204 protein-coding genes, 6 pseudogenes, 3 riboswitches and 2 other annotated features (2 of these 215 cut by a window edge) are annotated in these 230686 nt (G+C 41.1%); of the genes and pseudogenes, 58 read left to right on the top strand and 152 right to left on the bottom strand.

Annotation, left to right across the window (positions count from 1 at the left end; translation table 11 throughout):
* Nucleotides 1-276, top strand: the 3' end of a protein-coding gene (locus QWY16_RS09930) for an alpha/beta fold hydrolase (RefSeq protein WP_300989020.1). Its footprint begins 495 nt before the window's first position; the window shows 276 of its 771 coding nt (coding positions 496-771); its start codon lies off the left edge, out of view; the stop codon is at nt 274-276.
* Nucleotides 277-853: 577 nt separating this feature from the next.
* Nucleotides 854-1000 (top strand): hypothetical protein, encoded by a 147-nt coding sequence (locus tag QWY16_RS09925; RefSeq protein ID WP_300989018.1) that lies wholly within the window; start codon nt 854-856, stop codon nt 998-1000.
* Nucleotides 1001-1311: 311 nt separating this feature from the next.
* On the opposite strand, the gene QWY16_RS09920 is transcribed toward QWY16_RS09925, so the two are convergent.
* Together QWY16_RS09920 and QWY16_RS09915 are read right to left on the bottom strand one after the other, a co-directional pair.
* Nucleotides 1312-2367, bottom strand: coding sequence for a glycosyltransferase (locus QWY16_RS09920; protein ID WP_300989016.1), 1056 nt, complete (start codon nt 2365-2367; stop codon nt 1312-1314).
* 95 nt (nt 2368-2462) lie between these two features.
* Nucleotides 2463-4400 (bottom strand): FUSC family protein, encoded by a 1938-nt coding sequence (locus QWY16_RS09915; RefSeq protein ID WP_300989014.1) that lies wholly within the window; start codon nt 4398-4400, stop codon nt 2463-2465.
* Nucleotides 4401-4650: 250 nt separating this feature from the next.
* On the opposite strand from QWY16_RS09915, the gene QWY16_RS09910 reads away from it, so the two are divergent.
* Complete coding sequence (locus QWY16_RS09910) at nt 4651-5280, top strand: HAD-IA family hydrolase (protein WP_300989012.1); 630 nt, start codon at nt 4651-4653, stop codon at nt 5278-5280.
* 127 nt (nt 5281-5407) lie between these two features.
* On the opposite strand, the gene QWY16_RS09905 is transcribed toward QWY16_RS09910, so the two are convergent.
* The 12 genes from QWY16_RS09905 to QWY16_RS09850 all read right to left on the bottom strand — a co-directional run bounded on the left by QWY16_RS09905 (nt 5408) and on the right by QWY16_RS09850 (nt 19021).
* Complete coding sequence (locus tag QWY16_RS09905) at nt 5408-9586, bottom strand: tetratricopeptide repeat protein (RefSeq protein ID WP_300989010.1); 4179 nt, start codon at nt 9584-9586, stop codon at nt 5408-5410.
* 340 nt (nt 9587-9926) lie between these two features.
* Nucleotides 9927-10433: a hypothetical protein gene (locus QWY16_RS09900; RefSeq protein WP_300989008.1), complete on the bottom strand. Its 507-nt coding sequence runs from the start codon at nt 10431-10433 to the stop codon at nt 9927-9929.
* 240 nt (nt 10434-10673) lie between these two features.
* Complete coding sequence (locus QWY16_RS09895) at nt 10674-10955, bottom strand: hypothetical protein (RefSeq protein ID WP_300989006.1); 282 nt, start codon at nt 10953-10955, stop codon at nt 10674-10676.
* Nucleotides 10956-10993: 38 nt separating this feature from the next.
* On the bottom strand, nt 10994-11167 hold the full coding sequence (locus tag QWY16_RS09890; protein WP_300989005.1) for a hypothetical protein: 174 nt from the start codon (nt 11165-11167) through the stop codon (nt 10994-10996).
* A gap of 205 nt (nt 11168-11372) precedes the next feature.
* A complete protein-coding gene (locus tag QWY16_RS09885; RefSeq protein ID WP_300989004.1) occupies nt 11373-11756 on the bottom strand; it encodes a DMT family transporter in 384 nt (127 codons plus the stop codon).
* A 362-nt stretch (nt 11757-12118) separates the two neighbouring features.
* Nucleotides 12119-12712, bottom strand: a complete 594-nt coding sequence (locus tag QWY16_RS09880; protein WP_436837137.1) for an NADPH-dependent FMN reductase — start codon at nt 12710-12712, stop codon at nt 12119-12121.
* A 14-nt stretch (nt 12713-12726) separates the two neighbouring features.
* Nucleotides 12727-13710, bottom strand: a complete 984-nt coding sequence (locus QWY16_RS09875; RefSeq protein ID WP_300989002.1) for a ring-cleaving dioxygenase — start codon at nt 13708-13710, stop codon at nt 12727-12729.
* 332 nt (nt 13711-14042) lie between these two features.
* Nucleotides 14043-14606: an NADPH-dependent FMN reductase gene (locus tag QWY16_RS09870; protein ID WP_300993392.1), complete on the bottom strand. Its 564-nt coding sequence runs from the start codon at nt 14604-14606 to the stop codon at nt 14043-14045.
* A 213-nt stretch (nt 14607-14819) separates the two neighbouring features.
* Nucleotides 14820-15662 (bottom strand): ABC transporter permease, encoded by an 843-nt coding sequence (locus tag QWY16_RS09865; protein ID WP_300989000.1) that lies wholly within the window; start codon nt 15660-15662, stop codon nt 14820-14822.
* A complete protein-coding gene (locus tag QWY16_RS09860) occupies nt 15659-16666 on the bottom strand; it encodes an ATP-binding cassette domain-containing protein (protein WP_436837136.1) in 1008 nt (335 codons plus the stop codon). The genes QWY16_RS09865 and QWY16_RS09860 overlap by 4 nt, the downstream gene beginning before the upstream one ends.
* Before the next feature lie 398 nt (nt 16667-17064).
* Nucleotides 17065-18495 carry a cardiolipin synthase gene (cls, locus tag QWY16_RS09855; RefSeq protein ID WP_300993389.1) on the bottom strand — a complete coding sequence of 477 codons (1431 nt, stop codon included), beginning with the start codon at nt 18493-18495 and terminating at the stop codon, nt 17065-17067.
* A gap of 151 nt (nt 18496-18646) precedes the next feature.
* Nucleotides 18647-19021 (bottom strand): hotdog family protein, encoded by a 375-nt coding sequence (locus QWY16_RS09850; protein ID WP_300988997.1) that lies wholly within the window; start codon nt 19019-19021, stop codon nt 18647-18649.
* 203 nt (nt 19022-19224) lie between these two features.
* On the opposite strand from QWY16_RS09850, the gene QWY16_RS09845 reads away from it, so the two are divergent.
* Both QWY16_RS09845 and QWY16_RS09840 read left to right on the top strand, forming a co-directional pair.
* On the top strand, nt 19225-19737 hold the full coding sequence (locus QWY16_RS09845; RefSeq protein WP_300988995.1) for a cysteine hydrolase family protein: 513 nt from the start codon (nt 19225-19227) through the stop codon (nt 19735-19737).
* Nucleotides 19734-20477, top strand: a complete 744-nt coding sequence (locus QWY16_RS09840; RefSeq protein ID WP_300988994.1) for an alpha/beta hydrolase — start codon at nt 19734-19736, stop codon at nt 20475-20477. The genes QWY16_RS09845 and QWY16_RS09840 overlap by 4 nt, the downstream gene beginning before the upstream one ends.
* Nucleotides 20478-20657: 180 nt before the next feature.
* Here the strand turns inward: QWY16_RS09840 and QWY16_RS09835 are convergent, their stop codons facing one another.
* The 4 genes from QWY16_RS09835 to QWY16_RS09820 all read right to left on the bottom strand — a co-directional run bounded on the left by QWY16_RS09835 (nt 20658) and on the right by QWY16_RS09820 (nt 25832).
* Entirely contained in the window at nt 20658-21023 is a 366-nt protein-coding gene (locus QWY16_RS09835; protein WP_300993386.1) for a hypothetical protein, read from the bottom strand.
* Nucleotides 21024-21851: 828 nt separating this feature from the next.
* Nucleotides 21852-23147 (bottom strand): M48 family metallopeptidase, encoded by a 1296-nt coding sequence (locus tag QWY16_RS09830; RefSeq protein WP_300988993.1) that lies wholly within the window; start codon nt 23145-23147, stop codon nt 21852-21854.
* A gap of 482 nt (nt 23148-23629) precedes the next feature.
* A complete protein-coding gene (locus QWY16_RS09825; protein ID WP_300993197.1) occupies nt 23630-24901 on the bottom strand; it encodes an ATP-grasp domain-containing protein in 1272 nt (423 codons plus the stop codon).
* Between the two features lie 502 nt (nt 24902-25403).
* Nucleotides 25404-25832 (bottom strand): OsmC family protein, encoded by a 429-nt coding sequence (locus tag QWY16_RS09820; protein WP_300993195.1) that lies wholly within the window; start codon nt 25830-25832, stop codon nt 25404-25406.
* A 262-nt stretch (nt 25833-26094) separates the two neighbouring features.
* Between QWY16_RS09820 and QWY16_RS09815 the strand changes: the two genes are divergently transcribed.
* Nucleotides 26095-27015, top strand: coding sequence for a magnesium transporter CorA family protein (locus QWY16_RS09815; RefSeq protein WP_367281342.1), 921 nt, complete (start codon nt 26095-26097; stop codon nt 27013-27015).
* A 354-nt stretch (nt 27016-27369) separates the two neighbouring features.
* Nucleotides 27370-28281: a 1,4-dihydroxy-2-naphthoate polyprenyltransferase gene (locus tag QWY16_RS09810; RefSeq protein WP_300993193.1), complete on the top strand. Its 912-nt coding sequence runs from the start codon at nt 27370-27372 to the stop codon at nt 28279-28281.
* Nucleotides 28282-28400: 119 nt separating this feature from the next.
* Here QWY16_RS09810 and QWY16_RS09805 read toward each other — a convergent pair whose 3' ends face one another.
* Nucleotides 28401-29159 carry a hypothetical protein gene (locus tag QWY16_RS09805; RefSeq protein ID WP_300993192.1) on the bottom strand — a complete coding sequence of 253 codons (759 nt, stop codon included), beginning with the start codon at nt 29157-29159 and terminating at the stop codon, nt 28401-28403.
* A 254-nt stretch (nt 29160-29413) separates the two neighbouring features.
* Here QWY16_RS09805 and QWY16_RS09800 point away from each other — a divergent pair, with 254 nt between their 5' ends.
* Nucleotides 29414-30280, top strand: coding sequence for an STAS domain-containing protein (locus QWY16_RS09800; protein ID WP_300993190.1), 867 nt, complete (start codon nt 29414-29416; stop codon nt 30278-30280).
* Nucleotides 30281-30393: 113 nt separating this feature from the next.
* Here QWY16_RS09800 and QWY16_RS09795 read toward each other — a convergent pair whose 3' ends face one another.
* The gene (locus QWY16_RS09795) at nt 30394-32328 is read right to left on the bottom strand and encodes a fructose-1,6-bisphosphatase (protein ID WP_300993188.1); all 1935 of its coding nucleotides are present in this window, start codon (nt 32326-32328) and stop codon (nt 30394-30396) included.
* 810 nt (nt 32329-33138) lie between these two features.
* Between QWY16_RS09795 and QWY16_RS09790 the strand changes: the two genes are divergently transcribed.
* A complete protein-coding gene (locus QWY16_RS09790; protein ID WP_300993186.1) occupies nt 33139-33714 on the top strand; it encodes a TetR/AcrR family transcriptional regulator in 576 nt (191 codons plus the stop codon).
* Nucleotides 33715-33776: 62 nt separating this feature from the next.
* Nucleotides 33777-34955, top strand: a complete 1179-nt coding sequence (locus tag QWY16_RS09785) for an MFS transporter (RefSeq protein ID WP_300993184.1) — start codon at nt 33777-33779, stop codon at nt 34953-34955.
* A 79-nt stretch (nt 34956-35034) separates the two neighbouring features.
* Here the strand turns inward: QWY16_RS09785 and QWY16_RS09780 are convergent, their stop codons facing one another.
* Together QWY16_RS09780 and QWY16_RS09775 are read right to left on the bottom strand one after the other, a co-directional pair.
* Nucleotides 35035-35829, bottom strand: a complete 795-nt coding sequence (locus tag QWY16_RS09780) for a S26 family signal peptidase (RefSeq protein ID WP_300993182.1) — start codon at nt 35827-35829, stop codon at nt 35035-35037.
* A 407-nt stretch (nt 35830-36236) separates the two neighbouring features.
* On the bottom strand, nt 36237-36671 hold the full coding sequence (locus tag QWY16_RS09775; protein WP_300993180.1) for a hypothetical protein: 435 nt from the start codon (nt 36669-36671) through the stop codon (nt 36237-36239).
* Between the two features lie 203 nt (nt 36672-36874).
* Here QWY16_RS09775 and QWY16_RS09770 point away from each other — a divergent pair, with 203 nt between their 5' ends.
* Together QWY16_RS09770 and QWY16_RS09765 are read left to right on the top strand one after the other, a co-directional pair.
* Nucleotides 36875-37432: a helix-turn-helix domain-containing protein gene (locus QWY16_RS09770; RefSeq protein WP_300989257.1), complete on the top strand. Its 558-nt coding sequence runs from the start codon at nt 36875-36877 to the stop codon at nt 37430-37432.
* A pseudogene (locus QWY16_RS09765) lies at nt 37393-38259 on the top strand (IS3 family transposase); the annotation flags it as partial. The gene QWY16_RS09770 and the pseudogene QWY16_RS09765, both read left to right, overlap by 40 nt.
* A 74-nt stretch (nt 38260-38333) precedes the next feature.
* Here QWY16_RS09765 and QWY16_RS09760 read toward each other — a convergent pair.
* Nucleotides 38334-39719 (bottom strand): LLM class flavin-dependent oxidoreductase, encoded by a 1386-nt coding sequence (locus QWY16_RS09760; RefSeq protein ID WP_300993178.1) that lies wholly within the window; start codon nt 39717-39719, stop codon nt 38334-38336.
* 195 nt (nt 39720-39914) lie between these two features.
* Nucleotides 39915-40023: riboswitch (SAM riboswitch) on the bottom strand.
* Nucleotides 40024-40386: 363 nt separating this feature from the next.
* Between QWY16_RS09760 and QWY16_RS09755 the strand changes: the two genes are divergently transcribed.
* Nucleotides 40387-40965, top strand: a complete 579-nt coding sequence (locus tag QWY16_RS09755; RefSeq protein WP_300993177.1) for a YkuS family protein — start codon at nt 40387-40389, stop codon at nt 40963-40965.
* Nucleotides 40966-41054: 89 nt separating this feature from the next.
* Here QWY16_RS09755 and nikE read toward each other — a convergent pair whose 3' ends face one another.
* The 6 genes from nikE to QWY16_RS09725 form a co-directional block, all read right to left on the bottom strand.
* Nucleotides 41055-41876, bottom strand: a complete 822-nt coding sequence (gene nikE / locus QWY16_RS09750) for a nickel import ATP-binding protein NikE (protein WP_300993175.1) — start codon at nt 41874-41876, stop codon at nt 41055-41057.
* Between the two features lie 34 nt (nt 41877-41910).
* On the bottom strand, nt 41911-42738 hold the full coding sequence (gene nikD, locus QWY16_RS09745) for a nickel import ATP-binding protein NikD (RefSeq protein WP_300993173.1): 828 nt from the start codon (nt 42736-42738) through the stop codon (nt 41911-41913).
* A gap of 15 nt (nt 42739-42753) precedes the next feature.
* Nucleotides 42754-43587: a nickel ABC transporter permease subunit NikC gene (gene nikC / locus QWY16_RS09740; RefSeq protein ID WP_300993171.1), complete on the bottom strand. Its 834-nt coding sequence runs from the start codon at nt 43585-43587 to the stop codon at nt 42754-42756.
* Entirely contained in the window at nt 43584-44528 is a 945-nt protein-coding gene (nikB, locus tag QWY16_RS09735) for a nickel ABC transporter permease subunit NikB (protein WP_300993169.1), read from the bottom strand. Before nikB ends, nikC begins: the two co-directional genes overlap by 4 nt.
* 19 nt (nt 44529-44547) lie before the next feature.
* Nucleotides 44548-46167 (bottom strand): nickel ABC transporter substrate-binding protein, encoded by a 1620-nt coding sequence (nikA, locus tag QWY16_RS09730; RefSeq protein WP_300993380.1) that lies wholly within the window; start codon nt 46165-46167, stop codon nt 44548-44550.
* Between the two features lie 372 nt (nt 46168-46539).
* Nucleotides 46540-46923: a DUF302 domain-containing protein gene (locus QWY16_RS09725; protein WP_300993167.1), complete on the bottom strand. Its 384-nt coding sequence runs from the start codon at nt 46921-46923 to the stop codon at nt 46540-46542.
* A 291-nt stretch (nt 46924-47214) separates the two neighbouring features.
* Here QWY16_RS09725 and QWY16_RS09720 point away from each other — a divergent pair, with 291 nt between their 5' ends.
* Nucleotides 47215-47508 carry a hypothetical protein gene (locus QWY16_RS09720; RefSeq protein WP_300993165.1) on the top strand — a complete coding sequence of 98 codons (294 nt, stop codon included), beginning with the start codon at nt 47215-47217 and terminating at the stop codon, nt 47506-47508.
* 96 nt (nt 47509-47604) lie between these two features.
* On the opposite strand, the gene QWY16_RS09715 is transcribed toward QWY16_RS09720, so the two are convergent.
* Entirely contained in the window at nt 47605-48420 is an 816-nt protein-coding gene (locus QWY16_RS09715) for an undecaprenyl-diphosphate phosphatase (protein WP_300993163.1), read from the bottom strand.
* Between the two features lie 318 nt (nt 48421-48738).
* Between QWY16_RS09715 and QWY16_RS09710 the strand changes: the two genes are divergently transcribed.
* The 4 genes from QWY16_RS09710 (at nt 48739) to QWY16_RS09695 (ending at nt 52250) form a co-directional block, all read left to right on the top strand.
* Nucleotides 48739-50022: an Nramp family divalent metal transporter gene (locus tag QWY16_RS09710; protein ID WP_300993162.1), complete on the top strand. Its 1284-nt coding sequence runs from the start codon at nt 48739-48741 to the stop codon at nt 50020-50022.
* 236 nt (nt 50023-50258) lie between these two features.
* Nucleotides 50259-50531 (top strand): AbrB/MazE/SpoVT family DNA-binding domain-containing protein, encoded by a 273-nt coding sequence (locus QWY16_RS09705; RefSeq protein WP_300993160.1) that lies wholly within the window; start codon nt 50259-50261, stop codon nt 50529-50531.
* A gap of 402 nt (nt 50532-50933) precedes the next feature.
* Nucleotides 50934-51155, top strand: coding sequence for a hypothetical protein (locus QWY16_RS09700; protein WP_300993158.1), 222 nt, complete (start codon nt 50934-50936; stop codon nt 51153-51155).
* A 432-nt stretch (nt 51156-51587) separates the two neighbouring features.
* On the top strand, nt 51588-52250 hold the full coding sequence (locus QWY16_RS09695; RefSeq protein WP_300993156.1) for a class I SAM-dependent methyltransferase: 663 nt from the start codon (nt 51588-51590) through the stop codon (nt 52248-52250).
* Between the two features lie 272 nt (nt 52251-52522).
* Here the strand turns inward: QWY16_RS09695 and QWY16_RS09690 are convergent, their stop codons facing one another.
* The 5 genes from QWY16_RS09690 to QWY16_RS09670 form a co-directional block, all read right to left on the bottom strand.
* Complete coding sequence (locus QWY16_RS09690) at nt 52523-52828, bottom strand: hypothetical protein (protein ID WP_300993154.1); 306 nt, start codon at nt 52826-52828, stop codon at nt 52523-52525.
* A gap of 126 nt (nt 52829-52954) precedes the next feature.
* Nucleotides 52955-53389 (bottom strand): DUF5063 domain-containing protein, encoded by a 435-nt coding sequence (locus tag QWY16_RS09685; RefSeq protein ID WP_300993152.1) that lies wholly within the window; start codon nt 53387-53389, stop codon nt 52955-52957.
* Nucleotides 53390-54624: 1235 nt separating this feature from the next.
* Nucleotides 54625-63765, bottom strand: a complete 9141-nt coding sequence (locus QWY16_RS09680) for a Tc toxin subunit A-related protein (RefSeq protein ID WP_300993150.1) — start codon at nt 63763-63765, stop codon at nt 54625-54627.
* Nucleotides 63766-63984: 219 nt separating this feature from the next.
* Nucleotides 63985-71526: a SpvB/TcaC N-terminal domain-containing protein gene (locus QWY16_RS09675; protein WP_300993148.1), complete on the bottom strand. Its 7542-nt coding sequence runs from the start codon at nt 71524-71526 to the stop codon at nt 63985-63987.
* Nucleotides 71527-72589: 1063 nt separating this feature from the next.
* A complete protein-coding gene (locus QWY16_RS09670; protein ID WP_300993146.1) occupies nt 72590-73717 on the bottom strand; it encodes a tyrosine-type recombinase/integrase in 1128 nt (375 codons plus the stop codon).
* 530 nt (nt 73718-74247) lie between these two features.
* Here QWY16_RS09670 and QWY16_RS09665 point away from each other — a divergent pair.
* On the top strand, nt 74248-74658 hold the full coding sequence (locus QWY16_RS09665) for a hypothetical protein (protein ID WP_300993144.1): 411 nt from the start codon (nt 74248-74250) through the stop codon (nt 74656-74658).
* Nucleotides 74658-75644, top strand: a complete 987-nt coding sequence (locus QWY16_RS09660) for a helix-turn-helix domain-containing protein (protein WP_300993143.1) — start codon at nt 74658-74660, stop codon at nt 75642-75644. The genes QWY16_RS09665 and QWY16_RS09660 overlap by 1 nt, the downstream gene beginning before the upstream one ends.
* A gap of 536 nt (nt 75645-76180) precedes the next feature.
* On the opposite strand, the gene dgoD is transcribed toward QWY16_RS09660, so the two are convergent.
* The 7 genes from dgoD to QWY16_RS09625 form a co-directional block, all read right to left on the bottom strand.
* Nucleotides 76181-77329, bottom strand: coding sequence for a galactonate dehydratase (gene dgoD / locus QWY16_RS09655; protein WP_300993141.1), 1149 nt, complete (start codon nt 77327-77329; stop codon nt 76181-76183).
* Between the two features lie 25 nt (nt 77330-77354).
* Nucleotides 77355-77999, bottom strand: a complete 645-nt coding sequence (locus tag QWY16_RS09650; RefSeq protein WP_300993139.1) for a bifunctional 4-hydroxy-2-oxoglutarate aldolase/2-dehydro-3-deoxy-phosphogluconate aldolase — start codon at nt 77997-77999, stop codon at nt 77355-77357.
* Between the two features lie 20 nt (nt 78000-78019).
* Nucleotides 78020-78985 carry a sugar kinase gene (locus tag QWY16_RS09645; protein WP_300993137.1) on the bottom strand — a complete coding sequence of 322 codons (966 nt, stop codon included), beginning with the start codon at nt 78983-78985 and terminating at the stop codon, nt 78020-78022.
* A gap of 74 nt (nt 78986-79059) precedes the next feature.
* Nucleotides 79060-81888, bottom strand: a complete 2829-nt coding sequence (locus tag QWY16_RS09640) for a glycoside hydrolase family 2 protein (RefSeq protein ID WP_300993135.1) — start codon at nt 81886-81888, stop codon at nt 79060-79062.
* Between the two features lie 17 nt (nt 81889-81905).
* Entirely contained in the window at nt 81906-82739 is an 834-nt protein-coding gene (locus tag QWY16_RS09635) for a carbohydrate ABC transporter permease (protein WP_300993133.1), read from the bottom strand.
* Nucleotides 82739-83626: a carbohydrate ABC transporter permease gene (locus tag QWY16_RS09630; RefSeq protein ID WP_300993131.1), complete on the bottom strand. Its 888-nt coding sequence runs from the start codon at nt 83624-83626 to the stop codon at nt 82739-82741. The genes QWY16_RS09635 and QWY16_RS09630 overlap by 1 nt, the downstream gene beginning before the upstream one ends.
* Nucleotides 83627-83704: 78 nt before the next feature.
* Nucleotides 83705-84985: an ABC transporter substrate-binding protein gene (locus QWY16_RS09625; RefSeq protein WP_300993130.1), complete on the bottom strand. Its 1281-nt coding sequence runs from the start codon at nt 84983-84985 to the stop codon at nt 83705-83707.
* A 231-nt stretch (nt 84986-85216) separates the two neighbouring features.
* On the opposite strand from QWY16_RS09625, the gene QWY16_RS09620 reads away from it, so the two are divergent.
* Nucleotides 85217-86125 carry an ArsR/SmtB family transcription factor gene (locus tag QWY16_RS09620; protein ID WP_300993129.1) on the top strand — a complete coding sequence of 303 codons (909 nt, stop codon included), beginning with the start codon at nt 85217-85219 and terminating at the stop codon, nt 86123-86125.
* 130 nt (nt 86126-86255) lie between these two features.
* On the opposite strand, the gene QWY16_RS09615 is transcribed toward QWY16_RS09620, so the two are convergent.
* From QWY16_RS09615 to QWY16_RS09600, 4 genes are all read right to left on the bottom strand, one after another.
* Nucleotides 86256-87353, bottom strand: a complete 1098-nt coding sequence (locus QWY16_RS09615) for an ABC transporter ATP-binding protein (protein WP_300993128.1) — start codon at nt 87351-87353, stop codon at nt 86256-86258.
* Between the two features lie 123 nt (nt 87354-87476).
* A complete protein-coding gene (locus tag QWY16_RS09610; protein WP_300993126.1) occupies nt 87477-88373 on the bottom strand; it encodes a PucR family transcriptional regulator in 897 nt (298 codons plus the stop codon).
* Between the two features lie 117 nt (nt 88374-88490).
* Nucleotides 88491-89537: an aldose epimerase family protein gene (locus QWY16_RS09605; RefSeq protein ID WP_300993124.1), complete on the bottom strand. Its 1047-nt coding sequence runs from the start codon at nt 89535-89537 to the stop codon at nt 88491-88493.
* A 64-nt stretch (nt 89538-89601) separates the two neighbouring features.
* Nucleotides 89602-90762 (bottom strand): ROK family transcriptional regulator, encoded by a 1161-nt coding sequence (locus QWY16_RS09600; RefSeq protein ID WP_300993122.1) that lies wholly within the window; start codon nt 90760-90762, stop codon nt 89602-89604.
* Nucleotides 90763-90888: 126 nt separating this feature from the next.
* Here QWY16_RS09600 and QWY16_RS09595 point away from each other — a divergent pair, with 126 nt between their 5' ends.
* The 3 genes from QWY16_RS09595 to galT are packed head-to-tail and all read left to right on the top strand — an operon-like array spanning nt 90889 to nt 94595.
* The gene (locus QWY16_RS09595) at nt 90889-92070 is read left to right on the top strand and encodes a galactokinase (RefSeq protein WP_300993120.1); all 1182 of its coding nucleotides are present in this window, start codon (nt 90889-90891) and stop codon (nt 92068-92070) included.
* On the top strand, nt 92071-93072 hold the full coding sequence (galE, locus tag QWY16_RS09590; protein WP_300993117.1) for a UDP-glucose 4-epimerase GalE: 1002 nt from the start codon (nt 92071-92073) through the stop codon (nt 93070-93072). It abuts the gene before it with no gap.
* Nucleotides 93072-94595, top strand: coding sequence for a UDP-glucose--hexose-1-phosphate uridylyltransferase (gene galT / locus QWY16_RS09585; protein WP_300993114.1), 1524 nt, complete (start codon nt 93072-93074; stop codon nt 94593-94595). Before galE ends, galT begins: the two co-directional genes overlap by 1 nt.
* Before the next feature lie 233 nt (nt 94596-94828).
* Here galT and QWY16_RS09580 read toward each other — a convergent pair whose 3' ends face one another.
* The 3 genes from QWY16_RS09580 to QWY16_RS09570 all read right to left on the bottom strand — a co-directional run bounded on the left by QWY16_RS09580 (nt 94829) and on the right by QWY16_RS09570 (nt 97321).
* Entirely contained in the window at nt 94829-95320 is a 492-nt protein-coding gene (locus QWY16_RS09580) for a hypothetical protein (protein ID WP_300993111.1), read from the bottom strand.
* A 172-nt stretch (nt 95321-95492) separates the two neighbouring features.
* On the bottom strand, nt 95493-96671 hold the full coding sequence (locus tag QWY16_RS09575) for a hypothetical protein (RefSeq protein ID WP_300993109.1): 1179 nt from the start codon (nt 96669-96671) through the stop codon (nt 95493-95495).
* Nucleotides 96672-96673: 2 nt separating this feature from the next.
* On the bottom strand, nt 96674-97321 hold the full coding sequence (locus tag QWY16_RS09570) for an ATP-binding cassette domain-containing protein (RefSeq protein ID WP_300993107.1): 648 nt from the start codon (nt 97319-97321) through the stop codon (nt 96674-96676).
* 745 nt (nt 97322-98066) lie between these two features.
* Here QWY16_RS09570 and QWY16_RS09565 point away from each other — a divergent pair.
* Entirely contained in the window at nt 98067-98393 is a 327-nt protein-coding gene (locus QWY16_RS09565) for a hypothetical protein (protein WP_300993105.1), read from the top strand.
* A 148-nt stretch (nt 98394-98541) separates the two neighbouring features.
* Here the strand turns inward: QWY16_RS09565 and QWY16_RS09560 are convergent, their stop codons facing one another.
* A complete protein-coding gene (locus QWY16_RS09560; protein ID WP_300993103.1) occupies nt 98542-99540 on the bottom strand; it encodes a hypothetical protein in 999 nt (332 codons plus the stop codon).
* A 571-nt stretch (nt 99541-100111) separates the two neighbouring features.
* Here QWY16_RS09560 and QWY16_RS09555 point away from each other — a divergent pair.
* A complete protein-coding gene (locus QWY16_RS09555; RefSeq protein ID WP_300993101.1) occupies nt 100112-100597 on the top strand; it encodes a DUF4652 domain-containing protein in 486 nt (161 codons plus the stop codon).
* Between the two features lie 33 nt (nt 100598-100630).
* Here QWY16_RS09555 and QWY16_RS09550 read toward each other — a convergent pair whose 3' ends face one another.
* The 8 genes from QWY16_RS09550 to QWY16_RS09515 form a co-directional block, all read right to left on the bottom strand.
* A complete protein-coding gene (locus tag QWY16_RS09550; RefSeq protein WP_300993099.1) occupies nt 100631-101797 on the bottom strand; it encodes a hypothetical protein in 1167 nt (388 codons plus the stop codon).
* Between the two features lie 29 nt (nt 101798-101826).
* Nucleotides 101827-102384 (bottom strand): recombinase family protein, encoded by a 558-nt coding sequence (locus tag QWY16_RS09545; RefSeq protein WP_300993097.1) that lies wholly within the window; start codon nt 102382-102384, stop codon nt 101827-101829.
* Nucleotides 102385-102558: 174 nt separating this feature from the next.
* On the bottom strand, nt 102559-103446 hold the full coding sequence (locus QWY16_RS09540; protein ID WP_300993095.1) for a nucleotide-binding domain-containing protein: 888 nt from the start codon (nt 103444-103446) through the stop codon (nt 102559-102561).
* A complete protein-coding gene (locus tag QWY16_RS09535; RefSeq protein WP_300993093.1) occupies nt 103416-103889 on the bottom strand; it encodes an SMODS domain-containing nucleotidyltransferase in 474 nt (157 codons plus the stop codon). Before QWY16_RS09535 ends, QWY16_RS09540 begins: the two co-directional genes overlap by 31 nt.
* On the bottom strand, nt 103886-104491 hold the full coding sequence (locus tag QWY16_RS09530; protein WP_300993091.1) for an SLATT domain-containing protein: 606 nt from the start codon (nt 104489-104491) through the stop codon (nt 103886-103888). Before QWY16_RS09530 ends, QWY16_RS09535 begins: the two co-directional genes overlap by 4 nt.
* A gap of 385 nt (nt 104492-104876) precedes the next feature.
* A protein-coding gene (locus QWY16_RS09525) for an IS3 family transposase (protein WP_300993088.1) occupies nt 104877-106225 on the bottom strand; the annotation gives its coding sequence in 2 pieces (ribosomal slippage) (nt 104877-105781 and nt 105781-106225; 1350 coding nt in all).
* 301 nt (nt 106226-106526) lie between these two features.
* Nucleotides 106527-106781: a hypothetical protein gene (locus QWY16_RS09520; RefSeq protein ID WP_300993086.1), complete on the bottom strand. Its 255-nt coding sequence runs from the start codon at nt 106779-106781 to the stop codon at nt 106527-106529.
* Nucleotides 106782-106804: 23 nt separating this feature from the next.
* On the bottom strand, nt 106805-107701 hold the full coding sequence (locus tag QWY16_RS09515) for an acyl-ACP desaturase (RefSeq protein WP_300993085.1): 897 nt from the start codon (nt 107699-107701) through the stop codon (nt 106805-106807).
* 346 nt (nt 107702-108047) lie between these two features.
* Between QWY16_RS09515 and QWY16_RS09510 the strand changes: the two genes are divergently transcribed.
* Both QWY16_RS09510 and QWY16_RS09505 read left to right on the top strand, forming a co-directional pair.
* Nucleotides 108048-108332 (top strand): hypothetical protein, encoded by a 285-nt coding sequence (locus QWY16_RS09510; RefSeq protein ID WP_300993083.1) that lies wholly within the window; start codon nt 108048-108050, stop codon nt 108330-108332.
* 266 nt (nt 108333-108598) lie between these two features.
* Nucleotides 108599-109318, top strand: coding sequence for a hypothetical protein (locus tag QWY16_RS09505; protein WP_300993081.1), 720 nt, complete (start codon nt 108599-108601; stop codon nt 109316-109318).
* 211 nt (nt 109319-109529) lie between these two features.
* Here QWY16_RS09505 and QWY16_RS09500 read toward each other — a convergent pair whose 3' ends face one another.
* The 10 genes from QWY16_RS09500 to QWY16_RS09455 all read right to left on the bottom strand — a co-directional run bounded on the left by QWY16_RS09500 (nt 109530) and on the right by QWY16_RS09455 (nt 121023).
* Nucleotides 109530-110762 (bottom strand): MFS transporter, encoded by a 1233-nt coding sequence (locus QWY16_RS09500; RefSeq protein ID WP_300993078.1) that lies wholly within the window; start codon nt 110760-110762, stop codon nt 109530-109532.
* Between the two features lie 137 nt (nt 110763-110899).
* Nucleotides 110900-111223, bottom strand: a complete 324-nt coding sequence (locus tag QWY16_RS09495; protein WP_300986303.1) for an ArsR/SmtB family transcription factor — start codon at nt 111221-111223, stop codon at nt 110900-110902.
* Nucleotides 111224-111572: 349 nt separating this feature from the next.
* Complete coding sequence (locus QWY16_RS09490) at nt 111573-111887, bottom strand: hypothetical protein (RefSeq protein WP_300993075.1); 315 nt, start codon at nt 111885-111887, stop codon at nt 111573-111575.
* A gap of 356 nt (nt 111888-112243) precedes the next feature.
* Nucleotides 112244-112690 (bottom strand): hypothetical protein, encoded by a 447-nt coding sequence (locus tag QWY16_RS09485; RefSeq protein WP_300993072.1) that lies wholly within the window; start codon nt 112688-112690, stop codon nt 112244-112246.
* Nucleotides 112691-113088: 398 nt separating this feature from the next.
* Complete coding sequence (locus QWY16_RS09480) at nt 113089-113589, bottom strand: hypothetical protein (RefSeq protein WP_300993069.1); 501 nt, start codon at nt 113587-113589, stop codon at nt 113089-113091.
* Nucleotides 113590-114716: 1127 nt separating this feature from the next.
* Complete coding sequence (locus QWY16_RS09475) at nt 114717-115331, bottom strand: alpha/beta fold hydrolase (protein ID WP_300993067.1); 615 nt, start codon at nt 115329-115331, stop codon at nt 114717-114719.
* A 541-nt stretch (nt 115332-115872) separates the two neighbouring features.
* The gene (locus QWY16_RS09470) at nt 115873-117450 is read right to left on the bottom strand and encodes a YndJ family protein (RefSeq protein ID WP_300993064.1); all 1578 of its coding nucleotides are present in this window, start codon (nt 117448-117450) and stop codon (nt 115873-115875) included.
* On the bottom strand, nt 117419-118030 hold the full coding sequence (locus tag QWY16_RS09465; RefSeq protein WP_300993060.1) for a DUF4166 domain-containing protein: 612 nt from the start codon (nt 118028-118030) through the stop codon (nt 117419-117421). Before QWY16_RS09465 ends, QWY16_RS09470 begins: the two co-directional genes overlap by 32 nt.
* Nucleotides 118027-118941, bottom strand: a complete 915-nt coding sequence (locus QWY16_RS09460; RefSeq protein WP_300993057.1) for a DoxX-like family protein — start codon at nt 118939-118941, stop codon at nt 118027-118029. Before QWY16_RS09460 ends, QWY16_RS09465 begins: the two co-directional genes overlap by 4 nt.
* A 495-nt stretch (nt 118942-119436) precedes the next feature.
* On the bottom strand, nt 119437-121023 hold the full coding sequence (locus QWY16_RS09455) for a sensor domain-containing diguanylate cyclase (protein ID WP_300993054.1): 1587 nt from the start codon (nt 121021-121023) through the stop codon (nt 119437-119439).
* An 899-nt stretch (nt 121024-121922) separates the two neighbouring features.
* On the opposite strand from QWY16_RS09455, the gene QWY16_RS09450 reads away from it, so the two are divergent.
* Both QWY16_RS09450 and QWY16_RS09445 read left to right on the top strand, forming a co-directional pair.
* Complete coding sequence (locus QWY16_RS09450) at nt 121923-123953, top strand: EAL domain-containing protein (RefSeq protein ID WP_300993051.1); 2031 nt, start codon at nt 121923-121925, stop codon at nt 123951-123953.
* Nucleotides 123954-124222: 269 nt separating this feature from the next.
* The gene (locus QWY16_RS09445) at nt 124223-124345 is read left to right on the top strand and encodes a diguanylate cyclase domain-containing protein (protein WP_300993377.1); all 123 of its coding nucleotides are present in this window, start codon (nt 124223-124225) and stop codon (nt 124343-124345) included.
* A gap of 435 nt (nt 124346-124780) precedes the next feature.
* Here QWY16_RS09445 and QWY16_RS09440 read toward each other — a convergent pair whose 3' ends face one another.
* The 12 genes and pseudogenes from QWY16_RS09440 to QWY16_RS19375 form a co-directional block, all read right to left on the bottom strand.
* Nucleotides 124781-125098 (bottom strand): TetR-like C-terminal domain-containing protein, encoded by a 318-nt coding sequence (locus tag QWY16_RS09440; RefSeq protein WP_300993048.1) that lies wholly within the window; start codon nt 125096-125098, stop codon nt 124781-124783.
* Between the two features lie 607 nt (nt 125099-125705).
* Nucleotides 125706-126719, bottom strand: coding sequence for an LLM class oxidoreductase (locus QWY16_RS09435; protein ID WP_300993045.1), 1014 nt, complete (start codon nt 126717-126719; stop codon nt 125706-125708).
* Between the two features lie 82 nt (nt 126720-126801).
* Nucleotides 126802-127794: an LLM class flavin-dependent oxidoreductase gene (locus tag QWY16_RS09430; RefSeq protein ID WP_300993042.1), complete on the bottom strand. Its 993-nt coding sequence runs from the start codon at nt 127792-127794 to the stop codon at nt 126802-126804.
* A 58-nt stretch (nt 127795-127852) separates the two neighbouring features.
* Entirely contained in the window at nt 127853-128983 is a 1131-nt protein-coding gene (locus tag QWY16_RS09425) for an NtaA/DmoA family FMN-dependent monooxygenase (protein ID WP_300993040.1), read from the bottom strand.
* Between the two features lie 87 nt (nt 128984-129070).
* On the bottom strand, nt 129071-129196 hold the full coding sequence (locus tag QWY16_RS09420) for an aminomethyltransferase beta-barrel domain-containing protein (protein WP_300993039.1): 126 nt from the start codon (nt 129194-129196) through the stop codon (nt 129071-129073).
* A gap of 13 nt (nt 129197-129209) precedes the next feature.
* A pseudogene (locus tag QWY16_RS09415) lies at nt 129210-129332 on the bottom strand (tRNA 2-thiouridine(34) synthase MnmA); the annotation flags it as partial.
* 532 nt (nt 129333-129864) lie between these two features.
* On the bottom strand, nt 129865-130365 hold the full coding sequence (locus QWY16_RS09410) for a flavin reductase family protein (RefSeq protein ID WP_300993036.1): 501 nt from the start codon (nt 130363-130365) through the stop codon (nt 129865-129867).
* Nucleotides 130366-130436: 71 nt separating this feature from the next.
* A complete protein-coding gene (locus QWY16_RS09405; RefSeq protein WP_300993034.1) occupies nt 130437-131540 on the bottom strand; it encodes an NtaA/DmoA family FMN-dependent monooxygenase in 1104 nt (367 codons plus the stop codon).
* Nucleotides 131525-131764, bottom strand: coding sequence for a hypothetical protein (locus QWY16_RS09400; RefSeq protein ID WP_300993032.1), 240 nt, complete (start codon nt 131762-131764; stop codon nt 131525-131527). Before QWY16_RS09400 ends, QWY16_RS09405 begins: the two co-directional genes overlap by 16 nt.
* 331 nt (nt 131765-132095) lie before the next feature.
* Complete coding sequence (locus tag QWY16_RS09395; RefSeq protein ID WP_300993030.1) at nt 132096-132521, bottom strand: MarR family winged helix-turn-helix transcriptional regulator; 426 nt, start codon at nt 132519-132521, stop codon at nt 132096-132098.
* A gap of 247 nt (nt 132522-132768) precedes the next feature.
* Complete coding sequence (locus tag QWY16_RS09390) at nt 132769-133044, bottom strand: MDR/zinc-dependent alcohol dehydrogenase-like family protein (protein ID WP_300993028.1); 276 nt, start codon at nt 133042-133044, stop codon at nt 132769-132771.
* On the bottom strand, nt 133041-133283 hold the full coding sequence (locus QWY16_RS19375) for a zinc-binding dehydrogenase (protein ID WP_367281341.1): 243 nt from the start codon (nt 133281-133283) through the stop codon (nt 133041-133043). The genes QWY16_RS09390 and QWY16_RS19375 overlap by 4 nt, the downstream gene beginning before the upstream one ends.
* Before the next feature lie 115 nt (nt 133284-133398).
* Between QWY16_RS19375 and QWY16_RS09385 the strand changes: the two genes are divergently transcribed.
* The gene (locus tag QWY16_RS09385) at nt 133399-134898 is read left to right on the top strand and encodes a recombinase family protein (protein WP_300993027.1); all 1500 of its coding nucleotides are present in this window, start codon (nt 133399-133401) and stop codon (nt 134896-134898) included.
* A 13-nt stretch (nt 134899-134911) separates the two neighbouring features.
* Here QWY16_RS09385 and QWY16_RS09380 read toward each other — a convergent pair whose 3' ends face one another.
* The 5 genes from QWY16_RS09380 to QWY16_RS09360 form a co-directional block, all read right to left on the bottom strand.
* Nucleotides 134912-135649, bottom strand: coding sequence for an AbiV family abortive infection protein (locus tag QWY16_RS09380; protein WP_300993025.1), 738 nt, complete (start codon nt 135647-135649; stop codon nt 134912-134914).
* A gap of 109 nt (nt 135650-135758) precedes the next feature.
* Complete coding sequence (locus tag QWY16_RS09375; protein WP_300993023.1) at nt 135759-135893, bottom strand: hypothetical protein; 135 nt, start codon at nt 135891-135893, stop codon at nt 135759-135761.
* A 116-nt stretch (nt 135894-136009) separates the two neighbouring features.
* Nucleotides 136010-136591, bottom strand: coding sequence for a hypothetical protein (locus tag QWY16_RS09370; protein ID WP_300993020.1), 582 nt, complete (start codon nt 136589-136591; stop codon nt 136010-136012).
* Nucleotides 136592-136672: 81 nt separating this feature from the next.
* On the bottom strand, nt 136673-137278 hold the full coding sequence (locus QWY16_RS09365) for a hypothetical protein (protein WP_300993017.1): 606 nt from the start codon (nt 137276-137278) through the stop codon (nt 136673-136675).
* A gap of 1 nt (nt 137279) precedes the next feature.
* Entirely contained in the window at nt 137280-138356 is a 1077-nt protein-coding gene (locus QWY16_RS09360) for a hypothetical protein (RefSeq protein ID WP_300993015.1), read from the bottom strand.
* A 487-nt stretch (nt 138357-138843) separates the two neighbouring features.
* Here QWY16_RS09360 and QWY16_RS09355 point away from each other — a divergent pair, with 487 nt between their 5' ends.
* The 3 genes from QWY16_RS09355 to QWY16_RS09345 all read left to right on the top strand — a co-directional run bounded on the left by QWY16_RS09355 (nt 138844) and on the right by QWY16_RS09345 (nt 142081).
* A complete protein-coding gene (locus QWY16_RS09355) occupies nt 138844-139005 on the top strand; it encodes a hypothetical protein (RefSeq protein WP_300993012.1) in 162 nt (53 codons plus the stop codon).
* Nucleotides 139006-139140: 135 nt separating this feature from the next.
* Complete coding sequence (locus QWY16_RS09350; RefSeq protein WP_300993008.1) at nt 139141-140430, top strand: YonV family putative phage-derived protein; 1290 nt, start codon at nt 139141-139143, stop codon at nt 140428-140430.
* A gap of 1102 nt (nt 140431-141532) precedes the next feature.
* Nucleotides 141533-142081, top strand: coding sequence for a tyrosine-type recombinase/integrase (locus QWY16_RS09345; RefSeq protein WP_300993005.1), 549 nt, complete (start codon nt 141533-141535; stop codon nt 142079-142081).
* 582 nt (nt 142082-142663) lie between these two features.
* Here the strand turns inward: QWY16_RS09345 and QWY16_RS09340 are convergent.
* The 4 genes from QWY16_RS09340 to QWY16_RS09325 form a co-directional block, all read right to left on the bottom strand.
* Nucleotides 142664-144349 carry a toll/interleukin-1 receptor domain-containing protein gene (locus QWY16_RS09340; protein ID WP_300993002.1) on the bottom strand — a complete coding sequence of 562 codons (1686 nt, stop codon included), beginning with the start codon at nt 144347-144349 and terminating at the stop codon, nt 142664-142666.
* Nucleotides 144350-144644: 295 nt separating this feature from the next.
* Complete coding sequence (gene dut, locus QWY16_RS09335; protein WP_436837172.1) at nt 144645-145079, bottom strand: dUTP diphosphatase; 435 nt, start codon at nt 145077-145079, stop codon at nt 144645-144647.
* Nucleotides 145080-145090: 11 nt separating this feature from the next.
* Nucleotides 145091-145861 (bottom strand): dCTP deaminase/dUTPase family protein, encoded by a 771-nt coding sequence (locus tag QWY16_RS09330; RefSeq protein WP_300993000.1) that lies wholly within the window; start codon nt 145859-145861, stop codon nt 145091-145093.
* Between the two features lie 421 nt (nt 145862-146282).
* The gene (locus QWY16_RS09325; RefSeq protein ID WP_300992998.1) at nt 146283-146867 is read right to left on the bottom strand and encodes a TetR/AcrR family transcriptional regulator; all 585 of its coding nucleotides are present in this window, start codon (nt 146865-146867) and stop codon (nt 146283-146285) included.
* A 294-nt stretch (nt 146868-147161) separates the two neighbouring features.
* On the opposite strand from QWY16_RS09325, the gene QWY16_RS09320 reads away from it, so the two are divergent.
* Nucleotides 147162-147842: an NAD(P)H-dependent oxidoreductase gene (locus QWY16_RS09320; RefSeq protein ID WP_300992996.1), complete on the top strand. Its 681-nt coding sequence runs from the start codon at nt 147162-147164 to the stop codon at nt 147840-147842.
* 240 nt (nt 147843-148082) lie between these two features.
* On the opposite strand, the gene QWY16_RS09315 is transcribed toward QWY16_RS09320, so the two are convergent.
* The 7 genes from QWY16_RS09315 to QWY16_RS09285 form a co-directional block, all read right to left on the bottom strand.
* Nucleotides 148083-148988: a DMT family transporter gene (locus QWY16_RS09315; protein ID WP_300992994.1), complete on the bottom strand. Its 906-nt coding sequence runs from the start codon at nt 148986-148988 to the stop codon at nt 148083-148085.
* A gap of 81 nt (nt 148989-149069) precedes the next feature.
* Nucleotides 149070-149780, bottom strand: a complete 711-nt coding sequence (locus QWY16_RS09310; RefSeq protein WP_300992992.1) for an NAD(P)H-dependent oxidoreductase — start codon at nt 149778-149780, stop codon at nt 149070-149072.
* Between the two features lie 48 nt (nt 149781-149828).
* Nucleotides 149829-150386: a helix-turn-helix domain-containing protein gene (locus QWY16_RS09305; RefSeq protein WP_300992990.1), complete on the bottom strand. Its 558-nt coding sequence runs from the start codon at nt 150384-150386 to the stop codon at nt 149829-149831.
* A gap of 564 nt (nt 150387-150950) precedes the next feature.
* The gene (acsA, locus tag QWY16_RS09300; RefSeq protein WP_300992987.1) at nt 150951-152669 is read right to left on the bottom strand and encodes an acetate--CoA ligase; all 1719 of its coding nucleotides are present in this window, start codon (nt 152667-152669) and stop codon (nt 150951-150953) included.
* Nucleotide 152670: 1 nt separating this feature from the next.
* Nucleotides 152671-153384 carry an ABC transporter ATP-binding protein gene (locus QWY16_RS09295; RefSeq protein ID WP_300992984.1) on the bottom strand — a complete coding sequence of 238 codons (714 nt, stop codon included), beginning with the start codon at nt 153382-153384 and terminating at the stop codon, nt 152671-152673.
* Nucleotides 153385-153398: 14 nt separating this feature from the next.
* Complete coding sequence (locus QWY16_RS09290; protein WP_300992981.1) at nt 153399-154238, bottom strand: ABC transporter permease; 840 nt, start codon at nt 154236-154238, stop codon at nt 153399-153401.
* Nucleotides 154239-154250: 12 nt separating this feature from the next.
* A complete protein-coding gene (locus QWY16_RS09285; protein ID WP_300992977.1) occupies nt 154251-155240 on the bottom strand; it encodes an aliphatic sulfonate ABC transporter substrate-binding protein in 990 nt (329 codons plus the stop codon).
* Nucleotides 155241-155397: 157 nt separating this feature from the next.
* A riboswitch (SAM riboswitch) is annotated at nt 155398-155510 on the bottom strand.
* Nucleotides 155511-155721: 211 nt separating this feature from the next.
* Here QWY16_RS09285 and QWY16_RS09280 point away from each other — a divergent pair.
* Complete coding sequence (locus QWY16_RS09280) at nt 155722-156351, top strand: homoserine/threonine efflux transporter (protein ID WP_300992974.1); 630 nt, start codon at nt 155722-155724, stop codon at nt 156349-156351.
* A gap of 215 nt (nt 156352-156566) precedes the next feature.
* On the opposite strand, the gene QWY16_RS09275 is transcribed toward QWY16_RS09280, so the two are convergent.
* Nucleotides 156567-156911, bottom strand: a complete 345-nt coding sequence (locus QWY16_RS09275) for a CPCC family cysteine-rich protein (protein ID WP_300992971.1) — start codon at nt 156909-156911, stop codon at nt 156567-156569.
* 162 nt (nt 156912-157073) lie between these two features.
* On the opposite strand from QWY16_RS09275, the gene QWY16_RS09270 reads away from it, so the two are divergent.
* Nucleotides 157074-157742, top strand: a complete 669-nt coding sequence (locus QWY16_RS09270; protein ID WP_300992968.1) for a DNA alkylation repair protein — start codon at nt 157074-157076, stop codon at nt 157740-157742.
* 160 nt (nt 157743-157902) lie between these two features.
* Here the strand turns inward: QWY16_RS09270 and QWY16_RS09265 are convergent, their stop codons facing one another.
* From QWY16_RS09265 to QWY16_RS09255, 3 genes are all read right to left on the bottom strand, one after another.
* Complete coding sequence (locus tag QWY16_RS09265; protein WP_300992965.1) at nt 157903-158586, bottom strand: hypothetical protein; 684 nt, start codon at nt 158584-158586, stop codon at nt 157903-157905.
* A gap of 123 nt (nt 158587-158709) precedes the next feature.
* Nucleotides 158710-159015 carry a hypothetical protein gene (locus tag QWY16_RS09260; RefSeq protein ID WP_300992962.1) on the bottom strand — a complete coding sequence of 102 codons (306 nt, stop codon included), beginning with the start codon at nt 159013-159015 and terminating at the stop codon, nt 158710-158712.
* Nucleotides 159016-159319: 304 nt separating this feature from the next.
* On the bottom strand, nt 159320-160075 hold the full coding sequence (locus QWY16_RS09255) for a hypothetical protein (RefSeq protein WP_300992958.1): 756 nt from the start codon (nt 160073-160075) through the stop codon (nt 159320-159322).
* 317 nt (nt 160076-160392) lie between these two features.
* On the opposite strand from QWY16_RS09255, the gene QWY16_RS09250 reads away from it, so the two are divergent.
* A complete protein-coding gene (locus tag QWY16_RS09250) occupies nt 160393-160956 on the top strand; it encodes a hypothetical protein (RefSeq protein ID WP_300992955.1) in 564 nt (187 codons plus the stop codon).
* A gap of 126 nt (nt 160957-161082) precedes the next feature.
* Here the strand turns inward: QWY16_RS09250 and QWY16_RS09245 are convergent, their stop codons facing one another.
* The gene (locus tag QWY16_RS09245; protein ID WP_300992952.1) at nt 161083-161580 is read right to left on the bottom strand and encodes a GNAT family N-acetyltransferase; all 498 of its coding nucleotides are present in this window, start codon (nt 161578-161580) and stop codon (nt 161083-161085) included.
* Nucleotides 161581-162194: 614 nt separating this feature from the next.
* Between QWY16_RS09245 and QWY16_RS09240 the strand changes: the two genes are divergently transcribed.
* Nucleotides 162195-162596, top strand: a complete 402-nt coding sequence (locus QWY16_RS09240; RefSeq protein ID WP_300992949.1) for a YidH family protein — start codon at nt 162195-162197, stop codon at nt 162594-162596.
* A 467-nt stretch (nt 162597-163063) separates the two neighbouring features.
* Here QWY16_RS09240 and QWY16_RS09235 read toward each other — a convergent pair whose 3' ends face one another.
* Nucleotides 163064-164266 (bottom strand): aminotransferase-like domain-containing protein, encoded by a 1203-nt coding sequence (locus QWY16_RS09235; RefSeq protein ID WP_300992946.1) that lies wholly within the window; start codon nt 164264-164266, stop codon nt 163064-163066.
* Between the two features lie 442 nt (nt 164267-164708).
* Between QWY16_RS09235 and QWY16_RS09230 the strand changes: the two genes are divergently transcribed.
* Nucleotides 164709-165707, top strand: a complete 999-nt coding sequence (locus QWY16_RS09230; protein ID WP_300992944.1) for a TRM11 family methyltransferase — start codon at nt 164709-164711, stop codon at nt 165705-165707.
* A gap of 140 nt (nt 165708-165847) precedes the next feature.
* Here the strand turns inward: QWY16_RS09230 and QWY16_RS09225 are convergent, their stop codons facing one another.
* The 4 genes and pseudogenes from QWY16_RS09225 to QWY16_RS09210 form a co-directional block, all read right to left on the bottom strand.
* The gene (locus tag QWY16_RS09225; RefSeq protein WP_300992942.1) at nt 165848-166960 is read right to left on the bottom strand and encodes a glycosyltransferase family 2 protein; all 1113 of its coding nucleotides are present in this window, start codon (nt 166958-166960) and stop codon (nt 165848-165850) included.
* Nucleotides 166961-166999: 39 nt separating this feature from the next.
* Nucleotides 167000-168526 carry a phytoene desaturase family protein gene (locus QWY16_RS09220; RefSeq protein WP_300992940.1) on the bottom strand — a complete coding sequence of 509 codons (1527 nt, stop codon included), beginning with the start codon at nt 168524-168526 and terminating at the stop codon, nt 167000-167002.
* Nucleotides 168523-168738, bottom strand: a pseudogene (locus QWY16_RS09215) (glycosyl-4,4'-diaponeurosporenoate acyltransferase CrtO family protein). The gene QWY16_RS09220 and the pseudogene QWY16_RS09215 overlap by 4 nt, the downstream one beginning before the upstream one ends.
* 118 nt (nt 168739-168856) lie before the next feature.
* Nucleotides 168857-170356 carry a phytoene desaturase family protein gene (locus tag QWY16_RS09210; protein ID WP_300993373.1) on the bottom strand — a complete coding sequence of 500 codons (1500 nt, stop codon included), beginning with the start codon at nt 170354-170356 and terminating at the stop codon, nt 168857-168859.
* A gap of 251 nt (nt 170357-170607) precedes the next feature.
* Here QWY16_RS09210 and QWY16_RS09205 point away from each other — a divergent pair, with 251 nt between their 5' ends.
* Entirely contained in the window at nt 170608-171516 is a 909-nt protein-coding gene (locus QWY16_RS09205; protein WP_300992938.1) for an alpha/beta hydrolase, read from the top strand.
* Between the two features lie 1144 nt (nt 171517-172660).
* Here QWY16_RS09205 and QWY16_RS09200 read toward each other — a convergent pair.
* From QWY16_RS09200 to QWY16_RS09160, 9 genes and pseudogenes are all read right to left on the bottom strand, one after another.
* On the bottom strand, nt 172661-173110 hold the full coding sequence (locus tag QWY16_RS09200; RefSeq protein ID WP_300992936.1) for a hypothetical protein: 450 nt from the start codon (nt 173108-173110) through the stop codon (nt 172661-172663).
* 685 nt (nt 173111-173795) lie between these two features.
* The gene (locus tag QWY16_RS09195) at nt 173796-174221 is read right to left on the bottom strand and encodes a DUF4304 domain-containing protein (RefSeq protein ID WP_300992934.1); all 426 of its coding nucleotides are present in this window, start codon (nt 174219-174221) and stop codon (nt 173796-173798) included.
* Between the two features lie 89 nt (nt 174222-174310).
* The gene (locus QWY16_RS09190) at nt 174311-174718 is read right to left on the bottom strand and encodes a hypothetical protein (protein ID WP_300992932.1); all 408 of its coding nucleotides are present in this window, start codon (nt 174716-174718) and stop codon (nt 174311-174313) included.
* A gap of 403 nt (nt 174719-175121) precedes the next feature.
* Nucleotides 175122-175307 (bottom strand): hypothetical protein, encoded by a 186-nt coding sequence (locus QWY16_RS09185; protein ID WP_300992930.1) that lies wholly within the window; start codon nt 175305-175307, stop codon nt 175122-175124.
* A gap of 632 nt (nt 175308-175939) precedes the next feature.
* On the bottom strand, nt 175940-177442 hold the full coding sequence (locus QWY16_RS09180) for a sodium:solute symporter family protein (RefSeq protein ID WP_300992928.1): 1503 nt from the start codon (nt 177440-177442) through the stop codon (nt 175940-175942).
* Nucleotides 177439-177717 carry a hypothetical protein gene (locus QWY16_RS09175; protein WP_300992926.1) on the bottom strand — a complete coding sequence of 93 codons (279 nt, stop codon included), beginning with the start codon at nt 177715-177717 and terminating at the stop codon, nt 177439-177441. Before QWY16_RS09175 ends, QWY16_RS09180 begins: the two co-directional genes overlap by 4 nt.
* Before the next feature lie 141 nt (nt 177718-177858).
* Nucleotides 177859-179241, bottom strand: a complete 1383-nt coding sequence (locus QWY16_RS09170) for an LLM class flavin-dependent oxidoreductase (RefSeq protein ID WP_300992924.1) — start codon at nt 179239-179241, stop codon at nt 177859-177861.
* Nucleotides 179242-179546: 305 nt separating this feature from the next.
* Nucleotides 179547-179654, bottom strand: a riboswitch (SAM riboswitch).
* Nucleotides 179655-179853: 199 nt separating this feature from the next.
* Nucleotides 179854-180720: pseudogene (locus tag QWY16_RS09165) on the bottom strand (IS3 family transposase); the annotation flags it as partial.
* Nucleotides 180681-181238, bottom strand: coding sequence for a helix-turn-helix domain-containing protein (locus tag QWY16_RS09160; RefSeq protein ID WP_300989257.1), 558 nt, complete (start codon nt 181236-181238; stop codon nt 180681-180683). The gene QWY16_RS09160 and the pseudogene QWY16_RS09165, both read right to left, overlap by 40 nt.
* Nucleotides 181239-181694: 456 nt before the next feature.
* On the opposite strand from QWY16_RS09160, the gene QWY16_RS09155 reads away from it, so the two are divergent.
* Nucleotides 181695-181958: a hypothetical protein gene (locus tag QWY16_RS09155; protein WP_300992922.1), complete on the top strand. Its 264-nt coding sequence runs from the start codon at nt 181695-181697 to the stop codon at nt 181956-181958.
* An 84-nt stretch (nt 181959-182042) separates the two neighbouring features.
* Here the strand turns inward: QWY16_RS09155 and QWY16_RS09150 are convergent, their stop codons facing one another.
* Entirely contained in the window at nt 182043-182291 is a 249-nt protein-coding gene (locus tag QWY16_RS09150) for a hypothetical protein (RefSeq protein WP_300992921.1), read from the bottom strand.
* Between the two features lie 318 nt (nt 182292-182609).
* On the opposite strand from QWY16_RS09150, the gene QWY16_RS09145 reads away from it, so the two are divergent.
* Nucleotides 182610-183080: a DinB family protein gene (locus QWY16_RS09145; RefSeq protein ID WP_300992919.1), complete on the top strand. Its 471-nt coding sequence runs from the start codon at nt 182610-182612 to the stop codon at nt 183078-183080.
* Nucleotides 183081-183196: 116 nt separating this feature from the next.
* Here the strand turns inward: QWY16_RS09145 and QWY16_RS09140 are convergent, their stop codons facing one another.
* A complete protein-coding gene (locus QWY16_RS09140; RefSeq protein ID WP_300992917.1) occupies nt 183197-183943 on the bottom strand; it encodes an alpha/beta hydrolase in 747 nt (248 codons plus the stop codon).
* A 698-nt stretch (nt 183944-184641) separates the two neighbouring features.
* Here QWY16_RS09140 and QWY16_RS09135 point away from each other — a divergent pair.
* Nucleotides 184642-185103, top strand: a complete 462-nt coding sequence (locus QWY16_RS09135; RefSeq protein ID WP_300992915.1) for a MarR family winged helix-turn-helix transcriptional regulator — start codon at nt 184642-184644, stop codon at nt 185101-185103.
* A 43-nt stretch (nt 185104-185146) separates the two neighbouring features.
* Entirely contained in the window at nt 185147-185839 is a 693-nt protein-coding gene (locus QWY16_RS09130) for a GAP family protein (protein WP_300992913.1), read from the top strand.
* A 1061-nt stretch (nt 185840-186900) separates the two neighbouring features.
* On the opposite strand, the pseudogene QWY16_RS09125 reads toward QWY16_RS09130, so the two are convergent.
* From QWY16_RS09125 to QWY16_RS09090, 8 genes and pseudogenes are all read right to left on the bottom strand, one after another.
* Nucleotides 186901-187068 (bottom strand): annotated as a pseudogene (locus QWY16_RS09125) (GNAT family N-acetyltransferase); the annotation flags it as partial.
* A 508-nt stretch (nt 187069-187576) separates the two neighbouring features.
* On the bottom strand, nt 187577-188032 hold the full coding sequence (locus QWY16_RS09120; protein WP_300992912.1) for a DUF6843 domain-containing protein: 456 nt from the start codon (nt 188030-188032) through the stop codon (nt 187577-187579).
* Nucleotides 188033-188387: 355 nt separating this feature from the next.
* Complete coding sequence (locus tag QWY16_RS09115; RefSeq protein ID WP_300992910.1) at nt 188388-188840, bottom strand: hypothetical protein; 453 nt, start codon at nt 188838-188840, stop codon at nt 188388-188390.
* A gap of 509 nt (nt 188841-189349) precedes the next feature.
* Nucleotides 189350-189835, bottom strand: a complete 486-nt coding sequence (locus tag QWY16_RS09110; RefSeq protein WP_300992908.1) for a hypothetical protein — start codon at nt 189833-189835, stop codon at nt 189350-189352.
* A 220-nt stretch (nt 189836-190055) separates the two neighbouring features.
* Complete coding sequence (locus tag QWY16_RS09105) at nt 190056-190277, bottom strand: HEAT repeat domain-containing protein (RefSeq protein WP_300992906.1); 222 nt, start codon at nt 190275-190277, stop codon at nt 190056-190058.
* A gap of 88 nt (nt 190278-190365) precedes the next feature.
* Entirely contained in the window at nt 190366-191094 is a 729-nt protein-coding gene (locus QWY16_RS09100; RefSeq protein ID WP_300992904.1) for a metallophosphoesterase family protein, read from the bottom strand.
* A gap of 81 nt (nt 191095-191175) precedes the next feature.
* The gene (locus QWY16_RS09095) at nt 191176-191697 is read right to left on the bottom strand and encodes a GrpB family protein (RefSeq protein WP_300992902.1); all 522 of its coding nucleotides are present in this window, start codon (nt 191695-191697) and stop codon (nt 191176-191178) included.
* A gap of 141 nt (nt 191698-191838) precedes the next feature.
* Entirely contained in the window at nt 191839-192324 is a 486-nt protein-coding gene (locus QWY16_RS09090) for a GNAT family N-acetyltransferase (protein ID WP_300992900.1), read from the bottom strand.
* Between the two features lie 346 nt (nt 192325-192670).
* Here QWY16_RS09090 and QWY16_RS09085 point away from each other — a divergent pair, with 346 nt between their 5' ends.
* Nucleotides 192671-193714: an ArsR/SmtB family transcription factor gene (locus QWY16_RS09085; protein WP_300992898.1), complete on the top strand. Its 1044-nt coding sequence runs from the start codon at nt 192671-192673 to the stop codon at nt 193712-193714.
* Nucleotides 193711-194928 carry an MFS transporter gene (locus QWY16_RS09080; RefSeq protein ID WP_300992896.1) on the top strand — a complete coding sequence of 406 codons (1218 nt, stop codon included), beginning with the start codon at nt 193711-193713 and terminating at the stop codon, nt 194926-194928. The genes QWY16_RS09085 and QWY16_RS09080 overlap by 4 nt, the downstream gene beginning before the upstream one ends.
* 197 nt (nt 194929-195125) lie before the next feature.
* Here QWY16_RS09080 and QWY16_RS09075 read toward each other — a convergent pair whose 3' ends face one another.
* From QWY16_RS09075 to QWY16_RS09065, 3 genes are all read right to left on the bottom strand, one after another.
* The gene (locus tag QWY16_RS09075) at nt 195126-195959 is read right to left on the bottom strand and encodes an MBL fold metallo-hydrolase (protein WP_300992894.1); all 834 of its coding nucleotides are present in this window, start codon (nt 195957-195959) and stop codon (nt 195126-195128) included.
* A 103-nt stretch (nt 195960-196062) separates the two neighbouring features.
* On the bottom strand, nt 196063-196518 hold the full coding sequence (locus tag QWY16_RS09070; protein ID WP_300992892.1) for a VOC family protein: 456 nt from the start codon (nt 196516-196518) through the stop codon (nt 196063-196065).
* Between the two features lie 95 nt (nt 196519-196613).
* On the bottom strand, nt 196614-196919 hold the full coding sequence (locus QWY16_RS09065) for a hypothetical protein (RefSeq protein ID WP_300993371.1): 306 nt from the start codon (nt 196917-196919) through the stop codon (nt 196614-196616).
* 583 nt (nt 196920-197502) lie between these two features.
* Between QWY16_RS09065 and QWY16_RS09060 the strand changes: the two genes are divergently transcribed.
* Both QWY16_RS09060 and QWY16_RS09055 read left to right on the top strand, forming a co-directional pair.
* Nucleotides 197503-198093, top strand: a complete 591-nt coding sequence (locus QWY16_RS09060; RefSeq protein WP_300992890.1) for an ArsR/SmtB family transcription factor — start codon at nt 197503-197505, stop codon at nt 198091-198093.
* A 21-nt stretch (nt 198094-198114) separates the two neighbouring features.
* The gene (locus tag QWY16_RS09055) at nt 198115-199374 is read left to right on the top strand and encodes an MFS transporter (protein WP_300992888.1); all 1260 of its coding nucleotides are present in this window, start codon (nt 198115-198117) and stop codon (nt 199372-199374) included.
* Nucleotides 199375-199562: 188 nt separating this feature from the next.
* On the opposite strand, the gene QWY16_RS09050 is transcribed toward QWY16_RS09055, so the two are convergent.
* The 6 genes from QWY16_RS09050 to QWY16_RS09025 form a co-directional block, all read right to left on the bottom strand.
* On the bottom strand, nt 199563-200027 hold the full coding sequence (locus tag QWY16_RS09050; protein WP_300992886.1) for a GNAT family N-acetyltransferase: 465 nt from the start codon (nt 200025-200027) through the stop codon (nt 199563-199565).
* Between the two features lie 94 nt (nt 200028-200121).
* On the bottom strand, nt 200122-200892 hold the full coding sequence (locus QWY16_RS09045; RefSeq protein ID WP_300992884.1) for an alpha/beta hydrolase: 771 nt from the start codon (nt 200890-200892) through the stop codon (nt 200122-200124).
* Nucleotides 200893-201221: 329 nt separating this feature from the next.
* Entirely contained in the window at nt 201222-202037 is an 816-nt protein-coding gene (locus tag QWY16_RS09040) for a PP2C family serine/threonine-protein phosphatase (RefSeq protein WP_300992882.1), read from the bottom strand.
* Nucleotides 202030-202488: an HIT family protein gene (locus QWY16_RS09035; protein ID WP_300992880.1), complete on the bottom strand. Its 459-nt coding sequence runs from the start codon at nt 202486-202488 to the stop codon at nt 202030-202032. Before QWY16_RS09035 ends, QWY16_RS09040 begins: the two co-directional genes overlap by 8 nt.
* Nucleotides 202489-202541: 53 nt before the next feature.
* Nucleotides 202542-202760 (bottom strand) — a binding site (T-box leader).
* A 152-nt stretch (nt 202761-202912) separates the two neighbouring features.
* A complete protein-coding gene (locus QWY16_RS09030; RefSeq protein ID WP_300992878.1) occupies nt 202913-203389 on the bottom strand; it encodes a GNAT family N-acetyltransferase in 477 nt (158 codons plus the stop codon).
* A gap of 86 nt (nt 203390-203475) precedes the next feature.
* Nucleotides 203476-203970, bottom strand: a complete 495-nt coding sequence (locus QWY16_RS09025) for a GNAT family N-acetyltransferase (protein WP_300992876.1) — start codon at nt 203968-203970, stop codon at nt 203476-203478.
* A gap of 616 nt (nt 203971-204586) precedes the next feature.
* Between QWY16_RS09025 and QWY16_RS09020 the strand changes: the two genes are divergently transcribed.
* Nucleotides 204587-205042, top strand: coding sequence for a GNAT family N-acetyltransferase (locus tag QWY16_RS09020; protein WP_300993369.1), 456 nt, complete (start codon nt 204587-204589; stop codon nt 205040-205042).
* A 123-nt stretch (nt 205043-205165) separates the two neighbouring features.
* Here the strand turns inward: QWY16_RS09020 and QWY16_RS09015 are convergent, their stop codons facing one another.
* From QWY16_RS09015 to QWY16_RS08995, 5 genes are all read right to left on the bottom strand, one after another.
* Nucleotides 205166-205528, bottom strand: a complete 363-nt coding sequence (locus QWY16_RS09015; RefSeq protein ID WP_300992874.1) for a hypothetical protein — start codon at nt 205526-205528, stop codon at nt 205166-205168.
* A gap of 82 nt (nt 205529-205610) precedes the next feature.
* On the bottom strand, nt 205611-206834 hold the full coding sequence (locus QWY16_RS09010) for an MFS transporter (RefSeq protein ID WP_300992872.1): 1224 nt from the start codon (nt 206832-206834) through the stop codon (nt 205611-205613).
* Nucleotides 206835-206893: 59 nt separating this feature from the next.
* Nucleotides 206894-207154 (bottom strand) — a binding site (T-box leader).
* A gap of 296 nt (nt 207155-207450) precedes the next feature.
* Entirely contained in the window at nt 207451-208200 is a 750-nt protein-coding gene (locus QWY16_RS09005) for a hypothetical protein (protein ID WP_300992870.1), read from the bottom strand.
* A 121-nt stretch (nt 208201-208321) separates the two neighbouring features.
* Nucleotides 208322-208522: a hypothetical protein gene (locus tag QWY16_RS09000; RefSeq protein WP_300992868.1), complete on the bottom strand. Its 201-nt coding sequence runs from the start codon at nt 208520-208522 to the stop codon at nt 208322-208324.
* 498 nt (nt 208523-209020) lie between these two features.
* Nucleotides 209021-209239, bottom strand: a complete 219-nt coding sequence (locus tag QWY16_RS08995) for a helix-turn-helix domain-containing protein (protein WP_300992866.1) — start codon at nt 209237-209239, stop codon at nt 209021-209023.
* A gap of 370 nt (nt 209240-209609) precedes the next feature.
* On the opposite strand from QWY16_RS08995, the gene QWY16_RS08990 reads away from it, so the two are divergent.
* The 3 genes and pseudogenes from QWY16_RS08990 to QWY16_RS08980 all read left to right on the top strand — a co-directional run bounded on the left by QWY16_RS08990 (nt 209610) and on the right by QWY16_RS08980 (nt 211933).
* A complete protein-coding gene (locus QWY16_RS08990) occupies nt 209610-210167 on the top strand; it encodes a helix-turn-helix domain-containing protein (protein ID WP_300992864.1) in 558 nt (185 codons plus the stop codon).
* Nucleotides 210128-210994, top strand: a pseudogene (locus tag QWY16_RS08985) (IS3 family transposase); the annotation flags it as partial. The gene QWY16_RS08990 and the pseudogene QWY16_RS08985, both read left to right, overlap by 40 nt.
* Nucleotides 210995-211369: 375 nt before the next feature.
* On the top strand, nt 211370-211933 hold the full coding sequence (locus QWY16_RS08980) for a GNAT family N-acetyltransferase (RefSeq protein ID WP_300992862.1): 564 nt from the start codon (nt 211370-211372) through the stop codon (nt 211931-211933).
* 242 nt (nt 211934-212175) lie between these two features.
* On the opposite strand, the gene QWY16_RS08975 is transcribed toward QWY16_RS08980, so the two are convergent.
* From QWY16_RS08975 to QWY16_RS08960, 4 genes are all read right to left on the bottom strand, one after another.
* Nucleotides 212176-212712, bottom strand: coding sequence for a TetR/AcrR family transcriptional regulator (locus tag QWY16_RS08975; RefSeq protein ID WP_300992860.1), 537 nt, complete (start codon nt 212710-212712; stop codon nt 212176-212178).
* A 138-nt stretch (nt 212713-212850) separates the two neighbouring features.
* Entirely contained in the window at nt 212851-213486 is a 636-nt protein-coding gene (locus tag QWY16_RS08970) for an FMN-dependent NADH-azoreductase (RefSeq protein WP_300992858.1), read from the bottom strand.
* Nucleotides 213487-213967: 481 nt separating this feature from the next.
* A complete protein-coding gene (locus tag QWY16_RS08965; RefSeq protein ID WP_300992856.1) occupies nt 213968-214906 on the bottom strand; it encodes a magnesium transporter CorA family protein in 939 nt (312 codons plus the stop codon).
* 384 nt (nt 214907-215290) lie between these two features.
* On the bottom strand, nt 215291-216988 hold the full coding sequence (locus QWY16_RS08960) for a CocE/NonD family hydrolase (protein WP_300992855.1): 1698 nt from the start codon (nt 216986-216988) through the stop codon (nt 215291-215293).
* A 291-nt stretch (nt 216989-217279) separates the two neighbouring features.
* On the opposite strand from QWY16_RS08960, the gene QWY16_RS08955 reads away from it, so the two are divergent.
* Nucleotides 217280-217900 carry a TetR/AcrR family transcriptional regulator gene (locus QWY16_RS08955; RefSeq protein WP_300992853.1) on the top strand — a complete coding sequence of 207 codons (621 nt, stop codon included), beginning with the start codon at nt 217280-217282 and terminating at the stop codon, nt 217898-217900.
* Between the two features lie 379 nt (nt 217901-218279).
* Here QWY16_RS08955 and QWY16_RS08950 read toward each other — a convergent pair whose 3' ends face one another.
* Both QWY16_RS08950 and QWY16_RS08945 read right to left on the bottom strand, forming a co-directional pair.
* The gene (locus QWY16_RS08950) at nt 218280-218585 is read right to left on the bottom strand and encodes a monooxygenase (protein ID WP_300992851.1); all 306 of its coding nucleotides are present in this window, start codon (nt 218583-218585) and stop codon (nt 218280-218282) included.
* A 16-nt stretch (nt 218586-218601) separates the two neighbouring features.
* Entirely contained in the window at nt 218602-219513 is a 912-nt protein-coding gene (locus QWY16_RS08945) for a DsbA family protein (RefSeq protein ID WP_300993368.1), read from the bottom strand.
* A 196-nt stretch (nt 219514-219709) separates the two neighbouring features.
* Between QWY16_RS08945 and QWY16_RS08940 the strand changes: the two genes are divergently transcribed.
* Nucleotides 219710-220300, top strand: a complete 591-nt coding sequence (locus QWY16_RS08940; RefSeq protein ID WP_300992849.1) for a TetR/AcrR family transcriptional regulator — start codon at nt 219710-219712, stop codon at nt 220298-220300.
* A 250-nt stretch (nt 220301-220550) separates the two neighbouring features.
* Here the strand turns inward: QWY16_RS08940 and dpaL are convergent, their stop codons facing one another.
* The gene (gene dpaL, locus QWY16_RS08935; protein ID WP_300992847.1) at nt 220551-221789 is read right to left on the bottom strand and encodes a diaminopropionate ammonia-lyase; all 1239 of its coding nucleotides are present in this window, start codon (nt 221787-221789) and stop codon (nt 220551-220553) included.
* A 133-nt stretch (nt 221790-221922) separates the two neighbouring features.
* Nucleotides 221923-222630: an SDR family oxidoreductase gene (locus QWY16_RS08930; protein WP_300992845.1), complete on the bottom strand. Its 708-nt coding sequence runs from the start codon at nt 222628-222630 to the stop codon at nt 221923-221925.
* A 480-nt stretch (nt 222631-223110) separates the two neighbouring features.
* On the opposite strand from QWY16_RS08930, the gene QWY16_RS08925 reads away from it, so the two are divergent.
* On the top strand, nt 223111-223770 hold the full coding sequence (locus QWY16_RS08925; RefSeq protein ID WP_300992843.1) for an O-methyltransferase: 660 nt from the start codon (nt 223111-223113) through the stop codon (nt 223768-223770).
* A 165-nt stretch (nt 223771-223935) separates the two neighbouring features.
* Here the strand turns inward: QWY16_RS08925 and QWY16_RS08920 are convergent, their stop codons facing one another.
* Nucleotides 223936-224643 (bottom strand): class I SAM-dependent methyltransferase, encoded by a 708-nt coding sequence (locus QWY16_RS08920; protein WP_300992841.1) that lies wholly within the window; start codon nt 224641-224643, stop codon nt 223936-223938.
* A gap of 158 nt (nt 224644-224801) precedes the next feature.
* Between QWY16_RS08920 and QWY16_RS08915 the strand changes: the two genes are divergently transcribed.
* Both QWY16_RS08915 and QWY16_RS08910 read left to right on the top strand, forming a co-directional pair.
* Complete coding sequence (locus QWY16_RS08915) at nt 224802-225119, top strand: ArsR/SmtB family transcription factor (protein ID WP_300992839.1); 318 nt, start codon at nt 224802-224804, stop codon at nt 225117-225119.
* Between the two features lie 59 nt (nt 225120-225178).
* A complete protein-coding gene (locus QWY16_RS08910) occupies nt 225179-226477 on the top strand; it encodes an NAD(P)-binding domain-containing protein (protein WP_300992837.1) in 1299 nt (432 codons plus the stop codon).
* 119 nt (nt 226478-226596) lie between these two features.
* On the opposite strand, the gene QWY16_RS08905 is transcribed toward QWY16_RS08910, so the two are convergent.
* The 4 genes from QWY16_RS08905 to parE form a co-directional block, all read right to left on the bottom strand.
* Complete coding sequence (locus QWY16_RS08905) at nt 226597-226860, bottom strand: hypothetical protein (RefSeq protein ID WP_300992835.1); 264 nt, start codon at nt 226858-226860, stop codon at nt 226597-226599.
* Nucleotides 226861-226945: 85 nt separating this feature from the next.
* Nucleotides 226946-227515: a HEAT repeat domain-containing protein gene (locus tag QWY16_RS08900; protein WP_300992833.1), complete on the bottom strand. Its 570-nt coding sequence runs from the start codon at nt 227513-227515 to the stop codon at nt 226946-226948.
* Nucleotides 227516-228014: 499 nt separating this feature from the next.
* Nucleotides 228015-230444: a DNA topoisomerase IV subunit A gene (gene parC, locus QWY16_RS08895; protein ID WP_300992831.1), complete on the bottom strand. Its 2430-nt coding sequence runs from the start codon at nt 230442-230444 to the stop codon at nt 228015-228017.
* Nucleotides 230441-230686: the end of a DNA topoisomerase IV subunit B gene (gene parE, locus QWY16_RS08890; protein ID WP_300992829.1), read on the bottom strand. It continues 1725 nt past the right edge of the window; the window shows 246 of its 1971 coding nt (coding positions 1726-1971); the start codon falls outside the window, past its right edge — the gene reads right to left on this strand; the stop codon is at nt 230441-230443. Before parE ends, parC begins: the two co-directional genes overlap by 4 nt.

Raw genomic sequence — 230686 nt, 5'->3', positions numbered from 1 at the left:
GCTGTCTTGCTGAAAGAAAACATGTCGTTCACGCTGCCCAGCAACTTCAAGCTGGCTTCGGCAGACATACTGGTCACGGTAGGCGAGAAAGAACGAAGCATCATGAAAGAATCGACGAAGGAAATCAGGAGAAGCAATCCCAACTGCAGAGCCCTTATGTTTCCGGAAATCGGCCACGGCATTTCACTCGCGAAACCCAAGTTGTTCAACCGCGTCATCGATCATTGGCTGGCGGATATTGAATTCCCGGATGAAGTGATGGCAATAAACGAATGACGAAAATCTTGTTGGAGAACATTTTCTCCTGGTCCTCCCGTGCGGCGGACAACTGCTTGTTATAGCAAATTGGAATCAGAAGCAGCGATTAAGCCGGTTTAAAAGAAAGTTAAAATCCGCTGAAAGCTGCTTTGTTTTAATTGGTTTTTGTTTGTTGAGCTTCCCTTTGAAAACTTTATATTATTTCCCTGAAAAAGCTATAGGGCATTGCAAAAACCGGTTACTTCATGAACAGCATGAGTTTTTTTGTTGTCTGCTTTTTTTGATATTTTTGTTAAACACTTATGTAATGATGTATTTAAGGAAACAAAAACCCAAATAAACTAAAAACCCGCAATAACATCAGCCGCTTAAAATCGGCATAGTTTCTAAGACCTCTTCCACTACCTTCTCCCGTTTTTCTTGTTATCCTCTTCTTCGTTCGACTTATTTTCTCAGTCACGGTTAATTAATTTCCTTGAATCTGATAATATGAAGCAACAGAACTTCATATCGTTCCTTAAAAAACATTTATGTGCGTGGCATTTAAGAATGTTGGTTTTTGATGTACCTAACATTATGCGACTGGAGGGTTCATATGCTTAAATTCATCGATGACTTGGCCGGTGCCTTATTCGATCTGATGAAATTATTTGGCTATTTCCTGGCTGGAGTTTTGATTGTGAGTGCCATTATGTATGGAATCATCGGAATCATCCATCTCATAACAAGCTTATTCTTTTGAGATGCGGATACCGCAATGGCCATTATTCTGTATTTTGTTTTAAATTCTCTGGGTCCTCCATTTCTTCAGCGGCAATGACAATAACAGCCGAGCCGATATTCGCCAATTTCAGCTGAATGGAAAAAATCCCGCCCTTAGACATTTGTCTTGTGGGACGGGATTTTTCATTTGTGCTGCCACCCTATTTGCTGATCGGGTGGCATATCATTTTTAATCGGTACCGTTGCCTATGCCGATACCTCGGATAACGGGAACTCCCGCCGCATTTTCCCTGGAAACCGGCAGTTAAACCAAATCACTGCACGTTGCTGTCAAACCCACTTTTTCTCTTTCGGCCTGCTTTTTTTCTTCACATAGCTCTTAAGTGCGTAATAACGGTACAGCCATCCGGCCGATTGGCGCTTAATCATGGAGCCGATCAGTTTTTTCTCCAGATTGCCCGCTTGGTAATAACAAGCTCGCTCATGGAGCCATTCATTCCGGATGATTTCGCCTATATGCTGTTTCGTTGATTCCGGTGTCAGCGTGCTGTTCGGATGGAACAAATTCCAGAAACAAGTCAGGACCCGAGACGTATAGAAATTTTCAAACAGCACTTTATTTTTTCCGGTATAGGCATGGTTTCTTTGGAGAAACTCCCTTACGGCTCCTTGCATCAATTGCATATTGTCGTATAAGTTTGGACGAAACTGGCTGGTGATCGAACTGGCGTTAGAATCGATGTAATAGTAGAGGGCATCAGGAATGAGGCTGATGTTCTGGCATTTTTCGATATAGCGCAGGTTAAACAGTAAATCTTCTCCCCAGCTAACTTCCGTATCGAAGGCAAGGCCGGATTCTTTGATCAGGTGTGCGTCATACAACTTGTTCCAAATGAAATGGATATAGTAATGCTGATACAGTTCCCCAAAATTCTTCAAGAACTGCTCGTTTGAAAATGTGCCGTTCCGCGGCATGCGAAAGACTTCCGATTTGATGATGCGATTTCCTCGCGTCAAAATCTTTTGATAGCCGCATAGGGCGAGCTGGCTTTCGCTTGCAATAGCCTGAACCAGCCGCTCTGTCATCCGGTGATCGATGTAGTCGTCTGAGTCCGCAAGCTGGAGAAACTCTCCGCTAGCTTCCTTCATTCCCCGGTTCCGCGCGGCTGATGGCCCTGCATTCGGCTGATGAATCACTTTCACTCGCATGTCTTTTTTCGCATAACTTTCGCAAATCTCCCCACTGCTGTCAATGGATCCATCATTGACGAGAATCAATTCAATGGTTGGGTAGGTTTGATTGAGCAAGCTGTCGATGCTTTTATGCAAATAATTTTCCGCGTTGTATACGGGAACAATTATACTGACTAATTTCGTTGAATCCATCGTACTCCTCCTGTCTGTTAAGAATCTAGGGGGTATTCGGTTTAACCTTCATTAATAGCTTTTCAGCCGATTCGAAATCGGTTTTTTCTTTTATTTTAGTTAATGGCAGAAAGTTGACTGGTCTTGAAAGCATATTGCAAATCTCTAATTTCTCTTTCGATGTCTCGGTACTTTGGAATATGCGGAACATCGAGTTCGGAAAAATGCCAAGTTTTCTCTGCTGCATTGGCCATCATTTCGAAAACAAGAAGGAGCTGGGCCAACTGGGCATCAGCCAACGGAAGCCGATCTTTGTCTTTAGCTGCTTTCGCTAACAAAAAACTCAATTGCTCAAGGCCGAAAAAAACCGGCTGCAAAGATTCCAGCGCTTGTCTATTGCTGGAGAGTTCGCCTTGTGCCGTGCTAAAAACCAACCTCAAATTGGTCAAGTTTGTCTGCATTTTCCGCTGCTCAATTGTATTTTCTGCTAAGCTGTTCTTCTTATGAACGGAAAACAACGCACTGGTAAATCGCTGCTGGCTCCGGATAGTTTTGGCCATTAGACGCGGAAGCAAACTGGAAGCATGGCGCCTTCCCACCAGCAAAGTGCCAAACAACCCAATAGCGGATCCGATAAGCACATCGGTCAACCTGGCCGAAGTGAAATATGAAATGGTTCCGATGGCCGATGTACTTTCGGCTAGTATTAACGCGATGGGAGTAACGAAAACGGCGGCAACGGCATAATTCAACACCATTGCCAGTTCAGCTAATACCATCAGCAGGAAAACGGCCAGCACAATAAGAAGCCCTTCCGGTTCTAAAGATAGGATCAGCACAGCGATCACTATGCCCAGGATGGTGCCGCATGTCCGTTGGATGGCCCGGTTAAAAGTGGAAAGAATCGTGGCCCCTGACATTACTGCGGCACATGTTAAAGGAATCCAATAAGACGTAAGATCATTAAAAAAATTCGCGGCTAAAGCTGCTGCTGTTAGAACGATGCCAAAGCGAAGCGCGGTAAAAAAGATCATTGAATTTTTGTTGAATGTGCCCGAAAACAGTGTTTTGAAGCTTGTCTTCGGTATTTTTAAGAATGGGCGATCCGCTGCTGCTTTATTGCCAGCTGCATGGTCATAGGCCTGCCGTATATGCCTTTCCAATCCCGTTGATTTTTTTTCATCTTGGAGCGCTATAGCCGGAACCGATTCATTGGGGCCGTCTTCTATTGCGGATTCGATCAGCTGCATGCTTTCAATAGCCTTAAAAGGTAAGCGCTGCTTGTTTTCATTCGAGTATTCCACAATTTCGGAATAAATCAGCTTGGCTTGCTTATGAAGCAGTGCCAGCCGCCAATATGGTGGGGTTTCCAGCCAAGGTGCATAACCTGCAGCCAAAATGTTCTCTGCTTTTATAATCGAGAACCAGGATTTTTGCCGGATTTCGAGGAAACTTGAAGAATCCAACGAGTCCATCAATAAAGCCAAGTTTCGGTATTCTTCTTTTACAGCAGCGGTTTCCACACGCAATGGTGCGATAACCCAACCTGCCATTGCGAAGAGGAACGATAAAATCCCTCCTGCAACTACAAGTGTCGCATGAAGAATGGCAAGAGACGGGTCTGTATCCGTGTTGGCATTGATTAAAAAAACCAAAATAAAAAACAAAGCTGACGGCCCAGCAAACTGGTACGCGCCAAAGAAAAACACAGCTGATGCCCCAATGATTCCCACTGCTACTGCCGAAAGAATGGGATTCGCTGAAAGCACTGTACCGAGCCCGGCAGAAAAAGCCAATCCCAGCACGACGCAAAAGATTTTTTTTGCGCGCAGCACATAAGGTTCATTAAACATATAGAGGAAAGCGAGACCCCCAAGCGACATAATGAATCCATACTGGATATAGCCGAGCCATAGCCCCACCAATATCGGGAAAGCGGAACAGAATCCCGCTCCAATTGCTTTGCTCCATGGCAGAGGGACATTATTGATTGCAAAGGCTTGTTTCAGTATTTGTTGAAAATCCGTAACAGCACTTCGAACTCTTCTTTGCATAACTGCTCCCCTCTCCTTAAGCCACTTGTGGATGCTTTTCAATGAGTATATCAATTTTTTTCAAAAAAAAGAAAACAGAATTATGTAAATTTAGGCGGTTTTGTATGATTCCGAGGCGTGAGAAAATGGCGAGATTAGTATAGAATGGTGCATAAAGGAAACTTCTTTCTCTTCTCTCTATGTCAACAGCTGCTCTGATAGCTTTCTCCCGAGATCAAGAAAGAGTACATTAAGAAAAAGAGGAGATTAAATGAGATACATTATTTTTGATTTTGACGGAACTTTAGCCGATTCGACTCAGCTTTTCATGCAGGCTTGGAATACATTTGCAAAACAATTCAACTACTTGCCGGTCACTCAAGAAGATCTGGTGTCGTCCAGAAACTTAACGATCCAGCAACGGGCGAAGAAATACGAATTTCCCATGCACAAAATCCCGATAATCCTCCCGAAAGTCTACCAATATTTCAAAGCGCATATGAATGAAGTAGCGCTTTTTGACGGCATTAAGGAAATGCTGGAAGCTTTAGCGCGCAACGGTTATAAAATTGTCATCATTTCTTCGAATGCGCAAGAGAACATTGAGTTGTTTCTGCGGCAGGAAGGGATTGACACGGTATCGCAAGTATTGACTTCAAGCCGGATTTTCGGCAAAGATACCGTCATCCGGAAATTTATGAAGCAGCAGAATCTGACGGCCGACCAATTATTGTACGTCGGCGACGAAGTACGGGACATTCTCGCCTGCAACAAAGTTTCTGTGCCTTTTGCCTGGGTTAGCTGGGGACTTGACGGCTATGAATTGATCGAAAAAGAAAACCCGAGATTCGTCGTCCATTCGCCGCAGGAACTGATGTCGGCATTGAAGCTGGAAGGCTGATTTAAACTGCATCATCCAACAAAATTATCCGCTTTTTCCGGCAGACAGCCAAAAAGAGCAAGGGCCGGCAAATGCTGGCCCTTGCTCTTTCCCATTTATTTATAAAAGACTTCCCTTGAATTTCCGATCAGGCATACTCGCCGATTAAGGCTTCCAGTTCATCGAGAATCGGTTCGAAAAGCGGTTCTTCAGCTGCTGTGTGGATGTAATGTGCCCCTTCTTCCATCCTGAACAAATGCTGGAGATGATTTTTCGCCGCTTGTTGATCGCCTAGCAGCATTTCACTGCGGGCCAGTTCATAATAGCCAGGCAAGTAGTCAGGTTCTTCTTGGATTAAAGAACTTAAAATGCCGCGTGCCATTTTCCCTTCATTCGCTTCAATATACACCATCCCAAGGGAAAGCCGGATCCATTCATGGTCTTTCAGCTCTTCCGGCAGACGGTTTTCAAATCCTTTCACTTCTTTCGGGCGCCGGTCAGCCAAAAGATGCATCAAGTGAATATAGCCTTCCGCATTGTAAGGTTCAAGGTGGGTGACATGTTCATATTGCTCCAGCGCTTTCTCGGTTTCGTCTATTGCCGCCAGCGCTTCCCCTCTCAACAGCAGAACCCGGGCATCGAACGGCTGTTGCTCATGGAGTTTTCGCGCCTGGACAGCGGCTGCACGGGCAAGCTTATAAGACTCTTTTTCTTCCGCCAATTGAAGATTCGCTTGGATCTGCATCACCGCCGCTTCGTAATTGCCGGTCCGTTCGACAAAAGGCTTTAGTTCATCAAGAGCTTCTTTTGCCATTCCCCTCGACAAGTAGAGGCTAGCCAGCTGCATGACCGGCCGATTGTTGTCCGGTAGGCGTTTGATCGCTTCTTCATACAAAGAGATGATGTGGCTGATGGTGCGCAATGCCCGCGTATTATGCCGGAACTTTGAAATAAAGCCTTTTTGCTCTTCTTGCTCAAAATCTTCGTACCAAAGTGCCAGATAATCGGCGCAATACATTTTAGCGATGGCTAGTTCTTCACCGGACAGTTTTTGTTTCAGTCTTTTATCGATTTCGTTCGTTTTGCCGATTTTACTGAGCATGAAGACATACTTCTCATATAGCCCTTTCAAATTTGGATATTCGACCATCATGTCTTCCAATAAAGCAGCAGCCCGTTTAAAATTGCCTCTGCGTTCGCAAAACTCCACATGCTCAAAATGAGAGGTATAAGCTCCGTTTACTGATTTCGCTTGTTCAAAAAGACGGTCTGCGTCTTTTAATCGGCCTTCTTTTTCCGCACAATGGGCTTTGGCAGAAAGCAGCCATTCTTCCGGCACTTTCTCAGAGATTTTCACTAGGGCTTTCGAGATGATTCGAACAGCTTCTTCACTATCAACAAGCGAGAAAAATTCTTCGAAATCAAGTTCCAACGGATCATTTTCAAAAATAGTCATGGCTGCCGTAAACGCGTGTGCCTGATTGTCCAAAGCCATATAGGCGCGCATCAAGGCGCCGCGGGCAGCAGTGAATGCCGGGTCCAGCTCTGTACAGCGAATATAATTCACAATGGCTTCTTCAAATTTGCCTCTGTTTTCTTCCAACAGCCCCAGCCGGTAATAAGCTTGCGGGTATTCCGCTTTTTCGATGGCTTGCTGATACAAACGGCGGGCATAGCGATGGTTCTCGGCATGTTCATGCAGCTGCCCTTCCAGGCAAAGCACAATTGCATCTGATTCAGCGCTTCTGATTTCTTTGATTTTTTGCAGCACCCGGGTCCGGAAAAGAGCTTCTTCTCCGCATTCCGCATATTTTTCTGCCAGGGCGTGGAACCTTTCACGGTTCCGGTTTTCCAAGCCTTTTTCAAGCAGAGACAAGGCTTGTTGTTTCCCAGCGAATTCAGGCCACTCTTCCCAAAGCATCGAAGCGGTTCGTATAAAATAGCTGGTATCTTCTGTGTCGGCATGCGCCATCATCCACTCACTGGCTTCCATAAACCGCTGTTGTTTGATCAATGCATGGGCGATATGCGTCACTGCGAAGAAATCCTTTGGATCAAGTTCCAGCGCTTTCCGGTATTCCGTTTCCGCTGCATTGAACTTTTGCTGCTCCATCGAAACGTGTCCCCGGTATACATGCAGTACATCAGGCGTTTCGACCATTCCGATTCCTTTATCGAGGATTTTCAAAGCTCTTGGCCATGCTTCGGCATCCATATGGATCTCCGCTATCCTCAAATAAGGATAAGGCTGATTGGGATCCATCTGGATGGATTGTTCAAAAGACTTGATCGCCTCCCCATCTTTTCCGAGCTGTTGCTGACAGCAGCCCATTTGGTAGACAAAAAATTCATCGTCAGGCTCTTCCTCAGCCAGTTTCCGAAAACGCTCCAGCGCTTTTTCGTAAGCTCCGGTTTCATACTGGATCAAGCCATGGGTGATTTGAACGGGAATATCGGACGGCAGCTGATCCAAGGCGATTTTCGACCATTTATAGGCCTGATAGGTCTTTCCAATCTCAAGATAGCAGCGGGCGAGGCGGCTATACGCTGCCGGCTGGTAATGGTCCATTTCGATGGATTGCTTTAACATCGGAATCGCTTGCTGGTAAGCATCTTGTTTCATGAAAATAGCGCCTTTTAAATACAAGGCATACGGACTTTTTTTCCCGTTAACATGGACTAGCCTGGCAAGCGCCTCCGGCAGCTGGTCTTTCAAATAATGCATATGGGCAGCCAAAAGCGCCACTTCTTCGTCTGTTTCCCCAAACTCGTTCTGCAGCCGTTCCAGCCACTGTTCGTGCATTGCTTTGGCTTCTTCTGAAAACAGTGAAGCCAGTCCGATAACAGCTGCATAACGCTCTTCAATATGGGCATTCAAAAAAGCGATAAAAGCCGGGCTTTCTTCTTCTGATTCCTCTTCTTCATCCAAGTATCTGTAAAGCTCACTAAAGAAGCGGTGCTCGTTTTCATCAAGCAGCGGCAACAGGTGCTTTTGTTCCGCTTTCAGAAAAACCATACTGAGGGAATCGGACATTTTATAAGTTGCTTTCAACTCCGAGTAGGGCAGCAGAAACGGCGCCATATCGTTTGGATCTTGGATGATCAGGCCTTGTAAACGGTCATCGTAGCCGATGACCGTTTGGACATGGGCGCTGTTCTCGACCATCATGCTGAGGAGGACCGGAAGACCATTGTCTATAAACTGCTTATACACTTCCAATGAGCCTTTGAAATACCGTGCTTCCAATCCGAGCGACTCCATATAAGACATGGTAGTGCAAAGTTTCGTGCCGGTCACATCAAAAATATGCGAAGCGATTTCGTCCTGGCCGATTTCTTTGCCGAAAGCTTCCAATATAAGCGCCAGCGCAGCCGGCACACAATAATTCATTTTTTGGACCTTCGGCGTCAAGTTAAGCTTTGTTATTTTTTCATCTTTGCGGATAAGGTTCTTGCCGTAAATGGTTCCTTTTAACGTTTCCTGATGGGCAGTGACCCAGGATTCCAATTCATCCCATTGTTCCAGCTTATACAGGCAAGCCGCTGTCAAATAAACAAAATAATTTCGGTGCACGTGAAACGGATTGTTTTCATTGATTGCGGTTATCTGGCGAATCGCGTCTTCGTACCGCTCAAGAAGGAAATAGCTTCTGACAAGTTCTGTCCGGTATGTCCAATCTTCAGGATCCTGCGCATCCCCTTCCTCCAACACGGCCAACGATTCAGCTTTTCTGCCCGTCATTGCCAGCACATCGGCATAACCCAGCCGCACAAAACGATGGCGTTTCGAATCCTCTTCTTCCATCGCTTGTTTCAATAGCCCTTCAGCTTTTTCCCATTCGCCGCTGTGCACATAGTAAAAGGCTTCTAAGTCCGGCCAGATCATCCCTTTTATATCCTTGATCTTTTCCAGCTGTTCTTCGGCTTCCGGCAGCCGGTTCAATTGGCTGAAAACCCGCAGCAGCAATTGATGCGCTGAAGCCAACTCATCAGGGGAGTAACTGTCATTTCCAATCGCTTGTAGCCGCCCGAGCATCCGTTCTTCGGCTTCCAGGCTTTTGCCTGTTTCCATGAGCCTGCCGCAATGCCAGCCAAATGACCGAAGTGTGCCAAACCGCTTATAGGCCTGGGTTGCCAGTATATTGCTGTATTTAAAAAGATCCGCTTGGTCCCCCAACTGGATCAACCGGTAAAAATCGTCTTCCGTCTCTATTTCCGCTATCCATTCGCGCAAGCTTTTAATTGACCGTTCCGTCCATAATTCGCGAATCGCTTCAATCAAATGATCCGCCGTCCTTATGTCTTTCGGCTTTAAATTGATCCCCATGCTTTTTCTCCCCTTGTTCCCCAATTTTTGTGGTTGATTAATTATATGTTGGAAAATTATAGGTTTCAAGAGCTTTTTTAGTTCATTGAAATTCATGACATGGTTATAGTAGTAGACGCTGAAAGTTCCCGGTTGCAGCCGACGGGCTAAGAAAAAATTCAGCTTAAAAGGGGCTGTCCAATAAGTCTAATAATAGACTTATTGGACAGCCCCTTGCTTCTAAATAAAGCGTAGGTTAATACTATTGCTCCTGCATCGCTGCGCTAGCTTCGTCGCAAAGGAGTTGTCCCAAATTACTTTTGGGACAACTCCTTTCTATGTGCCAGCATTCAGTTTTATCTTAGAAGCTTGAAAATATTTCAGCTTGTTCTTCTGTTTCAGGAGCTTCTTCGTTAACATCCACTGATTCCAACAGGCTTTGTGCTTTAACCGCGGATTCAAATGCTGCGTTTAACTCGAATTTTATGGCCATTGCTGCGGCCGAATGTTCATCGGGTTCTTTAGCCACTGCTTGCAGCTGGTATGTTGAGGCTCCCAGCTTCTCGAATACGGCGTTCAATTGTTCTTGGTAATCAAAATATTCTTTATAACTTAACGTCTTTGCCTCTTCCAAATCCGATGTGATTTCAGTCAATTGGGACGCGGCAGCAGAAATTCGTTTTTCAATGGGATTTAGTCGATGAATCACATCTGCCCCGCTTTTCGAAACGGTGCTTTGTTCCACTTTCACTTCAGTTTTAGCCTTGGCATCAGCTAATGGATTTTCAGCCAATGCACTGCCTTGAGCAGTGGCCATTAATCCGATTGCCAATGCAGGTGCTGTGAATTTTAAAAGTGACTTTTTCATCTGATATCTTCCTCCCTGACAAAAAATATCGTTCAGGGAGTGTATACCTCCTGGTTCTTCATTTATGCAAAAATAGTATATATTTAACATTAATAAGAAACTGGTGTAATAAAAAGTAATATAATTAATGTAGTTTTTGCTTTCTGGCGATAACGTCAGTTCCTTTCCGCTTCTTCGGCTGCACAATTACATATCCCGCACCAGTGGACCTAATCTATAATTGATGCATTCTAGATTATCTTACTTTATTTCTTGATGGTTCGATTTAACGGTTGTTTTTTGATAAGCAAACAGAAAAATTCCGCAAATCACAGCTAACCCTAAGAATGTGCTGAAATGGACGAAAGGCGAACCGGCCGTACCAAACGCCACTTCTTGCTGAAGCATTTCGGTATTCTCCCATGCCCGCACCATATTTGGCCGGTAAAGTACGGTCTTTGCATAGTCCACAGCAAACGTCATCACAAAATAAACAGCATGAAAAGCAGCTGAAGCAAGGAAAGCTTGAAAAACTATTTTCATTGGGACTCCTCTTTTCTCCTTCTGGTTTATTTCTAGTATTAGTTTCTTTTACCAAATTTTAGTATATCAATAAAAGCCCATACTGGCATAGAAGTATTTAAATTTTTCGGTAAGTTTGAAAAAGCAACAAAGCGTTGTGAATGTGGACGAAAAAAACCCGCTGCTTTATTAAAAAGCAGCGGGTTTTTTCTTGTCAAAATTTCAGCATCCATTTATTTTTTTCGTAAACACGATCTGCAGTTCGTGTTGCATCCGGCATATCCCTGCTGCCGCAGCATTAGTACATCGCAATTGCCTCAAAAAACGACTTTCTTTTCGTGAACATCTTCAATTTTGCTAAACGTTTCGCCGTATTCTTTGTATAGTTTTACGACTAACTTATCCATTCTTTCCATACTTTTGTTTCTATCAGCGGCTTTATTCTGCAGGATCGTTTAAAACATTCGCAGCTGGAGCTTTGTCATGGGCCGTTGTTTCGTTATGGCCTGGTCCGAATAGATTTAAAATTACCACTCCGATAAGGATGAGAATGATTCCAGTTACACTAGCAAAGTTTATTTTTTCTTTCCAGATCAGAACGGATATGATCGTTGTAGCTACCATTCCTAATCCCGACCAGATTGCGTAAGCGGCATTCAAGGGAATGGTCTTTAGCGCCAATGACAAAAAGAAAAACGAAAAAACAAAAGCTGCCAGCATGCCCATCGTAGGGAACAGCTTTGAAAAGCCTTCAGAAGCTTTTAATAACGATGATCCGATTAATTCCCCTATGATGGCAAGTGACAAATAGAGATAGGACATGTTGAAACCCTCCTGGACTGGTTGAATATTTTTAATGAAAACTGTTGGCATCGTTTTTAAGCAGTGCACTTCTTTCAGCTTTTATTTCGATTGCCTGCTTCGGATTTTCATAAAGTGTATGCTGCAATTTGAGCTTGTTCTTTTGAAGGAGCCTCTAACTGCTTATTATATATGATGAGGAGCCAATTAAAACGGATGCAAATAAAAAATGTGAAAGACCGTTATTTGCCTAAGGCCATTCCTGAAGCCATGAATTCCTCAGATGCAACAGTAAAATGGACACAAAAAAAGAGATGCCAACCGGCAATCTCTTTTTTGTCTGTTTATAGGTTTCTGCTTTATGTGTTGCAAAAAGCTTTATATTAGCGGATTGTTTTCAACGCTGCAGACCAAGGGATGACCTGATCAAGCATCTGGTTGACCGATTCTGCTTGAACTGGAGCGGCTTTCAATTCCGCACCGTTCTCAAAATCCGTGAACAGCGACAATGCCGGGTGGACGCGGACGTCCGCTACCGACAATTCGCCCAGGATGCCGCGCAAATGCTCTGCCGCACGCGCACCGCCGACCGAACCGTACGAGACGATGCCCGCTGCTTTGTTGTTCCACTCTTCGCGCAGGTAATCGAGTGCGTTTTTCAAAGATCCTGTGATCGAGTGGTTGTATTCCTGCACGATGAAGACGAATCCGTCCTGTGCTGCAACTGCTTGAGACCAAGCGGCTGCGCCTGATGCGTCGCCGCCTTCTTCGCCTAAGAGCGGCAATTTGTAATCGGCGATGTCGATGATCGTATAGTTTGCGTCACCGCGCTTGTCTGCCAATTCTTTGACCCAGTTCCCTACTTGCGGGCTTAAGCGCCCTTCACGTGTTGATCCCAAGATGATGCCGATGTTTAGTTTTGTCATAGTTTTTTCCTCCTGTTGTTTTGATCCAAAAAATTTATCAAATATACCCATATGTTTTCTTCTCCTCACAAATACTCTTTTTCGAACGTACGCGTACTGCGCACGGTGTCGATTGGACGTACCATTTTTTCAATCTGTTCGCGTTTCGGTTCCAAGAATGGCGGCAGCGACAATTTTTCCCCTACGGTTTCGTAAGGCTCATCGCCCATAAAGCCTGGACCGTCTGTAGCCCACTCGAATAGAATTCCTGGTGCTACTCGTGCATATAACGATTCAAAGAAGAAGCGATCCACATAGCCGGAAGTGCCGAAGCCAAACCCTTCCATGCGCTCAATCCACGCTTTCAAGACGTTCGTATCTTCCACGCGGAATGCTGCGTGGTGAACGGTGCCAAAGCCTTGTCGGCCGGCTGGCAAAATCACGTTGTGCTCGACAATCACTTGCGCACCGTTTCCGCCTTCGCCGACTTCAAACAAATGCAGCGATCCTTCTTTGGTTACTTCGCGCATCAGCATCGCTTTTTCCAGCACTTCTTTCAAATAATCAAATTCAGCGATCCGCACGTGGATCGGGCCTAAGCCGGTGATGGCGAATTCCAATGGCACCGGGCCATTTTGCCAAGGCGTGCCGGATGCAACGCCTTCGTTGTGCTCGTCCGACACCAGCATGTATTGCTGGTCATCAAAATCAACAAACGACAAGGTTTTCTTGCCGAACAATTCCTGGATGCCTTTATGCTTCACTTCGTATTTATCGAAACGCTTGATCCAGTAAGTTAATGCTTCATCTGTTGGCACACGGAAAGCAGTTTTGTAGATTTCGTTCGTTCCGTGTGTCCCTTTCGGAATGCCCGGGAAATCGAAGAATGTCATGTCCGTGCCGGCAGACCCTTTGTCATCCGCAAAGAATAAATGATAGGTCTGAATATCGTCCTGGTTGACCGTTTTCTTCACCAGGCGCATGCCCAGTACATATGTGAAGAACTCATAGTTCTTTTCCGCACTGCTGGTAATCGCAGTGACGTGGTGGATTCCTTTTATTTCGTTCATATTCTTCTCTCCTTTAAATTTTTGCTATCAGTTATCTCGAAATCAAGATATACAATTAAAAAAATTTAACGGTTGATAGGCAATTTTCAAATGTCATTTTCATCCGAAACTTTTAAAATAGAGCGTGCTGTTTCAAATTATTACTACGAAATTATTTATCTTTAATTCAAGATAATCTTAACATGCCTAATGTCGCACGTCAACTAATTAAATTGAATCGACATTATATCCAGAGAACAATAAATTCTTAAACTTAATTTCCTTTGGCCAATAAAACAAAAAGACAGCCAGGGTTATCTGGCTGTCTACTGAATGATATAGGTTGTTTTTTATTATTTATTTCGCAACGGCTGCAAGGCGTTGGTCCAGGCATTGACTTGCTTCAGCATGACATTGACCGCTTTCTCATGGACTGCTGCCGGTTTGAACTCGCTCATCTTCACGAAGTCTGTAAATAAAGACATCGAAGGATGGGCCCGGACAGTCGCCACTTGCAATTCTGCCATAATGATTCGCAATGCCTCTGCTGCACGGACTCCGCCTGCCGTGCCGTAACTGACAATGCCCGCGGCTTTATTGTTCCACTCGGGATATAAATAATCAATGGCATTCTTCAAAGCTGATGTCACCCCTCTGTTGTATTCAGGGCAAATAAAGACATAACCATCCAATTCGGCAATTTTTTTTGACCAGGGAATCGCTTCGGGTGTCTGATAATTTTGGCTAGCGGCGGCAGAGACCGGCTCCGCGTACATTGGCAGGTTATATTCCGCCAAATCCACGATTTCGTAGTCTGCGTCTCCCCGCTGGTCCGCAATGCCTTTTACCCATTGGGCCACTTGCAGGCTGTTGCGTCCCGGCCGCGTGCTTCCAGTAATAATGCCGATTTTTGTCATGATCTCCATTCCTCCTCAATTTTAATAAGGTGAACCGAAAGAAAGGTATTGGTTGATACGCTTTCATCATATAGGAAGAATGAATGAAGTTCAATCGTGTTTCTGAATATTCAGTTCTTGTGTTCTGGCAAAAGCCTACTGCTAAAATGGATTTTTCTCTCCGTACTCAAAAAGAAGTCGAAAACAACTCTTCAACTTCTTTTTGCTTTCTTTTCATTGTTTGTTTCGGTAAAGATGAATCGTAATGGGAGCGAAAATACCCGTCATGATCAAAGAGACGAGGAGCACCCACACTACTTGTTCCGTCGTAGCAGTTCCGTGCATCGCCCCGCGGACAGCCGTCGCCAGTATCGAGATCGGATTGATTTCAACGAAACCTTGCAGCCATGTCGGCAAAGTCTTTGGATCTACAAATACATTGCTGACAAAAGTAAGCGGGAACAAGAACAAGAAACTGATCATCATCAATGATTTCTCAGAGCGTACGACCAACCCGAATACTGTCCAAATCCATGACAAACTGAACGAGAAAATTAAAATCAGAATGATGGCGCCCAGAATACCCATAATTCCTCCTTCTGGACGGAATCCAAGTATGAAGCCGAGGCCGATCATGATAAGAGAAGCCATGGAATAACGAATCACATCGACAAGAAGTGAACCGATCAAAGCGGATGGCAGCCAAATGGGCAAAGTGCGAAAGCGGTCAAAGATGCCTTTGCGAATATCATTATTCAAATCGATGCCTGTATACATCGTAATTTGGGCCACAGTCATAACCAGTATGCCGGGAAGCAGAAACTGAAGGTATTCAGCAGTTGAACCGGAAATCGCTCCACCGAATAAATAAGTGAACATCAATAGGAAAATTACCGGAAAAACAGTTACGTCAAACATTTGTTCAGGAACATGTTTGATGCGCAACAACGCCCGTGTAGCAAAAGTGAGCGTTGAAGAGATGGCGCTTGGCGGTTTAGGCCGATTGTTTGAGGCAATAGAATCTGCAAGCTGTACATCACTTGATTCTTTTTCTCTTTGCTCGATATAGTCGGTCATGGTGCACCCTCCTCGGGTTTTGTTTCCTGAGTGGCTGTATGTCCGGTTAATGTAAGAAACACTTCATCGAGGCTCGGCCGGCCGAATGAAAAGTCACTGATGGCAATATCTTCTCTGGCTACTTCCCCCAGAGCATCCGCTACACGTGCAGGATCATTTATTTGAGCTGTCAGCCCATTGGCTTCTGATAAGAAATAGACCGGTACAGAGAGGGTACTTTCAAGTATCTGAGCGGCCCTTCTTCTTTGGGCAGCATCAACAAGTTGTACATTCAAGGTGCCGCTGCCAACAGATGCCTTCAATTCGCTGCTCGTTCCTTCCGCAATGATCTTGCCTTGGTTGATGACAGCAATACGGTCAGCCAACTGGTCTGCTTCTTCCAAGTACTGAGTGGTCAGCAGAACGGCGGTTCCAGCGCTGACCAGCGCCCGAATAATGTCCCATACTTGGTTGCGGCTTCTCGGGTCCAGCCCGGATGTAGGTTCATCAAGAAACAGCAAGTCCGGAGTCACAACAATGCTTGCGGCTATATCAATGCGGCGGCGCATGCCACCTGAATAATTTTTCACTTGGCGTTTTGCTGCATCCTCCAATCCAAAAGCTCTCAATAGTTCTTGTGCACGCTGTTTTGCCTCTCTTCGGCTATAACCCATCAGTTTTGCCATCATGGTGAGATTTTCCATGCCAGTCAAATCTTCATCAATTGATGCATATTGGCCGGTCAAACTGATCCGGCTTCTGATGGCATCGCCTTCTTTGCTCAAATCATGGCCAAAAATCCGCGCGTACCCTTCGTCTGGCTTCATTAAAGTAGCAAGCATTCGAATGGTCGTCGTCTTACCTGCTCCGTTCGGCCCTAAAAATCCATAAACCGTTCCTTTCTGAATCGCCAAATCCACTCCGTCCACAGCCCGGTGCTTCCCATACACTTTGACGAGCCCTTTTGCTTCAATAGCCAAGTCATTTGCTATCGGCCGCACTTCTAAACTTTCCACAATTTTCACCCTTTCCGTCCAAATGGCTGAGCAGCATTTTCACGCGATTGCCGCATAAATTGGATAAATAAAAGTTCCGGGCTGAAGTATGAATTTTAACGATAAGCCCAGTGAGCTGGTTGTCTCAAATCTATGAACTGGCTTCCATCACCTATGTATAGCTATAATAAAGAACGTATGTTCCTACCTTTAGTAGTTTCCCTCTCTTCCTTTAATATAAACCATTATATCTAAATTTTCTGTTATTATTTAACCATCGTCAAAGACCTAAGCAGAAATATCTTAAAATGCAATGGAGGCGTTTTCCTCTGCCAACATAAAACCGCTTCAATCATTAAAGGAAATTCACGTTAAAAAGGAAGACGGAATAAGTTTCCCGCCTTCCTTTTTTGAACAGATTACGTATCTTATAAAATGGGTGCCACCAATTGGGCAATCTGCAGCCTGAAGCGATTGATAAGCGAAAGCTCCTGGAAATACTCTTTTGTGAGCTCTTCGGAAAGCTTTAAATCATTGAAATACAGCAAAATCATTTCTTCAGCCGTTTTCACATCGTATCCGAAAGCATTCGCTTCGTAATTGAGGGAAAAACTCCGGACATCCATATTGGCAGAGCCGATGGAAAAGACTTTGCCGTCCACTACTATGGTTTTGGCATGCAGAAAGCCGTTGCCGTAGGTGTACACTTTTACGCCGGTGTTCACCAAATCTTTGGCATACGACAAGCTGGCGCTGAACACAAAGATATGGTCTGCTTTACTGGGAATCATGACTCGGACATCTATGCCGCTAAGAGCGGCCGTACTGAGTGCATCTAAAATCGCCAAATCCGGAATTAAATACGGAGTTTGGATATAAATCGACTTGCGCGCCTGGGCAATCATCCGCAAATAGCCATTTTTGATTTGATCGAGCGATTCATCCGGTCCACTGGCAACCACTTGCATTCCCGCTCCTTCGGAAACTTCCACAGCTGGGAAATAACTTTCTTCATATTTGACGGGAAGGTTCTCAGAAGTCTGATTCCAGTCGCTTAAAAAACGATGCTGCAGGGAATGGACAGCTTCCCCTTCAAAACGCAGATGCGTGTCCCGCCAGTAGCCGAACTTTTCGTCTCTCCCCAAATATTCATCCCCGACATTAAACCCGCCGATAAAACCTACTTTCCCGTCGAGAATGGCGATTTTCCTGTGATTGCGGTAATTGACCCGCGGATTGCCAAAAGGCATTCTGGAACGAAGTGAAGCAGCCGCTCGGCCACCTGCTGCCAAAAAAGCATCGAAGAAATTCTTGGGCAATGAATTTGAGCCGATATCATCATACAGGAAAAGGACTTCGATGCCTTGCCGGGCTTTTTCCGTCAGCAGCTCAATCAGTTTTTTGCCGATCGCATCATTTTTCACCATATAGTATTCCAAATGGATATGAGAGTTAGCCGCTTCAATATCTTTGAATAGCGCTTCGAATTTCCGTTTTCCATCCGTGTAAATTTCGAGCTGATTATTTTGAGTGAATGGCGCCACTCCGCTTTTCAAGTTCATCCGGATAAGATGCTGCCATTCTTCAGCGACTTCTGACGGATAGCTAAAGGAACCTTCATCAATTGCAGTTAATTGCTGGTCTGAGAGATTTAAGATTTTCGGATTTGAATAAGCAGTTGAATGCTTGCCTTTATTCTTTCGATGTGGCTTGCCAAATAATAAATAAATCAGCAAGCCTAGATAGGGCAAGAAAAACAACACCATGAACCATGCCCATTTAGAAGTTGCTCTTTTCCGTTCAATAAAAAGGATAGAAACAGCTAAAACTGTGTTGGTCAGAAATAAAATATTGCTGATCGTGTTCCACCACTGAAAAGAATTCCACCATTCGGAAGTAATAGCGATTACCTCCTTTCATTTTTCATCTTCTTTTCTTTACCCTAAAGAGCAGCCAGCTAGTCTTTCGAAAGACAGCGGATCTTGCGCAAGAGGCAGCTTCAGGGAATTTTTATAGAATCACTCCTGAGAAACCGCCTTTCAGCACTTCTTTGCCATGCTGGTTTTTGCAAGAAAAGGAAGCAGCAATTCGTATCCGTTGCTCTTCCTTTTCGAACGTGTTGATCGTCACTTCACATCGTATGGTATCTCCTGTAAAAACCGGCCTCAAAAATTCGAAATCCATATGGCGGGCGAGCACGTTATGGTCTCCCCCCACTTTGGTCGGCAAAGTCGCTGTCAGCAGCCCTTGGACGACCAGCCTCCCTTGTTCATCGGGCTGAAGGTGGTGAATTCCTTCATCGCCAGATATCCTCGAGAACAGCTCAACATCTTTCTTTACGAAAGAACGCTCAAACGTAATTACATCTCCTATAGTTATAGTCAATTTGGTTCCTCCTTTGATTCCCGTGAGTCTTGATCTATATTTTACCGCTCTTTTTAAACTTCGCTGCCTCCAGCTCAAACTCCTGTCTTCCATTTCCAGCAGGCCAACAGCGGATTTGGCCAAATTGTCAGGAATGAAAGAAAGGATTCTGAAATAAAATACCGAATATCCTATGGAGATATGAATAATTGGAGGTGCTGGCTATGCAAAAAACTGCTTTATTGATTATCGATGCACAAAATGAGATGTTGGCAGGAGCCAATCCGGTGTTCAATAAAGAGGAGCTGCTTGAAAATCTTCAGTATCTGATTGAAAAAGCCCGTTCAGCAGATATTCCGGTTGTTTTTGTCCAACATAATGACAAGGCGCTTGTGGCTGGCACTTACGACTGGCAGATCCATCGGTCCATTCGCCCCCAAGAAGGAGAACCCAGTGTTCAAAAGCGGACTCCTGATTCGTTCCACGAAACCGATCTTGAAAAAGCTTTGAAAACATGGGCAATCGAAAATCTTATCGTTGCGGGAAACCAGACGGAGTATTGTGTAGATACAACATGCCGCCGTGCATTCAGCCTGGGCTATACCGTTACGCTGGTCAAAGATGGACATGGCACTTGGGATTCCGATTCATTAAATGCGAAACAAATCATCGACCATCACAACGAAGTGCTGAGTTACTTTGCCGATGTTAAAAATGCCAAGGAGGTTTTTGGATGAACGCAAATTTTGAAGTGTTGTCAGGAGCAGAACCGTTTAGCGTCGAAGGCGGACGTATAGGAATATTGGTTTCACATGGTTTTACAGGAACCGTACAAAGCTTGCGCCCAATTGGCGAGGCGTTTGCCAAGGAAGGATTTACCGTGACAGTCCCGCGGCTGAAAGGGCACGGCACTCATCACGAAGAAATGGAAGAAACCACTTATCACGACTGGATTGCTTCCATCGAAGAAGCATATAGTTGGCTGAATGAACGTTGCGATGCGATTTTTATGGTCGGGTTGTCAATGGGCGGTACGCTGGCGCTCTACATGGCACAGCAGCATCCTGAAATCCGAGCGATTTCACTGATCAACGCTGCAGTAGAGGTGCCGTCGATGGCTGCTGTACATGACATGCAGGACGTCCGATTCCTTGATGCCATTGGATCCGACATCAAAAAGACAGGGATTACAGAACTTGCCTATGAAAAGACGCCGGTTGCGTCAGTGAAACAATTGCTGATTTTCATGGATGGAGTGCGCAAAGATTTATCACACATCCGGTGCCCGGCCCTTATTTTTGTGTCGCCGGAAGATCATGTTGTTCCGCCCCATAACTCTCAACTAATCTATGCTGGAATCTCTTCAGAAGAAAAACGGTTAATCGAAATGCCTGACAGCTACCACGTTGCCACTCTCGACAATGACCAGCAGCGCATCATTGAAGAGACGATGGCGTTCTTCAAAAAATTCGAATAAGGACAAGCAGAACATTCATATACTTAATCGAAAAAAGAGCAGCGGTTTGATTTAACCCGCTGCTCTTTTGGTTACATTGTGGATCAGACCTCTTTAAAGCCAAAAATAGCGGCAAAATCAATAGCAGAAAATTAGTTCTGGCACGCTTTACGTTTTTTAATGATTCCTGGCAATGGGAAATCATTTATTTGCCAGATCATTGATGGCTTGAACAGCCAGTTCCAGCGCTTTCATTCTTCTTTCTAAAAGTGTTTTTTGGGGACTGCCGTCTTTGGACTTGCCATAGCTGCTTTCAAGTGACGGGAATAAGCCTGTCAGGACATGGCGGGCTTCCGCTAAATCTTTCTGCGTGTAATGATGTTGCTTTTGATTCCAAGCGGTCTCCAATACGGCTAAGCCAATGTATAAAGCATGGAGGCGCTTTTTTATTAAGGTAGTGCTAGCGCCTTTTTCAGCCATATTCGCTAAAGCATTTTCGGATTTACGGATGGTTGATTCGAATGCTTTGATCGCCTCTATTCTTTCTTTTTGTGATGTGTTTTTCATTAATAATTGACCTCTCTTTGCCGGATTAAAGGATTCAACTTCAATTTCCTGTGGCATTCGCCTTGTTTTCCTATTGATGATAGCTTCGCTTAAACCTGTCAATGTACCTCCTCTAGTTCGATTCAAGAGGTATTTTGCATTGATTGAATTGATAAACTCATCTTCGTGTTGATCAAGCTCACCCGTTAGATAAACAAATATCCTTGTGATATCAAAAGCTTTAAAACTGTCGACCGATAAAATGGAATTTTCTCTGCTTCCGAATATCAATCGATCAAATTCCTTTTGTTTGTTCCAATGGCTCTGAATGCGGTGTTTGATATTTCGGCTTCTGCCAATATAGACTTGTGAATATTCATCCAGCACCATCATATAATATCCGGGAACATCTTTTAATCCAGCAAGATCGGTAATTTCTTTAAAGACTTCAGTTTTACTGAGAAAATTTTTGAGTTCTTCATTAAACTCGTGTTCAAACAACGCTCGGCAATAATTCATATTCAAATCATAATTATATAAACTGTCTTTTATCTGTTTCTCTATGAATGATTCAGAGTAAACTTTTCCTTTAATAAACGAACTCTTGTTATTCACCTTTATGTAATTAGCTCTTGTTAACTTTAATCCACTGGACTTTTCGCGTATATTCACTCCGAAATGTTTGATCAACTTATGGCTCTCCTTGCGAAACCTTTTTTCTTATTATACCAAGCAGCTTTCTGCGTGGTGCCCTAACACGCTCTTCTGCCTTGAATAAAAAAACAGGAGAAACTCGCCAGAGCATCTCCTGTTTCTAAAAGTTGAAGTTATATTCCTGAAATTGAATTTTTAATAGGCACCGGATTGCACTAATGTGATGAATTCCGTTTCGGAAGTTGTCCCCATAAAGTCCATCGCAGACATGCCGTCTGGACCAGCCAGAGTTGGATCAGCACCTTTTTCCAACAGCAATTTCGCACTTTCATATTCCCCGTACAGCACTGCTGCGCCCAATCCCGTCGAATAATCATCAACTGTGTTCACATCAGCGCCAGCTTCCAGCAAATATGAAATGATTGCTGTATCCCCTGTATAGATGGCATGCATCAAAGCATCCGCACCTTCCGAATCTTTTTCATTTACATCTGCACCGCCCGCGATAATTTGCTCCACTTCAGCAAGGTCACCGTTTGAAACAGCAGTCATCAGCGGTGTCTGTCCTTCTATCGTAAAATCATCCGAGTAAAGGGACTCCGTAAAACTTTCCGGCATGAACTGCGAATATACCATCGTCCCACCGGCAAATATAGCGATAGTGAGGAAATAAACGCCAATTGCTGCCGCGAACAGCAGAGAGGCACTCAATGCTATTTTGCCATGGTTCGGCGTATAGACAGGAGTGCTGCTGTTTTCAAATTGCTGGATGGCCTGGATGCGTTTAGGCAGGTTGGGATGAGAAGAAAGCACTTCGCTCAACCAAACAAAGCTGTTCGACTCTGAGGAAATCTGTTCTCTATAGGCCTCCTCATTCACTTCCGTATACATTTTCTTGCCGATGCCAAGAAGCGTCAGCGCCCGTTTTGCAGCAGCTGCGTTTTGAATGGTGTACGCAGCATGGCGGTCACAAGTATATTCGCAGGAGCGGCTGTAGGCCGAGCTTAAGAATGGAATAAATCCGGCTGGCATGAGCAGTATGTTTTTCCAGACATGACGGCGTTTCACGTGAGCCAATTCATGGGCAATGACAAAGTTCAACTCATCTTGCCCCTGCTCGCGTGCCAATTCAAATACCTCCGAATACAACACGACCATATTGCGCCCGAAAAACCGGGTAGCAAATGCGTTCAAAGCTCCCTCTGACTGGATGACAAATACATCCGGGACTTTTTTCAATCCCATTTCTTTTGATAATGCTTGGACGCTCTCATAGACATCCGGAAATTGTTTTTCATGAATTCTTACGCCATTTCCGCGAATAGAACCCAGCATTAAGGCATTGGCGAAAAGCAGCATCACGAAAATCGGAATGGCAATAGCAATGCCGACTATAGAAACGATTGCCAATACATACACGAAAATACTGAATGCCAGACTGATGATAAAGTACACGGTCTCTCTGTTTGATTGAATAGATGCGCTGTTCATTTTTTCTCCCCTTCAACATGAAATATCTTACATATATTAGCACATAATACCTAATATAGGATATATAAATTTAAATATTCGAGGAGAGCTTTATTAACTATCAACAAATCCAGAGATTTTTCAATACTTGGGTGATGTATTTTTAACCAAAAATTGATTGGACGATTGTGCTTCCTTTAATTACTTTTATGGGCCTGATCCATTGTTTCGGGACTAGTGGATTATCCAATAAACCGCTATCGGCATTTGAAAGCCGAAAAGTGAAACAGCAAAAAGACAGTCCAGTATTACTGCCTTCTTTCACTGGAATAGAGAGTTCGAAAATTAGAGATGACATTAAGTAGCAGATGCTCTTTATGAATTAAAAAAGGAAAGATTACAAGGCTCCTCTGCAGAGTCCTTTAATCCTTCCTTTTTATTTCTGCTTCTCGAAAGCAGCATGGTGAAAATATTCCGTTTTAAGCTTTTCTTCGTTAATACAATTAAAGCAGCTGCTCCGCTTGAGGGGATGTCGAATATTTTGCAATAATCATATCTTTGCCTTCTGTAGAAATGACTTGCAAAGTGTTATTTATTTCTTCAATCGTTTGATTGAACTCTTCAAGATTTGCAGCGACAATATTGAACCGGCCTAACATTTGTGCGTAAGTGCCGGTCAATAGCACTTCGTCCCCTGTTTCTTGGACCGGTATGTAAGAAATGACCGAAGGCATTTCTTTAATTTGTTCCAAGCCCTTTATTTCCTTGATGGTCCCTGTTCCAAGGAGGATCGATAGATTGCATGCCGGAAACTTCGAATATCCCCGGTCATATTGCTCGACAGGATAGTGATCCAGGTTTCCGCCAATTGCGAAATCCAGCATCATTTCGAGCAAATTAATTCCCATCTGTTTCTCCAGGATTGTGTAATATTGCGTGCCGCTCAGCCGGAATCCCATTTCATAAAAATAAAACTCTCCGTCTTCAAAAAGCGATTGAATGAATAAAACGCCGTTTTCAATTCCCATTCCACCGATCATCGCCTTCACTCTCAAATCGAGTGTGGTTATGTAATGGTCCAAATGCTGCGACGGGAAAATTGTCGCTGTCGGCAACGGTGGATGTTCCTTATACGCTTTATGGACATGGCGGTCTGTCATGGCCGACAGGACCACTTGGCCATTCTTCACCGTATAGAACATCATGACGCCATAGGCATTATCCACAAACCGTTCCACAATCACCTGACCTGATTTGGAATAGCGCAATGCCTTCGCATAGCCTTCTTTTAAGTCCTCTAGGCTGTAGCAAACCATTATGCCTTGGCTGGCATAGCTGTCGACGGGCTTGATGATTACAGGAAATTTAAACTTTTCAGTTTGGCCATCGGCAAGCAATTCGTCAATTTTGTATTCTTCAATTACCGGGACCCCATAACTTCTGCAAAATGCTTTGAACCGCTCTTTGTCCGAACAAATTTCCAGCTGCTCGTATGTGGCATAATGCGGCAAATTCAGCTTTTCGCATAACTCAACGGCCTTCCACGTATTAAAATCATCAAAACCATTAAAGACGCCATCTATTTCTTCCATTTTCGCAATCTCCACTAAGCGGTCAATTTCATCCGTGCTGAAATCATATGACTTGTCCGCAAAGACTTTAGCAGGAGATGCTGGTTCCCTGTCCACTACAATGGTAAAAAGCCCCATCTGTTTTGCCGTAATGACCACATCGATCATATGTGTATAGCCGCCTAAAATCAAAACTTTTTTCACAAGCTTCGCCTCTTCTCTTGCATTTTTTAGTATAAATGAATGATTATGCGTAATTATATCTTCTGTTTTTTCATTTGTCCTGTATATTCACCTATTATGCAGCTTGAAAATGAAAATTGAGTGAAATTTCTTTTAACAAATGCAATTTAAATTTTTCATTAAAAACAAAAGAATAAGAAGCAATGATTTTCAATAAACGATACTTAAAACACTAAAGGTGAATACGGTTTAATAACCATACCCGCCTTAAGTATTTTTCAGCTTGTTGAGAAAGTTTAACTTGTAAGAGCGACTATTCCTTAACCGATATTCCGCCAACCAGCTGCGAAGACATTGGCCGAGGTTTGTGAGGCCAAGTCTTTGCGACGAAGCAGCGAAGCGATGCAGGAGCACAAAGTTTTCGAAGCGATGAGGAGACTGAAGCCATGTCCGCGGAAAGCGTCTCACCTGGAGCGAAATGAGAAAAGGCTGCCAAGATTTTCTCGACAGCCATAAGTGTTTTTCAATCGCTCAATGTTTTACTTGGCTCTCCATTTAAAACATATTTAAACTGAATAGAAGCATTGATAGAATGGACGACTGAGCAGTAAGTGTCGCGTGATAACTTGATGGCTCGAACGACTTTGTCTTCGGGCAAATCACCTTTTATATGATAGCTAATAGCAATCTCGGAAAACCTTCTTGGATGATTTTCCGCCCGTGTCCCTTCAATTTCGATAAAAAATTCATCAATACCTAAACGCATTTTTTCCAGGATCATGACAATATCCATGCCGGTACAAACTGCCGCAGCATGCAATAAGACTTCCGTCGGACGAGGACCGGAGTTTGAGCCGCCGCTTTCAGCACCGGCATCCAGTAAGATTTTGTGTCCGGATTCCGTCATCCCGCTAAAAGCCATTCCGCCATCCCAATTTAATGTTGCTTTCATCTTCATCTCTCCCTTTCCTGTCATCTCTTGTTTTTAAGCAGTTGAATCTTTGAAATGCTCATTGCTTATAATTCACTATACCCAATCTTTAACTAGTTAAAATACAATGTGGATGTTCATGCTAATTTAGAAGAAACCATGATATGGTTAATATGAAGCGCCATATCCTTTTTCAAGTTGATTAGTAGGGTTGATTTTTTTAATTACATAAACCATCTTAGAGCAATGCAAGGAGGCAACACGATGAAAAAGCAATCATTTTATAAAGGGGGAGTGGGAGTGGATATATATAAATCCGGCATCAGCCACTGATATCAACGCACTTAATGATATGCCCCAAGTGGATAAAAACTGGATGGAATCGCTGCAGGAAGAAAAAAACAGCAATCTCGAAATGGAAACAACCATAGAAGGCGAAGAGTTTATTTGGGGTTCCATTATTTATCATCAGGACATAGAAAACCAAAGTGAGCAGACGGTCCTTCAATACTCATTATCCCACCATACCTTAATTACCAGCGAGATCGACTTTTCGCTTATTCACAACTTAACAGAAGAGCAAATGAACAAAAAGATCCAAAAAGCAGGCAATGCCATCGAAGGTTTTATGATTTTTCTTGGTGAAATTGTCGCATCGTATCTTCAAGGCATTGATGCATTTGAAAATGAGACGCATGACTTGTTGTGGCGCATCAAATCCCAAAATAATGAAGATGTTTTGGATCAACTGATGGACAGCCGCCATGAAGTTTTGATTTGGAGAAACCTTATTATTCCCATCATGGAAATTCGGGATGCGGTCCAGGAAGCATACGGCGAAGACATTGCGAATAGCCCGCATTATAAGCGTACCAGCCGCCGCATCGATCGCTGCCGCTCCATTATCAATGAATACGCTGAAGAAGTCCGGGAAATGATTGAACTGGAAACCGTCATTTCTTCACATCGTGGAAACGAAATCGTTAAAACCCTTACTGTAATTACGGTGTTATTCTCTCCCGTTACAGCTTGGGGAGCGCTATGGGCGATGAGGTTTGAATTCATGCCTGAAGTCCAGTGGAAATTCGGGTACCCTTTTTCGATTCTGGTTATTCTCTTGTCAACGGGTGCGCTTTATTATTATTTGAAAAAGAAAGACTGGATTGGCAGCGTGCTGAAAAATCCTAAAGACAAAAAGTTCTGAGGAATGGCAGCGATAGCATGTGCTCCTTCGGCTCAAAAATGGAAAATTGCTTCTCATCCTCTCCGTTTCAATCATTGGCAAACCCATTCAGTAACCTCCTCCTACCAACGATTGCTTTAGCCATAACTGTCCCTCCATTATTTCTTAATTAGCTGTCCGAATTTGACCCTTAGTCCATGAAAGTGAACGTTTTGCAACAAACATCTATAAACTCATACAGATGACGCAAATTGTTGAACCGCAATGAATAATAAAGGGCATTTATTTGCTATAATAAGATATTGTAGAGAAGAAATATCATAATCGAGTTAGCAGGAAATTACGAATAAAGATGCAGGGAGATAAGACAACGTTATGGAAAACACAATGGAAATCAGTTCTGCCAAGTTAATGTGGACAATGACGCGTCCGCACACGTTGACGGCGACTTTTGCACCGGTGATACTCGGGACGGTGGCAGCACTTTATGCAACGGAGATTGATTGGCTTTTATTTATCGCGATGATGGCAGCCTGCTTGGCTTTGCAGATTGCGACGAATTTGTTCAACGAATACTATGATTTTAAACGCGGCCTAGATACAGCTGATTCTGTGGGCATCGGCGGCGGCATAGTGCGGCACGGGCTGCAGCCCAAAAATGTATTGGCCGTTGCGGTTTTGTTATACATCGTGGCCGCGTTTATCGGTCTGTATATTTGCATGAACAGCAGCTGGTGGTTAGTGGTTATCGGTTTTGTTGGCATGGCAATCGGCTTTTTATATACAGGTGGACCCCTTCCAATCGCATACACTCCGTTCGGAGAATTGTTTTCAGGTTTAGCGATGGGAACCGGCTTTGTTTTGATTGCGTTCTTCATTCAAACCAATGCGATTACAGTTGAAAGTGTATTGATCTCCATCCCCGTTGGAATTTTGGTAGGCGCTATCAACATGTCGAATAACATCCGTGATATCGATGAAGACACAAAAGGCGGAAGAAAAACGCTGCCGATTCTTCTTGGACGAGACAAGGCTGTTATCGGTTTGGCTATCGCCTTTGCCGTTGCCTATCTTTGGATTGTCGCCATCGTATTGATGGGTTATGTCAGCCCTTGGGCTTTAGTCGTTTTCCTTAGTTTCAAAAAACCGGTTGCCGCTATCAAAGGGTTCCAAAAAGGGGCATCCGAACCAAAGTATATGAGATTCGCCATGAAATCGACGGCTATGACCAATACGATTTTCGGTTTTCTGTTATCCGCCGGCTTATTGATCAGTTATTTGTTTTAAGCTAAATATTTTTTATAGAACTGAACTTCGAGTGAGAGGACTTTTTCATCTTCCATTCGAAGTTTTTTTGTTGCTTCAAATATTCGGTAAACTGCCCGGTTCTTATATGAAGCGGTTTCCTACCTTATCTTTTCAACAAACAACCGTTTCTTATGCTCAGCTGCATTCACTGAAAATTCCTTTCCATTTTTCAAATGAATCACAACTGTTTCCCCTTTAAAGTTCTCATCAATATGGACAAATACATGTCCTTCCCATTCAATAGAAGCAAACCCGCCTTTTTTTCCTTGTTCTATCCCCAGAAGGCCGTATCCTTGCGGGAAATACTCGTATACAGCGATTGCCGGAGATTCGTCGATGGCCAGTGCGAAAGCTGTGAGTTCTCCGTCAATCCACTCATCCTGTTTGGTTATGACTGGAAGATCTTTTTCTAATGAATACTCTTCTCCGTAGGAAAACTCCAATTCTTTCCACAGATCTTGCTGCGCTGGATACTCCTGTTTGGTCCATGTGCTTGGTTGGCTCACTTCCCCTGACTGATCAACGTATAGAGTGACCCCAAACAACGGAGATTCAATTTTATTAACTTCAAAAGAACCAACTGAATACCCCTGTTCATATCGTTCCGGGACGATGTCGAATTCATTTTCAGGATAGTGTTTGGATAAGTGGTCCACCAGTATTCCATATCGCTCTTCATGTTCATTTATCTTTAGCACGGGAAAATAAAGATAATATCCGACAAATCCGAGGACCAGTATACTCGTTAACAATAGTGCCCATCTTTTTCTTTTCCTCAAAATTAGCCAAATAAATACGATGGCAGCCATCACGCCTATCCCAATCAAACCGAAAAAAATAGTTTCAGCAGGGTTCATGCATTCACTCCTTCTTGTCGAGTATTTACTTATCAATTCCATTCGAATTCTCTGCTTGTGGCTGTTTTCTTCTAATATACTAAGAAGCTAAAAGGATAGCTAGATAAATTTGGAAGTGGATATCCCCTTTGATATCATCCAAGTTTCAAGTCCATCTGAAGAAGAGTGAATGGTCGAAATGTGCATATCATCCAAGACTCATATAGTATAGTTATATGGAACAAGTAATTTCAGTTAAACGAGGAGTAGGAATCATGTTAAAAGAACAATTGACGTTAAAAAATAAGAAACTACATGAATTTTTATGTGAAAAAAATAAAGAGCTTACAGAACAATGGTTTGATACATTGGATAAAAGTGCCGTAGGTGTATACGCATCTTCAAATCCAGAAACCATTGAAAAGTTAAAGCAGCAAAACTTTGAGTTCCATGAACGGTTTTGCCATATGTTTGATAGAGATGACAACGAATGCATAAAAGAATTTCAGGACTGGATTCTACGCGTGGCAAAAGATGAAGGTCATTTAGCCACTCCTCTTGATGCAGTCTTGAAAGAATTTTTTAGAACGCAGAAACAATACCTGCAGCTTATTGAAGAATTTGCAGAGACACAGGAAGAAAGAATTTCTTCAGAACAGGTAAATGCCTGGAGCAAGGCAGTCGTTGATACCATCAATGACATCATTCTAGAATTTACCGTTCAAAATACGAAAGCAGCAGAATCCCGGTTGAACGCCCAGCAAGAAATGATTATTGAAATGAGTGCACCTGTGATTCTATTGACAAAGGAATTCGGCTTATTGCCTTTGGTCGGAGAAATCCATACATACCGGGCACAGATCATTTTTGAAAAAGTTTTAAAACAATGCCACCAAAATTCCATTGAACGGTTGTTTATTGATTTATCCGGTGTGCCGATTGTTGATACAATGGTTGCTCATCAAATCTTCCAATTGATTGAAGGGCTAAAAATTATTGGAGTCAAAACAGCGATTGCCGGCATCAGCCCTGATATTGCCCAAACTGCTATTCAGTTAGGCATCAATTTTGGTGATGTTAAAGTATTCAGTAAGCTGGAACAAGCGATGAAATTCAACAACTTGCAAGTTTCCCATAAATAAAATCGCTTTTTGAAAACGATACTTTTGTTTCTATAATTAAGTTTAATAAAAAGCGGACGTTCCGAGATTAAAATCATCTCGAAACATCCGCTTTTTGTTATTTTGTGAGGATATCAGTTCATATATCGGTATTCCCGCAAATTATTTAAGTTGTTAATTTCTTGTATTAACTCCTCACCGATATTGGTCTCTCTGACCTTTTTTCGTTCCAATTCTTCATCGACCAGTCTTTTTACAGACAATACATCGGTTTCATTGCTTAATACTTCATCTTTTGAATTGAAAAGCTGATGGGCGACCAGCTGCATGCCGTAGGAATTGTATAAGAGTGTATACCCTGCAATCCCCGTGGTCGATTGGTAAGCCTTCGAAAATCCACCGTCAATAACCAGCATCTTGCCGTTTGCTTTGATTGGATTTTCCCCGTCAATTTCTTTTACCGGCGTGTGGCCATTGATAATGCGGCCATGGTCCGGATTCAAATCAAATTCTGCGAGCATCTTGCGGCACATTTCCTCGTCTTCGCGCAAATAATAATAAGGGTTCTTTCTTTCCTTATGCGTTTCTTTTTCTTTAATAAAATAGCGTTCGAACGTAGTCATTTCCCTTTTCCCAAAAAGCGATGATTTTTCACCGGTCCATAGGTACCAGACCATATCGGTCGCAAAGTCATCCGTTTCTTCTGGACGGGCAAAGGAATATCGGAGATAGCGCTCAAAGACATCCAGCAGCTCACGTCCTGCATACTCTTTGCCCTCGATTTCCATTTTTTCCATATCACCGTTTTCATCCAGTGGAATGCAGCCGTGTATCAGCAAGTTGCCATTATACTTCAAATAAAGGCTGCCTTTTTTCATGATGAAATTCATATGTCTGGCGAGTTTTTCCGAATGCTGGAAAGAGAACAGCAATTTATCCATTACTTGCTGTTCTTCTTCCAACAGTTCATCCGGCTGCTCTGGATTGATTGTCGCAAAGCAAGTGTTTTCCAGTTTATAGTTTATGCCATAAAGGGTGGCTTCGTTTTTGCCATAATTGACTTTCTCAAGCAAGAGCCGGTCCGTCATGTCAAAACAAGGCCGCCGTTTGATGATCGGGCTTTCCAGTTTGAATTGAATGATTGAAATGGCCTGATGGATTTTGGTGATTTGCATCTGTTCTTGCTCTGTAAGTTGTTCTCCAGAAATCCGTTTTGGATGAAAAGCAGGGTTGTCGTCATAGTATTTCTCTGCCAGGTTCAGCAGCGGCCGCAGATTGATGCCATACACATCTTCAATGATATCCAGGTTGTTGTATCGCGCACAGATCCGGATGATATTCGCCAGGCAAACCTTTGATCCGGCGAAAGCCCCTAACCACAAGACATCGTGATTCCCCCATTGAATATCAACTGAATGATAATCGATGAGCGTATCGACGATTTTATGCGGATCGGGCCCACGGTCATAAATATCGCCCACAACGTGGAGATGGTCGACAACCAAACGCTGCGTGGTATAAGCCAGACCGATAATCAGTTTATCGGCTTGGCCGAGTGCAATGATTTGCTCGACCATTTTTGCATAATACTCTTTCTTGTTTTTGAACTCATCTGTCTTGTACAGCAGCTCTTCAATGATGTACACAAATTGTTTCGGCAAAGCTTTGCGCAGCTTCGAACGGGTGTATTTCGAAGACGCATAAGCAACCAGCTTCAACATGCACTCGATCATTTCTATGTACCAGTCATGCAATTCCTGTTTGGTACTGAAATGGCTTTTGATCAGTTTGATTTTCTCTTCGGGATAATAGACCAATGTCGCAAACCCGTTCAATTCTTTTTCATCCAACACATCTTCAAAAAGGTCTCTGATTTTCACTTTTACATTCCCTGAACCATTCCGCAGCACATGCTGAAAAGCTTGGTACTCGCCGTGCAAATCACTCACAAAATGTTCCGTGCCTTTAGGCAGATCCAGAATGGCTTCAAGATTGATGATTTCAGTGGCCACTTTTTCTTCACTGTCGTATTTTTGAGCCAGCAAATCCAGGTATTTTAAATTTTTCATGATGCACCCCTCCAAATCTCAATAGTCATTCTTCAGTTAATCCAGTCGTACTTCCATTATAAAGGAAATCCGTCGAACATTTCTCTTTTAATTGAAAAAGCTGTCTATTCTGATGCAATTCTTTTAATTTACTGTCATGTCACGGCCTGTTCTTGTCCCATCAATTTTGTTTTTCGGCTAAGCACTTCAAAAAATCAATAACTTAATAACTGACGAGCTTGTAGACAAAAGTATATTTATCACGCTAACGGAATAAACATCCCTCTTTTATTGGCGCGATGCCGGATCCTGCGCGCCAGCCGGACGCTTTCCGCGGGCTCGCGCCGAACTAACTCGGGCTAATGCCCGAGTGGATTTCGGCACTTCGCTGTCCCGCAGGAGTCGCCGGCTGGCGCTCCGGATCCTGGAACAGGCTAGAGTCCCAAGCGTCCTCCAGGAGCAATTGCTGCAGTTGAAGAAGTGTTTTGAAACCATCGCCTTGATTCAAAAGTGAAGCCCAACCGGGCCGGGCACGAAGACTCCTGTGGGAGCAGCGAAGCGACTCGAGCTGAAGACCCCGCAGGAAGCGAATTGTGCTTGCACGATTCGTTTGCGACGAAGCTAGCGCAGCGATGCAAGAGCACCGGGTTTTCTAAGTGACGAGGAGGCTGAAGCCGAGCCCACGGAAAGCGAAGTGGCCGGCCCGGTTGGTTTTATTCAACCATATTCATCAGCCTTTGACTTTGTCTACAGTCTGAATGACATTTGAAACAATTGACCTTTAAAATCTTTTATGCAATATTAGACTAACGACCGTTAGGAAGGTGAAAAATGAAAAAAGAAATATTGCAGGCTGCTCTCAGCCATTTTGCGAATGAAGGCTATGAAGGAGCTTCTCTTGGAAAAATAGCGGAATCCGTGGGCATTAAGAAACCTTCAATTTACGCTCATTATTCCGGCAAGGACGATTTGTTCTTTTCTGCAATGGAATATGCATTGAAAAGCGAAAGGCGCCATTTGGCCACTTATTTCACTGACATGAAAAATGAGCCGCTGGAGGTTTTATTGCTTGGCTATTTCGAGTGGTTTATCAAGGATTTGGAAGGCAATGAGCATATGAAGTTTATCCTTAGAACTATGTACTTCCCACCCGCTCGACTTGAGAAAGAAATAGCTGAAATGATCAATCCCTTGTTCGATCAAATGCATCGGCATTTAACACGGGTTTTTAGGGAACGCGAGCGCCGGGAAAAAATCCTCTATTCCGATGATTTTTCCAGCTGCGCCCTGGCATTTATCACGGTCATCGAAGGAACGATCACGGAGTTGGTTTATAGCGGCACGGCCGCGTACCGGAAACGCTTTGAAGCGGTGTGGCCGATTTTTTGGCGCGGCCTAGTACGATAATAAAGCATTATAAAAATGAGTAGTATTTTTACTGTTTAAAAACTGCAAACGAGGTTCATATTATGAAGAATTACAAATTGGTTTTATTTATCTTGCTGTTAAATTTATTTATCGCTTTTCTGGGAATTGGACTAGTCATCCCCGTAACCCCAACGATTATGAACGAATTGAATATCTCGGGAACAGTGGTCGGCTATATGGTCTCGGCATTTGCGCTGGCACAACTGATTGTCTCTCCGCTGGCCGGACGGGCAGTTGACAAATACGGCCGAAAACCTTTAATCATTCTGGGGCTATTTGTCTTTAGTGTTTCCGAGCTGTTATTCGGGCTTGGACAAACGGTTGAAGTGCTGTTCATATCGCGTGTTTTAGGAGGCGTCAGTGCCGCTTTTATCATGCCGGCTGTTACTGCCTATATTGCGGACATCACGACGCTCAAAACACGGCCGAAAGCGCTCGGCTATATGTCTGCAGCTATTTCGACCGGTTTTATCATCGGGCCTGGCATTGGCGGTTTCCTTGCAGAAATCGGTACGCGGCTTCCCTTCTTTTTTGCGGCTGGCTTCGGGCTGTTTGCGATGCTGTTATCGCTCCTGCTATTGAAAGAACCGGAACGCCAAAACGAGGTACAGCATTTATATGGAGAACAGAAAACCGGATTTGGACGTATTTTGTCTCCACTTTATTTTGTCGCGTTTATGGTGATCTTAATTTCTTCTTTCGGCCTCGCTTCTTTTGAATCGTTTTTCGCTTTGTTTGTGGACCATAAATTTGGCTTTTCACCACAGGATATCGCAATTGTCATTTCACTTGGAGCCGTTGTAGGCGTCATTGTACAAGTCGGCTTTTTTGACCGTTTCACGCGCTGGTGGGGTGAAATCCGGCTGATCCGCTACAGCTTGATCGTTTCCACGCTGCTTGTCCTTTTGTTAACTTATGTGACGAGTTACTGGGCCATCTTATTGGTAACGATGGTGGTCTTTGTTGGATTCGACTTGATGCGGCCGGCAGTGACCACTTATCTTTCAAGGATTGCCGGTAATGAACAAGGATTTGTCGGCGGAATGAATTCGATGTTTACGAGCATCGGCAACATTATCGGGCCAATTGCCGGAGGCATTCTGTTTGATATCGACCTTAACTACCCTTTCTATTTTGCGACTGTCGTACTGGCAATCGGCATCGCTTTAACGTATTTCTGGAAAACACCTAAACAAGCAATTCCAAGAGCAGGGGATTAACTTCCCTGCTCTTTTTTATCCGGCTTTCCCAAGACTCTTAGCTTGAAAAAAGCAGCGTTGGACTTGGTCCCAGTGTTTATTAGCTGCCTTGATAATATCCTAGCACTTCATCTTGAATTTCAGAAGTAGGCAATCTATGCTGATTGCCTCGAAACCAATCGTCTCCAACAACAAAGATTTCGTCTTCAGCCAACTGGAATTCTCTTGTAGTTTGTGAAAAAATTTCCTTCATCGAATCAATATTTTGAGTTGCTCCATTTTCTATCAGTACCTTATTGTATTCAGCGTTTGAGCTTATACCTACTCGATGTGCACGGCCATAAAAAGTGTCCAATTTCCGGCCGTTGATATAGATTTGGCCATTGATGATTTCTACCGTTTCCCCCGGCAAACCAATCACTCTCCCCACAGTTCGCTGCATCCCATTAAAAAATTCCGCTTCATAGACGATGACATCTCCTCTGGCAATCTCTTTTTCCGTGTAGGGTTGAGGGTCAATCAATAATGGATATTCTGTATAATCATGATTTCCTCTGTCCATTGAATCGTATTTAAAGTCGAATACTTCTAGTGGTTCTTCATACTCTGTAAATAGCTGAATAATCGCCTCCGTTCCAGCGTCTGTAAGAACCGGATTTTCCTGTGTGGAGGTGGAAGGAACCGAAATATTTTCGTTCAAAGCGAGCAAGGAGAACAACGTTCCAACTGCCATGAGCAACACCAACATAGCCGCATATTTGAATGGTCCGATCCCTTTTCCACCAGATGCCTTATTCTCTTTTTTCATCTCCATTAAAAATTTTCTTTTTATTGGTTCCTTGAAGAGAGGGTAATTCCCGATAAACTTGTCCAATTTTTGTTTAAATTTGTTCATCTTGTAATCCTCACATTCTCTTGGGCCGACCTTATCTCTCAATAGCTTTTTTGCTCTTCTAATTCTGGTTTTGATGGTATTTTCAAAGCAGTTTAGGAGATTGATGTTTTTTTGGTGGTACTTGGCATTTATGGATGGTAGGTTTGGAAAGGTAGGTTTTTAAGGAAGATCGGTGTTCAGACTGGCTGGATTTCTGGTGAAAACTGACGAAAACTTCCTCCATGACTCTCCGTGATGTTTTTCATCTGTTCATCATTGGATGTCTTGGCCTCAAAACCTCTCTGCACCGACTTAACACCCGTCCTTTCCGGAACACCCCATAGACGGCAAATGAATCAAATTAGGTTCAATCATTAAAAATCCCCAACCAAAGAGAAGACGGTGTCCAGGCCGACATCAGCCTTCCCTCAAGTTCTTGTCGCTTCTTTCATAGTTCTGTTATTAAAACTATCCAGCAATACGTAACCAAAAACCAGTCCAGCAACTGTCGGTACAGTCGTTCCGCCTATTAAGATGATTTCCGGAATGGCAATCCATCCTATTATGAACGGCATGAAAGGCAAAAAAGACATCAATACCAGAAAAAGTGATGGCAAACCGATTGCAGCAAAAATGGGCCAGTCGAACTTTCGAGACTTGTTCTCTTTCGCTTCAAGAAGAAATTTCGGAGTACGCAGCAGCAACCCCAATGCTACAGGGAAAAGTGCAATAAACACTCTCAGCGCAGCTGGCTCAAATGTTTGTTGCGCCATCTCATTCAACTGCTCTTGAAGCTGCATGCCAAAATACAATACAAATCCCAGAACTATTGTCCAGGCGAAATAATATAGAAATCGTTTCAAAACCATCTCCTCCTTCATAGGGATTGCACGGGAACTATTCATTGTATGCTTATATACGATGGGAAAAGAAAGATGGTTTCATTAACTTGAAATAATTTCCTGTTAGCTTGTTTAATAGTCGTTTGCAATCAAAAAAGGAGAGAAGAAGTGGTACTGCACCCCAAAAGTTAGAGTTAAAAATCTAACTTTTGGGGTGTTTTTCTATGATGAAATATAGCGAAGAATTTAAACTGAAGCTGGTCAACGAGTATTTGGCTGGCCCGTTGGGTTATCCACGCTTAGCCCGAAAATACGGGATATCCAGCCACGGGCAAATAGCACGCTGGGTGCGGGCTTTCCAGGCATTCGGAAAAGAAGGATTGCGGAACAGGCAAAAAAACAAGGTGTATTCTGTTCAATTCAAATTGGATGTATTACACTTTATGAAACAAACAGGCGCTTCCTACCAGGACGCAGCGATTGAATTCAAGATGCACAACCCGACGCTTATTGTGAAATGGAAACAGACATTTTTGGCGGAAGGGGCAGGAGGCCTGAGAAAGAAAGGACGGCCACCCATGGCGAAAAATTCGAAAAAGAAACCGGCAAAACCGGCTGGGACGATGTCCCGTGAAGAACAACTTGAACGCGAGAATGAGCTTCTCCGTTTGGAAGTCGCTTATTTAAAAAAGTTGAACGCTTTCCAGGAGAATCCGGATGCCTACCTCGAAAAGCACAAGCAGCGCTGGCATTCGAACTCCAAAAAGAAGGATTCCGATTAACGGATGTGCTGGAGATCGTCGATCTGCCAGAAGCGACGTATCATTACCACCGCCAGCGATTTGGGTTGGAAGATCCGGATCTGGAATGGAAAACGTTGATTCTGGCGCTCTTCGAAAAACACGACGGCCGTTACGGGTATCGCAGGATCTCTCTGGAATTAAAGGCGCAAGGGTACGTCATCAACCACAAGAAAGTCCAGCGCATCATGGGCGAATTGAACCTCACTTGCGTAAAGTTCATTCGGAAATCGCGCTATCGTTCCTATAAGGGGCAAGTAGGCACCATCGCCAAAAACCGGTTGAACCGCCGGTTCCACACCACGCATGCCTTGCAAAAAATCGTGACGGACGTGACGGAATTCAAATGTGCAGGAGAAGAAAAGCTGTATTTGAGTCCGCTGATGGATCTCTACAACGGGGAAATCATTGGCGTGAGTATGGCGAAACGCCCAACCCTCGACTTCGTCATGGAATCGTTACGGAATGCCCTGCCAGTCATCGGAGAACAAGCCAGGTATCGGACCACCATCCATTCCGATCAAGGTTGGCATTACCAGCACCGATACTGGGCGAAGACATTGAAAGAGAACCGGATTTTCCAAAGCATGTCCCGAAAGGCGACGTGTGCCGACAACGCGGCCATGGAGAACTTCTTCGGCCTGCTTAAACAAGAGATGTATTACGGAGAAGAATTGGTCCCCTTCGAAGAACTGAAACTGAAAATTGAACGGTACGTCCATTACTACAACCATGAACGCATCAAGCAAAAATTGGCCGGCATGAGCCCGGTGAACTACCGAATTCATGCCAGCCAATTAGCTGCATAACTGAAACTCTAACTTTAAGGGGTCACTACCAGTGCTTTTTTAAGCACTTCTCCTCCCTACTGATCGAGTAATTTTTAATTGTTTGCCGTTACTGGCACTCGCGCATATTGCTTTCCAGGATGAGCAGGCGATAAATGAGCGCCTTCTCCAAATAAAGCATCACGCAAAGAATTTCCTTCGTATTCTTTTTGCACAAGTCCCCGCTCTTGAAGAATCGGCACAACGAGTTCAATGAAATCTTCAAAAGTTCCAGGGGTGATGGCGTAAGCAATATTGAAGCCATCGATGCCTGTTTCATTTACCCATTTTTCAAGCGTATCGGCAACCTGCTCTGGAGATCCGACAGTGAATGGCCCAAGTCCACCAATGCCGACATATTCTTTAATGTCATTGACCGTCGGTTTTCTGCCAGGCAGGATTTTGGTGAAGTTTTCCAAAGCGGACTGGATGGCATCATTTTCAATGTATTCAAGCGGCTGGTCTGGTGCATAGCCGGACAAATCAATGCCAGTCCACCCTCCGAACAAGGCAAGAGCCCCTTCATGGCTGATATGCTTCTTATAGTCATTGTATTTTTCGATTGCCTCTTCTTCAGTTTTGCCGACAATAGGTGTCAGCAAAGCAAGAATCTTCACATCGTCCTTCTTCCGCCCGGAACTCTCAACTTCCGCATGTATTTTATCTACCGTTTTTTTGGCCAGTTCAACATTCGGTGGGCCAATGAAGACACATTCAGCATGTTTTCCGGCAAAAGCCACACCTTTTTTAGAAGCGCCTGCCTGGTAAAGGACAGGTGTCCGCTGTCTGGAAGGTTCCGTTAAATGGGCACCGGGCACTTTATAGTATTTCCCTTCATGCTGGATATCATGCACTTTTTCAGGATCTGTATAAATGCCATTTACTTTATCCAGCAGCACGGCATCTTCTTCCCAACTGGATTCCCATAATTTATAGCACACTTCCAAATACTCCTCGGCAATGTCATACCGCTCGTCATGCTTGATCTGGTCGTCTAACCCGATATTGACAGCCGCGCTCTTGAGATAAGAAGTCACAATGTTCCAGCCGATGCGGCCTTTAGTTAAATGATCCAGCGTAGAAATCCGGCGGGCAAAAGTGTATGGATGTTCATGAGTAACGGAAGCAGTAACACCGAACCCCAAATGTTTCGTGACTGCCGACATAAGTGGCACGACCAGCAGCGGATCGTTGACAGGAGACTGCGCCCCTTGCCGGACGGCGGCATCTCTGGAGCCATTATAGACATCATATGTACCGAGGACATCCGCGATAAAGATGGCATCGAACTTTCCTTTTTCCAATAGCTTCGCCAATTCGATCCAATACTCGCTGTCTTTATATTTATGCGATTGATCTTCGGGGTGCGTCCAGAGCCCAGGTGATTGATGTCCAGCGCAGTTCATATCAAATGCATTTAAATAAATCCGTTTGTTTGTCATAAAAATCCGCTCCTTTGTGTGCACCGTTTTTGGTGTTTCAACTAACCTTTTTAACACAATGATTGATGTGAGGATTTACCATTGCCCTTTCTTTATATGTACTTGCCGTATTTAAATTTGAGGACAATGAACAAAATAAAAAACCTCCTTTTCTCGGCTAAAGAGAATAGAAGGTTGTATATGTACACAATCCCGCTCTTATCTCCCAAGAATAAAATTCTTGCTGGATTTAGCACCTTTCTGACAAATGTCAGAGGTTGCTGAAGCGTCAACGGGCCAGTCCCTCGGCTTCTCTGGATAAGATTATTAAATTAAAAATAATCATAATATTAAATCAATAGAAAGTCAACGTAATTTGTGAAAATTTTATTTATCCTATAAGTCTTATTATTTAACTTGGATTAATTGTATGAAGAAGAACTTTATTTTGATGGTAGCTCCATGAAATTCAGTTGCATTTCAAAAAACAACGGATGCTTTTTTTGATCCTTGATTACTGCCACCAGATAATGTCCTCTGCTTTCTAGCGTTCTTCTATCGTTCTCCCATCTATACATTCTATTTTCTTACAAAAATTTTCTTAGAAGTTATCGCGCATATGTTTAACTAATGGGCTAGATAGGGAAAGACACTAGAATAACGATAATAAAGAAAGAGGTTTGATAATATGCCAAGAATCGCAGTAGAACATCCGTTTACAGACATCCAGCTCGCATTAGGGAAAAGAGGATATCAGGCAGACATGCTTGACCAGAAAGCAAACGCAGCCAAATACGATGTCCTGGTCGTCCGCAATTCTGAAAGCTACGACCACCTTCGCTTCAAGGGCTCCTTAGTGGAAGTAAGCGGAAGCACGGTTAACGAAATTGTTGACGAAGTGGAAGAACGTTTGCAGCGCGCTGGGAAAATCCCAGGCCAGCCGGATGCAGCGAAAAGCGAATCAGGCAGCGGGTTTTTCGCTGGCCTCTTAAGCGGAGCAGCGATCGGCTCGGTAGTGGCCCTTCTTTTAGCACCGAAAAGCGGCAAAGAACTCCAAGTTACCGTCAAAGAAAAATTAGCGAGCAGCAATTCAAGCGGTGATGGAAGCGGAAAATTGAGCCAAGTAAAAGAAAAAGCAACAGATTTGGCCAACCAAGCGAAAGAAAAAGCAACCGAAGCCACGACTCAAGTGAAAGAGAAAGTTTCCAGCTCGTCTAAAGACCCGCAAGGCACTGAAACTTCAAGAGATTCTTCATCATTGAATTAAAATAACGAGGATAAAAAAAGCCGAAGAGCCCACTTTCCAGTGGGCTCTTCGGCTTTTTGCATATGATAGCTTGGCTGCTTGATTCTGCATCAAACAAAACTTTTATCAGAAGAAATCGTTCGGTTCCGTGGATGTTCCGAAAGGATAGAAGACACCAACTTCTTTACAACAGGTTGTTCCGAAGAAAAAATTTCATTTTTGTCTTGGCTGATTGCGATCAATCTGCCTTTTTCCATGACTGCTAAAGCATCCGAAATGGAATAGGCAGCTCTGATATCATGGGTGATAAAAAGATAAGAAAGGCCATAGGCCGATTTCAGATCATTTAATAAGCTCAGGATATTTGTTTGGTTCACCATATCGAGACTGCTGACGGATTCATCCAGGACCATCAATTTCGGCTTTAAAGCAATGGCTCTGGCAATATTGATCCGTTGCAATTGCCCTCCGCTGAACTGCCGGGGGTATTTTTTCATATCTCCCGCATCCAGCCCCACCATATCCAATAAATGTGCAATCGTCCGTTTCATCTCGGAAGCCGACAGCCTTTCGTAGTTTTCCAACGGCTCCCCGATAATCTTTTCCGCCGTCATGCGCGGATTCACGGATGAATAACTATCCTGAAAGACCACTTGAAGATCTCTTCTGAGACGTTTTCGGGTAAAGGAATCCATTGTATAAATGTCTTCGCCTTGGAAAATGACTTTGCCTTCTTTCGGCTGCTCCACCCCTAGAATGACTTTGCCTAACGTGCTCTTGCCTGCTCCACTTGTTCCAAGAAGCCCCAAACATGTCCCTTCTTCGATAGTAAGAGAAACCTCGGAAAGAACCGGTGATTCTCTCTCCTTGCGCCAAAAAGAACGGGTCGGGCCGTAGGTATGTGTAACGCTTTTGACTTCCAGTAAACTCATAGACTTCCGCCTTTCCGCTCGTTGCCTGCCGATTCTAGATAACCAGTTTTTTCAACTGTTCATTTATTGGCAAAACAGGTCTGACTTGGAGCAGTCTTTTTGTATAGACATGCTGAGGGTGATCGAACAGTTGGAAGACATCGGTTTTTTCCACAATCCGCCCCTTTTGCATCACGGCCACTTCGTCGGCCAGTTCCGAAATCACCCCTAAGTCATGTGAAATCAGCAAGATTGAAGTGCCGCATTCCGTCCGGAGCCGATCCAGTTCCTTAAGCACTTGCATCTGGGTGGTCACATCAAGAGCTGTTGTCGGTTCGTCGGCAATCACAACAGATGGGCGCAGGCACATCGAAATTGCGATCATGACGCGCTGGAGCATCCCGCCGCTCAGCTGAAAAGGATAGTTCCGCATAATCTTGGCCGGTTCTTGCAGATTCATCGCTTCCAGGGAAGAAACCGCCAATTCGCTTGCCTGTTTTTTGGTCAGGTTTGTATGGCTCCGGATGGTTTCAACAAATTGGTTGCCGATGGTGAATACAGGCGTAAAAGCGTTCATCGGATTTTGCATGATGTATCCGATCTCTTTTCCAAGAACGCTCCGCATCTCTTTCGACTTCAATCCATTGAGTTCACGGCCATTCAATTGGATGCTGCCTTCTACTTGTGATGTTTTCTGATTTAACAACTGGAGCAGAGCCAGGCAAGTGATTGTTTTCCCACTCCCGCTTTCTCCGACAAGGCCCAGCACTTTCCCGGGTTTCATGTCCAATTGGAGATTGTGAACCAGAGAAAGCATGCCTTGCTCCGTTTTTACAGCGACATTCAAGCCGCTCACCTGCAAAACATTGCGATGTTTTTCCATCAGCCACATTCCTTTTCAATAATGTTTTTTCACGCCGAACCGTTCCGATAATGACTCGCCCAGCACGTTGAATGAAATGACAACAAACAAAATCATCAAGCCCGGATAAAGCATCAATTCAGGCTGGCTTCGTATAAAGCCTTTTCCTTCATGGATCATAGCGCCCCACTCTGGAGTCGGAGGCTGGATGCCCAGGCCAAGGAACGAAAGAGCTGAGATGTCCATGATTGCCCATCCCATTTCAAGCGTTCCCATAACCAGAATTGGAGGCAGCACATTTGGAATCATATGCCGCCGGATGATTTTCCCCGTCGTAGACCCGCTGATCCGTGCTGCCAGTATGAAATTCTGCTGTTTCATGCCGACGATCATATTGCGGATCATTCTGGCATAATAGACCCACTGGACCATCATCAATGCTAAAACCACTTGCCATAGCCCGAGTCCAAGCAAACCGACGATTCCAAGAACAAGGACTAGATTTGGAAACGCCATGACGCCTTCGCAAAACCTCATCAGGATGCTATCGACCAAGCCGCCTCTGTAACCGGCAACCGTTCCGACCAGCAGCCCGAATCCTAAGGAAGCAATAAAAATCAGCGATGCAAAACCTAAGGAGACACGTGAACCATAGAGAAGGCGCGACAAATTGCAGCGGCCAAGATGATCGGTGCCTAATGGATAATCCAGTGAAGGAGGAATCAGTTTGAGTGCCAAATTCACTTGTATGGGATCATGCGGCGAAATCCACGGCGCCAAAATAGCGGCCAGAAAAAAGGCCAATAAAATGACAGAGCATAGGATGAGGGCCGGCTGTTTTTTTGCGGCAATTCGAATACTTGAAATCAAGATGGGATCCTCCCCTTTATCGAAATGCGTGGGTCCATGTACAATTGCACAATATCCACGATAAGGTTGCACAGGATAAATAGGCAAGCGGCCATAACCACATAGCATTGTATAACGGGGATGTCGCGGTTAAAAATCGCTTCTACAAAAAATCGGCCAAAGCCTGGCCAGGAAAAAACTTGTTCAACGATGATCGTCCCGGTCAGCAGTTTCCCTAAATTCATGCCAAGACCTGTCATCATAGGCAAAATGGCAATTTTCAATACGTGTTTCACCATAATGGCTCTTTCTTTGATTCCTCGTGTCCTTGCATATAAAACATAAACCTGTTCCAGTTCTTCCAGCACACTCGCCCGGAGCAGGCGGGTATAGATCGCAATTAATGCCAGCGACAATGTCATGCTCGGCAGTACAAAATGCTGCCAGGATCCTCTCCCTTCTACCGGAAACAAATCCAATTTGACAGAGAAGAGAAAGATCAGCAGATAGCCCAGCCAAAATTGCGGAATGGATGCGCCTAAAAAAGAAAGCAGCCTGCTAAAATGATCAATCAGGCTGTTTTTGTATATGGCTGACAAGAATCCGAGCGGGATGCTGATGGCAATGGCGAGCAGAATGCTGGAGACGGCAAGTTGTATCGTTGCGGGCATTCTTGCTGCCACTTCCTGCCAGACAGGTGTGTTGGTTACAAAAGAGTTGCCAAAATCGAGTTGAGCAATCTCTTTAACTGTATGGAAATATTGCATCAATAATGGTTGATCCAAGCCGAACTCCTGTCTTTTCTCAGCCAGAACCTCCTCGGTCGGATGGATATGGGCTGCCGCTAAATACGCTTCCGCCGGATCGACCGGCGAGAGGCGTATAAGGGAAAACATCAGGAAAATCGCAAAAAGAATTATGGGAATGACAGCAAGGAGCCGTTTTGAAATATAGGTTGCCATGACTTGTCCTCCGTATGATTTACTGGCTCATTTCAATTTCGTTGAAAGGATGTTCATCCCGGTTTGCCGGGAAATTGAACTGTTTCACATCATCCTGGTAAATGACGGTCTTTTTAATATAGGAAATCGGCACGAAAACCGACTGTTCCTGCAAAGTCCCTAAAATGGAACTGTAAAGTTGTTGGCGCTTCTTTTCATCCGTAGACGCAAGCGCTTCACTGATTTGTTGATCCAATTCTGCTTTCATCTGCAAGCGGGAATGGGCTTCTGAAACGCCCCATCCTTTTTCTGCCACAACATTGATAAACGAATGCGGATCATAAGGCGCTCCGTAGTTGTACCAAAAATCAACATCAAAGTCGCCAGCTTTCCGCCGCTCGATTTGGCTGGTCAATTCCAGGCCCGTAATGTTCAGCTTGACTCCGATTGCGGACCACTCAGCCTGAAGGGTTTCTGCCATCGCTTTTTGAATGGGATCGGTTTTGTCGTAGATCAGTTCAAGCTCAAGCGGCTGCCCGTCTTTTTCACGGACCGCTTTTCCAGAAGGCAGCTTCCATCCCGCTTCTTCAAGATAGGCAGCAGCTTTTTCCGCATCATATTCGAAAGGTTCCACTTCAATATCGGTATACGGGAAATTTTTAGATAAGATGTTGTCCGCTTTCTCTTCTAGCCCCAATGTGATGCCTTCGACCATTGCCTGTTTGTTGAAGCCATGCTGCAGCGCTTTACGCACCCGCAAATCAGCCAATTTTTCATTTGTTGTATTCAACAGCAAGCTTCTTGTTCCGACAGGTTCGGAAAGTTCAGTGTGATATTCACCGGCTTCTTTTAACTGATTAAAGGAATCCATACTGATTAGGCCTTCCCCGTAAATCAAATCCAGCTCCCCTTTTTCAAAAGCCATGACCCGCGTTTCAGCATCCGGGATTATCTTTATCGTAACTTTTTCCAGTTTGGGACTCTCACCCCAATAATCCGGATTGCGGGTGAAAACGGCATACTCGTCTTTTTTATAATCTGAAAGCATCCAAGGGCCAGTACCTACAGGCTTAGCGATGCCTTTGGATGTGTCTCCATCCTCGGGAAATCCGGATTCCGCCAAGAACCGGACAGGGCGCACTACAGCCAGGTCTTGAAGTGCCGGGTAATAAGGTTCCTTTAAAACCATTTTAAATGTCTGTTCATCAACTGCCTCTGTTTTTTCCAAAACATTGATTACGCCAAGCCAACTGTGGGAATTTGCGTTTTTCATGACAGCGTCAAAGTTCTTTTTAACAGCGGCCGCATTAAGCGGCGTTCCATCGGTAAACTTCACGTTTTCACGCAGCTTAAACGTATACTCGAGGCCCTTGTCTGAAATCGACCAGGACTCTGCCAAATGAGGCTGGATCTTTCCCCCTTCCTTATAGCTGACCAACGGCTCATAAATCATCGATTGGGCTATCAATTGTGAAGGGTTATAAACATGTGGATTCATAGAACCGATGTCTCTTGGCCAAGATAAGGTGATTGAATTCGCTTCTTTCGCTGTTCCTTCCGTTGAAGATCCAGTTTCACTATTGGCACATCCCATTAACGTAATGGAAATAATTAGGATGACTGCTGTAAATAAAGTCCGCCGAGCTTTAAGTTTATACATGTTCATTTAATTCCTCTCTGACTAAATCTATTGATAATGATTCTCAATATCACTATTGAAACTATAATTATGTAGGGCCTCTTTGTCAACATAAATTCAAAATAACAAAGTAAATGTTATTAGTAATTTTGTTTCTTTTGAATTTATTTTGATTGTTTTTTAATAAAAAAAGCTAAAAACATGCTATTTATTAGGCATAAAGATTATCAATAATTCACTTTAGAATACTTATGAATATTATCAAACAAATAATATTAGCGGAAATAGCCAGGGCTTCGTTAAAGTTAAGTGATACAAAAAAAGCACACTTAAAAGGAGACAGCCGGCAGCTGTCTCCTTTTGTTGGAATATAAAAAATAAAAGGATATCCTGTTACACCGATTTATCAATACAACCAATTAATCTCTCTTCAATATCCACTGCGATTTTCTTGATCGACTCGTTCTGTATCATTTCAATCAATGCACTCGGTTTGGGCATCCCGATTTTTGTTGTATCGTTTTCAACATATACGACAATTTTGCAAGGGAGAAAATAGCCGACCAGCAGATCTTCAGACAGCACCCGATTCGCTTCCTGCGGATTGCAAACTTCCAGTATAGTAAATGGTGTGTCAAAGTCCGTTCCTTTTTCCTGAAGTTTTGCAGTCAGATCGAAATTCCACAAAATGCCGAACTGTTCTTCCATTAAATTCTTTTCCAGTGCACGCACAGCTTCGTCTTTACTTTTTGAAGTTTCTACAGTGTAATTAAACATTATGTTACTCCTCTCTTTTTAAACAGAATCCTTCTTTTGAACAATTGCCTTTATTAATCCGACTAAAACATCACATTCCAAGAACAGGAAAATGAAGAAGGGCTGTAATGTTTTAAAGTTAAGTGAGCGATGATATACTTGTTGTTTAGGGCTAATTCCACTGAAAGATAAAGCTGAAATGGGCATTGTCCTTAATATGGCTTTATTAAGCTGGAAACAGGAAAGATTGAACGTTCTTCATGCTTTATAATGAGAGCTACGAACAATTAAAACCGGAAAGCAGGTACTAAGATGAAATTTTGGAAATACATCGAACTCGATGATCGAATTAATCATGGACTCACTGAAAACGGACTGCCTTTTTGGGAAAAGGAAATCCACGGCTGGAACGATAACGATACTTACTCGGACTTGGTTAATCTCGTTATTGTACGAGCGATTGAATTAGACTCCGATTCAGAAATTGAAATGACGGCCGACTACACTCGTGAAGATTTGAAACAAGATTTGATGATCGACAAACTCGTAGATGAAGCAAAATCAGATTTGCAAACAGCAGCATCTGACTTTCGACAGTCAAACTAGCCGGTTTTCATTTGTTAACACTAAAAACAGCCTAAGAGAAAAAGCGGAAAGGACACTTTATGAGTGCTCTTTCCGCTTTTAGTTTTGTTAACTACTTTAAAAGAATACCAGAAGGAGTATCCCCACAAGGAAACAATAATAAGTAAAATACACCAATTTCCCACTCTTCATAATCCCCATAAACCACCGCAAGGCAAAGTAAGTCATAAACAGCGTGGCAACGAATGCCGCTGTATACGGAATTGCTAATGCCGCTTTATCGGGTTCATCTAAAAAATCCGTAAACCCTAGAACTACTCCACCTAAACTAACAGGGATGTAAAGCATAAAAGAAAACCTTAAAGCCGTTTCCTGATTCAAGCCAACGGCAATAGCTGAAATGATGGTTGCTCCTGAACGGCTGATGCCTGGCGTTAGCGCAACCGCTTGCCCTAATCCGACAAGGAAAGCGTCTTTTCCGGTCATGGTGCTTTCGTTTTTGGAACCTTGCTTATTCCGGATTAGCCAAAGGGCTATCCCGGTCACAAACAGCATAAATGCAATAGTGGTCATGCTGACGCTCTCCGCTATAAAATCACTTAACAAGACACCCAGCAATCCCGCTGGAATCGTACCAATGATGATGTAACAGACAAAACGAAAATCACTTTTGTAGGCCGAATCCTTGGTTTTTATGTATCGGATGGAGTTAACAGCCAGCCTCGCAATATCCTGTCGGTAAATATACAGAATTGCTAGAAGCGAAGCCGTATTAGTTAATATGGCAAAAGTAAAACCTTGTTCGCCTAATCCTAAGATTTCGCTTGCGATCATGACATGGCCGCTTGACGAAACTGGTATCGGTTCAGTTAGACCTTGAACTAATCCGATAACGATCATTTTGATAATTAAAATTACATCTAAATTTTCCATACATCCTCCTTAATCACTCCACTACTTTATCGAACGAATTCAAGCAATATTTGTTCCTTATTTTTCAATTTCAAATATTTACCATACCAAAAACAACAACTTTCTATAAAGATTTTCCATACTGGATAACCCGTAATGATCTTCAATGCAGTTACTTCCATTGTTCCATTAAGCGGCAATTTCTTCTTATAATATTTTTAAAATTGAGAATAAACCAGTTGCATTTTGGCTGCATAAGTTTTATATTTTCCTCAAGGAAACTTTTTATCCCAAAGGAAACTAAAGCGGAGTCAGAATTTCGGAGAGGAGGAAAAAATCATGCTTGATCTCCATGTGAAAAAAGTTGAATCGGAGTACAAATCATTTGAGGAAATTACCGCTTACCGGAGACAGCATCACAAAGTACTGGTTTTTCTGGGCCCTGCTTTCATCGCAGGAGTCGCCTACATCGATCCGGGTAATTTCGCCACGAATATCACGGCTGGCTCGAAATACGGTTATCTCTTGCTTTGGGTCGTGCTAGTATCCAATTTAATGGCCATTCTGATTCAATCCTTATCGGCCAAATTGGGCATCGCTACCGGATTGAATCTTCCGGAAGTATCACGTGAAAACCTGCCCAAACCGGTTTCTTTCGGTCTGTGGATCCAAGGCGAATTAGTTGTCATGGCGACGGACCTGGCAGAGTTTATCGGAGCTGCCTTGGGCTTATATCTATTGTTTGGCATCCCGTTGTTCCCGGCAGCCCTGATTTCTGCCGTAGGCTCTTTTGCTATATTAGAATTGCAGCGAAGAGGGGTAAGGCAGCTGGAGGCTGGAATTTCGGGTATGGTGCTGATTGTCGTCCTGTCTTTCGGGCTGCAGATGTTTTTTGCCCAACCCGACCCTGCTTCCATTTTCACAGGGCTTTTCACGCCTCAATTCCAAGGAGTGGATAGTGTCATGTTAGCTGCCGGCATTTTGGGGGCAACCGTTATGCCCCACGCCATCTATCTGCATTCCGCGTTAACGCAAAAACGGGTAATCGGGAAAACGGAAACGGAGCGGAGAAAGATATTCTACTACGAGTTTTTTGATGTGTTGATTGCCATGATCATTGCAGGGGCAGTTAATGCCAGTATGCTGATTGTCGCGGCTTCCCTTTTCTTCGGCAGTGGCATGCTCGTCCAGGACCTGGATGTGGCTTTTACCCAATTCAGGGAAATCGTTGGTCCGTTCTCTGCCATCTTATTCGGCGTTGCGCTGCTGGCATCCGGATTGGCCAGTTCTTCTGTCGGCACGAAAACCGGCGATATTATCATGCAGGGCTATATTAGACGGCGGATTCCCCTGTATGTAAGAAGAGCCATCACGATGCTTCCACCGCTTGCTATTATCGCCTTGGGGGTCAATCCGACAGCGGCGCTGGTTTTAAGCCAAGTCATCCTGTCTTTCGGCATTCCGTTTGCCTTGGTTCCCCTGATCATTTTCACGAGCAATCAGAAAATCATGGGCAGCCTGGTGAACCGTTCGATCACCAAGTTCCTGGCCTGGTCCATCGCATCTGTCATTATCGCCCTGAATCTGTTCCTGCTGTTTCAAACTGTTCAAGTCCTAATTTAAAGTAATTCCAATAACAGCAAGTTGTAAAAGGAATCTTTACCCTTCCTGCTAGTTAAAGCAATTAAAAGAAGTGATAAATTTAAGATTGCTATTTATGGTATATTTTGTAATACTGAAAGTTAACTGAATAGGTGCAATCTAATCAATGCGCACTTGAAATTTGACACTTCTCAAGACGCGCAATAAAAAGCAACAGCAATAATGTAAAGACAAAATGGATTCTCAGGAGGCAGATCATGAAAAGTACAGGAATTGTCAGAAAAGTAGACGAGTTAGGACGCATAGTTATGCCGATTGAATTAAGAAGGTCATTGGAAATAGCCGAAGCGGATGCAGTCGAGATATTCATCGAAGAAGACAAGATTATTCTGAAGAAATACGAACCTTATCGTGCATGTCTGATCACCGGTGAAGTGAAAAAAGAAAACGAGGAATACGCTCCGGGGATATTCTTAAGTCCAGAAGGTGCGGAAATATTACTTCAGCAAATCCAGAGTCAAAGCAGTTAATTAAAATCGATGATTCAAGTTTCTCTCAGGCTTTTTTAATGGCATTAAATGCTTTTTAAAAACCTGAAAATCAGCAGGCCAATATGCTGGCTATGAGTCAAGAGAAACATTGAACTCCTTAAAATAAAATGACAAAAAGAGTGCTTTCTTTCGGTGTTTTTAATCCGCTGGAAAGCACTTTTTACTTATATCGAAAGATCAAAGAAATTACAGTTCTGCTTTTTTCATATTTCATTCAACTGTCACCTTTTTCTAATTCTTGCTGCATTGTATTTAAAAGTTGCTATTTATGAAGGAAAATTAGCATTTCTAAAGAAAGTAGTAGTTAATGGAATTGCCCTGATGGCGAGACAACTTAATCTGCGCTTTTAAATTTTAGAAAGCGATAAGGGGTTCATCGAAATGGACACAATATCATTATTAAATTTTAGTTTAATCGCATTCGTCTGTTTTGGAGCTTTAAGTTTAATTTACATCATAAAACTTTGTGTGTTCTTATACAATGCGGAAGAACAAGAAATGGTATCTAAAGAGGAATGGATGAAGATGCAGACGGTGCCGCTCATCATTTATGCTGCTTTTATCTTTTTCGGCGTGCTAAGCATGATTTTGATCGGACAATGATGGCTTCTTTTGAACAGCATTTTGTCTTCCCTTGTTTTTCAATTTGGATAGTCGGGCTGAAACAAAAAACCCCGGATGAGGAACCTTTTAGAGTGTCCTTCATTCGGGGCCAGTGCAGCATTACGCCTGCTTCATTATTTTTCTTTTCGATTATCACTCACTCAAACAGCTGCTTGATGCTGCTGGTCGGCATTGCGCCTTTCCCGCCAAGGATGTAGATTTCGTTTGCGGATTCCAGCTGGGTTTGGACAGTTTTAACGGTTGCCGGATTCAGCGCTTTCGGCGATCTAATTAATTTGAATATCCATTTTTCTAACTTGGTTTTTTATCCCCATGGACTTATAGAAACGAATTGCATCTTCAGCAAATTCCCAGACTTCGAGTTCCAAAGTCGCTGCCACATAATAAGCTTAATAAGAGGAGGCGCCTTTCATGAAAAAAGACAATCCAAAAGCTTATATACCGGCACTCAAATACCACTGGCTGACCCGCTTCTATGATCCGTTGGTCGCATCCGGCTTGCAGGAAAAAAAGATGAAAATGCATTTGATCCACCAAGCCTCCATCCGCTCTGGCGAACTTATATTGGATTTGGCATGTGGCACTGGGACACTCGCCTTTTTACTTCAGCAAACCCATTCCGGTATCCAAGTGACAGGAATCGATGCTGACCCACAAATACTCGCAATCGCCAAAGAAAAGATGAAAGAAAATCGAGCCAAAGGGATTGTCTTTAAGGAAGGTTTTTCTGATCAGCTTCCTTTCTCCGCCAACCAGTTTCATCATGTCTTCACAAGTTTGTTTGTTCATCATTTGACGCTTGAGAAAAAGAAGGAAACATTTGAGGAAGTTCTCCGAGTTCTCAAATCAGGCGGCCAATTTCATATCCTTGATTTTGAGAAACCGCAAAACGAATGGATGCGCGCTGCCTTTCTCCCTGTCCAGTTCTTGGACGGCTTCGAAACCACTTCACCGCATGTCAGAGGCATTATTCCGGCTTTGTTAAAAGAAACCGGTTTTGCGGCCATTGAGGAAACTAGGAAATTCTCGACCATCCTCGGAACATTGCGGGCATATAAAGCTTATAAGCCTTGAATTGCTCAATTTTCTTAAGCGTTTTTGTTTGATATCTTATTGTAAAGAATGCAATTTAAAAAGGGAGAAAACATGCTGATAAAGAGCATGTTTTCTCCCTAGTTTACTCATTGATATATAAATACAAGACTTCGTGTCCATCAGGCTTTTTATTAAAAGTGACTTTCGCTGGCTAAGTATAAGACCAATTATTTCTTCTTCATCCAAATAAATCCATTCTCTCTGCATCTTCCTCCCTTCGATATATTACCAGCTGGCAAGAAATTAGAAAGTCATTTTTCAGCCTTTGGCCAAACATGGAAAATCGCAGAAACTCCGTCTTGCAAGGCTTGATCGAAATAGTCGAGTAAATCCAAACGTTCCGGGTCTCCTTCATACCGCTCCCGGTTCGCGATAAACTGCTCTTCAATCCGCAGTATTTTCCATCCTTCACTTTTGATGTACCTGGAAGCTTCAGTTAAGGCTGATGTCATATCCGCTGAATCTACCCAGCAGCTTATGAATGCTCCTTCAAATTCTTCCTTTTCCGGGTTATCAGGTCTTGGTAATGCTTCCATCATAAAATAGTAGATCGCCATGGTATCCTCCCCGTTTATTGAAGAATTTGTTTATTCTGCAATTTATTCGCGCTTACTTCTTTCCATATTTCGTAACCTTTTCACTCCATTAAAAGGAGTTATAATTCTGCTTCACTTTAAACGAACTTATTGGAAGTTTATAGAATGCAAGGCCCGGATGGCACTTGTGGCATGCTCTCCCCAATGCACTTCAAAGCCGAACTTCCACTCCCATACCGCTTCTTTGACATTTCCTTGCTCATATAAAACCAGCCCGTTTTTAATGTCGCTGTAGATGCCTGTTATATCGTCGTCCAAACAACCATTCAAAGGAGTTGTATCGTGATAAGGGTTGAACATCTCCTTGTACACGTTGTGGCTCTTGAAGTCGACTACCGGCAAGGGAAAGTCCACATCGACCGAATGCCCTTCTTCCGATTCGACATCCGGCAACTCAAAAGCTTCAGTATAAAGCCGGGAGACAATGCTAAGCAATTTGATCAAGGTTTCTTTGTCATCAAAAGAACTGCACGAATCAATAAAATCACAATAGGCGGCAGCGGCCATTTGAAACTTTTCCACTTCTTTGCTTTCCAGTGTCTCCCTCGTTTCTATACCTTTTTTAATTGAGCGCGTCATTTATCTTCTTACATTATAATTCGCCTTATTTATAAGGAACCCTTTTACGCTACTATCCTATTTTCACTTTACAGCAGTCTAAAGGAATACTTATACAAATCAAATAAGAGAGAACATGCTGCATCAGCACGCTCCCTCTTTTTAATATCTAGAGTTTCTTTCTATCCTCGGATCCCGTTCGTAATAGCCGCTTCTCGCCCCTGTTTTCATCAATAAGTAGTACTTTAGCTTTTAGCTGATTCTATTTGGAAATCTCTAACGAATGGCTAGTTTTGTTGAACACTGTGCGTCCATATCTTCTACCGATTCTAAAAATAGAAGGTGGGAGATTCATTAGAAGTAAGATTCTTTTAGATTTTTTCACAGAGAACTATGAATGGACTGGCTTCCATCGTCCAATAATTTTCTGGGGGGAACGTGGCATTCAATTTCTCTTCTAGATTTGTTCCTAGAAGTACACTTTTACAAACTAACATAAGAACAGCAGTTACTGAATAACTGCCGCTCTATCTTCATTTAGAATATACTCACTCTATTTGTTCGTTAAATAAGTATTTTGCGAACAAATAAATGATGAACTAAGAAAGATACCTTTTACTAACTGGATACCTCCCTTTCTCATTCTTTATATTTTTTGCTACCGACAAGCAATCATAGGTTAACTTTATATGATACTTTCCTATATGGCGTTAACGCCCGAAGAACTGCAAAACTGCAAATCCTCCAACGGATTGAAAATAACTAAATAAGTTGCCTTTCTATATAAGTCGAGTATATTCTGCTAAGAACATGACCAAAATCCCGGAAATTGACGGTATCTAATGGCCCGAATCTGTGGAACAACCTGTCTTCGAACAAAAAAGGAGAACTAGGCGAGTTCTCCTTCAATCATTTTTTCACCATGCGGTCATCAATAATTTGATAGCCGTTTTTTGAGGCATAATGCAAGAAGTGGATCGCCAACTTGTTGATGAGTCGAGCGACTCTACCTGTGTATTGCTGGATTTCATCGATTGTGCCTTCCGAGAAGATGTTACAGTCGACACAGACGTACTACAGTGGCAGGTCATATGCGATGCTGACCTCAGATCAATCCATGTGTAATATCGAACCGTTTGCTGATAGCTGTGAAGGTCTGAAGTAAAATCCAGTCCCAGGGCGCCGCTTGAGCAAGTATTTTAAAACATATACTTCACAATTAAATTCAATTCTTCCAAGTTATTCAATTGTGCAGCGTCCACTGACAAGGTGAAAGGCTCATCTAATTTAATTTTTGTGCTCTCTCCTTGAACAAGCTCCCATTCAGCGATCCTTTCAAGACTTGTTTCTTCTACATCAGTTCCATCTTTAATGCCGATTCCAACTGCGAAAGTTGTTGGATTATCTTTTACTTTGGCAATGAGCATCAAATGTTCAACAGCAACTTTAATACTTTGAGCCATATAAGGCAACCTCGACTTATCAATTTTCAATTCGACAGCGCCCTTCTTCTTAAGCAGAACCCATTCATTCGGCAAATCATGCTTCATGTTCAGAGCCATGTGCAGCCCGGTTTCATTAAGTTCCTGCTTAATTTTTTTAAGGCTCTCTGAGACAGATTGGGTCGCAGCAGATTTGAGCCGATCGCCGCCTTCATTCGCCGTATACTTTAAGTGAAGGATTACATCCGGTATGGTGCGATAGTCAAACTGCCTAAAGGCTGGCAGTTCTAGACGCCATTTGCTAATGACTCCTGCACCTTCAAATGGCAAATACCGCTCATCTTTAAAATCGAGCTCAAACATCCCGCTGTCATTCTGAGCTGAACTTGCAGCTATAGCATTAATCGGAATAGCATAAGAATTAAACCGATCATCTGTCTCCTCAACATTTTCCTCGTACTTTTTCCCGCCCAGAGCTGTATTTCTAAATTTATTCCCCAATAAACTTAAGGTGGCGTTTACACCTGTATAAGGTCCAGCAATACAAGGAATTGAAACAGCTGTCGATTTGATGCGTCGTCTGTAATGGCCCGGATAATCCATGTCGAACAAAACTTCCGGAAGGGAAAACTCGCATGTCCCTGTCTCTCTTAATTGAATCACTGCGAGAGGACTTATTTGGTATAGCGAAACGGTTTTGGTTATCTCATAATCATGTCCCCGTTCGTTTTGATAGGCCGCTTCAAGTTGTTTCAAGCCGATATAGAGCTGCTCGCCCGCCAACAATCCATCTCTACCCGCATCAAAATATCCAGACTGAATGAAATTAGCGCTGCTGATGCCTCTTTCAAAGCAATACGTTTTCTCTGCTTTTTTGGCAAGTTCGTAAGCCATGTTATAAACTTGGTGATATAAAGTTTTCAAGCTGCCCCTCATCCAAGTGTATAACTCTTCGTTCGTATACTTATTCTTAATAAATTCTTCCACTTCATTCGCATTATCTATTGCCTTTTGCTGATTTGTTATTTCCTGGTTAGCAAGATCAATTCGGATTTCCTGTGAGGTTATCTGTTTATCTATCTGCTTCAGTTCATAACCGGCCGCGTTGGCTTGAGAAATTCGTTCTTGTAAAGCTCGAGTAAAACTGCCCTTTTTGCCTGCATTAGAACTCCCAAAAGAAACATCGCTTGCATGTAGTTGCAGGCTTTTTGCAACTGCTTGTGCAGCATTTCCAAACATTTGTCCATGAATAGATATACCGGCACCAATACCAAGTGGTTTGGCATCAGCAGTAGCGACCGGGATTACATGAAGAGTACTTGCCAATGCTTCCATTATCCCTATGTCTTTTTGCAATCTCTGAGCTTCACTCGCTTTCTCCATATCTTCTTTTTCAAAAGATATCAACTTTAATCCGCTGTCTCCTTCCACAGTTGCAATATTGTTTTCTATTTCAGTGAAATCAGCTGTTTTTGCAGGTATTAAATCCTCAGATAAGCCGCTTAACTTCAAGTAATATTTCATTCGGGCTTCTGGGGCCTTCCGGTTTTGAATCAAACTTTCAAGATTTTTTTGTGCTTCTTCAAGTTGCTTTTCCTTAATTTCCATCAACAGATTCTGCATGGCTCCTTCGTGTTTCGCACGAATCAGCGCAATGGTTTCATTGTCTTTTTTCTCGATTGCAGAAAGCATCGAACTTCCTAATGACTTTAATTCATTGCACAATTCCAACGCTTTTTGAAGTAAATAGTAAAAGCGATAATTTGACATAGGTGTATTTAAATCATTCAATACAGAAGCGATGCTCAATCCTTGTGCGGCAGCCTTAACCAGTAAAGCCGGGTCAATAGGCGGTTCAAACAGGGCCAGCTTCCGGAAAACACCTTCCATGTTCTGGCAATGTCTGATTTTATATAACCTGTCAGCCACTGTATCCCAGTAACTCATAAGTTTTGGATTTTTTGGAATACCAAAATACAAAGTCGATACGGAACCGAAAATATTGGAATGAGGAATTTCCTTGTTTAATGCCTCAAAAATCATAGTTGGTTGATTACTGAACGGCGCAGCCACTTCCAGTTCAATCATTGCATTACCGAAAGCATCCCATTTATCCAGCAGACCAAGATAAGTCTGAGGTTCTATTTCCCCCCGCTTCGGTACCATCATTGGGCGTGGTCCTAATATATGGCTTGCCAAGACATATAACTGAGTTGCTTGGTTAATGCTTTCAATCGTGTCTTGGCGGAAAAGATAATCTCCCCATTCAAGAAGGTTGTCAATGTATTTCATGACTACCCATTTCATGTAAGCAACCGACCTGCTACGTGCTACTACGTGCGGCATAAAAGGATTATTTCTCCATTCATTAATTGTTTTATCTGCTGTATTGGGCTTCAGATTATTAAAGATATTTTCTAAAACATTTTGGCTATTGATGTTTTTGAAAGAAGTAAATTGCCAAAACCGATTATCCTCGTTTCCTTCAGCAATCGGATTGAACACATAATGGAACCACTTCATCGCTTCTTCAAATTGCTGGGACTTGCTGAGAGTCTCGCCTAATACCATCGGTACGTGAAAAAATAATTCCCAATTATAAAGCGAATATGGGCGTTTTAATTCGTGATAAATACTTGGAGTTCCCGAATTATCATCGTGATCAAACGGACCAAAGTCATCACTTTTCATTGATAAGTTTTCTTTGAAAAATCCCTCTAACTTACCATAATTAACTTTCCCTAATAATTTCCGAATATGAGGGTGGTGAAATTCGGTTTGGCTAGGATCCAAATCAGACATTACGTTTTTGAATCTTTTTTCGTAGAAATGAATATACTCTTCTTTTGTTTTTAAATCCGGCTCAATAATTGGAAAGTAGGGTTTAAAATCCTGAATATTCTTAACAGAGTAGAGACTTTTAGCCGTATTAATCTCGTTAGCCGCTTTGATAAAGGAGCTATCTTTTTGAGTCATTTTTTTTAAAAATTCCGGAATAAAGATTATTAATCCAAACTTTCTTTTAAATAACAAAGAATTTCCGTTATATTCAAATGTTGCTTCATAAACTTCTTTCTTGTTTTCAGAGAAATTTGATTGGTTTTCAATTCCAATTGTCACCTTATCGTTTTCTATGATAGGTGTGAATTTAAAATATTTAATAACCTGCTCATTAGATAATGGAAAAGTATAACTAGCATCTTTACTAATTTGTTTGGGTGTCCATTTTCGGTTTCTATATTCGCTCATTCCCATTTTGATTTCGAAGTGTTCAATAGGCTTTGATGTTTCTGTCGCCTCACCGCCAAGTGTATTATAAGTTTTACCTTCAGCATTAGGATTAGATTTTATTTTCTTCATTATTTGGGGAAAGAATATTAATAATCTATTGTTCCATACTAGTGGTAGAAGATAACATCCATTATCTTCTACTTCCTGCGTTTCAGGATTTTCCACATCATAGCTAGGGATATCAACTTGCATCTTCTCCCATGGGTACCAGTTCATTTCGTCCAATGCTAAATAGCGGTAATAGAACAGATATGGCGCATTTCGTGTGCGGGAAAAGACATGGAGTTTAGCATTCTCGCTCCAGACTGTCCCATTATTTAGTCCATCAACATACAATCCGATTACTTCCATATCTGCCACTTCGTCAACTTTATAAAGATAAGACTTAAGTGCCTCAGTCACATTTTCTTTATTGATATCTTTTTGCAATAATTCACTTTCTAGTTCTTTAAAGAAAGGGCTTTTGTCATCGCGAAGATTGCTTTCAATCCAGTTCTCAGGATACAAATAGACTTTTCGATTAGCTTCCCAAACTCTATAGCGCTGCATCCATTCCCACCGTTTCCTATCCAATACATCCGGCTTTATGCCATTATGCTCTTCTAAGCCTAGCAAACAACGTTGTATAAATAGTTGCACAGAGGATATAGCCTGTTTGATGCGCGAAGTTTCCATGCAAGGCTCCATCTGAACATCTATCAAAAAATATTCAAATAACCCTTCTGCGTCCGGAACATTTTGGGTTCTCAATTCTTTCTGTTGCAATAAATAGCTTATCAGAACCCCCCTCTGATTATTTCGCAACTGATCGTGGATTGGTTTAATAACTTGCTCCCAATCCGCTTGGTTGTACTTGGATCGCATAGCATTTTTTATGCTTTCGGCTATTTTACGAGTAGTACTAAAATCTGTATCATCAATCGCCCAGTCAAAAAGCAGACTGGGGTCGACCCCTATTTTGTTTACAATTATTATAGCTTCCTGCAATTTCAGTAAGTTTTTTTCGTTCCGGTAATCTGCTAGCTTTTCGAAGTTGAAATGCTCTTCCTGAATCAACTTATTGATTTGGTCTTCTTTCCAATCAGTAAGGTCAATTATTTTATTAACGATTAATTGTTTTATCCGTTTTTCTTCCTGCTCAGAACGATCAAGTGCGTTATCCATCAATCGTTTCTCTTCCGCTTCAGTCTGGTGAATCCATTTCCAAAAGTCCAAAAGGTTTATCTTCTGCTGTGGCAGTGATTTACGCAGTTCACTATAGGATTCTAAACGCAGCCAGCCGTTAAATGTAAGTGTATTAAAATCCAGTTGATCAAAATCGGCTTTATAAGCACTGAAAAAACGGAGTTCTTCTTCATTTAAATTGAAGTTGGAAGCAAGGATAGCTGCTTTTTGCAAAGCAATCAAAGCTGGTTTGCATCGCTCTAAAATAAAGTCAGGCAGTAAGGCTGATGAAGGGATAGAAGAAACAGGTGATGTAGCTGTTTTCCAGAATATATGATCAAGCTCAGCTTTTTCAGTTGCCACTTTATATAATCTACCTGCCTGCAAAATTATAGGCTCACTCCACCACTCGTTTGCAGAACTTTCTTTTGTCAATTTTAGATTCATTTCATCAATACGAACGGCCGGTTCTTCCTTGCTTTCTTTAATGATGAAAGTATATTTTGCATTTGTTTGCGGAATGATGAAGCCGCTCCAATTGTTTTCTCCCGTTTCTCCACTTTCTTTCAAATCTTCAAAAATATCATAAATTGGCATTGATGTGGCCCTACTCCGTATAATTTCCGAGATTAATACATCCGTGATTTTTGCGTCTAGTTCCAAAAATTCAGCGAGTGTTGCCACTATAAAACGCCGGGCTAATTGCTGACGCAAATAAGGCATAAATACCGCCAGAAATGCAGCGCGCTTCTGAGGTGCCGTATTGACATCCTTTTCTCCTGCTTTAATTTTATCTAACGGAATTGATATATCTCCAGATTTTATAATTTCCTCTAATTCTTTTTTGTCGTCATTGAATAAACCAGATAACAGTTCATGAAATAATCTGTACTGCTGCCTTTGGATATCATCCAATGCGCCAATCCATTCCGTTTTCTTGTTGACACTACGATACTCATCCAATTCAGGCTGAGTGAGTATCCCTGTAATCTGTACAGTGCCGTGATCCTCATCATATTTAAGTTTAGATTTTAAAGAGCTGACCTTAGGCAATTTGACTTTTAGCTTTTGCGCTGCATTTGCTATGAATATATTGGTCCCTTCCAATAACCCTATAATCTTTTCAACGCTTTCCGGTTCGAAAAGCAAACTTATTTTTGTTCTTACTAGCTCAGTGGTGGCCTGTTCTTGAACATCCGCATCTTCTAATAATGACTCATTTGTTTCGACTGTCTTCAAGTCTCCGTATGTTGCATCAATTAAATTCAAACCGTCATATAAAGTTTTACTCAATTGCAGAAGGTCATTCTGGGTTGGGACTAACGGATGCTCTTTATATTCCTGGTTTTCGCAAATATAATTTAATTGCTCAAAGGAAAAACCGGACGCCTCTATTTTATCAAAATTTTCCAAAAACTTTAAAGTTGCTAAGGCGTCTTGAAAAACATCGCCGTGTAACTTCAGTGTTTGAAGAAAAGCTGGAATACGCATCTCAACAAGTTTTGATAATAATCGATGGCGATAAAGAGTGGATAAGTTTTGTAAAGTAAGCCGGTTCTTCATTTCGGTATCTTGCATAATTCTATATATATCATCTGCGGAAAGATTGAGAGCCGCCATTACAGCTGGAATATGATTGAGCAATTCAGCATCGCTTGCAAGAAGCTCTCCATTATCATCTTCTTTGAATATTTTATCGATGCCTAAGACATTATAGGTAAGGAATAGCTGATGATAAAGCGGCTTTTCCCCGTTAGTGCTAATATTTCCCCACAAAGGAAGCAGATTATTTAGCTCGAGTCCGGTTTTATCCAACAACTTCTTCACAGCGGTAAGTTGATGAAGCAAGTGTGGATTTATATCACAGTTTTGCACAGATATATCTTTTTCATTTGCAGACAAAATATCTCCCGAAGTCGAGTTAGACGTATTGTTAATTTCACTAAATGTAGCACAAGCATTATCGATTTTATCGATTGTCCAATCTAATTTTCTCCATAGACGTATGAAACGATGAATTCTATCATACTCTTCGATAGTTAAGGAAGTGCCGTCTAAATGCATGAGCAAAGCTGAATCAAGATCACATGTTTCTTTTTGCTGTAAAAAGATCAAGTGAATTTCACTTTCGTCTACTACAAATATTCCTTTTCCGCCCTTTTCATCGATGAAGAATAAGTCTTCCAAGTTACTCAATTCTGTAGGGATCTGTGCATCTTTGAGTGCTACTTTTCCGCTTGTTCTATCTATACTTCCCACTTCTATTTTTCCATCAGCAGCATCAAAGAATAGCTTAGCGTCTTCTATACTTCCAATATTCTCTGTTCCATCTCCTGCAAGTTTGTTTATTTTTCCATTCGCGTAATCTCTTCCATCTTCAATTACAATCACTTTTCCCAATTTCTCAAAATGATCTTTTACCCAAAGAACAATGTCTTCTTTAGAGATGCTCATTTCTACCTGACCTGAGTTAGATCCATTAGTGGTTTCTTTAATAATTGGAAAATCCAGAAGCTCACTTTGTTTTGGGGTAAGAACTGACAGGTTCCCGTTTTTGCTCAATTCTTCCGCCATTTTATCAATTCCATGTTTATTTGAATAATATTGCAAAAAACGGTAATTGACGTGCAAACTTTCCATTATAACTTTCGCTTTCCCTTTAAGTTTATAGGGATTAATGTAATTAGCTTTTAGTAATTCGACAAGATTGATGTAATCAATGCCTGTACGATGCAGAAACTCTTCCTTAATAAGTGAAAGGCCTTTATCTCCCAACATAGCGCTTTTATCTTTATAGCCATAATATTCCCAAGTCGGTTTTACTCCGATCAAGTCTCTGTATTGTTCATCCGTATAATCTTTAGCTTTTAGCTTGCCAATCAAGCTTTTGTTTTCAAAACTTTCTTTTGTTAAAATCACATACTCTTCTTTCGTTAACCCTAAAAATTCTGCATCAATCGACCGATTCAATGCTTCATCTTTTAATTTTGCAACTTCTTCATCAGCTGAATCATTTTTTCTGAAGTTTCTAAGCAGTTCATAGCGGCTTGTGTCTAGATTTCTTAAGTAAATTCTTTTAGAGTCCATAGCTTGATGATAAGGCAGCGTGAATGGATAGACTTCTCCTTTCAACGTTTCGTATGCCTGATATTCTGTATGCCGTGGTTCAGCAAGCAATTCCCCAGACTCTTCATCCTTTACATTAAAAGGCCGTGGCTTTTTATATGCTACGTAATTCTCCATAACCTCATTCACTAAATCAATATAGGGCAAAACCGTATTTGTATTTTTACAGGTAAGCTCTAAATAACCTAGATCAGGTCTCCGGTTAAATAGCTTTTCAAGAGGGGTCCCTGTAATATCCTTTGCATTAGGTTTAATAGGTATCGGATTATTAGAGCCGGCATCAAGGTTGTTATTGCGCAGATATTGTAACAACTCTACATAATAAGCGGCTGCGCTATAAACTGAACTGCACTCTTCACATTCACAGAAGTTCGCATCATTAAAAAGCAAATCCCAGGAAATATCATGCTTCGGCAATACCTTCTCTAATTGTGCAGGGTTCAAGGCCATACTTTTATCAATCATATCTATACCGGTGCCTTTATATATTTCTCTTAATGTCATTATTGCCTGCTCATTACGCACTCGAGTTTGCTGGGCATTTGTATAAATTATTGATAGAGTACCATCATCTAAGCCGCTCTTTTTCATAACTGCCATAAATTCTGATTGAGGGATATTTGAAATTTGAATAGCAGAATGCAAATTAGCATTGTAAAGTGCTGGAACTGCATCTGCGTCAGGACTAATCGCCGTAATTCGCTGTAAGATTTTTAGATTAGCTATGAGAGGTTCTTGATGATCAGCAGGAATCTCCTGCAACGCTTCCTTATCTTTTATCAACTCATAAATTGAATGATTCTTGATGTTGAAGTCAGGTCGCTTTTCTAAAACTGATTGAATTTCACTGCCCAAGTTATCATTCAATATAGGAACTTGCTGATCTTTAATCATGTTGATTACTAGTGCAGTTGGCTCTATTTTAAATAAGTCCCGGTGCAGATTAATAGCATAATTTTCCTGCTCTTCTTCTTTTACTCCTTCTTTAGCGAAACCCTTCAGTTTTTCGATAAACGCCGGCTTATTGAAACTTGTCGCAATATCACGCAACGATTTTATTTTTTCATCTTTTTGAAAAGCCGAAACGAGATTTTCATCGTCTTCGCTCCAATTTGTCAAATGATGTGTGAATTCTAGATCATTAATAATCTCAGGAGTAAAAATAGCTTCCTTATTAAGTTCAGATTTCAACGCAGACCAATCGCCATTATTTTTTTTAAATTTCTCTTCAAATAATTTTTGTTGTGACTCTTCTTTTAAATCAAACTTAAAAAGATTGAGTTTGCTTGTTAAATTATTTAAATCCTTATTTGGCATGGTTACCTTCTCCTCTATTTATACTTTTTCAAGAAACTACAGAATTTATAAAGAAAAATAGAAGCTACAAACCATCTTTTTACTTATAACTTTATAAATAATATGCGCAAACGATAACTTACTTCTTAGTAAGCTTATTTCAACTACGGAAAAATCATTTAAATATTTGGTTATTTGAAGTGTATGGTACAAGATATATCTTCGTTGCTTCCAAAGAAATCAGTGCATTAATATTGTAAAAGACCATACAGCTTTTTTAATTTCGAAAGCCATATCATTTTGATAACGTCTATATAGTTTATTTCCAAAAGCTTGACCCCGATTGTTGGCTAACATGTCTTCCCGATCATAACCTTTATCAGAACTAATATAACTGTTTAACTCGTCACTTATTATTTCTTTAGCATATTGTTTGAGGTCAGTTAATATGCTCAAATTTTTATGCTTATACTCTAAAGCTGCTGATGCAACAAAATGTTGCACTTTGTCAAAACCAGTATTTTCGTTATTACCTACCAAAGATTCATACATGTGCATAGCTGCTTTGCCTTGTGAAGACTCATCGCTTTTAACTCCAAATGCATTGTAAACGGTTTCGATTCCGGATTCCGGTCCATAAAGTTTTATACTTTCCATAATGACTTTAGTGCTAAAATCGACATAATAATTTGAGGGAAATTCACCTTTAAACTGTTTAGTATCTTCTTGTAAGAGTCGTATAGCAAAACCCATTAATGACGGTGCTAAAGAAGGTTTATTTATTTGATCAACAGTTTCTTGTATGGATTTGCTAAACTTGTTATTACGTAAAATTAATACATCAGCTTTTCCAAGTTCCTCTTCAAATTTTTTTTCAGATAACGCACTTAGTTTCTCTCTAGCATCTTCAATAGATAATATATCTGCCTTTCCGGTTTTTGGATTTATGATATAAATAGAAGGATTAGGTATATTGGAATTTGGATTCGCCTTATTCCAATCGCTTCTTAACGCTTTTTCGTTCCACGAAGGCCCCAGCGCACCGGACTTAAAATCTTCAAAAGAAACGTAATTATTTGGGTCGTTTGGATCTGCATTATTTATTATAGGATGGGATTGTGTGCCGCTTTGATCATTGTTATAAAGAGGATTATTCTTACAGTACCTATAACCGTTTATCCCATCTTGAATTCCAATTGGATCCGCGTTTAGCCATCTTCCCAGCCAAACAACATAATACCTCGCAATATGATACTCCAACCCACTCTCCTCATCCCGCTCTATCCCTGTATACTGGTAACGCTTTGCAGCACACCTAATACTTGCATTTTTAGCCTGATAAGCAGTCGTGCCATAAGGATGATACTCCTCATAACTAATGACTTGTGCCGTTTCATCCAGTTCCAGTGCTGCTGAACCAAGGTAATTATGCAATTGATAACGAACGGTTTGGACAGGATCTGCATTTCCCGTTGACACTCCAGAAATAATGTCAGCTTTCGTTTCGGTATCTACCATGACAAATCGATGCCCTTTGTCCGTCAGGCTTAAACTGCTGCGCTCCATTCCTGCATCCTCGCCACTATGCTGTTTATACAGTTCGTAGCTTCCGATATAAATCCGCTCGTCTTTTTTTTCGGGCTGCTTCCCTGTGTCAGCTTGGTTCTCGGTTATCTTTCTTATCCGCTGCCCTTGCCCGTCATACTGGTAATAGGTGGTCTCAGGCGTTCCACCGTCGATGCGTCTCTGGCGAACCGTTCGCATGAGTTCTTCTTTAAAGTTCCATGTCATATCTTCCAAATGAGGCATAGCAGTTATAAATCCATGGTCCGGGTGATGTGGATAGTTGTAAGTGCTAGTACCTACTTGTGTTCTGATGAGCCGGTTGTTTGCATCTTCATACTTATAATTTCTAATCCAACTGTTGCCGGATGCTTGATGCTTCGTCCGGAGAATATTGCCCACATCGTCATAGAGATAACTTTGAGTGTAATTGCGCATGACGATCGGGTCGCCCGGATTCAATTGCTTCATGAAAGCAGAATCGTTCCAATTGTCTTTGCTGTCAAATGAAAGTTGCGTATCATTCTCCCGTCCGGATGCTTTCACCAGACGATAAAGAGCATCGTACGTATAAATAGAAATGTCAGTAATTTTTTGATTATTAAAAAATGTGGTTGGAATACATTTATCTTCTATATGAGTGATATTCCCTGATGGGTCATATGTGTAACGCCAATCCTGTAGCGCATCTTTGTTCTGCCGTTTGGTTTCTAACTGCCTTAACTGGAAAGTTTCTTTATCGTAATGAAAGTAAGTGATGACATCATTCCCATATACTATTTGATTTCGCTGACCTTTTTCGTTGTAGTTTATATCTTTTATATAAATGGTCGTAATGGCCGGATTGATATGTGCAACACTTTCGCTATTCATTAAACCAGCCTCGTTATAAGAAAGTGTCGTAATACTTCCATCAGGCGCCGTCTGTTTTGTTGCTCTTCCTAAAGCATCTGTTTCTGAAATAAAAGTAAAGCTAGCAGACTCAAGATCTACTTCTAAGTTAGCATCTATCCAGTTAGTAATACTTTTGTAATCTTTGAATAGACGTCGAGTTGTAGATTTCGGTTCTCCTGTATAATCATATTCAGACATCACCAAAACTCCCGCGGTATCATAATGCTTGATTGGCTTACCCCGGAGGTTTTTCAGCTCAGGTTTGTCCTCTAATTCCCCGTAAAATATCCGCTCGACGATATGATCAAGAGGGGTATTTCTGTCACCACCGATAACTTTACTAGCAGTAAGCCGGTGCAAAGTATCGTAAAAATACTGGAATTCATGGCCTCGTTCATCCCACGTGCGAAGTGGGTTTCCTAAAATATCCATCAATAGCCATCTTTGGCCGGCATCCATGCTGTTTTGATAGAATTTGTTGCCCAGCATATCGTATTTATACTGCATGACTGCATTTCCACGCGTATCGGTAATTTTACGTAGATTGCCTTCGATATCGAGGTCAACCATAGTTAGATAAAACTCATCATCGCCTCCATCCGGATGCCTATTATGTTCAACTGACAACACTGGTCTCCCCAAGGTATCCAATTGTTGGACTACAGGAGTATCAGCATGTTTGGCCGCTTTATCGGCAGCCGCTTTTTCCCTTTCCGGGTCTTTTCCTGCCTCAATGAGCTCAGTATCCATCAGGCGGTTCGTCCGTTTATGAAACCAGGAAGATTCCAAAACCGTATCGTTTTGGTCATAGAGGATTTGTTTCCATGAATCGAATGCAGTGCGCGACATAGTGCCGTCGGGCATTTCGGTTTTAATGAGCCGTCCCGGCGCATCATAATACATAATGGGCGTAACTCCCGTTTCCACTAATTCTTTCAAGTCTTCGAAACTCGGTGTTATTGAAAAATACGGCTCGAATTGTTTTACGACATTGCCTTTATTGTTAAGCACTGTTCGGCCGTTGCCAATCCATCTCAGCTGTTTCGGGTTAAGTGCGGCAGTGTCGACATCCGCCACTATATAAGAACCGTCGATATTCACGGTTACTTGTTTTGCCAGCCCCGGCTCAGCCTGCGCTTTTCTCATCACAACCTGCCCTAAACCATTTGAGTACTCAAAACTGATTTGCACCGGTGAATCGTTGTTTTCCCGAAAATGCTCTTCTCTTACGATAGAAGCAATTACCGCCGGTTTTCCAGATTTCAAATATGCATCAAAGTCATAGACAAAAGCTGCCGTTGCATGATTCAGCAGCATTTTCCCTTGTGAAATCAACATGTCGGAGGACGTGGCCTGAAACAATTTGTTGGCGATTGCAATTTCGGATGAAGAAGAAAATTCATTTATGTCCATTAAGTCATCAGCTTCATCTCCTTTTCCAAATATCGCCATAGCCTTCACCATGCCAAGTTCATCTATGATAGCTTCGGAGATATTATTATTTAGGTCTCTCATTCGTTGCGGAGATAATGTCCTAAAATTAAAAAGTTCGACTGTTGTTTTATTGCCTAATGCGTCTTTTGTTTCTTCGATGAAGAATTGATACTTGTTGTCATACTTCACTATTGTTTTGGAGTTATAAGGGTCAACGTAGGCTATCGGCAGATAAAACCGGTTTTGAGCATCGGATACGGTTTCTCCTGTCTCAACAATTTGGACAGTTCCAGAACGTATCCACCAATTGCCGTCGCCTTCTGTATGAGTAAAGTTGCCTTCTAGCATCAATTCTTCGTTAACTCTCCCTCCATAAACATCATTGACGAGAGATGGAGTATAAGCTAATTGATAGCTTTCAAAAGGAAAAGCCAAAGAAGCCATTTGATGCAATGGCAAAGCATCTTTTAAATTATCGCTAAGATAAATTGTGCGTATATGCTCAATCAATCTTTTCTGTGAAGTATTGGGAATAGGTTTCTGTTCAATATGGTGATAAGCTACTTCCTCCGCAATTGTAAGAATGTCCTTAAAATCATCCACTGAATATAAAGAGCCGGTTTTAAGCACATTGTTCAACTCGTAAGTTTTTGGTTCTACTGGAAGCCTCAGTTCGTAAGTTTTTGTTTCCGCCGGAAGCCTTAGTCTATACGAATTTTCCTCATCGATGTCATTGGTAAAGCTTCTTTGTGTGTAGGTGATTAATGTTCTATCTTGGGCTAGTTGCGTTTCTTCAGGCAAAAAACTATCCGCTTTTCTTCTCGGATAAACCACAGATGCAGATTCCAGAAAATTCCCATATTCATCCAACTTGATGTTAAGTTTGTGAGCAATGCGAGGGTCATCTGTATTGCGCTCGTAGCTATAGGTGATGGATTCACTTTCTTTAACGATGAAGATGGCGTGTTTATTGTGTCCTTTCGGTTGTAATAATTCGATTACGCAATTATTAGTTGTTACAGAATAAGGAGTAAGCTGTTTTTGGATCTGCTCAAGTGTCGCTTCTGCCGAGGGGGCATCATGAGAAAAGATTTCTGTACGTAACCCTATCCCCTTACAAGCGCGCAAAGCCTCCCGCCATTCATTGGCACTGAACTGCTCAATAATAGAGTTATTTATTTCCGGTGCAGCGATAATCCTTGCGTCCGGTAAAGGAACTTCATGGTTTGTAACAGAAAATCCTCGCTTTGCCATTTCCTCATGCCAATACTCATGGGCAAACCGATTGAGAATATCTCCGCTATCCGCAAAGTCTCCAAGATGAAACCAGCTTTTTGTAATTACCGGCTCCTGATGCAGAGGTTCATCCACGATATTGCTTGCCTCTCCCTTTTTCCAGGTTTCAAATTCTTCAGCATCTTTTTGCTCTACCATGCCGAAGCCCCTAAACTCTCTTTCTTCATGGTCATAATAACCATGATGGTACTTGTAGGAGCTTGTAAACCGGTAGCCAGTTATTTCATCTCTTGTTTCGGTCTTTGAAATACAATGGACGGGGAAATGCAACTTAGTGGTCCAGGGATTGCCTGCCAACTTGTCTTCAATATAGAATTTAGTAGAGGGAGTATATTCCAGTGCAACTTCTTTGCCAAGATTATTCTTGTAAGAGACCATAAGATAAGGCTTCTTGCTATCCATCAAATCAATGTATTTTAAGGGAGCTTGGGTATCCTTTTCTAAAGGGCTCGACCAGACAATACAAGCAATCCCATTACCAAGTAAATCGGTAACCGTGAACTTTGCCTCATCATGGATTTCAGGGAAAGTATCCATTTCAAATGGAATGGTGCTGTAGGCATTTCCACTTAAATTCATCCAACAAGTGAACTTATTTTTGCCCAGATAAATAATATCAGAAGTGCCGGATCCATCAATATCGGCTAGATGCAGATAGGATGGATTGAAGGCCTCGCTGCTGTCAAAGACTGGTGCATGATCCATATTTACCTTAGCGCCAAACTTTCCATATCCGAGGTTCGGCCAATAACAGACTTCTCCGTTTCTGATTCTAACGAGATCTGTCAAACCATCTCCGCTCATATCCGCCAGGAAAATCGTTTGCTTAAAGTCGGCAAAAACCAGATTTGGCCCTTTTTCTTCATCAGTTGATTTTATCTCCTTATAAACTTGCGTGTACCCTTTTCTCCCAGCAGATTCATACCAGGTAAAGATATTATCTTCCGTAATCAAAACTTCCGGTTTGCCGTCTCCGTTTAAATCAATCAACCTGGAATTCGGATCTCGCATATCAATATTTGGCAAAGTTTCAAAAGGCCGAAAAACTTCCCACTCGTCTTCATCACTTAATTCAAAATAACCTTTTGGTTCTTCGTTGAGTTTGACTAGCTGCTTGCGGCCGTCTGCATCCAAATCGAGCAATTGCAGACGTGACCCTAATCCTGTAAAAGAAGGTTTGGGAGAAACCAGTTGTGCCTGCGCAAATTTGCCATCCCCTAAATTATGTTTGTAAAACCACCCTCCGCTCTGCTCTGTCAGAATTCCTGGAAGACCTTCATTAAATAAGTCGATAAATTGATATTGCGGTTCATCAAGTCCGATAGGTGCGTGAACTAAATTGTTCTGTGAAATGGATTTGACCCTCCCATTCCAATTGTGCTGCTGGTATTCAAATTCGATAGGCGGCAGCTTTTTATTCGTATACGTGCCATCCGGCTTTTTAATATACCCACGTGTTGTTGCGGACTTTAAAAGAGTAAAAGCTTCTTCATTAGCGGAATGGTACTCAAATTCAAGAGACTTCACTAAAGCCGAACCCTTTGGAAGTTCAGAAAAACAATGAAACAGCAAAATCCGTTTGCATAGTCTCGTAGTTCTTATTTCAAAACCGCTCTTATACTCTGAAAATGCATCTTTCCTGAAATTCCAATCCTTCACTTTCAGAAAAGGTTCTTTAACCGCATATTCCCCGTAATCAAAAACCGTTTGAAATAAATAATCCGTTTCATCGAGATAAGGATCACCCATATTTTTATATGGTGTTTTATTGCCATGCAAAATCTTTTCTAAATATAAATTAGTGTAAGTAATTTCTCCAGCCTCTAAGCGATTCCTATTATGCAACAGCATATAATCAAATTCCGCTTGGTCTTCTTTCTTATAAATGTAATGGGTGCAATTTCCTTTATCGTCAAAAATAAATTCAGGCAGCCATTCAAATACTTTGTTCTCATCATTCGGATTGGAAATTCTCGATGCAGCAGTCCAACCAAACAGCGTCGTTATATTCTCTTTTGTAATGACCCGCCATTTTATTACCTGCGACTTTTTATTTGACCATCTTTCGATTCTGGCGAATACCTCTTCAATCCGAGGTTTGTAATACCTAATTGTAAACAGGCCGTCTGAGGAATCTTTTTCTCTAATGATAAAGTTATCTTTGGTATCTTTTTTAAAGCTGCCATCTGACTCTTTTTCAAATTCAGCAACAAGATCTTCTGCTTCGGAAAAAAGGAACGAATCTGAATCGACCACATCCAAATACCTCGGAAGACCCTTATCAGTTTTCCGTTTTATAGATGCCTGATTCAGTGCCCATCCTAAACCAAAAACTCCATTTCCACCTCCTGAGTTATACGCAATATTCATTTCTGGTGAAACTCCGCGAGCTGGAGAGAAAGGAAGAGGAATAGAAAATGTTGCAGTCCCGTTCGCTGCATTTACTGAAAACTTCTCGTCAATGCCTTTTATCGCCCCTCCACCTTTAGGCAAATTAATACCTGGAATTTCAATTGTATTAGACTTCGTTTTGCCTCCGTCTGTCTTAAAAAGATGGGGAGAAGAATTCTTGTGTCCATTATTTTCTTTCTCCATTTCATCCCTCTTTTCTTACTTATTTGTTATTTTTATTACATTATATGATATATTCTTGATAAATGCTTTAAAATTTCTAAATTTTCCGAAAATTTATTTTAAGTAAAATATCTATTACTCTATTTATTGCTTAATAAATTGAATATAATTAAGGTACTTTCTTATCTTCCTAAAAGTGATTTTTTATTTTAGGTGTGGTGATTAGCCATTAAATAACTAATGAGTCTTGCACAGTGAAACGGACTCGTAGAAAATTGTCGTTAGGTAATCCAGCCAGTTCAAGGGCAAGGTTTCGATTAACAGCATACGCTTTAAAGCAACCAGCAATAAGGCGGCATTCAGTTTGATATTGAAACGAATTCGTTCGTGCACCGTGGTAAACAGACGATGAGCCCATACTCTATACAACCAATTAAAATGTGAGTAATGAAAGTATTTCTAAGTAGTAGTAAGCGTTCGTAAAAGTACAGGTTTACGAACGCTCTAAAAAGGGCTAAAAAAGGCAAAAAGAACGTTCGTAAAGGTGTCAAAACACTTTACGAACGTTCTTAGTATTCTAGGCATATTTACGAACGAATAAATAAATCCATCCCTTTTCATTTCTTGTGTTAAAAGAGTTACTTTCTTTTTATATTATAATTTATTAATTACGGATACTGCTAACTTTTTAAATCAAAAAGATAACAGTACCCGTTTGATATTATCCGACTCTGATTTTTTACACATTTACTTCCGGTTACTTTTCAATTTTAATTCTAAAGTGACCGAAAGCTTGAACCTAACCCCGCTTCTAAGTTTTTTCTTAATAAAAATTAAGAATTGTCTTCCGCACTTCAACATACGTGGTCCTGTTAAAACGAAAATCATTAAAACTAGTTCGAATATATCCATGATTTTTCCAGCTCCTCCTATAGATAATAAGAGAGCCGGTTCTATCAATACGGCGTATTACTTATTAATTCATATACCCCTGTTAGATTTAAATTATGCCATTGATTCAATAAATTCATATCAAAATCTTTTTTCAATTCGCTCTTAAAATTTTAGTATCTGAGTTTAACTATCAGAGGAATTCATCTAAAGCTGACTTCGACCACTGGTTGACCGCATTCTCTTGCCGCGCAAAGATCTTCTCCAAATAAATCATCGTAGTTTCCATTTTCTCGTGGCCAAGCGAGCGCATAATAACGAACAAATCAACTCTGTTCAAGCGGGACGTTATTGCAAACGCATGTCGAAACACGTGTGGCGTCAGTTTGACATCAATGCCTTCCAACTCATTTTCGACCTTCTTCAGTTCCTTCGCCATGTAGCTGATCACATAGGACGGCGAGAACGCCGTTCCCCGGCTCGTCGTAAAGAGCGGCGCTGTGGGATCGGCTTCGGAAAGTGCTGGCAATCCCCGCGCCTGCCGAAAGTGCCGGATGCTGTCAACCACTTTGGGTTTTAAGGGGATCTGGCGCTTCTTGTTGCCCTTGCCCGTCACCTCCAGGTAATGGCCGCCATGGATTCGGTCGCCCTTCACATCACCGACTTTCAATCTGCAAAACTCTTCATTCCGAATGCCCGTTGCCGTGAGAACCAAAATAATGCTGAACATGACCGGGTGGTCGATGTTCTGGAACCCACGCAGGATTGCCACGACGTCCTGCGGCCCCAAGTCCCGATCCGGCCGGTCGTCCTTTCGTACCGACGCGATGCGCAGCCCGTCCGCGATGTCTGCCTGGATGTAGCCGACCTTGTATAAATACCGGAAGAACGATTTTAAAATGGTGGTCTTGCGGGCAACCGTTGCCGGGCTATAGGCTTTCCCTTTTTGCACATGAGGGCTTTCGTTGATAAGCCATTCCTGGTAACGCCGCAAATGCCGGGGCGCCAGCGATTTGAACAGCGACCCTTCTTCGATTGTCTCGATATCCACACCGATCTCCGTTCCATGATCCAATAGGTGCCCGATGAACAGCCGTAGCTCGTTTTCGTATTCTTTTCGTGTCCGGGCCGATCGGTCATTTTTCGCGTCGGCGTGCTTCTGTTCGTGGATATACCAAAGGAGGATTTCCACATCGTCAAAATCGGCGAACGGGTTTTGTTTCACTTTTTCCGATGCGTCGATTTTTTCCTGCAGCTCCTCCAACGAAAAGCCCCTTCCAGCGAAAATGTCGAATGTTGTTGATTTCATCAACTGGCTCATTTTCCTCCCCCTTTCTTCCTTTTCATTTTCTATCTATAATTTTCTATGTATCAATTATCATTATCCTCTTATTTTAGCTCATTTAGTGGTTAATTGAAACAAATGGTCCCTTTGTTTAGGTTTAGTAAAAATATAAATTATAAATAAAAATTATATTGTATAAAAAATAATTTCAAACTATTTATGGTATCATAAAAGAAAATAGAAGGGGTTTTATCAAAATAATGCCTCTTTGTTTTTTGGCTTTCCTTTTCTTTGGATGGCAGAAAAGGAAACGCTCGTTTTTCGTTCTCCTTCATTTATAGAAGAAACACATTACTCAACCGGCTTCCGAACTACTAGCCGGAATCAAGATGTGGCCGGTTTAACGGACTAAATTTTCATCAAGGGATTCAAAGAAGAGTCGGTCTTTCTCGCTGTCATATACCGGCATATCTGCATACGCAAATCGTATTTTCATCTTTGCACTCAGCAATACTCTATATAATAGAAGAAACTCAAATTTAGCAACCCGAAAAGAGGAAAATTTAGTGGCAAATTTCAATACAAATCCCAATGGCAACCAGCCGGAGAACCGGGTGTTGTCCCCGCAATTTCTATCGGTCTCGCACCGCGCGTTGTTCTTCCAACGGCTGAATCTCTTGAACCAGTCTCAGCAAACCAGCCCTGAATACCAGGCGGTGTTATTCATCCTGACGAGCGACGATGAACTGGATGCCAAGATGGGCCCGTATTTCAGCAGCGACGGCTTCCGTTCATTCGACATGTTCGACGAGAACGACTTCAGCGGCGGCTATGCGAAGATCGCCCGGGCCGCAGCGGACCTATTCGGCCAAGACTACGAAACCTCGCTCTCAAGCCTGGTCGGCTCGCTGGACCATGACCTGTTCCATACGTTCCTGCAGGCGCTGATCATCCGGAAATACGGGGTGAACGGCTGATGCAGCATGCGTACACTGCCGCGGAAGTGGCTAATTTGTTGGGTTGCAGCCTTCCGACGGTCTACAGCTACGAAAAAAAAGGGTTAATCCAGAAGATGGCGGATCCCCATCAGCTGTCTGGCGTCAGCCGCTTCGAACGGGAGGGTGTCGACCGGCTCAAGCGAGAGAAAGAGCAGCTGAACGCAGCGGGCCGGTCCATCACCGAAGTGGCCCAGCGCCTCGGCGTCTATCCGCCAAAAGTAAAGGAAGCGATTGCCGCCCTGAGCCTGGACATCCAATCGGTGCCGAGCAGCTTCCAGTCCACAAAGCTCCGGTACGCGATCACGAAGGCGCAGGAGCGGGAAATTGGGCAGTACCTGAAACGGCAGAAAGGTACGCGGAGTAAGCGGAACCACCTCTACTCCCCTACGTCCGATGTGGCGCTCTATCAATCCTTTTTGCTTGCCGGCGAACAGTCGGTCCGCCTGAGACGGAACGAGCAAGCGGAGTTCGGCTTTTATCTGGATGAGCATGAATTTCTGCCCTATCTCGAGGCGCTCCGCTCCCATGACCTGGAGCCGCGGTACGGGATCCATCAGGCACGGCAAAGCGTCCAGCAGGGGTTCACCGACCTCGTGGTTTCGACCGGAAAGAAAGCCTTTTATCAAATCACTGATGTGTTGTATGCGGTCTGCGGGGTGGAGAACTTTAATGCGGAGATCCGGGACGGGCACCTGGTCGCATCCATCCGGAACGGGAAATATGCGGTCAATGCGGTCGCAACGGAAGAGGCGTTAAAAATGACGCAGAAAGTGATCCAGACAGGCAAAGTTGAAATTGATGGTGACTACTGGATGTTTGCCCGTAGTGACCGGACCCTTCAGTTGACCTTTGAGGAAGTGGTCTATGAGGAATTGAAGGTGCTTGCCGAGACGGAGGGGCTATCTCTCAAAGAATGGACGCAGCGGGTGCTGAAAGAAAAGCGAGAGCAGCTGAAAAACCGATAGAATTCTTTACATCTTTTTTATATACGTTGCTAGAAGGTGCTGATAGGGCTTCCTTATCCTATTGGCTCTGCTAAAGGCAATGTAGAGATTTGCTTCCTATTATTTGAAGCAATGACATCACTAGACCCTCTATCAAGAAATGCTGATTAGCGTCAGGAATTTCTGATGCACATGACAGTTTGTGTTGGCCAATGTTCAAAGAAGCATTATGTTTTTTAGCACTCAGTTTGAATTCTTCGCTATATTTCACCATAGAAAAAACACCCCAAAAGTTAGATTTTCAACTCTAACTTTCGGGGTGCAGCACCTGCGCCACTGGAGCGTTTTCTCTTTCTTTTCTACAGTATGTGTACAGTGCAGATCTTCCAACAAATTGCTGGTAGGTAAACTTAATAAACCTCAATAGCCGGATAATCCGTATAGAGAAAAAAGAGTACCCGGAGTTCATTTTTTAACAATTTTTTTCTACTCTCTTTAAATTTAATACTATTGTATTTAGAACGGTCTAAAGGTTTTCATAACAAGTAATCACATACTTACCACTCCGCAATTGTGCCGTCTTTATGGCGCCATACAGGATTTTTCCAGTTGTGACCAATTTTTGCTTGCGCACGTACAAAGTCTTCATTGATTGATATGCCAAGCCCTGGCTGTTGCAGCATTTCTACATAACCTTCTTTATAATCAAAGACATTGGGATCATTGATATAATCAAGTAGGTCACTACCTTCGTTGTAGTGGATGCCGAGACTTTGTTCCTGGATGAAGACATTATGCGATGTGGCATCGACTTGCAGACAAGCTGCTAAGGCTATTGGACCCAGGGGACAATGCGGTGCAACTGCCACATCGTAAGCTTCGGCCATTGCAAATATTTTCTTGCATTCCGTGATGCCACCGGCATGAGACAAATCCGGTTGGATGATATCGACATATCCTTCTGCCAGAATCTGTTTAAAATCCCATCTTGAAAACATTCTTTCGCCAGTGGCAATCGGAATATTGGTGACACGAGCGATATCGCGCAACGCTTCATTGTTTTCCGGCAAGACCGGCTCTTCGATGAACATAGGCTGAAACTGCTCGAGTTCTTTCACCAAAATTTTTGCCATTGCTTTATGTACTCGTCCGTGAAAATCGATACCGATACCCATGGAGCCACCAACCGCTTCGCGCACTGCTGCAATCCGTTCGACCGCCTGATCGATTTTTTCATAGGAATCGATGTACTGCAATTCTTCCGTTCCGTTCATTTTGACAGCTGTAAAGCCCGCCGCCGCCGCTTCTTTAGCCGCTTTTCCAACATCATTCGGTCGGTCTCCACCAATCCAGGAGTAAACCCGAACCGAATCACGGCAAGCGCCCCCCATCAACTCCGCAATAGGAGCCTGAAACACTTTCCCTTTGATGTCCCATAACGCTTGGTCAATACCAGCGATGGCGCTCATCAAAATCGGGCCCCCACGATAAAAGCCGGAACGATACATTTTCTGCCACAAATCCTCAATGTGACGCGGATCTTGTCCAATTAAGTAATCGGTCAGTTCTTCTACAGCTGCTTGGACAGTTCTGGCTCGCCCTTCCACAATCGGTTCTCCCCAACCTGAAATCCCTTCATCGGTTTCTATTTTCAAAAATAGCCATCGAGGTGGTACAATAAACGTTTCTATCTTTGTTATTCTCATAATAAGCCTCCTTTGATTCGCTTTTTCATCTTCTAGCTTTTTGGATTTCTTCGATAAACTGTTGTGAGGTTTTGGTGAGCACCTCATAACGTTCTTCTGCAATTGCTTTGCTGTCTAATAGAGATCCGCCTACACCAACAGCTACAGCACCATTCTTAATAAAATTGCCGACGTTCTGGAGCGTGACCCCACCCGTCGGCATCATGGCGATATGCCGGAATGGGCCTTGCAAATCTTTTATATAATTCTCACCCAGTGGCCCGCCTGGAAAAATTTTCAACAGATCAGCCCCTGCTGAATAGGCGTTGACGATTTCTGTAGGTGTCATAACACCTGGAATGGAAATCTTCCCGTAGCGGTTGGTCAGTTGGATGGTCTCTACATCAAAGCTTGGACTAAAGATGAAATCGGAACCTGCGTCAATCGCACTTTTGGCGGAAATCGCATCTAGCACGGTTCCTGCTCCAACTAGCACGTGGTCCTTATATTTTTCTTTTAAATTCCGGATCATATCGAGTGCATCCGGGGTATCTAGCGTAATTTCAAGCGCACATGTGCCGCCTTCGACCAGCGCTTCAGCGATAGGATGAATCTGAGAGGCTTTTGGTCTGCGAATCACGGCAATCAATCCGGAGTCCTTAAGTTTGATTAAATTTTCCCATTTTTTCATGTTCACCATTCCCCTCTGTATTAGCGCTTAACATCTTGGGCAAATCCCTCTGGAGCCATGAAGCGTTCTACAGCAACAGAAGTTGGCAACCCTTCGATGTCCCCGCTGACACCTACCACCATTGCGCCGATGGCATTGGCTCGTTTCACTACTTCCTGTAGCGGCTCTTGGCGTAGGATTCCGCTAATTATACCCGCGGCAAAGCCGTCACCTGCTCCTACGGGATCGACGATACGGCTGACTGGAAAGCCTTCGACATAGGCCAGTTCATTTTGAGTACAGAAATAAGCACCCTTACTGCCAAGCTTAATGACAATCGTTTTATCATTTGCACCCATTAACGCTTTCGCGACATCTTCTACTTCGGTCTTCCCAGTCATCAGTTGGCCTTCGTCAAGACCTGGTAGGATGACATCGGCATGTTCAGCAATTTCGTTAAAGACCTGTTTCGCCCGTTCCGCCGACCACAGCTTCAAGCGTAGATTCGGGTCAAAGACAATCCGTGTATCATTTCGTTTTGCAATTTCAATTGCCTTCATCACGGTTCGATAGCAATTGTCACTTAAGGCAGGTGTGATACCGCTGATATGAAGGATTTTCGCCTGCGCAATTGAATCTTCGTTTAAATTTTCCAGCTCTATTAGACTGGCTGCCGAGCCTTTCCGGTAATAATAGACATTCATATTTTCTGGAGATAATAACTCTTTAAACATCAATCCAGTAGGTGCTTCGTGGGTAAACAGACACGAAGAGGTGTCTACCCCTTCCCCACGGATAAAGTTATGAATATAGCGACCAAACGGATCATCTCCAAGTTTGCTGAACCACTCCACTGAATGGCCAAGTCTTGTTAGGCCGATTGCGACATTTGATTCGGCGCCGCAAACTTTTTTAGGAAATTGATGTACGTATTCAAGCGGAAGCATTTGATCTGGTTGAAAGAGCACCATGCTTTCACCAAAAGTAAAGACATCTGTTTTTTTCATTTTATCCTACCTTCTTTATTTGTATTACAGTATTAGCCATTAGAAACAGATAAACTTCTTATTACATTTTCTCTTTATTTTTTATCGAATGTTCCAACTTGGACGGCATGCTGATTGTCTCTGTTGGGAACTTCAACACTTTCTTCGCTTACACTTGAAAGCTTATAAATCATGTGATTTAAAATTTGCTGCGCAATTGGAGAAGAAAAAGTTTCGCTGTTCAACTTCCATGTTGTGGTGATAATTCGGCCACTTCCATAAGACTGATCCAGGAAAGTTCCGCCATTTTGTCCAAGCCAACCTTGAAAATAACCGGAAATAACATCTACATGTTCAGCGAGTGCAGGATTACCGAACATATGAATTATCCGGTTGTTATTGACTTTTTTATAATCCGTAAATGGCACGACATAATCTGGCAGCAGATTTTCGAATTCCCATCCCATCTCTGTTTTTAACGGGAGATCACCAAACCATTCCTTGTCCAAGTAATTCATGGAAGATGCCCTGGACCAACTTTCACCAGTGTCTAATTTTCTAAACGTAAAATCTCCTTTTTCACGAATCATATCTCCGCGATCAGCAAGGAAAATGACTTTTCCTCCTTGGCTAGCATATCGTAAATCATTTTCACTTAAGGTATCTGTCAGGACTACACTGCTGTCTGCTCTTTCCTGTGTTGTAATAAAACCTGCCATTTCAACGGCGCTTTTAAATTCATCATCTAAAACGTCAATATAGACTATTTCCTGATGAGCTTTTAATAAAGGACTAAAAGTAAGCTCCTCTTCATTTTCAGTAAGTTTTTTATCTTGCTCCCATAATTCTACCTTCAAGCTATAGAAATCAGCTTCCGCTATATTGGGAACAGAGAATTTTATCGCTTTTTGCAGGAACGTATTCATCCCTGATAAACCAGCCTTACATTCTCCTGACAATATATGTTCACCTGATTCATTTACAACGCACCATTTAATAAGAAGCTCTTTAACGAGTAGCTTTTCGGTTTGGATATATACATCAACCGAGACGTTCTCCCCAATCCAAAAATTATGCCTCGGAACCTCTATAAAAATCCCGTTTGGACCGTTAAAGTCAATCATCTTCTCGAAACCTTCTTTAGGTTGCCTCATGAAATCCAACCATCCATTGGTTTCCCATTCGATATCTGTAAATTCTGTCACAACATAACCAGCAATGGCGGGGCGTTTTCTCATTTCTTCAATAACTGATTTAACTGCGCGGACCATTCTTTTTTGCGATAGGACAGCTAGCTGTTCATAGCTACCGAGTGCTTTGGAAATTCCAAATCTCTCAAAATTCTGGAACAAAGTGAATGGCTTTTTATAATCATCCTGATGGGTTTCCTCGCCTTGATTTATAAACCACCATGGCTCTGTTCCTTGGTAGAATTCTTTTAATTTATTTACGTCAGGTAATCCCCATACACCGAATTCCGAAACTATTTTCGGTTCATTATTCGAATGGTAGCCTGGGACAAAATTAGCGTCCGGGTTCGAAATTATGAAATTATCCAAATCTTCTTTCCATTCTTTTTGTTGATCCGGCAGAACAAAGTATCGGTGGTAATCGTTTATATCCGTATTAACATGGGACCAGCCGCTATTGTCACAAACCAACCGTGTAGTGTCCCACTCTTTGACTTTCTCAAAAGAGCTGTTTACATGTTCCTGTTTCTGCTTATCAAAGTCCAAACCCCATTCAAGTCCCCACTCTTCATTGTAAACCGACCATATAATGATGGAAGGGTGATTATAGTCTCGTATAATCATATTTTTCAAACCTATCAGGAACCGTTCTCTGGCAAGTGGTGTCCATTTCACATAGTTCGGAGGCTCTGCCCAAATTAACATGCCCATCCTGTCAGCCCAATATAAATAATTTGGCATTTCAACTTTAATATGTTTTCTTAATAGATTGAAACCCATCTTTTTCGCGGATTTTATTTCATTAATAATGTATTCAGTTGAAGGTGCAGTATAAATGGTCTCCGGATAAAATGCCTGATCTAGGGCCCCTCGGATAAAGACTTCTTCGTTGTTCAAAAATACTTTGCCATCCTTCTGTTCTACTTTCCGGAAGCCGAAGACAACCGAAAAAATGTCTTCTTTATTCCCTTTCAACTTAAGTTCTATTTCGTAAAGATACGGAGTAGCAGGACTCCAATGCTCAATGCCTTCTACAAGAATCTCTTTCTTTATTGTCAATTTCTCAGTTGAAGAATCTTTTCTGGCTAAAATAATCCCACTGTATGTCTTGTCGCTTTCCCAATCGTCTTCACCTAAACTATGTGAACGAATTGTATATTCCATGAGTTTTTCTTGGCCGACTTCAAATTCCCCTTGTAATTCAATGACTATTTCCAGTGTCTCCCTGTCAAAATCTGGAGTCGCAAAAATGGCTGAAATAAATACTTCAGGTCTTTCTTCCAGAAAAACAGTTTGCCAAATACCACTTACACGTGTATACCAGCTTCCCTGTTTTCCAATCGGAATCTCCGCGTTATCTGCAGGATCGTAAACACGAACCACAATTTGGTTGTTTTTGTTGATCAGCCCTTTTGGCACCGCAAACTCAAAAGGAGTAAACCCGCCTTCGTTGAACCCTAAAAGTTCGCCGTTCCACCACACATGCGCTTGAAAATCGACTGCCTGGAAACAGATGAACAAATCATTCTCTAATGGTATTGATTCTTCATCAATATTTCTCTGATACCAAGCCGTTCCTTTATAATTCAGATAAGCTTTATCTGTTTGCCATATATGAGGAACGCTCACTTTCGTTTCGGGCTCAAAGCCTGTAGTCCATTTCTGTTTTTCCCCGATATTTAAAGGGTCTATCTTAAAATCCCATTCACCGGACAAATCAATTCTTTTTCTCATAAATTTACTCCCCCTTGTTACTTGATACCTGTCATAGCAACACCTTGAATGATATGCCGCTGAAATAGAACAAAAACAATTAGAGCCGGCACACTGGCAAGCACGTTTGCAGCCATCGGAATCATTAGTTCTGAAGAATATGCACTTTGGAAAGTTGGAATTGCAACCGGAAGCGTGAACATCGATTCATTGTTGACTGCCAAAAATGGCCATAGAAAATCATTCCAAGATAGAATGAAAGTAAATATTCCAAGCGCTGCCATGCTAGACTTTGAAAGTGGAAGGAAAATATTCCAATAAATGCGCAGCAGACTGGCTCCATCTATTCTTGCTGCTTCCATTAACTCATTCGGCACACCGTCATAAAACTGTTTTAAAATAAATACACCCAAAGGCAAAGCTAGGTTAGGTAAAATCAACGCACCATATGTATTTAAAAGATTTAAATCAATCATGACTTGAAACAATGGAATGATCATGGCTTCCACAGGCACCATCAATCCAGCAATTATTACCCAAAAAACAACATTTCGCCCTTTAAATTTCAGTTTTGATAAAGCAAAAGCTGCTAAAGAAGTTAGTATAACTGTTAAAATTGTGGTGATTGTTGCCACTAAGAAGCTATTAAATGTCCATCTCCAAATCAAAGAATTCGTTAAGACATATTCAAAGTTTTTCAAACTAAATGGTGGCGAAAACAATTCGCTTAGTACTGTTACCGCTCCACCTCTGGGAGTGAACGAAGTTAAAAACATCCACAAAACGGGAGTGAGCCATAACATGACACAGAAAAAGGCAAATATATAAAGCAATTTCCTGCCAAATGAACTTTTCTTTTTTTTATTTTTCATTATTTGTCCTCCTCGTTTCTTCTAGAGAAAAATTTAAACTGGAGAAAAGCAAAAATGATGGTAATGAAGAACAATACGTAAGACATTGAAGATGCCACTCCCATTTGTTGTTCAATAAAACCTTTTTCGTAAATGTATTGAACCAAAGGGCGAGTAGAAGTGCCAGGGCCACCACCGGTCATTAAATATGGTTGTCCAAACAATTTGAAGGAATTGATCGTTTGCAGTATGACAATTAAAACAATAATACTTTTTAATGATGGCAAGGTAATTGAAATGAATGTTCTGAATGGTCCTGCTCCATCAATCTCCGCTGCTTCATATTGTTCTCGCGGTATTTCCTGCAGGCCTGCTAAAAAAAGGATCATATTGAATCCGACTGTCCACCAGACAGTAGCGACCAGAATAGCCATCCAAGCTAAGACATCATCGGTAAGCCAAAAGATATCCTGTTCTACACCAATACTTAGCAAGATACTTGTCAACAATCCTGTATAAGGCTGGAAAATGAAAACCCACACGCTTGCCATTACAGATATGGACAAAATAAAAGGCAGGAAAAAAGTGGCGCGAACAAAAGTTGTTCCTTTTAATTTGCTGTTTACAAGTAAAGCCATTAATAAACCGATGGCTATAAGCACCGGTGTTGAAATCACCACAAAATACAATGTATTGCCCAAAGCTTCCCAAAAATAAGCATCTTCTATCATCGTCTTATAATTCTCTAAACCAGTAAATATTGGCTCTACTCCGACTTGATATGTGTGAAAACTAATGAAAAACCCTCTTATAATTGGATACACCATAAATAAAGCATAAATAATTAAAAAGGGAGCAAGAAACAAATAAGCTGCTAGATTTTCACTTTTGCCTATCCACTTTTTCACTCGTACTTCCCCCTTGAGCAGAAAAGGTGCCTACATAGTGCAAGTAGACATCTTTTCCATCCTGTTCTGTTTCAAATTTTAATTAGCAATAATCTTATTTACTTCTTTCTCCAAAATATCTAATGTTTCTTGAGCACTGGTACCTCCATTAGTAAAGACGGAAAGTTGATCACCAAGTAAGTCATTAATAGCTGTCATGTCCTTGCTTGGCGGCATAAAGCTTACATAGTCAATTATTTCCGCGTAATCTTTACGGTAAGGAAGTGCTTGGAACTCCTTTGACTCTATTACGGCTGTTTTACTTGGAATATGACCTGCCTCAGCCCATGTGATGGCATGCTCTGCAATCCAGTCTGCAAATTTAAGGGCCGCTACTTTTTCCTCTTCTGTCTGCTTTTCATTTACAGGTAAAGCAAATGTATGGGAATCTCCCCAAGTAGCTGGCTCATCGAATAGCTGTGGAAATGGAAGTGCAACAAAATCCAATGCTTCATTTTGCTCAATTGCGCCTGTCATCCAAACTCCATTAAAGTGAGCACCGGCTCTGTTTGCTAGGAAAAGTTCTCCACCATCTTGAATATTTTTTGGCCATAAGCCTTGATCGATCAATCCCCCCATATATTCAAGAGCCTGTAATCCTTTTTCATTATTAAAAGCAGCTTTCGTTCCATCCTCGTTTAGCAACTCTCCACCAAGCTGGCTATATAACGACCACCAGATCCATCGTGGCTGATTCCCGGCTGATGTTGAAGACAAAGGGAAAATTTCCTTACCACTACTTTTCTTAATCTGTGTTAAAAATTCTGTAAACCCTTCAGCACCTTCACCGAGTACTGGTAACCCTTCTTCATTAAGAACACCTGCTTTATCTAAAAGCATTTTGTTTACAAACATAATTTCTGCATGAGTATCTAAAGGCACTCCATAATGCTGATTGTCAACCATCGCTGAATTAACTACGTTTTCGTTATAAGTACTCCAATCAAGATTTGCCTTAGAAGCTGGACTGTCTAGACTCTCGATTAAATTAGCAGATTGCAATTCAGCAATTCTTGAAGAGTGAGCAATTGCTATATCAGGTGCTTGGTTTGATGTAACTGACGTGCGAAGCTTAGTGTAATATTCATCAAAGGTAACTGTTAGATAGTCAACTTCGATGTCTTCATGTTGTTCATTAAAATCATCCACCATCGCCTTCATGAAATCGGCGTCCCCACCACTAAAAGGGGCCCAAAAAGTTAATTTGGTTGTATTTGATTCCCCTCCACTTGTAGATCCTGATCCTGCATCACTGGAACACCCTGCGACCAAAAATAGTAAAGATAACAGCATTAATGTGAACACGCTTACATTCCTCATAATAGAACCTCCTCCTTTATTTGGATATAAATTTATTATTACATAAAAAAAGATAACAAAGCAATAGTAAATTAAATGAATTATTAGTATTTTGCTACTTATTAGTGATATGTAAGGAATTAAAACCCTGATACAGCCAAATTTGTCGCTTTTAAATTTTTAATCTACTTGAAAAAAAGAATAAACCACATTATTATTATCATAAAAGAAGTAGTTATAGGAGGGTATTATATGAGAACTCTAGAACTTGCATTAGAAGAAGCTATCGAAGTTTTTAAAGCTTTAGGGAACGAACATCGTGTAGAAATTATTCAATTATTAGATGAAGGCCCAAAGAACGTAAAGGATTTATCAGTTGCTATGGAAATGCCTTTTTCATCAACTGCTACAAATGTGCGAATACTGGAAGAAGCTGGTTTGATTGCTACCGAACTTATTCCTGGCAGAGGATCTAAGAAAGTGAGCTCGAAAAAATATGATCGAGTCATCATCTCATTGAGCAATCAACAAGATCTTACCCATAATTTATATCGATATGAAATGCCAGTGGGTGATTTTATCTTATGCGAAGCAGAACCGACATGCGGCTTGTTGAGTGAGAATGGCTTTATTCATCTTGAAGATGAGCCTCGTTCTTTTTTCGAACCAGACCGGAAGAACGCTCAACTAATTTGGTTTAGAACTGGTTTTATCGAATACCACTTTCCTAACCGAATTCCCAAAAAAGCAGAAGTCGAAGAACTGAATTTTTCAGCAGAAATTTGTTCTGAAGCAACATATTACAAAAACGATTGGCCATCAGATATCATGTTAACTATCAATGGTGAAGAAGTCGGGATTTGGACAAGTCCTGGAGATTTTGGTGGTGTCCGAGGTAATTTAACTCCATACTGGTGGGGCATCAATAATACACAATATGGTTTGCTGAAAAACTGGAAAATCAACAAAGATGGCACCTTTGTGGATGGAGAAAAGATTTCTCATGTTTCAATCGACAAACTATCCCTTCAGGAAAAATCACATATTTCTATAAAATTAGAAGTCAAAAATGATGCCATCAACTCCGGGGGAATGAATTTGTTTGGCTCTAAATTTGGCAATTATAATCAAGACTTGGTGCTAGAAGTTTCTTATAAATAACCTTCTTTATAAACACATAACTCAAAACGAAAGGAATGGCCTGTACAATCCTAGTAACAACAAAAACAGCATCACCAGTCGAAAGAATTTCTTTCGACTGGTGATGCTGTTTTTTGATCGCCATTCTGATTTACTTTATTCTTTCTTCAGTTTCAATGTCAAAGAAGTGTGACTTATTCAGATCAAGCGCTAAATCCGCCATTTTCCCAACCTCAATGCTGTATCGCGAATCTACACGCGCGATGAACTCTTGTCCCGCCAATGTAGAATAGAGGATAATCTCAGCCCCCATTAGTTCTGCTACGTCAATTGAGGCTTTAATGGCTGTATCAGGAGAAGAATTGATGAACAGTGGCTCATCATGAATATCTTCTGGCCGAATACCCAAAATAATTTCTTTTCCGACATAACCTTTTTCTCGCGGAATACTAAGTTTCCCTTCTGGAACTAAAATTCTTACATCACCCATGACGAAGTGTTTTTCTTCTAATCTACCGTGGAAAAAATTCATTGGTGGTGAACCAATAAATCCTCCAACAAAGACATTATCCGGTAACTCGTAAACTTCTTTAGGTGAACCTACTTGCTGAATAAATCCGTCCTTCATAACCACCAGCCGTGTTGCCATGGTCATCGCTTCTGTCTGATCATGTGTCACGTAAACCGTTGTCGTCTGAAGCCTTCGATGCAATTTTTGGATTTCCGCACGCATTTGAACCCGTAATTTTGCATCCAGGTTAGACAACGGTTCATCCATTAAAAACACTTTAGCATCACGAACTATTGCACGTCCAAGAGCTACTCGCTGACGTTGCCCGCCAGATAATGCTTTCGGCTTTCTTTTCAGGTAATCTTGCAGCCCAAGAATTTCAGCCGCATTATTGACCCGTCTTTCGATTTCATCCTTTTTAGTTTTGTTGAGTTTTAGACTAAAAGCCATATTTTCATAAACACTCATATGTGGATAAAGAGCATAGTTCTGAAAAACCATGGCGATATCGCGATCTTTCGGTGATACGTCGTTTATGCGTCTTTCTCCAATATACATATCTCCCTCGGTTATATCTTCTAATCCAGCAATCATTCGAAGCGTCGTCGATTTTCCACAACCTGAAGGACCTACCAACACTAAAAATTCTTTGTCCCTGATTTCGAGGTTGAAATCATGAACCGATACAACACCTTGATCGTAAACTTTTTTTATATTTTTTAAACTTAACCCTGCCATTTGATTCCCTCCACTATGTATCTATTTTCAAGAACTGATATCAGCCTACCGTATAAGCTAGATAGAAAAAATAGAGAAAGTGCACAAAGATTCCGCCAACTTCGTTGCACATTGACCAATAGACTATACTGGCGATTTCGCAAGCAGCGCTAGATAAACGGCCATAGCATTATGGAATTTTCTGATATCTATTCCTGTATTATCTGTAAAACGATCCAAACGATATTGAAGACTGTTGCGATGAAGATGGAGCGCTTTCGCTGTTTCCGATATGTTCAAATTGCACTTCGCAAATACTTCTAACATTCTCAAAGTTTCTTCGTCATCCGCATAACCTTGTAAGATCATTTCACGAATACTTCGGTATTGGTCTTTTTCCGATTGATCGATCAACAAATAAGGCACTGCATCACTAAAATTCGCTACTGGCTTATTGGAGTAGGAAAAAATAGATTTTGCGGCTGTTATCATAAATGAATAGTAGTGAGGGACATTCTGCATTCCTTTCCTGAAAGGACCTACAAGAAAATTGATTTTTATATACAAGTCACTCATCAATAAATCGATAATTTCTTCGTAACAAATATTATCCTGTCCTAAAGTCGCATGTTCTATTAAAATTCCTTCATGTCTAGTTTCCCAAAGAATCGAGACTCTCCCTGGAAATAATTCATAAATAGCATCTTTAAATAATCCAGGGCTGATTTGGTTTTTTAAAATTGAAAAGTATACAAAGCGATATGAACTATTGGCTTCCATATTTTCCGTTTCGTTAGAGCCAGTCGAACCAATCGCTTTTCTCCACTTTTGTTCTTCACTCGTAAGGGATGGGAAATCGATGTCATAAGGCGCCATGAAAGCAGTTAATACAGACACATCTTTCGGTTCCAGTTGGCTTTTATGGATTCCGATAATTTCATTGTCCTCTTTCACGAACCATTTATAGTCGCAATCCACGTTATGGACATCTTCTTCATATAAGATTAGTGAAGAATAAATTTTTCTTAGATTATCAATCATAAGAACACTCCTTTCTCCAAAAAGATTCGTTGACCAGTTCTTTTTTTATTAGATCACTTAAAGAGCCTTACACTGAAGAATGGTTATCTTATAAACTTTATTTTATCTATCACGGACTTAGGAGAAAGAATAAGTCGTTTCAGACTTGAACTCCTCTTCAGCGTTCAAGATGGCGGATGGGAAGTGAGGGTGGTGCACCGAACCTGGAGGACTTTGTGTTTCAAGACAAAGCCCTAGATAATCCCGTGCTTCTACTCCCCTGATTGAATAAGATCCACCTATATCATTTCCTGTATATAAAACCACTGCTGGTTCTGTTGTTTCAATCAGCAGTTTCCGACCACTTTCTGGATCAGTTAATTCGATAGTTGGCTGTTCTGTGCGATTCAACAAAAATGGATGATCATAGCCATTCCCAGCTAACTTTGTCTGTGGATGTTCAGATGCTGTCGCTTCTTTTATGCTTCTGCCGTTTCGAAAATCGAAGAGCAAATCATCGTCTACATTAACAAGATTTCCTGTCGGCAGTAATTCCTCATCCAATTCCAAGTAGTGATCACTTTTCATCGTCAATACATGATCAAGTGTAGTTCGCTTGAAATTTCCGCTCAAATTGAAATAAGAGTGGTTGGTTACATTCAATAAAGTGGTTTTATCGGATTTACCTGAATAGGAAATGATAAGCTGATTGCTGTCGTTCTTGAGAAGGTAGCGGACGGTCATGAATAAGTTGCCAGGGAAACCTTCCTCCCCATCAGGACTGAAATACGTAAATTCGACTATTGCTTCATTTTTACTTTTGATCACTTTTGAATCCCAAAGAGCTGAGTGAAAGCCTTGGGAACCTCCGTGCAGATGATGACCATTGGCATTTCTTGCTATTTGATAGTCTGCTCCTCCAATTACAAATGCTCCCTCTTTTATCCGTCCGGCAAAACGTCCAACCAATGCACCCAAAAAATACGGATTGCTTTCGTACTCTTCAAGTGTGTCAAAGCCCAATACGACATTCTCCATTTTACCGTTTTGATCTGGAGTAATAATTTCAGTAATAATACATCCATAATCGATACAGGACATTTGAAAACCTTGGTCATTCTTTAATGTATAAGAAGTAATCGTCTGGTTATTTTTACGGGCAAATACCTTTTTGGTAACTTCCATTTCTTCTTTCACCCTTTCAATTTTTCTGTTCACAAAACATAATACTGAAGTCGTTACATTCTCTTTACTTTAACTCAAAGACATCCACCATTAGCAAAGTGATAGCGCCGATAAGTGTGGCATCGTCCCCCAACTTGGATACTTCCACTTTTGTTTGGCTTGCCAAAGGAGTTAGGGCGGATGCTTCGATGGTTTCAAGTATGGCAGGCAAAATAAATTTTTCCGCTTTGGAAACTCCACCACCCAACACAATTTTTTCCGGATTAACGATGTGAATGAGATTTGTTAAACCGACTCCCATCGCTCTCCCAGATTCTTTGAGAATGGCGGCAAATTCTTCATTACCGTCTATGGCCTGTTCAAATACTTTTTCTGCTGTAAGTGGGTTTTCCGATGTCTTTTTATTTACCTTCCTTGCGATTGCTGGACCGGTGACAAATGTCTGCAGACATCCCCGGTTTCCACATTCGCAAATCTCACCATGTAAATCGATAGTCATATGACCAATTTCGCCCGCAATATTAGAAGAACCGTGATAGAGTTTTCCATTAATGATGAGACCCGCGCCAACACCTCTCCCAATATTCACCGTTAGCATACTGGTCAGTTCCCCATGATTCCCAAACCAGAATTCGCCCAAAGCCATTGCACGTGCATCATTTTCTACCTTCACTTCCAGACCAAATGCCCTTTCCAGCTCATCTTTAATTGGGATATTAACCAAGCCAATGTTAGGCGCATACAAAGAAGTTCCAGTATCAACTTTCACCACGCCATGCATGGCAACCCCGATACCGATGATTTTGTCTTCTGCTTCCGGAATTCCTTCCAAACAGCCATTAATGCAGCTTTTTAATGCAGCGATAAATTGTTGGTTCGTAATTGGAAGTGGCAACTTAGTTTCTGATCTGTTCATCACTTTGCCACTAAGATCCGCCACAATGCATTCAATGTATTCTGGCCCTGCATCCACGCCAATAATGCAAAATGCCTGGTGATTGATAAGCAGCATCGTGGGTTTCCGTCCACCTTGTGACTGTCCGAGTTCACTTTCTTTAACTATTTTCTGTTCAATCAATTCTTTCACGTTGCTACTGACCGTCGGAGGCGTCAAATTCGTCTTCTTTGCAATTTGCGCTCTAGATATTGGTCCATTACTTCTTATTATGTTAAGAATGATTGATTTATTTACTGATTTCATCCATTTAAAGGTGCCTTGACGCATAACTTTCTCTCCCTTGTACATGCTCACGTAATTTGTAATTGCTTCCATTCTTGTTATTGAATAGTTTAACAAAATAATCTATACTCATGTTAATTAAATTAATTTACAAAGTATTGGAGGAGTATAATGAGCCAGGAAGACTTATTGCAAAATTTTAAAGAAATCTTTAAGACTGATAATAATCCACGTTTCTTTTTTGCGCCCGGCCGCATCAATTTGATTGGTGAACACACTGATTATAATGGTGGACATGTATTTCCAGCCGCCATTTCCTGTGGAACTTATGCCGTTGTCCAACAGCGCTCCGATCAAAAATTGCAATTTTACTCGATGAATTTTCCGGAACAAAGAAAAATCGAGTGTGAACTTGCTGACTTGTCCTATAACGCGGATCATGGATGGGCAAACTTTCCGAAAGGAATGATTCATTATTTTATTGAAAGTGGTTTTTCAATTCCTTATGGAATGGATATTTTGTTCTATGGAGATATTCCGAACAGTGCCGGACTTTCATCTTCCGCTTCCCTCGAGATGGTTACAGGTGTTGTACTTGAAGAGTTATTCAAATTAGAAATAAATCGTTTACATATGATTCAATTGGGACAAAAAGTTGAAAATAACTACCTAGGCATTAATAGTGGAATCATGGATCAATTTGCCGTCGGGAAAGGAAAAAAAGACTTTGCCATTTTATTGAATTGCCATACACTGGAATTTAATTACGCACCACTAGAATTAACGGATCATGAAATTTTGATTATAAACTCCAATAAACAGAGGACACTGGCTGCTTCAAAGTACAATGAACGACGCGCTCAATGTGAACAAGCGCTCTCTGACATACGAACCGAACTGCAAGTCAGCAACTTTGGCGAGTTGACAATAAAAGACTTTGAACAGTACAAACACCTCATCAAAAGTGAAATAAATCGCAAACGGGCAAAACACGCTGTGTATGAAAATGAAAGAACATTGCTAGCGTTTCAAGAACTTGAACAAGGCAATATACAAGGGTTTGGAAAATTGATGAACGAGTCTCATGTTTCTCTTCGTGATGACTATGAAGTCACTGGCGCGGAGCTCGATAAAATTGTAGAAACAGCTTGGAACCATCCGGGCGTTATAGGCGCGCGGATGACTGGAGCGGGATTCGGCGGATGTGCGATTGCCATCGTTAAACAGACTCAAATCGAAAATTTAAAAGAAAAAATAACCGAGAACTATACCAAAGAATTTGGTTTTTCTCCTTCATTTTATGAAGCGGAAATTTCGGATGGCGCTAAAGAAATTTTAAGAGGAGATGTATAGATGAGTGTATTGGTATTAGGCGGAACTGGCTATATTGGCTCTCATGCGGTTTATCAACTGATTGACCAAGACGAAAAAGTAATAGTTATTGATAATCTTGAGACCGGTCACTTGGAAGCGATTCATCCAAATGCCACTTTTTATCAAGGGGACATTAGGGACATCGATTTTTTAAGGAAAGTATTTAAAGCGGAGCCTATCCATTCTGTTCTGCATTTCGCAGCCAATTCACTGGTGGGTGAATCGATGGAAAACCCGCTGAAGTATTTTGATAATAATGTCCATGGTACACAAGTATTGTTAAAAGCAATGACAGAATACGGCGTTAAAAAAATCGTCTTTTCTTCCACTGCTGCAACTTACGGTGAGCCTAAACAAGTACCGATTACTGAAGAGATGCCTACCCTGCCCACTAGTACATATGGTGAAACAAAACTGACCATGGAAAAGTTAATGAAATGGTGCGGAATTGCACACGGCATCCGCTATGTTTCCTTGCGTTATTTCAATGTGGCCGGGGCAAGAGAAACAGCCGAAATCGGTGAAGATCATCAGCCCGAGTCCCATTTAATCCCTATTGTCCTGCAAACAGCATTAAACCAACGGGAACATGTTACTATTTTCGGAAGTGATTACAACACCGATGACGGTACTTGTATTCGCGATTATATCCATGTGGAAGATTTAATAGCGGCCCATTTGCTCGCACTGGATTATTTAAACAACAATGGGTCTAGTGATATCTTTAATCTGGGTAGCAGTAAAGGATTTTCTGTAAAACAAATCGTTGAAACCGCTCGAAAAGTCACAGGCAACGAAATTCCTGTGAAATACGGTCCACGCCGCCCAGGAGATCCAAGCGTGTTGATCGCCTCCTCTGACAAAGCGAGAGAGATACTTGGTTGGATTCCTGAAAGAACTCATATAACTAAGATTGTTGAAGATGCCTGGAGATGGCACAGTACTCACCCACTAGGATATAGAACGGAGGGAACGTCATAATGTCTGTTTTCCAAAGCATATCCCTTTTACTAAAAAAAGGATTGGATGCATCTTTGATTGAACACCAGGACTGCCTTTATGTCCATAATCGGGTTTTATCTTTGTTAGGACTTGAAACTTATGAAGCACCGCAAAACGTAAGTATAGACAAGTCCATTCCAGACTTATTGGAAGAACTCACTTCCTATGCTGTGCAAACTGGCTTAATTGGAGATCTAGAGGACGAGAAAGCAATTTTATCCTCGAAAATAATGGACTGTTTCGTGTCAAAGCCGTCAGAAATTAACCATCAATTCTATACCTATTATCAGGAATCACCAGAAGCAGCTACAGATTATTTCTATCAATTAAGCAAAGACAGCAATTATATCCAAATGAAACACATCAGTAAGAACATCCATTACAAATCGCCGACACCTTATGGAGAACTGGATATCACAATCAATCTCTCAAAACCGGAAAAAGACCCCGAACAAATTAAAAAAGAACGAGAATTAAAAAAAGATCTTAACTACCCCAAATGCTTGCTGTGTGTCGAAAACGAAGGCTATCCAGGACGAATTGGTTATCCCTCCCGTTCCAATCATCGACTTATTAAAGTCCCTCTCGAAGGAGAAAACTGGTTTTTACAATATTCTCCCTATGTATATTACAACGAACATAGCATTTTTCTGGCTGAAGAGCATAGGGATATGAAAATAGACCGTAGTACATTTGAACGATTAACTGCTTTTGTTGAAAAGTTCCCTCATTATTTCATCGGTTCAAATGCTGATCTTCCTATAGTCGGCGGCTCTATTCTGAGCCATGATCATTACCAAGGAGGCCGATTCGAGTTTGCAATGACGAAAGCAAAAGATGACTTTACTTTTCAGCTTCGGGGTTATTCTGAAGTTCAAGCAGCTGTCGTTAAATGGCCAATGTCTGTTATTCGTCTTCGAAGCAGGAACCGGACAGAATTAGTAGATTGTGCTTCGTTTATACTCCAAGCGTGGAAATCGTATAATGATCCTAATGCTGATATCTATGCATTTTCTGGTGATATCCCGCACAATACCATTACACCAATTGCCCGAATACGAGACGGCTTGTTTGAAATTGATCTGGTTTTAAGGAACAACAGAACAACAGAAAACTATCCCATGGGCATTTTTCACCCCCATCAAGACGCCCACCATATTAAAAAAGAAAATATTGGGTTAATTGAAGTAATGGGATTGGCTGTTCTTCCAGCTCGACTTAAAACAGAACTTGAAGAAATAAAAAACTATTTATTAAATGAACCTTCAGAGATCGCCGATTATCATCTACCTTGGGCACAAGAAATCAAAGAACGGTACATTACTATTGACCAAGAAAATGTAAGTTCCATTGTTGATGACGAACTCGGTAAAAAGTTTCTAAGAATACTAGAAGATGCTGGAGTGTTTAAGATGGATAACCAGGGAAGAGAAGCTTTTAATCGCTTTATCTATAGGTTGAAGAATGATAAAGCTATAGACATCAGACTTAAACAAGCATAGCTGAAGCTTTCCAATATTTAGAGGTTCAATAAATGCCATCATATTTCCAGGGATTTTCTAAATTTTTCCTAATATTTAAGAAGGCACTAATTAATCGTTCACTGTTTCAGGATGTGCGAAAGAAACCCCGTAACCTTTTTATACTAAGGTTACAGGGTTTCTTAAATTATATACGTCTTTTATACACCTGCCGATAATCCCTCATATGTAAACTTCATAATTAATTCGGAACATCAATACACTTGTGCAACCACTTCATAGCCCTCGAGCCAATTGTCTGTCTCTGCCTCTTTAATATCGAAGCTCAAGGAAAGCGAATTCCTGAAGAACTCTAGATAATCTCCGGAGATGATGACTGTAATTTGACCTTCTTTCTGTGCATGCGCTTTGATGAAAAAAGGCTCAGTTTTTGATACATCAAAAAGGGCCTCATCAACTTTCAACGTTGCAGCCTCAATACGGATATCCATTTCTGTCTTGTTTTCCATTTGAATTTCAAGCGTGAACGCCTTGGTGACTTCATTTATAGAAATAGAGGCTATAAGAAAACGATACGCCTCTGTATTCAACAAGGGTATTTCTAGAGGATGATCTTCTTCAGTTCCGACAAAAGCTGCCCATTCTTCTGGTGACCATTCATCCATTTTGCTGGTATCAAATCTCCTTCTGCCTTTTGTTAAATCTATCGAGATGAACTTTCGCTTCTTCGCATGAGAACGTTCCATACTTCCCTCCTCCTCTCTGAATACAAATCTCAGAACCTCTTAACATTGTTTTTCTATTAAGCTCGTCATGCGAGTTAATTTAACTTCTGATAAAATGATGATATGTAAACTGAATTCTATTGTTGAAATTCCAAGTTTTAACTAAGAAAATCCAACGAGAGCATTTGTCAGTTTATGTTTTTGCCGCATACATCGGTTTCTTCTCATACCGGTAGGCAAGAACCGCATTTATTATGATTAGCATGACAGAAAAGACACCCAGTGAAACGATTCCCGTACCAAACGTCGCATGGGCATTCGGGATATCCTGAAGGATAAACCGTGTCACCACATCCCCACTTGCCAAATACGTAAATGGGTTCAAATGGACAATGGCATGAAAAGCTTCAATGGATTTAAAGACCATCGGTGAACCGATCACGATGACCAGTGTAATCAACAAGCTGACCAGATTGTTCTGGACGAAAAAGCTAATCAGCGAGATGAGCAGAACCAGGCTGAGTATGCCCAGCAACTGGAGCGTCAGCATCTTCACTAAAACAATCCAGATGGGCGACGTTTCCGGCAACTCCGCCGAATAGAGCAAGACCGGGTAGAGGACATGGCCCGGGCCTTTCACGAGGCTGGCCATGACCAAGCTGATGGCCAGCGTGGACAAGTAAACCGTTCCGGCCAACAGGCTGCTGAACCAAATCCGTTTGGCTGTCAGACGCCTAAAGCTCATCGGCAACAGCGCTTCGATGTTCATTCCTTTTTTATACGAGTTCAGGAAAACCTCCGTTAACAGAACAGCTAAAATCAGCACAAATAATATGGGGAACAGCGAATCCATTACCCGAAAAACGTAGTTGAACCCGAACGTCTCATATCCTTCCGTATCCGGCTCTTGTTCAAGTGCCTGTAACTGCTTATACATTTCGAGTTCCCCTTTTAACACCAACACATGTTCAGGGGGAAACAAGGAGCCATCCGCTTGTTCATTCTCCTCCAGCTGTCGTTGCACGAGGTTGATGGAATACCCTAAAGCTTCACCCCACTTTTCTTCCTCCGCCAATTGGAGGGCTTTCTCTGACCACATCGATTGCTCCATTACATCCTGATGCCCTGCTTCGAATGATGCGACATCATCGGCTGAGTACGCCACACCATCATTCTGTAAGCCGACATAATACTCTTCTAAGTCCTTCATTTCCTTATGGTGGTCTGTTATGCCCCCTGTGTAGCTAAAAAAATCCCCGGACGTCTGGTTGATCACATACAGACCGACAATGGCTGCCAACAGAAGAAGCAACGGGACGGAAGTGGCCCGATTTTTCACGGTCTTTTTCAAGAGAAATCGATAATAATTCATCCTTATTCCTCCCCCTTTTTTATCGTGGACAGAAGTAAGGAGCCATTTTCCATTTCATACATATAATCGCATACCGCATACAAGCTATCATTTTGGTGAGAAGAAAATAAGATGCATGCCCCATCCGCTTTGGCTTCCAGCAAATACGTTTGAAATTTCTTCAGGCTATTGGTGTCCAGGCCAATTGTAGGCTCATCAAGCAGCCAATAGCTTGCCCCACTTACGCGATACATGGCGAGCAATACCTTTTGTTTCATGCCAAGCGAATATTTCTTGATGGGCGTCTTGATGTACGAATCCATCTCCCAAAAAGAGACGATCTCGTCGATTGGCCGGTCAGACTGGTTCCAAGAAGCCTGTGTAAACTGCAAATAATCCCATCCGGATAAATTAGGGTCAAACCATTCCACCGTCTCAAAGTAAAACAACTGCTTTTTCACTTCCAGTGCAGAAAGCATGTGATCATTTTCCTGAATAGCTATCGAACCCAAAGGCTCGCTTCTCAGTCCACTGATGGTCCGGAGCAATGTGGTTTTTCCACTGCCATTGCGAGCAGACAAGCCATAGATCGTCCCTTTCTTCAATTGCATAGTGGCTCCGTACAACAACGTTTCTTTTGTTTTTAACTGAATGTCACTCACTACCAGCATAAATGAAGCAGCCCCCTTTTCGTTTCAACTAATTACTATGTTTTTCCATTACTACTAGCATAATGGAAATTAGAAAGAATAGATATTACCTAAAAATTTCATTTAGAGCTATAAGGAGTAAATTTTGTTGGGAGAAAAAATTAAAAATCTCTAATCAAGCTCAGTAGGTTGTCAAAACGTTTATTGGGATGCTGTTTTCGTGAGCGGTAAAGAAACTTCCGTTATACAAGTAACAAGATTAAGAAATTCCAACTAGCGACTGCCTCCTGTCTTGACTAGTTATATGAAAAGAAGACGCTATTTTTTGGTGTAGGTTCGTTTGAATTTTGATTATTGCATTAAATTTATTTCATCTTCCATTTCTTTCTTCGAAAAACATAGCGTATGCAAGAAAAAGAGAAGAAACCCGTTTTAGGTTTCCTCTCTTCCGATAAGCTTTGATGTGTAAACCGAATTCATGTTAGAGTTTCTCATTCAAATCCTATAGCATTAGTGCTTTGAATATAACTTATTTTTTTAAGAAGTTTAAAGGATTTCTTTTTCTAGAAATACAAGAAGAACAAAGAAATGAATGTAACATACTTAGTATTAAGTTACATTCAAACTCTATTGAAAAATTTAGAATCAGAATGGCGAAAGGAACCTGAGGCGCATGTTAAAAGTCTTAGTGTTGGAAGTTAGTTCCAAAAGAAGGCGATGTACAAAAACGCTATTCTAATTTTATTTTTTTACAGGAGGATTCACAATGAATGTGCACTATTTCGAACCTATTTCCATTTTTTATTTAGTTTTGACTTTATTGCTGTTATATCCGGTCCTATTTATCATCACTCTAGCAACCAGTAAGGTAAATATCCTCGGAAAGATTTTGTTCGGTATTTCTGCATGCTTATATGGTTATGTGATTTGGTATAGTTATGGATTTGGAGTGTATCTAGACCAAGTGGAGTACGATCCTTCCAATGAAACGGGGATTTTTGGGAATATCGGCTATTTCCATTTGATACTGTTGGCGTTCCCATACATTTTTTTATCCATGGGCTTTTCGTCTAAGCGTAAATTTAACCATTGAAACCAACCCTTCTAATGTCGAATTTAGAAGGGTTGGTTTTCTAATTCAGGAATATGCTACAGCCTGTCCTATTAATATTTCGAATGTAACTTAATTGCTAATAGGTTACATTCAAAAGGACATCTTATATAAGAATTCCTTTTCAAACCTAATCATATTTTTTCAATCGAATAATTGTAGATTCAGGCACCCACCCTTGCAAATATGTTCCGTTGATTTTAACTTCTACTTTTCTCCAATTATTTTTTCTATCCAACATTAAAACTAAAGTTTTTTGTCCAACAAAACCGTCAGTGATGACTGGCGCTGTTTTAGCTCTTCCGTTTCGCAAGTAAGTATCAGTTCTAGTAAAGCCCATAGGATAAATTGTATGCAGTTTCTCTACATTGCTGATATTTTTATATAGTTTGTAAGTTAAAACATTTGTCTCTAAATATGTTTCTATACTTTCCATAGTTTTACGATCTTGTTGAATTTGATAGTCGTCGAAAATAAGAAGGATATTTACAGCGTGAGTAAATGCGCTAATAACAATAGTCGTAACTAAAGCTAAAGCCCAGATGTTACCTTTAATCTTCTGTAAAGTATCTTTAAGATTAATTGAACCCTTTAACCAATTTTCTAAGCTCTGTGTAATAAACTGAATTTCTTCTTCCGAATAAGTGACAGAGTCTGTGTGGTCAAAAGTGTCTACTTCATCTTGGATTTCATTTGCAAACTCATCTACAATTTTTAAAGATTCTGATAAGGTAAAATCTACATTTATCAATCCCGAATCTAAAATAGTACTTTGATAAGCATTGATCATTCCGTCAAATAGAGAAGGTTTGATGCCGAGCTCCACTGCTTTGAGCATCCCTGATCGGAGACCGGCTATATCAATAGCCGATTTGGTATAGGATGCCGATAGTCCAGCTAGTCCAGCTATCTGAGAAGGTTTGATGCCGAGCTCCACTGCTTTGAGCATCCCTGATCGGAGACCGGCTATATCGATAGCCGATTTGGTGTAGGATGCTGAAATTCCAGAAAGTATAGATGGCGCCATTCCTAAACTCACCTTCTTCAAGAAATCAGATTTGATATCATCAGTTTCCACATTTTCCAACGTTTCTTTAAGCTCTTCTTTATCGCTAGCCTTATCTTCCAAAAAAATTCCTCCTAAAAGTTTTTTATAGACTAAATAACGCTTTAATTCCGAATGAGAATGCTAGCGAAATCTAGAATGGCAAAGGCACCCTATTTTCGCCTACCTAATTTTATCCATTAATGCACATATTTATTTTACCATTCTATATTTTTAATGATATATGCGTGTATTGAATTATCAATAAGAAAAAGCGTTCGTAAAAGTACACTTTTACGAACGCTTTGAAAGTATCACAGAACTAGCAAAAGGACGTTCGTAAACGTGTAAAAACACTTTACGAACGTCCAATTATTTCTATACGATTTTTCGAACAGTATTATAGAAGCGACAGTTTCAAAATCAAATAATATATCAATTTCTGTCACCCTCTTAAATAATGTCTTATTTTTCTCAATATATTTTAGCTGTTTTTTTATACAGTTTTTTTCGATATCCGTTTCAATGAATCGGCAAACCCATTCATTTTCTTCTTTTTGTATATACAGACTTTTGCCTCTATAATAAATTTAGAAGTAAGAAGGAGTAACATACTTTTAAATAGCGAAAATCATTCTAAATGGAGGAATCAAATTTGTATAAAATATCTTATCAAAAAGAAAACCACAATTTAACACTTGAAATTAGCGAGTTGAAATACGTATTAGAATCTTCCTCGGAACCCGAATTATCACCTAACAAGGATTATGTGGCAATAATTACTCCATTTGAATGGGAATGCCAAGGAGAAATAAGATTGATTAATTTGAAGACTGGTTCAAGTAAAAGAACGGAATTGAACTTAAATGCAAATTTAACACCTAAACACGTTATTTGGAAAAACGCTAATACACTCTTTGTTCTTATCGGATCTAATTGGGGAACAGTTGACATTGGTGGACATTTATACTCTTACAACATTGATTATAATGAACTTACGCTCTTAAAGAAATTTGATGATACTATTCAAATACAAGAAATACAGAAAGAAAATGACAACTTGCTTATTTTACGTGGCATAAAATATATCGATGATAATTTTAATGAAAGCGAACCGTACTCCACTCACTACACATTATAATAATTAAAATAACTAGTCTGATATTAAATCAGACTAGTTATTAATTCTACTTAAAATAGTATAATTTTTTTCATTTTCTTTTATATCTTTCAATCCTTGCTCATATATATTTTTCTCTCCTGAATTCTGATAATTTTCAAAAATTCTTTTATATAAATCTATCGATACTCTAGATTGTCTGTTCATTCTCTCAATCAACTCATTGATATCTGACGGATTTCCTAAAATTACTGCATGGTAATAACGTAGATAATGATATTTCACACTAAATTTTAGTTTTTTTTCAGCCTTTTTTTGATCATTTTTTTTATATTCTCTAGCCTTTTTTTTACACCAAGCACTGACAAATGCCTTGTTCAGAGTTCTTTCTACGAATAATTTTCTTCTTATAGTATATCTATAAGAGTTTTCTTTTAAGAATGTCCTTCTAGTAACTTGCTGTTCCACTGTAGAATAGCCTCTTCTAAATTTATCATTCCACTTTTCATTCACTTTGAGAATCGGTCTATTAAAAACAGCCTTCATGCTCCGTTTCGCACCTTCACGAATATCATAAAAACCATATACAACCGACTCTCGTTTAAAGAGATTTTTATCTTCCATATAATATAGAAAACTTAAATTACTAATATCAATCTCGTAATTCCGACTCCCTTCCTCGATCTTATGCTTTACATCTTCCCACCTATTGATACCAAAATAATCAAGAGTATTTTTGATGAAATGGACCAAATAAAACAAGAGAATAGTTAAGATAATCAAATAATTTGTTGGTATATTTATAAATTCCGGGCCTATAATTCTAAGCACAATTGTACAAGCTGCACAAATTAACAAAATATAACTTTTAACAGTAAACATCCATAATGAAGTAGTATAATGAAATAACTTAAATACTCCTAATTCTCTTTCTAGAGTTATTTCGTCACTTTGGAGAAGGGCTATCCCACTGATATACCATATTAAAAGGAAAAAAATTATTCCTAAGTTTACATTTTCGAAAAAAAAAGTAGTTATGAAAAGCAATAAATACATTACTAAAAGGTTTTTCTTTTGATATGGCTTATTTTTAACATCATCATTTATTCCTAGAAATATTAGAAATAGAGTTACAAAAAATGTAATAATCACTTCTGTAGGTAAGCCATACAAAACTTCCTTATTTAATAAATCGCTCAAAACTTCAAGACCCTCTTCCATTGAATTTATTTCTTTGAATTAGAATTTTTCTAGTTACTTTTCTCAATTTTAAGACTTCTATAAAGAGTAGCTGCGGAAATTCCTGTAGCTTCCTGTATCTCCTTAACACTCATTCGTTGCGAATGATAAAGAGCCATTGCCTGGTTCAACTTCTGTTGATTTACCTTCGGCCGCCCTCCTTTTCTGCCTCTCGCACGAGCTGCCTTTAATCCAGCCATTGTGCGTTCTCGTATAATATCTCGTTCAAATTCAGCTAATACCGATAACATTCCAAACATCGTTTTCCCTGCAGCTGTTCCTGTATCAATATTATCTTGGATGCTAACAAACTCTACTCCTTTTTCTCGAAGAATTTCAGCAATCTCAATCAACCGCTTTGTCGATCGCGCCAAACGGTCTAATTTATAGACTACAAACTTATCACCTGCACGTGACATCTTAATTGCTTGTAACAACTCCGGACGGTCATCTTTCGCCCCAGATAGTTTCTCCTGAAAAATCTCTTCGCAACCAAATTCTTGTAAGGCATCCAATTGCAAATTCAACGATTGATCAATTGTACTGACTCGAGCATATCCAATAATCATAAAACCCCTCATTTCCCGTTGCTTGTTAGAATAATTATATCAAAAACAGTCGTTTTAGATACATTGTTTTTGACATAAGTTTTAATAGAAAAATACATGAAAAAGAAGAAGATTCTCATCTTCTTCTCAATACTATCAAAAACCATCGTTTTTGGTGGAAGAAATCTATTTGTTTCAGCCTGCCAAATAATCTCGATAATTAATCGGCACCTTTATACTACTTCTTGCCACACAAGTGCCCATTTGGATTACATAACATTCAACGTAATGTCCACCTTTAAAAGATGTACGTTCAATGTGTTCTGTTTTTCCTTCAACAATTTTGCCTCGCAATTGGTTTCTTTTCATAGCCTCTTGACCCTGGTTTCTTACTTTCCAATAAATCTGGTAATGTAAATCTATTTCAGCTAATTCATTATGAAGTATAAAAAATTTCAATCTCTTGTTAGGCAGCAAGAAACCGTGATTTTTCAGTAATTTTCGTAAAAGCGTTTCTCGAAAACCATTCATACTCACTTCACAATCAATCTCTAGTCGATATTTTATATCCACCGGAAACATTTGCTCGATGAATTGTTCCCCATCAGCAATATCTGTTCGTGCAAACCTAAATGAATTAGTCTTTTGTACTTCTTCAGGAACTGGAAATTCAGTTCCAAATAATTCTTGGAGAATGACGTACAAATCTTCACTTTCCTCGTTTAGATTAATAATTTTGTTATACGCTTTTTCTGCCTTCGAGATAAATGTGCTGTCTTTATTGTAAACATGTTGATTACTGCCTAACGCGTACCAATACTTACGTTCTTTATCTAAACTCTTCCATTCTTCAAACAAATCTTTTAAAAGTGTTAAGTAGTCTTCAAAATCTACTACTTCATAGTGAGAATTTTTTACAAAAAAGTTATTAACCAAAGTGTCAATTAATAAACCGCCCATTTTAAATCCAATATGATTCTTCCATGCCCTAATTATTTGACATATATACTGGAAATGACCATTAGTGGTCGCAGCCATTTCTGTGCTAGCATCTATTTCTGGTATAGGATTTTTTTTTTCCATTTTCCTCCGTGATTAGAATCTGGATAAGTGAAACTTCCATCTGCCTCACGAAAAACCGGACAAATTTCAACTTCATAATTCGAGAAAGAAACTACTACTACTTGCCCATCTCCACGCACTTTAGTACTTTCGTGTGGATAACGCTTTTTCACTTCTTTTTTCACATCTTGTAAAAGACTTTTTTGTCCATTCCCCTCTTCTTCCTCGTAAGTTTTGAAAAGTTCATCTGGCAATATAAAAAGCATGTCCATATCACTTACTCCATCAATCGCAGTAAAGCGTCCGATAGATCCTACAACTCTACTATGATCACTTTCATTTTCTTCATCATCCCAAAAGCTTGTATTTAGCCTTTTGGTGATGTTAGAAAATTTTGTATCAATGCCTTCACGATTTTTCAATTGAATTTCATCTACAAAGTCTTTAAAAGAGTTCCCAATCATATTATGCCTCCACTACTAAATAAATAGTTCCATGCCAAAGGTAGTAAAAAAACAACCACGCTAAAAATCAAAAGAGAAGCAGGAATTTTGTCTCCCCACAATTTAAAAGGTCGAACTTCTTCAATCCACTGCTTTTCCATTTGAAAGAAGAATTTGTAGTGGGCATACCAATCGCTACCGAACATTTGGTGACTAAGGCCTGTCGAATTAAATTCTTTCACTAATGATTTAAGTTTTTCTCTCTGCTCTGTGTAAGTTTCTTCCGGGCTGACTTTCACTTCGTAAAACAGATTCTGAAGTTCATTAAATATTTCAGTTAGTTCAGATCCAACTTTATCGTAGTTTTCTTTCTTTTCATTGAAAGGGTTCATAATTAAACCAATAATACTAGCCATTATAAGTAATATAGCTAAGCCTGTACTAAAATTATTATCAGGATACGCTACCTGTCCTATTCCAGCAAGAATACCAATTACAGCTATAGTAATGGGGATGTTCTGAGACATATCATAAGTTGCAAAATGTTTTTTTGCTCCAAATCCAGCTCTATACCCATAGTTAGCAATTTCTTTAAGTAATAAATCTTTTGTTGTTTCTTCCAATATACACCATCCTTATATCTCACAGTTTTTTATTCCCTTTTGATATTGCTAGTTTTTTTGCTTAAAGTAGATCAATTGCTTAAGTCATCTCCTGTTAAAATTACCTTCATAATATACCGAGGGGATATCAGATATTGAGAAAAAGAATTCTTTACCACCTACAATTATAATACCGCTATTCTCCATATAAGCATCTTTTTTGCACCTTAATTATCAAATATAAGTATAATTATAGTAGCTATTTAAATAAATATTCTTATTCAAGGCTATTTTCTAGGTATCCATATTAATAAGTATTAATATTCTTCTGTTGTCTATATCAATATTTTAGAACGTAAAAAGCCACCCTCCAAAGTGAACTGACCCAAAAAAGTTAGACAAAAAATTAAGCAGCTTGTTGGACATGAGTCCGGTATTCCACCGGACTCATGTTTTTTAATTTGGCTTTCATCCGTTTTTGGTTGTAATACACCATATAGTCATCCAGTTCCTGAAGAAAGTGTTCCACACTTTCAAAGTCCTGGAGGTACAGGAGCTCCGTCTTGAGAATGCCAAAGAAGTTTTCCATCACGGCGTTGTCGAGGCAGTTCCCCTTCCGGGACATGCTTTGGGTGATGTTCCGGCTGGCCAGTGCTTTCTGGTATTTCGCCATCTGGTAATGCCATCCCTGGTCGGAATGGAGCACCAGTTCCACATTGGGATCCAGACGCTCAAAAGCCTGTTCGAGCATCGTGGAAACCAGGTCATACGTCGGGCGGCTCTGGACCGTGTAGGCAACGATTTCGCTGTTGAACAAGTCGAGAACAGGCGACAAGTAGAGCTTCTGTCCGAACAGGGCGAACTCCGTCACATCGGTCACCCATTTCTGATTTGGTTTGTCGGCCGTGAAATCCCGGCTCAATACATTCGGTGCTGCCTTCCCAACAGTGCCGCGGTAGGAACGGTATTTCTTCAGCCGCACCCGGCAGGTGAGGCCGATCGCGTTCATCAGCTTCAGGACGGTTTTCGGATCCAGCTGGATGCCTCGTTTGCCCAAGTCGATGTGGATATTCCGATGTCCATAACGCCCTTTGTGCGCATGGAAGATTTCGGCGATGTGCGCTTTTGCCTCTTTGTATTTGTCCGGACGTTCCTGGTGTTTGATCCAATAATAGTAGGTGCTTCTCGGAATGGCTACCACCTGGATGAGGTCGATGACCTTGAAATCGTGCCTTAGCTCATGGATCACTTGCGCTTTGAGTTGCGTTGTGACGCTTCCTTTCCCTTCACTAAGGCATTCAACTTTTTTAAATACGCGTTCTCTAGGCGCAGCCGTTCCACTTCTTCCTGGAGTGTTTCGTTCGATTCTTTTGGCGGTACGGGTTTTTTCGGTTTCTCGTTCATGGTTGGACGCCCCTTTTTCTGCGGAACCAGCGCGTCCAATCCTCCTTCGTCAACTGCTTTCTTCCACTTGTTTACCGTATCCCGGGAAGGGATATTGTAGACAGCAGCTGCTTCATAAGGGGACGCACCGGTATCGTTCATAAAGTTCAGTACATCCAGTTTAAACTCGGGGGTGTAGTTTGTATACCGTTTCCGTAGCCCTGCTTCTCCATGATTCTGATACCGCTCAATCCATTGTTTTAGTACACTGCGATCGACGCCATAGCGTCTGGCAATGCCTTTTTTCGAATCATGGCCATCCGCATATTCCCGAACAGCCCTCAACTTCTCTTCAACTGAAAATTTTGCCATAGAAAAACTGCACCTCCATTGTTAGTTGTGTCTAACAATTTCGGTGCAGTTCAAAGAAGATGGCTTTCCTTTTTCCGACTCCTGTATCCTCGGTTCCTCATATACAATGAAGCAATTATTTATTCTTGCCGTGTTAATATCATTGGAACCTGGTTGGATTTTCTTTTCACCAATCCAAATTTCATCTATTTCACTAAAATGATGCATCTTTAATACATTACGTACTTGTAATACTGTTTTAAGAGATTCAATTTATTGCTCATCTGCTTTCAACTTAGGCTAACTAAATAGAGTTGAGTAATTAATTTTCGATTTCAAGAATAGCCTCAATTTCTTCTTGGATCTCTTTATTCACCAAAAGAGAACGTTTTTTTCTCAATTCAAGATCCATTTCTTTGTCAATGAAATTATTCGTATGTTTGTCAAAACAATTAAAACAAATAGAGTAAAAGTCTTTTTTCTCTTCCTTTAAAAAATTAAATTCCCACGTTTCAAGTTCCAAATAACTTACTTTATCTTTCGTTTCTTTTTCACATAATTCGCAAGTTGTTTTCATTATAAAAAACCCCTTTCATACATCTACCTTTTATTTTTTCCTAGCTGGCGATCTTTAATTCTTTTTAAGCGCCCATGATATTTCAATATATTCGCTTGTGATTGTTTGGCCTCTTCGCTAGTAGGTTGCAAGTTGGCAATATCCCAGTATTTAATAACTACATCTAATACTTGGTCAAAGTATTGTAGTGGTCCATAATTCGTATCTATTGCAATGGTTTTCATTCTATCGTTAAAGTCTGGCATAACGGCACCTGGCATAGAGAAATTAATAATTACATTCTCAAAATAAACAATGAAATTCGGATCAAGTTCAAGATGTGCTTTCACTGTGTCGCGATAGAATGCATAATGAAGTGCTTCGTCTTTCGCTAAACGTCGAAGTAATGTTGCTAAATCTTTGTCGTAAAGACCCGCTATCCTAGCTACATTATTATAAAAAACTAGTGTTGCTAACTCTTGCAAAGAAGTATAAGCCATTGTTGCTAGAGGATTAGTGAAATCTGGAAACCAACCACTTTCAACTACTCGTTTTCTTAATTCATGCAATCTTGCGGGATTTACGTTTCGTGTCACCAATAAATACGTTTCAAGTAAGTTAGAGTGCTGGTCTTCTTCAGCCGTCCAAGTGCGTACGAAATCATTTATTACTTCCATTGAATTTTTAAATGTATAATCCAAATGCGAAGTATACCAAGGTAAATTTACTTCTGTAAGTAATGCTGTTTCTACCGCAATAATTACACCTTCTGGAAGAGTTACTTGACTCTCATCCCAAGGAACTCGTGTAAAGGACATGGCCTTGTCCCATGGAATAAATTCGTGATAGCTCCAGTCAATATTTGCAGAACGTTCCTTATGTAATTGATATAATTCTTTAATGCGCGGTTCTAAGCGTATATCCAAATCTGAATTTAACATTATCTTTTCTCCTTTGGGTGTTTTTCTAACTTTAAACCATTTGAATTTTTTTAACAATTATAATGTTAGAACGTTGGTGTAACCGTCAAGTAGGATAGATCAATTTTTCACAAATTCGGTTTTTTAACTTTTATTATTAAATATAGACATTCCTCTATTTCTAAAATCATTTGATGGATTTATAGAAAAAAGCGCAAGCTGCTGATTATGTAGCTTATTAGTATGCTGGTTCAAATAATTGGGTAATTACGAAAGGTTATTTCGGCTATATTGTTGTGATCATGAAACTAATTGCTCTCTCATTCTGTCTTACTTAATAATTTCCAGTGTAAATGGAGGTATGACTATGTGGTTCCTATTAGGGCTTATCGCCATCACAGCAACGTGCATAAATCTTTTTATGTATGCAACAGGCAAAGAGTATAAATTGGCGATGGCAATGGGATTATCCTTTACAGCCTTAACCGTTGTCGCAGATTACAGTATGGTGTCCGATTGGGTAAGGGCGGAAGATTGGTCTGCTTTAATGGACGTGGTGCCTACGATGGCAGCAGCGTTATGGGTTTTGACGATACTCTCGATTTCATTGAATATAACTCCTATCCTTTTAGAATTGAAAAACAAAAACTAATTACGAATTGTCGCATCATTTATATGAGGTCAACTAGATGCCTCGGGCTCTGCCGTACCTCTATTTTTGTAACCAAGTGGGATATTCATAGACAGAAACCAAACATATGGCTGTTGCTGTCATGCCTTACCGGCATGTTGGGTTAAATAATCAGGTGATCAAGAAAGGCTGATCTCCAATAAACGGGCCAACTTGTGTAAGAACTGATCGTAAAGAAAATACAAAAATCATTAAGGATGGGGAATCCTATGATAAAGGAGAAATGGATGCTCGTCGTTTTGGGAATCATGGACTTCATCCTTGTCGTCATGCATTATACAGATTATGTTCTACTCTTTTTTAAACCAACAGGATATGTGATCCCTTTGGTTTTAAACATTGTTATTATCAATGTAATCGTTTTTAAATCAAAACTTTCTAAAGGATGGGCAACTGCCATCCTTTTCATTGGTCTCCCCATACTATTGTTCCATGGTTTTATCGTTTTGTGGCTGGATAATAATTACACGAAAATCGTGGCTCCCGATAATCAGCAATCACTAGTAATCGAATACCGACATGCAACATTAGGGGAAACCACTTATTTCTATGATTTTTACGAGACAAAATTCGGTTTTATTGGCAAGCACCTTGATGACCAATCAATTACCCTGATAGTTCGGGATCATTCGTCTGGTATCGATCCTGAAGGCATTTTAGGTTTGGGTAAAGAAGAATGGATTACTGCAAATACCGTTCGTTTTTCTACGTGGCAAGGAATGAAGGATGTGTATTTAAGGTCGTCCCAACCATCATTTGAAATGGAAGAAAGATGCGGAATGTATATCAGCAAAGAAAAACCGTCCTTGATCAACTGGCGGATGATTGCAGCGAAAGAAATTTCTTTCATCTCCACCAGCTGGTCTGGTGTCGTATTCGTCTCATACGGAACTGGAAATAAAAACTCATACCGATCTTCCAGGTTTTCCAAATCCCTCTTTGTATAGATGTTTTCCATGAAACCCTCCTATATTCATTTTTCGACTGTAATTAGTTGCTAAATAGTCGAATGCAACAAAATTATCTCTAAGTTACATTCATATGCAATAAGAATGTACTTGTTTTCATTAGGAGCATTCTCTTTCAAAAGGGGAGATCTTGAAAGCTGTATTGAAAAACTAAAAAACACCCCGCTAGTTGCAGGGTGTTCACTATCTTTTATAAATTTGATGCCTCATACGCTTCAGAACCTGAAAAGCTTTCTTTCCGATCCATACGATAGCTGGCAAATGCCAGGCCGGAGGCGATCAATGCGCATAATGCACCGACCCATGAAAGCTGAACGAGGCTGCCGTTTGCCACGACATATCCTCCAAGGGTGGCACCGAGCGCAATGCCGACGTTAACCGCTACAGGCGTTAAGGATGATGCAAAATCTTTGGCTGCCGGGAAATAAACCGTGGCCAAGTTCATCAAATACAATTGAATGGTTGCATTCATGGCATAGATCATCACCGCCATCAACATGAGGCTAACAAGTCCTGCATATGTCGACTCCATTGTGAAATACAAAGAACCTAAAATAACTGCCTGGACGATAAATACATAGCGAAGTTTGCTTACACCGTTGCGGCTGGCGATTTTCCCCGCCAACACATTACTGAAGATTGAAAACGCTCCGTAAGCCAGCAAGATGGCACTCACATAACTTGTTGGAATCGCCAGTCCTTCTTCCAATATCGGCGTAATGTATGTGTAGATCGTATACGTTCCCGCGATTGAAAATGTCGGGATAAAGAATGCCAGAATCATGCGTGGGTTCGTCAGCAAACCGAGCTGTTCTTTTGCTGATGCTTTCTCCACTTTCAATCCTCTTGGCAGGATAAAGATACCCATGACCAAACTGATCACACCTAACAGCGTTGTAAACCAGAAAGTCAGCTGCCAGTTGCCGAGCTGCCCAATGAGTGTCCCTAAAGGCACACCAATGACATTGGAGATCGTAAAACCGGCGAAAATCAATGCGATAATGTGGCCTTTCTTGCTTTCCGGCATGATATCGCTGGCAATGCTCATCGACAGCGCCACCAACACACCGCTGACAACCGCCGTGATGACTCTGGAAAAAATTAATAACTCATAAGAGCCGGATAATGCGCTGATTATATTCCCGACAATGAACAAAGAAATCAACGTCAGCATCAATGGATATTTTGGAAAACGGCTGACATAAGCCGTCATTACGGGCGTTCCGATTGCGTAAGCGATGGCAAAACCGGATACCAGCGTACCAGCTACAGCTAGACTGATGTTCAAGTCTGAAGAGACTTCTGTTAAAAGGCCGACAATCACAAATTCACTGGTCCCCATGACAAAAGTTAAAAGCGTCAACGTAAAGGCCAAAACTTTTTGTTTCGTACTCATTAAATCTTTTTTTACACTTGTGGCCACGAAAAATTCACTCCTAGTTGCTGATTTTACTTATCATACGAATGAATAGTTTCATTCCCATTGAAAGCTTGTTTTTTCGGATATAGATATATCTAAAAATATCGATATGACAAATTAAAAAAAGACATGGCGATGTCTTAAATTTCTTCGTTGATGAATTGCGCAATTTTCGCCAATGTCTCTTCATTTCGTCTGTAATAAGTCCATTGCCCGTAACGCACCGCTTCCAGCAAGCCTGCTTTTTGCATGAGCGACAAGTAATGGGAAACGGTTGATTGAGAAAGATTCACTTTTTCTTGAATATCGCCGACACAAACGCCGCCTTCAATGCTTACCTCCTTCGGCAAATGCGCTTGCTGTGCCGGGAAATTCTTCTCCGGTTCCCTTAGCCATTTCAAAATATTCAAGCGGGTTTCGTTTGACAATGCTTTAAAAATATCTAATACATTTAAATTATCCATGTAAGCATCTTATATCGATTTAATTCGATATAAGATGCATTTGAATTAAAATTGAGTTTTTGGATCTTAAAAAACCAGGATGATTATGGAAATAAGCATTCTGGTTTCTGAAACATAATGTTTATTTTAAACTTGCTTCTTATAACTGGTGATATGTAAACCTATATCCTTTTGAGATTCAAGCTTTAAAGCCTTACAGAACAACGTTTTGAATGTATCTTTTTTTCTAATGAAACCAGTACGGTATGATTTTCTGGTGAAATCAATGGAATCAAGGAACTGAATGTAACTTAATTGCTAATAAGTTACATTCAAAAAAAAAATTAACGTGAATTGATGTTGAAAGAGTCTATTCAATCGTTAAAGGGAAAAAATAATGTCCTGTTCCTCGTTCCCAAGTGGCGACAACTTCATAGATCGTTCGCCCACTTTGCCCATCAAGAACTACGTCTTTAAAAGAACCCGTTATATTACCCGCAGAATCCCAAGTATTCACCTGATAAGAGATTGGTTCTTCTTCAAATTTAAGCTCAATGGATGTATCTGAATTTACGGTAGGCCCCTTTCGTTTACCGACTAATTCAGAAACAGGGATCGTTTCCGCCTGCACAGAAGCCATGGAATTTTCTTCTTGATCAAAGTAGCTCCAGTCATACCCACCCAAAGCAGCAGAAACTCCTCTTCATTCACCCCTATTTTTAACTGAGGGGGTTTTTGAGAGGTGTATTTTACATTTTCCACAGAACTATTCATATTTTTATCATTTTTAATGACTTCCTTTTCTTGAGAACAGCCTACTAACACAAAAATAAACAGCATACTTAAAAATAAAAATTTGGATTTCATCTTCTTACTCCTCCTCATTTCAAGTTTAGACGTGAAAATGAATCATTGGTTACAGAAGATGACTTATGGAGAACCCCCATAAAAAGTAATGAATCATAAAGAAAAGCACCCAGGAATGGAGGGCTTTTGAACGTAACATAATTCACATTATGTTACATTCAGATTCTCGGTTGGTTACCACATTTTCTCTCGGTCGGGTTCTTTCAAAAAAGCATCTTCACCTTCATCAAATCCTTCAGGTCTCCAATGATTTTCCGGCAACCCACTCTCCTCAAACAATTTCCGAAGCTTTCTAATGGCTTCATCCCAGGACGAAAATACTTCAAAAGCGTATGGTGGTTCTGCCTCGTCATCATTCCAGACAGCCCATTTTTTATCAGGAAGCTGAGTAGCATGGTACCAAGTATCTCCTTCCATCTCATAGATGCCAAAAGTATTTTCTAAAGCAATATTCCAATCCGGATAACCTAATTCCTCCGCAAACTGATCGTATTTTTCAAAGAACAGTTTATGCAAAAACTTTTTTAAACGCCCCATATCTTCACTTCCTATTTTCGTCGTGTTTGAATGTAACTTACTTACCAATAAGTTACATTCAAACTCTAATGGATTATCATTCAAATTCAATAATAATCATATGAAGATTTTTTAGATGGATAACACAGTCCTTCATTGTATTCGAAGCTAACAATTCGTCAGTTAACTCAATCCACTGAGAAGTAACTTGGTAAAAAAACTGGTGATTGATTCTTAAAGGGTTCAACAGTTTTTTAATAAATTTTATACATATCATCTACTTTCAAATAATCCTCAATTTCAACGATAGAAGGCTTCATGTTATGGCTTTTAGACAATTCGACAAAGAAAGAATTGGATTTTTTCTTCTTCGGGGGCTTCAATAAACAGGGCAATTAACATATCTATCTACTTTTAGCTTTAGCGAATGTCACATAATCACCCTTATGTGACATTCGTTTCAAAGAAACATCCGTTGTTTTGACGATGGTACTTTTCCTTCATTAATCAAGGTAAGGAGATGGCACCTCTTCCACATACAAGCCGTCGATCTTTCGAAATTCCTCGATAACCTCATCTGTAAGGCTTTCTCCAATAAAATACATATAGTAATCATAGCCGAAATGGATCTCAAACTGATTTTTGGCAACCAGTTTGCTCCAAACCTTTTCTTGGAGAATCATTCTGACAACTTCCTTGACCAATCTTCGTGGAATGGTCTTGCCTTCTGCCAAATCCAAGTCCGTTTCATTCGAATGGTTTTCCAAAGAAAGCAACTTTAGATGAGTGGTACCGGTTTTTCGGATGAGCACTTCAACCGCTTGGATGTATTTTTCTTCGATCGTCCGGTATTGTTCCATTGTAAAAACTTGGCCCTCATACGATCTCCCGACATCTGATATACTGGTCCATTCATCCACTAAGATATAGTGCCCATTTGCATCCCGATTTTTCGGATCGTACTTTGTTACACGTATTGATTTTATTCTCGTCCTCCATTTCAATACTGATCATTCTCTTTTTTCTTTTAACAAGCCTGCATTGAGAAAAACGATTTCTGTACATCTCTTAATATCTAATTTTTTATTTTATTATAGATTATCACATCATACAGTTATTATTGGTAAATTATTGAATTTTTTGCGTTGTCATTAAAAAGCATTCGTAAAAGTACAGCTATACTGACAAAAGAAAGAGCAGTGCTAATCAGCACTGCTCTCCCCCCTTTATACTTTGTTATTAGAATACCTATTTCTGATAATCTCTTATATGTAAACCTAAAATTTTTCATCGAAATTTTCTTTTAAGGGATTGAAAATTTAGTTCCCATCGAACAAAAAAAGTTTACCACAATGGGTGAACAGCTTAGTTAGTAGTTCATGGTCCTAATTTAGGAAGGTTTCGCTAATCCTGCGCTCTAGGACAGTCTCCAACTGGACTTCCTGCAAGATCTCATGCTCAAGTAGGTAGTTGGGGACTTTCAGTTCTTCTGTAAATTCATTCCGAATCAACTCTTTTTCAATCCGGATGAGAATCTCTTAACGCTGGATCATGTTGAAGAAAGATTAATCATAATGGATTCTTCATTTCATATAAATTATCTAGTATTTCTAAAAAATTGATTGTTTTCTGCCTTGTTATGCTACTATCACTCTCGATTGTAAGGGACCAAGATGATTTTATGTTTGCTGCCTGTATCTGGTTGATTTGCCGCACCCATTCAGTTAAAGATCAAAGCAAAAGTCTATTTATTTTATTAGTTGCTTAGATGTGTTTCCGTGAATTCATTAACGTATTCGCTCATCTCTCTATAAAGAGTGCGATGCAGATAATGTTCTCCTTCTAACGTAACAAGTTTGCTTGAAGGTCTACTACTTAACTGTGTTTGATAAAAAGCTATTTTTGATTGGCCATCTTCAATCATGTTTTTTTCTTTCGGAGTAAAGATCATGCCTAAGTATCATGTAGCGCCAACCGGAATTGCAAGATTGGCTGTATTTCTGCTTCCAGATTTATTCCTTCCTTCAGCCGTGGAAGATGTTTATTCCGAAGAAAATTTAAAGATGACCAAAGCCATTTCTGTTTGGAATTCCTTTAACAAAAATATAGCTAATGAAACAAAAAATATCCATCATAACATTGATGAAACCATCGATATGACGTTTCCGTCCGATATACCTGTCATGGCATGAGATTCAGAAACCTTTGGCGTTGGATGGGGAGAATGATTAAACCCAGGCAGTGTAGGGTCAATTCCTATAACCGCTTCAATCTCTTCCGGATATTTATTAGCGTAATACATACTATAAATGCCGGAAATGGAATGCGGCATTAGTATATACGGCCCTTTTATACTTGCTTTTTGTAATGCTATTCTGATTTCTTCCACAATGTTTTCCACTGTTCGTTCCTTTTCAGTCATATCACTCCAGCCATATCCAAATAACTCTACCACTACAACCTTATTATTCTTTGCCAATTCGTTTGTTAAAGGTTCAAAATCCAATACCGAAGCTGAAGTACCCAATCCACTTAATAAAACGATTGTATTATCCCCCTTCCCCTTTGTATAGATATGCATATTGTTGCCATCTACTTCAACTAATTGACCTACGGCCGGATGCTTGTTTTTTTCATATGCAGTCATCGTTTTATTGAAAATAATCCAAAGTACAAGCACTGTGACGATGGCTAATAAAACAATCCTGACAACTTTCCAAAACCTACTTATCCTTTTAGTTTTCATAGTTTTCCCTGCTTTCCATAGTCTACTTCCTTTTGAAGTCATCTTAACGTGCGAATGTCTTCCGCATAATGTACCTAAGAATTATTTCTATCTCAATCTTGAGGCTTATTAAGCTCTACGACTTGGTTCAAGCAGGGACTTCTATTCTCTTTTTTTGTTTAACTTAGATAATCATGTGCTGCTCCACAATCTGGCCCGCTTGCTGAACAAGAAAAAAACCGATAGTATCACATCGAGATTTTGAACAAACTTTTTTTAAACATCTCGTCTTTATTTCACAGCCACATAAGGACTTTTTTTCATTTGCAGATATCTCTTTTCCATTTTTCGAAATGGATTTTAGCGCAGTAAATGATAACAATTGAATCTTTAATCATAAACAAGCGTTCGTAAAAGTACACTTAAACGAACAAAAAGAAGGATAGAAGCTAATTCTATCGCTTCTATCCTTCCGATAAGTGGGCATATGTAAACTGTACGTGCTCTTTTGCAGGCAGTCATGAAAGGATAGATTTCACTTCTTAATCTAATGAAGCTAAAATCAATATTTTTTAAATGGCTCGCTGTTTGTTTTCTCTTTTATATCATAATCGATATGTAAAAAGTGGAGTCCAAATAACGTCATATCATGCGTCGCCATTAGATTTCCATTGCGTTCACTTATTATAAAGTTCTCATGCAGGGGCAGTTTAAAAACATATCGGCCAAGTGCCAAATAGGTTCCAGCGTCTCCACTTCCATTGCTCGTTAAATGGAGTCCTTTGTTTTTAACAGTTAATTGGAGAATTCCATGCATAGAAGAGAATGGTAAAGGCAAAGCAATGTTCATGTATGTCTTTCCGTTAGACTGGTGTTTTGAATAAATCGCGACAAAGACAGTTTCTGTCCCAATCATTCTTTTCCAAACTCTCGGCTTGCTTCTGCCATCAAGCTGTTCATCCACCAAGAGAACTTCTCCGGTCATTTCCATCTGAGACGATGAAAATGGCAGGTTTAGCTGACCTATTTTCCGGCTTGCAAACTGATAAATAAATGCCAGAGGTTTAAACCATATCTTCCATTTTACAGATGCGAATAATTGGAAATTCTCAGTGCGCTCGTAAAAATCGACTATTTTAATAGGCAGCTTTCGCACTTCCACATAGTCTTCCAGTCCATCAACTAGCCCCTGGTGAGGAATTCCCGATTTCTTCAACTTTCCACGGATATTACTGATTGGAAAATCGAACGGTTTTTGTGTCGTAGCAGGTACATGCAATGCCCATCCAATTACCGTGAAGGAACCAAACAGCAAACAATTCAAAAAGCCGTGAAAATCTAACATGTCCGGAATCGTCACCACTGTATTTCCTGAGAAATTGCCATAGGCATAAAGAAAAGAACCCAAAATTGTTAAGCATAAGACCACAAAAGGGATTCGGACAATAAGCGCCTGTACAGCTGGAAAATTGAGACGGAATGTATAAAACGTTAGGGCATAAATCGCTCCCACATAAAGTGACACCGAGACGATTTCAATGGTATGTGAAAATGTGATGCCAATTGCCACTGTCATCGGCCCTGTCGCGATAATAAACGCACTTATTTTATACAGTTTTGTCATCTGGATGCGGCCCAGCAGCCCTACTGAAATGCAAAGCATAAACGCCGAGTAGTGAAAATGAATTGCAGTGAGCCAGGTAGTCATCTCACTGAATCCGGTATCGAACTTCCCGATATAGGCAAGAAACCACATCCCGCCTACTGCAACGTAGACGAGTCCCAGATCAATCATCAATTCAGCTGTATTAGAAAACCCCCGTTTTAGAAACCGGTCCACTCCTTTCCAGGCGATCCAAAAGGTGACCAGTAGGTAAATGACCGCCCCTGTCAGCGCTAAGGAGTAAGGCATATTAAAGCTCAAAGCCATCACTGCCAACATTCCAGCCGCCAGAATCAGTTTATCTAACTGCCGGAGTTTGACAACCATTTTCAATAAAGATGGGACAAAGATCAATTGAGCTAAAGTTAAGTAATAAAAATAACCGGCTTGACTACTAAAAAAGAAACTTATAACAAATAAAATGAGTCCAAATAAAATCAGCGGGTTAACGAGTGCTTTCCGTAAATTCACCAGCATACATCATAATCCTTCCTATCAAGCTGTTGTAAATGGTTACGTGGATGGTGTAGACATCTTTCATTTCGTCATATCCTTCCAGTACGGTAACGCGTCCTCTTAAAAAGTTCGGTATAGGAATCTCTTTCTTACCCAGTACGACTTTTTGTGTTCCGGAAGTGATGATCAGAAACCCATCCTTTGTGACATCAAACAGTAAATCTGAGTAGAATAAGGGAACATCCCCCAGATAATCCTTTACCACTTTCTTTTCCTGATCGATTGTCATCTTGGCGTTGAACCTCCGCACCGCCTTTGGAAAGAAAAATGTCCGCTCCCAGGACACTTCAGCTTCGTCATCTTGGTTGATCAGGCATCGGTTGACGATGGTGAAAGGGATATTCTCGCCGCTTTCAGGAAACAGAAAGTTCAATTTTGAAGCAAATTGATAGAAAGGAGAAAGCAGCTTACTGCCATTCTGAATCTCGCTCATCATCCCTTCCGCATAAAATGCGCGATCGAAGGGCAAGGCGTAGCGATGTTGTAGCTTCGGGTGCAGTTTCTGAAACTTCTTTCCTAATAAAACCGGGTAGATGGTCAAGCTGCCTCCCCTCTCTTTCTTTTGCAGCTTTTCGTAGACGGCAGCTGTTCAAGAAGCAGTAACCCGACTATCGATAAAATCCACAGAGTGACATTCAGCGTAATGACATTAAACGGCGCAATTGCTGCGGCTGGAGCTGCAATGATGGCACTGAGCATAAGAAAAGGGAAAATAACGACTTGCAGCTGCAGCAAACGTTTCTGCAGTTTTGGCACTAGCCAGCAACAGGCAAACAGCATTTCTGCCATACCGACCCAAATAATAGCGGTGGATGCCTGCCCGGCGGTTAACGGTGACAGCTGTGTCAACATGCTGATTTCCAGAGGATGTTGTGTTAAAAACTTAGGAACGAGTCCTTGGTACATCCAAACAAACGCAAACAAAAAACAAATCGCGTAGAAAGCAAAAAACCGGCGATATTGGGTTTTCGGACTTTCACCTGCTTCAACCCACCGCTTTAACACATCAAAACTCAAAGCGGTTCCCCATCCCATCACCGGGCGGAATAACCGATCACCCCACTTCCCAAGAACCCCAAATCGAACATCGTAATTATATTGCGTTAAAAAGGTGGTGCCTTTTTCGTGAGGGATGTATTTCCAATATCCCTTGCCTTCAGCAATAGGGGACAGCAATTGCTCTGTACCGAAATGCAGGGCTGAAGTTTTTTCGCCGCTCGCTTTTTCATGTGTGCCTTTGCTTTCACCCCAACCCGTTACTTGAATGCCTGGCATCACTTTTGTGGAATAGGTAAAGGTTTGCATTTCTTCTTCCGGCGACTTGTCATTGTATGTAATCGATGTAAAGCGCAAATCCCATTGTTCGTGCAGCTTCGGATTTTGGCTGTATTCCCATATTCTCTCAATGTCATCCTGTATTTCAATTTCCACGTAAATTGGTTTCCCTGCCATAAAATTCTCACATCACTTCTTAAATTATTTGATCCAAAATTCCCTCTCCTACTCTTTACATACTTATATTACCATTTCGTTTATGGAATCTTTAAAGAAATTTCTATTCAGGAAAAGTATGCTTAAAATTTCAGTTTTACAAACCAAAAAGAGAGAAGATGTGCTTTAATTAGCCTCTTCTCTTCCTTCGTACCTACACAACTTCATCATTCAAACAGCTCCTGAATCGTATACGGACAAGAACTCATCTGCTTCTACGGCATGGTTTTCCACCCGGACCGTAATCGGAGTGTCTTCGTTATTTTGGAGCTTCAACTTGAAATTTAGCACTCGCCTGCAGTGACATGCACGATTAAAATACGGGCATGGCAGCCATAATAAAAAAACCTTGCCCGAATCTGCATAAGTCGCACAGAATACGGAACAAGATTTTGATGAAAGCATAAAATTTTTTATATAACCTTTCATTCACAAGCAAGCTTCTCCTGCTTTTGATTAAGAGGAAATTGTAATCCGGTTTCTTCCTCCTGATTTTGATTCGTATAATGCTTGATCTGCTAATCGGAAAAGTTCGTCAGCCGAATTGGCATGAGTCGGAAATTCTGAAAGTCCGAGTGACACGGTGACTGTTTTTCCTCGGATGATCTGAAATCCTTCTATTCTTTCACGTATCTTTTCCGCTAAGTGATAAGCTCCTAAAGCATCTGTCTCCGACAGAAGAAGGACAAATTCTTCTCCTCCATAGCGAAAACAGTAGTCTTGTTTCCGGATGATAGTTTGAATCATCGCTGCCATCGTTTTTAAGGCTTCGTCACCCATTTGATGTCCATATGTGTCATTAATGGATTTAAAGTGATCGATATCCAACACCAGCAGCGAAAAAAGCCGCCTTTCGCTTGCCCAGCGGTTTAACACTTCGTCCAATTTCCGTCGGTTCGGCAACCCGGTCAACGAATCAGTGAGCGCGTACTGAGTAAGCTCCTGGTTGTTTTTTTCCAGTAGGTCAAGGGCGATGGCTACACTTTTTGTCAGGAGGTCGGCTTCCCGGTTCCAATGCGGCTCCATTAGCTTATCCCGGAGGGGCTGAGAAACCTCCTTTCCCTCAGCCAATCGGTTGACCAGGTCAGCCAACCGGATAAAGGGAGCTGCCAACTTGCGAGCGATAAAGATCGACAAAAGAAGCAGCAGCAGAAATGGCAACAACCCATTCAGCAGCAATTGTTGAAGCTGATCCATCAACAAATCGTGCACAGACGAATAAGGGGTTTGCTGCACAATCCCCCATCCTGCTCCCGGTACATAACTGTAAGCGGCCAGCATCGGAATCCCTTTCGTATTGGTAACCAATTCCATTCCGCTTTTTCCATGGGTTAATTTTTGAACGATCGGATTCTGATAGACGCTTTCTCCGATCAATTTACGTTCCGGATGGAACAAGAGGGTCCCTTTCGGACCAACAACAAAATAGTAGGAGCCATATTTTTCAACCGCATCATTTCCAAGGATGTGATTCAAGACGTTTTCCTCTTGAAGATAAATCGTTCCGCCAATCATCCCTCGATAAGTTCCATCTTTTGAGTAAAAAGGTTGGTTCATCAAGATGAGCAAGCGTCTAGTCGGCCCAAAATACGGCGTTGTCACTCCTGGCTTTTTCGAGTCCAGCACATCTTTTGTTACTCCAGACGTTATTTTCGTCCCTTCCAATCCGACGCTCACAGGACTGATTGTTCGAACAAGTCCGGTTTCATCCACCCATGACAGAGAATTGAAATACCCGCTGCTTGTTCGCAGAAGTTCTAATTGCTCACGGATTTCCTGATCCGTCATTTCCTCGTGAGTTTCAAGGAATTCGACCGTGGATTCCAAATTTGTTCTCATCGAACCGAATAATGATTCAACGGAATGGCTCATCTTATCCGCTTTGGAGTAATTGAGGGATAAATAAGTCGCCATCAACGATTCCTTATTGGACTGATGAAACGAAACGGTAAGGATGAGCAAAGTGAGAATGACAGAAGCAGCTACAAGTACAGTCAGCAAGGTCGCCAAGTTCACTTTGCGGGTATTGATTAATTTCTTCATTTAAATATCTCCTTTATTCATCCGAAAATAACACAGTGGTTGTTGCACGTATATTTGTCTAAAAAAATGTAATTCTAAAAGGTATAAGTAGTTCAATATGCACATTTTGAATTTAATACTTTCAAGTATATAGTTCTCGTCCTTGAATTTATATAGGAACAAACCAATAAACAAGGAAATACTTGGAATGATTAAACTAAATAAGTAGATGGAAAGGCGTAGAAAAAAAGCAATAGCGCTATTTCTAATCAATTTTTAACCGGCAAACCTCTTTATAATAAGCTTGTTTTTTTGCGTAGCCCTTTAATAGATAATGGAGAAAACTGAATGTTTTTCGATAAGTAAACTTATTTTTATAAGCATAACCGAAGGAATTTGAAGATGAAATTTAATGCGGTCCTCTTTTTTGGACAGGAAAATTCAATATTCTTTCCATTTTCTATGCTGTGAAGCACCTTCAAACAGGCAGCTATGAATTCAGCGCTAATCTTTGCAGAAGATATTTGTAAAGTGAAAAAGGAAGAGAAAATGCTCTTGGTTGGCATCTTCTTTTCCGTTGCATATTAAATAATCTACATCGCTTATACTTCCATTAAATTACTTAAAGTCGAAAACTCAAAAAACTGTATATTACAACATTTTCCATTTAGTCCTTTAAACCTATTTAATGTTATACAATTTAGTCATATGATACTCATTATTGTGATATCAATTAATTACAAACACTAGATTTCATTGTAACCATTTGAGTAAGAAGTCATTTTAATAATAACAAGAGAAAAACATGCTTTTATTAAATACGGAACCTTCGCTATCTGAAAATAATATAAAAAATCAAAAAATCATCAGAATTTTTAAGACCGTTCAATTTGTAAGTATTTAGTCAGGAGTGGAAAGCAGTGGAGGATGATAAAGGTCAAATTCTAGCTAAGATGAATAAAATGGACGAATTTTTGATTGCCATTGATGAAAACGGTACAATTTTCAAGGTTAATCAGGTTTGGATTGATTTTTGTGTCGCTAATGATATAGAAGAATCTCTCTGGAAGCCAGGGGCCAATTATTATGATCAGCTGATAGCTTGCGGGAAAGAAAGTGAACTTCAAATCATTAAACAAGTAATATCGCAGGAGGCAGGCGAATATACAGAGATGTATCCTTTTCTATTGAAAGATAATGTCGTTCAATGGCTGGAAGTGAAGGTGCGCGCCGTTGCATTAGCCCCTGGTCAAACACGCGGAGCCCTTTTATACCATAAACCTATCGGCCTTCACTCTAATCAGATGATTACTGCTGAAATCGTTCTGGAAAGCATGTCTGAAGGTTTTGTGTTGCTGAACGAACAGCGGAAATTCACTTATCTCAATGAAATGGCCGAGAAGCTGCTTCAGTGCAAGAGAAAAAATGTGGTTGGCCGTGGAGTGCTGGAACTATTTCCGGAAGTGCTCGACTCGCCCTTTCATCACCATTATGAACAAGGTATTAGAAAAAAAGGTGTGTTGGAATTTATTGACTACTTCCATACGCTTGATACCTGGTTCCAAATCAAAGTATATCCGTTGAAGAAAGGCGGTTTGGCCATCTATTTACAAGATGTAAGTGAGCGTAAGAAAATAGAAGAAAAATTGGTAGAAGCTGCTTACTATGACTACTTGACTGGATTACCCAACCGCCGGTTACTTTTTCAAACAGCCCGTTCGCTGATTGAAAAAGGTAAAAATTTTTCCGTATTTCATTTGAACATCGATAATTTATATTTTGTTAACGCTGTTCATCACTACAAGGCAGGCGAAATCATCATGAAAAAATTCGCTGAAGAACTAAAAGAATTTTCAAGTGAAACTTGTCATGTGGGGCAGCTCGATGGAAATGAGTTTATTGTATTAAGGGAAGTCAGCAAACAGGAACACGTGGGGGATGTCGCTAAACGGATGGAAGACATTTTCCTTCAGCCTGTGGTCCTGGAGAATTCTCAAAAAATCCATGTTAGCGCGAGCATTGGGATTGCCTGTTTTCCATTTGATGCCCAAACTTTGGATGAATTGTTTTCTTGTGCGGAAATCGCGATGTATGAAGCCAAAAATGTCTCCGACTCTTTTCACTCTTTTTTCCATCCAATGATGAGAGCTTCATATAATCGGAAATTAGCTATTGAAGAAGGTTTGACCGGGGATTTAAAGGCAAATGGCTTTTATTACACCCTGCAGCCACAAATTGATGGGAATTCAGGTGAACTCATTGGCGCGGAAGTCCTTTCCCGTTGGGTTCATCCGGAATTCGGCGAAATTTCACCGCTGGAATTTATTCAAGCAGCTGAGGAGTCTGGCCACATCGTAGCGTTGACTTCCCATCTGTGCGCAGAAGTGTTTACTCAAATCAAGGATTGGGAAGCAAGGTTTGGCTGGAACCTGCGCACCGCCATCAATATGACGCCTTCCCTGCTCGGCAACCCCGTTTTTTTCGATGATTTTTTCAGACTGATGGAACAATATAAAATCCATCCAAAGTTAATTGAAATCGAAATAACGGAACAGGCCGAACTGTCTTATTCACCCCAAACACTCAAAAATTTGCTTCTCTGCAAATCCAAAGGCATTTCCATTGCCATCGACGATTTCGGTACAGGATTTTCCATGATTTCCTACTTGACTCACTTTCCCATCAATAAAATTAAAATCGACAAGTCTTTCGTTGAAAAAATTGGGCAGGATCGGAAATCGGAAGCGGTCCTGAAATCGCTGATTCACTTGGCCAAAAGCATCGAATGCGATTTAGTGGCTGAAGGGGTGGAACAGATCGAGGAAGCTGAATTTCTTCTAGCAAATGACTGCAGTATCTTCCAAGGTTATCTGTATGACAAGCCCTTAACAGTCATTGACTTTGAAGCGAAGTATTTGCAGACTCGTTTTGAATTTACAGCCGATCTCTAGACTGCTAAACGTTTTTCTGCCAATTAATAGTTTCGGGTGTTCTTTAAAAAACATTCAATCGAGAAAGGAAATTCAGAAGTGGATAAAGCACCTATTTATGGCTGATTTACTGAATCAAGAGAAAAACAAATTCCTGACTACAAAAAAGAGCGTGGTTTTTGAAGATTCCTATAGCACCCCGTCCGCTGAAACGTATCATTCAGAAACCACCTTAATCCCTATTCTTAAAGAAAAAGGAAACTGCACCTATATTCTCGGGATCGTAAAAGATTGCAGGCGACGGCGTACTAAAAGAACTGACTTTTAAAATTGCCGATATAGCAAAATCCTCGGATACTGCAGCCCGTATTGGAGACGACGAATTCGCCATCCTCTTGTCCAACACTAATTAAACTGGATTAGACCTTCTAGCCCATCGGTTAAGACAAGGATTGTAAGCGTTCGAAGCACCCTTTTCCGAACGCTTCAAAACTTTGGGTGTTCTTCATTATAAATGTACTTGCTAGACGATAAACTCTATTCTCTTGCGGAAGAGCCAACTAGGAGAAAAGATTTAAGAGAAAATGAAAAACGAATGCCTTAAAGAACCCCAATCATTCCCCCAGTTGAATGCCCAACAAATATCCATATCGAAAATCCATATTCTTTTCTAATTTATTCAAGATCAAGTACTGCATCATAAATGTGTCTTTCTAATAATGCATTCTATTTATCGCTGAATTTATTGGATTTGAGTTATTGCAAAAAAAGGCTATTACTTAGCGAGTCACAAAATATGACGTTAAGTAATAGCCTTTTCATATTCTCTATTGACTAATTTTTTCAAGTTAATTTTCTGACGTAAGCTTGTCAAAGTAGGGACCATATAAAGAGATATCGATTAGGCTGCTTGCCATATCCTCTGGGCTTGTCTCATAATTTTCTTTAATCCAAAAAACGATACTTTCAATGTAAGCGCCTGTCACATAAGCAATTATTAAATCGATCTTCGCCCGCAACATTTTATCCTGTATCTGAGAATAATAAATGCCATCTGTTACATATTGCTTGATGATATCTTTTACCCCATTAATAAAAGTGGCATCGGGTTGATATACAAAAAAAGTTTCATAAACATTCTGTTTAGTTTGGTTGTGTTGATTCATGTATGCTTTACCCTATTTATTCCGGCGTCAAATATCGCCTTGCATACGTTTATGCACTTCGTGATTCTTAGCATCTATTGCTGGTTCAATAACCGTTCGTAAAAGTATAGTTTTATAGACACAAAAGGAAGAAAAGAGATGTTGTGTCAGCCTCTTCTCTCCCTTTCTATGTTAGTACCGATAATCCCTCATAAGTTAACTGAAATTAGTATTTAGCGCTAACATATAATCGACACTAAGATAAATTCTTCTCACTCTATACCTCTACTGATTTCAAATCAAAAAGTGAATTAAATTTAAGCGAATAGGACTGATAAATGAAATAAATTTTAAAGCATTTTTTTATAAATATTGTAGTTCAATTCTAAAAATCCGGCTTTTACTCTTGGTTTTCAGAGTTAACCTAATAAAAAGTTTCATTAAAATTGTATCAACAAAAATATAAAATCACTTACCTTAAAAGACTAATTCTATTTTAAGCGACGAATTGTAATATTAAGTTCAACAACCTAAAAATAAATTTCTTGTGATTCGCCCCAGAAGATTGCATGGCTCGCGGCAGCCTTTCTTTCGAGATTGGCCGCCAGTTTGCTTATGCGGAATCCTGTTAATCCCATTGAGTTTCAGCCTTGCGGCCATACTCCTTAGGCGGAGTGCCACTGTTTTGATTTCGGAACTGAAGATGTGCAGGAAAATGAGGAAGCACATATTCCCCCAATTCCTCCATCACGTCTTCTGCAGGGCGTGTTCCGTGTTTCAAACCAAATATCACATGATTCACGCCTGCGTCCTCATAGGCACGCAGGTAATCGATTAAAAATCGATAACCCGACCTAAACCCTCCCTGTATCGGTTTAGGTGCTTCGTTTGGATTCTCGGATAAGTCAATAGCCAAAGCCTGAACAAATGGTTTGAATTCACCGGCCGCTGCTCGCCACTTATTCACCAGGTCACGCTGGTCATTAACGCCTTGCGAATAAAACAACCAGCCATCTGTATGCTTGGCTAACCACTCAATCGTTTGGCCGGAATACCCGGTTCCCAGAAGGGGAATGTCGGATAAAGTGGGTTTGGGAACAATATCGCCTTGCTCCAATTCCACTCGCTCAGTCTTTATTTTCGGAAATGGTTCTTTCCACACTTTTTTCATGACTTCTACAGACTCTCTAAATAAGGCTGCGCTTTCGGCAGGATCCACTTGGAATGCGGGAAATTCAATGGGCCGGTCACCGGTCGCAGCTCCCAATAAGAAACGCTCTTTTGATATTTTGTCCAAGGAAGCCGCTGACTTCGCTACGTGAAGCGGGTGACGCAACGTCGTCACAATACTCGCCGTACCCAGTGCGATTCGATCCGTATGTGCCGAAACATACGCCAGAAATATCCAAGGGTCATAAAAAGCACCTACATCGCCAAAGTTCGCATCGTAGAGGGGGGCATCTCTTACAAACAACGAAGCAAAACCCAGATTTTCCGCCTTTTTAGCCAGTAGCATCTGCTCTTCCAGATTAAAAACAGGAAAACTTCCCGTGTACGACTCTAACGGAAATATGAGTCCCAGAGTTAAACAGCGGTCCGCAAATGTCCGCGCAAAGCCTTTATGTGATTGGAATTTATCCATATATTCGTTCTCCTGCCACATCCTCGTAACATAAATATCTTGTCATGAGGAAATTTTATTTCCTTCAATCATTCACTCAAACTCATAACAATTCCTTGGCCAGCAACCGGTAGACTTCCAGGCGTTTTTCTTGGGCATGGGGAATACTGACAATCATCGCTTCATCAAATCCATATTGTTGTTGCTCTTTTTGTAAGAGCATCGCAATTTCTTTCGCAGCTCCCACTAAATGGATTTCACGGTTATCTTGAATGATCATGCGATCCATTTCCGTCAATGGATAATCACTGGCTTCCTCAGGTGTCAAAACCGGTGCTATTTTTCCCTTCGTAAACAGTAAACGCGAGATATCTTGAGACTTTGCTTCGAATTCAGCTTCCTCATTTGTTTCAGCGGTTGTCACCATATAGGAAACATTAATTTCCGGTTTTTCCATAAAAGCAGAAGGTTGAAAGTTCTTTTTGTATGCATCCAGTATCTCCTTGGACATTTGGCCGTTGAAAAACTGGGCAAATGAATAACCAATCCCCCGGATCCCTGCCTGAATAGCACTGTTGCCAGTCGCACCCAGCAGCCAAGCTTCCGGCAAAACAACTTGGGACGGTGTTGCGATTGTTTTATTATACAAATCATCTTCGGGTACTTCGTCGTTGATCAGCTGTAGCGCTGTATCCAGTTTTTCATACATATTGTTTACCATTGGCTGGCGTCCTTCGGATAAAGCATAGATGGAACGCTGATCCCCGCCCGCAGCTCGGCCAACACCAAAATCGATCCTGCCTGGTGAAAATGCACTTAATGTTTTAAACACTTCGGCTAGTTTCAATGGGGAATAATGCATCATCATCACGCCCCCGGTACCGATTCGAATCGTTCTCGTTTTAGCAGCCAAATGAGCGGCGATGACTTCAGGAGCTGAGCTTGCCAAGATATCCATTCCGTGATGTTCCGCCATCCACATGCGATGATAGCCTAATTCATCGCCCAAAACGGCCAATTCTTCCGCATTTTTTAACGCATCTACTGCTGTATTTCCCTTCGTAACAGGGACTTGGTCTAGAATACTTAATCTCATTTTTTGCACCCTTCCAATCTTCTTATGTTATGCCCCAATTTGGTACTTATTTTCTTCTCTAAAGTCGTGCGTATTTACTTTCTGGAATAGGCAATTCTAAATTACCTCGTAACGTATTTGATTCATATTCTGTACGGAAAATGCCTCTATCCTGTAAAATGGGAACGACTAAATCAGCGAAATCTTGTAGTCCTGTTGGATACTCTTGTTTTACTAAGAACAGATCCATTGCACCTGCTTCATACCATTCCTGAACTTTATCGGCTACTTTTTCTGCTGAACCGAAAAATCTAGGTTTTGGTATTCTATAATGGGGCATCAAGATTTCTAATTCTCTGAACTTTTCTTCTGCTTCTTTTTCAGTTCTACCTACGATTGGGTTTTCAAGCACTGCAACAATAAAGTCTTCCGGTGATCGCCCTTCTAAGGCTACTCGTTTTTTCAGCTCTGTCGCCATTTCCACGATTTCAGCAAGAGAATCATTATGAATAAGGGCTGCGTCCGTATACTTTGCAGCATTTTCCATCATATTGGAAGAAGTACCTGCCGTAAAAAGTACTGGTCTTCCTTGGGCTGAACGACTAATACTTAATGGACCATCTACCGAAAAGTAATTTCCTCGATAATTTAAAGTGTGCATCTTATTTGGATCCAAAAATACCCCACTTGCTTTATCGCGGATAAAAGCATCATCTTCATACGTATCCCATAATCCTAAGACAATTTCCATAAATTCCTTTTGCATAGGATATAAATCATTTTTTGACAAGTGCCCACGGCTAAAGTTAACCAGGCCCCCGGGATTTGAAGTAATTAAGTTTAAAGAAGCCCTTCCTTTACTAATTTTATCTAGTGATAAAATTTGTCTTGCTGCTGTATATGGATCTCCATACGAACTAGCAATTGTCGCTGAAAGGCCAATATTTTTAGTAGCCATACTAAGTGCCGACATAAGACTGACACCTTCAAAGAAACTCAAGTAATGCGGAATGTTCCCTGGTCCAACATGGCTGACATCGATTAAAAATAGCGTATCAAATTTTGCAGTTTCTGCTATCTCTGCCTGTTTTACATAGTGATCAATATTTTCAGACGCATCGGCAGGCATCTCTGGATGTCTCCATCCCATATAGTTCCAGCCAACACCTTCAAGCACAGCACCTAATTTTAACTTTTTTCTATTTTTCATTTTGTTAACCCTCTTTCATAGTTGAATTGAGGAATCCTAGAATCTGGTTTATCCTACAGATCGTAATGGAGCACCATTTTTAAATATTTAATCGATGGTTCCCCCACCTAGGCACACTTCTCCATCATAAAATACAACCGCCTGTCCTAATGTAAAAGCCCGGGCCGACTGATCAAACCGGACATCTACCTTGCCGTTTTCTAAAAGGGTCACTGATACTTTGCAACCAGTTTTTCATGAAGACACCCACAACATCGTAACCTTGTTCTTTCAGCAACAAGGCAGCAACTGACGAGTCGCCGCCGCCACTCATTCCTACTACAACTCGTATATCTTTATTGTTTTTCATCGACTTGTTCACATCCTTTATGGCAATCGACAGTCTCCAGATAAAAATCCAGCTGTATGAGTTCATCTGCGATTGCTTCTGCAGCAACGCTTTTAAGTTTCGCTGCGGCTTCTTGACACTACCCATCCCAAATCCAATTTTTTTCTGTTGGACGCCGATTGCGTTTGCTGTGCTGTAAGTAGAATATATTCAAATTATTGTATGGAAATAGAAGTAAAAGTTAAAGCCGATGAAAAAGAAGCCATTTTATAGCTGCTGCCCCTACTAAAGGCGACTGAAAACCTATACGCCATCCATCCGATTTTCGCGATTTATAAAGTACCAGCGATTTCCTCTATTATGAACATTCCCTTTTCTCTTCAATGTGCGCAACTGCTTAAAAATGGAAGCTTGCGCCTTCAACTCCTCCGCTACTCTGCTTGTTTTTCTGTCCAAACAAGAAACAATTTTCTTTGCGCTTGTTCCCGGGTGGTCTTCTATACAAGCAAGGATTGCATCCTCAATTTTCATTTATAGCACCTCTGTTGTTAGGTCACATACGCTCATAAAACTCTGATGGAATCGCCCCGATGTGCCTGCGATGATAGAGCAAGGGATCCTTTTTTTCCGTTCGTATATTTGTAACGGCTCCGATTAAGATAGTATGATCCCCTGCTTCCACCGTTTGAACTGTTTCACATTCCAGGACCGCGAAAGCACCTTCAAGAACAGGCAGCTGATTATCCGAGAAACCCCATTTAATCTTGCTAAAACGGTCTACATTTTTGCTTGAAAACAGCTTAACTAACTCCTGCTGATCATCTGCCAATAGATGGACTATGAACTTTCCGCTTTTTGTAAACGTATCAATTGACGAAGCTTTCCGATCATTGAACCAAAGAATCATAAGTGGATTCAGCGATACAGAGGCAAATGAATTCACCGTTATTCCGACTGGATCCCCCTCACGATTTGTCGTCGTGACCACAGTAACACCTGTGGGATAATTACCCATTGCTTCTTTGAACAACCGTTGATTATCTTCATTTAACATAATAAATTCCCTTTTTCTGCGCCAATTACTTTTTCTATATAAATCGATTTTAGTTAACTTATCTGCCTCTGTTAAAGGGGTCCGTACTGGTATGGAACACCCATATGCTCCCGCAGCGTTTCCCCTTCATAATCTTCATGATACAGCCCGCGTTCCTGTAAAATCGGAACCACCAAATCAACAAAATCCTCGACCCCATCAGCTGCTATATCTGGTACCACAGAGAACCCGTCAACTGCCTCTGCCAGAAACCATTCTTCCATAAAGTCTGCAACCTGCGTTGGCGTGCCCGCAACGACAGGATGATAATTGATCACTCCGTGGGCCAGGATATCCCGAATGGAAAGTCCTTTTAAAGCCAACTCCAAGGCCTGGGGAGAACGCGGATCCTGAGGGCTAGGATAAGCTCGTTTCAGCATCTCCGTTGGAATCGGCTCGTTGATATCCATCGCATCCACCGATAAGGCCAATCCAATCATAGCCCCTAGATAGCGAACTCTATCTGGAATCTCGTCAGAAGCAAGACTCATTAACTGTCTTCGCCGGTCAAGAGCTTCTTCTTCGGTTGAGCCTATTGAAAAAATAAAACCTGCAATCAGCTTAATGTCGTCAGGATTTCTCCCGAAACGAACAGCGCTTTGTCGAATGGCCTGTCGTTGTTCGCGGGCAGATTCGATATCATAAGGATTGGCATAGACACCAGAAGCATAACTCCCTGCCAGCTCCAGCCCTTCATACCCGCCTCCAGCCTGGAAGATCACCGGCTGTCCTTGTTCAGAAGGCGGGATCGCCAATGGACCGCGTGAACCATGGTAGTGCCCTTGAAGATTGATCGGCTTAATTTTGTCCATGTCGGCAAACTGACCACCTTCTACATCCAATGTCCAGGCATCTTCTTCCCAGCTTCCCCACAACGCTTGAACAATTTGGATGGATTCATGCGCCATGGCATACCGCTCCTTGCGGCTTAAAGGCTGCGCGCCGAAATTCGCTGCCGCAGCTGGATTGGAGGTCGTCACTGCGTTCCAGCCGACCCGTCCGTGGCTGATGACGTCCAATGCCTTGAACTGGCGCGCCAGGTTATACGGATAATTGAACGTCGTGGACAGGGTCGCGACAAGCCCGATCCGTTCCGTTTCCCTGGCAACAGCCATCAGCGCTAACATGGGATCCATAGGGAACGTTGGGCTCTGCCGCCCCAGATCCCCCCTATTACCGGAGTATCGGCTATAAAAACCATCTGAAATTTTCCTTTTTCAGCCATTTTGGCCATCTCGACATAACTATCTGTGTTCGTGTAGGCTGCCGGATCAGTTCCGGGCATCCGCCAAGCGCTGGATTCAACTCCGTACCCCGAAACCAGTTGTAGTGCAAGTTGCATTTTCTTTTCTGTTTTCATTTTTTCCATCCTATCTTCTTTCAATAATTGGTTGAATCTCGTTTCTGTTTAGCTACTAAACCTGCTGGTGATTTTTCGTCGCACACCCGTGTCCTATGATCTTTGATGTGATGAAAGGGCCTATCAGTTCTATGGGTACGGAAGGCCACGATTTACTCGCCAAGCAGCAGATTCAACCTCTTTTCTCCTGCAACAGAGGGACGACGAAGTCACTAAGGAATTATAGAAACGAACAATTTCTTTTATTCGTAAACCGATTTTAATTAGCCTGCTAAGCATATATTTGTAAATCGATTTTAATTAGCTTGCTAAGTATATAGCAGGAGAGTACTTAAAACAAATTACTCTCCATTTGCTTCATGATGCGTCTTAACAGCATGCGCTCTTCCAGTAAAATCGAATTGAGTAATTTTTCTTGTTGCCGTCTCCATTTGATTTTAACCGGTTTTTCCAGCTCTCTTCCCTCATCGGTTAGAAAAATCCGCATCACCCTGGCATCTTTCTGATCACGTTTCCGGTAAATGAATCCGTTTTGCTCCAGTGATTTAACCATATTTGTCACCGTGGGGGGTTCACAATTTAAATGCTCAACTAACTGTATTTGTGTGACCCCATCGCCTGACCATAAACGAAAAAGCAGCTTATCTTGACCTACGTACAGGTTAAGTTCTCTTAGACTCTCGCTGTAGTCTCGACGCATTCGAGATGAAATTTTATCCAACAGCTCACGAATCTCACAATCAACCTTCTCTTCCATATGGCATCCCCTCAAATAGGTTTAATGTAATTAGCGGGCTAACTATAACATGATGAAATTCAAGTGTCCATTTATTACTCTGCTCTTACGACACAGAAATTCCACTGCAGCCTAACTATGACATTGAATCAACATATGAATAAAAAAGGGTTCTAAAGACGCGAATAGAGCATCTTTAGAGCGCTACAGTTAACGTGGAAATATTCTATTTACGAAAAGTGATGATTCGGTAAACGCATCAACTATGTTAACAAGCTGATGATTGGGTTCCTCGTACAACAACTAATCCTGGTTGTGGGTCACGAAGAGAGGCCAAGGCATTCACAGCACCATCAAAATCATGGACAGTGGTGGGGAGGGGAGATATTTTCCCTTCTTCCAGCAAGTTATTTAAAACCGCAATACTATCCGTACGTTCTTTTCTTGAACGAACTGAGTGGAGTGCCCCGGTTACAGAATACCCCTTCCATAAGATATGCCCTGGATCCGGGACTCCCCATGTTCCGCTAGCAAAACCAATCAACACCACTCGTCCCCTATAGTAATACTGTTGACAGCGTTGGCATAGGCATCCTTACCAACCGTATCGTAAATTACATTTACTCCTTGACCATCGGTAAATTCAGCAATGGCTTCTTCGAATGTCTGTTCTTCTGGATTAAAGGTGTAGTCAGCTCCTTGGTTGCGGCAGAACTCCTCATTTTCCTTATTTCGCGCTGTGGCAATTACAGTTGCTCCAAGTGCTTTGCCTAATTGATGGATAAATCATAGTTCAACCCCTTTGAAAACACTCTATTATCAGCTTTCAGTCACACTTTCATACTTTTTTCTAATGAGAGTAATAAAGAAGAGATAGAGTAAAAAGGGAGAGTTATTAATGGAAAAGGTAAATTTGAAAAAGAAAGTTGCAGTATATGTTAGAAAGTCTAGAGAAGAAGAAAATGGATTAGAGGCAACATTACAGAATCAGAGAGAGACATTAATCAGAATTGCTGATATTAAAAATTATGAGTATGAACTGTTTCAAGAAGTGGAATCTTCTATAAAATGGAACAGACCTGAACTGGCTAAAATGATTGAGGGAATCATACAGGGGAATTTTGATAGAGTTTTGGTTTCTCATCCTGATCGCCTAAGTAGAGATGAAAGGGATTCAGCAGAGTTAAAGGAACTCTTTATTGAACATGGCATCATCATTGAAACTCCTGATAATATAATTGACCTCACAGATGAGAATCAAGAGTTGTTGTTTGGCTTTACCTCTGTCCTTTCTGCTTTTGAGTATAAGAGAATCAGACACAGACTTAATAAAGGTAAGTATGATGCTGTAGCTATTAAAAACAGATGGATGGGTTCTATTGCTCCATTAGGCTACATATGGGATAAGAACTCTAAACTACTTCTTATTCATCCAGATGAAAAACCAATCATTAGAGAAATGGCTAACTTAGCTTTGTCAGGATACTCCTCTAAACAGATAGCTGATAAATTAAATGCTTTAGGATTCAGAACTAGAAAAGGCATTTTGATCAGACCAGACACTGTACTGAGAATTCTTAAGAACAGGGTGTATTTAGGAGAAAGCAGCTATAACTCCAAGAGGTTGAAGAAAATAGCAACTGCTACAGGAACACATGAGGCAATTCTTACTGAGGATGAATTTGATAAAATTCAAAATATGTTTATCTCTAGAAGGTCTAGAGAAAACCTTTACTCTTTGGGGATTAAATCAAGTGTAAACAAGTTAGTGGCTTGTGGAATCTGTGGTAAGAATCTAACTATTCAACAGAACACTAAAGTTAGAAAATCAGGGAAAACATATTCTTTCTTTCAGATTAGACCTTGCAGACATAAAATAGAAATGGAGCCTCAGTGTTACAACAGTGGCTGTAAGATAGATATTATTGAAGATGCTGTAATTCAATCATTGCAAAACTACAGAGCAGAACTAGAAATGGCACTGGAACAACTGCTTGTTGATAATACACATGAATTAGAAAACAAATTAATCTGGTCACTAACAACAATGCAATCTGAACTAAGAAAGCATGAAAGAAAAGAACAGAGGCTACTTGATTTATATTTAGATGAAAGTTTAGATAAAGAAACCTATCAGAATAACAAGGAGCAGATTAATGAGGTGAAAACTTGTTTAATGAAAGAAATTAAAACAACTGAGGGTAAACTAACTGTTTTAGATGCCTCTGCTCAAGCTGAAAAAGTTAAAGAAGTGCTGAAGAAAATTGATAACTTTGGGGAGATGCAATTGGAGGAGCAAAATGCTACCTTAAAACTTCTTATTGAAAAGATATACTATGTTAAAAGTAAAGATACTGATAATAAACCTGTACTGGACATTCATTGGAGAGAGCTGTAATAGCCCTCTCTTTTTACTTTTCTTCAAAGATTTTATTTCTTAATTCAGCTTGTATGGAATCAAAAAGTGAAAAATTTTTAATTTTATAAGGGGCATTGTTTGCTGGGTGCAAAATTTTCATTATCTTTTGTTGTATTAAAGCTGCTTTTATTCTGTCTCTACTCCTTTTTTCATGTATAACCTCACTTGGTTTAACAAAATCCCCATCATTAAAATCTGCATACAAACTCAAGTTTTTATATTTATTAAGTACAGATGCAACTGCCTGCCTAACCCTATATTCCTTACTTAACTCTTCTCTAGATTTGTCAAGACTCTCAAAAATAGCATAGGGAACTAGTTCAAAATCTTGCTCAAGGAATTTTTTAAAATCATTTATACTATCAGGAAAAAGGACATACAAATCTAACTGGTAGTCCTCTATGTTTTCTACTTTTATTTTTTCTATCATGCTTCTTACCATAACCTCAATTAAAGCAAAGCTGAGGGAGGTTTTTGTTTTATGATCTCTTAACCTATTATTTAAATCCTTCCAGTTTACCTTATCCCCTTTACTTACCTGTGCGCTTACTGTTAAGAGCATAGGTAACTTCCCAAATTCTTCAATGCTAAATTGAGCACAAGCATGGGCTCTAGCATACTTTTCATTGTTATATAATAGCTCTGCATCTTCAAGCAGTTCTATAGCATTTTCATATATCTTTTGTTGTATTATTTCAATATCCTCTACTTTTAGCTGATTAAAACCCACAGCAAACCATCTCCTATGTTTTAAAAGTTGTGCTATTAATAGTTAACCTCCCAATATAAAACAAAAAAAGGAAAAGCATACAAGCTCCCCCCTTAACTATCTTTCTTATTTAACTTTGATTACACAGATTAATCATTTTCTTAGCCCAAATATCATAGTTTGGCTCACCATGTAAATTTACAGTAACCTGATCTTTAGTCTTAAAAGTAATAACCTCTTTATTATTTTCTTTATTGGTAATCATGCTATTTCCTCCTCAGTAATTTTGATAACTATTACTTTCATTAGAGTTGTTCTTAAAACTGTGACTTGATACAAATCATAAAAAATAGGAGACAGCATCAGCTATCTCCTTTTACATCAAGTTATTAACTCATATATACACCAAAGCTCCTCAGGAAAAATAAAGCTCTTGTTAGGCTTATACTCTACAGCTATTACATTGAACTTATCATCTAGTATAGGTACTGCATAAACAGTCTCCAAGCCTGTATCTTTGAGACTCCATTTACTAGGCATTGCTAATACATTTAAAACAGCTTGTAGCTTTGCATCCATCAGCTCTACCTTTTTAACCTCATAGAAAGCCTCTAATCCCTTGTACATTTTTTCAGCCTGTTTAGGTTCAATACAATCCTCTAATAGATAGCTCCTTATAAGCTTTATGCTTTGCCCACTACTGATGGAACTCATGTACTTCTGTTGTAAATAAGCATAGTCTAACTTGCTTAACTTTTTATAAACAGGCTCAGAATAAGTCCTGCTGTACTTCCCTATCTTTCTATCCTCAAAAAAGTCTGTAGCTACCTCAGGCTCTAAGGTGCCCTCTATAATTGCCCTGATCTTTCTCTCTGTAAAGCCTACAGTATCTGATACCTCTGACAGTTTTAATCCCTTTACATAATGTAGATGTAGACTCCTATAAATTAAGTTCTTATCCATTTCTTTTATCCCCCTATTATCTCCTACTTATGTTGAAAAAAGAAAAGCCATAGCCTCAGCTACAGCCTGTAAGTTTATCCTTTAGATGCTTAACTGTTTTCTCAGGTAAGCCATCTCTCTTTTCATTCCAATACCTTTAGATATTAAGTTACTCTGTCCTAGATGAGTATTGCCATATCTTACAGTAGAGTTTTCTGCTAGTCCTACATCCAATAGCAAAGACTTAGCAAGTCCAAAAGCTCCATTAATGTTAGATGCTAGGCTGTTTAGTTTAGTTGTATCATCCTGTAGAGACCTGATGCTCATTGTCTGTACATACTCCTGATCCAAAGCATTAAATACTGTCTTAGCCTTAGCATGAGCATTAAAGAATGTAGTAAAGGCATCTTTAAGATCCATTACAATCTTAGTAGCCTGTCCATTATTAACTGCAATCTGTAGCTCAATATCTTTCTCTGTCTGCTCTACCTCTTGCATGATGTATTTAGCAGAGCCTATATCTGTAGCTAGTTGCATCTCCTCTTTAAGCTGATCTTTCTTAGCTTGTAGCTGAAATACGGCCTCTGAGCCTGATGCCTTAACATCCTTCAGTACCTCAAACATCTCTTGAACAGCTACCAATGCTCCAGCCATTTCTTTAACTTTGCTATCCATACCTTTAGAAAACTCTACTCTTTTGTTTTCCATCTTATTTCTCCTCCTGAGGGTTTAAGTATTTTTTATACTTTTCTTTGTAATTTCCTTCATTCCCAAATGCCTCTAGCTCAGCAATAACAGCACTAAAAGGCTTTGTATTAGGATCTGAGTAATATTTTAAATGACTTTCATAATCTGCTTGTACATCCTCATAGCTAGGCAAAGGTACAGCAGTTTTAATATCTACAGCTTTTTTAGTAGAGGTTAGAAAATGATAAATTTCCTTACCTTCATCAGCTCCATAAATTCCAATACACTCTGCCTCTGTAATAGTAATAGGCTTTAACTTAAGAGGTCTATTGTCCATACCATCAAAATTTCTCATAGCCTGAGATGTACTCAGCTTTTGTCCTGAGGCAAGTTTTAACATCCTGAGAGTCTGCATCATTTCTACAGCCTGAGGGTTAATAACTCCATTCCACAGCCCTGCTGTCAGAAGTCCTAGAGCTTGCATTTCTAGCCTTACAATAGGATCAGCTAAGTCTAGCTCCATATAGTTTTCAGTCCTGCCAATAGTTCTCTCAGTTCCTTGATATAGAAACTGGGACTCTGACAGGATGGACTTAACTAGGCTCAGCATATGCTCATCTTTAATAAGTAGAGCCTCATTATCTTTTACAAAGCTCCTTAGTGTAGCTCCTCTATGTTTTGCATACTGCTTGAGTTCTGTAGAGCTGATGTTTAGGTAAGTAAGCAAAGTAGAAAGGTCTTTAGCTGATGTTGAGGGATTAGACAGCTTTAGTAGCATATTCTGATAAACCTGCTCCATAACATCCTCATTTATTACAGTATCTAATTCTTTAATCTCAGGCTCTTGCTTATACTTTTCATATACCTCTTTAAAGATATCTAGGTATTCCTTTTTGTGTACCCTTACTGACCTATCTGACAAGTTAACTAGAGTGTTAGTAGAAAACTCCTCCTGAGAGCAATCAGTTAAGGTCTGACAGTGTGCCAGAGCCATGATTAATTGACTCTTATCATTGACATTGTACTGAGAAATAATCTCTGTAAGCATCTCCTGTCTTTCTTCTGTTGTAGCCTCTTTAAATTTATATTTAAGTAACATCTATTCTCCTCCTTATTGTTTAGGAAATAGCCTCTTTGCAGTTCCTACTCTATTTCCTGCTTATTAGGTAAGTAAGTCATACCTATTTAAAGTGGTTTAGTGTACTTATTTATATTTTGTAGGAACAGCTAGAGGATACTGCCTTACTACCTCATTAGAGATTAGGAGCTGAGCTGTGACTAATTCTTAGTGTTTAAGTTTCTTGTACATAATCTTTACTACAGTAATTAAAAGAGTAATTAGAGAGTGATGTAAATGATACGTACCAGTTTCTTGGACATTAACTTATTATTGTTACCAATCAAATAACACTACCCTGGGCTAAGCCCTGGTATAGCAGCTCTCATCATTTCTCTTTGTAGCAGATAAGAAAACATCAAATAAGAAGTTAAAAACATTAAAAAAACCACTTTAAAACTCCCCTAGTTACTTAGCTATAAGATGTAGACTTCTAGGGCCTACAAATAACTTTACAGGGGGAAATAAAATGAAATCTGCAAATGAAATCTATAACAACTATTTTGAGCACAAGGTAACTAAACATCTGGCTAAGTATCAGGACTGGAAAGAGACTAGACCTGCTAAGATAGCTCAGACAAAAGCTGTCAGGAAAGCTAAGGCATCAGCTAGAAAATTCAATCAGCCTTAAAGACATAGAAAAGGATCAGCTTATAAAGAGAGTTAAGGATGTACTAATTAAATAGATAAAGGGTGAGGGATTAGCTTAGGCTGGTCTCTTTTTTGTTGCCTAAAAACACTAAATAATATTAGGGGGATAACTGCAATGAAAGACAAAAATATAGAAATAACAGTAATTGATAGTTTAATGGGATCAGGAAAGACTAGCTTTGCTATACAGATGATGGATGATGAGGCTAATGTTGATAAGAAATACATCTTTATAACTCCCTTTCTTACTGAGGTAGAGAGAGTAATAAGCTCATGTAAGAATAGAGAATTTGTACAGCCTGAGGTATCCAGTGGAAAGACTAAGCAAGATAATCTAAAGAGGCTAATAGTTGAAGGAATGGATATTGCATCTACTCATGCTCTTTTTAAAAGGGCTGATGAGGCTCTAATTGACCTTTTATACATGGAGGGCTATACCCTGATACTGGATGAGGTTATGGATGTGCTTGAACAAGAGCCAATATCAAAGTCTGATCTAGGGATGCTGATACAGACTGCTAAGCTAACCTATGATGAGAAAGGCTCTTGTAAATGGAATGATGCTAACTATGCTCAGGATGGCAAGTTTAACTATATTAAGAAATTAGCTGAGAGTAAAAACCTTATAGTCCATCAGGACAAGGATAATAATCCTGTAGCTTTATACTGGAATTTCCCTGTAGATGTTTTCAGAGCTTTTGATGAGGTCTATGTATTAACTTATATGTTTGATGGACAGATACAGAAATACTACTATGATATGTTTAATATCAAGTATGAATATAAGTCTGTAAGTAATGTTAATGGTAAGTATGAGCTTACTGCTTATATACCATTCAATCAGGAGGATAGGTCTCAGCTTAAAGAGCTTATTAACATCCATTACTCTAAGTTAAATGATGTTGGAAAAGAGCCTTTTGCTTTCTCCTCTACTAAACTTAAAAAGTATGCTACTGATAAAGAGTACAAGGAGATCAGGGATAGGATTAAGAAGGATGCTTATAACTATTACAGGAATAAGCTAAAAGCTCCTACTGATGATATTATGTGGACTACAATTAAGGGAGATAAAGAGGTAAATAAAAAAGCCTTAGCTCCCACTGGATTATCCAAAGAGGTAAAAGGCAAAGTTAATAAGTTTGTAGAGGTAAACTGTAGGGCTACTAATGCCTTTGCTGATAAGTCAGTCTGTATCTACTTAGTTAACATCTACCTTAACCCTATCCTTAAAGGCTTTGTAGAGGAAAAAGGTAAGTTAAAGGTAGATCAGGATAAACATGCTCTATCTGAGCTGTTGCAATGGCTGTTTAGGAGCAGGATCAGGAATAATGAGCCTATAGATATCTACATCCCTAGCAGTAGAATGAGAGGGCTGTTAGAGCAGTACCTAGATAATGAGTTGTAATGTCTAAAAAGATGTAGAGCGCTTTGCAGAGCCTATCTACACCAGAATAGAGCTACCCTCTTTCTGTCTCCTGAAAATTAGTATTTGTAAGGCTCTTACTGAGTATCAGTATTGCTAACATTCTCTTATAACTGTCTAGCCATTTCCTATATTGGATTTAGTTAGGCAGTTTTTTATTTGCTCTCTTATAGGTATAGGGCAGTTCTATTACATGGGCATCTTTTTTAAAGGAGGGGGTACTCTCTGCTTTCTAGCTGTAGTATGAGCCAAGACATAAGAGCTTTAAATCCTGAGTAAACTCAGTCCTTGCAACAACAATAATAGCTACTATTGTATACTCTTTTGTTATTGTATTTGGCTCTTAATGGATTGCTTTGAGGATAGCTTTGCTAGACTCTAGGACTAGCTCTGCTAGGACTTATATTACTGTTATAGCAGCTAGTATTTTTACTAGGTTATTATCATCCCTCTTAAGGGCAAGGCTCTGAAACCCTTGGTATGACTGGGTTTTCAAATACTTTTACTAAGTAGAATTAGTAGGATATAAACAGTTAAAGAAACTGATAATGAGCATTGATGTAACTTTAGTGAATATCTAAAAAGATTAAAAACCCATGAAACAGTTCTTGTAGAGCCTTCCCTCCTGCTCTTTCTTTACCAAAGGTAGGTAAAAGTTAAATATATAAGCTGGATTTATCCCTCTCCTATCAGTGAATTACTGTGACAGTAAAAGAAAATAAAGAGGATGACTGTGACTAACTCCATAGCACAGGTAATCTGTACAGGCTTATCAGTATTTAGACAGGATACTGTATGTTAAGAAAAAGCTTAAAATGAGGCATTTCATAGAGAGATTACAGATTAATGGAGTTTATATGAGGTTATCTTTCCTATGTTCAGGATTCTGCTTTTACTCCTGCTCCCTTATAATATGATTGCTCAAGTAAACAGCAGATCATTAGAAAACCTCAAATAATGTAACACAATGTAATTATGTTACCTACAAAACCCTTTAATAGCAGTCTCTATATGTTAAACTAATATATATAGACAAAAATGTAACATATTGAAACTAATTGTTACTTTATTTGAGGGGGATTTTATGAATACTGCACAGCCCATTAAAGAGCCTAAATTACTTAAAGACCTGATGGAAGTTTATAAAAAGGATACTAAGCAGTATTTGCTATTAGCTTACAGTTTGAATACTGGACTCAGGATTTCAGATATTCTAAAAGCAAATGTTAAAGACAGCTTAGCAGGTTTTTGGAAAGACAGAGAGACTAAGACAGGGAAAGAAAAGATAGCTACCCTCAATCCTAAATTACAGTTACTTATCAGGGATTATGTGGAGGCTAACAGCTTACAGCCTGAGGACTTCTTATTCTTTAGTAACAAAGACAGAGATAAAGCTATAAGCAGGGTACAGGCTCACAGAATAGTAGCCCATGCAGGAGATATGGTAGGGGTAACTTTAAGCTGTCATAGCCTTAGAAAGACCTTTGGGTACATGGCTTACAGTCAGGGAGTAGACCTGTCACTGCTCCAGTACATCTTTAATCACAGCTCTCAGACAGTTACTCTCAGATACATTGGAATTACACAGACTGAGGCTGATAAAGTTACATCAACAATATCAATAGGAATATAACAGGTAGAGGCTCTTGCTTAATTGCAGGAGTCTTTTTTGTATGAGGTTATTGGCTGAGGAGCAACTGTACTTTTGAACTCTTAAGTATTTCTATTAGATCAACAGAGCATTTACTGTAGCATTTAATTGCAGACTGTTGCTGAGCCTTATTGTACTGAGAGTTGCTGTCTATGCTGTTTATCTAAGTAGTTCAGTAACTGGCTAAGCAGTGTAATACACTGTATAGACTTTGAGATGGTTCTGATTGTCCTGAGGATTGATTGTGAGCTGTTTGTTCAGTGGATTAATGTCAGGGTATAGAAACTGTCAGAAAAAGCATAACCCCCCCCTATGGGGATGCCATATACCTAAGGCTGGCAGGATCTGTAAAATAAATATCTAACCTATTTTTTAGGAATCAGGTAGGCAATATAGATAAACCAAAAGTTTTAACTAAAAATTAATTATCATAATCTCTTCTGATAATCTGAACCACCTACAGTACTACTACCTAATGAAATTCAGAGTAAAGAAAAACAGAGGAAGCTTTATGCCCCCCTGTCTGCCAATCAAAATCCTCTTATACTCTAATTCTAATAAATCCTATATTTCAAAAGTTACTATTGATTTTTCTCTATCATCTCTTCTTGCAAGATAAGGAGTGTCATTTTTAACCCTCCATTTTATTACCTTGTTCTCTTTTGGATGAAGTCTGAACTCATCAAGAATTGAATCATCTATTGAGGTATGAAATTTATTACCTAACTTATCTATTAACTCAATATCTATATATCTAAATTCAATTTCTCTTTCAGTGATATTGACAAATCTAAATTGTAATTCCACATCTTCCTCAACTTTTCTTACATTTTCAAGTTGAACTTGTGTGTTAAAGTTTTTCATCTCAGCCTCTGCTAGAATATTAACTTTTTCAAGGAAAACATTTCTATCTTTTTCCCAAATTTTATAATCAACTTTGTCTAATTCAAATGTTTTTATTAAAGTATCTCTGAAGTTGTTAACTCCATCTTTATCATTCATCCTAAAGCTGATTTTAGTTGGATTAATTGCTCCATCAATCATTTTAAAATTAAAATTAGGAGTCAATACTGAGTTGTATTGTTTTGAAGTAATCCAAGTAGCTCCCATTTCATTTAAACAAGGGGCACTATCATAATAATTATCTGAGAGAACAAACAGAACCATTATATTTTCTTTCTTGAGTTCCTGCTTTAGAAAATCATATATGTCCTCTCCATAAGGTATTCCATATCCCGGTAAAGAACTGCAAAAAATATATTCATCACTTTTCTTTATACCAATATCATTTAGAATATCTACTAAAGCTGATACATATTCTATATCCTTTGATGAATGGCTTATAAAAATCTTATCAATTTTTTCACTTTTCACTTCATCCTTTTGAGTTACCACTGCATCCAAATCATATTTCTTCAATGAATTTAATATTGCAGTCATTTGATTAAAGTGGCTTTCACCATTTCCAACAGCCCTTTCAGATGCTTTTGAAAAACTACTGAGAATTTCTGTATCACTAACATACTTTTTGAGGAACATCTTACATTCTTCTATCCATGAATTATATTCAATACCAGTAATGAAACCCCCACCAAACTCAGCAGGTGTGTAACATTCATGTTTTACCCTATGTCCATTTTCAATTAAAGCAGTTAATTCCTCTTGTGCATTCATTACTTCTATCTCCTCAATTCTAACCATATCACTTTCCAAATTGATTAAATAATCAATAAGGTAGTCTCTGATATTATTTAATATTAATCTACAATTACCAAGTTGATTTATATAGATATTATCAATTTTTCTTTTCTTCAAATTTTCATAATACAGATCAAGAGTATGTAATCCTTCTGGTAATTGATTCTTTTCCAAGAGCAATTCCAGTTGAAAAATACTATTAGTAAGTTCACTTATTGAAAGACCAACTATATGATCTTCTACTACTCCTTTTGTATCTGAAACATGCCAGTCAACCATTCTATGCTTTTTATATGTACTTTCTACATCAATAAATATTTCTCTATATTGTTTTAAAGATACTCTCATTATTGTTGCCAATGGTTTATATTCTTCATAAAGTGCAACTATTTTTTCATCATCTATGGATACTTTATTTAACTTTAAATAAATAATTTCTTTTAAATCTTTTCTCTGATGAGCTATTTTTAACACTCTATTAACAATATTGTGAATAGAAAACTTCTCAGCTTCTAACTCTTTTATAGTTGATTGCACAAGTTGAAGAGACAATTAATTGACCACCTCTAGCTTTTACTTTTCAATAAATAATATGTGTCATTAGACCATAATTATAACATTTTATTCAAAAAAGTTTAATTGATCTATTTTTTATAAAAATTTACTGATAATGTAGGACTTTGTAAAACTAAAAATACTTAAAGTGTTGATCTGTATTTTCCCCATTGTATAGTCAGAATTACTAGTATTATTCTTAAGCTATTCAATATATCTACTTCTGTTCACATAATACTCCCCTTTTTTCCTACAAAAAAAAGAGACTGAGTACAGCCTCTAAATGCCTTTATTAATACCCAGAAGAACCAAAGCCACCTGAACCTCTATCAGAATCTGTTAAGTCACCAGTTGCTTCTTCAATGTCAACATGCAGAACTGGCTTAATAACCATTTGAGCTATTTTCATATGTTCTTCTACTATGTATGTTTCTTTCCCATGATTAATGAGAATAACACCAATTTCCCCTCTGTACTCTTCATCTATGGTTCCTGGAGAATTCAATACAGTAATACTGTGTTTAAGAGCCAAACCACTTCTAGGTCTAATTTGAGCCTCTGTACTAGCAGGTAATTGCAATGAAATACCTGTTTTAACTAGTCTAGTCTCTCCTGCTGGAATTTCCTTTTGTTCAATAGAGAATAAATCAAATCCTGCATCAGTTTGATGAGCTTTCTCAGGTAATTTTGCTTTTGGATGTAGTTTTTTTATAAGCAATTTAGTCATTATAAAACCCCTTATTTTTTATTTTGTATGAAATAATAAACCAGTATACCAGAAAAACCAGCATTAGGAATGAAAAGTAGCAAAATATGCCAAAAACTATCCTTATCAACATTAGATGCACCATATAGACAACTAAGGATTATTACTGCAATTATAAAAATACTAAAATAAGCTTTGAAATTGTAATCTTTTTTCATATTTTTTTCTAATTCTTTATAACCAGTATCAATTTTAACTTTTCTTTGTAAATCTTCAGGGATTTTTTTCCAAGATGTGTCAAAATAAGCTTTTTGAGTCCTAGTTAGATTGAATTGGTGTAGATGGTCAATCTGGCTTAAAGAATTATCTTGAATTTTAGTTGATGGAGAATGTAGGTAATGGAACATTATTGATACAAAAGTTGAGTCAACACCTATTTCTAAAAAATCATCAGTATGGTTGTGTACTGCAATTATTGAATGTCCCATCCATGTAGGATCTAGAGTAGTACCAATATGTCCCCCACCTGCTGTTACAATAGAAACTTTTGAATGATATGTGCCAGAGATTTTTTCAGACACCCAAATTACTTCTTTAGTAGCTATTATGCCTGTATCATGTTTCGGAATTTTTATTACTCCATTGCTTACTATACTTTCTTTTGTAGATAGAGACCATGCATAGTCACTGGCAGTTAAGTTATATGTACTCCCTTTAATATTACTAACTGTTAAAGGATAAATCCTTATATGTTCAGTACTCTTTAATTCTTTCTCTAAGTCTACATTACTAAGTGCTGACATTCTTCTCACCCCTATATTATTACCCTATTTATAGTGTACTACAGTATTTTACAAACTCATCTAAAAATGTAAATTTTTTTACTGCTAAACATATTATGATAACTCCAAATCCTATTTAATATTTTACAATTTATTTGAATTCAATTAATCTCCCCTTGACCAAAAAACAAAAAACTTCTAATATCAGTGTTACTAAGAGGTTGCACTGCATTTTTCCCATTGTATGGCCGCTGCATCTGTTCGGCCGGATCCCCCTAATACAAGTAACGTTTCACCTGCTTTTAGTGCTGCACGGTCAACAAGACCGACATAAGCAAGATAGAATGAGCCTAAAAAGCCAGCAGCTTTATCATCTGGAAGCATTGCCAGCGCCAGTACTGTGCTGTCCAATGGATATGGTGAAAAAATACATGGTCAATAATCATCCTTTAAGATTATTTAGTTCCGTCACGATAAAAGGTAAGGCTATTTTAATATATTGTTCTGCTGATAACGAACTATTATGTTGCCAATCTATAGATGCTCCGTATATTCCCCAACTCAACACAGCGGCACCAATTTTTGAGGCTTCCGAATCCAGCTTCGGCTGCTGCTTTACAAGGAGAGAGTAAACTAATTCTTCCAGTTCTTTTTTTACTTTTTGTTCAATGATGGAATAAAAGGATTCATAACTCCTTCTGCATTGTGAACTTAATTCTTCGCTTCTTTCTGTATGAAACTTAGTTAATGTCAAAAAAACCTTTACAATGGTCTCTTCATTCAACCTATCGTATTGACTCAAGTTTTTAATAAGCCTTTCTTCTATATCTTCTGTAATGGCCGCATCCATCACGTCGTACTTATCTTGAAAATGAGAATAAAAAGTGGCGCGATTAACGGTTCCTTCCTCCGCAATATCATTTATTGTAATGTCTTTGAACTCCTTCTTTTTAATTATTTTCATAAAAGCATCCATTAACAACTTTCTGGTCCGTATAATGCGTGGATCTACTTTCAACGCTTCCATATTTCTCGCTCCCTTTCCTCTACATAGACAACAATTTAACGTGTTTGTTGTTTAAGCGATAAAACACCAAACCTGACGATTGATACTAAATGAACTTTCCTATAGTATCTAGTGTACAACATCTGTTGTTTAAGCGAAAGATGTTACATTTTACATTTTTACTGTTTGACAACTGGATGAATAGGTCAAGCGCTTCAAAAATAAGAAAAATAGCAGCGCACTATTTTTTCTTATTAATGGAAAGGCCAGTAAAGGCTAGCTTGCCTAAATACAACTAAGAGGAAGTGTTTGAACATGACACAAACAGCAATAAAAGGACAAGAAATTCTGGATGCGTTTCATTTTAGACGTGCTATAAAAACCTTTGATCCAACAAAAAAAATCTCAGAGGATGACTTTAATGTCATCTTAGAAGCAGCCCGGCTTTCACCAAGCTCAGGTGGCTATGAGCCTTGGAAATTCCTCATTATTCAAAACCCGGAATTCAGAGAAAAGCTAAAAGAAATTTCTCCGGGCGCACAAGGCACCCTGCCCACTGCAAGCCATTTCGTTATCATTCTTGCAAGAACCATCAAGGATACAAAGTACGACTCAGAATATCTAAAAAACCAATGGCTTAATGTTGTAGGATACCCTGCTGAAATGTATGATCAAATTAAAGACGCGTATAAGGACTTCCAAGAAAATCAACAAAATACACTAGTAAATGAGCGTACAATGTTGGATTGGGCTGGAAAGTCAACCTATATTCCCTTTGCCAATATGATGACTGCAGCAGCGTTACTCGGAATTGACTCTTGCCCAATAGAAGGGTTTTATCGTGATAAAGTACAAAAGCTTCTTGAGGAAGAAAACTTACTGGAGGATGGTCATTTAGCTGTATCGACTATGGTTGCGTTTGGCTACCGAGCAAATGAGCCTGAATTCCCTAGAGGAAGAAAAGACATGAAGGATATTGTGCAGTGGATTAAGTAACGATTTCAGACGGGAAAAAGTTTTAAAAATAACAGCAGTCATTTTTTAATGAGCATTAGGACTGTTGTACAACTTGAAGCTTCTTATCTGTTTGGATTCAAACTTGATGATCGTCGGACATTCATTGAGAACTGTAGGTATCATTCTACAGTTCTTTTCTTATGGACTGAGGGCATTAACCATTTCCGTGAACGCCATGATATGTAAACTGATTTATATTAGTGATTGACGAGTTATATATCATTGCGATAAATTCCGTCCACTGTTTCGCATATCACTTGTTCGCTTTGATTGACTGCTCTTCTTTTGGCTACTCGACAAGACAACACTGAGTAAAATAAGAGCTGCCCCGATATATCCTTTGCCATGTAATATTTCTTGTGCAAATACATAACCAAATAAAGCTGCGAAAACCGGCTCTAACGAAAACATCAGTCCTGTGCGTGTCGGTGACGTGTATTTTTGGGCGATGATTTGTAAAATGAATCCGATGGCACTGCAAAAGATGCTTAAGGCAAGAATCGCAAGCCAGCTAGTTGTGGTACTGGGCCAGGCAGGCACTTCGAAAATAAATGAAAAGATCAACCCATACAAACCGGTGAAGCCTAGCTGGGCAATCCCTAGGTTTAACGGATCTACTTTCTTGGCTGCCGAACTTACCACTATAATATGCGCGGCATAAAAAAGCGCAGCCCCCATACAGAATAAGTCGCCCCTATTAAACACCAAAGGCAGTTGAATCGTGAGGAAGCCGATTCCTGTAATGGCAAGAATCACACTCAGTGCCGTTTTCAATTCAACTTTTTTTCGCAATAAGAAAGCCGTAATCAGCGGAACAAATACCACAGTCAAGCTGACCAAAAAACCTGCATTTGACGTGGTGGTCGTGTTCAATCCAAACGTGATTAACACGAAAACGATGAATAGAATAAATCCAAGAATTGCTGCATATTTTAAGGTAAGGCAATCAATTTCCCTGAATCGCCGAAAAAAGAGGCCCGCCGCCAGCACAAATGCCAATCCGAATCGAAGCGCTATTACGTTGAATTCCCCAAGCGAATCAATTCCTATTTTCATAAACAAATAAGACGATCCCCATCCGATTGTCACCAGCAGCATTAGTAAATCCGCTTGGAAAGGTTTCATGTGTTTCCTCCTTCACACTGCCTTCATAAAAACTATAAAAAATAAAGTATACCTTCATTGCTAAAGTGCAGAGCGATTGCTTTATTGGTATTCTTTCTTCAATTGATGATTCTCATCGTAATGGGCTTTCGGATGATACGAAATGATGGGTTGTTCGGATAGAGAATGAAGCCGCTGTTTGTACGCCTCCAAATACATTTTCCGTTCCTCTTCGTCATGTGACGGTGTCCATGAGATGAATGGCTCGACTGGCTGCATGCCCGAAAAGTAGAGCATGCCATGATTGATATGATAGAGGATTTTTTCATGAATGTCGCCATCCATCCCGTTCGGCATGTATGCCCCTTTGGGCGTTCCAGTCGTCACAGAAAGCATGGCTTTTCTTCCTTTTAAGCCTCCCGAATCGTACCTGTTTTCTCTGGTGTAGATGAATCCCGAAGCATACACCCGGTCAAACCATCCTTTTAAGATGGCTGGCATGGAGTACCACCAAATGGGAAACTGGAAAATAACAAAATCGGCCCACACCAGCTTTTCCTGTTCTTCTTCAATATCGCGTGAAAAACTTTCAGTTTTGACCGCATGTTTCTGTTCAACGGCATATTTCAAAAAGCGTTCGTCCTGCCGCTGCTGAAAATCACCGCCGTCGGCAACCGCCTTGAAATTCATGGCGTACAAATCCGATACTTTTATTTGATGACCCAGTTTTGTCAATTCTGAAACTGCCAAGTCCTTTAACGCTCCATTGAACGATTGCGGTTCAGGATGTGCATACACAATCAGTACGTTCATCTTTTCATCTCCTCATGGATAAATCACTTATGTTTAGCCCGCGTCTTTTCAGATTTCATTTTCAGGATAGAACATCAGCATAAAAAAGCTGGCCGGTTCTGCTGTTTCATTTTTATAGCTGTGTGGAACCGTACCGGAAAATTGAATGGCATCCCCTGATTTTAATGTAAAGAGCTGACCTTTAAGATCCATGGTCAATTCCCCATTTTTCATGATGATGTATTCCTCCCCCAAATGGGTTTTGGCCAGATGAAAACAACCTGGTTCCAATTCGGTCATGTAAATTTCGAATTTTTTATCCGGATGAAAAGGGAAAAAAGGATAGACCCGATAATTGCCTTCATTGTCCGTGATGGGTTCAATATCAGTCAGACTAATTTGGTTGACTTGAGGTTCACTTTCCGTCATGAAGGAAGTGAAGGAAACTTGAAGGCCGTTTGCGATTTTCCATAAAGTCGTCACGGTCGGATTCGATTTCCCTTTCTCAATTTGGGCCAGCATGGCTTTACTGACACCGGTTGCTTCAGAAACCTGATCGAGTGTAAGGTTTCTTCGTTTCCGTAGATTGGCCAAGTTTTTCGAAATAATCCCTTGAATGTTTTCCATTCCACGCCTCCTGTTAATTTTATTTGCAAACAATATAACATACATTTAAACGCTTTAACAGACAAAGGATTTTGATTAATCCTTAGATAGCATTTCTCTAATAAGTATGTTAAGTCTTCGTAGAAAAAACCGTTCGTAAAAGTACACGTTTCCGAACGCTTCAAAATGGCTGTAAAAAGAATAAAAAGAACGTTCGTAAATGTGCCTAAACACTTTACGAACGTTCCCTCTTCTCCTAAACGTTTACGAACAAAAATATGCCCCTGCTTTTAAATCATGCTTTCTCCTCCCCCAGTAATATTTTTTCGTCTAATGCTAAAAGTTTAATTTCTAAACAGAAAATGTTTTTTTCTTAAGGCCGGCTATTAACTGGTAATGATTCCAAAAAACATCTTTTTGCGCATCCGGACTGTTCTCTTCCAATTCGCTCTGCCATTACCATTAATACAATATTGGGCAATTGAAATACATTCTTTTTTGCAGCAGGCGTTACTGTAAACACAACTCCTACTCAATGTGTCTCATATATTTCGATTTTTCATTATCGAATCATTGATCAGTTCTTTACTTGTTAACCAAGAGATCTGAACTATTCTTAGCTTCCCTGGCTTTTAATTCGCGGCGAAGCACTTTTCCGCTGATCGGGGTTTTGGGCAGCTCTTCGAGAAATTCAATTTCCCTCGGAGCAGCATGGGCAGCAAGCCCGCTGCGCACAAATAAGCGCAATTCTTCTAATAATTCCTTACTCTCCTGATACTCTTTGTTTAAGACAATAAAGGCCTTCACAATTTCCCCTCTTACGGCATCCGGCTTTCCAATAACGCCCACTTCGGCAACCGCCGGATGTTCAATCAGCTTGCTTTCAACTTCAAATGGCCCGATTCTTTCCCCCGAAGAGTTGATCATGTCGTCACTTCTTCCTTGGAAAAAGACATATCCTGTTTCGTCGATCGTTGCCAAATCACCGGATAAATACCATCCATCAAAAGGGAAATACGTGGAGTATTTAGCTGGGTCTTTCCAGACTTCCCGCATAAGAGAAGGCCAGTTTGCTTTTAAAGCCAATTGGCCGACTGCTCCAGCTTCCAGAATTTCTCCATCCTCCCCTAAAATAGCCGCTTCAATTCCTGGGAACGGTTTTCCCATTGATCCGGGCTTGATCGCTTCAGATGGTAAGTTAACGATTAACTGGGCTCCCGTTTCCGTCATCCACCACGTATCGTGGATGCGGTTTGAAAGTGTCTCTATTCCCCATCTCACAATTTCCGGATTAAGCGGTTCTCCCACGCTTAAAATATGCCGGATTTTTGATAGGTCGTAATTGCTAATCAGTTTATCCCCTTCTGCCATCAGCATTCTGAAGGCCGTCGGCGCACTGTACCAGACCGTTACACCCGTCCGCTCCAAGATGTTATACCATTCTTCCGCGCCAAATCTGCCCCCGTGAATGACAGTCGTCGTGCGGTTCAGCAATGGGGCAAATACTCCGTAGACGGTCCCGGTCACCCATCCCGGATGTGCCGTGCACCAATAAATATCGCCTTCTTTTAGATCCAGCACCCATCGCCCGGTGATGTATTGCTGGATCATCGCCCGGTGTGCATGGATGATCCCTTTCGGTTTACCGGTCGAACCGCTTGTATAATGGATATTCAATCCATGATCGAGGTCCACCCATTCAATAATATTTTCTTCTGTTTCAACATTCCTTGCTTCTTCAAATAAAGAAATTTCATCTCCTGTACATTGTTCCGGTTCAGCGGTAATAAAGACGGTTGTCAAAGACGGCAATTGTTCCCGCTGGACCCGTTTCACCAGTTCTGGTGATGCGATTAAAAAAGTGCCTCCGCAATCCTGGATTCTTTCTTTTACGGCATCTTCCATAAATGCTTCAAAAAGCGGCCCGACGACAGCACCAAGTTTAATGGCTGCAAGCATGGCAATATGGCAATCGGGGTGCTTCGGCAAAAACACGAATACGAAGTCTCCTTTTTTCACCCCGCGTTTTTTTAACACCGTCGCCCATAGATCAGATTTTTCTTTCAAATCACGATATGTAAGTTTGTATTCTTCCTGTTCTCCAATATAATGGAGGGCCGTTTTTTCCCCAAATCCTGCTTCGACATGGCGATCTACACATTCATATGCCATATTCACTTTTCCTGTTTGGGACCAGCTGAAATTCGACTCTATATCTTTCCAAGAGAAATCTTCCCAAGATGGTAATTCTTCCGCGATATTATAATGCCCTTTATTTGGTTGGATAATTGTACTGTTTGCCATTTTACTCGACCACCTTTTTACTCTGTAGTAGATTAAGTATTTCTGATTTCTTTTCTGCAAGAAGTGCACTTCCGCGATTTCTTGGTTTTGCAGCTTCCACTGTCAATTCCGCTTGCAGATAACCCGGCTGTCCGCCAAGGATGAAGATGCGGTCACATAAATACAGCGCTTCGTCAATGTCATGCGTCACCACCACCATCGTGGAAAGCTGCTTTTTTTGAATTTCCAATAACAAGTCCTGCAATTGCATTTTTGTGAATGCATCCAGTGCGCTAAAAGGTTCATCTAAAAGCAGCACAGCCGGCTGCCCGATCAACGCGCGGGCAATAGCGGTTCTTTGAGCCATTCCCCCTGATAAATCTTTCGGATAATAATCCCCGAAATCGCTTAACCCTACCAGATCCAAATAATCCCGCACTTCTACATTTTTTACATCTTTGTTTCCGAATAAAATATTGTCTTTGACCGACAGCCAGGGCATAAGCCGAGGTTCCTGAAATATCATGCCAATCGGCTGTTCGCCCGCTTCAGCTATTTTTATTTCTCCTTCGAAATCCTTATCCAGACCGGACAACACCCGGAGAAGGGTACTTTTCCCGCATCCACTCGTTCCCAGAATTCCAACCGTCTCACCTTCTTGAATGGAAAACGATAGATTCTTAAATCCTGCAAGTCCGTTATTGAATGTCCTTGAAGCCTCTTTCACTTCCAGCATATTGACACCTCCTCTTATTGTTGGTTCTGTAAATTATCCTGCCATCTCAAGGCACGCGCTTCCAGCGATTTCAATAAAGCGTCTGTCAGCTTCCCGAGTATGGCAAAAAGGATGATGCTTGCCATGATGAGCTCAGGCGAATATGTATTCTGGCCAACAACCAGTAAATAGCCGAGCCCTTGCCCTGCGCCCATCAGTTCAGCAGCGACAACGAACATCCAGCCCAAGCCGACGCCGCTGCGCAAGCCGACAAGAAAAGACGGCAGAGATGCTGGCAAAATGATTCGGCGCACAATCTGGAACGAAGTAAAGTGATAAATCTTCCCAACTTCAATCAGCTTGCGGTCTACACCTTGAATACCGGAGACGATATTCAAATAAACCGGAAAGAAAACACCCACTGCAATCAGCAGTACTTTGGACGGTTCTCCAATTCCCATCCACAAAATGAATAAGGGCACCCAGGCAAGGGAAGGAATCGATCTGAATGCTTGGATCAATGGATCCACAAGCTGTTCAAACCACTTGAAATAGCCCACAAAAGAACCCAATACAAGGGCCAGCATAGTCCCGGCAAAAAACCCGATCAGTACGCGAAGAAAAGTAATGCCGATATGCCCCCAAAGGGTTCCGTCTTGAGCCATCTCTACAATCTTTTGAAAAATTATGGTAGGGGCTGGAAAAACATAGGTGTCTATCAAGCCAAGACGTGCGGCTGCTTCCCAAGAGACCAAAAGAACGATCGGCAATATCCACCCGAGTACCAGGCCTCTAAACTTATTTGAATCCGTGCGGGATTTCGGCTTACTACTTTTCTCTATCGGAAAATCATTAGTTTTAGCGTTGATCGTCATCCAATTCGCCCCCTATTCCGTTGCGATCACTTTTTTCGCAAATCGGTCAATAATTAATTCACTAACTGTTTTTTCAATATCTGCATCGCCTTTAATCACGTTTTCCGACTTCAAGACAGCGCCAGCCTCTTCAAGTGCCTCGATTTGCTTATCGCCGGGAATGGGATCTGAGAAATCATTTCGCTCGATGCTTTTCTTAGCCACTTCCAACTCCATGTCTGCTTCTTTTGCCAAGATTTCTGCTGCTTCATCCGGATTTTCTACAACCCATTTCCGCGCTTTCTCATATACCTCAATTACTTTTTCTACAGCTTCCGGATTCTGTTCTGCAAATTCCGACCGGACATTCAACGTGCCATATGTATTTTTGTCATGGTCACGCGAGAATAAGTTTGCGCCGGAATCCACTTCAACTCTTGCCATATGCGGATCAAGGCCCGCCCACGCATCAACTTGGCCAGTTAACAAGGCATTGGCGCCATCCGCATGCTGCAAGTTCACAATCTCCAAATCCTTCGATGAAAGGCCTGCTTCCTGAAGTGAACGCAGAAGGAAGATGTAGGGATCCGTTCCTAAAGTGGCGGCAACTTTCTTGCCTTTCAAGTCCTCGACTGTTTTGATTGGTGAATCTTCCGTTGCTACCAGCGCAGTCCATTCTGGTTTCGAATAAATATAGACGGACTCGATGGGTGAGCCATTCGATTTTGCGATTAACGCAGCTGCTCCCGCAGTGGATCCGAAATCTACGCTTTTCGAATTCAAAAACTCCAATGCCTTATTGCTTCCTTGGCTCAGAACCCATTCCACTTCGATGCCTTCTTTCTCAAAAACTTCTTCTGCCCATCCGAATTCCTTTAAAGCCAAGCTCGTTGGCGAGTAATAGGCATAATCCAGAACTACTTTTTTCAACGCGCCTTGCTCTTTTCCTTGTGCATTTGAACAAGCCCCCAAGATAAACGACGCACCTACTAGCAACAACACAACTGCAATAATCTTCTTCATTCTAAATTCCTCCCGACATAATTTTTAATAATTCTTTTTATAATTTTATTTACTTAACAGATTCGTTTACTAGGTTTTACACATACAACTGCTCTCCTTTCTTGAACCCAAAATATAAAAAAGCCCCCTTCAATTAAGAAGAGGGCAGAAAATCCTCCTCTTATCTTTCCGATTCAATCGAATCAGTAGGATTTAGCACCTTTTCAGAATGTTATTCTGTTGGTTGCCGGGCTTCACAGGGCCTATTCCCTCCGCCGCTCTTGATAAGAGTGCTATTCACTTTTAAATGTACAAATTTTCAATCAGTCGAACCATTAGGAATTATCATACAATAGGCTCGAATTAAAAGTCAACCAGTTTTGAATTTTTTTCCTTCTGAACTTTTTTCATATAAAGTTTTTTTAGTCAGATTGCTTTAAATTTTCAAACCATGTAAAATTACTGGAATTACTTTTTTCATTTTCTATTAGGGGGAATTGCTGTGGATAATTTGTTTGCCTATATTTCAATAGCTGCCATGATGGTGATCATACCTGGGGCGGACACGATGCTGCTGATGAAAAATACGCTTCGGCACGGACCTAAGGCCGGTTATTATACGACGCTCGGAATGGCAGCCGGTCTTTCTTTTTGGACCTTGATTGCGGTTCTGGGCTTAGCGGTAGTGATTGCCCAATCGATCGTTCTCTTCACTTTGATCAAATATATAGGAGCTGCCTACCTAGTCTATTTAGGAATCAGAAGCTTTTTCTCGAAAAGCGGATTTTCTTTAGGGGAAATTCAGGAACAGGCACGCAAGCCGGCTGCCTCTTCCGTTCGGCACAACAAAGAATCCTTCAGGCAAGCGTTGCTGAGCAATGTTCTTAATCCCAAGACCGTGTTGGTCTATATCACGGTTATGCCTCAATTCATCGACATAAGCGGGAATGTAAACCAGCAATTGATGGTGTTGGCATTCATCTTAACTCTGCTGGCTGTCACTTGGTTCTTGTTCCTGGTGAACCTCATGGATTTAGCGAAAAAATGGCTGAATGACCCGAAATTCCAAAAGGTTTTCCAAAAGACGGCGGGTGCAGTACTGGTCGGTTTTGGAATAAAAACCGCGATTTGACCGATGGATTAACCGTTCAAGTGGAATCTCCAAAGCCGTTCAGGCAACTGAACGGCTTTTTGACGTTTTCTTTTAATCATGTTTCTTTCATCCAGTCCTTAAATTGATTACAACAATCCATGAGGGCATCCAATAAAGACGAAAAGTTGTGCCTGGATCGGCCTCGGATCTCTTTTTGGATGCAAGCAGCTTTTCCAAATTCGTTATACGTAAAATCAAGAAAGCAAATTCAGCTCATTTTCTAACTTGCGGATCTCATTCCATTTTTCTTTTCTATTTGCCTGCTTGTCTTTTTCCCACCCTTCATAAGCTTTTATTAATTTTTTCTTCCCGACTATAATGGCATCAAAATCATTCTTCTCTCTGTACATATTAAAGTTCTTTTGAAAATTGTTTCTTGCTTCTTCGAGCGAATAATCTCCATTGGGTCCTCCGAAAACTTCCGCTGAAGAAAGTTCATCATGGTTTTCGTCTTCCCAATCACAAAGTATACATATTTCAAAATCTCCTCTTGTCTGTAATGTAGGATACCCGCAGCAAGGGCATTTTTCTCTTCTCATTTAAAAACCCCTTTTCCAAATTTTACTATTCATTCAAACAGTTTCTTTACAAAGGAATGCTCTTTTCGCATCCAACTAAAAGGAAGTAAATGTTATGATTATATTAAAGACGTTGTTCTTGTCTTATGGGTGGGAACAGCTTTAATAAAGGAGTTTTATAAAATGAATGAAACTAAAGGCACTGAAATCAAACGCTCTTCAACAGCAGAAGACATTCTCGCTCAGATCACCAGTCACACGAAGCTAGGCGACTTACGGAAAATCGCGAAGGACATTAAAAAAGACCACGAACTCGCGATGGAACTTTGGTCAACCGGAGCGTTTTTGCCCCGCCTGTTAGCAATCTTAATCATGGACAAAAAACTTCTTTCACCAGAGGTGCTGAATGAGCTTGATCAGGACATGCAGACGCACACATTTGATGAGCGCAACAACTTAATGGATTGGCTAATGGCGAATCAGCTCACCAAAGACAAGAAGACCCTGGCAGTGATGGGGTCATGGCAACAGAGTCCTTCTGCTCTACAAAGAAGAGCTTTCTGGTATTATCAAGGGCGATTGAGATGGACGGGACAAACCCCGCCTGATAACACCGCAGACTTGCTAGCTGTAATGGAAGCTGCTATTACGCAGGAAGAACCGGAAGTTCAATGGGCGATGAATTTCACCGCAGGCTGGATAGGCGTTTACGATGAAAAGAATCGCGCACGCTGCATTAAACTGGGTGAGAAAACGGGTCTCTACAAAGACGAAGTCGTATCAAAAGGATGCACTCCCAACTATTTGCCGGAGTTCATTTCGATTGAAGTTAACAAACGGCATAATAATTAGTTGCCTCTGAAAATTTTTCAGAGGTTTTTTAAAACTGCTCTTATTTTTTGATCTACATGCGTTGAATATATGTAGTCAAAGTGTAGGATTTTATCATTAATCGGAAACGCCCTTAAAGCTTCAGTGGCTGTCCATTTCACTAGGGGGCTTTAAATAGGCACTATTCTTCTTCGGAATTTTGGTTAGTTACCAGCGTATCATTTATCTGTGTGATCACTGTATCTTTCGGCAAGTTTGAAATGAGTTTCTCCAGAAGGAAATATTTCTCCTCGTTCGAGAATAAGTAGAACCCTGCCCCGTCGTGAAAAATGGTCATAAAGGTGGTTCCCTGCCCGATTTTGAAACTTGCAATCGACCGTTTTCTTTTTCTCTTCCACTCAACCACTTCTCCTAATTCGAACAGTAAATTGTCGGAAAAAGAAATTGAGAAAAACTCATTCTCGGCGGCCAGCCAGTATGTTTTATTCAGCAAAAAAGCTAAAGAATCCGAATCAGTGATCCTTGCAGTAAAGCAAGGCGGGTGATATTGGTGCTTCCCAGAGAAATCATAATAAGTCCTTTTTTCTTCAAGGCTGCTTAACGTGAAATCAATTTTATTTTCATGTAAAAAAGCCCGATATTCGCCAGTTTGTTCCTCGTACACAATAAAAGTAATGAACAAAGGATACCTGTTTTGGCAAAGTAGAAACTCCAGTAAAAAATTTTTGTTTTGTTCTACATAACCTTCTCCATCAGCACCGATGAAATATGCAGATTCTAATTCTCCGTCGAACCTTATATAATGGCCTAACTCTTCTAAAAACTTGTTTGAAACTTTTTCTTCTGCAATCCATATTTCAGCCATATTTTCCCCTTCTCACTTTTTCTATAATAATGCAGGTTTACTAACACTTTCATATAGAGATGAATTAAAGTTATGCAAATGCTTAATGACGCAGCCAGTTTTCACTAAGCGGCTGACTGAACTCTATCCCCACCACATGACCGTCACAAAAAAAGACCAAGTGGATGCACTAGGTGCTACTGTGAATAAAATCAACAAATAAAACTCACGATTTTTTGAAACAGCTTCCTGTTTCGTGAATAAACGAAATAGCAAAAAACCGGATGCCAGGTATAGAAGGATGCCAAAAATAGTCAACCCTGTTAAGTAATAAATTGGCGAAAGCGATACAAAGTATTCACTCAAAAAGTATGCGATTCCTTGTCCAAATACACAAAAAATGGTTGCTAGCAGAAAGCTGCCAATCAACATTGCATAAAATTTTTTCATCAAAGCCCCCGTTTCTTCTAATCCTCAACCAACATTTTTCAATTACTGTGACAAAACAGAACTTTTCTGCTCTATTACTCCATTCGAGCGAAGGCCCGATTAAAAGGTATCATCGCATTTTAACTAAAAAGGATCGTTGCCATAACAAACTATTTTAGGCAGCGTTTTGAGAATGCTTTCCCTACTCTCTTTTAATTCCTCTTACCGCATGAAATTCCCTTTTTAAACCAATACAATTATTCCCCATAAACCGTACATAAAAGCATCTTTCCCAAACCAAATCCTTTAGGGGCTCCCCTTTTTACTATCTGTTAACGAATGGTTTAAAAGCACGCACCTCGTAATCCGAAATGGTAAGAAACAAAAAATCATGGCGCTGGAAAATCGCCCTTGTCGCATAGGGGAACGCTCTCAGGGATTCCGAAACATGTCCCGTGGTCTGGAATTCCCAACACCACAGCTTGCTCTCTTCAATAAACACCCCGAATTCATGAGTTAAGGCAAAGGCAATGACATTGCCAGGATTAAAAGGGATTTCCAGCGTATTTTCTTTTTCAAGCTGCTCGTTCAAAAAGAGCAGTTCCCGGGTTTCCCAGCTCAGACATGCATAAGGCTTATAACGTGCAAAAAGAACTTCGTATAATAGTTTGTTTTGGAGTGCAATGTCAATAAAAGATTCGGGCTTATGGAATGGTGCTGCGTAATTTAATCTATTTTTACCAAGCTTCTTTCCGAACACACCTTCATCGGCATAAACACAAAGAACTCCTTCTCTATAGGGAAATAGCTCAAAGATATCGTTGCCGACATCGCATTCGGAAACCAATTCCCCTCTCAGTGTGTAAAAAGAGAGGGTTGAATCGTTCAAGAGACAAAAATGGTCTTTTACAAAACGAATCTTCGAATATCCTGTGCGCCCGGTCAGAATCTTGTTGCCGTTTAACTCGACGATATTTTCGCCTCTGCCTTTCAATAAAACGATGACCTGATCTTTTTTACAGTCCGCATCGAGAATGACCAGCTGGTCACTTGTATAAATTACCTCTTCCTTTATAAACATTATGTTAAGTCCCCTTCTGCTAAGTTGTGATATGTAAATCATATATTAAAGCCTTTCAGAACAGCCTATTAACGTAACATTTTTTCTAGTGAACTTGCTGGAATTCATTGTAATGAAGTTTCGGATATAACTTAGTTGCCAATAATTTAATTTCGGAATTAATGTAAACAGTAAAGAACCAATTAAAAAATGGAATATCACTGGAAATAAATTGCTATAATGAATGGAGAAAATGAAATTGAAGAACGAAACAGAAACTATATATACAGAACGTAGAAATAATACTTCTTAATTAAAATTCCAAAGGGGCATTAAAAATGAGAAAAATAGTAGTGTTTGCTGTTTCATTTATTCTGATTCTAGGCGTGGCTTATACCTTGTTTTATATGAATCAATATGCCATTGAACCAGAAGAAGATGCGATTCATACTGGTTTGGCAGATTGGCAAACTAGTGGAGAACAGACGGGTTTTGAGTTTAACATATTAGGAATCACCCCAATCAACCAAACGAATACTCATATTGTGTTATTTGAAACTGATGATCATAGTATTGGCTACGCCCGATTGGTGAAAGGATGGAACGGGAAGTACAAAATCACGAATTCAGGCTGGGGTACTAATCTTGTTAAATACGTTGATATCCAGACAAGTGAGGGAATGTACGGCATCCTCATCGGCAAAAATCCCGGGTTGGAAATTGATCATATCGTTGCGGAATCTCCAGATAAAGAATTTGGTTTTACAGCTGCCGTGTCCAATGCCGAAACCTTCGTCCGGTATCAGAAATTGCCAAGTGGGTTAAAAGAGGCTTTTCCTGCTGATATAACACTTTATGATGACAGTGGAAAAGTCCTTAATCCACTGCGCAAAGAGTGGTAACGTGGTTACCGAAAAATTACCTGCAGAACAAAGGTTTATAAATGATTTAAAGAGAGCAGGTAAAATAAAAAAGTCCATTTATACATCTGATAAGATACATCCGAAACCTTTTACTTTTGATGCAGATTAAATTAACTTTGACATGTAGTATTCATCCACATAGTGGTCGTTGATTAAGAGAGAATCTCTTTTTATCCCTTCAATTTCGAAACCCATTTTCTTGTACAAGGCAACAGCCGCCTCATTTTCGGCAACCACGGTCAAATCCAGCCGATGGAGATTTACTTTCTTGGCCCAAGCCAGCATATGCGAAAACAAGGCTTTTCCGATGCCCTTTCCACGGCTATCGCTATGAATGCCGATCACAAGATACGCCCGGTGTGAAATACGCTTTGGCTTTTCGCTTTGAGCAATCAGGTAACCCAAAATGCGTTCCTTTTCACAGGCGATAAAGATCCTTGATTTTTCCTGCTGGTTCGTCGCTTCGATGAATGCAGCAAACGATTCAAGCACAATTTCCCTTTCGCCCGGATCAAACAGCATATACCCGGATTCCTCTGCACTCCTCATTACTTCCGCTAGTTGTTCAGCATCATTCCCGTCCGCTTCTCGGATTTCAAACATCTTAAGCACTCCTATTTCTTGAAAATTTGTATTATGTAAAACTGCACTTTTAAATGATGCATAATGACTAATAGGCTAAATTCAGTTTTCATATTCTAATACGATAGAAGTAGAGGTTCTCTTCTTCCAACCTTTTAATCAATAATAGCAGCCTTTCCAATAATTTAACTACATCATTTCTGCAAAACACTAAGCATTCTCGTCCGCCTAGCGTTTGTTTGTCGGAAAATGCACAAATTTTCCAGTCAACTCCAGTTTTTCAGGGGAATTCGTAAATAAGGAGTGCCAAGCCGCAATCATACTTTTCATTGTTTATATCCTCACTGGATACGAACCTAAAAGATTGCCTGCGTTTATTAGAAAAAGAGAAGGGTAAAGAATGAGAGTCGGTAAGGATAAAGAGACCCCGAGACGAATAACCCGAGTGATTCAAAGTTTTTAGAAATTAATCAAAGAACCAGAAGATGGCGAAGGGCCATTTCGTGATGGAACTGTAAATCCCTTCTGAATGGGTGCCAATGCATTAACAAATGTAAAATTTTTAAAATTACTGAAGAACTCTTAAGATTTTTGTTCATATGAAATAACTTCTTAATCTAGGTGGTTTAAAATGTATGGAAAACGAAAATAAGAAAAAAGAACACGAAGAAAATCAACTAAAATTTGCTCAGCAGCATATGGCCAATGAACGCACATATTTAGCCTGGTTACGAACCGCCATAGCTATCATAGGAATTGGCTTCTTAACAGTCTCTTTGCATTTAACCATCGGGAAAAGTCATCGGATAAGTGATTTTCTGGCTATTCTGCTTACTATCCTATCCAGCGTGGCTGGTTTTGGTGTCATCATAAATGCAGCGGTTCAATATTTTAGGAAACGAAAACAAATTCAGGAGCAGCGCTTTCATTCCACCCATGTATCCATAATAGTGGGGTTACTGGCTTTGCTTGTTGTGCTTCTGGTCGCCGTTATGTATATTTTTGTTCAATTTATGCATATTGAAGAGAACCTGTAAGGAGAGTTTAGTGGAGGTGCAGCCTTCACTAAACTCTCCTTTTTCTGACCGTTCGTAAAGGCACATCTTTTAAGACGAAAGGGAAAGAAAAAGCTGTTCAAAACTTATTTACATCTGTTTCGGTTGATGAAATTCCCATACGCTCCTAGCAGTTCGCTGTTGTGGCTGCGCCGATATGCCCGAAATGCAACAACCCGTTCGCATACGGCCATGCTCCTCCAATAAGTACACTCATACGATCCACTCCCCTGTAAAAATATAAAAAACCCCGCCTTTATCCGAAATCGATAAAGACGAGGTTGATTCGTGGTTACACTTTAATTTGCTGCTAACTCATATTACCAGCCTTATTCAGTTCATAGCCGCTGCTTTTATACTGCGGATTTGATGACGAGCACTAACTCTAGTCGCATTTTACTGATTCCAAACCGGAATGTTCAAACCGAAGCTCTCTGGAAAAAGACGGATTATTTCACCGCAGCTTCTATTCTTAATTCCTGATGAAGTACTTCTCCGATGCGTTTCATGCCTTCAATGATTCGCTCTTCTGAAGTATTTGAGAAGTTTAGCCGAAGCGCATTTCTTTTTGAGCCGGTTGCAAAAAAGGCATCTCCCGACAGCACAGCCACACCTTTTTCAAGGCCAATTATTGAGATTTTTCTGGAGTCGATGGTGTCAGGAAGTTCTACCCAAATGAACAATCCGCCTGCCGGTTTCACACAGGAAACAGCTTCTGGGAAGTACTGATTTACACATTCATACATCGTTTGGCATCTGTCGCGATAAGCGGCGTTGATCTTCTCGATATGTACATCGATATCATTCTGTTCCATGTACTTCGAAGTGATCCGCTGCGCAAAGCCATCGGAATGCATATCTGCGGATTCCTTGAATCCCATGTATTTTTCGATAATCGCTTCATCGGCACAAATCCAGCCAAGCCGGAGTCCCGGTGCGAATATTTTAGAGAAAGAACTCATGTAAATAACACGGCCCTCTTTATCAAAATGCTTGATCGGCGGAATTGGTGTTCCGGAAAAACGGATGGCACCGTACGGATTATCTTCCAAAATCAATACGTCGTATTGTTGAGCCAGCTCCAGCATCCGCTTTCTTCGATCCAGGCTCAGCGTGCGACCCGTCGGGTTCTGGAAATCAGGAATCGTATAGATGAATTTTGCTTGGGGATTTTCTTGAAGCCTCTTTTCCAACCTTTCCATAATCATGCCGTTCTCATCCATCTCAACGTCTACAATATGGGCGTTGCAGAGGTTGAAAACGTTAAGCGCCGCCAGATAAGTCGGGCTTTCGCAGATGACCGTATCTCCTTCATCCAGAAAAAGGCGGCCCGTCAAGTCAATCGCCTGCTGGGAACCGGATGTGATCATGACTTGGTTCAAATTCGCCTGGATGCCGATCGCTTCCATTCGCTCAAGCGTTTTTCTGCGGAGCGGGGCATGACCCTCGGTCGGGCTGTATTGAAGGGCAACCGGTCCATCTTCAGTCAGAACAGCTTCACTTGCTTTTTTCAGGGCCTCCATAGGAAACAGTTCTGGGGCCGGAAGACCACCGGCAAAAGAAATCAAATCCGGTTGTTCTCCAGCTGTTAAGATGATCCGCATATCCGAAGGTTTCATCTGGTTGGCTCTCTTGGTGAATTTATGAATCATTGTCTGATCCTCCTAGGTACTGTAAATTGTAAAAATCGACTTTATTATCATCTCGTCCAATCCAAATGATTGAATGAACAGCTAAAACGAGTGTAATAAACTTTTTCGCAAATAACTTAGGCCTGTGGCTCATGTGACAGGTAACAGAATTTCATCCTATTTCCTTAAGAAAACATTTTACACTAATTTCACCGTCAATAGGTGTTTGATGTTTGGTATTGATGCTTTAATTGGTCAATGCAAACATATTCTTCTTTAAAGTTCATCTTCATTCCGCTTTTCAATATACCGATTTCAACCAATTAACTCGTGGCTGTTTTTTATCACATCCACTTTCGAGACTGTCATCTTTTTGATGCTCCATGTGCCTTATTCTTCTGTCGTTATTGGTATACTTGTTCCATGCAGTCGGGACAAGACGCATAAAGAAGGACGGGATGAATTGAAACGATTAACTCCAACAGGTGAATTTATCTATACATATGCATATCATCAAGACGAGGAAGAATTATGCCATTTGGAGATGCGCGCTTTTTTCGGAAAAGACACCGAAGAGAAAGTCATCAAAAGCATGCGCGGCATTGATCCGAGCAGAAGCCCATTCATCAAGGAGCGAATTGAGTTGCTGTTTGAGGGCGCGGAATTAGCGGATATTTTGGAACAGGCGGCTAAAGTGGATATGGAAAGTGCCACGTTTAAAGTAATTTTCCCAAAAATCAACGGATTGGCTTTGGCTAATAAAGTGGATTACGCGGCAAAACGTGAAATCGAACGGCAGATCGGCTTTGTGATCACAGGGAAAGCAGATGTCCATAACCCGGATATCACTTTTGGAATAATTTTGTTCGGGGGCCGTTGGTATTTTGGAAAATACCTGCAAAGTGAGTCTGTCTGGTTCAAGCATCAGCGAAAACCGCGTGAATATTCCACTGCCTTGAGTACAAGAGTGGCGCGTGCTATCGCCAATATTGCAGTTCCTGAGCCAGCGGGAGTCAAAGCGATCGATCCGTGCTGCGGTATTGGAACCGTGCTGGTCGAAGCCCTGTCGATGGGGATCGACATTGTCGGCCGGGACATTAATCCGCTGGTCGTCGATGGTTCGCGGGAAAACATCGCGCATTTCGGTTTGTCTGGAACAGTCGACTTGGGAGCGATCGCCGATATCACACAGCAATATGACGTGGCAATCATTGATATGCCTTATAACCTTTACACGCACGCGACGCCTGATGAACAGCAGGAAATTCTCAAGCACGCATTGCCATTCACCGAAAAACTGCTTGTCGTGACCATTGATCCCATCGATTACATGATACAAGATGCCGGCTTCACGGTAACTGACCGCTGCATTGCAAAAAAAGGATTATTCCTGCGGGAAATTCTAGTGTGTGAGAGAACAATTGAACCTTCCCCGTCTGTTGAAGAATTACAGGAAGCGTAAAATTTAAGGCATGGCTGCAAGAACAAAAGCGGATTTTAGGGACAGCTGCAAAAAATCACTCGGACAATGATGTCCGGGTGATTTTTGTTGGATTGCTACTTTCAATTTTTTATGCGTTTGATCAGATTATGGAATGGCACTCAAACGTTTATCTTCCGCCCTTTCCAAGTTACCGTGTGCAGGACATTCACCCGGAACAAGGAGTACAGATAAATTCCAGTGAAAAATAAAAACAGAACGGGATAAAACAAGAAAATGGACCGTGGAAAGTTACCGCATCTGCGCGCGAACAGCCCGGTTTGAACTGCATAAATCAAATACAACAGACCACTAATCAAGATTGCAGCAGCGTCTGCTGACGCAATGGCGGAAATCAAGGCAATCGCACTGGTGAAGCTGCCGGCAATCCAAATGATGGTCATCCCCATAACAAGCGGATGGGTGGATTTTGAACCAATGGCGAAGCTTTTACACCAGCCTTCGATCAGGCTTTTAAGACCTTCCGGATACATCCGGGACGAGATGATCCCTTTTCCGCCGAGGCAGTGGACGGGAAGGTTTTTTTCAAGAAACGCCTCGCCGAGCGCCAAATCATCCATAAGGGCACCTTCGATTTTTTGATGGCCTCCGGTTAAAAAATAATCCTCTTTATTGCATAAGATGCACGGACCGAACGAGCCGGCCGTCTTAAACCGGTCTCCCCAAACGGTAAAACCATTCATTCCGACAACCACGATTACGTTGAATACAGCAGAAAGGTTTTCATATAGCCGGTGGACCGTATGGAACGGCTGCAAAGCCAGAATCCCTTTGGCGCCTTTCTCCTTATAGGAAAGAAGCAAATTCCGGATGCCGTCAGCGTCCGTGAAATGGGTATCCGCATCTAAGAATAAAAGCCACTCCCCTTTTGCCTGATTCGCGCCGTACCAGCAGGCCGCCGACTTTCCTGCGCCCAGCCGTTCCTCTTTCTTCTGAAGAACCGTTGCACCTAAAGCTTCCGCGACTTCAGCCGTATTGTCCGATGAATCATCATCAACTACCAATATTTCAAATGACCGATGATTTTGGCCATTTAATGACTCCAATAACGGCGTGATCCGGTTGCTTTCATTTCTGGCAGGAATGATGACGGACAGAAACGGTAAATCTGATTGCTCACGCGGCTTTGGTCTCGGCAACGACTTGAACATGATGAAGCCGACCCCGACCGCAGCAAAACCGATTGCCAGGTTAATGAAGTTTGAAGCTTCCATTTGAACACCCCCTAACTGAATTTGGCTATCGCCGGCAAGTTAATTATCGTGAGCCATGACACCTTGGTCATCATCGATCAGTTCCTGCGTAGCAATCTTTGCGGATAAAAGGACGATTGGAACCCCTGCTCCAGGGTGTGTTGAGCTGCCGGTAAAATACAAATTCGAACAATGCGTGGCCTTGCTTTGCGGCCGCAGGTGATTGCTTTGAGACAAGGTCGGCTGCAGGCCGAAAGCGGCACCTTTATAGGCATTGAATTTCGTCTCGAAATCCAGCGGCGTTATGCACGTTTCTGCAACTATTTCATCCTCAACGTGCTCAAAGCCCGGAATCTTTTTCAACGCGTTCAGAATATAGCCGCGGTAATAAGCGACGGTTTCGTCGTTCCATTCGTAAAGGGCTGTCGCCACGTTTGAAACCGGCATCAAAATATATAAGCCGTCTTTTCCCTCGGGTGCCAGAGTTGGATCCATTTTCGAAGCAAGGTAAACATAGAAAGAGGCATCCGTCAGTTTTTCCCCGGAGAAAATGTCTTCCAAATTTTTGTCCAGCTTTTCATTGAAAATGAAATTATGAACCCTCTCGACTTCCGTGTATTTTCTGTCCATGCCCAAATACAATAAAAAACAAGAACAGGTATATTTCATTTTATCGATTTTTTTGTCGGTAAACTTCCCTTTGGCGGCTGGTTCTTTGACCAGATGTTTCATGGCATACGGGAAGTCCGCATTGCACACCACGAAATCTGCAGGAACCTTTTCGCCAGCCACAAGGATGCCAGTGGCTTTTTTATCTTCAATACAGATTTCCTGAACGGCCTGATTATAGAAGATTTCGCCTCCCAATTCCTTAAAGAGCCGTTCCATCGAAGAGGCCATCGTGTACATGCCGCCTTTGATAAACCAGACGCCATATAAAAACTGGAGCATCGGGATCATGGTGTAAAACGATGGGCTCTTATACGGGGAAATGCCTATGTAGAGCGTTTGGAAACTGATGATCTGCTTTAAGCGTTCGTTTTTGATGTATCGGCCGATAAACTGATTGGCGGTGTCCAGCACTTTTATTTTCGAACCCTTCCCTTTATTCATCATAGAACGGTTGTAGAAATCCCGGTGCCTGCGGAATGGCTTCTGCAAAATATCATACCTTGCAAACGCAAAAATCTTATGCGCTTCCTGGAGATACTGAAGGAATCCCCCTGTATCCGATGGACTGAGCGTTTCCAAAGTTTTGGTCAGCCGGGGAAGGTCAGAGGACATATCAATGGGCTCAGTGGGTGCATCACTGAAATATGCCCTGTACATCGGATCCAGCTTTTCCATCGGGATGTAATCATCGGGGTTTCGGCCGCACAGCTCGAATATTTCCCGATACACTTCCGGCATCATGACAATACTCGGTCCCAGATCGAATTTGTAGCCGTCGATTTCAATCCGGTTCATTTTTCCGCCGGGGGTGGATTGTTTTTCGTATAAAGCTACCTGGTAACCGGCATTTTGAAGCCTGATGGCACTTGCCAGCCCCGCCACGCCTGCTCCGATTACGATCACCTTCTTTTTCACGCTGCCCTCCTCCTTCCATTGGAAATGATGGCGTAAATACGCCCGCGGTTGTACCGCTGGGCAATAATGAGCGGCAGATTAAATAAAACCGCGTATGCAATCATTGCCTAGCTTAATCAAAAAGGATTCCATAGAAAAAGTAACGGTGCGGGTACAATGGAGAGCCAGTGGGTCAGTTCTGCCCGTTTTGTTTCTGCGGCAAAGACTTTCAAGTCATCCCGCCTTTTGCCCGGCAATCGTTTTTTGCTGTAGCCGCTCTTTAGAATAACCGTCGACCAGCCATCTTTTCCATTGTTTCTTTTACTTATGGCTTTGCATGGATATCACTCTTCATTTGCCTTGATGCCTATCCCGTTCAACGATTTTCCTGCCGACCTGCTGGCCGCTCAAGGTGACCATCGGCATCCCGCCACCCGGGTTCACCGTCCCGCCGACAAAATACAGATTGTCGTAGCGTTCGCTTTGTTTCGGATGCTTGAACCCTTTGTTGTTGCTGCGGTCCGACAGCGTTCCGTAAATCGCGCCGCGGTCGGAGCCGTAGACCTGCCGGATATCCTCAGGCGTCCAGATATCCTCCGTCACGATGTTTTCCCGCAAGCCATCCAGGCCCATTTGTTCCAATTTGACCAAGACTTTCTCTGCGAATTGCGCATAATCCTGCTGCGTGAAAGCTTTGTCCTGGATGTACGGAATGTGCGGAAGCACTTTTATGTTTTCATGTCCGGGCGGCGCCTGGGCCGGGTCGGTCTTATTGACATTCACCAAATAAATGACCGGGTCGTCCGGCAGCTTATGCTCGTGGAAAATCGTCTGCATCTGTTTCTTCATATTTTCCGCAAAGAAGAAATTATGGTGGCGGAGCTGCGGATACGTTTTTTTGACGCCCAGATGCATCACGAGCCCGGAACTGGCCGGTTCAAATTTCTTCTTCAGCTTTTTAACGTACTGCTTCTTTTCATCCAGCAGCTGCTCATAAAGCGGAATGACTTCCATATTGGAGATGTAGTAATCCGCAGACACCTTTGCGCCGTCTTCCAGCAAGGCGCCGGTGATCTTACCTTTCTCTTTGTAGAGGCGGGCGACTCCCACTCCCGTATAAATATGGACGCCAATTTCTTCTGCCAGCCGCACCAATGCGTCCGCAAGCCGGTTCAAGCCGCCGGGCACGTACCATGCACCTTGATTATGCTGCATATAGATCATCATATTCAGGACGGCCGGCGCATCGTAAGGGGAAGAACCGACATATTTACTAAAATAGGAAAGCATATCCTTGAATTGCTTATTGCTAATCCGTTTATCAATGGCACTATGTACGGTCGAAAAAAGATCGAAGTTTTTGAGGGATTCAAGCGCACCGTGGTACTTTGCGATTTCTTCCGCGCTGTCCAGCCCCTGATTGAAATAGCCTTTCTCGGTCACATCATACAGATTTTTGGAGTATTTCAGCAGATTCGCATACTCGCGCATATCCCGCTTGCTCAATGACGGATTTTTCGTTTCCATTTCATGCAAGTCCTGATACAAGTCGATAATGTTTCCATCCGGGAAAAAGGAACGCCATTGATGGTCCAGCCGGATGATCGGCACGTAGTCTTCCATCCGTTTTCCGCTGTCCGCAAATAATTTTGCGAAAATTTTTGGCATCGTCAAGATGGACGGGCCAAGGTCGAAGCCGAAACCATCTTGTTCAAGCCGGTTCAATTTCCCGCCGATATGGTTGTTTTTTTCGAATAAGGAAACTTTATAGCCACGTTGTGCAAGGGAAATAGCGGCGGATATGCCACCGAGTCCTCCCCCAATGATTAAAACTTTTTTATTTTCAGTCAATTCCACCAGCACCTTCCCGTAATTTAAGGGCAATCTACAACTGAAGCATCGATTTGTATTATTTCCACTAATACCCTCATCACTCCGTTTCAACACCTAGACGGCAATTCTTCCGGATAATAAAACAACCTAACCTCAGTGCCAGATATGGGCTTGCTTCCGTTAGTTTATAAAGACGGCGCATTGCTAACTTCAGCAATTGACTATTTACCGCTCCTATGGATAAAATGGTGGAAAAAAGCGAGGTCCTTATGTTAACTACTATTGGCGCTAAGTTACTGCGACTCCTTCCCGATCCATCATATAATTCACCTATGATTCCTCCGCAGCCTGTAAAAATAAAAAAAGATTTTTTGGTTGATACATCGGTTCAGCCCACTTACCTATCTTTCTACTATCCGTTAGGTGCCGAACCAGAAAAACTTCCGGTTTACGTTAATTTCCACGGCGGGGCATTTATTATGAATGATAAAGAGCTGGATGATCCGTACTGCCGCTTTCTGGCGAATCAGACAGGCTGCGTAATCCTCAACGTCGGTTATGCAAAAGCTCCGGAATACCCGTTTCCAAAACCGCTTGAACAGAGTTACGAGATTCTTCAATGGATGAAGGGCCGGGCAGATGAGCTAGATATCGATCCGAAACGATTCATGCTGGGCGGACAAAGTTCAGGTGCGAATATCGCAGCGGCCCTCTGTCTTTACCTTGAAGAGAAACAGGAAAACCAGCCCCTTCTCCAAGTCTTGTCTTGCCCGATGCTGGATTTTGTCACGCCGCACGCGGATAAACCCGAACCAAAATGGTTTCGTGCCCGGTTCCCACAGTTCGCGAATTTTTTGAATAAATGCTACCTGCCTGACAAAATGCAAGCTGCCAATCCACTCGCTTCCCCTGTCTGTGCTGAAATCGGGAAGGGCTTAGCCTCTGCCCTTATTGTCATTGCCGAACATGACCCATTCAGGCCGGAAGCCGAAATCTATGCCGAAAAATTAAAAGCTGCCGGGATAAACGTCCACGATGAGGTTTTCGAAGGCGTTTCTCATGCCTTTACACATTTAGGCCCACAAGGTGCAGCCCAGAAAGCTTGGACGCTGGTTGCGGAAAAAATCAAAGAAGCGGTTGCTTTAGCTGGGGATCAAAATAAAAATATACTTAGTTAATTAATCGATAGCTTCCTTTTATGGCTTTTTTTAAAATGCTGCTGCCGCCTAAAAAGACCTAACAAGAAAATGTTAAGTCTTTTTAGTTGCTTCTCCAAAGATATTTTTTAATATTGAGCAAAATAAATAAGAGTGACTAAGAGACTTTTTTTGCATCTGCTCCTGCATTACTTAACTGCAATGCCTGTAGCAAAAGAGTTTCGGGATTTTAAATTAAAATTATTAGCTCCGCCTTTTCTATCCTGTAACTTTTAAAAGAAGAGGTAAATGCGTTTGCTATTGTAAAAATGACACTAAATAGAGAAAAAATTCGAAGCCATAGAACATAATAAAAAACATCACTATCCAAAATAGAATTTGCTTGAATTTCGATTGGTTCTTTAACGCTTTTGGATTATCGCCAAGTCTTTTATTGAACTCCTTTTCTTTTTCCTTAAGTTCCAATTTTTTTCGTTCCTTTTCCGATTTGTCATCGTTATTCATTAACTCACCCTCCAAAGTTGATTTTGATTGGTGAAACTTTAAATCTTCAATTCAAATGGATTATATTCTTTCCATACCCATTGACTTGAATTGTTAACTAAATTTTCTGTATTCATTTCTTGAATAGGACAAAGGATTAAAGTGCCGCAGCCAGTTCGTTTCCTGCTGCTTCAAAACAAAGAGGAATATTTTTTCAATCAAAAAAGCCTCCAATCGCAATTGATGGACGCTTTTTTAGAATCATTACATTAATTCGTTTACATGCATTTGATCACTAATAGCAATTCATTTTCCAGGAATTTTTTAGCTGCTAATTTACATTCTTGATCCGCACTTAGATCAGCTATAGCCAAAACCCGGCCAGATTCCAAATAATGAGCAACCTCTTCTCCATTTTCATTAGCGACAATGAATTTATCACTTTCTCATCCATGTTCTCTAGCAATTATAAATTTGCTAAAATCCCAGATGCTTTAACTTGATTTCATCCCGTTTCAGCTGAATTATATAACCTGAATCCTTTCCGGAATCATAGCTGCCCACCTCAAATTTCTGGAAGTCAATCGGGTCGCGGAAATAGCCGGGGACATCCGTCTCCTAATCGAAATTCGCCAGCATGAGGGGGAAATTAAATCCCTTCTTTTCTCCACTTACAGCAAAACTACTTACTTGTTTCCAGCAGTTCACGCGAATTGGCGTCGAAGATTTTATAGCCTATTTCAACCATATGATCTTTTGAAACGATCACCTCGCAATAGTAAGGGACGGATTTTCCATACGCGTCAAGCTCCGGGAGATCTGTAAATGAGAACCGCTCACCTTTATCCAGCATGTCAAAGGTTGCGTCCGCATAACGGCCATCTGCAGAAATCTCAATTCTGCATTCCCCTTCTACCACATCATATTCTTTCAGAAGCATGTGCTTGAGACTTGGGAGAGTGACTGATAAACATAAAGCACCTAATAATAAGACTGCAACAGCTTTGCCCGCCCCTAGAAATCCAAAGCTCCTGTTTATGAACATATAAATGAAGTAACCTGCACCACCTGTCACAAAGAAAATTCCTAATACGAGTATGAAATAATACAACTCCGCCACTTCCTCTATCAATCGTCTACTACTATTTACGTCGGGCCGTTTGCAAAGTTTCATTTCGAGCAAAACGGTACGCAGCATTTTTCTAACTTATATGTTACTCCTAATCCAAGGCATCTTCGTTTCAAACATCCGAAAATGACGTCCTATGCACTTTCTTTGCAAACAAAAAAGGGTGCCTTAACTATCAAATCAATGAATCTACTTTAAAATTCGTCTTCTTTTTTATCCATCAATTGAACAACAAGAGGTGAAAAAATGAAAAGCAATATCTTAGCAGTCTTAATATAATGTGTTAAGTCCAAAATAAGTCCTTATTTTTCTAGTAAAATCAGTTTTTCTCGATTATATAGGTAAGTCAATGGAATCGTGAAACCGAAAGTAAATTAATTTGTATTAAGTTACATTCAAAAAAATGAAACCTTACTGGAAATAAATTGGTATAGTAGCAATAGACAATTTGAAGTAGGGAGCGACATAGAGATGAATGAATCAAGTATAAACATAGGTGATACCATATTTACAATTGGGATTTTTGGTGTACTGATCATCGCAGTTATTTTAATAATTTTCTTGGTGAGAAGAAAAAAATAGAGTAATTTAATGGCCTATACGCAAGGGATTGAAAATTCCTTGCGTATAGGCCATTTCTAAAAATAAATGTAACTTAATTGCTAATAAGTTACATTCACTTATAAGCCTAAAAAGAAGGATTGTTCTTCCACCAATCTGGGTAAGACGCCCACCACTCATCTGCCTCTTCTAAGGATTCTTTGATCTGGAGGACAACTTGATCGGTGTTAACTTCATTGAACTCGAACATGTCCTTTCCACCATCTCCTATTCGGTACCGATGCCAACCAGAAGGATCGCCAATATAATAGACTTTCATTTTATTGGGTGGACGAAATTTACCTGAAACATCCGTATGCCCCTCAGGAGAACATTTGGAAATCTCTATGTACAAAACACCGCCCCACATACTGAATTGAAACATCAACAAATCCGCACGCTCTTCCGTTTTTCGATAAAAGTGAGAAAATGACCCTTTAAATCCTTTTCCTCTTAATTCAGGAATGACTGTATTTTTTAACGAACCTATCATGGCATCTCTTTCTGAAGACAACCAAATGCACCTCCAAAGTAAGTGAGACTATTTTTCACGAAAAAACTTAATGAGAATGCAACTTACTTCACAATAAGTTATTTTCAAATTTATTCAAGTAAGTCCAAAACAATTTCTGACAACCTATGCCTTATTACCAATTGGGCTTTTCTTGCTTTATTATCTAAATCTTGAAGATCTTCTGTCTGTATTTCCCAAGACATCTTTGTTTCATTTTCCAACTTAATGACTTCCCCTTCCAACCACTTATGGTATTTCTCATAAACGCTTATAGAGATTTGTTCATTTTGGAATTCTTCCGGAACTCTAAAGTGTAAATTGTAAATCCATTTGCCAAACGCTTCCTTGCCATGTTTTTCAATTCTTTCTTTAAATATCTTCAAAATTTCTTCTATAAATTCTTTATCAAACTTTTCTTCATTCATCTTTCTCTCTAACTGTTCTACAGTAATTTCATCCCAATGTTTCTTCTTCAAATGCAGCTCTTTCTTAAACACATTTTCATCTCCAATGCTTGCTAATCACTATCGACCACAGGGTAAATTCTCAAGTATTCGGCTCGTTCGATGGACAAACCAATACACTGAATTTCGGCAAATCAGAAAAGCAGAGAAGTACCACCTTTCATCATTCTCTCTTAACAGAGTCTCTTAAAAAGACAAAAGATATGATCGATTGTCATTCCGGTTAAGTCACTTCAGTTCCTTGCACGTTACATCTCTCAAACGAATGGGCAGCACTCTCGTCACCGCTTTTTCCTAGAGGCATAAAGTGCTATTTGCTTTCACAATAGAAAGTTATGCATTCTAAATAAAAAATGCACATCAAAATGAGCCGGGAATGCATCTCCCAACTCATGATATGATGATGTCCGTTCGTTAGATCACCCATTCCGTTCATTCAAAACATTCCACCTTGATCGCTACGTCCTGCTTCCCGTCGCGCCTCTGCTTCAGCTAAATTCTGGTTTAACGTCTTTTCCTGTTGACCTAAGCTATATTTCCGTCGAGTCAAAACATCCACAAGATAACTGCCCAGAAATAAAGCTGCCAAGGAACCCCAAAAAATCCACATCATCCAATGCATACAGTTCCCTCCCCTTTTATTTCAGTCATCGCTTCTATCGTTCATTGCCTTCTATCTTATAATACGGGTTACCGCCGCAATAAGTTTCAATAATTAAATTTTTTAGAATCAACATTCATAAGTTGTTCCGAGTCGATTACATGTTTAAATGATGTGGGAATTGCTCAAGTAGTTATTCCACTAGCTTGTCTCATTAATTTAAGTGTAAACCTTCCTAAACTCTTTCTGAATTTAACCTAAATATCCAATTAAGATGAAAGCAATTTTATCAAGTACAGGGTAGATGTCACCACCCCCTTTACTGTAATTCAACCTTTCCGATTGAGATCGCCAATTTAAACAAAATAAATAGCAATGCTATTAAACCGTTCGTAAAAGTATACGTTTACGAACAAAGAGAAGAGCAGCGTATACCGCTGCTCTTCATTAGAGTTGAACTCTTGATTAATAAAAAGCCCATTAAATTGATATTTAGCGTAAAGTTAAAAATTTGCGGATGCTCTCTCCTCTTCTCCAATCCTTTTAAGAAGTTTGTTCGTTAAAAGGAATTGTTGTAATGAGCAAAAGGACAGACAGCTTCAGAAAGCTGCCTGTCCTTTTGATTAAAAAAACTTGCTTGGACGAATGCCCTTTTAACTGACTTGAGAATTTGACTTTACTGCAGGCACTTTTACACTTTTTGTATAAGCGGCCTCTGTATCTACCCATAGTTTCTCGACAAAAGCACTCGGTTTTTTCATATATCCAGCAGTGATCATTACTGCAAAACTGAGAATTAGACCATAAACTCCTGGCTGCCAGCCCCAGCCTTCAATGAACGATGGATTGAAGAATCGAAGAAACATGGATAATGCCGTACCTGCAATTAATCCTATGATTGCTCCTTCTTTATTAGCACGTTTCCAGTACAAGCCTAAAATGACAATTGGAAACAGCAAGATGATTCCATCATAAGTGAATAACGCAAGAAAAACCATTAATCCCAAATCGGCGGTACCAAAAAACAGAGAAACCAATGAAATAACGATTACGGATATTCTTGCAATATTTACTGCTTTCTTGTCCGAAATATTCTTATCTATTACTTGAGCTAAATCCCTCGATACGGTTGTACTGATTGCCTGCATTATGCCACTCACTGTTCCCACACTGCTTGCCATAATAATTACACCAAGCAGCCCGAGTACAATAGGACCCGATTCGCTGGCTATCCACAAAAAAGCACCTTGTACATCAGATAAAGCCTGATTGTAAGAATGGATAAATATAGCAGTAACAACAAAGACAGAAAAGAATATTGCGTATATAATCGGTGCAAGCAAAGCGGAAACTTTGATAGTCCGTATGCTGTCACTGGCAAATAACTTATTGTATGCCCACGGCCACAAAAATCCGCCTAAACCGCTTAATATCACAATTGACGTCCAATATGGAGTGGGCGGTTCCCAACCTGGACCAGGATAAGTCAGCATCCCCGGATAATCATTGACGACCATTTCAAATCCTGAGGCAAATCCGCCAAAGTATTTATATACAAAGTAAATCATTAGAGCGGTACCGCCAAATATTAGTATTAAACCCTGAAAAACATTCGCTGTTATTACAGATCGCATGCCGCCTAGTGAAACAAAAACAGCAACTGCTATTATTCCCAGGACCATACCCCAAAACTGGGAAATCAGTCCACCCGTAGCATATTCAAAAACATACCCCTGCGTTACAATCTCAACGATCAACCAAGGAATTGTAAACACAATCCCCCAAACTCCAGTGAGCATCCGCAAAGACTTGCTTTGATACCTAAATCCTAATAATTCCGATTGAGTTTTGATTCCGTACTTGACACCCCAAATATATGTTTTTGGGGCAACATAATACATCACAATCATTGTTATTGTTGCATAAGCTATACAATACAATGCGGTAAATCCATAAGTTACAGCCATGCCTGCCCAAGCTGTATACATAGCTCCAACAACCCATGTTGCTAAAACCGAAAAAGTTAAAGCAAAAAAGCCAAAAGACCGGTTAGCTGTTGCGTAGTCTTCAAAAGAGCTTACCCCTAACTGTTTCCTGATAATAAAAAGCATCATCGCAAAAAAGAGAACTATCATTATTAAGGGGATTGTATTCAACTTTCCTCACCCCCACTAACCTTACGAATATCTATCGGTGAAACCTCAATATCCAGTTCCCCTAATTTTCTTTCGACAAAAAATTGTACACATAATCCCGTGCACAAAAGAGCCACACATGAAAAAAGATAAAATATTGAAAACGGCAATCCAATGACCCATGGCTCGATTGTATTGGCTAAATCAAATAAGCCTGGAAAAGTCATGCAAGCCGTGATTACAGAATAATAAATTAAAAAAATGCCATTCTTTTTGCTTTTAATAGTATTGAGCATCTAAACACTCCTCCAAATAACCAAATTCTCTATCATTTAAAAATAAATATTCATTTATAAGAGGGAATATAATAAAAGTTATCATTCCCCCCATCTTCATCTGCATGACTAATACAATGCTAATTCTCTACTTATACATTTTTATACTTCGGTTTTCGAGTGGATCTCTCGATATTGGGAAGCAGTATGATTGTCCGGCAAACGATCATATCCGAAAAGATTGTTACGGAAGGTGCCATCCTCATACTCTTTTCTAACGAGACCACGCTCTTGCAAAATAGGAACAACCCCATCAACAAATTCTTCAAAGGTTCCCGGGGTGATGGCATAAGAAATATTAAAGCCATCAATCCCCACCTCATTGATCCACTTTTCCATTGTGTCTGCTACTTTTTCTGGGGTGCCTACTTCAACATGACCGACAGACCCAATACCAACGAAATTGGCTAATTCTCTTACTGTCCATTGTTTATTCGGATCCACTTTTGTGAAATTTTCAACGACTGATTTCATTGCATCGCTTTTTACATATTCAATTTTGTCATCGGGATTGTATGCTGAAAAATCAATGCCTGTCCATCCCCCTAATAATGCTAAAGCACCTTCATAACTTATATGTTTTTTGTATTCTTCATATTTTTCTTCTGCTTCTTTCTGTGTGCTGCCCAATATTGGAGTAAGTGATGAAAGAATTTTGATTCCATCTGAGTTACGTCCAGTTTGTTTTGCTTCTTCACGAATGGAGTCTACGGTTTTTTTCGTGATTTCTGCTGTCGGCGCACTAATAAATACAAGCTCAGCATGTTTAGCTGCAAACTTTCTTCCTCTGCTTGAAGCTCCAGCCTGAAAAATAACGGGTGTTCTTTGCGGAGACGGTTCACTTAAATGTGCTCCAGGAACTTTAAAGTATTTTCCTTCATGTCTAATGTCATGTACTTTTTCTGGATCTGCATATATTTTTCTTTCCTTATCTACGCGAACAGCGTCTTCTTCCCAACTTCCTTCCCATAATTTATAAACGACTTCCATATATTCATCTGCCATTTCATAACGTTCACTATGACTAATTTGCTGATTTAAACCAATATTGACAGCAGCGCTGTTTAAATACGACGTCACAACATTCCAGCCTATACGCCCTTTTGTTAAATGATCTAATGTAGACATTCTTCTAGCAAAGATATAAGGATGTTCGTAGCTTGTCGATGCGGTTAAGCCAAAACCCAGATGTTTCGTTGCTTGAGACATAATCGGAACTATAAAAGCGGGATCGTTGACTGGTACTTGGGCCCCCTGACGGACAGCGGCATCACGGGAACCTTGATACACATCGTATATCCCTAAAACATCAGCTAGGAAAATAGCATCAAAACGCCCTTTTTCTAATACTTGAGCGAGATGGACCCAGTATTCTGCGTCTTTATAAGTCGAGGATTGATCGTCCGGATGTGTCCATAAACCTGGTGAATACAGTCCTGCGCAATTCATATCAAATGCATTCAAATAAATTCTTTTCTTAGCCATTAAAATCTCTCCTATGTAATTTATTTTCTCTTATCCGAGTGAATACGAAGTATTTTGTTTCTATGAATAACCGATAGATAAAAGTTTAAATCGCTGCTATCAAATCACTCCCTTCTAGAAATTCCGGAATTTCACACGGCCCTACCGGTTCGTTATTTTAGGCCTTTCTTAAGTGTCCAGTGATATTTCAAGTTATAATCTTCGCAAAAGACTCTTGGAATATTTTAGGACAATAAAAAATACACCCTTTTTTCTATATTAAGAAAAGAGGGTGTAAATATATACGTCTATGTATATTTCGTTTGCTCTTATCTTTCAAGAAATGAATCTGCAGGAATTAGCACCTTTCCAACCATAGTTGGAGGTTGCTGAAGCGTCATAGGGCCAGATCCCTCGGCTTCTCTTGATAAGAATTATTTAATTGTTGTTAACAGTCTAATCCGATAATTCCGATTAGTCAACAAGGAATTTATAATTTTAACTAATAAATTCCTTTAATCAGAAAAATTCAATTAAATATAAGAGAATTCATAAAGTACATTTTCACACACAAAAGGGAGCGAAGAAGTACTTCAATCATTCGGTAGTGACCCCTTAAAGTTAGAGTTTCAGTTATGCAGCTAATTGGCTGGCATGAATTCGGTAGTTCACCGGGCTCATGCCGGCCAATTTTTGCTTGATGCGTTCATGGTTGTAGTAATGGACGTACCGTTCAATTTTCAGTTTCAGTTCTTCGAAGGGGACCAATTCTTCTCCGTAATACATCTCTTGTTTAAGCAGGCCGAAGAAGTTCTCCATGGCCGCGTTGTCGGCACACGTCGCCTTTCGGGACATGCTTTGGAAAATCCGGTTCTCTTTCAATGTCTTCGCCCAGTATCGGTGCTGGTAATGCCAACCTTGATCGGAATGGATGGTGGTCCGATACCTGGCTTGTTCTCCGATGACTGGCAGGGCATTCCGTAACGATTCCATGACGAAGTCGAGGGTTGGGCGTTTCGCCATACTCACGCCAATGATTTCCCCGTTGTAGAGATCCATCAGCGGACTCAAATACAGCTTTTCTTCTCCTGCACATTTGAATTCCGTCACGTCCGTCACGATTTTTTGCAAGGCATGCGTGGTGTGGAACCGGCGGTTCAACCGGTTTTTGGCGATGGTGCCTACTTGCCCCTTATAGGAACGATAGCGCGATTTCCGAATGAACTTTACGCAAGTGAGGTTCAATTCGCCCATGATGCGCTGGACTTTCTTGTGGTTGATGACGTACCCTTGCGCCTTTAATTCCAGAGAGATCCTGCGATACCCGTAACGGCCGTCGTGTTTTTCGAAGAGCGCCAGAATCAACGTTTTCCATTCCAGATCCGGATCTTCCAACCCAAATCGCTGGCGGTGGTAATGATACGTCGCTTCTGGCAGATCGACGATCTCCAGCACATCCGTTAATCGGAATCCTTCTTTTTGGAGTTCGAATGCCAGCGCTGCTTGTGCTTTTCGAGGTAGGCATCCGGATTCTCCTGGAAAGCGTTCAACTTTTTTAAATAAGCGACTTCCAAACGGAGAAGCTCATTCTCGCGTTCAAGTTGTTCTTCACGGGACATCGTCCCAGCCGGTTTTGCCGGTTTCTTTTTCGAATTTTTCGCCATGGGTGGCCGTCCTTTCTTTCTCAGGCCTCCTGCCCCTTCCGCCAAAAATGTCTGTTTCCATTTCACAATAAGCGTCGGGTTGTGCATCTTGAATTCAATCGCTGCGTCCTGGTAGGAAGCGCCTGTTTGTTTCATAAAGTGTAATACATCCAATTTGAATTGAACAGAATACACCTTGTTTTTTTGCCTGTTCCGCAATCCTTCTTTTCCGAATGCCTGGAAAGCCCGCACCCAGCGTGCTATTTGCCCGTGGCTGGATATCCCGTATTTTCGGGCTAAGCGTGGATAACCCAACGGGCCAGCCAAATACTCGTTGACCAGCTTCAGTTTAAATTCTTCGCTATATTTCATCATAGAAAAACACCCCAAAAGTTAGATTTTTAACTCTAACTTTTGGGGTGCAGTACCTTCTCTTCTCTCCCTTTGTATTCATGCAGCTTTTGATAATCCCTCATATGTAAACCATTCCCTTTATTTATTGAAATATTTGAAGGCTAGTCATTGACTTCCTCTCTCATCTTCAATGTGCACTTCAAAAACCCGGGCTTCGTATGGAAAGCATATTCTCCCTTAGCTTCAATTGGATTTGTTTTTCTTCTTTCTTCTATTTCCTTGCAAGAACGTAATCATCCAGAGGGGACTCCTATGCTAATCCAAACCCATATCAGGATTTCGCCATTTTCTTCTATAACCGCCGGTGGACTAATAACTTCGGTAAATATTTCCGGCATGGACGTTTGCCATTAGTAAAAAAAAACCTTGCCCGAATCTGCGCAGGCCGCACAGAATACGGAACTAGGCCTTAGTGGAATGAGGATTATCATCCATTCCGATCAGGGAAGTGACGACTCGTCATATGTCTATCAGAATTTGATCAAGGAGAAACACGCTGTGATTGAATCGTTCCATTCGACTATCAAGTCGAAAAAATTTCAATATGTCAAATTCACTTCATTGAATAACTTTCAAGTCGTTGAGAAAGTAACCGGCTATTTGCATTATTACAACGAAGAGCGGATTCTCGAAAAGCAGGCTGCCCGGCACCAAGGAATTTGGGGCCAAGCAGCCTGCTAAAGTTTTTATAGGTGTCTCGAATCGCTATGGAAGTCTATGCGCATCTTCTTTTTGTCTTACATAACTCGTATAATGCTCTCAACGTCAATCTATCAATCCCCACATATTTGAAAAGATTCCAACAAAGATCAATGCCAATACGACGATTGTAAAAATGACCATACCGACTTCTAGCGGCACATATTCCTTGATTTTCGGTTCAACTAAGCCTTCATTATGGTACATAGAGTGATCATGCAGCAATGGTTCGACGGGTTCGACGGGTTCAATAGGTTCGGTAGAGTCCTGGATGGTTTGGAATTCCTCTTTATCCAAAGGTTCTTGTTGATTCATAATGAACGCCTCCCATTGTTCTTCTTGTCGACATAATATTAACATAAAAATCAGATAATTAACACTATGGAGTTTTTCTCTGAAACAGAAAGGTGCTGAAGTTTATGACAATAAAAAACTGAGTGCTTAAAAGCAATCAGCCGAAAAATCCCCAAATGTCGGAACTTATACCAGTAATAACGATGATCAATAACAAGAAAACGAAAATGACGGTTTGAATCGGTTTGTATTTCTGCAACTTCCGATATAATAAGGAAAGAAACTTCTGGGCACTTGCTGAATCAAAAACAGAAACTAAAAACGTTTGGAGTAGATGACATGACCGAGATGTTCTTGTATAACTGGCAGATTCGAGAAGAATGGCTGGACTGGTGCGAGACCCTCTCACCGGAAGAATTAGAGAAGAAAAGAGTGGGCGGAATGGGCAGCATTTTACACAATTTATATCATGTGGTCTATTGCGAGCAATACTGGATCAACCACTTGCGCGGGACCCCGGTCCTTGGCAATGACATGAAGAATATCACCGCTTTACAGGAGGTGAAGGCATTTTCGGCTCTTATCCAACCGCAAACCCATCAATTTCTCCAATCCTATCCACTCGAAGGAGCAGATCAGGTTTTGGAACATCAAAGAAAAGACGGTTGCATCAAGTTGTTGACGTATGAGAAAGTGCTCAGGCATATTACGGCGCATGAAATCCATCATATCGGTCAGCTATCCGTCTGGTCCAGGGAGATGGGATTGAAGCCCGTTTCTTCGGATCTGATTTATAGAGAATTGGACTAACTCTCTATAAAACACTCTAGATACTCCACCATAAGAAAGAGAGGCTGCAGTTTTGCGCAGCCTCTCTTTTTTGTGGATTCCCATCTGAATGGCCAGAACAGCTCATGACAGGTAAACTACAGTTGCCAAGCCAACTCATTTAAGAAGGCCAGAACATCTTCGTTCACATCGTCCATGTCCGGGCCTAACGTCATCAAATGCTTGGAGTTCGGATACCCCTTCACGGTTTTGTGGTCCGATGCCACGCTTTGGAAAATCATTTCGGCACTTTCTTGATACAACGGCTCATCCAACTCCCCGTACAGTATCCGAATGGGCGAGGTTATTTGCGTTAAGTTGTCCCTCGTTCGGTCGATGAGCTGTTGGAACTCGACCAATGAATCGACCGGCAGATCGTGAAGCCCATCCATTTCCAGCTGGATTTGGTCCGCCTCTTTCCCTTCGAGTTGTTTGTATCGCTTCGCATAGTAGAAGACACGCTTTTGCAGAAAAGCCGCCTCCCGCTGGATCGGCACGGACATGGTCACCACGCCAGCCACTTCCAGCTCCTGTGCCGCTTTCAAGGCCAACACCCCGCCAAGCGACAGACCGATTACCGCTATTTTGTCAAACCCTTTGTCCTTCAGCAACTGATAGCCGCCCAGCGCATCCTGCCACCAATCGGATGGACCATATTTCAGAAGGTCTTCCGCGGGCAAGCCATGTCCGCTGTACACCGGGGCGTAGCAAGAATACTGGTTCTTCTGCAAATGCCTGCCCAACTTTTTCATATCGCTCGGATTGCTTGTGAAAGAATGCAGGAGCAGAACGGCTTGCTCTCCGCCTTCATAATAAAAGGGCTTTGGAGGCAGCAGTTTCATCATATTATTAAATCCCTCATTTCCCATTTTTTCACGTTGATTAACTAAGCGTACATCGAATTTTTATCCTTCCGTTCCAGTGTACCATCCCTTTGATGTGAAACTCACCTGTCTACTTTACTTAAGTGCATGTCTTCACCATCTTCTTCTGAATTAGGATGCATCCCATTTCCCCACTATTGAAATAGCTGGAAAACCGTCTGTTAAAGGCACCCAAAACACCCGAATCAAAAACTTCCCTTCCCAATGAATTTATCGAACCAAAATTCATTCACAAAACCGTTTGTAAAAGTACCTTCTACAGACCTAAAGGGAGAGAAAATGTTAATTCAAGCAACATCTTCTCTCCCTTTGTATTTCAACAACTTTTGATAATCCTCCATATGTAAACTAGAATTTCCAATTTTTTTATGCAAGTTGTCATACAACTCTTACTTCCTGTAAGTTTGATTGCTCCATTTCCTTGTTTTAAATGTATTTCAGTTCCAAAAATTAAAAAGGATTTTTGGTTATTGTGCCTATCTTGATACTCCCGATTCATGATAATAAAGAATCCGACTCGTTTATTGACAAAAGAAATTACATACGTTAAATTAGTAATTAATAATTACTATTAATAAAAATGACTAAATTGGTCTTGCCATTCCTGTTGAAAATGTTTTGAGAAACAGATGATTTCAGAAAACAAAAGGAGGAGTAAGGTGGAAAACATTACGGTTAAAACTAAACTCGATCAGTTTTTTGAAAAATCCCAGTCTTTGGAGAGAATTTATGAGGAATACGCGCTTTCAAAGGGGTTAACGTATATGAGCTTTACGGTGCTGGGCATTATCTATGACCATCCCGAAAGCTGTACGCAAAAGCTGATTTGTGAGCGCAGTTTATACACGAAGCAAAGCGTCAATCTGATCATCAAGTCCTTCTGGCAGGATGGCTATGTGGAATTGAAAGAAGATCCGGCCGATCGCCGCAACAAGAAGATTTATTTCACTGGAAAGGGACGGATATATGCCGACGAAGTCATTGGCAAGCTTCAGAATGTAGAAAAGCAGGCAATGGAACAGTTAAGCGATGACCAGTGGGAACAACTCCTGCAAATGGTGGACGTGTTCGAGAAAAAATTTCTATCCGGCATGGCGGATCTTCTTTCTTCCAACGCATGACCCGGTTATCTGCCCTTGCATGTTGAAAGGAGAATAAACAACCATGTGGCCACTCATAACGTCTGGAATCGGCTTAGGGCTAATTGACAGTCTTAACCCATTTACCATATCAGCTCAGGCCGTCTTGCAGGCACTCGTGAAAAAAACGCATCATATTTGGTATTACATCTTGGGTACGTTCATCTCCTATTTCATTGGCGGGTTATTGGTCATTTATGGGATGGATAAAGTGTTCTCGGCCTTCTATCGTCACGTTATGGCTGCCTATAACGGTATAATCTTTTCCGTAGAAATAACAGCGGGGATAGGTCTTGTCTTTTTGGGCGCCTTCCTACTTTATAAGCGTAAAACGGCATCACCAATTAGTAAAACAAAAGAGAAAAAAATAGTTCCGCCTAAATCGGTGGCCCCCGTATTCCTGCTTATTCTCGGTGCATCCAATACCATAGGCGATTTGCCAACGGCCATACCGTACCTGATTTTTATTGCCCAACTTGTGGAAGCGAGCATTTCAATGGGGTCCGTATTATTTTTACTCCTGGTCTACAATGTCATTTACATCCTTCCTCTCGTTCTCCTGTTCTTTCTGTATCTTTTCAATCGGGATAAGGTCGATAACTTCATCGGAAAATTCCGGAAAAAAGCCGCGAAGATAAGTGAATGGGCGGCCATTGTTGTGCCGATAGCTGCAGGCTTGTTTTTGGGGATTCATGGATACATCAACTTATTCCTATAAGAGAAAATAATAGGCATAGCTGATGGTTAAGCTATGAGAGTTAAACATTAGCCTTGCGGCATAGCGTGATCCAAGCTCTGCCAATTCTTAAACTTTATATCTTTAAAACTTCTCATTTTAGATTGGAACGCGCCCAGTACGCGTTTTGTTTCCCCTTTACCAATTTGGTAAGGGGGATTCTCTTGTTAAGACTTAAGTGTTTGAAAAAGTACCTTTTTGCAGTCAACAGGGCAAGATGATGTGCTTTGGTAACCTCTTCTCTCTCTTCGTATTTAAGCAGCTTCTAATAATTTGCTGATATGTTAGCTAAAGCAGTTCATTTGGTATTAAAATACTGAAACCGTTAAAGGGTGATGAAAAGGTAAAACATTTCCCACTTTTTCTTCTCGGGTTTTATGGAATTCAAACAGAAAAATAAGCGTAAGCGAATAATGCAATATAAAATAAAAGGGGCAAAAAGCTAATCACTAATCCGATCTTCACCGTTTTTTTATAAATGAAAGAACAGCTCCAACCACCCAGACAGCAATTGGTATAAGCCAATATGGATATGGATAAGGATTATCCGTAAAATTTTCTCCAATTCCACCTGAGGCAAAAAAGGTTGAAAGAGAAATTACGAAAAAACCGGTCACCAACAGGTGACAAATTCGATATAGGTGAAAGCCCATTTTCATTCCCTTCTTTCGACGTTCAGCTTTCTAAGTGCAAGTGCTGAAGCATCCATTCATCTTATATTCCATCATCCGGAAGATGCTTCTTTATTGCCGTTAAACTCACATGTAATGCCACTTCTGTGAATCCCATGCCTTCAGTTCCCTTCATAGCAATCAAAATAAATCCTTGGTTTAGCCCCGTGCTCTCTTTTTAGCCATCTGTCCATTTCCTTAAATAGGTAATTCTCCAAATTCCCCCGTATTCCTTTTTACAAGGCCCTGTTCTTTCCAAACCATTCGTAAAAGTACACTTACACAAACAAAAAGGAAGTGACTTTCTATGAAGTCTCTTTACTACCAATAATCCTCCATATGTAAACTCGAATTTTTTGCAATTAATCCGCTTTACGAAGACCAGTGAATTTTATTCTCTTTTTCTTCAAACCGTTTTAACCCAGCTTTTTCTAATACTCGAATCGAAGCGAAGTTATCGTTATCACACCTGGCTATAATCCTCTCTATACCGGGCTGTTCCAGCCCCCACTTCACCATCGCTTTTGCCATTTCGGTCGCATATCCATAACCCTAGTAGCGGGGAACGATGCTATAACCCAACTCCAGCTCTTTTGGATCCTCAGTACTACGTCTGAAACCCATGTCCCCCATAATGGTATGATCTTCAGTGTGTATGATGATCCCCTCCCAGTCGTTTTCGTCAGGATATTGGCTGAACCGTCGAACTTTATGAGGAAGTATTTCTTTATACACTTCCGACGGGTATTCATCGGCAACTCAATAGGTCGATATTTTTTCCAAATCCCCTTTATTTGAAAGGGCTGCTTTCATCATGTCAGTAGTAAAAGTAATTAACGTCAATCTGTCAGTCTTTATAGTTGGCATTGCTCGTACTTCCTTTCTAATTTTAGGTCATTCTTAAAAAGCTTCCGATAATTGCTGATATATACCTGGACTCTTTTAAAATTCGAACTTTAAAAAATTCGTTTCACATATAATATTTAGAACTATTGGAAACCCCTTTTAATCTTTGATTGAAGACTAAAGAGCTGACAGAAAGTTGCAGCTAATTGCTGACACCTTCTATGAACCGACAACCTTCTTCGCTTGAATCAAAATTGATAGAGGTCACATCCCCGGGATTTTGATCATCAAATTGATAGCCTGTAGAAGGGGGAAGATCATATTCATTTATCAATTGTTTTATCGGTTCACCTTGCTCGTTTACAGAAAAAACCTTGGTGGTATAAACGTACGCCACAGAATCATAATCCGTACTGGTATGCAATATGCCGTTTTCAGGAATTTTGAATATGACTTCATCGTTGGTAATTTCCAATGGTTTTGCTCCTGGTTGACCGTACCGTATCCAAGCACATCCCGTAAAATCTTCAGGAATCAGATAAGTATAAACCAGCTCCCGGTCTTCTGAGCTGTCCCACCCCGTCGAATAGCCAATAAGGATATATGCGAGAACAAGAGCAAGAATAAGAGATCCAAAAACTAAAAGTACTTTTTTCATGTAATCCTCCGTATTCTTCATGAATTTTAGAGAAAGGGATAAATGCATGCTTACAAAGCTATTTACCCATCTTATTCACCTTACAAATTAACTATAATCAGAACTTAAAATAATATCTAAATAATTTTGGAAATGAATCCGTTCATAAACGGGCACTTACACGAACCCAAGAGGGAAGAAACCTTCGACAAAGTCTATTCCCTATAGGTCATAAAGTACAACCGATTGAATGTAACATTTTTTCTAGGAAATTCACTTTATCTTTTCCTCTTCAAAGTTCACTAAAATGAAGGTTTCGAATGTAACTTAATACAAATTAAGTTACATTCGAAACCCTTATATAAATCTAGACAAATTACTTTGGTGGAACATCTCTCTGTATAATGGAAACCCTTGGAGGTTCCGTCGATATCACATCAATCGTGTGATTTAAAGCATTTATCCCGTAGTGTTTGTATGGCCCAGGATGCACCTCGTCAGCTGTGGTCCCCATCTCAATAAAGTCCAGGTATCGGGTTTTTGAATAAAGCGAAAACCCCCGCCCTTCATAAACCTCGTACTTGTCCAAAGCAGTGAAACTCTCGTTTAGAACCGAATAAGCAATGTAAAAATCAAATTCAAGTCGTAGAATGGGGAGGGTTTCATCCACATTGAAGGCGTCATAAGACGAGAAAGTGTCATTCTCACCAATTGGAGTTCCAGGTATTTTACAACGGTCAATATCAACGATAAAGGCGTTGTCCTCAGGTTCGAACAATGAATTCAAATAAAGATAGCCTTGGTATTGAAGCAGCTCAGCATAATTCATGTGAATCCCCTTCCCCAAATCAACTTTCTAGTTTACCAGCTTCTGAATGTAACTTAATTGCTAATAAGTTACATTCGTTGATTTATTAATTCTTTATATACTGATGAGAAACATCATGGTTATAATTGCGGTGAATAAAGAACCGAAAAAACATAGATTTTTTGTTCTTTCTCCGAATTCGGTATATTTGGAAGGCGGATCTCGTAGTAACAACGTATAGGAGAGTAGAATTAGGAAGATTACGATACCTCTTACGATGTCAGCGGCATTCAAATTAGTAAAAGATTCTTGAAAGTTTTCAGTCATATAAACTATACAAAGAAAAAATATAGAATTTAAAAAGTAAAGATGTAAAAAGTATTTCAAATGAGTCATGTCTTGAATTAGCCCCTTTAGATAAAAATCAATCTTCAGCTTTCTATAAAACTTTCTTCTTGGATTGAGAAAACTTTGGCCTTTCTCAATTGCAACTTTTAGCTATTTCATTCTTCATAAAAACTGAATGTAACTTATTCGAACTCTCCGGGACTCCACACGGCTATTTCATTTCCTGGTACAGCAACGATTAACCACTGATCTTCCCCATATCCGTAACCATCTCCAATTTGCCAGCTTTCATAATTCTGATCTTCTCCATGTACATACAGTATTTTTCCGGATTCAAACATCATGTACAAATGTGGAGAAGTTGAACCTAACCAAATGTCTTTAACCTTTTCTCTTCTGTTTTCCAAAAACAGTTGAAACGATTCTTGATCGTCCAGTTCCTTCAAGTTTTTTGGGGGAAATATTCTTAATTGCTCCTGAGTCGCAAACACAGCAATTTTTCTAATGTCGATATGTAACCATAGAATATCCGGATCTTGCTCAGAATAGTGGGCAAAATAGACGTAAACCATTCCGGGACCCGAACCGAATCTAACACCATCAAGCTGACTGCAGATAAGCAATCGCTTTAAAGCTCGCTCTGCAAAAATTCTGTCTTCATTTTTCACTTTTCTCCCCCCTTCATCTATCAATCACTGAAGGTAACTTATCTGCACTTAAGTTACATTCAAATCCTAGTCTTTGCTCAAAAACTTCCCTCGGATTTTGCTGGGGCTGTTTTCATTTTTATCTCTTATGATTAGAATCGGAACTCTTACATTAAATATACTTAGAACTTAAAACGATAGCTAGATAATTCTGGAAATAAAAGTGTTCGTAAAAGTACAATTACACAAACGAAAACCGAATTTCTTCCTCCGAATTTTCGGTCAGGGGCAGCAGGATGGATTTGATTTTTTCGCTGATCGGCAAGGTTCCTAAAGCTTCGATGGCCATCCAGATAACGGGAGGATCTTCTTCTTCTAAAAAGATGGCAATGTTCTTAATGGCATCCGGATCAGCCTGCTCGAGACATCCCTGGATAATCCTTGTTTTTTGCTTGGATTTCATGATGGAACATTTCACCTCCGCCGATATTCTCCTGCAAAATTTTGGGCATTCAAAATAATATTTTTATTATCAAGATACAGATTAATTTTTAATTCTGATGCTGATTTCCATGAAAAATGTTCAAAATAAAATCTTTTTCCGGCACTTCCAACACTTCGTATCCCTTTAAAAAATCTTGGTTGTTATAAGCCGCTTCTTCTAATTCCACCTTGATATCATCAGTCGTTATTAAAATTGTGGCATATCTTGCAAAGGGCTTGTCGTAACATCCTAGCGATCCAGGGTTTAAATAGATTCTTTCTTCTGATGAAAAATAGTGCTTCGGATGATGATGACCAAAGCAAACTAAATCAAATGGTGACTGCTTGTAAAAGTCATCCAGCTTTTCGATAGAAGGCTCGGTGTCAATGGGGATAAATTGTTTTTCAGCATCTAAATGATAGTGCGTAAACAAGAGCTTCTTGCCTTCGTACACCCCACTTAATTGTTTAGGCATGCCACTGATGTGTGGAATGAATCTCTTCTCTAACCGATTTGCGAGCCATTCATGATGAATTTTCTCTCCCTCTTGGCTGCTACTTTCTTCGCCTTCTAAAATCGCTAGAATTTCTTCCTCATGATTCCCCATTACAAAGGATACATCATCTCTAGAAAAAAGAATTTCAAGCACTTTATTGGTTTCGTACCCGATTCCAACCATGTCTCCGATACAGTAAATATGATGAATTTCGGGATCCTTATCTATCTCATTTAATGCGGCAAGCAAAGCAGTACTATTCCCGTGTACATCTGCGATTACAGCGATTTTAGTACTCATAAAAACCCTCCCTTCGGAACTCTCTGGAACTGAATGTAACTTAAATGCACATCAGCAACATTCATTTAAAACAAAGCATTCTTATTTCCGGCTTTTTCGATACCATGCTAAAGCTTCTTCTTGAATTTTCAAGGCCAGTTCCTCTTTTCCCCTAATATAAGACTCGATATCATAGGGGAACTGCCGGCTCAACCGTCTTTTTAACCCTCCATACTCTTTCATAACATCCGAATGAGTGCGCAGATAGTCCCTGAACGCCAAGTGCCGTTCAATTTCGGGGCTGTCGATTTGATAAATATGGAGATGATGCGTCCGATCATTCCCGCCTTTTTGAAAATACCTGCGTCCCGGTATGCCGTTTTCGCCTTTTCCTTCATAGCCGAATGCTTTTAATGCCGGGTTATATCCATCTACCAAGGTGATGTCTTTCGCAACAGCCAATATGTCAATAATCGGCTTAGCTTCTAATCCCGGAATCGACGTGCTGCCAAAGTGATGGATCGAAACCCTTTCTTCGCCCAGAATCATCTTTAATTCATCCGCTTCTTTAGTGAATAATAAAACCCATTGTTCATCGTATGGCGAAACTACAACTTTTCTCAAAAGCTCTTCCTGCTTTCTTTGATTTTTTTCATTTTCTCAGTGTCCGCTTCCAATAACGCACATTATGTAGATTAGGATCATGCGGGAGTCAAAAACATCTCGTTGAATAATGCGGTTAACGCCACAGCGCTCTTTTTCCCCTTAATTGGCTCCCATTTTCTTCACGTAGTCATAGAGAAAGAGCTTATCGGTCAATTGGTGCTGGCCAACTTTCCGGTAGCCTAGTTTCTCATAGAAGTGGTGATTTCGTTTATTCAAATGAGGGGTATCCAGATGCCATTCGGCTACTGAAGGAAACTCCTTCTCGATCAGCTGCATAATTTCACTTCCTAACCCCTGGTTCTGGAACTTGTTCAATAGGAAAATTCGATTTAAACGGTATCTGTTTCCGTCTAAGCTGCGAATATCCACTCCTCCGATAATTTCATCTTCCAACCAGATTGTGTAATGAAGGAAGACCTCGATTTTCCGCAGCAGTCTTTCGATCGGTTCATTTACTGGATTGGTCTCATGATCTTCATAGCGTTTTAAATCCTCTAAAAAGGCTTCCTTTTGTATCTCCAATAACTGCAGGGCCTCGGTTTCTTTCGTTCTTCTGATTGCTACATCCATTGCCCATGTCCCCATTCCTTCTTTTTACTTCTACTATTTACTCTAGTTCTAAATGAAATTTTCAAAATATTGTTAATTCAATTATAGCTTTTTTATTGCTGGTAAAGAATAGGAACGGTTAAAACCTTTTTTGTTTTATCGCTCGTAAAAGTACATTTCTGCAAATTAAAAAGACAAGAAACTCCTACTAGAAATTCTTGACTTCCGATAAGGGCTAATAAGTAAATTAAATAGCTAACGCTAGTATCTCCAACAACTTTTTCTCTAAAAGCATTATTAAAAATTGATATTCTAATTTTATTGAATTTAATATTCCAATAATATAGAATACATTTATTAAGAAACTTTAGGAGGAATCCCGTTGAAAATTTTAAATTCAGTTGCCCCTAGCGAAACCATACAGTTGAAAGTGGAACAGTCACCGGTCTGGGAATTGATACTCGGGATTGCAGGCTATACACATAAACAATTGCGCCATACATTTGAACGGGACGAAGAATGGACAACCAACAAAAGCTTAATGCCCCCCTCACTGGTTCAGCTGTTAAAAGGGATTGAAGAAACGAATTTTTGGTACGGCATGCTTCTGTTGCAGAATCAATTTGCTGCGGCTTCCGTTCCAGAATTTTCGAATTTGCTTTCCGCTGCTTCAACCGCTGATTTTTATGAATGGCTCCTTCCTTACCACGACCGGCAATCGGAAGCGCTAAGAAAAGAAGCAGCTCGAGAACCCGGCCAAACGGAAGTATGGGAAAAGTATGCCGATCTATTTAACGGACATGACTATTTAGAAGGGTATGTTCACCAGCTTCTCTTGCTATCACAATCTGAAACAAGTGAAATGATGATTCGTGTCTTAACAGAATGGGAGAATTGGATATCACAGAAAGAAGAATGGGGAAAATGGCTGCAGGCACTAACTTTTGAACAGAAAGAGCACCGCCAACTGGATGCCCGGAATGCGGTAGCCGAAATCGAACGGGTGACGGGCGGTGTCGAGTACCTGCCGGAACCCTCGGTTTGGTCGGTCAAACTGATCCCGCAGGTTTCCTATCGCCCGTGGGTGCTGACCATCCGCACAGCCGACACCAAGCTCTTCTTCTATCCGGTCAAAGAAGAGCATCTGCTGGAACCGGGAGTTCCTTCAAATGAGCTGATTCGCGGGCATAAAGCGTTAGGGGATGAGCTACGATTAAAATTGCTGTTTCAGCTTCAAAAGCACCCCCTATCTCTTCAAGAATTGAGTAGTCAATTCAATACATCAAAAACTACACTTCATCACCAACTTGCCTTGCTGAAAGCCGCGAAATTCATTCGAGTGGAGAAAGGGATCTATTCAATCAATCCCGATAAACTTGAAGCGTTTTCCAGCCAATTGGCTCGATACATGAGAACCAGCTTATGAAGAAGTATTCCAAGTCTTTTAAATCGCTATGGATTGGTGAAATCGTCTCGGAGTTCGGCGGCGCTGCCGGCGCCATTATCAATGGGTTGCTGTTGTACGAACTGACCGGCTCACGGGAGTGGATGGGCATCCTCTGGCTTGTTTATTTTATTCCTTCGCTGGTGTTGCAAGGCATCAGTTCACCGTTTCTGAACCATGTCATCAAAGAGAAAGTACTGAAAAATATCCAACTGATCCGAGCCGGTGCTTACCTGCTGCCATTAGTCGGATTCTGGATGGGAACAGACACCGGAACCATCATCGGCTTGGTGGTTCTCCAATGCATCTTGGGACTGCTGCAGCCCATTTTTGCCAGCCTGTCTTTTTCCCTGTTGCCGGAAATCTGCACTGACGAAGAACTGGCCGATGCCAACGGCTTGCTGGACGGGACGCTGCGGCTGATGAACTTTCTGGCACCCGGTGTCACGTCGCTCTTGTTGCTGCTGGTGCCGATGCAGTGGATTTACAGCATTTCGGCGCTGTTATTCTTCATCAGTTTCTTAGCACTTTCCCGCATCCCGCAATCCAGCAAGCAAAAGGCGGCAGTTTGGACCAAGAAGTTCTGGTGGTCCGAATTGAAAGAGGGCTATCGGAGTTTTTTCAGTTACCCGCAGCTTTTGCGGCTAACGCTCCTATCTTCAACCGTCCAGTTTGCTGTCGGCGCAACGCTGGTCTTGAGTGTCCCGTTCATCCGGGGTGAACTGGGAGGCGAAACATGGGAGTATGGCATTTTCAAAGGGGCTTTTCCCATCGGCTATATGCTGGGCATGCTTCTGCTGACGAAACTGCCGAAAAGCCCCCGAACGATGTACGTCGGTTTGATTGGCGGTGGATTTTCCTTTGTACTGCTGTATTTTGTCCATTCGGTTCCTTTGGCGTGGATGTGTGAACTGATGGGCGGGATCCTGTTCCCGTTGTTCAATGCTCAAAGTGCTGCCATTTTCCAACGAGAAGCCCCAAGGGATCGGCTGGCCCAATTGAGTGCTGTCCGGTTGTTCTTCCTCCGGGTCACCATGCCACTCGGTATTCTATTCGCTTCGCTGCCTTTCCTAGCCTTGAATATTCGACATGTCTATATCGGAATCGGCTCTCTCATTATTTTGCCCGGATTGTATTATTTGATTGCGTCCTATCAACCTAAAAAGATCTTGATATCAGAGAAACATAAGAGTTAAAAATCTAAAAGTGCATTGTTTCTTATTTGAATTATCCTTCCCAGCCATAAAAAAAGAAACATAGGCAGATTGTTTCTGCTTTTGCTTCTTTTTTCTCTGTTTAGATAAGCGGTCGTATGGTACCTCTACATCAATGAAGCTGTCATTCCCACCGGACAAAGTGATCATCGAAAAGAACACGTAGCGCATGTCCGATTCTAAAGGGCTTCAGTGCGAAAGTGAACGCCATTTAATGCATCCACATACCTTTCGGCTGATTTTTGGACCCGTTCTTTTGCATCGTTTTTTATAATCCGATGAAAAGCATCATACAACCGGGTAAAGTTCACTGTCCCCAACCGACTGGCTATTCCCTGAACTGTAGATGCCGGCAACGGAATAAAGTTGGCGTAGCTATACATGAAGCTGACCCATTGGCGGTCTGCCACGACGCGCACGATGTCCCCCGTCAGTAAAACGCCTTGTTGGGCATTTCCCTCTTTCCATTCCAAGACGGTGGCGCCCTTGAAATGGCCGCCTATCCGGTGAAGAATCATCTCTTCCGCTACTTCGAGGGATTCGCCTGACCAAAAGACAATTTTATTACTGGCTCTTGTCACCCATTCCTTATCATCTTCGTGTATATATAGCGGCGCGTCAAACGCTTCTGCCCATTCCACTTGAGTCGAATAATAATGGGGATGCGATAAGGCAATGGCGTCAATTCCCCCTAGTTCTTTTATTTCATTGATAGTGGCTGAATCCAGATAGGTTAAACAGTCCCATAATACATTCACGTTCTTGCCTTGGAGAAAATAAGCCATCTGGCCAATGCCAAAACTGGGCGACGTGGAAACACTGTACAACCCTTGTTCTTCTGGAGAAATCGTGTTTTTATAAATTCCCGATTGAATCATCTCTTCTAACGTCGTCCACGTTTGGCCAGTCGAACTTACGTATTGCCGCTCTTCACTACAAATCAAGCATTTCTCGGGCGCTGCCATCGCGCTTTCAACTTGCACTCCGCACGTGGTACAAATAAAGTTTTTCATTTTCCCCATCCTTTTAAGAATCGATTTTGTTTTGTATTCTTCACTCTTTCATTTCGACTAATAGGAATTGCCCGGATAAAAATGGCCGTTTGTCAACTGCCCTTTACTTTTTACTGTTCCACGCCTCTAACGTCATCTTTTGAAGTTCTTCTTCGCAATCCATTTTCAATGGCACGATCAGTTCGAGCGAATTGCCATCCGGATCATGAAAATAAATGGCCGCATGGGCATGCGGGATATTCGGCAAGACCAACGGCTGTTCTTTGGGCGAAAAACCAAAAGCGGTTCTGATGGTTATTCCCCTGTCTTCCAGCCATTCTTTTGCATTTTCCATATCCTCAAGGTCCACTTGGAAAGCGATATGCCGTAACGAGGGATGATAAGGTGTTGCCACTTTATCCGTTTCCCATAACCCCAACCAGCTGCGCCCTTTCTGAATCCAGAAAAAGGCTAATTTTTCATTTTGAGTGGCCACTTCTAACCCCAACTTCTTGTAAAACTCGATGGATTCCAAAAGATTGCTTACCGGTAAATGCGCTTCGTAGAGTCCTTTTATCACCGTTCTTCCCCTCCCTTTCTTACGTCCTGGTATCCACAAATCCTCTTTGGGTGATTCGTTGATAACGGATCAAAGCCACGTCATTCCGCTGGAACCTAAAAAATGTGGGTGCCATCTTCCGGTTCCCCCAGAAAGTTAACGGAAGTAGCATTGAGCGGTGAATGGTGTGTTTCATGAATGCCGATTTTTCCAAGTTTTCCTCCGACATCTGCTACATCGTATGTCGTCAAATTCATTTCCGCCATATCAACGATGTCCCGGGAAGAGAAATGGCCTCCCTTTTTTACCGGGTTTAGCTGATGCCGTGCGATCAGCTCGGCTCCATTCTCTTCCGGATCATAAGAATAGACGGAATGCGCATCGATGTTTTCAAAAAAGATGTCATCTTTTTCCCGCTGCACCAATCAAGGCGTCAATTTCCTTAGCCACTCTTTCGCTTCTGCAAATAGATTTCCCGGGCTATTGAAAGCAAAACGGTATTGCTTTGGCCCATTAGGTTGCCCTAATTCGAAAACAAGGCTGCTTGTGCCGACTTGAATCTTGAATGAAATATATTTTTCACTTAGCAAATGGAAACTCAATGTCTCTGCTTAAAAATTGCTCATCCGTCCGAGGTCGTCTACATATAGAATGGCCTGCTAATCTTCATTTCCTGTTCCCCTTAACAACTCCCTACCAATAATATACAATTCAAATTATTTTTACACCTCATTCAAAAGAATGAACTTTTATTGTATTCCGCTTGGAATAAATCCAGTTATTGAAAATAAAGTGCTCGAAGAAATACACATATACGATAAAAGGAAGGAAAGAAGCTAAATTTTTCACTTCTTTTCCTTCCTAATAATAAGGTCATACGTTACCCCGAATCATATAAAATATGATGGAGAATTAATAACCATCTTTAGAAAAGTTGCACTTATAAAGTGTCTATGTATATAATCGTGTTAATAAAAGTTAACTGGTTAAGAAAGGGGTTTTCAAATGGAACAACAATCGATTTTTATACTGGAAACGTACGAACAATTAAAAGTCATCAGCGATCCGCTGCGCACCAAAATGCTGATTCACTTGGTAGAACAGCCCCATACCGGGCAGATGCTCGCCCAAGAACTCAACTTGTCGCGAGCCAAAGTCCTCTATCACCTCCGGGAATTGGAGAAGTACGGCATCATCCAGCTGGTCCGAAAAGAGGAACGCGGAGGGAATGTCCTGAAGTTCTATCAGGCGGTCGCCAGAGGGTTTATTCCGGCGGATCACCTGCTTACGTACGTGGAAGCCAAAGAAGCCACCCGCCAGTCGTATTTGGAAGTCATCGACCGGGCAAAAACCCGAGTGCTGACGGCTCCGGATGAATCATTCGAACTCGATTCGTCCAATGTGGAAGAATGGAACAATTTGTCGCTTCAAACCGAATTTACGGTGAGTCAGAAAAAATTTGTGGAATTCACCCAGAAATACCGCGAACTCTTAGAAATACTTAAAGAAGAGGACGAGGAACCCGACAAGCACCATTACTACCTGATGACCACCGCCTTCCAGATTGAAGAGCTGCTGTTTAAGAAAGAGAAGTAGGCTAGTGAAAGGAGGACTCCCATGACAATTGACCAAGTAGCCGAAGCACCTGTGCAGGAAAAAGCTGTGCCGAGTTTGTTCAGCAATCGTTCGTTTCTGTTTCTCTGGCTGTCCAGTACCGCGTCTTTTATGGCCTTATCGACGTATCTGTTTGCCGAACAGTGGTACATCATTACTGTTTTGGAAAAAGAGAGTTTGCTGGGAATCGTCATGATGGCGACCATGGTGCCACGGGTCTTGTTTATGACGCTTGGCGGTGTCTGGGCCGACCGGTTTCGTCGGTCGCGCATCATGTTAATCTCCAGTTTCGTGCGCTGCCTTTTGGTACTGGGCATGATTTTCCTGCTGCAGCTCAGTTTGCTGGCACTGTGGCCACTTATCTTATTTGTCTTATGTTTTGGAATCGTCGATGCGTTCTTTTCACCGGCAAATACTTCTCTTCTGCCATCGGTCGTAGCGAAAGAGGCTCTTCCCCGGTCGAATTCCTTTATTCAAAGTTCCAATCAAATTGCTCTTTTTTCCGGTCCGATGCTGGGCGGCTGGGTTCTTTCGTTCGGTTCGTTCGGTTCGTTCAGTCTGTTATTTGGAGTAATTGCGGGCTTCTTGCTTCTGACGTTTCTGTTCTCTTCGCTCATCAAAGAAGAAAAAAGACCATTAATTGCTGGCAGATCCTCCACGAAATTGGAGCTGAAGGAAGGATTATCTTACGTATGGGGAATGCCTTTCCTAAAAAATATGCTGGTGATCTTAATTTTCATCAACTTCTTCTTTTTCGGTCCTCTGCTGATGGGAATTCCGTTGCTGGTGGATAGTGTCCTAAAAGGAGAAGTGCTGGATTTAAGTTTCCTGCAAAGTTCGTATCAGGGCGGGATGCTGGCCGGAGCCATTCTGGTAGGCATTCTGAACCTACGGAAAAAACGGGGGTTGACCATGCTGGTGATGATCGGCGTACTCGGAATCTGCTTAACTTTTCTGGGCCAAATCGGCTTTCTATGGCAAGGGATTCTGTTGCTTTCGCTGATGGACATTCTTTCTTCTTTTATCAATGTCACACTAATTTCAACGATCCAGGCACAATCCGACCCAAATAAAATCGGACGTGTCATGAGCTTGGTCAATGCCTCTTCGAACGGACTCGTCCCCTTATCTTATGCGTTTGTGTCACTGGCGCTTGTGATGCAGTACACCATATCGGATGTTATGTTGCTGTGCGGTATGCTGATTCTTGTGATCTCCTCTATCTATCTCTTGCGCTCCAAAATCATCAAAAATGTGGACTAGAAAGAAATGGGAACGCCATTTTTTCCGATGTATGCAACTCATACCAAAAAGGAAGAAGGTACTTTTCAATGAACCCTCTTCCTTTTCTACATTTATGAATTTCATAATTTTAGTACTTCCAATAAGTGCTGATATGTAAACTTCATTCTTCTACTGAGAATGTTTGGTTTAGAAAATAATAAAAAACTTCAAGTTAATTTTTTTAAGAGTTTCACATATTCCCCATATTCATCTTTGCCAAGATATAAGACAGTTGTAAAACCTTTCTTTTCATATAGATGCCTTGCGTTTAAGTTATCTGTGTCTACCCCGAGTGAGATTTCCTCATATCCAAGTTTCTTGGCATAATCAATTAAATAATCAACAATAATGCCACCTATTCCACGGTTTTGACATTCTTCTTTAACAATCATACGAGACAGATAAATCCGCTTATCTGGGATGGTGTAATCTGGATCGTTGTTTCGAAAAACTAATGAACCTTCTCCTATAAACTCGTTATTCTCTAAATAGATAAAAGTAATTCGGTTTCCATTTACTAATTCGTTATAAAAACCTTCAGTCATTTTCGGATTCTTTTCCATCACCCAAATATTACTGCATTTATAGTAATCTTCGATGCGTAGTTTCTTTATTTGATAGGAAGTCATCATTCATCCCACCCCTTGTGATTATTGTTAACCTATTACTTAGAAAATCGGTTGCCTTATTATTGAGTTTTTCAAACAGATTATAAGAGAATATCGTCTATTCTACTGGTACTAAAAAAGATATTATTTTAGGGACTCTTTTTTTAAAGAAAGAATAGTTATGTTCCGCATCGTTAATCATATCAAATTTTGTGGTTGATATTTTCTCTCTTAGAATTTCATAAATGGAGTTATTTGAAGCTACAAATTCTTTGCTAATTAACTCTTCCCCTGAAGCTTCTCTCGTACCACAATCCAAGTAGAACCCTTCAATCGCTGATAAATCGGATCTTACTATTAACTTCTCTAGTTCCTCCTGGTTACGGTAAAAAGCAGAAGAAATAGCGGCTACTCTCGTGAAAACGTGCGGATAACGGCACGCAGCAAAAACAGAAATTAGCCCTCCTAATGAAATTCCCGCCATCGCAGTCCGGTCATTTAATGTAAGGTATTTATTGTCTATGTATGGCTTTAGTTCATTCACGATAAAATCTATGTACTCAGTCCCTTTCCCGCCTTCAGAGCTTGAATAACCTAATATTTTTTCACTGTATTCTCCGCTCACCCAAGGACAGTATTCGTTTTTTCGTTCTTCGCTATTTTGGTCGATACCGACGACAATAACTTTCATTTCGGTTTTGTCTAAGTAATGCTCGAGTCTTAAAGATTTGCCCCCAATGGCATCTTTATCACGAAATACATTCTGTCCATCGTGCATATACAATACGGGGTATCTTCTGTTTTCCATGTTGTAATTTTTAGGCAAGTAGACTCGAATCAGTCTTTCTTGTTTAAACGGAGTTATATAGATAGGAAATATTTCTAGCAAATTAATTCCACCTTCCACTAATGTTATAAAACTTAATACTCATCAAATCATCATTATTGAATAGAAAAGCTCTTACTCTATCAAAAAAACTCTAGAAATCTCATTACATTAACATTACCAATAATCACCTTTTCTGAACAAGCCGAGTTGAAACTACGATGAATCATGTACAAAAAAGGGTTCGTAAAAGTACACTTTTTCGCGAACAAAAAGCGTGAAAAGAGATTCTATGGTTAGCCTCTTCTCTCGCTTGTATTCAAGCAGCTTCTGATAAGCCGTCATATGTAACCTAATAACAAACATGAATTAAGTAAGTTTACTTTGCGATATCACGCATTGCTTGGGCGAGTTGAATCAGCGTCTACGTCTATGAACCAAGATAAGATCGTCGTACTATCACGGACATTCTTTTCTTTGATTTCTTCTAGCAATGCCTCTACACCTTGTTTGTTCGAAAGGGTTTGAAACGGCTTCCCGACTGCGTTCGGATTCGAGAAATCGGTATTCGGACATTCCACAAGCCCGTCTGTGGTCAACAATATGTGATTTTTTCCTTTCCTTAATTCTTTGGTTCCGACGCTGTAACAGGGAACCGGCAGGTCAAACGTATTCACTTGGCCAATCCATTCATAAAAGCTGCGGTGATTTTGTTGGGTTTCGTTCAACGCTTTCAGTTCGGGATGGAACAGGTAAAGGAGACAATCGCCGATGGATAACCACCAGAGAAACCTCCCTTTCCGCACCACGCATAAAAACGCTGTTTCCCCTTGTATTTTTCGACACGCTTCTTTGAAATGGGAACTGTCAAACGTAGTTAGCAGCGTCTCTGCTGTTTGTTCAAATGCCTGTTTGATCGGCAATGTCAAATTATCCTGGATAGCCTCTTTTAGTGAGTTGATCTCTGATATGACGAGTTCAGCACTTTCTGCGGTTTGATGGGCATCTAACAGAACGGCAAATTCCCAGTCTTCTTTTTCATTGGTCCAAACCAGACATCCATCTTCGTTCTTATATTGACCCGCAGTTGAATTGCCTCCGAACCGCCCTACTGTTACATTCTGTATTTGGCCGACATCAATCTCATCAACATAATGAGATTGGCTTCCCACCCAGCTGAATTCGTTCTTATGAAGGACATTACTCATAGGGATTAACCTCCATGTAAGCTTTGATTCTGTTGCAAAGTCCGATCACTTCTCCGCTGTCGCCCATCCGGGCATTAGGTGAGTCGTACACCTCTAAAGGTCCCCAAAATTCTTCGCGTGTACCCGGATAGCGTGCAACCAAATGCATATGAAGGTGAGGGACCGAATTGCCGGATACCAGCGCATAGACATGCTCTGCTTTCTCCGACTCCATCAGTGCTTTGCTAATTCTGGCCATCATCACCCCAAATGCCTTCGCTTCCGCTGGATTCATTTCTGATAGCGTCGCCACATGCCGTTTCAAATCGATCATGATATGCCCTAAGTAGTTGTCCTTTTTTGCTTTATCAATATGACCAACGTATAAATAATCATCTTCGAAAATTTTTACCCCGACAGTTTGAATTTCCTCATTGTGCTTTTGACAAATAAAACAATCTTTTTCTGTCATCCCATTTCTCCCATTTCACTTAGTTTTAGAAAACAAAAAAACCCATCACCTCATAAAGAGGCGATAGGTTTTCCTAGCGCGGTACCACTCTTTTCAGCCTGCCGTATTTTCGCAGACCTTCTTAAAAACTTATCACGGGAGTCAGCCGTTCAGACCTACTTATCAGCCTAACCACTCACAGGCGAGTTGGGAAATTTTATTGGCTGCATTTCAGCAACTAACAGCTCTCTTAGCAATAAAAGTTTCTTAGTAATCCTGATCCATGTGTTTACCTTATTGGAATTATTTTACTTATCATACTAAACTCAAAATAGCCTGTCAATAGCATTGTTGGAGAAGTCTTCTACCTAAGAGCTACTGATAATTTATGATATTTAAACCTACTGTTTTTTTTGGAGTAGTTCTATTACGATTCAATTTTCCTTTAAATTTCTTCAGTCTCCATCTTTTTCACGTAATCATAGAGAAAAAGCTTTTCAGTAATTTGATGTTGTCCAACTTTTTGGTAACCCAGCTTCTCATAAAAATGGTGATTTCTTTTGTTTAAATGAGGGGTATCCAAGTTCCATTCGACTGCTGCTGGAAACTCCTTTTCAATCAGCTGCATGATTTTGCTCCCTAACCCCTGATTTTGAAACTTGTTCGATAAGAAAATTCGATTTAGACGGTATGTGTTTTCTCCTAGACTCCGGATATCCACACCGCCAATAATCTCATCTTCCAACCAAATCGTATAATGAAAGAAAATCTCGATTTTCCGCAGCAATCTTTCAATTGGTTCATTCACTGGATTCGTCTCATGATCTTCATATAACTTCAAATCCTCTAAAAAAGCTTCCTTTTGTATTTCTAATAATTGTACTGCTTCAGTTTCTTGGGTTCTTTTAATGACTAGATTCATTAATCATTTCTCCCTTTATACTCGAGTATGTTCTGATAAGTGATGTGTTACAAACCGAGTAGTTATTTGTAATAGGCTATGTTCTTTTACATGCTGGGCCTTTTCACCATTATAGTGAAATCTGCAAAACCTGTACCAAACTCCTTCATTGGCACAAACCCTAGTTTCTTGTATAGATGGATTGCCCTACTGTTAAATTCCGCGACAGTTAAACGAATTGGATTTTTCGGATGGTTTTCTTCAATATATTTGAGAATATATGAACAGAAGTTATACCCACTCCCTCTACCTACTAAATGAGGGTTCATTCCTAATCCCATATCGATAAAGTTTTCTTCATACATTCCCAACTTTTTGCCCGTCGGAACTTGAGCGCTGTACCCAGTACAGAAAAAACCGATCAACTCTTTTAAATCGTTATAAATGGCAAAGTAAGAACCATTCAGCATTTCAGCCAATTCTTCTTCGTTTAACTCGTTGTTATAAAAATCGTAAGGGGAATCGTATTTCCAGTTTAAGATGTTTTCTGCTGTATCTTTGTCCATTTCTGTATGTTGTAAGTTTAGATTAATCATCTCCATGATTCTTGATAACCTGCCTTCTCTTCTCGTTTTATAGAAGTCTATTGAATATATTATCTATTCCTAATTTTAACATTTCAATAACCTAGAAGATAACTTTAAATTCAATAAATATCGGTACTACAAAAGCGTTCGTAAAAGTACACTTCGACGAACAAAAAATAGAAGAAACTTCAAATGAAGCTCCTTCTCTTGATAATTCTTGATATGTAAAATATGTACTTTATAATTCCGACTCTAAAACCGTATAGAATAGTCTTTTGAATGTATCATTTTTTCTAGCAAGTTCAATTTCGCTTCGTCTTCAGATTAAGTTAATAGAATGAGGAATCTGAATGTAACTTATTTATAGTTAAGTTACCACGCCTATTGATTGCTATTAAGTTACATTCAAATATAAGTTTTGTTATTGGTATATTATTCTTAAAATTCCTAGGAAAGGATAATAAAAAATGCTATAGTCAAAAGGCCCAGAATTTCATTAAACGGGCCATAGCTAGTTGAGGAGGCGTTCATTATGAAAAACAACATCACCGTTACCATCAATGAGTACAAGGGGATAACGCCAAATTAACGTTTCTATTTCTCGTTCCCCGAAATTTGAAAGGGGAAAATGATGAAGACAGAACATGTGAAAATCGTCGAATTAAATGCAGACAACTGGTATGACTGCTGTGAATTAGAGGTAGCAGAAGAACAAACGCCATACATGGAACCAAATGCCGTATCGATTGCCCAGTCAAAGTTTGAACCTAGCTTAAAACCCTATGCCATTTATTCAGGCGATCAAGTAGTCGGCTTTTTGATGTTTAACTCTGTCCCGGAAGAACTTGACGGCTACTGGGTCTACCGGATCATGGTGGACAAAGCCTTCCAGGGGCAAGGAATCGGGAAAGCTGCAACCAAATTGATGGTTGCTGAGATGGCCAAGTCATGGAGTGCAAAAAAAATTGTAGTCGGCTATCATCCAGACAACTTGACTGCCCACAAGTTATATGCGAGTCTAGGGTTTGAGGACCATGGAGATCGGTTTGGCAAAGAAATGGCCGTTGTAAAACAGCTAATCGATTGATGAATTAAAACCGTATTTCAGTGAAAAGGATCTTTTTTAAGGTCCTTTTTCTTTTAAAAAAACCAGTATTTCCTTTGGTCTGAATGTAACTTACTAATAAGTTACAGTCGTCTTCTTAATTATTTACAACATTTTCTCTCTGTCAGGTCCTTTCAGAAAAGCATCTTCACCTTCATCAAATCCTTCCGGTCTCCAATGATTTTCCGGCAATCCACTTTCCTCAAACAATTTCCGAAGCTTTCTAATGGCTTCATCCCAGGACGAAAATACTTCAAAAGCGTATGGTGGTTCTGCCTCATCATCATTCCATACAGCCCATTTTTTATCAGGAAGCTGAGTGGCATGGTACCAAGTATCTCCTTCCATTTCATAGATGCCAAAAGTATTTTCCAAAGCAATGTTCCAATCCGGATAACCTAATTCCTCCGCAAATTGATCGTATTTTTTAAAGATTAGGCTACGAAAAAACTTTTTTAAATGTCCCATTCCGTCACCTCCTGATTTACTAAGTGAATGAATCTTAACTGCACTTGAACTTCATTCAAACCCTAGTCTTTGCCCCAAAAAGCTAATTGTTTAAGGTCAATTTTTCTTCAAAATGCACTTTTCTTCTTTTGGCCGTTACTACCTTAAAGGCAATCATCCCTAGTAAGAGGAATGTAAATGAACCTATTAAGCCTACAGGCCGTATGGAAGTTAATTCAGCTGCCAAACCAATTATTACGGTTAGAACAATAATAAAAAATGCTTCGACCATACTGAATAAACTGCTAAACCTTCCCATCATTTTTACTGGCACGTTGTTCTGATAGAACGTCAAATAACCCGTATTGGCAAACGTGATGGCAAATCCAATCATAAAAGTTCCAGTTGCAGCACTGATAAAACCATGTGAACTGTAGAGAGCGATATAGCCTGCAGCAGTAAAAACAGATCCAGCCCCTATGAGTAAGTTAACTGCTAATTGTTTGGAAAAAATGGTGTTGATAAGTGAACCCAAAATAATTCCCGTTCCAAATATACTTAATAAGAATCCATAGTTGGTGTCTGACATCCCAATAACTCCTTTCGCAAAAGCTGCTTCCAATGAATCCAGGGCAGTCATAAATATCGTCATTCCAACAAACAATAGATAAACTTTCAAAATAAACGTGTTGGTTTGACTGAACTTGTAAACCATTTTAAAGTCATTTTTTATCATCTTCCAAGAAAGCTTTTCAGTTTCGGATGGGACTGTTTGTGAATCTACATTGGGCAATAACAGGATGAGGAAAGCCGACAACATCAAAGCAACGGAGTTCACATAGATAGCCGTGTCAGGTGTGCCCATCCAAAATAAGGCACCCGCTATTGCCGGGCCAATTAAGGTTCCACAAGAATTTATAAAGCTTCTTAACGCATTGAATCTTTGCCGATCCTTCTCGGGGATGAGTTTGGTCATATACACCATTGACGTGGGTTCAAACATAGCACTTCCGATATTGATGATAAATACGAGGACATACACATAGAACAGTGAAGGAAGCACAGGGATCAAGGCAATACATAAAGCACGTGAAATATCTAACCCAATCATCAATTTCCTCGAATTAACCCGGTCAATCAGGCTCCCTGCCCATGAGTTGGAGCAAATAGTCGCAATCGGTCCTAAAATGTACAGAAAAGCGACCGCCAAAGGAGAACCCGTTTCATTCAGGATAATTAAATTCAACGCAATCAGATAAACCCATCCACCTATGTTGGAAATGCCGATACCACCTAACAATAATAACGAATACTTCCAGTTTTTCATCGTAACCTCTCCCCACTGCATTTTAGCCAAACAAAAAAATCCCACCCCAAGACAATTGTCTTGGGGACGAGATTACTAAAATCGTGGTGCCACCCCTGTTTGTCAATACGTCACTGCATTAACCTCATTCGGTACAGCCAAGAAAAATGGCGAATACCTCAGCCCGTTAACGGGAGCTCCCGTCCCAACATCCCCCAAAAATCAGGTTCCGCTGTGATGCTCAGAGGCTTGTTTCGATAACAAACTCCTGCTCCTTTCCACCAACCGGAGCTCTCTAGAAAAAGTTTTTGGCTATCTACTGTTCTCTTCAACGCGTTTCGTTTTTGTAATTCCCGCAATATTACCACAACTTGAACAACCAGTAAATACCAATTTTATGACGAGTAATAATCCCACTAACTGGATATGTTTATAACGAACTCCACCTCAGTAATTAACGAAAGCCAATTAATTCTAAAATAAACCCATTCTTAAAAGTACCCTTTATCCTCTTTGTGTTTTGCTATTGGAGTAACGGATACTATCGATAAGTTCTGATAAGTAAAATTTTAAATACATCACTAACTAAGAGTACGTTATATTACTGGAATATTGACCTGAAATTCTAGATAAATACTTACAGCGAAATTTTTTCTAACTGGAAATATTCAGTAAGGCAAATTTTTCGTCCTTCTTTATCCCATCTATGATATTCTTCAAAAACTATACTTACGTTATTTTGAAAGCGATTTTCTACCAAATACTTAATGGCAAGAAAACTTCTCCAATAATTAAACATGATGCTCGATAAACTTGCTGTATAGGAATTGCTTCCAAATTCATCTAAAGACCGATTTCCGTATTCTCTCGTAAACACGTCCACTAATTCCTTCTCTATCGTTGATATTTCATTGAATTCTCTTTCAGTTAAAAGAAGTTTTCTTGGTAAATACTCACACATGCCTTCTTCAAACCAAATACTATCTTCTCGTTCATCTTCAAAATCATCTAAAAACAAGTCTGAATGATGGGTTAATTCGTGACCTAATATTGTAAGTATGTGATTCTCAGAAAGCTGTTCGTAAAAACGTTGAATATGAGGAAGGTCTTTCCCGTCCAATTGCTGGATAAATAGCTTTCTCCAAGCTTTTACATCCGGTGTTATGTAAATCGTGTCTTTATTCGTAAATGCAGGAATCGGGAGATCAGAAAAAATAGATGTTGCTGCTTCTGCTGAAGTCCAGATCACTCCTTTTGGTTTGTCTACTAAGGCATACTCTTCTTCTAAAAGTAGTTGGTACTCCTTTAACCGTTGACTAAAACGCTGAATCATATCCTGGTGCTTTTCATATTCCATTATGTCTTCAAAGGCATAAATATGCTTCATTTACTAAACTCCTTCATTTCGCATTATCTCTTTGACTATATAAAAATTAACACTCCTCAAATCACGCCAAGTTTTTTTGCCAGATCCGCAAAAGATTTTCTGGCAGCATCAAGGTCCTTCTTCAGTTCAAGCAGCTGCTCCACCTGTTCTTTTCCAACTTTCCCATCTTGATGCGTTTGATCAACATCGGTGATCCGCTCAATGTAACCACGTCTCTCAAACGAGTAAATGGATAGTTGAAGGTTTTCATGGCTAAGCTATTAAAGCTCTCCTTCAACTTTTCATTATGCCGATAATCACTTACATATGTATATTTTCCCATTTGAATGTCCTCCAATTTAAAGTTAAAAAAATTACGTGAGCTGGTGGCACTGTTCAATAGCTTGGCGACAGGTTGCACGGCCCGTTGCCAACATTCCGATTGTGAAAAATCGATCTGGAAAAGTTTTTCCCAGCTGTTTAAGTGGCAGCTTTCCCGCTCACTAAGAAATCCTTGGAATTTTCGGTTGGAATGTTCATCTTCTGCGGCTTGCCCCAAAAGTTTATTTCTGAATAAAAACCTGGACGGGTAGAGATAAGTGTTTTCAGTCAATTAGGCTCTTGGTTATGCGATTCGAACCGTCTGTAAGGACACCTGATTCATTGTTTCTAGTGAATGCGCGGGAACCGGCAATCAAGGCTTGACAGAGGCCCCGTTCATCTCTGCAATTTTCACTTCTGATCGGGTCGGTTTTTTTTTGCATCCGCATTTTAGTTGACGTATTGGAAAGCCAAATGAGGTACCATCTAGAAATGGCTTTTCCTCCTTTTCATTCTTTACCTAAAGCAATCCAAACTTTTTCCTTATTACATTCTTTGCTGCAGGAAGCCCTAAAGCCTGAAATTCTTGCCATTCTGACACGGAGCGGCCGTCAATCCTCCATATGCCCTTTTGTTTCTTCGCGTCAATGATTCCTGCGCTTATCCAGTGAGTAATGGTTGAACGGCTAACTCCAAAAATTGGCATGGCCTCCGTGATGGTATAAGATTCCTTTTCCATGCCATACCTCCCAGGTGTCTTTTTACCTATTATATACCATTTCTTTACCAGAGGGAATCTTTGGAATAAATCGGACTTTTTCTTACAACCTTTTCTTAAGAGAGTAAATCCGCTCACTTATGTATTATATAGCGATTAACCTCCCTATTTTAAGGGATGATGGTCATCTCTTGTTATGGCGGCCCTTTTGTTTCAAAATCCAATACAGAAAATGATGAAGGATCATCCCAAACTTAATGAACAAAGAAAACTTAAGTGCTTATGAAAACTATTCGTGAAATTATGCTTTTAAAGATAAAAAGGGAGAGAAGATGTGGTGCTGCACCCCAAAAGTTAGAGTTAAAAATCTAACTTTCGGGGTGTTTTTTCTATGATGAAATATAGCGAAGAATTCAAACTGAAGCTGGTCAACGAGTATTTGGCTGGCCCGTTGGGCTATCCGCGCTTAGCCCGAAAATACGGGCTATCCAGCCACGGGCAAATAGCACGCTGGGTGCGGGCTTTCCAGGCATTCGGAAAAGAAGGATTGCGGAACAGGCAAAAAAACCGGGTGTATTCTGTTCAATTCAAATTGGATGTATTACACTTTATGAAACAAACAGGCGCTTCCTACCAGGACGCAGCGATTGAATTCAAGATGCACAACCCGACGCTTATTGTGAAATGGAAACAGACATTTTTGGCGGAAGGGGCAGGAGGCCTGAGAAAGAAAGGACGGCCACCCATGGCGAAAAATTCGAAAAAGAAACCGGCAAAACCGGCTGGGACGATGTCCCGTGAAGAACAACTTGAACGCGAGAATGAGCTTCTCCGTTTGGAAGTCGCTTATTTAAAAAAGTTGAACGCTTTCCAGGAGAATCCGGATGCCTACCTCGAAAAGCACAAGCAGCGCTGGCATTCGAACTCCAAAAAGAAGGATTCCGATTAACGGATGTGCTGGAGATCGTCGATCTGCCAGAAGCGACGTATCATTACCACCGCCAGCGATTTGGGTTGGAAGATCCGGATCTGGAATGGAAAACGTTGATTCTGGCGCTCTTCGAAAAACACGACGGCCGTTACGGGTATCGCAGGATCTCTCTGGAATTAAAGGCGCAAGGGTACGTCATCAACCACAAGAAAGTCCAGCGCATCATGGGCGAATTGAACCTCACTTGCGTAAAGTTCATTCGGAAATCGCGCTATCGTTCCTATAAGGGGCAAGTAGGCACCATCGCCAAAAACCGCTTGAACCGCCGGTTCCACACATCGCGCGCCTTCCAAAAAATCGTGACGGATGTCACCGAATTCAAGTGTATGGGCGAGGAAAAGCTCTACTTAAGCCCCATGATGGATCTCTACAATGGCGAAATCATTGGCATGAGTATGGCGAAACGCCCAACCCTCGACTTCGTCATGGAATCGTTACGGAATGCCCTGCCAGTCATCGGAGAACAAGCCAGGTATCGGACCACCATCCACTCCGACCAAGGCTGGCATTATCAGCACCGGTACTGGGTGAAGGCATTGAAGCAGCACCGGATTTTCCAAAGCATGTCCCGAAAGGCGACGTGTGCCGACAACGCGGCCATGGAAAACTTCTTTGGCCTGCTTAAACAGGAGATGTACCACGGAGAAGAACGGGTCCCGTACGAAGAATTGAAGCTGAAAATTGAACGGTACGTCCACTACTATAACCACGAACGCATTAAGCAAAAATTGGCCGGCATGAGCCCGGTGAACTACCGAATTCATGCCAGCCAATTAGCTGTATAACTGAAACTCTAACTTTAAGGGGTCACTACCTGTGCTTTGAACACCCTTTTCTCTCCCTTTGTATTTAAGTAACCTCTGAACGTTCCTACTAGGTCAACTTATTATGTATGGACTTATAAAAACCCATCCAGCGACCAAATCGATGGTTTGAAGATTAATCATTTATATAATTTTTAGTTTGTATATTTAGTTGGAATTTTTGGTAAATTAAAGGTACACTTTAAATATCTAAAAAAAGGGAGATTAGCCTATGTTATCAAGCATTGCAGTAGAAGTTTTAAAAGGATTCAACAAACAAAAAAACTTCGCAAGGGCACAGTAAACCAACTAAAAGCCTTACTGCTGACCCCTGCAATCTAATTGGGGGACATTAAATTGATTAAGCAATATAGTGAAAATTTTTTATCAGGAAATGAAGTCGCTTTACGGAAAATCACAAAAGAGGATTATGAAAAGTTCTTTGCAATTGAAAATGTTATGGAAAGTCGTTTACTAATGAATGATGGCATTCCATTTCCTCCTACTGATGCAGACCACGAGAAATTTCTTAATGAAATTAGTTCGGAGAAAGATGACTATGCGTTTGCAATCGAACTTAAAGACGAAAAGCTTTTCATTGGAACGATCGCTGTTTACTTAGTGAATTGGAAAAGTGGGACTTGCTACGTGGGTATTTCAATAGGTCCTGACCACCAAGGAAAAGGCTATGGAACTGATTCAATGAACGTATTGGTAGACTTTATTTTTAATTACATGAATTTGAATAAGGTGAAACTTCAAGTGTTTGGCTATAACAAAAGAGCGATTAGCTCTTATGAAAAGTGTGGTTTCCGGTCGGAAGGTACGCTAAAAGAAGAAATTTTTAGATTTGGTAAGTATCATGATGTTTATATGATGGGTCTACTTAGAACAGACTGGGAAATGCAAAGTCATCAATAATGCTTGGACAGACAGACCAGTTAACTGGTCTGTTTATTTATCTTTTATTCAACTCACAGTTTTTTTAGGCGAAGATTCAACTGACTTTATGCAGCTTTTTCTTATTGAATAATGGAGTTACCTACTTCCGTGAAGTGATGATATGTAAACTAAATATGAAAAGGACGAGGACTGTTTGAAAATCCAAAAAAATTGAATTGATGACAGCGAGCATATAAAACATATAGAAAGATTTTTATTTATTAGCTTAAAATGACTTTTGTCAACCGTTGAACCGAGGACTGTAAGGTCTCTTCCCCTTCCAGATAAGCCATCGCTACGCCATAAATCCCCCAGCTCCAAAACGTGGCAAGCGTCAGGTGTTCCTCCTTTACTCCCCGTTCCTTATCCAGCAATGTGTGCAGTGTTTCCGTTAAGCGCAGTTTGACCTCATGATCCATTTTCGGTTTGAATTCTTCGTAGGCACGTTGACAATGACGGGCTAAATCGGTTCGAGACCTCCTGATGGCTTCCAGCGACAGCCGAATGGTCTGCTCATTCACAACTTCCTGCAGCGCCACTTCTGCGAAAAATTCCCTTGTCAGCACTTCGCTTTGAATCGCATCGATCAAATCATACTTATCCAGAAAGTGGTAGTAAAAGGTGGATCGGTTAATTTCGGCTTGCTGCGTAATATCGGCAATGGTGATGTCACTGAATTCTTTGTGTTTGATCAGTTCCATAAACCCTTTGATAATCTTTTGTCGGGTCCTTTGAATCCGAGGGTCTTGCTTTTTCATACTTCTCTACCTTTCTCAAAACATTATTTTTTCAACAGTCGTTGGATTTAATGAATGTTTTCAGTATAGCAGAAAAAAATAGGCAATTCACGGCGCTGTCGACTGCGCCGTGAATTGCCTGGATAAAGCTTGGACCGATTAGAAACTCATGGCGGCCGCTTTGGCGCGCTCAATCCCTGCTGCTTTGATTTCTGCAGCTTTCGCTGGCATTTTTGCCTGTCCTTCGATAAATAAGCCTTCGTATTCCGTAATTCCCATGAAGGCCATGATGAATTTTAAATACCGATTGCCTAGCTCTTCCTCTGCTAAATGACCTGTTGAATAAAAATCGCCGCGCGCTTGAATGTGGAACACTTTTTTATCTTGAAGTAAGCCTACGGCGCCCGTTGCCGTATATTTAAACGTCTTTCCAGGTACGGCTATAGCGTCAATGTAGGATTTTACCACTGCCGGAAAAGAGAAGTTCCACATCGGCGTGACGAAAATCATCTTATCAGCTGCCATGAATTGCTCCAGAATTTCATCCAGGCGCCCCACTTTCGCCAGTTCTTCCGCTGAAAGAGCGTCTACCGGCTGCCCCGCGCGAAGTTTTCCCCATCCGCTAAACACCTCTGCATCCAACTGAGGAACATGCTCCTGGAATAAATCTATAGTTACAATTTCATCGGTTGCATTTGCTTCTTGATAGGTTTCAATGAATGCCTTTCCTGCGGCCATACTATACGAATGGTTTTCGTCATTCGGATTTGCGGTAATGAATAACACTTTGTTCATGAGTAATTCCCTCTTGTCTTTTTAGATTTACAACACTTGTTGTCCAACTTAGTATAGAATTCGCAGCGATCTGAACAAACCAACAGGTTGCCCATATTGTTGGAAATCCAACATTTAGCTGAAATCGACTAAAAAAAGAATAGTTTGATTTCTTTCTCAAGAGAGGGAGTTTCGAGAAGGCAGCTTTACCGTTTATTGACTCTCTTGAACTTCTTGAAGACAATTAGTCCGGATACACTAAACCAGTAGAAGTAAAGTTCTGCGAACAAAAGAAAAAGAAGAAACCCATTGCTAGTTTCTTCCCTTGTAGTAATTTAATGATTTTTTAAAAAATTCTCATTTTATTTTACATTCAAAAGCATCTATTCCTTAATCTATTAGTAAGTAACTCCCTCTACGAATTTCACTCATGTCATCAAGGAAAATAAAAGACAGCTCGTTCTTTGAAAATCGGCTGTCTTTTTCCTTTTGGGCAAGATAACTAGAAAATTCTTCTTCTCCATAATGCCAATCCAATCAGATTAACAAACACGAAGGCTATTCCCAATGTAATAATCCAAGATTTCGGATCTTTATCCGCAAGAGGCAACGACACATTCATTCCAAAGAAACTGAACACCAATGTCGGAAGCGTTAGAAATACTGTAAATAACGTAAGAGTTTTCATGGTATTGTTCAATTCATTGGAGATGAGTGACGAGTAGGAACCTGTTATGCTGCTTAATATTCTTGTATATAATTCAGTAGTCTCAATCCCCTGGTTATTTTCGATTTTTACATCTTCCAAAAGATCCTTGTCATCTTCATACAGCTTTATGGAATGTATACGAAACAGCTTGGTGAGAACATCCCCGTTTGATTTTAATGAAGTGAGAAAATACACTAAACTTTTCTCAATTTCCATCAGGTCATAAAGTTGCTTGTTCGTTAATGAATCCCGTAAGTTCCGTTCGATTTTGAGACGGTGCTTATTCAAGTTTTTTAAATTGTCCAGATACTGAGTCGAAATGGACAATAATACCTCGAGTGCAAAACGGCTTTTCATGAGAGTGCTGACATTTTTCTTAATAAGAGCGTTTAAAAAGCTGCTCGGCTGTTGACAGATGGTGACGATATAATCCGGCCCAACGATGATGCCAATAGGAATGGTGATGTACGAATTAAACTGCTTATTATTTGAATCAACTACTGGAAAGTCATTAATAATTAGTGTACTAGCAGTCTCTTCATCATATTCAATGCGCGCACTTTCTTCTAGATCGAGTGGATCTTCCAGAAATCCGATCGGAATATTGCAAAGCCGGGCTACTTCCTCCAGTTCTTCTTTTGACGGGACGGTAATATTAATCCAGCTATTTTTTTCAAATTTTTCTAGTACTTCTAGAATTCCATCAGGAGAGGTTTTATAGATGGTAAACATTCTATATCCCCCTTTCTATTTTAATTGAATCACTTGTTCCTATAAAGCGCTGTTATTTTTTAGAACTGACGTCACAAATTTAACCCTACCTGAAAATCAGATCAGTAAAAAGCTTTTTCTGCAAGAGTCTTTTTGTAACTTATTGAAGTGGACACGCAACTACTTGAACCCAAAAAAACGCTAAGCTTCTGAACATAACCGGCTTAGCGTTTTTTCTTACTCAAAGAGTTGGAACCACTGCCTTGCAATTTTTTGAATGGTTCAATCATAACCTTAAATTGAAAGAGTGCGCATTCGCTTTCGATGGCATCCGCCACTCATTAACTAACCGGAAAACTCAGTCCAGCTTAGATCGCGATTATTCCCTGCTGCACAACGCTAACCTTATACATCTTTTTTCGGAATCATCGGTACTAAAAGAAATGAATCGTACTTTCCTCCGGCATAAATTGAATGAGTCCCTTTGTTTACGGTTTCCGTATGCCCGTATCCCCGTAGAACCCCAGTAGAGTTTTCTTCAATAACAATCTCGCTGCCTTTTATGACCAGCACCAGACTTTCTCCCACTCTTAGGAGAATGCTTGAAGGCAATATTTCAATTTCTACTGGAACGACCTCATCTTTATCCAGCTTCAATAACCGCTTATGCTGAAGCACAGGCTGATAAGGAGTCGATCTTTCAAAATCCAGCTCTCTATGAGAAACTCTCAGCCACCCGTTTGCCACTTGACCATTTTCAAGATGGTTAAAGCTGGGCAGGAACACTTCTTTGCCGCGTCTGTCGTATTTCTTAATCCCGACAAATAGATCCATATCATCCGTGTCATCGGCAGAGACCCAGAGCTTGAGCTTCATATTTCCCGTGAGTTCGATGTCCTCTTCAGCGGTAAAGGTAAACCTTAAATTATTATTTTCTTTCTCTTCGGGCTCCGCGTTATAGGCAAGTCGGGTTTCGTTCTGAACAGGGCTCTGTTGGAATGCCATTTCCTCCCCATCTAAATAAAGCTCAGAATACTTTGTACGAGCTATCGGCCATTCATCTGCGCTATGAATCTGTCCCTTATAGAATTTTTCCCGGACCTCGTAACGCACCCGCGGGGTATCCATCCAATCATTCTCGATGCTCTTCAGGAAATAATCGAAAAATTCCTTCTGTTGCTCCAGCGATTCACGTAAGTAATAAGTTTCCCATTCCTTGCGGCCATGAACTAGCAGCCACTTATTTTCGGAGGAAGCTTGCTTGAACCCTTCAAAGGTACCTCGGCAATGCAAGCCTTGGGTCGACCAGCTGGCGCAGACAAACATAGGCACTCTTATGTCGGACAAGTTAACCTGTCTCTCTTCCCAATACTCATCGAGCAGTGGATGGTCTTTTTGCGCCTTCATCAAATTTTCCACTTGGTTTTTTGGCCACCGACTTTTTAATAATTGCTCGAAAGAAGAGGAGAAAACCGTTTCGGGTATTCCGCCATGGAAGTACCATTCCCGATACAAATCACTCGTCCCTTCCCACGGAATGATTGCTTTTAGATGAGGAGGATTCAGTGCGGCCACTTGCCACTGGGTCATGGCCAAGTAGGAAACGCCGTTTAGCCCCACATTGCCATCGCACCAGTTTTGAACCCCTGCCCATTCAATGACGTCGTAATAATCTTGTGTTTCGGCTTTCGTCCACGGATAGAGTTCCCCCTCTGAATTCGAGCTGCCCCGCGCAGCAATTTTTACCAGCACATAATCGTTTGGCACCCAAAAACCGGGATCGGGTGATTCGAAGGGAGTGAAAAGTGATGTATCGATGCCGCCTAAAGTCGGCCAGACAGTACGAAAAATATCATAGGGCGGCAAACCGTCCTTATTATACGGATCCATGCTCATTACCGCCGGAAACTTCCCGGGCTTATTCGGTCGGAATACATTGACGTATAGGATAATTCCATCCCGCATTTTGACAGGCACATCTTTTTCCATGATCATCTCTTGATTTCCATAATGTGCAGTCGACATGACGATGTTATTTAAACCTGCGTTCGTTTCATTGGGATGTGTAGGCTTTAAATCTGGGCGTCCTGTGAATTTGTTCATTTCATTTACTTCCTCTCATTTGGAAACCATAGGCTTCCTTAATTTTATAAAGAATTCTTACTTTTGAACAAGTGGCTTGGCTTGATTGAAGTTGAATCCTGCGCAGTAAAAAATTTGCAAAACGGCAGCTTTCCCTTCTCTCAATTAAGTTACAATAATGAACATCCTGTTGTTTATTACAGTTTCATTGTAAAATTGCAGCAAGGCTCATTCAATGATTAAAAACAGCAAATGTGTTGGCTATGGAACACTTTTATAGGTTGTGTTGGCTAAAATTAAGGAGGAATTATTTTGGGCACTAAGAATACTGATTTACGCGTTATTCGAACAAAAGAATCCATTCGGCAGGCATTGGTGGAATTGATTGAAGAAAAAGGGTTTGAAAGCATTACGGTGAAAGATCTGACCATGAAAGCAAGAATCAACAGAGGGACCTTTTATGCCCACTATCAAGACAAATTTGATTTGATGAACAAATGCGAGAAGGAAATTATGCTTGATCTGTCCAGCATGACCAAACAAAACTATTCGAGTGTGATTACCGCTCTGGAAGTTGAGGATGCGCAAAGTTCTCCCCCTTTCACCCTGACCGTTTCATTATTTGAGTATTTGAACACAAATAGTGGATTCTTGAAAGCGGTCCTCGGCCCAAAAGGAGATTTATCGTTTCAACTAAGACTGAAAGAGTTTATGTGGGACACGCTCTATGGAAATAACTCAAACGCCTTTATAAAAGAAGAAAACCTTCGTGTGCCTAGCTGTTACTTAGCTGCTTACATGGGTACTGCTATCATAGGAGTGATCCAGGAATGGCTAGGAAACGGCAGCAAAGAATCCCCCCAAGAAATGGCACGTATTTTGACGACCATGATGGTGAACGGTCCTTATTTTGCAGCAGGACTTAAAAAATGAGTTTTCTCTGAACAAGGATATCCTTAGAAATGAAGTAACCCCCCGCGTAGTGAATGCTTTTCAAAAGATCTGCTACCCAGAAGTTAATTCCCACATCGAGTGCTATTTAAAAAGCGTTCGTAAAAGTACACTTTTACGAACGCTCCAAAACCATACAAAAGCCCAAAATAAAAACGTTCGTAAAGGTCCTAAAACACTTTACGAACGTTCGCTATTTCACTTGTACTTTTACGAACAAATGAGTTCTTAAATTCCGCCGCTTTCTCTTTTTGCTTACTGGCAATCCTGCTTTCATGTAACTTCTGTCAGTACATAGATTTCAGTTTATATCATCCGTGTTTCTTATTGCTTATTTACAAAAGATATTTTACATTCGCTATTATTTCACTGGACCGCTATTGATCTCAGTAAGTTGTGAATTCACCGCAAAGATTTTGGCGTTTACATCCGTTATGCCAAAACCGGCGAGTCTCTTCGTATGCATTTCCACGTATTCTCCCGCCGCTTCTTTTGTTTCGAAAAGGTAGATTCCTCCGGCTTCCTTTGTTTCGGGGCTTTCTGTCCAGATTTTCCAGATGAAGCCTTCTTCTTCGTTGATGCTTTTCGCTAAATCGGAAAACCCAACTGCCATTTCATCTCCGAAAGGTCCATCCATTTTGAAATCCACTTGTGCGATAAAGGCCATGTTCTTTTCCTCCTCGTTATTTGACCGTTGTAAAATAAGATTCTCCCAGGATTTCCTTCGCTTCATAGCGGCCTGGTGAAAGTTCTTTTTCAATAAAAGCATTGATGCCGGTTGGGTCCACATCGTACATGACTTCAATTTCTTTGGAAAACAGCAATTCTTCTTTTTCAAGCAAGCGCGAAAGCGACGGCTGCTGCTTGGCTTGCAGTTCTTCCTGGTTCAGGACCTGTTTCAAGCCATCGACATAAGATTCAAAAGGACGGCCTCCGACAAGTTTCACACCTTTGTTTTCTTCGTTGACCATGATAATCGTCGGGAAACCTCTGGCACCTATGCTTCTCGCCAGGCTGAAATCTTCATTTAATAATTGTTGGCCGCGTGGCTGCTCCGCTTCCGCTATAATGGCTTCTCCGTCAAGCCCCATCTTGTTGACGATGTCAATCATGACCGCTTGATCTGAAATGTTTTGATTGAAAGCGAAAAGGGCTTCTCGTGCACGGCGCAGGTACTCGTTGGCTTTTGCCTCATCATGTTTTTCCTGGATCACTTTGAACACGCGGGAAGGCGGATACGATGACTGGACGGGGTTATCAATCATCAAAGACCCGTCAATCGGCATTCTTGAGTGTTCCCCGACTTCTCTCCAATGGCCCGCAACGTCGGCTGGCTTGTAGATTCCATTTGCCGGGTCAATCGGTCCGTCATGCCATTTTTCCAGCAATCCGCCCATTACCGTTTGGAACTTGAAATGGTCGCCGTATTGCTCGGTGAAACGGCGAAGCACCGGTTCGATGGCCCAGCAATGCGAACAGATCGGATCCGTTACATAATACAAGGTAATCGATTTTTTTGGCTGATTCAAATCAATGATCTCCATTTCTTCTTCTCCAGCCACTCCGCATACACCTGTTTCTAAATCACACATCATGTTGTTATTGTTTTTCAATTCTTTTCCCTCATTTCTATTTTTTTAAATAAAGATTGTATTTTCTAAGAGGCTCTGTTTTATTTGCCTTACAAATCCATCTTAAGCCATAATGGATTTAACCCATACCAATAGATAGGCAGATTTGTCGCTTATGCAACACATATGAGAAACTGTAGGAAAAGTAGGTGAAGAAAACATGACGCAATCAAAAACAGATCCACGGGTTTTGCGCACGCGCAGAGTCATCATGGATTCGTTCATTGACCTCTCAGGAGAAAAGGAATTCAAAGACATCACCGTAAAGGATATTACCTCCAAGGCGATGATTAACCGTGCGACTTTCTATTATCATTTTGAAGATATCTACGATTTACTGGAGAAGGCTTTATTGGAAGTATGGTCCGTCAATTTGGGTGCTGAGTATTACCAGAACAACGCCTTGAATACAGAAGCACTGGTCCACGTTTTCAAAGCCATCACCAATTTCCAATTGTCCTTATCCACCCGCTGCCATAGAGGCTACGAAGATACGATTGCCCGGATCATCCGGGAGCAGCTTGAAAATATTTTCTATAAGATGCTGGTGAAACAGCGGCCGACTGAAGACGAGCAAGCGCTTAAAGTGGCGGCGGTGATGTTGAGCTGGGGAATTTACGGCGCTTCGGTGGAATGGAAAAGAAATTCAAAGAACGTTGCGCCGGAAGAATTCATCAAATCCGCGATTCCTTTTATCCTGTCTGGCATCGATACCCGACTCACGAATGAACAGATGGGTGTTGAGAATTAATTAGTAGCCACTTCATAGATCTGCATTTCTTCTAACCGTCTAATGGGTATCATCCTGAAAACCAGACTAAATAAAACACTTTTCGCTGTGAATCAGGCATGGAAATGCCAAGATGTCAGCGAAAGGTGTTTTTCATTGGGCGAAAAGACCAGTTATCCGATTTGCGCTTGTAATAACCACAATCAAACTGTTCTAAAATGATGAAGGAAAACTTCTAATGGAAGGATACGATTATTTATTCGTCCGACTACTACACAGTCGGATAGGCACCGTCCCAGACCACTTTCCTATAATGGCCCGGATCCGTGTCACCTTCTGTGCTGATGATCAGAACTTTAGAATCCTGGTTTAAATTCAATTCTTTTTTCATTCTACTAAGGTTTTCATTTTCAGCCAGTTGACTAAGCAATCCCATCCCGACTGCGCCGGATTCGCCTGAGATAATGCGAGGGTCAGAGCTTATTGGGTTTGCGAGAATCCGCATGCCCCGTGCTGCCACATAATCAGGACACGAAACAAAGATCTCCGCAAAATCTTTTAAAATGCCCCATGAAGCTATACTGGGTTCACCGCAAGCCAATCCGGCCATGATTGTATCCAAAGCTCCGGTCACTGCATGCGGTTTTCCATCTCCAATCCTTATCGATTTGTATAAGCAAGCTGCTTTTTCCGGTTCGATAATCACTGTAACCGGCCGTTCATCGCCATACTTTTCCACCAGGCAGCCGAGCATGCTGCCGGCGAAAGAACCGACGCCTGCTTGCAAAAACACATGCGTCGGCCGGTCAACGCCGGTTTCAGCCATCTGTTCCAACGCTTCATCCATGATTGTTCCATACCCTTGCATGATCCAAATCGGAATTTCCTCATAGCCATCCCAAGCCGTGTCCTGCACCAACACCCAACCATTTTCTTCAGCCATCCGGTTGGCCAGCTTAACGGTGTCGTCATAATTCAACTCGGTTATGAAGGCTTCCGCGCCTTCTTTCCGTATATTGTCCAATCTTATTGGCGAAGATCCTTTCGGCATGCAGACAACTGATTTTTGCCCGAGCTGGCTTGCGGCCCAAGCGATGCCTCTTCCGTGATTGCCATCAGTCGCTGTTACAAAAGTGAGGGCTCCAAGCCGCTCCTTCACTTCGTGGCTTCTTAGTTTTTGAAAAGATACTTCTGAAATATCGGCGTTCAATTTTTCTGCCAGGTATTTGCCAAGCGCATAGGAACCGCCCAGCACTTTAAAAGCGTTAAGGCCAAAACGGTGAGATTCATCTTTTACCCAGATGTTGCAGACCTTTAAATGCTTGGACAAGCCGGTCAAACTGTGAAGGGGCGTTACTTTATACTCGGGAAAGCTCTTATGGAAATTCCTGGCCTGTTCAACGGCCTTCCTGTTCATAAAGCCTGCACTCGCATTTTCATCGTTAGATTTTCGCCTGCTTTTATTCGCTAGATATTGAATCTCCCCTTCATTATCTGTAGCATTCATCATTTTTCTCCTCCTATTTTATTGGAGATTTCTGCCGTCCATCTGATGGTTACTTGCTAGACCGCAGCCTACGCCAAGCACTGCATGGGCTCCAGCTGGCAAGCAGCCCTTTTAAAATATGCCACCTACTTGTTGGTTACCAATCGATTTGTCTGCCATTCCGGAAGAACCCTCCATTGGGGCCATCCGAGCCAATCGTCGCTAGCCAAAGGATGGACGCGGCTGCCTGCTTTGGGGTTCTCGGAGCCGAAGGTCCACCCATATCTGTACTTACCCATCCTGGACAAGCTGCATTTACTTTGATGTCTCCTTTGAGCTCTGCAGCGGCCAATTGCGTCAACCCATTTAAAGCAAGTTTGGAGAGTTTGTAGGCGCCTACTCCCGGAACAGCCATTTCTCGCAGTTCTCCATAGCCTGAAGAAATATTGATGATTCTTCCATAGCCATGCTTTTCCATCAGCGGAAGAAAAGAATGCATCACATAATATGCCCCGAAAAAGTTCGTCGCCATCGTTTTTTCCAGAATGCCAGGGTCCATGGCCAATAACTTTTCATGCTCATCCAAATAAACGCCCGCATTGTTGATCAATACATCCAATCTGCCATATTGATCATTTATCGCACTCGCCGCTTGGCGAATGCTTTCCTTTTCCTCGACATCCATTACTGCGAACGAAACGTCCAGTTTTGATTCCTGAAGTATTTGAGCGGCTTTCTGGCCTTTTTCAGCATCCCGGCTGGTCAAAATGACTTTAAAGCCGTTCACTGCCAATTGTTTCACCAACTCATAACCTATTCCCCGATTCCCGCCTGTGACAAGTGCGACTTGTTTAATGTGTGACATTAGATTTCTCCTCCCGCTACTTATTCCGTGGGTCTCTTATCTACTGTTTCGCAACTGCTGGCAGCCTGTTAATCGTTTTTTCTTTATTCCTCCTTACATCATTTTATAAACACAAGAATACCTCAGATTAAATTGGCGATCACACTTATAAACTATTCTAAAACCAACTTGCCGTAAACAGAAAAAGACCACAAAAATGAAGTGAGAGAAACAAATTCAAACTGCTTTCTTCTCTACCGGCTTAATTGATAGAGACAGCTGTTGCATCACCATAAGTTTTGCAGCTGAGCCAGTGGGTGTTTTATTATCAGAAAAATTAATATATAGTTGATGACATAGTAGCTGTATCAGATTTGTTTTGCAGCAGCTCTTTTTTATCCTCATACTGCTTGATTTATGAAGTGAGGCAAAAAAACCGGACAGCCGTTCAGCTACTTTCTATTTTGGGATGGTTAAGTCTTAAAAAATCAGGAGGCCTATATGAAAGAAAAACTTTGGAACGACGTAGATGATTATTTCACGGAGAAGCTCCACAACTCAGACCCTGTGATGGAAGCGGTGCATCAAAACAACTTTGACGCCGGCTTGCCTGGAATCGATGTGTCACCGAATCAAGGCAAGTTTCTGAAACTGATGGTGAAACTGGCTAACGCCAAAAATGTCCTGGAAATCGGTACACTTGGCGGCTATAGCAGCATCTGGATGGGACGCGCACTGCCTGATGACGGACGCCTAGTGACGCTCGAATACAAAAATGCCCACGCCATTGTGGCGCGAGAAAATATCGAAAACGCCGGATTGTCCGATAAAATCGAAGTGATTGAAGGTGCGGCTATCGACACTTTGCCGATGCTCAAATCACAAGGCTGGACGCATTTCGATTTGATTTTCATCGATGCTGACAAACCGAACTATCCTCATTACTTTAAATGGGCTTTGGAGTATTCCCGGCCTGGCACAGTCATCATTGCCGACAATGTCGTCCGCGGCGGCCGCGTTTTGGATCCGGAAGATCCAAACGGCAAAGCGATGCGCGACTTCATGGACTTGATGGCGGATGACACGCTGATCGACGGCACGGTCATGCAGACGGTCGGTAGCAAAGGTTATGACGGATTTGCGATTGGAATTGTGAAATAAGCTTGTATTTAAGGCGTTCACTAAGAGATTTTGCCTCTTGGTGAACGCTTTTTTAATTTAAACCAGGCGAAAAAGTGAAATACTGTCCGGTGACCACCAAATACTGTCCGCTTTCAAGAAATACTGTCCGCTACCTAAGAAATACTGTCCGGTGGCCTTCTCACGTCATTTCATAGCTGCTTGGATGATCAGGAAATTCGGTTTCTTCATCAGCCGCTCGTAACTTTCCGGGGCCAGGTCTTTGAATTTTAACGTCGGCTTCGGTTCGATGATTTCCTGGATGGCAAAGTGTTCAAGCGTTTGATTGAAAATATCGCTGAGCGGCCGGCGGTAAAAGAGGACTTCATAAGCCTTCCCCGACTTCTCCCAGTGGTCGGTTATCAGTTCGGTTGAAAAATAATCGGCTTCCGCCAGCAACTCGATATCCGTAAACGGATGATGGACCGAAAACAGCAGCCGGCCTCCCGGCTTTAGGATCCGTTTAAATTCCTGAAACGTTTTGCCCCAGTCCTCCAGGTAATGAAGCGTCAACGAACTGACCACCCAATCAAAAGAACGGTCTTCAAACGGCAAAGCCGCTGCCAGGTCGGCGCATAGCACGTTCGCCTTGGCCCCCATCCGTTTCTTGGCCGCATTGACCATTTCCGGGCTCAGATCAATGGCGGTGACATTCGCGCCGCGTTTTTCCAATTGCTCGGTATACCAGCCAGCGGCGCAGCCGGCATCCAAAACGCTGTGGCCCTTCATATCCATTGGCAATTGCGCCATCATTTCCGGCCGCTCGTATTCGCTGTTGTATAGACCCGTTTGATCTGCTTCATTGGCATAATAACCGGCCAGCTGGTTATACACTTCTCTGACTTTGTCTTTCATATTCCGCCTCCTGGATTTTGAATGTTTCTTCTTACCTTATCCTTTCTTTTCCGGTGATTCAATGTGTTGGTTTAATTTTCTGAAAACGATTGCGTTTTGGTTTTAACTGGTATATGATTAAATCAAATAAATTTGATTAATAGAAAGCAGGGATACGTATGGGTTCTGGCATTGAACAGATCGCTTCCACTCAGGACTTTGATCTCTACGCACAGAAATTCAAGGCATTGGCGGACCCAAAACGGCTGGAGCTGCTCAATATGATTTGCCGGAGAGGTTCTGTCTGCGTCTGTGACTTGGTCGAAGAAATGGACATCCCGCAATCAAAACTTTCCTACCACTTGAAGATTTTGCTGAATGCGGAATTGCTGCATAAAGAAACCCGCGGAACGTGGAGTTATTACTCCTTGAACAGCCAGGAAATGGACAGGCTCTTGTCAAACGAAATCTGCCGCGTCATCAATCCATCTTGTTAACCGGGATGGTTTTTCTGTAAGACAATAAATCAAATAAATTTGATGAAGGAGTGAGTGTTATGGAAACCACACAATTACCAGTTGCTATTATCGGCGGAGGACCGGTTGGTTTGGCCGCTGCTGCCCAGTTGGTGAAACGGGGGCAATCGTTTCTGTTGCTTGAATTGGGAGCGCAGCTCGGCACCAGCTTCCTGGATTACGGCCATGTCCGCTTGTTTTCGGCTTGGCAATACAATATCGATGAAGCGGCAAAAGAATTGATGGAAAAATACGAAGTTCCGATACCTGCTCCCGACCGGTTGCCTTATGGGCGGGATATTGCAGAGCAGTACTTGCAGCCGCTTGGCCAATTGCCGGAGCTCAAGCCGTTTATCCACTTGAACAGCCAAGTGCTCCACATCAGCCGCAAAGGCCTCGATAAAGTCAAAATGGAAGGACGCGACGAACGCCCATTTGAACTGGTGGTGCAGGAAGACGGTACGCTCCGCACTTTCCAAGCGAGAGCAGTGATCGATGCGACCGGCACTTGGCAGCAGCCGAATCCGCTCGTTTCAGGCGGCATGCCTGAAATCGCCAACCCGCATATCCATTACGGCATTCCGGATATTCTCGGTGCCGACCGCCAGCGTTTTGAACACAAACGCATTGCCGTTGTGGGAAGCGGGCATTCGGCTTTAAATTCCATTCTCGACTTGGTGGCGCTTAAAAACGATGCTCCAGCTACCGCAATTTCCTGGATTCTCCGCCGCCCAAATGCTGCAAGTGCCCTCGGCGGTGGAAGCGACGACCAGTTGCCGGAACGCGGAGCGCTTGGCAGCCGCGTAGGCAGCGTCATGGCAAGCGGAGCCATTGCAACCCAGACGGCCACAACAATCGCTTCTTTGGAGTCGAATGAGGACGGCACCGTCACGTTGATCGCCAATCAAAACGGCGGCTTCGTGGAACTCGGCCCATTTGATGAAATCATTGCGAATACCGGCTCCAAACCGGATTTCTCTTTCCTTCGTGAAATCCGCTACAGTTTCGATCCGGCACTTGAAAGCGTGCCGGCTCTTGCTCCATTGATCGACCCGAACGTCCATAGCTGCGGAACTGTCCGGCCGCACGGCGAACAGGAATTGCGTCAGCCGGAAAAAGATTTCTACATCGTCGGCGTGAAAAGCTATGGCCGTGCCCCGACATTCCTGATGGCGACTGGCTACGAGCAAGTCCGCTCGGTTGCCGCGCATTTAAGCGGCGATACGGAAGCCGCAAAACGGGTGGAATTAAAGCTGCCGGAGACCGGCGTCTGCTCAAGCCGCCCGATTCCGGTGCAGGTTCTTACAGCGGCCGGGTCCGGATCAGCTTGCTGCGGCTGAGTTGAAGTTTATCAGGTGCCTCAGTATCCTAATTCGACAAAACATAAAAAAACGCGATTCCATTTGGAAAAGCGTTTTTTAATTTATTAATCTGTATGTTATGGCATGCTTCCATATTATTACCCCAGTGAAACGATCAGCAACGGAAGAAAAATCAATAAGCCGGCTGCGAGCCAGACACTCATTTGTGGATCAAGCCGCTTATCCAAAAATTCGAACCGCCCCTCGACAGCTCTATTCAATGAACTCCCAGCAGCCGAGATCAGCATGAAAAGAAGAAATGCCAGCCATCTATTGGATTCCAGCATCGGGTCGATCACGCGAAAATATACACCAAAGGCAATCAAAACCATTAAAAAGCCGAGCAATGTCGACCTTCTCATGCCACACCCTCCCTTTCACCGTTTAAAACTTTTGACAAAGCCAACTAGCTGTTGCCAGGTATTACGGAAAGACGTAATGAAAGTTTCAAAAAGATTCAATCCTTTGCCCGTTTTTCCAGATGGCCTTATATTTCTTTTCATATTTGCTGTCTTCTTCCAACCCGATCAAGTCCAGCGCGATTTGCTTAATTTTCATTTCCTTCGTTTCATCAAACAACTTTCTCAGGCCCTGGATAATATCAAACCGGATCAGCGTATGGTTTTTTTCGGCTGTGCAATTTTTAAAGCGGTCAGCCAAATGGTCCACAACCAGCCCCTGCTGTTCATCCCCGGCTAGCCCGACTCGCCAAACGGCTTGCAGTGCTTGCCTGGCTGTGACAAACTTAGGATCTTTCGTCACTTCCCACAGCGCCGGAAAGTCATCCAATATTCGGTTCTCCGGATCACTGATGGCTAATTGCGAAAGAAATTGGGCCGCCCGTGACCTTGTATGATTGTTCGGATCAGTCAGGCCTTTCAATAATTCGTCCCATATTTCATAGGCCCAGTCGACTTCTTTTTCGGTAATCGCCATTATGCTGGTGAATGATTCGTATTGAATTTGCTTGTCAGGCGATTCCAATCCATCAAAATAGCGTTGGATTTGTTGTTCCATTTTATCCGCTCCTATCGGTTGTTTAACATATCTCTTGCTGGGTTGGCTGCAGTTTGTTGCCGTCGATCACAACTTGTTGAATCCATTATAACAAAAGGCTAAGCACCCTTTTAGTTTACATAACAAAAATATTTAACACATAAGTATATGCTTATGTAATATCAAAAGCCCCTATGCGATTTTTTAATGGGGTGAATTTTAGTTTACATAACTTATTTATTTTTCTCATAAGAAGATACTTATGTATCTTCAGTATACGCTGGAATCAAAAAACCCTTTCCTTTCAGGAAGCGCATTGTACAGCGGCAAATCCCAAAGTATGGCATAGCTCCCCTCTTCCAACTCCAGCAACTTCAGCGGCCTTTTTGGCTTTTTGCAGGGGCCGTTCTAAAGCGCCTGTTCAATTTGCACCCAATAAAAAAGACTGCAGACCGCTCGATTTTCTCGAGTTTGTCTGCAGTCCCGGCTCCTCCCTTTTCAGGAGACGCCTTCGTCTTTATTATTCTTTTTTCTCTAATCGGTAAACGGTGACCGGTGTGCCATCCGTTCCTTCATCGAGAACGAATGAACCGTTCGAATAACGGTCAACCGGCTTCAGGGTATTGACAGCCAGCGTCAATCGAACGCCTTTTGCCGTTTCAATCAGTATTTCTTCTTCTCTGCCTGTCGTACTGACAACCGCCACTACACGGTGAGGATTTGCTTTCAATTCTCGCAGCATCACAACGCCGCGTTTTGCCCGGCTGCCTGTTTCGAATTCCTGCAGCTTCATTTTCTTGGCGGCTCCGCGCTGCGTCACCAAAATCAGATCCTGCTTTTCTTCCAAATCAATCATGATGGCCGAGACGGCAAAGTCCCCGTCTTTCAAATTCACGCCTTTAACGCCAGCTGTACGCAAACCGGTAATCGGCACTTCTTCCATCGGGAAGCGCACTGCGTGTGCTTGGTTGGTGGCAATGAACAATTCGGTTTCTTTGGTCACGAGCCCCGCGAAAATCAGCGAATCGCCATTTTTCAAATTCATGGTCTTGATGGTCTTCGAGTAGCGCTGAACATGATAATCCTTCAAGGCGGAGCGTTTCACCAGACCGTGTTTGGAAACTGTCAAAATACTGGCATCCGCATCGAAATTCTCAAACGGATAAACGGCCAAAATCGACTCGTTCGGTTCCAGCTGCACGATGCTCGACAAATGCTGGCCCAGGTCTTTCCATTTGATGTCCGGCAATTCGTTAACGGGCTGGTACACGAAGTTCCCGTTCGTCGTGAACATCAGAATCGTGTTCTGGGTATTCAAGCTTCCTTCAAACAGCAAATGGTCCGTATCTTTCATCGCAAAGTCCTGGCCATTTGAAGCTGCATGCGACCGCGTGCTGGTGCGTTTCACATAACCTTCTTTAGTAACCGTGACTACGACTTCCTCGCTCGGAATCATGACTTCACGGGTAATGGTGATTTCCTGGATTTTTTCCTCGATGGCAGAACGGCGCGGCTCGGCAAATTGCTTGCGTACGGCAGCCAGCTCTTTCTTGATGACATTTTTCAGTTTGGTGGCACTGGTTAAAATGCCGGTCAATTCGTCGATCAATTTTTTCAAGGTCGCCGCTTCATTTCTCAAATCGGTGATGTCGGTATTCGTCAATCGATATAATTGCAAAGAAACAATCGCTTCTGCTTGTGCTTCAGAAAAAGCGAAAGCGGTGATCAAGTTGTTTTTCGCATCCCGTTTGTCTTTAGACGCCCGGATGGTTTTGATCACTTCATCGAGGATCGACAGGGCTTTCATCAAGCCATCCACAATGTGCATGCGGTCATTGGCTTTTTGCAAATCATACTCCGACCGCTTCGTGATGATTTCCTTGCGGTGGGTGATATACGCATCGAGCAGAGACGGCAGCGTCATCATGGTTGGACGGCGTTTATAGATGGCAACCATATTAAAGTTATAGCTTACTTGAAGATCCGTGTTTTTGAATAAATAATTCAAAATGCCGTTGGCGTCCACGTCTTTTTTCAGTTCAATGACAATGCGCAGACCGGTTCTGTCTGATTCATCGCGCACTTCCGAGATGCCTTCCAATTTTCGGTCAAAACGGTGGTCATCGATTTTCTTGATCATTGTCGCTTTATTGACTTCAAACGGAATTTCCGTGATGACGATTTGTTCTTTTCCGCCTTTGAGCGGTTCCACTGCAGCTTTGGAGCGGACCACAATTTTCCCTTTGCCGGTTTCGTAGGCTTTCTTGATGCCATCGACGCCTTGGATGATGCCGCCCGTCGGAAAATCCGGACCTTTGATGACCGTCATCAATTCGTCCACTGTCGCTTCCGGCTTATCCATGCGCATCAGTACCGCGTCAAGCACTTCATGCAAAGCGTGCGGCGGAATATCCGTCGCATAACCGGCAGAAATCCCGGTAGAGCCGTTGACCAATAAATTCGGGAATCCAGCTGGCAGTACCGTCGGCTCCATATCAGAATCGTCAAAGTTTGGAATGAATTCCACTGTCCGTTTGTCGATGTCGCGCAGCAATTCACCGGAAATCGCGGACAAGCGCGCTTCCGTATATCGCATGGCAGCCGGCGAGTCGCCGTCCATCGATCCGTTATTGCCGTGCATTTCCACCAGCATATGGCGGATTTTCCAGTCCTGGCTCAACCGCACCATCGCTTCGTAAACGGAACTGTCCCCGTGCGGGTGATAGTTGCCGATGACGTTACCGACGGTTTTGGCCGATTTCCGGAACGCTTTGTCGTTCGTATTGCCTTCTTTGTACATCGCGTACAAAATCCGGCGCTGAACGGGCTTCAGCCCGTCGCGCGCGTCCGGAAGGGCCCGGTCCTGGATGATGTACTTACTGTAACGCCCAAACCGATCGCCGATGACTTCTTCTAAGGGCAGATCTTGAAAACGTTCGGTTTGTGTCATACAACTTCCTCCTCAGCATGAATCAAATCATTGTCTAAAATATTGCCGTCTTCTTCCATTCCGAAGTCGACGTTGTTTTCAATCCATTTGCGGCGCGGTTCCACTTTATCGCCCATCAATGTCGTGATTCGGCGTTCAGCGCGGGCGCCGTCTTCTATCGTCACGCGGATCAACGTCCGGGTTTCCGGATTCATGGTCGTTTCCCATAGCTGATCGGCGTTCATTTCCCCGAGTCCTTTATA

This window comes from Planococcus shenhongbingii (genome assembly GCF_030413635.1).
Taxonomy (GTDB): Bacteria; Bacillota; Bacilli; order Bacillales_A; family Planococcaceae; genus Planococcus; species Planococcus shenhongbingii.
The sequence above is the reverse complement of the archived record's forward strand: the minus strand, read 5'-3'. Positions and strand labels throughout refer to the sequence as shown.

What these genes read in the sequence shown, in the direction of transcription:
- QWY16_RS09925 (WP_300989018.1), top strand. Translation starts at nt 854, where the DNA reads ATGCTTAAATTCATCGATGACTTGGCCGGTGCCTTATTCGATCTGATG.
- QWY16_RS09920 (WP_300989016.1), bottom strand. Translation starts at nt 2,367, where the DNA reads ATGGATTCAACGAAATTAGTCAGTATAATTGTTCCCGTATACAACGCG.
- QWY16_RS09915 (WP_300989014.1), bottom strand. Translation starts at nt 4,400, where the DNA reads ATGCAAAGAAGAGTTCGAAGTGCTGTTACGGATTTTCAACAAATACTG.
- QWY16_RS09910 (WP_300989012.1), top strand. Translation starts at nt 4,651, where the DNA reads ATGAGATACATTATTTTTGATTTTGACGGAACTTTAGCCGATTCGACT.
- QWY16_RS09905 (WP_300989010.1), bottom strand. Translation starts at nt 9,586, where the DNA reads ATGGGGATCAATTTAAAGCCGAAAGACATAAGGACGGCGGATCATTTG.
- QWY16_RS09900 (WP_300989008.1), bottom strand. Translation starts at nt 10,433, where the DNA reads ATGAAAAAGTCACTTTTAAAATTCACAGCACCTGCATTGGCAATCGGA.
- QWY16_RS09895 (WP_300989006.1), bottom strand. Translation starts at nt 10,955, where the DNA reads ATGAAAATAGTTTTTCAAGCTTTCCTTGCTTCAGCTGCTTTTCATGCT.
- QWY16_RS09890 (WP_300989005.1), bottom strand. Translation starts at nt 11,167, where the DNA reads ATGGATGCTGAAATTTTGACAAGAAAAAACCCGCTGCTTTTTAATAAA.
- QWY16_RS09885 (WP_300989004.1), bottom strand. Translation starts at nt 11,756, where the DNA reads ATGTCCTATCTCTATTTGTCACTTGCCATCATAGGGGAATTAATCGGA.
- QWY16_RS09880 (WP_436837137.1), bottom strand. Translation starts at nt 12,712, where the DNA reads ATGGGTATATTTGATAAATTTTTTGGATCAAAACAACAGGAGGAAAAA.
- QWY16_RS09875 (WP_300989002.1), bottom strand. Translation starts at nt 13,710, where the DNA reads ATGAACGAAATAAAAGGAATCCACCACGTCACTGCGATTACCAGCAGT.
- QWY16_RS09870 (WP_300993392.1), bottom strand. Translation starts at nt 14,606, where the DNA reads ATGACAAAAATCGGCATTATTACTGGAAGCACGCGGCCGGGACGCAAC.
- QWY16_RS09865 (WP_300989000.1), bottom strand. Translation starts at nt 15,662, where the DNA reads ATGACCGACTATATCGAGCAAAGAGAAAAAGAATCAAGTGATGTACAG.
- QWY16_RS09845 (WP_300988995.1), top strand. Translation starts at nt 19,225, where the DNA reads ATGCAAAAAACTGCTTTATTGATTATCGATGCACAAAATGAGATGTTG.
- QWY16_RS09840 (WP_300988994.1), top strand. Translation starts at nt 19,734, where the DNA reads ATGAACGCAAATTTTGAAGTGTTGTCAGGAGCAGAACCGTTTAGCGTC.
- QWY16_RS09835 (WP_300993386.1), bottom strand. Translation starts at nt 21,023, where the DNA reads ATGAAAAACACATCACAAAAAGAAAGAATAGAGGCGATCAAAGCATTC.
- QWY16_RS09830 (WP_300988993.1), bottom strand. Translation starts at nt 23,147, where the DNA reads ATGAACAGCGCATCTATTCAATCAAACAGAGAGACCGTGTACTTTATC.
- QWY16_RS09820 (WP_300993195.1), bottom strand. Translation starts at nt 25,832, where the DNA reads ATGAAAGCAACATTAAATTGGGATGGCGGAATGGCTTTTAGCGGGATG.
- QWY16_RS09810 (WP_300993193.1), top strand. Translation starts at nt 27,370, where the DNA reads ATGGAAAACACAATGGAAATCAGTTCTGCCAAGTTAATGTGGACAATG.
- QWY16_RS09805 (WP_300993192.1), bottom strand. Translation starts at nt 29,159, where the DNA reads ATGAACCCTGCTGAAACTATTTTTTTCGGTTTGATTGGGATAGGCGTG.
- QWY16_RS09800 (WP_300993190.1), top strand. Translation starts at nt 29,414, where the DNA reads ATGTTAAAAGAACAATTGACGTTAAAAAATAAGAAACTACATGAATTT.
- QWY16_RS09795 (WP_300993188.1), bottom strand. Translation starts at nt 32,328, where the DNA reads ATGAAAAATTTAAAATACCTGGATTTGCTGGCTCAAAAATACGACAGT.
- QWY16_RS09790 (WP_300993186.1), top strand. Translation starts at nt 33,139, where the DNA reads ATGAAAAAAGAAATATTGCAGGCTGCTCTCAGCCATTTTGCGAATGAA.
- QWY16_RS09785 (WP_300993184.1), top strand. Translation starts at nt 33,777, where the DNA reads ATGAAGAATTACAAATTGGTTTTATTTATCTTGCTGTTAAATTTATTT.
- QWY16_RS09780 (WP_300993182.1), bottom strand. Translation starts at nt 35,829, where the DNA reads ATGAACAAATTTAAACAAAAATTGGACAAGTTTATCGGGAATTACCCT.
- QWY16_RS09770 (WP_300989257.1), top strand. Translation starts at nt 36,875, where the DNA reads ATGATGAAATATAGCGAAGAATTTAAACTGAAGCTGGTCAACGAGTAT.
- QWY16_RS09760 (WP_300993178.1), bottom strand. Translation starts at nt 39,719, where the DNA reads ATGACAAACAAACGGATTTATTTAAATGCATTTGATATGAACTGCGCT.
- QWY16_RS09755 (WP_300993177.1), top strand. Translation starts at nt 40,387, where the DNA reads ATGCCAAGAATCGCAGTAGAACATCCGTTTACAGACATCCAGCTCGCA.
- nikE (WP_300993175.1), bottom strand. Translation starts at nt 41,876, where the DNA reads ATGAGTTTACTGGAAGTCAAAAGCGTTACACATACCTACGGCCCGACC.
- nikD (WP_300993173.1), bottom strand. Translation starts at nt 42,738, where the DNA reads ATGGAAAAACATCGCAATGTTTTGCAGGTGAGCGGCTTGAATGTCGCT.
- nikB (WP_300993169.1), bottom strand. Translation starts at nt 44,528, where the DNA reads ATGGCAACCTATATTTCAAAACGGCTCCTTGCTGTCATTCCCATAATT.
- nikA (WP_300993380.1), bottom strand. Translation starts at nt 46,167, where the DNA reads ATGTATAAACTTAAAGCTCGGCGGACTTTATTTACAGCAGTCATCCTA.
- QWY16_RS09725 (WP_300993167.1), bottom strand. Translation starts at nt 46,923, where the DNA reads ATGTTTAATTACACTGTAGAAACTTCAAAAAGTAAAGACGAAGCTGTG.
- QWY16_RS09720 (WP_300993165.1), top strand. Translation starts at nt 47,215, where the DNA reads ATGAAATTTTGGAAATACATCGAACTCGATGATCGAATTAATCATGGA.
- QWY16_RS09715 (WP_300993163.1), bottom strand. Translation starts at nt 48,420, where the DNA reads ATGGAAAATTTAGATGTAATTTTAATTATCAAAATGATCGTTATCGGA.
- QWY16_RS09710 (WP_300993162.1), top strand. Translation starts at nt 48,739, where the DNA reads ATGCTTGATCTCCATGTGAAAAAAGTTGAATCGGAGTACAAATCATTT.
- QWY16_RS09705 (WP_300993160.1), top strand. Translation starts at nt 50,259, where the DNA reads ATGAAAAGTACAGGAATTGTCAGAAAAGTAGACGAGTTAGGACGCATA.
- QWY16_RS09700 (WP_300993158.1), top strand. Translation starts at nt 50,934, where the DNA reads ATGGACACAATATCATTATTAAATTTTAGTTTAATCGCATTCGTCTGT.
- QWY16_RS09695 (WP_300993156.1), top strand. Translation starts at nt 51,588, where the DNA reads ATGAAAAAAGACAATCCAAAAGCTTATATACCGGCACTCAAATACCAC.
- QWY16_RS09690 (WP_300993154.1), bottom strand. Translation starts at nt 52,828, where the DNA reads ATGGCGATCTACTATTTTATGATGGAAGCATTACCAAGACCTGATAAC.
- QWY16_RS09680 (WP_300993150.1), bottom strand. Translation starts at nt 63,765, where the DNA reads ATGCCAAATAAGGATTTAAATAATTTAACAAGCAAACTCAATCTTTTT.
- QWY16_RS09675 (WP_300993148.1), bottom strand. Translation starts at nt 71,526, where the DNA reads ATGGAGAAAGAAAATAATGGACACAAGAATTCTTCTCCCCATCTTTTT.
- QWY16_RS09670 (WP_300993146.1), bottom strand. Translation starts at nt 73,717, where the DNA reads ATGAGCCAGTTGATGAAATCAACAACATTCGACATTTTCGCTGGAAGG.
- QWY16_RS09660 (WP_300993143.1), top strand. Translation starts at nt 74,658, where the DNA reads ATGCAGCATGCGTACACTGCCGCGGAAGTGGCTAATTTGTTGGGTTGC.
- dgoD (WP_300993141.1), bottom strand. Translation starts at nt 77,329, where the DNA reads ATGAGAATAACAAAGATAGAAACGTTTATTGTACCACCTCGATGGCTA.
- QWY16_RS09650 (WP_300993139.1), bottom strand. Translation starts at nt 77,999, where the DNA reads ATGAAAAAATGGGAAAATTTAATCAAACTTAAGGACTCCGGATTGATT.
- QWY16_RS09645 (WP_300993137.1), bottom strand. Translation starts at nt 78,985, where the DNA reads ATGAAAAAAACAGATGTCTTTACTTTTGGTGAAAGCATGGTGCTCTTT.
- QWY16_RS09640 (WP_300993135.1), bottom strand. Translation starts at nt 81,888, where the DNA reads ATGAGAAAAAGAATTGATTTGTCCGGTGAATGGGATTTTAAGATAGAC.
- QWY16_RS09635 (WP_300993133.1), bottom strand. Translation starts at nt 82,739, where the DNA reads ATGAAAAATAAAAAAAAGAAAAGTTCATTTGGCAGGAAATTGCTTTAT.
- QWY16_RS09625 (WP_300993130.1), bottom strand. Translation starts at nt 84,985, where the DNA reads ATGAGGAATGTAAGCGTGTTCACATTAATGCTGTTATCTTTACTATTT.
- QWY16_RS09620 (WP_300993129.1), top strand. Translation starts at nt 85,217, where the DNA reads ATGAGAACTCTAGAACTTGCATTAGAAGAAGCTATCGAAGTTTTTAAA.
- QWY16_RS09615 (WP_300993128.1), bottom strand. Translation starts at nt 87,353, where the DNA reads ATGGCAGGGTTAAGTTTAAAAAATATAAAAAAAGTTTACGATCAAGGT.
- QWY16_RS09610 (WP_300993126.1), bottom strand. Translation starts at nt 88,373, where the DNA reads ATGATTGATAATCTAAGAAAAATTTATTCTTCACTAATCTTATATGAA.
- QWY16_RS09605 (WP_300993124.1), bottom strand. Translation starts at nt 89,537, where the DNA reads ATGGAAGTTACCAAAAAGGTATTTGCCCGTAAAAATAACCAGACGATT.
- QWY16_RS09600 (WP_300993122.1), bottom strand. Translation starts at nt 90,762, where the DNA reads ATGCGTCAAGGCACCTTTAAATGGATGAAATCAGTAAATAAATCAATC.
- QWY16_RS09595 (WP_300993120.1), top strand. Translation starts at nt 90,889, where the DNA reads ATGAGCCAGGAAGACTTATTGCAAAATTTTAAAGAAATCTTTAAGACT.
- galE (WP_300993117.1), top strand. Translation starts at nt 92,071, where the DNA reads ATGAGTGTATTGGTATTAGGCGGAACTGGCTATATTGGCTCTCATGCG.
- galT (WP_300993114.1), top strand. Translation starts at nt 93,072, where the DNA reads ATGTCTGTTTTCCAAAGCATATCCCTTTTACTAAAAAAAGGATTGGAT.
- QWY16_RS09580 (WP_300993111.1), bottom strand. Translation starts at nt 95,320, where the DNA reads ATGGAACGTTCTCATGCGAAGAAGCGAAAGTTCATCTCGATAGATTTA.
- QWY16_RS09575 (WP_300993109.1), bottom strand. Translation starts at nt 96,671, where the DNA reads ATGAATTATTATCGATTTCTCTTGAAAAAGACCGTGAAAAATCGGGCC.
- QWY16_RS09570 (WP_300993107.1), bottom strand. Translation starts at nt 97,321, where the DNA reads ATGCTGGTAGTGAGTGACATTCAGTTAAAAACAAAAGAAACGTTGTTG.
- QWY16_RS09565 (WP_300993105.1), top strand. Translation starts at nt 98,067, where the DNA reads ATGAATGTGCACTATTTCGAACCTATTTCCATTTTTTATTTAGTTTTG.
- QWY16_RS09550 (WP_300993099.1), bottom strand. Translation starts at nt 101,797, where the DNA reads ATGGAAGAGGGTCTTGAAGTTTTGAGCGATTTATTAAATAAGGAAGTT.
- QWY16_RS09545 (WP_300993097.1), bottom strand. Translation starts at nt 102,384, where the DNA reads ATGATTATTGGATATGCTCGAGTCAGTACAATTGATCAATCGTTGAAT.
- QWY16_RS09540 (WP_300993095.1), bottom strand. Translation starts at nt 103,446, where the DNA reads ATGGAAAAAAAAAATCCTATACCAGAAATAGATGCTAGCACAGAAATG.
- QWY16_RS09535 (WP_300993093.1), bottom strand. Translation starts at nt 103,889, where the DNA reads ATGATTGGGAACTCTTTTAAAGACTTTGTAGATGAAATTCAATTGAAA.
- QWY16_RS09520 (WP_300993086.1), bottom strand. Translation starts at nt 106,781, where the DNA reads ATGAAAACAACTTGCGAATTATGTGAAAAAGAAACGAAAGATAAAGTA.
- QWY16_RS09515 (WP_300993085.1), bottom strand. Translation starts at nt 107,701, where the DNA reads ATGTTAAATTCAGATTTGGATATACGCTTAGAACCGCGCATTAAAGAA.
- QWY16_RS09510 (WP_300993083.1), top strand. Translation starts at nt 108,048, where the DNA reads ATGTGGTTCCTATTAGGGCTTATCGCCATCACAGCAACGTGCATAAAT.
- QWY16_RS09505 (WP_300993081.1), top strand. Translation starts at nt 108,599, where the DNA reads ATGCTCGTCGTTTTGGGAATCATGGACTTCATCCTTGTCGTCATGCAT.
- QWY16_RS09495 (WP_300986303.1), bottom strand. Translation starts at nt 111,223, where the DNA reads ATGGATAATTTAAATGTATTAGATATTTTTAAAGCATTGTCAAACGAA.
- QWY16_RS09475 (WP_300993067.1), bottom strand. Translation starts at nt 115,331, where the DNA reads ATGAAAACTAAAAGGATAAGTAGGTTTTGGAAAGTTGTCAGGATTGTT.
- QWY16_RS09470 (WP_300993064.1), bottom strand. Translation starts at nt 117,450, where the DNA reads ATGCTGGTGAATTTACGGAAAGCACTCGTTAACCCGCTGATTTTATTT.
- QWY16_RS09460 (WP_300993057.1), bottom strand. Translation starts at nt 118,941, where the DNA reads ATGGCAGGGAAACCAATTTACGTGGAAATTGAAATACAGGATGACATT.
- QWY16_RS09455 (WP_300993054.1), bottom strand. Translation starts at nt 121,023, where the DNA reads ATGAAGAAATTAATCAATACCCGCAAAGTGAACTTGGCGACCTTGCTG.
- QWY16_RS09440 (WP_300993048.1), bottom strand. Translation starts at nt 125,098, where the DNA reads ATGAATCAACACAACCAAACTAAACAGAATGTTTATGAAACTTTTTTT.
- QWY16_RS09435 (WP_300993045.1), bottom strand. Translation starts at nt 126,719, where the DNA reads ATGGATAAATTCCAATCACATAAAGGCTTTGCGCGGACATTTGCGGAC.
- QWY16_RS09430 (WP_300993042.1), bottom strand. Translation starts at nt 127,794, where the DNA reads ATGAGATTAAGTATTCTAGACCAAGTCCCTGTTACGAAGGGAAATACA.
- QWY16_RS09425 (WP_300993040.1), bottom strand. Translation starts at nt 128,983, where the DNA reads ATGAAAAATAGAAAAAAGTTAAAATTAGGTGCTGTGCTTGAAGGTGTT.
- QWY16_RS09410 (WP_300993036.1), bottom strand. Translation starts at nt 130,365, where the DNA reads ATGTTAAATGAAGATAATCAACGGTTGTTCAAAGAAGCAATGGGTAAT.
- QWY16_RS09405 (WP_300993034.1), bottom strand. Translation starts at nt 131,540, where the DNA reads ATGGATCCCATGTTAGCGCTGATGGCTGTTGCCAGGGAAACGGAACGG.
- QWY16_RS09400 (WP_300993032.1), bottom strand. Translation starts at nt 131,764, where the DNA reads ATGAAAACAGAAAAGAAAATGCAACTTGCACTACAACTGGTTTCGGGG.
- QWY16_RS09395 (WP_300993030.1), bottom strand. Translation starts at nt 132,521, where the DNA reads ATGGAAGAGAAGGTTGATTGTGAGATTCGTGAGCTGTTGGATAAAATT.
- QWY16_RS09385 (WP_300993027.1), top strand. Translation starts at nt 133,399, where the DNA reads ATGGAAAAGGTAAATTTGAAAAAGAAAGTTGCAGTATATGTTAGAAAG.
- QWY16_RS09375 (WP_300993023.1), bottom strand. Translation starts at nt 135,893, where the DNA reads ATGATTACCAATAAAGAAAATAATAAAGAGGTTATTACTTTTAAGACT.
- QWY16_RS09370 (WP_300993020.1), bottom strand. Translation starts at nt 136,591, where the DNA reads ATGGATAAGAACTTAATTTATAGGAGTCTACATCTACATTATGTAAAG.
- QWY16_RS09365 (WP_300993017.1), bottom strand. Translation starts at nt 137,278, where the DNA reads ATGGAAAACAAAAGAGTAGAGTTTTCTAAAGGTATGGATAGCAAAGTT.
- QWY16_RS09360 (WP_300993015.1), bottom strand. Translation starts at nt 138,356, where the DNA reads ATGTTACTTAAATATAAATTTAAAGAGGCTACAACAGAAGAAAGACAG.
- QWY16_RS09355 (WP_300993012.1), top strand. Translation starts at nt 138,844, where the DNA reads ATGAAATCTGCAAATGAAATCTATAACAACTATTTTGAGCACAAGGTA.
- QWY16_RS09350 (WP_300993008.1), top strand. Translation starts at nt 139,141, where the DNA reads ATGAAAGACAAAAATATAGAAATAACAGTAATTGATAGTTTAATGGGA.
- QWY16_RS09345 (WP_300993005.1), top strand. Translation starts at nt 141,533, where the DNA reads ATGAATACTGCACAGCCCATTAAAGAGCCTAAATTACTTAAAGACCTG.
- dut (WP_436837172.1), bottom strand. Translation starts at nt 145,079, where the DNA reads ATGACTAAATTGCTTATAAAAAAACTACATCCAAAAGCAAAATTACCT.
- QWY16_RS09330 (WP_300993000.1), bottom strand. Translation starts at nt 145,861, where the DNA reads ATGTCAGCACTTAGTAATGTAGACTTAGAGAAAGAATTAAAGAGTACT.
- QWY16_RS09325 (WP_300992998.1), bottom strand. Translation starts at nt 146,867, where the DNA reads ATGGAAGCGTTGAAAGTAGATCCACGCATTATACGGACCAGAAAGTTG.
- QWY16_RS09320 (WP_300992996.1), top strand. Translation starts at nt 147,162, where the DNA reads ATGACACAAACAGCAATAAAAGGACAAGAAATTCTGGATGCGTTTCAT.
- QWY16_RS09315 (WP_300992994.1), bottom strand. Translation starts at nt 148,988, where the DNA reads ATGAAACCTTTCCAAGCGGATTTACTAATGCTGCTGGTGACAATCGGA.
- QWY16_RS09310 (WP_300992992.1), bottom strand. Translation starts at nt 149,780, where the DNA reads ATGAACGTACTGATTGTGTATGCACATCCTGAACCGCAATCGTTCAAT.
- QWY16_RS09305 (WP_300992990.1), bottom strand. Translation starts at nt 150,386, where the DNA reads ATGGAAAACATTCAAGGGATTATTTCGAAAAACTTGGCCAATCTACGG.
- acsA (WP_300992987.1), bottom strand. Translation starts at nt 152,669, where the DNA reads ATGGCAAACAGTACAATTATCCAACCAAATAAAGGGCATTATAATATC.
- QWY16_RS09295 (WP_300992984.1), bottom strand. Translation starts at nt 153,384, where the DNA reads ATGCTGGAAGTGAAAGAGGCTTCAAGGACATTCAATAACGGACTTGCA.
- QWY16_RS09290 (WP_300992981.1), bottom strand. Translation starts at nt 154,238, where the DNA reads ATGACGATCAACGCTAAAACTAATGATTTTCCGATAGAGAAAAGTAGT.
- QWY16_RS09285 (WP_300992977.1), bottom strand. Translation starts at nt 155,240, where the DNA reads ATGAAGAAGATTATTGCAGTTGTGTTGTTGCTAGTAGGTGCGTCGTTT.
- QWY16_RS09275 (WP_300992971.1), bottom strand. Translation starts at nt 156,911, where the DNA reads ATGAGAAGAGAAAAATGCCCTTGCTGCGGGTATCCTACATTACAGACA.
- QWY16_RS09270 (WP_300992968.1), top strand. Translation starts at nt 157,074, where the DNA reads ATGAATGAAACTAAAGGCACTGAAATCAAACGCTCTTCAACAGCAGAA.
- QWY16_RS09265 (WP_300992965.1), bottom strand. Translation starts at nt 158,586, where the DNA reads ATGGCTGAAATATGGATTGCAGAAGAAAAAGTTTCAAACAAGTTTTTA.
- QWY16_RS09260 (WP_300992962.1), bottom strand. Translation starts at nt 159,015, where the DNA reads ATGAAAAAATTTTATGCAATGTTGATTGGCAGCTTTCTGCTAGCAACC.
- QWY16_RS09255 (WP_300992958.1), bottom strand. Translation starts at nt 160,075, where the DNA reads ATGTTTATAAAGGAAGAGGTAATTTATACAAGTGACCAGCTGGTCATT.
- QWY16_RS09250 (WP_300992955.1), top strand. Translation starts at nt 160,393, where the DNA reads ATGAGAAAAATAGTAGTGTTTGCTGTTTCATTTATTCTGATTCTAGGC.
- QWY16_RS09245 (WP_300992952.1), bottom strand. Translation starts at nt 161,580, where the DNA reads ATGTTTGAAATCCGAGAAGCGGACGGGAATGATGCTGAACAACTAGCG.
- QWY16_RS09240 (WP_300992949.1), top strand. Translation starts at nt 162,195, where the DNA reads ATGGAAAACGAAAATAAGAAAAAAGAACACGAAGAAAATCAACTAAAA.
- QWY16_RS09235 (WP_300992946.1), bottom strand. Translation starts at nt 164,266, where the DNA reads ATGATTCATAAATTCACCAAGAGAGCCAACCAGATGAAACCTTCGGAT.
- QWY16_RS09225 (WP_300992942.1), bottom strand. Translation starts at nt 166,960, where the DNA reads ATGGAAGCTTCAAACTTCATTAACCTGGCAATCGGTTTTGCTGCGGTC.
- QWY16_RS09205 (WP_300992938.1), top strand. Translation starts at nt 170,608, where the DNA reads ATGTTAACTACTATTGGCGCTAAGTTACTGCGACTCCTTCCCGATCCA.
- QWY16_RS09185 (WP_300992930.1), bottom strand. Translation starts at nt 175,307, where the DNA reads ATGCATTGGATGATGTGGATTTTTTGGGGTTCCTTGGCAGCTTTATTT.
- QWY16_RS09175 (WP_300992926.1), bottom strand. Translation starts at nt 177,717, where the DNA reads ATGCTCAATACTATTAAAAGCAAAAAGAATGGCATTTTTTTAATTTAT.
- QWY16_RS09170 (WP_300992924.1), bottom strand. Translation starts at nt 179,241, where the DNA reads ATGGCTAAGAAAAGAATTTATTTGAATGCATTTGATATGAATTGCGCA.
- QWY16_RS09160 (WP_300989257.1), bottom strand. Translation starts at nt 181,238, where the DNA reads ATGATGAAATATAGCGAAGAATTTAAACTGAAGCTGGTCAACGAGTAT.
- QWY16_RS09155 (WP_300992922.1), top strand. Translation starts at nt 181,695, where the DNA reads ATGAGGATTATCATCCATTCCGATCAGGGAAGTGACGACTCGTCATAT.
- QWY16_RS09150 (WP_300992921.1), bottom strand. Translation starts at nt 182,291, where the DNA reads ATGAATCAACAAGAACCTTTGGATAAAGAGGAATTCCAAACCATCCAG.
- QWY16_RS09145 (WP_300992919.1), top strand. Translation starts at nt 182,610, where the DNA reads ATGACCGAGATGTTCTTGTATAACTGGCAGATTCGAGAAGAATGGCTG.
- QWY16_RS09140 (WP_300992917.1), bottom strand. Translation starts at nt 183,943, where the DNA reads ATGATGAAACTGCTGCCTCCAAAGCCCTTTTATTATGAAGGCGGAGAG.
- QWY16_RS09130 (WP_300992913.1), top strand. Translation starts at nt 185,147, where the DNA reads ATGTGGCCACTCATAACGTCTGGAATCGGCTTAGGGCTAATTGACAGT.
- QWY16_RS09120 (WP_300992912.1), bottom strand. Translation starts at nt 188,032, where the DNA reads ATGAAAAAAGTACTTTTAGTTTTTGGATCTCTTATTCTTGCTCTTGTT.
- QWY16_RS09115 (WP_300992910.1), bottom strand. Translation starts at nt 188,840, where the DNA reads ATGAATTATGCTGAGCTGCTTCAATACCAAGGCTATCTTTATTTGAAT.
- QWY16_RS09105 (WP_300992906.1), bottom strand. Translation starts at nt 190,277, where the DNA reads ATGAAATCCAAGCAAAAAACAAGGATTATCCAGGGATGTCTCGAGCAG.
- QWY16_RS09100 (WP_300992904.1), bottom strand. Translation starts at nt 191,094, where the DNA reads ATGAGTACTAAAATCGCTGTAATCGCAGATGTACACGGGAATAGTACT.
- QWY16_RS09090 (WP_300992900.1), bottom strand. Translation starts at nt 192,324, where the DNA reads ATGGGGACATGGGCAATGGATGTAGCAATCAGAAGAACGAAAGAAACC.
- QWY16_RS09080 (WP_300992896.1), top strand. Translation starts at nt 193,711, where the DNA reads ATGAAGAAGTATTCCAAGTCTTTTAAATCGCTATGGATTGGTGAAATC.
- QWY16_RS09075 (WP_300992894.1), bottom strand. Translation starts at nt 195,959, where the DNA reads ATGAAAAACTTTATTTGTACCACGTGCGGAGTGCAAGTTGAAAGCGCG.
- QWY16_RS09060 (WP_300992890.1), top strand. Translation starts at nt 197,503, where the DNA reads ATGGAACAACAATCGATTTTTATACTGGAAACGTACGAACAATTAAAA.
- QWY16_RS09055 (WP_300992888.1), top strand. Translation starts at nt 198,115, where the DNA reads ATGACAATTGACCAAGTAGCCGAAGCACCTGTGCAGGAAAAAGCTGTG.
- QWY16_RS09050 (WP_300992886.1), bottom strand. Translation starts at nt 200,027, where the DNA reads ATGATGACTTCCTATCAAATAAAGAAACTACGCATCGAAGATTACTAT.
- QWY16_RS09040 (WP_300992882.1), bottom strand. Translation starts at nt 202,037, where the DNA reads ATGAGTAATGTCCTTCATAAGAACGAATTCAGCTGGGTGGGAAGCCAA.
- QWY16_RS09035 (WP_300992880.1), bottom strand. Translation starts at nt 202,488, where the DNA reads ATGACAGAAAAAGATTGTTTTATTTGTCAAAAGCACAATGAGGAAATT.
- QWY16_RS09030 (WP_300992878.1), bottom strand. Translation starts at nt 203,389, where the DNA reads ATGAATCTAGTCATTAAAAGAACCCAAGAAACTGAAGCAGTACAATTA.
- QWY16_RS09025 (WP_300992876.1), bottom strand. Translation starts at nt 203,970, where the DNA reads ATGGAGATGATTAATCTAAACTTACAACATACAGAAATGGACAAAGAT.
- QWY16_RS09020 (WP_300993369.1), top strand. Translation starts at nt 204,587, where the DNA reads ATGAAGACAGAACATGTGAAAATCGTCGAATTAAATGCAGACAACTGG.
- QWY16_RS09015 (WP_300992874.1), bottom strand. Translation starts at nt 205,528, where the DNA reads ATGGGACATTTAAAAAAGTTTTTTCGTAGCCTAATCTTTAAAAAATAC.
- QWY16_RS09010 (WP_300992872.1), bottom strand. Translation starts at nt 206,834, where the DNA reads ATGAAAAACTGGAAGTATTCGTTATTATTGTTAGGTGGTATCGGCATT.
- QWY16_RS09005 (WP_300992870.1), bottom strand. Translation starts at nt 208,200, where the DNA reads ATGAAGCATATTTATGCCTTTGAAGACATAATGGAATATGAAAAGCAC.
- QWY16_RS09000 (WP_300992868.1), bottom strand. Translation starts at nt 208,522, where the DNA reads ATGGGAAAATATACATATGTAAGTGATTATCGGCATAATGAAAAGTTG.
- QWY16_RS08995 (WP_300992866.1), bottom strand. Translation starts at nt 209,239, where the DNA reads ATGGAAAAGGAATCTTATACCATCACGGAGGCCATGCCAATTTTTGGA.
- QWY16_RS08990 (WP_300992864.1), top strand. Translation starts at nt 209,610, where the DNA reads ATGATGAAATATAGCGAAGAATTCAAACTGAAGCTGGTCAACGAGTAT.
- QWY16_RS08975 (WP_300992860.1), bottom strand. Translation starts at nt 212,712, where the DNA reads ATGAAAAAGCAAGACCCTCGGATTCAAAGGACCCGACAAAAGATTATC.
- QWY16_RS08970 (WP_300992858.1), bottom strand. Translation starts at nt 213,486, where the DNA reads ATGAACAAAGTGTTATTCATTACCGCAAATCCGAATGACGAAAACCAT.
- QWY16_RS08965 (WP_300992856.1), bottom strand. Translation starts at nt 214,906, where the DNA reads ATGTTTACCATCTATAAAACCTCTCCTGATGGAATTCTAGAAGTACTA.
- QWY16_RS08960 (WP_300992855.1), bottom strand. Translation starts at nt 216,988, where the DNA reads ATGAACAAATTCACAGGACGCCCAGATTTAAAGCCTACACATCCCAAT.
- QWY16_RS08950 (WP_300992851.1), bottom strand. Translation starts at nt 218,585, where the DNA reads ATGGCCTTTATCGCACAAGTGGATTTCAAAATGGATGGACCTTTCGGA.
- QWY16_RS08945 (WP_300993368.1), bottom strand. Translation starts at nt 219,513, where the DNA reads ATGATGTGTGATTTAGAAACAGGTGTATGCGGAGTGGCTGGAGAAGAA.
- QWY16_RS08940 (WP_300992849.1), top strand. Translation starts at nt 219,710, where the DNA reads ATGACGCAATCAAAAACAGATCCACGGGTTTTGCGCACGCGCAGAGTC.
- dpaL (WP_300992847.1), bottom strand. Translation starts at nt 221,789, where the DNA reads ATGATGAATGCTACAGATAATGAAGGGGAGATTCAATATCTAGCGAAT.
- QWY16_RS08930 (WP_300992845.1), bottom strand. Translation starts at nt 222,630, where the DNA reads ATGTCACACATTAAACAAGTCGCACTTGTCACAGGCGGGAATCGGGGA.
- QWY16_RS08925 (WP_300992843.1), top strand. Translation starts at nt 223,111, where the DNA reads ATGAAAGAAAAACTTTGGAACGACGTAGATGATTATTTCACGGAGAAG.
- QWY16_RS08920 (WP_300992841.1), bottom strand. Translation starts at nt 224,643, where the DNA reads ATGAAAGACAAAGTCAGAGAAGTGTATAACCAGCTGGCCGGTTATTAT.
- QWY16_RS08915 (WP_300992839.1), top strand. Translation starts at nt 224,802, where the DNA reads ATGGGTTCTGGCATTGAACAGATCGCTTCCACTCAGGACTTTGATCTC.
- QWY16_RS08910 (WP_300992837.1), top strand. Translation starts at nt 225,179, where the DNA reads ATGGAAACCACACAATTACCAGTTGCTATTATCGGCGGAGGACCGGTT.
- QWY16_RS08905 (WP_300992835.1), bottom strand. Translation starts at nt 226,860, where the DNA reads ATGAGAAGGTCGACATTGCTCGGCTTTTTAATGGTTTTGATTGCCTTT.
- QWY16_RS08900 (WP_300992833.1), bottom strand. Translation starts at nt 227,515, where the DNA reads ATGGAACAACAAATCCAACGCTATTTTGATGGATTGGAATCGCCTGAC.
- parC (WP_300992831.1), bottom strand. Translation starts at nt 230,444, where the DNA reads ATGACACAAACCGAACGTTTTCAAGATCTGCCCTTAGAAGAAGTCATC.